A 230,686-nucleotide genomic window follows, 5' to 3' on the forward strand; every position below is an offset into this window, starting at 1 on the left:
GCGCCGCGCTGCCAGCTTCTTCCGCGACCCGCAACTTGCACAAGATGTCAGAATGTCGAAAAGTGATCGCGATAACGCGTTCTGGGCGCGCTACCGCGCCTTTGGCGATGCCGCTGAACAGGCTTGTACTGGTCGCTAAGACTTAGCAGATACAATAAGGGCAAGCGCTGTATCGGGCCTTGCCCTTACTTTATTCTCGACAGCAACGCGTCGGACCCTGACTCTATCAGGTCCAGAACGTGATCGAACGATCCGTCGAAATAGGGATCGGGTACATCGCTGTCATGTTGCCCCAGAAGTTCACGGAACAATAGCACCGGGGTCGTGCTGCCTGCGGGACGCTGTGCTTCTATAGTGCGCTTATTTGCCCTATCCATTGCAAGGATCAGATCAAACTGATCGAAATCCAGGGCGGTGAACTGGCGTGCCCGCAGATCAGAGATGTCATAACCTCTGGTTTGTGCGGCAAGTGTCGCACGCCTGTCGGGTGGGCTGTCGATATGCCAGTCACCGGTGCCCGCACTGTCGGTGACAATATCCAGACCGGCTTGCGCGGCCTTGTCACGAAACACACCATGTGCCGTGGGTGAGCGGCAGATATTCCCCAAACAAACGAAGATGACGCGCTTTGCTTGTATCATGTCACCCCTCTCACATGGAGGAACAAGGGGCCACTGTCGCGGCCCCTGTCCCTGGTGTCGTCAATCGTGCGAATGGCCGTGGCTGTGGTCGTGGCCGTGAGCGGGCTGATGATCCGGCGTGCGTTCCAGATCCACAGGAATGACAATCTCCATGTCATCCCCCTCGACAAAGCTTAGCGTGACGCTGATCTCATCGCCATGATTGAAGACCTGGTTCAGCCCCAGAAACATGAGGTGGTCGCCGCCACGTTCAAGCGCATATTCACCATGCGCAGGAATGACAAAACCTTCGGTCACCTCGACCATGCGCATAACGCCCGCGTCATCCTCGATATGCGTGTGCAACTCGACCCGTTGTGCGGCATCGGATTGCGCCGAAATCAGATGACACTCGGCATCACCATGATTGACAAAGCGCAGGAAGGCCGCGCCAGATTGTGACATCGCGGTCGATGCGCGCGCATAGGGGTCCTCGATCTGCAACCCGTCACAGGCCAATGCAGGCAGCGCGAAAGTAGCAGCGCATGCTGCTGGTAGAAGAATACGTTTCATAGCTTTTTCCTTGTCTGATTTCATATATATTTCATCTCAGACAAGTTGCGGGGGGCCGCGCGGTTCATGCCAACACCCCGCCGCCGCGCTGAACCTCAGCGGGCTGGAGAGGTCGCTTCTTTCGCTGCGGTGTTCATAAAGTCGCGCGTGAACTTCGACTTCGGCCAGAAGCGCTGCGGGCGTGACCAGGCAATCAGGGCAGGGCAATGTCTGCTCGACCGGGTTTCCGTCGGCATCCATGGTGATGCGCACCAACCCGTAGCCTGTGCAGATAACCAGTGTTTGCGCACCATGCGCCTGATTGCGCGCAGCAGCGTGCCCGACACTGGACAGCGCAATGGCCAAAGCCAATGCAAAAGCCACAAATGCGCTGATAACATTCCTCATGCTAAAGCATCTAACTGCTGGAATGCGCTTGGGAAAGGGTAAATCATGGGACAAGGCGCTTGATCGCGGCAACATGGGCCGGTTGCGCCGAGAGTGCATCGGCGCAAAGCGCCTGCGCCGTGTCCATCAGGTTTTCAGGCGCCACGATCCGGTCAACCAGCCCCCAGTCGCGCGCTTCCTCCGCCTCTACGCGGGTACCGGCCATCAGGATCATCTTTGCGCGTGCTGGCCCCATCAGGGCGGCCAGCCTGCCCGGGTCCGAGGGTTGTGGCAGAAAGCCAAGCTTCATCACCGGATAGAAAAACTTCGCGCCCGGCACGCAAAGCCGAAGATCACAGGCCAGTGCCATTCCGAATGCACCGCCAGCCAGCGTGCCGTTCAGCGCCGCGATGGTCAGGCATCGTGCCTGTGCAATCCTCGCGGACAGGTCTTCCCATAGCGGCGAAGTTGCCAGCCCCGCGCGTGCCTCTTCAAGATCTGCGCCAGCGCTGAACACGCGCCCCGCGCCGGTCAGGATGATGGCGCAGGCTTGTTGGCGGGTGGCGTCATCCACTGCGGCGCATAAATTCTGCAACATGTCTGCTGTCAGGGAATTCGCCTTGTCTGGCCGGTCCAGTGTCAGGGTCCAGATTGCGCCATCCTGCGCGACCCGGATCATGCCGACAGCCCCAGACGACGGCGAATACCTTCATCGCGCAACGATACTTCGCGCCCGATCCAGTCATCGGCATCTGGCGTGCACATCCAGAGCAGCGCCTTGGCGGGCCAGTCCGGCGGAATATGGGTTGACCAATCCAACTGGCTGACAGCATTGACGCCGCTTGCCTTTATTGTGCGCTGCATATCGGTTGCGACCGTGCCGGGCGACAGACTCATGATGCGCAAACCGCGCCCGCGTGCCTCTATGTCGGCCACGCGGGTCAGCATCCATGCGCCCGCCTTGGAACTGCAATACCCGCCCCATCCTTCCAACGGGTTATGCGCCGCCCCAGATCCGACCGTGATAATACTGCCCCCGCCTTGCGCCTGCATGACGGGCATTGCCGCGCGCAATCCGTGCAAGACACCTTTCAGGTTGATGTCGATCAGCCGCCCGAATTCGTCAGGATCGACACTGGAGAGCGGCGCGATCGGATCAATTACACCTGCATTGTTTATCAGAACATCCAGCCGCCCGAATTCTTCGCACATGCGGGTAACTGCCCGTTCGACAGCGGAATAGTCGGCCACATCGCAGGCAATCGGTATCGCCCCTGTCTGTGCGGCAAGGTCATCCAGTGCATCGGTGCTGCGCGCTGCTATCCCGACCTTTGCCCCGGCAGCGGCAAAGGCGCGCGCAGCTTCCAGCCCGATCCCGCGACTGGCGCCCGTGATCAGCGCGGACTTGCCCGCCACAGCGGTTGCATCAAAGCTCATCTGCATCTCCTGTTTCAGTAATCCCGCTCGAAAAACAGTCCCACGCCCGCGCGGCCTTCATTGTCTATGCGACCGCGCGCGGTCAGTGAAGGTGTAAGATCAATATTGATGGAAACTTCACTATCGCCCTGTGGGCTAAGCTCGACATCTGTATAGATGTTCTCAGTCAGATAGCGCCCCAACCGGACCGAGGTTTCGCCGTCTTCATCGGTGCGCACATCCAGATCATCCAGCCCGATATTGCGCCGCAAGCGTTCCATGATCCCTTCGCTGCGCCCTGATAAAGTGGCCAGAGAAGAGGCAAGCTGCGCGGCCTGAAAAAGCGACAATGTCTCGAACCCGCGCCCAAATAGCAGCAGTGAAACGACTTCTTCTTCTGGCAGGGGCGGGGTGGATTCGAACCGGATCTCGGGCGAATCTGCGCGCCCTTCCAGCACGATCTGGGCAAGCACACCATCGCGTTCGGTCGATGCGATAAGGCGGATGAAAGGCACGAAATCGCCCTGAAGGCTGGCAAAACCCTCGTTCAGGGTGAAGCGGTTGCCCAGCAGATCAAGCCTGCCCCGGATCAGGCCGAATTGCCCGATAGGTATGACATCTGCCGTTGTTCCTGTCAGGCGCAGGGTGCCGCCCAGTTCGGCATCCAACCCCCGTCCGCGCAGGAAAATCCGGCTGGGCGCATCTATTGTCAAATCAAGCGAGGCGGGGCGGCGTTCGCGCCCATGCGTTTCGCCCTGAAAGATACCCGCACGATCCCGCGTTTGGCGCGCGGCGGCACTTTCACCTACATGGCGGATATCCGGCGGGATATAGCCGCGCCCTGCAAGGCCCACACGCGGGATGCGCAATTCGGTGCGGTCAAGTTGCAGGTTGCCAGAAATCAGCGGCCCTTGGGTCAGCGCGCCTGTAATCGCGACAGTGCCCGACACATCTGTCTCGAACAGTTGCGGGTCGACCACGCGGAAATCTGCAAGTCTGGCGCGAAGGTCGCCGGTGATCGGGGCCGCAAGGTTAATATCGCCATCCAGTTCCACCCGCCCCCCATTCGCAGAGCGACCCGCAAGGGAAACCGATGTGCGCCCGCCACTGATCTGGGCTTGGGCCGCGATGTCGGTCAGGCGAATATTTTGCTGCGGAAGAACAAGGGTCAGATTACTTGCTTGCGCAGACCCGTTGAGAGAGCTTAGCGCCAGCGGGCCATTCAGCGTAACGTCAAATTCTGCCGGACCCTGAATCGAACGCGGCTCCAGCCTTGGGTTGATCAATGCGAGGTCTGTGCCCCCCCGCGCACGCAAATTGGCTTGAAATTCGGTCGATATTTCGCCCGCGATCTGCGCATTCAGTCCAGCCGGACCCGTGACACCCAGATCAAGCGCATATCCGTTGCCTGTATCGCGCGCCGTTCCTGAAAGTGCGGCGGGGCCGACGATTCCGGGAATAACCGCCGCCAGATTGTTCACCCGCGCGTCCAGTTCCAAGGCAGGGCGACCATCGGCAATGCGCCCAGCAACGGTGGCATTGATCTGCGGGCCATCCAGCGACAGCGATTCCAGAAGCACTTCATCAGGGCGTTGCACTAGGCTGGCATTCAAACGGTGCGTACCGGTCAAAAGGTTATCGGCTGCCGCCGCCCCTAACCGCAAGTTTGTCGCAGTTGCTAGTAGTCCGATGCGCCGCTCTGGCCCGTCTTCTCGCAAGCTGGCCTCTGCCACGATCCGCCCGCCAAAACCGGGTCGCACGGCCCCCAGATTGGGCACTGTGCTGCTGACCTGCAACTGCGAAGCGCCTGCCTCATAACGGCCATTCGCTTCTAATGTGACAGCACTGTTGCTAACGCGCAGATTGTCCAGATCAAAGGCCGCGCCATCGCGCCGTCCATCTACTGCCAGTCGTGTTTCACCCCGCAACAGTCGGTCCGCATCTGACTGGCCAATTGCCAGATCGCGCGCGACCGCTTCAATGGTCAGCGCCTCGCCGTCGCGCGGGCCGCGCAGCGAAAGCTGCGCATCCAGCGCACCACCGTAGGATTCGCCGAGGACGGACAGATCAGAGAAATCAATCTCGCCGCGCAATTCGATATCATCGTCCGATATCTGGCCACGCAGATCTACCCGCAGTGTTCGGGCCGTTGCTTCCAGTTGGCGTAGCAGGATTTGCCCATCTGCGCCATGAGCGTCGAGCGTGATCTGACTGCGCCCAGCAAGCAAAAGGTCAAGCTCTGGCTGATCAAGGGTCAGGTTCTGCCCTGATATTTCAGCGGCCACCAAAAAGCGGTCGCGTTCCGGGCCGAGTGTGGCGTCAACCTGCGCCTGAACCCCGCCGGAGAGGGGGCGGCCCGCCAACGTGGACAGACGCGATACATCGCGAAACTCTGCGAGTGTATTGGTGAAGATTACGCCATCATCCAGCCGTGCGCGCCCGTTCAGGGCATAGTCGCGCCCCTCTAGCTGGAAGCCGGGCAACAGCAAGGGCATGTCTTCGCGCCAGATCAATGCGAGTGAGCCCGACACCGATGGCCCCAATGCCTCGTTCAGGCCCGGATCGGTTGCAGACAGCCCCAGCGCCGAAAAGTCGATCAGCGCATCGACCACGTCAATCTCTTCGCCAAACCCGTCTGATGTGATCCGCCCCAACCCGTTGATGAACAGGCTTTCGACCTTGAAATCACCATTGTCGAACCCAAGAAGGTCCAACACCAATTCCCAGTCCTCATTTTCGGCGGCATCGAAACCCAACCGCAATTCGGCTGAATCTATGCTGGTCTGTCCACCCGGAACCGGCAGCACCACGCGCGAGCCGTCGCGGGCCAGAACATCGCCGCGCAGGTCAATCAACTGTGGCAAGCCATCGGCACCCAACTCCATGCGTCCGCGCAGGCCCAGCTTTTCGGTTCGGATGTCCAGATCATCCAGTGACAAGCTGCCATCGTCAAAGCGTCTTGCGCGTGTGCTCAGGCGGCTGTTTTCGCCGAAAAACGGGTGAAATTCTTCTTGCAGCAAGGGGCGCAGATCGCCGCCCAGATCCAGTGTGACGGCTTGCGCCACCCCGGGTTGGGCGGTTTGTAGCTGAAACTGGCCTTCGACGCGGGGCTGCCCATCGGTCGCCAGTGTAATATCTGCCGCGAAATCTTCGATCGGCCCTTCGCCTGCAATGGTCAAGGCAGCAGATGGGTGATCGGGGATGTTCAGCAATGTGACAGCCAGCCCCCCGGCGTCTTCCTCTATTGCCAGTTCAAGGCCCAGAACGCGGGTGACGTTGGAAAATGCCGCGTCCAGTCGGAACTGGCCCGCGACGTCATCAATCCGGTCGATCTGCAAGCGCGCGTCCCCTTCGCCAGCGGCCAAAGCGGCGGACCCGCTGACACTGGCACGCAATTCCTGCCCGAACAGCGCGGGGCCAAGCACGACTTCGTCAACCTGCAACTGGTCCAGCCGGACGGACAAGGGCAGTTCCGGCAGCTCAAAACTGGGAAGGCTGACCAGATCGCCGCCTTCGCTTTCTTCACCTACGGGCGGGCGTAGAATCGTGATCCGTTCCGCCGATATTTCGGCAATCTCGATCCGGCGCTGGAACAGGGCAGAGCGGTTCCATTGCAATGCGGCCCCTTCGACCAGAAGCCAGACCCCTTCGTCGTCTTCGATGCTTAACTGATCAAAGGTTGCCCGCGATGAAAGCGCGCCGCTGAAGCCGCCAATACGCACCTCGCGCCCACTTGCCGACAAACCGTCTTGCAGCAAGCGCGTCAGATAACCCACATCGCTTTCGCCGGCCCTTGGCAGCAATGTTTCAGTCACCCTGTCGCTTTGGCGTTCTTGCGCAGTGGCGACCGTGGGCAGCACGGGCAGCAGGCAGCAAAAACAGGTGAGGATATGACGAAACATCTTCATCAGAACGCTTGTCCAATGCCCAGATAAAGCTGGAAACCGCGCCCGGTATCGCCTGCAACCGGGTAGCCTACATCCAGACGCAATGGTCCGACGACCGTGTTATAACGCACCCCCAGCCCGGCCCCGGCGTGCCAGTCAGAGTCGCCGGAAAACGCCCGTTCCGACACGTAGCCCGCATCTGCGAAGGCAACCAATCCAATATTCTCTGTCGCGCGCACGCGCAGCTCTGCCGAGAGTGCGGCAAGCCCCTGACCACCTGAATCCACGCCCCCGCTGGTCACGCCAAGTGATCGGAAAGGTTGCCCGCGCACGGTCCCCCCGCCGCCCGAGTAAAACAGCAGGTCCCGCGGCGTCCGGTCGATTTCGGCGCCAACCACAGCCCCGAGCTGCGCACGCCCAGCAAGCACGACGCGATTATCCTGGCCAAGCCCCCGGTATCCGCGAAGGTCGGCATAGGCGCGCGCGCCACTATCTGTCTCGCTCAACCCAAGAAATGGCATCAATTCGCCGCGTGCATAGAACCCGCGCGTCGGCGCGCGCTCGCTGTCGCGTCTGTCCCATGTCACATCCAGCGGAAGCAACAGCAATTTGAAATCCCGACTTTGGTCAAGGCCTGGACCGAAATCTGCGCGCTCCAGCAGGACACCGATACCGCCGCCAAAGGTTAGTTCGTCACTAAAACGATGCACCAATCCGATATCTATGCGCGCGCGCTGTGCTTCGAAATCAGACTCGTTCTCTGTCTCGATCCGCGTCCCAAGGTTCAGCGTGGTGTCAGGGGTAAAGGTCGCAGGGCGCGAGAATTCGGTGACAAGTCGGTAATCCAGTTTGCCGCTGCGTGACCCGATGCCGCCGACCACACCCTCTACGCGGAACCTCTCTGCGCCACCAAACAAGTTGCGGTGCAGCCAGAAAGCGCCAAGTTTGCCGCCTGCCTCGGTATCGAATTCGACGCTGGCCCCGATCCGGCGCAATGGCGCTTCGACGACAGACGCGTTGATATCCAGCGTATCGTCTGGGTTCGCCTCATCGGCCTCTCGCAAAGCGACAGAAGCGAATGTGCCGGTACGGCGCAACCTCTCGGCCGCGCGCTGCATGTCACGCGGCGAAAACACTTCTCCGGTTGGCAGACCTGCAATAGCGACAATCCGCTCCGCGCGTGTGCGGCGCTGTCCATCGGGGCGCAACTGGCCAAATCGAAGGCGCGGGCCGGGCGCTATGCGAACGGCAACATCCAGTTCACCCGGCGGATGGCGCGCGGTGATTTGCTGGTCATCGGGCTGCGCTTTCGCGTGGCCACGGTCGCGCCATGCGTCAATCGCATCCGATGTGGCATCGCGAATAACCGTGCTGCGCGCGGGGCTGCCGCTGGTGAAGTCATCGCTTAACTCTGTGCGGCGCGCCAAGGGTGCAATCTGGGTCTGCCCAAAGACAAAAGCAGGGCCGGGGACAAGCACAAGGTCGATCCGGCGAATTGCTCCGGGGGGATTCAGGGGCGAAATATCTGCCGCTTCGCGCCCATCTATCCGCACATTTATCTGCGGCGCATAAAATCCCGCCTCATAGAACGTGCCGATCAACTGGCCGTATTCAGCGCGTGCGATGGTAAAGACTTCAAATGGATCAACGACACCTTCATCTTTGGCAGCTTGCAACAGCGATGTGCGGCGCAGCGTTTCCTCTAACGCGGTGTCGCTACCTTGAAAGGTGATTTCCAGTGTCTCGAACGCTTTGACGGGCAGACCCATTGTCAAACAAGCGGTCAGCATCACCGCGACCGCGCATGGCTGTTTGTCCAGCCAATTTCTTTTCCTGGTCACTACTGTCCGCACTGATTGTCCACGCTTCGCACACTCCGAGTTTATCCAGAATATGATGCAAGCTACAACACAAAAGGCGGAATGAAAGGCCCGAGCATATCACGATATGGCCATAATCCGCCGTCTCTTGCCTGCCTTGGGGGGCAGTGCTATGTCGCAGCGCAGAAAACATCGGCGCAAAGGATATTCGGCAGATGGCACAGGACTATATTATCAAGGACATTTCATTGGCCGAGTTCGGGCGCAAGGAAATCGCGATTGCGGAAACGGAAATGCCCGGTCTGATGGCTTTGCGCGAAGAGTATGGGGCAAACAAACCCCTGAAAGGTGCCCGGATTGTCGGGTCTTTGCACATGACAATCCAGACGGCTGTTCTGATCGAAACGCTGGTCGCGCTGGGCGCAGATGTGCGCTGGGCGTCCTGCAACATCTATTCCACGCAGGACCATGCCGCCGCCGCTATTGCTGCGGGCGGCACACCGGTTTTCGCAATCAAGGGCCAGACGCTGGAAGAGCATTGGGATTATCTGGATCGTTCTTTCCTGTTTGCAGATGGTGCAAACATGATCCTCGATGATGGCGGCGATGCCACGCTGTATGTGTTGCTGGGTGCGCGTGCCGAAGCGGGTGAAGATATCATCCCTGCGCCCCAGTCCGAAGAAGAAGCCGTGATCAAGGCGCAGATCGCAAAGCGCATGGCGCAAAGCCCCGGCTGGTTCACCAAGACGCGCGACGCGATCAAGGGCGTATCAGAAGAAACGACGACGGGCGTGCACCGCCTGTATGACCTGCATAAGAAAGGCCAACTGCCTTTCCCCGCAATCAACGTAAACGATTCTGTCACCAAGTCGAAATTCGACAACAAATATGGCTGTAAGGAATCGCTGGTCGACGGCATTCGTCGTGCGACCGACACGATGATGGCAGGCAAGGTCGCTGTCGTTTGCGGGTATGGCGATGTGGGCAAGGGGTCGGCGGCCAGCCTGCGCGGCGCTGGTGCACGCGTGAAAGTGACCGAGATCGACCCGATCTGCGCCCTGCAAGCCGCCATGGACGGGTTCGAGGTGACAACGCTGGAAGATGTGGTCGCGACCGCCGACATCTTCATCACCACCACTGGCAACAAGGATGTTATCCGCATCGAGCATATGCGCGAGATGAAGGATATGGCGATTGTCGGCAATATCGGCCATTTCGACAATGAAATTCAGGTGGCCGCGCTGAAAAACCACAAATGGACCAATATCAAGGACCAGGTGGACATGATCGAGATGCCCTCGGGCAACCGCATGATCCTGTTGTCGCAAGGTCGCCTGCTGAACCTTGGCAATGCGACCGGCCACCCCAGCTTCGTGATGTCGGCCAGCTTCACCAATCAGGTATTGGCGCAGATCGAACTTTGGACCAAGGGCGAAGAGTATCAGCCCGGCGTTTTCGTTCTGCCCAAGCATCTGGATGAAAAGGTCGCGCGCCTGCATCTGGACCGGATTGGTGTGAAGCTGACAGAGTTGAAGCCCGATCAGGCTGAATATATCGGTGTGACTGTCGAAGGGCCGTTCAAGCCAGAGCATTACCGCTACTGAAGTCACGCCGGGACGGAAATCAGGCGGGAAAGCCCATTGGCTTTCCCGCTTTTCTTATGCGCCATTTTCATGTATGCGCCGCGGTATCTGAGACGTGACGCAATGACCCCGGCGTGATGCATTAGGATTGGGGTCGGCGGCAATGGGGCCGCTATTGGAAACGGAAGGGCCAGAGGGCTGGTGCTTTCCATGAGGATACGCTGAATGTTCAATATCGTGAAAAAATCAATCCAGTGGGGCGAAGAAACGCTGACACTGGAAACGGGCAAGATTGCCCGTCAGGCTGACGGCTCGGTCATCGCCACACTGGGCGAGACATCGGTCATGGCCAACGTGACCTTTGCCAAACAGGCCAAGCCGGGGCAGGATTTCTTTCCGCTGACCGTGCATTACCAAGAAAAATACTACGCAGCCGGCAAGGTGCCCGGCGGCTTTCTGAAGCGCGAAGCGCGCCCTTCCGACAAGGAAACGCTGACATCGCGCCTGATCGACCGTCCGATCCGGCCGCTTTTTGTCGATGGCTTCAAGAATGAAGTTCTGGTCATCTGTACTGTGCTTTCTCACGATCTGGTCAATGAGCCTGATGTCGTGGCGATGATTGCCGCCTCTGCTGCGCTGACCATTTCCGGTGTGCCTTTCATGGGCCCAATCGGTGCGGCGCGTGTGGGTTTCGTAAATGGCGAATATGTCCTGAACCCCGAATGTCAGGACATGGAAAAGCTGCGCGAGAACCCCGAGCAGCGCCTTGATCTGGTTGTCGCAGGCACCAAAGACGCCGTTATGATGGTCGAATCCGAGGCTTATGAGTTGTCTGAGGCGGAAATGCTGGGCGCGGTGAAATTCGCGCATGACAGCATCCAGCCCGTAATCGACCTGATCGTTGATCTGGCCGAAGACGCTGCAAAAGAGCCGTTTGACTTCCAGCCACCCGATTATTCCGAGCTGTATGCCGCCGTCAAAGCGGCTGGCGAGACGCAGATGCGCGCCGCTTTCGCATTGCGCGACAAGCAGGAACGTGTCGCGGCAATTGGTGAAGCGCGCGAAGCGATCAAGGCAGCCTTGAGCGAAGAGCAACTGGCCGATGAAAACCTTGGCTCTGCGCTGAAGAAGCTGGAATCTTCAATCCTGCGTGGCGCTGTCGTCAATGGTGAACCGCGCGTAGACGGGCGCGACACCAAGACTGTGCGCCAGATTGTTGCCGAAACCGGCCTGTTGCCACGCACACATGGGTCTGCTCTGTTCACGCGGGGCGAGACACAGGCGCTTTGTGTCACCACGCTTGGCACCGGCGATGACGAACAGTTCATCGACGCGCTGACCGGCACCAGCAAGTCCAACTTCCTGCTGCACTATAACTTCCCCCCCTATTCGGTGGGCGAGGTTGGGCGCTTTGGCCCTCCGGGGCGTCGCGAAGTCGGGCATGGCAAGCTGGCATGGCGCGCTTTGCAGGCCGTTCTGCCCGCTGCGACTGACTTCCCCTATACGATCCGCATGGTGTCTGAGATCACGGAATCCAACGGCTCCAGCTCAATGGCGACGGTCTGTGGCTGCTCGCTCGCGATGATGGATGCAGGCGTGCCATTGAAAGCACCTGTTGCCGGTGTCGCCATGGGTCTGATTCTGGAAGATGATGGCCGCTTTGCCGTTCTGACCGATATTCTGGGCGATGAAGATCATCTTGGTGACATGGATTTCAAAGTTGCAGGGACAGAGGCGGGCATCACCAGCTTGCAGATGGACATCAAGATCGCAGGCATCACCTTCGAGATCATGGAACAGGCACTGGCACAGGCCAAGGATGCGCGGATGCACATCATGGGCGAAATGTCACAAGCGCTGACTGCGCCGCAAGGCTTCAGCCAGTACGCACCCAAGATCGAAACCATGCAAGTGCCGACCGACAAGATCCGCGAAGTCATCGGCACCGGCGGCAAGGTCATCCGCGAGATTGTCGAAGTCTCGGGCGCCAAGGTTGATATCAATGATGATGGCATCATCAAGATCGCATCTAGCGATCAGGAAGCGATCAAGAAAGCCTATGACATGATCTATTCGATCGTGGCAGAGCCGGAAGTGGGCATGATCTACACCGGAAAAGTGGTGAAACTGGTCGATTTCGGCGCGTTCGTGAACTTCTTTGGCAAGCGCGATGGTCTGGTGCATGTGTCCCAGATCGAGAACCGCCGCCTGAACCATCCGTCAGATGTGCTGAAGGAAGGTCAGGAAGTGAAGGTCAAGCTTCTGGGTTTTGATGATCGCGGCAAGGTTCGTCTGACTATGAAAATGGTCAATCAGGAAACCGGCGAAGAAATCGCACCTGAACAGGCTGAATAAGCTGTTCCAGCGTAACGCAGTAAGGCCCCGGGCATGTTCCGGGGCCTTTTTTATTACCGCATCAGTCCGTAACCAGCATATAGCCAGACCCGCGCACAGTTTGCAGGTGGCGCGGATTCTTCGGGTCGTGTTCCAGCTTGCGGCGCAGGCGGGTGATCTGCACATCTACCGCGCGTTCCTGTCCCACCATACCGCCGTGGGTCGCGCGGTCGCGGCTTAGATGATCGACCAGCGCCTCGCGGGTGATGACCTCGTCAGGGTTTTCGCAAAACAGGCGCATGATGGCGGCTTCGGTCTGGGTCAGGCGTATGGGTATGTCGTCGCGCTTCAACTCGCCCCGCTCAAGATCGTAACGCAAGGGGCCGATGACCAGCACCTGAGGCAGGATTGCGGTGGCGCTTTGCTGCGGGTTGCGGCGCAGGATGGAATTGATCCGAAGCAACAATTCGCGCGGCTCGAATGGTTTTGGCAAGTAATCATCCGCCCCTGCCTCCAGCCCGGTGATGCGGTCCTCGGCCTCGCCGCGCGCGGTCAGCAGCAGGACCGGTGACGCGGTTTGGGCATGGATGTAGCGGGTCAGGCTGAAGCCATCCTCACCCGGCATCATGACATCCAGCACGATCAGATCGAAACTAAGCCCAGCCAGCAGCCGTCTGGCATGGGCCGCGTCGCGTGCCGTGGTCACATGATACCCGTTTCGCAAAAGGTATTTCTGCAAAAGTGCACGGATGCGCGCATCGTCATCAACGATCAGCAGATGTGGCTGAGACTCGCTCGTCATGTGCGGCGGTCCCGCATATTCAGATACTGGCGACGGATTTCATCATCCATCATCGCCTCCAGCACCAGCCGGAACCCGGCAACGGCCTGCGGCCCGGCCGCGCGATAGGCCGCGCGCATGCGTTCGCGCTGTGCCTCGGACAGTGCGCGCTCCAAAGTATCGCCTTTCTCTGTCAGAAACAGGTTCCGCTCGCGCCGGTCCTTGCGGCCAACACGACTTTCGACCAGCCCGTCTTCGATTAGCGTGCGCAAGACGCGGTTCAGCGACTGTTTGGTGACCCCAAGAATATTGAGCAGGTTGTTTACGGTGGTCCCGTGTGTGCGGTTGATGAAATGCAGCGCGCGATGATGGGCGCGGCCATAGCCATGCGCATCCAGAATCCGGTCCGGGTCCGCAGTAAAGCCGCGATAGGCAAAGAACATCGCTTCGATACCCTTGCGCAACTGCTCGTCGGTCAGAAACAACAGGTTCTCGCCACCCATTGCGCTGTTGCTACCCTCGGCCATGTCAAAAAAATCCGTTTCGCCGCAAACTTCAGTCAGTTTATGTCAGCCTTGTTGACATTCCAAGAGCGAATTGATAGCGATTCTTCGATTTGACGTAACTTTATGTCCGTAGTGGACCTATTTTGCGCAATATCTGGAAAACGCCATTGAGGAGGCACTGATGGTCGGCGGATATGATGACAAGGACGGTATGATCTGGATGGACGGGCAACTGGTGCCCTGGCGCGATGCAAATGTGCATATCCTGAGCCATGCAATGCACTATGCCTCTTCCGTGTTCGAGGGCGAGCGGTGCTATAGCGGCAAGATTTTCAAAAGCCGTGAACATTCCGAACGGTTGCTGGAATCCGGCCGCTTGCTGGATATGCCCATCCCCTATTCGGTCGATCAGATCGAAGCGGCGAAGGCTGCCGTGCTTGAAGCGAATAATCTGACCGATGCCTATGTGCGCGCAGTTGCATGGCGCGGTGCGGGGCCGGATATGGGGGTCGCTGCGCGGCGCAACCCGGTGCGGCTGGCTGTGGCGGCTTGGGAATGGGGCGCATATTACGGCGATGCGAAATGGCAGGGCGCGAAGCTGGATATTGCGAAATGGCGCCGCCCCTCGCCCGAAACGATTCCGACCTCGGCCAAGGCCGCGGGCCTGTATATGATCTGCACCATGTCCAAACACGCTGCCGAAGAAAAGGGCTGCTCGGATGCGCTGTTTTACGATTATCGCGGCTATGTGGCCGAAGCGACAGGCGCGAATGTGTTTTTCGTAAAGGATGGCGAAGTCCATACGCCGATTCCCGATGCGATCCTGAACGGGATCACGCGCCAGACCGTTATCGCCATGTTGCGCGATATGGGCATTGTCGTGCATGAACGCCATATCATGCCCGAAGAACTGGCCGATTTCAGCGAATGCTGGCTGACCGGCACTGCTGCCGAGGTCACGCCGGTGGGGCAGATTGGCGAGCATCATTTTCAGGTAGGTCAGATGACGCGCAAAGTCGCCGAAAGCTATGAGGCGCTGGTGCGCAGCTAACCGAAATTCTGTATCGGGGTGGTACATCCTGCCCCGATACCCACAGCAAAGGCCGCAATGACCCCGATCCTCTGGTCCTTTCGTCGTTGTCCCTACGCGATCCGCGCCCGACTTGCGCTGGCCGCATCCGGCCAGCAGGTAGAATTGCGAGAGGTCGTTTTGCGCGACAAGCCACCAGAGTTTCTGGCGGCGTCACCCAGTGCGACTGTACCCTGCCTTGTGACCGGCGACAGTGTGATTGACGAAAGCCTTGACGTCATGCGCTGGGCGCTGGCGCAGAATGACCCGCAAGGCTGGCTGGATATGCCCGCGTCGGGCTGGGACTGGATCGCGCGCAATGACGGGCCGTTCAAGCACGCGCTGGATCGGTTCAAATACACGTCCCGCTATCCCGAAGAAGACGCGGCAACACATCTTGCGGCGGCGCGCACTTATCTTGACGAACTGGAAGAACAGATCGACGACTGGGTTTTCGAGCAGCCAACGCTTGCCGACTACGCCTTGCTGCCTTTCGTGCGCCAATTCGCCTTTATCGACAAGAGTTGGTTTGATGAACAGCCGTGGCCATCGGTCCAGAACTGGCTGGAACGCTTTCTGTCTTCGGATGAGTTTGGCGCTGTCATGAAAAAATATCCGCAGTGGACAGCGGGACAAAGGGGTTCCGTATTTCCCCCGAAGTCTTCCTAACGGGTGGTCTGCTTGGCCGGAGGGTCTGAAAGTTTCACGCTGTCTAGCGTCACACCGCGCAATTCGGCGCTATGCAACACGGCGTCATAAAGCGAACGATTGCGCGCCAACAGGCGTTTGAAGCGCGTCTCATCCAGCGAAAGCAGCGTGCAATGGCTGATCGCGCTGATCATGGCGCGGCGCGGCTCTCGGGTCAGAAGGCCGATATGGCCGAAGAATTCGCCACTGCCCAGGCGCAGTTTCTGGCCTTTGCGTTCCATCTCAACAGCACCTGACGCAATGAAATAAACGCAATGCGGCACCTCTCCCTTGCGTAGCAGTACTGTGCCGGGCTCGATATGATGGGTGCGCAGCGCCCGCGCCAACTGGCGGCGCTGATCTTCGCGCATCCCCTCAAACAAGGGAAAACTACGTAAAAAAGCGTCTTTTTGCAGCGCAAAATCCAGTGCCGGTCGGGCTTCGACCTTGGTGCGGCGGTCTGTCAGGCGATTGCGCAGGGTGGTGTACAACTCGCGGCTGATCAGGCCGTCACCAAACAGCGTCTCATATTCGCGTTCTTCCAGCCGGATTGAGGCGCGGCGAATAAAGCGCCGCTCCATTTCCTCGGCATAGCCCGGATATTGCAGACGCAACCCCTCAATGGCGTTGTCGGTCTCTTCTTCGCGGCGGCGCAACAATTCATGCAGCAACTCGGCAACGCGGCGGCCGTGAATGCGGCGGATTTTGCCGTGAATATAGCCGTGCAACTCGCCAAGAATCAGGCGTTGGTTCAACAACAGTTCAAAGCGCTCAGCGGTCATTCGTTCAAGTGGCAGCGACCAGCGCAGACGGTTGTGCAACACGACAGCCAGCCGATACCACCCGCCATAGCCCAAGGCACGGCGACCTGCGGCACGATATTCGTTTCTCCCGCCTCCGCGCGTCTGTTCGATAAGCCGGTCCACATCTGACAGCATCCGGTCCACCAGACGCGCCGAAAACAGTTGCTGGCGGAAGTTCTCGATAATCAGGTCACGCTCTCGTCCTGCCAAGGCGACCAGCCCCAGCGTGATCCGGTCGCGGTCCGGGATTGCCTCGGCCTCTTCTGCAAGTTCGACCGCGCTGTCCAGCCGTTCCGCAAAACGCTTCGCCTCTGAGCGGATCACCTCTTGCGGTAGCTTGAAATCACGTGCGGTTTCTGCAATTTCCTCGCGCACGTTTTGCAGGGCAACCGCAATGACCTGATGCGACAGCGCCTGATCCAGCCTTGGCAGCCGGTCAAGACCAAGCCGTGCAATAACCCACCGCAGGGTCGTCCCCTGCACCAGCAGGGTGAATAACGTAAAGCCTGTGGCCAGAATGCCCACCTCGCGCTTGATCGCAGGCGGGACCAGCGCATTTTCGGTCACTGCAAGGGCCAGCGCCAGCGTTACCGCCCCGCGCAATCCGCCCCACATGATGCCGACGCGATAAGCGGGTTCCACCTGTGGTGAAAGCCGCATGAATGACAGTGCGGGCAGCATGCCCCACAGCATGATCGCACGTGCGACAAAGGCCGCAAGAATGATAATGCAGATCAGGAAAAGATCACTCAGGCGCAGATCGCCCATCAGGCGGGGGATGAGCAGTGCCGCCAGGATAAAGATCAGCGCGCCCGCCCAATAGGCCAGCACTTCCCAGACTTCGCGCAGATATGTCCAACTCATAGGGGTCAGGCGCCCCGGTCCCGTCAGGTTCAGCGTCAATCCAGCAACGACCACGGCAATAACCCCGGACGTTGCCAGAAACTGTTCCGCGATGATGTAGGTCAGATAGGGCAAGGCCACACTGATTGAGACTTGCGCACGCGGAAATGTCGGAATCAGCGCCATAAGTGCGACTGTGGCGCGCGCCAGAATCAAGCCCAGCCCGATTCCGCCCAGCACCAGCCACGGAAATATCACCAGCGCATCCTGCAGGCTTGGGTCCGGCACGCCAGACATGACAAAGGTCAGAAAGAACCCGAACAAAGCAATGGCCGCCGCATCATTCAGCAGGCTTTCCCCTTCAACGATTCGGGTCAGGCGTTGCGGCGCTGCGATATTGCGGAAAATGCTGACAACCGCCGAAGGGTCTGTGGTCGATACTATCGCGCCGATCAGCAAACAGGCCGCAAAAGACAGGGTTGTGAAGGGGCTGAGCGCGTAGCCGATGACAACTGTGGCAACAATAACCGCGCCCACAGCCATGACCAGAATTGGCACCCAGTCATCCAGCATCCGCCGTGCATTGACCATCAGCGCGACCTGAAACAGCAGGGTCGGCAGCAGCACATACAAGAACACATTGGACCGGATCGGTATTTCCAGAAAGCGGCGCATCACCGGGTTGAGCGCCGATGCCACATCGCTGGACAGCACATAGAGCGCAAGCGCGCCGATTATTGCGCCAACGATCGCAAGAATCACCGTGAACGGCAAGCGCAACCGCTCGGACAGCGGTTCGGAAATACCGATAACGATGAAAAGCACGGCCAGAGCGCCGACAAGTGCAATGATGTCCATGCTTTGACTATAAGCAGGAAATCTTGTGGAGAGAATGAATTAGCCCAAGATCCGGCACATTTCTCGAACACCTGTGACAGAATGCAGCACTATTCAGCGGCAAGAGGAATTGTATCACTGCGACCAATCGCGACAAGGTCGCGCACGATCCCATCCATCACATTTTGAAAGCTATCAAAACTTGAACTTGGGCTGACTTTGCGTTCATCAAGGTAAAGGCCCCGGTCAATCTCTATCTGGATTGCATGTTGTCCGCTGGACGGCAGGCCGTGGCGTTGGGTGATGTAGGCCCCGGCAAAAGGCGAATTGCGCGCCACGCGCAGCCCTGCTGCAGTGAAGACAGCGGCAACGGCTTCGGTAATCTCGGAATGTGCCGATGCGCCGAATCTGTCGCCCAACACGATGTCGGGGCGCAAGGATGTATGCTGGCCGTTCATGCTGACCGCATCGCGGGGCATGGAATGCATGTCCAGCAGGATTGCCCGCCCATGTCTGGCGCGTTGTTCCGCCAAAATCTGGGTCAGTTTGTCGTGATATGGGTGCCAATACAGGCGCAGGCGCATCTCGGCCTCTGCCCGGGTGATCTTGCCACGGTAAATGGCCCGCCCACCCGCGACAACGCGCGGGATGACACCCAGACCGGAACTGATGCGCGGGTTCAGGCCACGCGCGGAAACCCCGGTTATCAAGGCCGGGTCAAGCTCGGAAGCGGCGCGGTTGTAATCGACATAGGCGCGTGGCACGCCGCCCAGCAAAACCGGCGCCCCCGCTGCCGGTGCTGCACGCAAGAATCGGTCGACATATGCATCCTCTGACGACCGCAGGATGATAGGGTCCAGCATTGACGCTGCCAGAAAATCCGACGGGTAACAGCGCCCGCTATGCGGCGACGCAAAAACTACCGCACTGTCGGGCATAATGGCAGGAAGGAAGTCGAAAGACTGCATGACACCGGTTTCTGTTTTTTTTGACTATAGCGCATTGCAATCAGCAATCAAAAGCCCTTGATCCTGCCTGCGACTCCTTTTATAGACCGCATCAATTGACGCGGTGTTCTCCGCGTCCCTTTTGTTTGGGGCGCAAAAAAACATCAGGTCAGGGCGCGTAGCTCAGTGGTAGAGCACTACGTTGACATCGTAGGGGTCACAAGTTCGAACCTTGTCGTGCCCACCATTCACCCCTGTCATTGACAGGAAAACCCAATTGGCGCGCGTGCGCCGCGAACAGGAGAAGGCTGATGAAGGTCAGAAATTCGCTCCGGTCGCTCAAGCAGCGTCACCGCGATTGCCAAATCGTGCGCCGCAAGGGCCGGGTCTATGTCATCAACAAGACCCAGAAGAAATTCAAGGCCCGTCAGGGCTAAGGTTTTCTGAACCGTTATTGCAAGGCCGCCCCGAGATCATTGATCCGGGGCGGTTTTCTTTTGTGATCCCGGCAAAGCGCGATTGGCAAAGGTCCTCTATCAGGCGAACCCGGATCTTAGAGTTGCCCTGTCGTGTGCATTCGCAGTGTTTTGCGGACAAACAGGGCATAGAGGTGCTGGGTGCAAAGTCGCACAGCGTCGGGCCGCGGTGCGGCGATCCTCCCCTCAATCTTTAGTGCTTTATGCTGGTCAAGTCCCTGAGCGATCAGATCGTTGCGCTTGGGGGCGGCCCTTTAAATCGCGGCGGCGCTTTGCGCCTTGATTCCGCGCCGGTCAAAGACTGCAACGCCCTCAAATCAACCGCCAGCGGGTATCGTCTAGTCACCAGCAGCGGATGCCTGATATCTTGTCACATCGCCCGTCACACCGTCCCATGCGCCCGGCACCAGTGCCAGCCCCAGCACGCGCGCAGGGTTTGTGGGTGGCGGCATGGTCACCCCATCAAGCCGGGTGAATCCGAAGCGGCTGTAATAGGGTGCATCGCCCACCAGCAGAACACGCGTCCAGCCCTGCTGCTGCGCGCGCATCAGGCTTTCGCGCATCAACCAGCCGCCCAGCCCTTCACCCTGATGTGTTGGATGGACCGCGATTGGCCCCAGCAATAACACATCTTCCCCTGCAACCTGCACCGGCCAGAATCGGATAGCGGCTGCGATTCCGTTCTGGTCGCGCAAGAGCAGGCACAAAGGTGCCACCGGATCAACATGATCGCGCAGCCGGTAAGAGGACAAAGCTTCTCGACCCGGTGCGAAACACAGGTCATACAGGGCCTCTATTTCCCACCAGTCGGCGGGTGTTTCGACAAAAAGCTGCATCTGCCGTTCCCGCCCAGATCAGTGCTGGCAGGGCCAGTAGCATGACGTTAGGGTGCGCGCAAACACATCGGAGATTTACCCATGTTCTATGAACCCCGCGAGGGCCACGGCCTGCCGCATAACCCGTTCAATGCCATTGTTACCCCGCGCCCGATTGGCTGGATTTCGACGCGTGGCGCTGATGGACAGGACAATCTGGCGCCCTATTCTTTTTTCAATGCTGTGGCCTATGTGCCCCCGCAGGTCATGTTCGCTTCGACCAGTGCGAAACCGGATCGGGACGGAACCAAGGATTCGGTCGCGAATATTCGTGAAACCGGCGTGTTCTGTGTGAATGTGGTGGAATTTGCGATGCGCGATGCAATGAATGCCACCTCTGGCCCCTGGCCGCGCGAGGTGGATGAGTTCGAACACGCAGCCCTGCCCCGCGAAGAATGCCGTGTGATCGAAGCGGCACGCGTTGCGGGCGCGCCTGCCGCGCTGGAATGCCGGATGACCCAGATCGTGCAGCTTGCGGGTGCGGCGAATTTTCTGGTGATTGGCGAAGTCGTTGGCATTCATATGCGCGACGACTGCCTGGTGAACGGTATGTTCGACATCACCCGATTCCGTCCACTGGCGCGCTGTGGCTATCGTGACTATGCAGCGGTGAACGAAGTGTTCAGCCTGTCGCGCCCCGGTGAATAGCGTTCTGCGTCTGGTAAATGCTTCGTTTGGTTCAGCAAACCTGTCGTCAGATGCGGCAATGCTCCGGTATCAAATCAGAAACAGATGGGCCTATGCCTCGGTGCTCTGTGTCAACTGGCGGACAGCGTAATCGGCCGCATCGTCGAAAGGCTTGAGCACAACGCTCGCGCCCTTGCCCAATAGATCCTCTGCATCGGCCATCTGCTGGACCGACAAGAACACCTTGCCCTTGTAGTTGGCGGATTTCAGGCCGTGCAGCAGGGCAAGCTGTGGGTCGGCCTCGGTCAAGGCGCCCCTGTCGCGTGGCACAGCGGACACGACCGCCTGAACGCCTGTAAGGTCCATATGCACCACGAATTCGGGGTCGGTCGCATCGCCGTAGCTGGCCTCTAGCCCCATGCGCCGCCAGTTTGCCAGTGCTTCGGGGTCAAAATCTATACCCAGCACGCGGTAGCCCTTTTCATGCAGCTTACTGCCGATCCGGCAACCATAGCGGCCAAGCCCAAAGATTATGAAATCCACGCTGCGCGCGTCATCCACGCTCTCGGTGTCGTCCTGTTCGCGGTGCGGCTGAGAGCGTTCGAATATGCCAAGGAACGGTTCGCAAATCTCGAAGAGTTTGTGCGACCATGTGATCATGTAGACTGACAGCGCAATCGTGACCAAGCCCACCAGAGTTACCAGCCCCATCGCCTCGCCGCCCACATGGCCAATGGTGATGCCCATCGCCATGAAGATCAGCGAGAATTCGGAAATCTGCGCCACGGTCAGGCCGGCGAGAAAGCCGGTGCGTTTGCGGTAGCCCATGTACCCCATAATCGCCAGAACGATCAGCGGGTTGCCGATCAGCACGAACAGCGACAGCACAATTGCTGGGCCGATCTGGTCGCCCAGCGTGGAAAGTTGCAGCGACGCGCCCAGATTGATGAAGAAGAATAACAGCAAGAAATCGCGCAAGGAGGCAAGCCGTGACGAGATTGCCTCGCGGTATTCGGTCGAGGCAAGCGACACACCGGCCAGCAACCCGCCCAATTCCTTTCCAAAGCCCAGCGCATCGCCCAATGCGGCAAGACTGGCGGCCCAGCCAACGGCAAAAATCACCATCAACTCTGGTGAGCGCGCGATCTGCGACAGAAGAGGGTTTGCGACATAGCGGATGAAAACAACAACCGCGCTGACCATAAGCACGCCGCCGATAAAGACCTGCGCGACATCCCACAGCCCACCTGCATCTTCGCCCATACCCACCCCGATGGCCGAGAGCGTTACCATGGCAAGAACCACGAAAATATCCTGCACGATCAGGAAACCCAGCGCGATCTTGCCATGCAACGCGCCGATTTCCTGCTTGTCGGACAGCAGCTTGACGATGATGATTGTGGATGAAAACGTCAGCGCGATCGAGATATAGAGCGATGTGACAGGATCAATTCCCAGCGCCAGACAGATAAGATAGCCGAAAAAGGCCGTGAATGTAACCTGACCCAGCCCCGTGGCCACCGCCACCTTGCCCAGATTGCGCACAAGGCTGACATCCAGCTTCAAACCGACCAGAAACAGCAGCACCGCGATCGAGATCTGACTGAGCGTTTCAATAAATTCGGTCGATGATACCAGCCCCAGCGCGTCCGGCCCTGCCAGAACGCCCACCGCAATAAACGCCACAACAAGCGGTTGTCGCAGCAGCAAGCCGATGAACCCCACACCTGCGGCCAGCAGAACCAGAAGTGCAATCTCATAAAAGACAGAGGCGAAACTGGTATCCAATGTATCCTCGTTGCAATCACGTTGGGCTTTGGCTGAACCTAGCTGGTGTCAGGTCTCTTGGCCAGTGCCTGTGCTGAGAAGTGCGAGCAAATTGGCACGCGCCAGAACGCCTTCGACCTGCGCGGCCCAGTCGCTGCCGAGCGGCAACAATCCGGCGCGATGGTCCTGCCATCGTTGCGCAAGCTCTGCAAGGGCGCGGGCATTGGCTGCGACCGCTTCAATCAGGCACCAGCGGTTCCATTCATAGGCAACGCTCCAGCCCGCCTCATCAAGGCGCGCTTCGGCCAGACGGTAGTGAAAGGTCGGTCGCCCCCCTTTCAGATGCGCCTCTGGCACAGATTCAAGTGCATCAGGTCGCAAATGCTGAAGGGCGGGCAACAGGTCCAAACCAAAATGGCGCGATGGCGCATGGGTCGCGTAGGTCTGGGCAAACTGTGCCACACTCCAACCCTCGGCCTGCGCCAGTGCATCTTTCAGCGCGGTCGGCCATGGGTCCACGAAAGGCAGAACGCGGCGGGCAGGGTCGATCGGATCGGAATGGCGCAACCAGTCTTCCAGAAAGGCATAGGCCCGCGCTACTTCGACCAGACCGGCCCCGTTAGGGGCGGGCAATTCAGGGTTAAGATGCAGCCCGAAACCATAGCCCAACCGCGCCCGCGTCCCCAGCGCCCCGGCCTTGCGCAATGCTGCCACCAGCCGGTCAACTTGGGGCAGGTCTTCTTGCGTCAAGGGCGCTGTCACGACCTCGACGGGCACCAGCCCACCCAATGCCTGCGTGGCCAGATCTTCAGCCCATTTCTTTTGCAACGAGATGTCCAGCTCTACCTTGACCTCTCCGAATTGCCCGCCTGTGACTTTCAGGTCACGGTCATCAACAGGCGCGATGGTGCCGCCCCACAGGCGTTGCACGACCTGCCCCGCCTCATCGACAGAGAGGCCCGCAAATTCAATCTCTATGCCCGTCTTGCGACGGGCGCTGGACTGGCCTGCATGATCTGGCAAAGGCAAAAAGGTATCAATTGGAATATCATCATGAATCATTGCGCTGCAGTCCCGCATCTGGTGTCAATCCATCACCGCCTCTAGACCCGCTTCACCAATCAGGCGGTAGACCCAGGCCATTGTGCCGTCTTCAAGTTCCATAAGGTCACGGCGATATCTTCTTCCGGTCCGCTCATACCGGTCAAGGCGGACCATCTCGTCCGGGGTGACGCGAAACCGCACGCCATTCAACACAAGATCAGGCGCATCACGCAAATCGCGCCGGTGGCGCTGCCAACCGCGCAGCGCGGCAGGCTCGGCAGGTGCATGACGGCCCAACACCACAAACCGCACGACCGGGTTGGTCAGTGTCGCAAAGCCAAAGACATAAGCATCTTCATCCGGCGGGGGAGGGGCGTTTGCGTCCAGTCGCGGCAGATAGACCGGCGCGCGGGTTATCATCAGCCAAGACAATAAAATCAGCACCGCAGGAAGGATGAATTTCAAGTTAAAACCAAGCATATGATTTCATATAGTGGTCAAATCACTTTCGCCATCTTTTCGTGATCGACAACCCTGAAGGGTCGCGATCCTGCGCTTTGCAGCGACGGCTGCACTGACCGGCCCCTAGCCATGATGCGGCAGTTGATACATTGGGCTACTGCTCTGCACCTGCCACAAGATACCCAACGACTGCTTCGAGGGCGTTGCGGAGGTCGATGGTTTCAGTAAGCCGTGAAGCGTCGGGCCGCGGTGCGGCGATCCACCGCATAATCTGTAGCGCTTTATGCTGGCCAAGTCCCAGCGATATCTGATCTGAGCGCTTGGGGCAGCCAAATCGCCGTGCCGAGGGGGCGGCCCGGCGATGCGCGGCGGCCTTCGGCCTTGATTCCGCGCAACTGACCGTCCGTAAAGCCCCGCATAGCTGACTGTCGACGCAAGTTTCGCCAAGTGCAGAGCACTACGGCGTGGCTTAGATGCTTGCGTCAAGTGCTGCAAGAATTGCGTCACCCATGCCGCTGGTTGAAACCGGTGTGCCGCCATCCGGCCCCATCAGGTCCGCCGTGCGCGCGCCATCGGCCAGCACCTTTTCAATCGCCGCTTCCAGGCGTGCTGCTTCCTCGCCCTGATCGAAGCTGTAACGCAGCGCCATGGCGAAGCTGAGGATACAGGCAATCGGGTTGGCCTTGCCCTGCCCCGCAATGTCGGGGGCGGAACCGTGGACGGGTTCATACAGCGCCTTGGGCCGACCATTCGCCATTGGCGCACCAAGGCTGGCAGATGGGAGCATCCCAAGCGAGCCCGTCAGCATGGCCGCCAGATCGGACAACAGGTCGCCGAACAGGTTATCGGTCACGATCACATCAAACTGCTTGGGCCAGCGGGTCAATTGCATGGCACCTGCATCGGCATACATATGGCTCAACTCGACCTCGGGGTAGTCCTTGCCCACTTCGGTAACGACTTCGCGCCACAAAATGCCCGATTCCATGACATTGGCTTTTTCCATCGAGCAAAGCTTCTTGTCGCGCCGCATTGCCAATTCAAAAGCCGACCGTGCGACGCGCGCAATCTCGGATTCCGTGTAGCGCTGCGTGTTGATGCCAACGCGTTCGTTGCCTTCTTTGAAAATCCCGCGCGGTTCCCCGAAATAGACACCCGATGTCAGTTCGCGCACGATCATGATATCCAGACCGGCCACAACGTCTTTCTTCAGCGACGAGAAATCTGCCAGTGCATCAAAGCATTGCGCCGGGCGCAGGTTGGAAAACAGGTCCATTTCCTTGCGCAGACGCAACAGCCCGCGTTCGGGTTTTACACTGAAATCCAGCACATCATATTTCGGCCCACCCACGGCCCCCAGAAGTACGGCATCTGCGGCTTGTGCCTTGGCCATTGTGTCGTCATGCAGCGGTGTTCCATGAAGATCATAGGCCGCACCGCCGACCAGATCTTCGCTTACATCAAATACAATGCCACGCTTTGCGCCGAACCAGTCAATGATCTTGCGGACCTCAGCCATCACTTCGGGGCCAATCCCGTCGCCGGGCAAAATGAGCAGGGAAGGGTTGGTCATCGGATTTCCTCTCGCTTGTTTGTCCACTGGCTAGAGCCTGATCACAGGGGCGTCAAGAGAGGGGGCGCGGGCTTTGGCCGGAATGGCAGTCTGTGATATGATCTGCTTCCAACTTTGAGAGGAGGTCACGATATGCCCAGACATCTGATCGACACCCCACGCGAAACACAGGATACACGGCTTGGCCGGTTCTTGCAGATTCTGCGCAGCAATGCGCCCCACCACAGTACGCGGAAACTGGTCACGCGTCTGCGTGCCCGCAACGACCAACGGCTTGCAGCTTATGCTCGGATCGCGCGCGGTCGGCAGGCGTAAGGCGGGGAAGCGGTAGAATAGGCTCGCGCGTTACAACCTACCGCTCCATGCCAGATTTGGTCAGCGCGTCATATCCTTGCAACTGCGCCAAAAGCCCTGCCATCTGATCCAGCGGCACCATGTTCGGCCCGTCTGAGGGCGCGCTATCGGGTGCCTCATGCGTTTCGATGAACACTCCGGCGCACCCTACCGCCAGCGCTGCACGGGCAAGGGGGGGCACAAATTCGCGTTGTCCGCCTGAACTGGTGCCCTGCCTGCCGGGTTGCTGGACAGAATGGGTGGCGTCAAAGATGACCGGATAGCCTGTTTGCGCCATGATCGGCAGCGCGCGCAGGTCGGATACCAGCGCATTATAGCCAAATGATGTGCCACGTTCGCACAGCATGATCTGCGTGTTCCCGCTGGACGCAACCTTCTCAGCCACATGTTTCATATCCCAGGGGGCGAGAAACTGCCCTTTCTTGATATTGACCACGCGCCCTGTGGCACCAGCGGCCAGTAGCAGGTCCGTCTGACGGCACAGAAAGGCGGGAATTTGCAGCACATCGCAGGTTTCGGCAACAGGCGCGCATTGCGCCGCTTCATGCACATCGGTCAGCACCGGGCAGCCGAATTCAGCCCGGATATGGCCCAGTATGTCCAGCCCCTTGCCCATACCGGGGCCGCGCTGGCCCGACAGGCTGGACCGGTTGGCCTTGTCAAAACTGGCCTTGAAGATGAACCCGATGCCAAGCTGCGCGCAGAGCTCTGACAAGGTGCCGGCGATCCGCCGCGCGTGATCGAGGGTTTCCAACTGGCACGGCCCTGAAATCAGGACGAAGGGCAGGGTATTGCCAATGCTGATCTGGCCTATCTGTATGTTCATGCGATCCCTTCACGGCGCAACACGGCCTCTATGCGGGCAACATCTTCGGGGTTGTTCAATTCCCAGAATTCATGGCCTCTTGCGTCCACCTCGACGCAGGTGATTGGCTGACCATGATACAGAAAGCGCAACTGCTCCAACCCTTCGAGGGTTTCCAGATCACAAGCCCCTGCACTGATATACCGCGCCAGCGCCTTTGGCGTGTAGGCGTAAACCCCCACATGATGAAAGGCGGGAACCTGCTCTGTTCGGGCATAGCTGCGACCAGTATAGGGCAACACTTCCTTCGAGAAATACAGCGCCTGCCCTTGCGCGGTCATCACCGCAGTCGTGCCGCCTACCCGACCGACGCGGCGGTCGTCGACAAAGCGGGCATAGGTTTCAGGGGTCAGGCGCAGCACGGGTGTCGCAACCTCTGCTCCGGCTTCGATGGCCGAAATCAATGCGGACACAAACCATGCAGGCGTCAGCAGCGCATCGCCTTGCAGGTTCACCACCACGCGCGGCACAATACCCAGCCGCGCCAGCGCATCGGCGCAACGTTCCGTGCCATTAGCACAAGCAATGTCGGTCATGACAACATTCGCGCCAAAGGCGCGCGCGGCATCTGCGATACGTTCATCATCTGTGGCAACATAAACGGCATCCACCCCACTGACCGATAGGGCCGCGCGCCAGCTGCGCTCGATCAGGGTGCGGCTGTCGCCACTGGCCCCGCGCAGCCCGACCAATGGCTTGCCCGGATACCGTGTGGAGGCGTAGCGCGCCGGAATGATGATGACAGTTTCGGGCGACATCTACAGTCCTCTTGCCTGTAATGGGCGTTGCCACCCACGCGCGCGTCTGGGGCGCGGCGCGGCAAGGAATGACTGCACCATATCCAACCCGCAAAAAATGAGGTTATCTGCGGTCAGATTGCCACGATTTCTGGTCTGTTGGGTCCACTGGAACACTACAAAACGGCCCTTTCGCGACCAGATTGACTCGGCGGCACGTTGGGCAAGGCTGTCGTGAAAGTCAATATTCAGGCAAGCATAAGTGCAAAGCAATCAGGCCAGCTTCAACCGCATCCTTGCATAGACCCACCCCATCACGGCAGGGGTAAGATACATGGGTATCTGATACAGGCCGATGAACAACAGCAGATCACTGGCCAGCGCAGGTGGCAACACCCCCAGAAACAAGGCAATATTGCGGTTTCCTGCCGCCTGGCTGATCGCGGCGGCCTGCGCATGTGGCAGCTTTTGGTATGTGCCCAACAAGCTTGCCAACTGAAGCCCGAACCCCAGCCCAAGCACGAGCAGCAAAAGCCCCCACGCCCCTATTCCGGCCAGTAGCGCAGGGCCGACGGCCCCCATCAGTGCAATCACGATCAGCGCAAGCAGCAGGGTTGTGCAGCCGTCTATTACTATCAGGCTGCGCGCATTGGCCGTAACAATCTTGCGGGCGCGCAACCACAAACCCAGCGCGCCCGCAAGCGCGATGACCGCCAGCAGGCGCAGCACAATGGAAAGCACTTCGGTGGGCGCACCAAGGCCGGGCATCAGCAAAAAGACGGGCAAAGCCGTGGCAGGCAGCAGCAGCGTTCCCATCACCAGTTGTCGCAATGCCACTGGCGCTGACGCCCCGGACATGATTGCAAGATTGGGGCTGCCGGTTATCGGGGCCGCCGCAAGGACCAGCACAAGGCCAAAGGCAAGGACCGAGTCAACCTGAAGTAAACGCAGTGCCAAAACGGCAAAGCAGGGCAGAAGAAGTTGAAGGACAAGAACCGTTAATAGCCCTGTGCGCCAGCCCGCAAGCCCCGCCCGCACACCATCTGGCCCCAGCCGCAGCACCGCTAGAAACAACAGCGTCACCACCACGGGCGCGACAAGGGCTTGCAAAATGCCAGCCAGGTCCGGCAAGGCCACGCCTGCCAGTACCCCAAGACCCAGACCCGCCAGCAAAACCAGCCGCCCGCTGCGAGCAAGCCATTCCAGCGCCCTGATGATCATGGCGCGCCCCTGTTTTCCCCGCCTGCCTTGGTCATGACAGTTTATGCGCAAAGGCCGCAGGGTTTTGCGCCAGTTGTCTCAGAATTCGACACCTTTCTGCGCCTTGATCCCCTCGCGGAACGGGTGCTTGACCAGCGTCATTTCTGTGACCAGATCTGCCAGCTCGATCAGCTCGGGCTTTGCATTCCGACCGGTCAGGACCACATGCGTCATCTCTGGCTTTTCGTCGCGCAGAAAAGCGATGACTTCGTCCAGCGGCAAGTAGTCGTAGCGCAAGGCAATGTTGATCTCATCGAGCAGGACCATACGGATGGTTGGGTCGCGGATAAGGTCTTTCGCTTGCTCCCACCCTGCGCGCGCAGCGGCGATGTCGCGGTCACGGTCCTGCGTGTCCCATGTGAAGCCTTCGCCAGAGACGACGAATCTGCATTCTTCGGGAAAATTCTTGCGCAGGAATTCACGCTCGCCGGTGACCCAGTTGCCCTTGATGAACTGAACGACCGCGCAGGGCATTTCATGCGCGATACAGCGCATGATCATCCCGAACCCGGAAGAGGACTTGCCCTTGCCCGCCCCTGTATGCACGACGATAAGACCTTTTTCACCGGTCTTGGTTTCCATCATCTTGCCGCGCGCGGCCTTGATCTTCTTCATCTTTTCACGGTGGCGGGCGGCGTCGTCGGGTTCCGTCATGAATATCTGTCCTTGTTGCAACATTTGGTGCAAGGCCCCGCGCGGGGAACATGTTTCCAGCTTGATCGGCTGCAACAGATTTCGCAAGCCTCAGATACGAAAGCAAGCACGCAACCTGATTTTGGCTGATTGCGCGCTTGTTGCTGCTTCATCCCCACATATTTTTGCATTGTATACCATTGTGCACTGTTTACCTTGGCATAGAAACTGCTTATGGTGCGCGCATATTCAAGAGGGGTTTCTCGCATGACTGACAAGACCATTCCCGATATCATCTACACCAAGGTGGATGAGGCACCTGAACTGGCCTCTGCCTCGCTTTTGCCGATCATCCAGAGCTTTGCCTCTGCTGCGGGGATAAGTGTTGGTACCCGCGATATTTCGCTGGCAGGCCGCATCATCGCGGCGTTCCCCGAGTACCTGACCGAGGACCAGCGTATCAATGATGATCTGGCCGAATTGGGCGAGTTGGTAAAAACGCCTGAGGCGAATGTCATCAAGCTGCCGAATATCTCGGCCTCCGGCCCACAGTTGCTTGCCGCGATCAAAGAGTTGCAGGCGCAGGGCTATGCGCTGCCGGATTACCCCGACGCCCCCAGCACCGACGCCGAAAAAACCGCCCGCGCGCGCTATGACGCGATCAAGGGCTCCGCAGTGAACCCGGTTCTGCGCGAAGGCAATTCCGACCGCCGTGCCGCTGGCGCGGTCAAGCGCTTCGCACAGGCCAATCCGCACCGCATGGGCAAATGGGGTGCCGACAGCAAGACCGAAGTTTCCAGCATGAGCGGCGGCGACTTCTTCTCAAACGAAACCTCTGCGACACTGAAAGCCGCCACCAAGGCAAAAATCGTGCTGCAAGGCGCGGATGGGTCGGAGACTGTTTTAAAAGACGGGCTGTCCTATCCGGCTGGTACAGTTGTTGACGCCACCTTCATGTCAGCGCGTGCGCTGTCAGAGTTTCTGGATGCGGAAATTGCGCGCACCAAGGAAAACGGCACGCTGTTTTCGCTGCATATGAAGGCCACGATGATGAAGGTCTCTGACCCGATTATCTTCGGTCATGCGGTGCGCGCCTGGCTCAAACCTGTGTTTGAGACGCATGGCGACAAGCTGGCCGCGCTTGGCGTGAACCCGAATTCCGGCCTTGGCGATCTGCTGAACCGCGTCAAGGATGACGCTGCGATCATGGCTGATATTGATGCTGTAACAGCGGCGCGCCCGCCAATGTATATGGTGAATTCCGACAAGGGGATCACCAACCTGCATGTGCCGTCCGATGTGATTATCGACGCGTCCATGCCCGCGCTGATCCGCGCGGGTGGCAAGGGCTGGGGACCGGACGGGCAGGAACATGACACGAATTGCGTCATCCCTGACAATTCCTATGCGCCGGTCTATGACGAAACGATCAAATTCTTCAAAGCCAATGGCGCGCTTGACCCGGCGACGGCTGGTACGGTGCAGAATATCGGCCTGATGGCACAGAAGGCCGAAGAATACGGCAGCCACCCGACGACCTTTGAAATGCCGCAGGCTGGCACAGTCCGCATGGTGCTGGATGACGGCACGGTATTGCATGAACACAAGGTGGAAGAAGGCGATATCTGGCGCGCGGCCTCTGCGCGCAAGGCGCCGATCGAGGATTGGGTGCAACTGGCGATTGATCGTCAGAAAGCCACTGGCTACCGCGCAATCTTCTGGCTGGATGAGAATCGCGCACATGACGCAGAGCTTATCGCCTATGTGAAACCGATCCTCGAGGCCGCAGGCGTTGCCGACAAATTCGAGATCATGGCCCCGCGCGAGGCGACCCGTGCCAGCCTGGAAACCATCACCAAGGGCGAGAATACGATTGCGATCACAGGCAATGTTCTGCGTGACTATCTGACTGATCTGTTCCCGATCCTTGAACTGGCCACCAGCGCCAAAATGCTGTCCATCGTCAAGCTGATGCAGGGCGGGGGCCTGTTCGAAACCGGCGCGGGCGGTTCAGCCCCGAAACATGTTCAGCAGTTGATGGAAGAAAACCATCTGCGCTGGGACAGCCTTGGTGAATTCTGCGCGCTGGGCGAAAGCTTCAAGTTTCTGGCCGATGCGCGTGGCAATGAAAAAGCGCGCCTACTGGGTGAAGCCGTTGAAGAGGCAACGCAAGGCATTCTGGACCATGATCGGTCCCCCGGTCGCAAGGTTGGCCAGCCTGACAACCGCCACAGCCACTACTGGTTTGCGCGTTACTGGGCCGAAGCTTTGGCCGCACAGGCCAAGGATGCAGCACTTGCAGCGCACTTTGCCCCGATTGCCAAGGCGCTGGCTGATGGCGAAGCTGCAATCACACAGGAACTGTCCGCCGGGGCTGGCGCGGCGGTTGATTTGGGGGGCTATTACCACGGAGATTCTGCAAAAACCGCAGCGGTTATGCGCCCTTCAGCCACACTGAATGCGATAATCGGCTAATTTTACTGTAATCGTGCCATATGCCCCGGTCTTCGTGACCGGGGCTTTTTTGCAGCTTACCTCATTGGCTGCGTTGCGAGTTTCAGCCGTAGGGCAAAAGAAAGAGCCGCGCAAAGCGCGGCTCCGACGGTGTCTGATTAATGCAGAGTGTCGCTTAGGACTGCGCGCTCTTCTTTGCTTCAGCAGCCTTGCGCACGGCATCAGATGCTTCGGGGCGCTGTTGCTGATAGCTTTGCTGTTGCGCAGGCTTGCTATCGGCTTCCTTGGCAGGTGCAGCAGGGGCAGCGGTCGCCGCGCGGCTGGTTTGCAGCGGATCATCCTGACGCTGGACCGAGCCTTCAAAATGCGCGCCGGATTCGATTGCGATTGTCTTGTGAATGATGTCACCCTCGACCTGCGCGGAAGAGGTCAAGCGCACTTTCAACCCACGCACGCGCCCGATGACACGGCCGTTGATCACGATGTCATCAGCCACGATCTCACCGCGAATCGTTGCGGTTTCGCCAACGGTCAGAAGATGCGCGCGAATGTCACCATCGACGATCCCTTCGATGACCACATCGCCGGTTGTCTTCAGGTTGCCTGTGATCGTCAGGTCTGACGCCATGACCGATGCGGCGGGCTTCGACTTCGTCACATGGCTGGAAGTTGTGTCTGCACTGCTTTGACGCAGGAAAGACGGCGTTGATTCGGCAGCTTTCACCGGCGCTTGTTCTGCTTCGGCTTTCGGGCCGGGTTCATTGATACGACTCTTAGAAAACATGCTGTCCAGCCCTTATGTAAGTGTGCGGGTTTACAGGCCGACCGTTCACACGCACCTCATAGTGCAGGTGCACACCGGTCGACGCACCTGTTGTGCCCATACCACCAATACGATCCCCGCGCGAGACCCTTTGTCCTGCACGAACGTCGATAGAGTTCAAATGCGCGTAATATGTCTCGATTCCGAAGTCGTGTTGAATCACGACAAGGTTGCCATAACCACGCTGACGTTCTGCCGTTTTCACCACACCATCGCCAGAGGCCAGGATCGGTGTGTTACGCGGCCCCGCCCAGTCCAGACCGTTATGCATGGTGTTGCGTCCCGTCAGCGGGTGGCGGCGCATGCCGAAGCCCGAAGTTTCGCGCACTCTGGCGGCGCTGACAGGGCGTGCAACTGGCAGGCGGTCGATCCCCTGGCGATAGGCATTTACATCTGCCATGCGGTCCAGAATCGCATTGGCGCGCGCTATGTCCTGGCTTGGCCCCAGTGTGCCAGAGGTCGAGATCGCGATCGGGCGCAAGGATGCGGTCTGCGAAGATGCCCCTTGCCGCACCAGCCTGCGAATCTGGTCAGGCGATACCCCGGCGCTGTTGAACACGCGTTCCAAAGGCGCGATCACAGATTCCAGCGCCTCTTCCAACTGGCTGAAAATCATGTGGTTGCGATCTTTCAGCAACTCGTTTTCCATGGCCAGATGGCGGGCCTGATTTTTTGCCTGCTCGGCGCTGACATTCAAATCATGTGTGGAATGTGAAACACGGTCCATTGCGACCAGCAGATAATCCAGCATCTGTTCTGTATCGCGGCTGCGGTCGGCTGCAGTGCGGGTAGACCCAGTTTCCGCTTCTAGCGTGCGGGTCACCTCTGCCAGTCTGGCGCGGGCTTCATCGCGTTCGCGCGACACTCGACCAATGGTGCTGTGAATGGCGTCGATTCCGGTTTCCAGTTCCAGCCGACGTTCTTCGGATGCGAGCAATTGCATCTGCATCTCAGAGATGCGTTCCATCGCCTCGGAAAATCTTGCCTGCGCGGCTTCTGTTTCGCGCGCGCGTGCATCGCGTTCGTTCGCAAGCTGGTTCAGGCGCTGTTCGTAATTTGCCTGCTCTCTCAACGCTTGGTCGCGCAAGGTTCCGGAGCCGATGACATCCATCAGCAGGATCGAGGTTGCGATCACGCCCCAGGCAAAGAATGCCGCTACAGATGCGACGCCGACTGCCTGAGAGACCGGGCGCAAGCGCACGAACCGGGTCGTATTGTTAGACCGCAAGAAGAGCCGTTGTTCAGGAAACTGGCGTTCCAGCCGCTGATTTACGCGAACGAGTAGTCGTTTCAATGCAATCGTCCTGTTATCCGCTGTTTCTGTCTTGGGGCAGATGAGGTTTCGGACGCGCGATGGCTTGCACACGAAAAGCCGAACACCCAATAGCCCTCAAACCTGTTACGGGGCAGGGGCCATCGGGGCAATCCGTTAATGCTAATTTCTGACGTTGTGATGCCAGCAAAAGGCAAAATCAGCAATTTCTTGCCGATAAATGGGCATGCCTTCTGATTTTTTCAGAAGTAAATGCCATTTTTCAGGCAATTGCGCAGCAATCTTTACTTTGGCTTGCGGGTTTTCGCGCTATGCTGGTTCTGTCAGCGGCCAGTAAAAATCGGGGGGCAAGCCTGCTTGTGCGCGCTTTTCCTCGTTGAATGGCGGCTTTAACGGGCTGTGGAAATACCGCCGGACAAGGTCCAGAAAAACCGGCTGCGGGTCCAGCCCTTGCCGCCCGCAAAGAAAATTGAACCACTTTGACCCATAGGCGACATGGCCGACTTCTTCGGCATAGATCACCTCAAGCGCGTCGACAGTTTTATCCTCGCGCGCTTGTTTGAATATCTGGATCATGCCGGGCGTGACATCCAGCCCGCGCGCTTCAAGTACCATAGGCACAACCGCAAGCCTGCCCAAAATGTCATGTGCGGTATCTTCTGCTGCGCGCCACATTCCAGCATGTGCGGCCATCGCGCCGTAATGGCTGTTCAACTGTTCCAGACAATCACAGATCAGGTTGAAGTGCTTTGATTCCTCGTCGGCGGCCTTGACCCAGTCATCGAAGAAGCCCACCGGCATGTCGATTTCCGGAAAGCGCGCGACCAGATCCCAATGCAGATCGACGGCGTTCAGTTCGATATGTGCAATCGCGTGTAGTATCGCTGCGCGTCCTTGGGGTGTTCCGGGGCGTCGGCGCGGAACGTCGCGCGGGTCCAGCAATTCGGGCTGCGCGGGGCGGGCGGGGCGGTCAGGCGGGGTGCAGTTGCCTATGGGTAGTTGTGCCCCGGATTTGCGCGCCGAAAACCATGTTGCGGCATGCTTGCGCGAAATGGCTGTCTTTTCGCGCCCGTCTGCTGTGCGAAGCACTTCGACGGCCATATCGCGCAGGGTTTTCGTCATAGGGCGCGCGCTGCCTCTAACACTGCGGCGGCGTGGCCAGCGGCTTTGACCTTGCGCCAGACCTGCGCAATGCGTCCCTCGCCGTCGATCAGAAAACTGGCGCGCTCGATCCCCATTGAAACCTTGCCATACATGTTCTTTTCGACCCAGACCCCATAACGCTCGCACACATCGCCTTCGGCATCCGAGGCAAGGATCACGCCAAGGTCATGCTTGGCGATAAACTTGTCATGCTTGGCGACCGTGTCCTTGGAAATACCGATAACCTTGGTTCCGGCGGCCTCGAATTCAGCGATTAGGGCGGTGAATTCCATGGCTTCGGTTGTGCAGCCCGGCGTGTCGTCGCGCGGGTAGAAATACAAAACAACTTTTGCGGGTTTGAGTGCGGAAAGTGTCACCTCGTCCCCGCCATCGCGCGGCAGGGTGAAGTCGGGTGCCATGTCGCCGGTCTGTGCCATTGTCATCTCCGTGTAACGAAATCGTTGCCTCTGTTGTAGCGAGTTGGCGGCCAAGTTAAAGGGGCGGCATAGGATTTGGCGAAAGGTGCCGTTGATGAAGCTGTCGGATTTCGATTTCGACCTGCCGGAAGACCTGATTGCGACACGCCCGGTGCGTCCGCGCCCTGCCGCGCGGCTGCTGCTGGCGCAGGGCAGCAGGATTGAGGACAGGCATGTGTCGGATCTGCCTGATATCCTGCGTGCAGGCGATCTGCTGGTCATCAACACCACCAAGGTCATTCCCGCCCGGCTGACCGGGCAGCGCCACCGCGACACTGCGCAAGGGCCGGTCAGCGCAAGGATCGAGGTCACTTTGACAGAGCCGCAGCCAGATGGAAGCTGGCGCGCATTGGCAAAACCCTTGCGTAAACTGGCGCAGGGAGAAGAGATCATATTCACCGATGCGCTGCGGGCAGAGGTGGTGGCACGTAACCCGGATGATGTGGTGCTGCGGTTTAATCTGGCAGGAGAGGCTTTCGATGCCGCGCTGGATGCCGCCGGCCAGATGCCCTTGCCGCCCTATATTGCCGGGCGTCGCGCGGCAGATGCGCAGGACCGCGAAGATTACCAGACCGTATTCGCCCGCACGCCGGGCGCTGTGGCTGCGCCCACAGCCTCGCTGCACTTTGACGCGGCGCTTATGGCGCAGTTGCGCGAAATCGGGGTGGAATTTTGCGAGGTAACGTTGCATGTCGGTGCAGGCACATTTCTGCCGGTCAAGGTTGATGATGTCCGCGACCACAAGATGCATGCCGAATGGGGGCAAGTTACCGCGCAGGCCGCAGATCAGATTATGGCGGCGCGCAAGGCTGGCGGGCGGATCATTCCGGTTGGCACCACTGCGCTGCGTCTGATCGAAACTGCCGCCACCGGCCCCGGCCAGATTGCCGCCTGGGCAGGGAAAACGGATATTTTCATCACGCCGGGATTTTCGTTTCAATTGGCCGATGCGCTGATGACAAATTTCCATCTGCCGAAATCGACGCTGATGATGCTGGTCTCTGCCTTGATGGGGCGCGATCAGATCATGGACATTTATGCGCATGCCATCGCAGAACGATACCGTTTCTTCTCTTATGGCGATGCGTCCTTGTTGATACCCTAAGCACGACGCGCAAAGGTCGCTTCCGTTATATCTTTGTTTCCCAACCCCACCTAGACTGGCGTCACGCCGCCGCCAAGACACAGGACTCGATATGTTCAAGGTTTTCACTGCATCATGGGCACTTTTGCTGGGCATGATGTTCCTGATGGTTGGCAATGGTGTGCAAGGCACATTGCTGGGGATTCGCGGCGCGATCGAGGGGTTCTCGACCCTTCAGATGTCGGTTGTCATGTCGGCTTATTTTGCGGGCTTTCTGTTCGGGTCGCGTATGGCGCCGGAAATGATTCGCAGGGTTGGGCATGTGCGGGTATTCGCCGCTCTCGGGTCGTTGATTTCGGCTGTGCTGATCCTCTATGCCGCGATTCCGGACTGGATCGTCTGGGCGCTGTTGCGCGTGCTGATCGGGTTTTGCTTTTCAGGGGTCTATGTCACGGCAGAAAGCTGGCTGAACAACACCGCCAGCAATGAAAACCGGGGCCAGGCGCTGTCGCTGTACATGATCGTGCAGATGTTGGGGATCATTGCGGCGCAGGCGCTGATCAACTTTGCTGATCCGGCAGGTTTTTTGCTGTTTGTCATTCCCTCGGTGCTTGTGTCACTCGCATTTGCGCCGATCCTGCTTTCGGTCAGTCCCGCGCCGACATTCGGCACGACCAAATCCATGTCCATCCGGGAACTTTATGGCGTCTCGCCGCTGGGTGTGGTGGGCACGTTCCTGATGGGCGGGGTTTTTGCCGCAATGTTCGGCATGACGGCTGTCTGGGGCACGGAAGCGGGGTTGAGCGTGTTGGAGATCTCGATCTTCACAGGCGCAATCTATTTCGGGGGGCTGATTTTCCAATATCCGATTGGCTGGCTGTCCGACCGGATGGACCGGCGGCGATTGTTGGTAATTGTTTCGCTGATAGGTGTTGCGGGCGGGGCGATGGCCGTGCTGTTTGATCTGAGCTTCATCTGGCTTGTGGGGGTTGCGCTGATCATCGGGGGGATTTCCAACCCCCTTTATTCCTTGTTGGTCGCCTACACCAATGACTATCTGGAAGCAGACCAGATGGCTGCGGCCTCTGGTGGGCTGTTGTTCGTGAATGGTGTGGGCGCAATCCTTGGGCCATTGACCATTGGCTGGCTGATGGGGGTCATCGGTCCCTCGGGCTTCTTCCTGTTTATCATCGTTCTGATGATGATGCTGGTGATCTATGCTGTATGGCGCATGACACAGCGTCCGTCGATACCGGTGGCGGAAAGCGGGCCATTCGCGGCCGTTTCCCCCGTCGTATCGGCCGCAACGGTGGAGGCGGTTTACACCGAAATGGCCGAGCAGCAGACAGAAAGCACCTGAAAACGTTGCATTTTGGCACGAATTTGCATGTTCAAGCAGCTGTTACGGCTAACAGCTTGTGCAAGCCGCGAATCACTGGCACGCTTGGAGTTGCGAAACAAGCTCGGGTGAAGGATATGTCTACGGTCGATGAAGTGATCTCTTTCTGGGTGGATGAGGTCGGGCCCAAGGGATGGTATTCAATGGATGAGGCGCTGGATGCGCGCATCCGTGACCGGTTCGAACCGTTGTGGCAGAAGGCGCTGGATGGGCGGCTGGAACGGTGGGCGTCATGCGCACGTGGGGCGCTTGCCTTCATCATTGTGACAGATCAGTTCCCGCGCAATATGTTCAGGGGCGATGCGCGTGCCTTTGCAACGGATGATCTGGCACGGCGTGTCGCTGCGCGGGGGTGTCACCTTGGCTATGATTGCCATACGCCAGAGCCAGAGCGCCAGTTCTTCTACCTGCCGCTGATGCATTCCGAAAGCCAGATGGACCAGGATCGCGCCGTGCGCATGTTCCTGCTGCATATGCCGGAAACAGGTGCAGAGAATTTGTTGCACGCGCGCGCACACCGCGCCGTGATCCGGAAATTCGGCCGCTTCCCCTATCGTAACGACGCTTTGGGGCGCTACACCACCGATGCAGAGCAATCGTTTCTGGACCAAGGCGGCTATGGCGCAGCTTTGCAGGAATTGCAGGCCGCCTGATCCGGGCCTTTTAGCCATGCATCCAATGCATGGCGGGCCTTCTGACTCTTCGTTGCGGGAATGCGAATAATAGTTTAACACCAAACTATATTTTGCGCGGCGCGACGGGAGGATTTCGCATGGCAGCCAGATCGTTTGATGTTGTTGTAATCGGTGCGGGGCCGGGGGGCTATGTTGCGGCCATCCGCGCCGCGCAGCTTGGAAAGTCGGTTGCGATTGTCGAACGTGAGAATCTTGGTGGCATTTGTCTGAACTGGGGATGCATCCCGACCAAGGCGCTGCTGCGCTCTGCCGAGGTCTTTCACCTGATGCACCGTGCAAAGGAATTTGGCTTAACTGCCGACAAGATCGGGTTTGATCTGGACGCTGTGGTAAAGCGCTCTCGCAAAGTGGCGGGGCAGCTTTCGGGTGGCATTGGCCATTTGATGAAGAAAAACAAGATCACAGTGGTGATGGGCAGCGCCAAGCTGACGGGCAAAGGCAAGGTTACGGTCACGACCGACAAAGGCACGGAAGACCTGACTGCGCCCAACATTATCGTGGCGACAGGCGCACGCGCGCGTGAATTGCCGGGGCTGGAAGCGGATGGAGATCTGGTCTGGACCTATCGCCACGCGCTGCAACCGGGGCGGATGCCGAAAAAACTGCTGGTCATTGGGTCGGGCGCGATCGGAATCGAATTTGCAAGCTTCTTCAACACGCTGGGCGCAGATGTGACGGTCGTTGAAGTACTGGACCGAATTTTACCTGTTGAAGATGCCGAAATCAGCGCTTTCGCCAAGAAGCAGTTTGAGAAACAGGGCATGAAGATCATGGAAAAATCCATGGTCAAGAAACTGGACCGCGCAGCCCCAAAGGTCACGGCGCATATCGAACGTGGCGGTAAAACCGAACAGCATGAATTCGACACTGTGATTTCGGCAGTCGGCATTGTTGCAAATACCGAAGGGCTGGGGCTGGAAGAGCTGGGGGCAAAGATTGACCGGTCTTTTGTCGTGACCGACCAGTATTGCCGCACCGGGGTTGAGGGTTTGTATGTAATTGGGGACGCAACCAATGGCCCTTGGCTGGCACATAAGGCAAGCCATGAGGGTGTTATGGTCGCTGAACTGATCGCAGGCGGGCATCCGCATGCAGTTGATCCGTCGAGTATTGCGGGTTGCACCTATTGTCATCCACAGGTTGCCAGTGTGGGCCTGACCGAAGCGAAAGCGAAGGATGCGGGCTATGAGGTCAAGGTGGGGCGCTTCCCTTTCATCGGCAACGGCAAGGCGATTGCGCTGGGCGAGCCGGAAGGGATGATCAAGACCATCTTTGACGCGAAAACCGGCGAGTTGCTGGGCGCGCATATGGTCGGCGCGGAAGTGACCGAGTTGATTCAGGGCTATGTGGTGGGCCGCCAGCTGGAGACAACGGAAGAAGACCTGATGAACACGGTCTTCCCACATCCGACGTTAAGCGAGATGATGCATGAATCGGTGCTCGACGCTTATGGGCGTGCGCTTCATTTCTGAGGTTTGACCAAATAGCGCGGCCTTGCGGCCGCAAGATATGTGCACGGCCCTTCCACTGCGTTGCAGGGCCGTGCCGTTGTCAGCGCACGATCGGCCCGCCTGAAATTTTCCAGTCTTGAAGCGTGCCGAGATTGTACACTTCGGAAAATCCGTTTGCGGTCATAGCACGTGCGGCACGGTCTGATCGCATACCCGAAGCGCAATACAGCGCGATGGGCATGTCTTGTGACAATTTGCGATTGAAATGCCCATTCTTCGGGTCAGTTTGCGCTGCAATCTGAGACAGCGGGATATGAAGCGCGCCTTTTGCCTTGCCGGTCTGGCGCAATTCATCTGCTTCACGCACATCAATCAGGGTCATGGTGCCATTGGCGACCCTCGCAATCGCGTCCGAAGGGTTGATGCGTTGCGTGGCGGATTTAGGTTTTAAGAAAGCAAACATTGCGAGCATCCTTGAACTGTTCCTGACAAGATATGCGTCCTTCAGACAGTGCAATCAAGATATAAATTCATATTTATGAATGTTATGGTTGTATGTTGCAGTAAAAGCTGAAAAACTGGACATGTTTTTATTTTGTTCACATATTTCGGTTGGAGACTCGGTGCATCATCACTATCTTGCAGCCTTGGACGCAAATGCGCGATCGGGGGGCCGGATGGCTGAGCAGAAATTTATCGAAGTGCGCGGAGCGCGCGAACACAATCTGAAAAATATTGATGTTGATCTGCCCCGCGACAAGCTGGTGGTGATTACAGGTTTGTCTGGATCGGGCAAATCCAGCCTGGCCTTTGATACGATTTATGCCGAAGGGCAGCGCCGCTATGTCGAATCGCTCTCGGCCTATGCACGCCAATTCCTCGACATGATGCAAAAGCCGGACATGGACCATATCTCTGGCCTGTCACCTGCAATTTCCATCGAGCAGAAGACCACCAGCAAGAACCCGCGTTCGACCGTTGGCACAGTGACCGAGATTTACGACTACATGCGCTTGCTGTTTGCCCGCGCTGGCACGCCCTACAGCCCAGCGACAGGCCAGCCGATCGAGGCGCAGCAAGTGCAGGATATGGTCGACCGGATCATGGCGTTTGACGAAGGCACGCGCGCCTACCTGTTGGCCCCCATCGTGCGCGACCGTAAAGGCGAATACCGCAAGGAATTTCTGGAACTGCGCAAGCAGGGCTTCCAGCGGGTCAAGGTTGATGGGCAATTCTATGAACTGGACGAGCCACCCACACTGGACAAGAAGTTTCGCCATGACATTGACGTGGTCGTTGACCGGATCGTTGTGCGTGAGGGGATCGAAACGCGGCTGGCCGACAGTCTGCGCACCGCGCTGGATCTGGCTGATGGGATCGCGATTCTGGAAATCGCAACCGAGGATGGCGAGCGCGTCACATTCAGTGAAAAATTCGCCTGCCCGGTCAGTGGTTTCACCATTTCAGAGATTGAACCGCGCCTGTTTTCCTTCAACGCCCCGACTGGGGCCTGCCCCGCCTGTGATGGTTTGGGGGTAGAGTTGTTCTTTGACGAACGGCTGGTCGTTCCCGACCATGCGCTGCGTCTGGCCGATGGCGCGATAGCGCCGTGGCGCAAGGGCAAGTCACCCTATTTCCTGCAAACAATCGAATCGCTGGCGAAGCATTATGAATTCGACGCGAAAGCATCGTGGAAGGACCTGCCAGCGCATGTCCGACAGGTCTTGCTCTATGGATCCAATGGCGAGGAATTGCCGTTCCGCTATGACGAAGGGGGGCGCGTCTATAATGTGACCCGCGCTTTTGAGGGTGTCATTCCGAATATGGAGCGCCGCTATCGCGAGACGGATTCGGCATGGATTCGCGAAGAGTTCGAGCGCTACCAGAACCAACGCCATTGTGGCGTTTGCGAGGGGCACCGCCTGCGGCCAGAAGCGCTGGCCGTCAAGATTGGTGGGCTGCATGTCGGTCAGGTCACTGAAATGTCGATCCGCGAGGCTCTGGCCTGGGTCGAGGGTGTGCCGGAAAGCCTGAGCAAACAGAAAAACGAAATCGCCCGCGCCATTCTGAAAGAAATCCGCGAGCGTTTGGGCTTTCTGGTGAATGTAGGCTTGGACTATCTGACCCTCGGGCGCCATGCAGGAACGCTTTCGGGCGGCGAAAGCCAGCGCATCCGGCTGGCCAGCCAGATCGGAAGCGGGCTGACGGGCGTGCTGTATGTGCTGGATGAACCGTCAATCGGCCTGCACCAGCGCGACAATGACCGCCTGCTGATCACGCTGCGCAATCTGCGCGATCAGGGCAATACGGTTATTGTGGTTGAACACGACGAGGAAGCGATCCGCTCTGCCGATTTTGTGCTGGATATCGGGCCGGGTGCGGGTGTGCATGGTGGCCAGATCGTGGCGCAGGGCACGCCAGATGAGATCATGGCAGACCCTGCCAGCTTGACCGGGCAGTATTTGAGCGGCGCGCGCGAAATTGGAGTGTCCAAAACACGCCGCAAGGGCAACGGCAAGAAGATCACTGTGGTCAAGGCCAGTGGAAACAACCTGCAGGACGTGACTGCGGAATTCCCCTTGGGCAAGTTCGTTTGCGTGACGGGCGTGTCGGGGGGCGGCAAATCCACGCTGACCATCGAGACATTGTTCAAGACCGCGTCGATGCGGCTGAACGGTGCGCGCCAGACCCCAGCGCCTTGCGAGACGATAAAGGGGCTGGAACATTTGGACAAGGTGATCGACATTGACCAGCGGCCCATCGGTCGCACGCCACGTTCCAACCCCGCGACCTACACAGGGGCGTTCGGCCCTATCCGCGACTGGTTTGCAGGGCTGCCGGAATCCAAGGCGCGCGGCTACAAGCCGGGGCGGTTTTCCTTCAACGTCAAGGGCGGGCGCTGCGAGGCCTGTCAGGGTGACGGCGTGCTGAAGATCGAGATGAACTTCCTGCCCGATGTCTATGTCACCTGCGAAACCTGCAAGGGGAAACGCTACAACCGCGAAACTTTGGAAGTGTTGTTCAAAGGCAAATCCATCGCGGACGTGTTGGATATGACCGTCGAAGAAGCGCAGACCTTTTTTCAGGCTGTCCCGTCCATCCGCGAGAAGATGGATGCGCTGATGCGGGTGGGGCTGGGCTATATCAAGGTCGGCCAGCAGGCGACAACCCTGTCCGGGGGCGAGGCGCAGCGCGTGAAACTGTCCAAGGAACTGGCGCGCAGATCAACAGGGCGCACGCTGTATATTCTGGATGAACCGACCACGGGCCTGCATTTCGAGGATGTGCGCAAACTGCTCGAAGTGCTGCACGAACTGGTGGAACAGGGCAATACAGTGGTCGTGATCGAGCATAACCTCGATGTGGTCAAAACCGCAGACTGGATCATTGATATCGGGCCAGAGGGCGGCGACGGGGGCGGCAGGATCGTGGCGACCGGCACCCCCGAGAAAGTGGCCGCGACCGAAGCAAGCCATACCGGACGCTATCTGGCCCCCTTGCTGAAGCCAAGGCGTGTTGCTGCTGAATAGTGGCGTATTTACCGCACAGGGCCGGAAAGGCCCTGTGCGGCGGTGTCTGCCTTATGCTGTCATCGCCAGAAGGGCCGCGCTCTCATGCGGGGCAAGCACTTTGCGGGCGGTGGCGAAGTTGCTTTGCCCTTTGCGTGTTGCCAGTTCCGGGAACAGGGCCAACAACTCGTCGCGCTGCACTGTGTCCAGCCCGTTCAAAGTGACATCGGCAGGCTGGAAACTCTCGCTCCATGCGCCTTCAGAATCAATGATCTGATGATTGTCGAACATGATGTGCACGTAAGTGACCGGACGCGCGTCGCGGGTAATGCCGGGCTGGCCGACCAGATCTCTGGCAGCCACCAGAACTTCGCGCTCTCCGAACAGAATTTCGGCCTGCTGGCCGCCTAGTAGCATGCGGTGGCCCGGCGACACGCGCAGATCACGCCTTGGCAGACGGTTGCCAAGCGCCCCTGCCGCGATCAGGACCGAAGTGAAATCCGGGTTCTGCTCCAGGTATTCTGCATCCAGCATTCTGGTGCCCGCCCAACGCACAGGCTGGAACCCGTCATCGCGGGTAAGGACCTCATCACCGACGCGAATATCCTCGACCAGCTTGGGGCCTGTGGCCGTGACAATAAGCGTGCCAGCGGCAAAGCATGGAACGGTGATATGCACTTTTGCCTGATCATAGCCGCCATTGCCGTCAATGACCGTATATTGAAAGGTATCCTTTCCAACAAAACCGGGATGGGGCGTGTAGGTAAAGGTGCCATCCGGGTGCATCGACACGGTACCATTGGCGGGCTGCGTATTCGTCAGGACCGACAGTTCATCTCCATCGGGGTCGCTGTCATTTAGAAGCACATTTCCCGTAAATGGTTTATTGAACCTGGTCTCGAAGATGTCCTTTACAGCCACTGGCGGTTGATTGCCCGGCTCGCAGGGTGGTTCGGGGTGTTTCGGGTCCTTCTGCTCTACAGGTTCTCCCATAACGGCCTTGATGGAGCCGTGATTCTTGCCCGAAGTGCTGGTCGATGTGGCGCGAATACCGATGAAGTCGACCTGATCCAGACGCGTCGCATCGAGTTTGACTTTCAGCACATCGCCTTCGGTCAGGAAGGTTTCCTTGTCCTTGCCGCCGCGCCCCAGACCGGGAGAGCTGAGTTTGATAGCGCTGTCCCATTGAATGCTCTGGCCCTCATAGCGTGATCCGCCACCACTCATGTTCAGCGGGCCTGGCAGGTTCACACTTTTCCCAGAGAAGTCGTCATCCGCGACATAGATGGCATTTACGTCCATCGAACCCTTGACGACTTTGACCTCGGCAAAAACTTCGCCATTCTGTTCAGAGACTGTCACGACATAAGACAGCCCACCTTCTTCGTGTGAGAAGGTTTTTGTCATCTTCGATCCCCCATCTTCCGTGTATGTGCAAACCTTGCTGGCCGGCACATGTTTTGACGGCTGTGGCGCGTGTAACCACAGGGCCGCCGTGTATGTTCCCGCGGTCTTGCGCCCGCGTATTTGCTGCTTGAAATTGGACCCGCCAAACCCCGGTGTGAGGGGTGTCGCCCAGATGATGGACAACGGTAAACCAGCCCAAAGCGTGTGATAAATCTTTAAAAATTTAATCGTGGCGAAAGTAAGGCGACCTCGCGGCGGGACGAAATATCTGCTGAAAATTATTTGAAATCAGACGCTAGGACAACTTATAGGTGTGCTGCTGGAAACCTTGGTCGCGGCGATGTTGTGGGCTGCATCACACGAAGCGAACCCGCTGCCATCGGCTGATCACACAGATCGAGGCTGCGAATTTTCGCTAGTCTTCGCCACCTGACACAAGATAGCCTATGACTGCTTGGTGGGCGTTGCAGTCTTTGACCGGCGCGGAGTCAAGGGCGTCAGCCCGCCGCGCATCGCCGGGCCGCCCGCACGGCACGGCGATTGGGCTGCCCCCAGCACAACGATCTGATCTCTCAAGGGCTTGGCCAGCATAAAGCGCAACAGATTATGCGTTAGATCGCCGTACCGCGGCCCGACGCTGCGCGACTTTGCACCCGGCTTCGCCATATCCGCAAAGTCCCGCAAAGCCGCCACAGGCAACAGCATTGTGGTGCCGGAACCTTTCATCAGGTGGCGAACACTAGCTGTTCAAGCTTGAGAACAGGCGCTTTTCCTGTGCCAATTGCACCAGCAAAGGGGCAGGGCGCCAGAAATGCGCATCCTCTTGGGCAAATGCTTCAATCTGCGCCAGAAGCTGATTGAGGCCCTGAGTATCCGCCCAATGCATTGGCCCACCGCGCCAACGCGGAAAGCCATATCCGTGCAACAATGTGACATCTACATCAAGGGGACGCGCTGCAATGCCTTCGCCAACCACATGCGCGGATTCGTTAACCATTGCAGCCATGTAACGGGCAATGATTTCATCGGAGCTGAAATTGCGCGGCGTTACGCCATATTCGCGGCGTTCTGCGGCAATGATCGCTTCGACCTCGGGGCAGGGGCGGCCCTTGGGGCTGTCTGTGTCATAGGTGTAATAACCCTGTCCTGACTTTCGGCCATGCCAGCCGCGCATATGCATCTCATCGGCCCAACGCGCCACAAATTCGCGCGGGTCGCGCGTGGCGGCTTTGCGCTGGCGGGTCATGAAGCCGATATCCAGCCCGGCCAGGTCCTGTACGGCATATGGCCCCATCGGAAAGCCGAATTCGGTCACCGCTCGGTCAACCTCATAAGGGCTGGCCCCGGCCAGAACCATGTGATCTGACACTGCGCGATAGACCTGCAAGATGCGGTTGCCGATAAATCCGTCGCAGACGCCAGCGCGAACGCTGACCTTGCCCAGTTTCTTGCCAAAGGCGAATCCAGTGGCCACGACGTCTGGTGCAGTCGCCTTTGGCACGACAATTTCCAGTAGCCGCATGATATGGGCAGGCGAAAAGAAATGAAGGCCAAGCACATCGGTGGGGCGCGTGGTCATTGCGGCGATCTGGGGAATGTCCAGATAAGACGTGTTGGTCGCCAGAATGGCCCCGGCCTTGCAGTGGCGGTCAAGCTGGGTGAAGACCTCGCGCTTGATGTCCATGTCTTCAAAAACCGCCTCGATTACCATGTCGCGGTCTGCAAGTGCCGCGTAAGATTCGGCTGTGCGGAACTGTTGCCCGAGAATGCGCGTGCGGGCCTCATCTGTCAATTTGCCCCGCTTCACGCTCTCGGCCAACATTTGCGCGACGGTCTGCTGCGCCTGCGCGGCGGATGACGCATCGCGTTCCAGTAGCGTGACATCCAGCCCGGCCAGCAAGGCGGAAACGGCAATCCCGCTTCCCATGCGCCCGCCGCCAACCACGCCAAGTAGTGAAAACGCGCGGGGGGTGACGCCATCAAGTTCGGGCAGTTGCGCGACCTTGCGTTCAGCCTGGAATGCGTGAACCAAAGCGGCGCGCTGAGGGGATTCTCTCAGGTGCAGGAACAAGGCGCGTTCGTGCTTCATCCCTTCTGCAAATGGCATGGCCGCGCCGCTCACTGCGGCATCAATCGCCGCCATCTGGGCGTTCTGCCCCCTGTATCGCGCGGCTGTGTGTGCGCGCAGTGTGTCGATCTGTTCTTTGTTGACCTGCGGCGGGGGCATATCACACAGCCTTCGTGGGCCAGCACCCATTGCCATCAACTCCCGTGCCTTTACCAGACCGGCGGTGCGCGGGTCTTGCGCCGCTGGGACCAGCTCATCAATGATTCCCATCTCCAGCGCTTGGTCGGCGGAAATATGGCGCGCCGAGATCATGATCTCCAACGCGGCCTCCAGCCCTGTCAGGCGGGGCAGGCGTTGTGTGCCACCCGCACCGGGCAGCAGGCCAAGGCTGGTTTCTGGCAGGCCGGTTTTCAGCCCCGGCAATCCGATACGGTAATGCGCCCCCAAGGCCAGTTCCAGCCCGCCGCCAAGGGCTGTGCCATGCATCACACATAGAACAGGCTTTTCCAGCGCTTCCAGCCGGGCAACCACATCGGGCAGAAAGGGCGCTGTCGCGGGCTTGCCAAATTCCTTGATATCGGCGCCGGCAACAAATGTGCGGCCTGCGCAATACAGCACGGCAATCCGCGCCGCAGTATCTGCGGCGAAGGCATCCGCGCAGTCGATCAACCCTGCGCGCACCGACTGGCCGATTGCATTGACTGGCGGGTTGTCGATGCAAATCAGAGCGATGTCGCCCTCGCGGCTGTAGCGGACAGGCTGATGTGTCATGGCGGTGTCTCCGTGCAAGGCAGGCATGTTTACCTGACATCTTGACGGGATCAGGGCAAGCCCTGCGACATGCAAGAGGATCCAACTAAAACGCCCTGCCATAGCGTTAGGTGCCATGACAGGGCGGTCTATTTAATGGTAATTGGCGGCAGAAGTCAGATCAGCCGCCAAAACCCATTCGGATCAGCTGCCCTCTTCGGCTGCGTCCTCTTCTGCGTCCACGGACCCGAACTGCCCCAGAAACGCTATGATGTCGCGCGCTGTTGCTTCGTCACGCACGCGGAACGACATCTGGCTGCGTGCGCGGCGGTCATCCAGCGTTTCGCGCAAGAAGGTCGTGGGGTCGAGGAGATAGGGAACCATGACCTCTTCATCCCAGACAACGCCGCTTTCGCCAACTTCGACCAGTGATGCGCCATAGCGGAACCCCTCAACTGTGCCGGGCTGACGGCCAAACACGCCGTAAAGGTTGGGGCCGGTGCGCATGTTTGGCCGACCTGCCAGAACTTCGCCATCTTCATTGGCCACATTGTGGCAGTTCTGGCACTGGCTTTGAAAGGCGCTTTCGCCAGCTTCTATGTCGCCAGCGAAGGCGGGTAGCGAAGCGAAAGAAAGAGCAAGGGCGCTGAGTGCCGCGCCAGTCGTAAACTTCATATCTTCTAACCTCCCGATTGTATTCAGATGCCAACATCTGACGTGGTTTTTAAACAAGTCAAGCCTGTCATCACGCAACAGCATGCGCGATGGCGCATTGCTGCCAAAGCGATGTCAGTGCGGTCACCAGATGGTCGATATCTGCGTCTGAATGCAGCGGCCCCGGTGTAATGCGCAAGCGCTCGGTCCCTTTTGGAACAGTTGGGTAGTTGATAGGCTGCACATAAATACCCCAATCCTCCATCAGGATATCTGACAACATCCGGCATTTGACCGGATCGCCAATCATGACCGGAATGATGTGGCTTTCATTGGCGATATGGGGAATGCCCTGTGCATCCAGCTTTGCGCGCAGCCGCGCAACGCGCTCGCGCTGCGCAAGGCGCTCGGTATCGGAAGATTTAAGGTGCTGGATCGAAGCTGTCGCGGCGGCTGCAACTGCGGGCGGCAACGCGGTCGTGAAAATGAAGCCCGAAGCAAAAGAGCGGATGAAGTCGCATAGCGCCGTTGACCCGGTGATATAGCCCCCAACAACACCATAGGCCTTGCCCAGCGTACCCTCAATCAGGGTGATCCGGTCTGCGAGTCCGCGCTCTTCGGAAATGCCGCCGCCGCGCGGGCCATACATGCCCACAGCATGGACTTCGTCCAGATAGGTCATGGCGCCATGCGCCTCTGCGACCTCTACAATCTCGCGCATCGGGCAGATGTCGCCATCCATCGAGTACACCGATTCAAACGCCACAATCTTTGGGCGGTCGCCCACCGCTTTCAGTTTGCGATCCAGATCGCGCCAGTCATTGTGCTTCCACAACACCTTGTCTGCGCGGGAATGCCGGATGCCTTCGATCATGCTGGCATGGTTTTTCTCATCCGACAGGATCACGGCATTCGGGATCTTGGCACCAAGGGTCGACAAGGCGGCCCAGTTCGACACATAGCCAGACGTAAACAGCAATGCGGCTTCCTTGCGGTGCAGGTCGGCCAGTTCCTCTTCCAGCAGACGGTGCAGGTGGTTATTGCCCGAAATGTTGCGCGTGCCGCCTGCACCAGTGCCACAAGCCTGCACGGCCTGAACCATGCTGTCCACGACCTTGGGATTATGTCCCATGCCCAGATAATCGTTCGAGCACCAGACAGTCACTTCCTGTACATCATCGCCATTGTATCGCTTGACCTTGGGGAAATTGCCGCATTGGCGTTCAACCTCGGCAAAAACACGGTAATTGCCTTCGGTCTTGAGTGTGTCCAGCGCAGTCTTGAAATGGGTGTCAAAATCCATGGGGATCCCCTCGGTCATGTTTTTCGTTTCTTGGGTGTGGGTGCCGGAATCATCCAGCGCCAGAGTTTGTCATCACGCACCCGCCAGACCATGAACCAGTGTTCCAAGAGTGCCAGTGCCGTCAGCATGGACAGAAGCGTGAAGCCGATGATCGCGCCCTGATCCGCCGCCTGATGTGCGCGCCAGAGCCGTTCGAGAAAGCAGCCAACAGCCAGCGCCAGCAGCGTGACCGAAAGCGGAAAGAAACCACTGACCGGCCCTTGCCGGAAATAGCTGGACAGATGGGCCAATGGCTTGGGCAAAAAATCGGTATTGATCCGTGGAACCCCCAGAAACAGGTTCAGCTTGGCCGATATCCGGGCAGCGAACAGAACCAGAAATGTCCACAAAGCAAAGGTGTTTGCGGCGCCCAGCGATGACAGGATCAGCGCCACCACCACTGCCGCAAGCATGAATTCATGCCATGCCACAGTGCGGAATGCCGACCAGAATCGCCCGACAGGGTCCAGCCCTTCCGGGCAAGGTTCGGTATTCGGACCTGTGATAACCCCGGACAGAAATGCCAGTTCGATCCAGGCCCACAGCGCCATTGCTGACAGGAACGCAAACCACACGCCCTGCGGGCTGGCATCCGCCAGCGTGGCATTGACCCCCACTGCGCCAGCGGCAAACAGCGGCAGTGACAGAATTACCGACCAGACATGCTGGTCAGGGCTGCCACGGTCCGCAGCGTGAACGCGCCACAGCAGGATGCCCGTGGCAAACCACCACAAAAACAGCGCGGCAAGTGCGGCTATCCAGGGGGTTTCGAACATTTATCCTCCGACATGGCTGAAAGGTGCCGGCCAAACCCGGCACCTTGGGGGGTCAGTAGGCAGGTTCCAGACGCACCGATACTGGCGGGGTGCTTTTCTTGACCGGGATCAGGTAGAGGCGGGCAAAGCCCAGCCCGGCCTTGGTCATCGCGGCCCATTTCGTCAGTTTGCCCGCCATGCCGCCCTTGCGCTCGCCCTGCTCCATATCGCGGAAGGCAGCCTCGATCTTCTTCAGCGTGGGCATCCATGCAGGGTGGTCGATGTCCAGTTCCATCGGAAATACCTGCTTCGCAATCTCACCCGTCTTGCGGAACACTTCCTGATCATACCAGTCGATATCGACGCCCAAGGCCTTGTGGAATTCGGGGCGTGCATGGTCGCGCACATACATGGTGGCAAACACCGCTGTCAGAAAGAACCTGATCCACAGCTTGTTGACAAAGCTCTCTGTCAGCTTCGGGTCGGTGCGCATCAGCAGGGCAAAGGCTTCGCCATGGCTGAATTCATCATTGCACCATTCCTTGAACCACTTGAAGATTGGATGAAAGCGCTTCTCCGGGTGCTGCTCCAGATGGCGGTAGATTGTGATATACCGCGCATAGCCGATCTTTTCCGACAGATAGGTGGCATAATAGATGAATTTGGGCCGAAAATAGGTGTATTTCTTCGCCTTTGTCAGAAAGCCGAGGTTCACGGCAACACCTGCTTCGCGCAGTGCATCATTGATGAAGCCTGCATGGCGCGCCTCGTCGCGGGCCATATAATTGAACAGCTCGCAAATATCCGGGTTCTTGCCGCGCCGCTTCATCTCCTTGTAAAGCACGCAGCCAGAGAACTCCGCCGTGCACGAGGACACCAGAAAGTCGATGAATTCGCGCTTCAGCTTGGGCTCCATATTGTCCCAATCGACCTTGTCCCAAGCCTCGTTCTTCTTGAAATGGCCCTTGTTGGGGTCCGACTTCATCTGTCCGATCAGCTTGTCCCATTCTTCGCGCACAGGTGTCACGTCGATGCGGTCCAACTCGTCGAAATCGGTGGTGTAGAAACGCGGGTTCAGCAGGGTCGATTCCTGCGCCATTGCATCGGTGTCGAACTTGCCTGCCATCTCGGCATGCAGCTCGTCATGGGTTGTGGCATGAACATTCATACGCTCATCTCCTCTGAGAACGAGAATTCACAGAGTTCCATGAATTCGAAATCACCTGTCAGCCGCGTCCAGAGCCGTTCCAGCATATTGGCACGGGTGATCGTGGCGATGCGATCCTCGACGATCAATTCGCCCCATGCGGCCAGTACGGGTGGGCCCTGCACCTGAACCTCATCTCCGGGGTGAATGACAGAGCCGTCATTGAACCGGACATGGGCGTGAAGAGCTTCGAAGCGATGAGAAACTTCAACAGTGCAGGGCACGTGTTCGATCTTTTTTGAGAAGAGTGACATTGGTTTTTCCCTTGGTTTTTTATGGTCGTTTTTATTTTATATTCAGCAGCCGTTCGAATGCGGCCTGGTTTTCGCTGCCGAACTGGGTCAGTTCGACGCGGTAATCGGTTAGGGGGTCAATCGCGGCCAGACGCCCGTTTTCAAATTGCACAATCTGAAGCGGCAGGTTGGGGTCTATCCCGTGGCGGCGACGCATGGTCATCAGACCATTCTGAATCACTGTTATGAAGCCGCCATGAGCCATGTCAGCCAACAGGTTGCCTTCGGCGTCCAGCACCGTCACGGCCTGTGCGTCATTTCCCACAAGGCTGATTGTCCAGCTCTGAACAACGGGCGCTTCGGCCGGGACAGCGGCTTTTTCCCGCCCAGTGAAGCTGGCATAGCTCACAAGTGCAAGCGATATTACGGCAAGCGCAAACATCGCGCGCACCAGCCCGATCGGGATCATGTCATTTGCATCTTCACGCTTGAATTTCGGGGTGAAGGGCTTTTGGGGGTTGGGGTTGGTGGTCATGGCATCCCTCACTCTGCTGCGACCAGATCGCCAGAAGTGGCGGCTGGCTTGCGTTCGATGACAGGTTGGGCGACCCGTGTTTCTGCGGCTTCCGCCAGCAGGCTGGCAACATTTGCGGCATCAGGAATGCAGCGAAGCGCAGGCTTTGTGACGCGCACATGGCCGGGGCGGCAATGTGGCCACAGGATAAGATAGGAGAATTTCGTTTCGCCCAAAGTCTCCAGCGCGATTGTTCCGGTGCCGTTCTTGCGCAGGGCAAGGTCAGCATTTGCGATCTGGCGGAAGGGCAGATTCAGCGTAACAGTAAGCGCTGCACCAATGCGCATCGCAACACGCGCCGTGGTAATGGTGTAGACGGTTGCACGGGCCTGAACAACGGCCAGCAGCATGATCACAGCTACAGCAGCGGCCCACAGAATGGCATATGGCAGGCCAAAGGCGAATGCGCCCGCCGCACCTGTGTCCAGTGCGCCGACAGAGGCACGCCAGCCCACGATCACCACGAAATAAACGTTGATCCAGTTGAGTTTATAGGCTTCGCGCGCAAGGGCCCAAGTATCAGGCCGGCCCTGCCACAAGATGCGTTCATGCTCGGGGGGGCGCTCTGGCAACCCCTTTACAGGTTCAAATGCGAAATCATCATGTGACATGGGCCGGTTCCTTTTTGTTTTTGGTCTGGTCGCGCTTAGGCAGGTTTGCCAAGCATGTCCGAAAGCAGGCGCAGCTTGCTCATTGGGGTGACGCGCTTCTCACTGCGGTACAGGTAGCCGCCCGCATAGAAACCCGACACCTTGTCTTCTTCCAGCTTGGTGAGCTGGCTGTCAGACGCGATGACCGGCGCGTCTGCGAAGGACGCAGCGTCGATCGAGTTGACATAGACCATGTTGGATTTGATCCGCACCATAGTCATGGGAACAAGACGCTTGGTGCCGTCGCTGAGCGTTGCTTCAAGATAGCGCACCATCTGTTCGGGCACATCGACCCACATATCGGTGATCTTGCCTGCTTCTTTCTGGTCGTTGCCGACGACTGGCAGGCCCCGTGGGTCCCGCCCGGCAGACACCGCAAAATCGCCAACCTTGGTCATGGGCTGTAGTTTCGGATGTCCATGTCCGTCCAGTTCCGGCTCGTCACGGCGCATGGCCCATGATGCGGGGCCAACCCCATCTTTCATCGGGTCGCCTGTCGGGGCAAACGGGAAACCGCCGCCAGTTTCGGTCGGGGCCAGTGCCAGTTCGCGCTTTTCACGCTCAAAGTCAGGTGCCTTCACCTCGCCACGACCATGCGGGAGTGTAAAGGTCTTCGGCTCTGGAACAGGCAGCAACGAATTGGCATGCGTGCCATCATCGTTTTCCAGCGGGTAACCTTCGCGCATGTTTTCACGCTGGATGTAGTAGATCAGTCCGGCAAAGAAGAGCCAGAAGAGGTAAAGCGAAATCAGGGCAAGATCAAAATTGCCGAAAAATAGCCATCCATAGGGGGTATCCATGTTTAGTCCTCCGTGGTGTCAAGTCGGGAAGTCGGCGAGGCCGATTCGTTGGTTGCGTTGTTGTGAAGTGTCTAGAATACGGGTCCGCACCAGCGGGCCCAGGATGATAAGGGTCAGGAAAAGCAGGCCAATCTCGATATGGTAGACAACCGAGTAGCCTATATCGGGGGTCATTAGGCCAGCGCCGAAATGCCCGTTATTTGCCAGTGTCTGAACGGTGTCACGAATGCCCCCGCCCAGGGCAACTGCCAGGCCAGCCGCAGTTGCCTGTGCCGCGCCCCAAGCGCCAAGCGCAAGCCCGCCGCCAACAATGCCCCGGCGTGGCATTTCCATTGCGGCTGTCAGCGTGGCAACCGCGAACAGCCCAAGCCCAAGCCCGATTCCGAATGCGCCAGCGTAAAAGACCGGCGCCGATTGAAGCGGTCCTGCAAAAATGACCGCCGAGAATGCAAAGATACCTGCAAGTATACCCCGCGCGGCCATGCGGAACTGGTCCAGCCCGTTCGACAGCCAGCGCGCCGCCAGCCAGAAACCAAGCAGCGCCCCCGCAGCCCAGACTGCCGTTAATGTTGTGGTTGCGGCAACCGACAGGCCAAGGATCTCGCCACCATAGGGTTCCAGCAAAACATCCTGCATGTTGAAGGCCAGACCGCCGACGAAAACGACCGCCAGCAACCGGCCAGCCTGACCGCCCTTGATGTAGTCATTCCAGGCATCCTTGAAGGCGGGCTTGGGGGCCTCGCGCTCTGCGCGGGTCATGGGTTTGATCTTTTCCTGTTTCCACAGGGCGATGATGTTCAGCGCAAGCGTGGCCACTGCACAGCCCTGCACCACCTGAATCAGGCGCAGATCGCTGAAATCACGCAGCAAATAGCCCACGATCAGCGCCGAAATCGCCATGCCTGCAAGGAAAGTGACATATAGCAATGCGACCACACGCGGGCGGGTCTCGTCATCGGCACGGTCTGCGGCCAGTGCAATGCCTGCGGTCTGGGTCATATGCATGCCGAAACCCGTCATCAGAAAGGCAAGCGCGGCAATCACTTCACCGGCAAAGCGCACATCATGGACAACATCGCCGGTCAAGACCAGCAGCGCAAAGGGCATGATCGCCAAGCCGCCAAACTGCCAAAGCGATCCGAACCACAAATAAGGCACCCGCTTCCAGCCAATGGCCGAGCGGTGCGTGTCGGATTTAAAGCCCAGAAGCGCGCGGAAAGGCGCAAGCAGCACTGGCAGCGCGATCATGAAGGCCACGATGCTGGCCGCCAGCGACAGTTCCACGATCATCACGCGGTTCAATGTGCCCAGCAGCAATACGGTCGCCATGCCCACGCTGACCTGAAACAGGCTGAGACGCAAAATCTGGACCAGCGGCAACCCTTCCGAGGCCGCGTCCGCGAAAGGCAACCAACTGGTGCCGATTTTCTGGAACATGGCTTTGGGAATGATCATGCCGTCACCTTCAGGCATTCAGAAATGTAAAACCCCCTCGAAACCCGGCCCACGCGCGACAGGCCCTGCACATTCAGGCTTCGGAAATCATGCGGGATCATGGTTGGAGAGCGATCCGCGCGCGGGAAAATGCGGCCTGCATGCCACATGCCCATCAACAGTGCCGTGCGCGGGGCAACGGTAAAGGTGATCTGGCCTGCACGCGCACTCAGCCCGTCAAGGGCGGCTTCCAGATCGGGTTGGGTGTAATAGATCAGGCTGTCCATCGCGATGACATGGTCAAAGCATCCCAACTCGGCCGCGAGCATATCGCCTGTCCGAAATTCCACCTGCCCGGCCAGCCCGGCAGGCAGGCGCCGCGCCGCTATCTCGACCAGTTTGGGTGAGATGTCGATCGCGGTGACAGTGGCACCCCGCGCGGCCAGTTCGGCACTGGCAGCCCCGGTGCCGCAACCGGCATCCAGAACGCGCGCGCCGTGCAGATCGGCAGGCAGCTGATCCAGCATCAATGCGCGCATCGTATCGCGCCCCTCGCGCACGGTCTGTCGAATGCGCGAAACCGGCGCATCCGAGGTCAGCCGTTCCCACACACGCGTTGCCGTGCCATCAAAATAGCTGGCAACACGGGCGCGGGTGCCCTCATAGCTGGGGGAAGGGGTCAAATCGCGCATCAATCAAACCCCAGAAACTCGAAAATCTCGCGGTCGGGCATAGAGACCGGATTGAGCGGTTCGGTCCCCCTGTAAAGCATCTCTGCCAGACGCATATACTCCTTGCGGCAGGCCAGCACTGCTTCATCTTCGTCCATTGCAAAGAGCGTCTTCTTCTTCAGGCGCGACCGACGAATGGCATCAACATCGGGCATATGGCCCATGCGCTTGAAACCCACACGGTCGCAGAAGCGATCAACCTCATCCGTGTCATGCGACCGGTTTGCGATACATCCCGCCAGCCGGACCTTGTAATTGGCCGATTTCGCCTGCACGGCGGCAATGATCCGGTTCATCGCATAGATGCTGTCGAAATCATTGGCGGTGACGATCACAGCGCGGTCGGCATGTTGCAGCGGTGCGGCAAAGCCACCGCAGACCACATCGCCTAGCACATCGAAAATCACCACATCCGTGTCATCCAGCATATGGTGTTGCTTCAGCAGCTTGACGGTCTGGCCCACGACATAGCCGCCACAGCCTGTGCCTGCAGGCGGGCCGCCTGCTTCCACACATTTCACGCCGCCCCAGCCTTCGGTCACATAATCTTCAGGGCGCAACTCCTCGGCGTGGAAATCCACCTCCTTCAGAATGTCGATCACGGTGGGCTGTAATTGGCCGGTCAGGGTGAATGTGCTGTCATGTTTCGGGTCGCAGCCGATCTGCAAAACACGCTTGCCCATCGCGGCAAAGGCCGCAGACAGGTTTGAACTGGTCGTCGATTTGCCGATCCCGCCCTTGCCATAGATCGAAAACACAGTGGCGCCCTCGATTTTCGTGGCTGGGTCCAGATGTACCTGCACCGAGCCTTCTCCATCACGACCTTTCAGGTCTGGAATCTCATCTCTTGGGCTCATGTCTTCATTCCCTTCATTTTCTTGCGAAAAATACTCCGGGGGGTGCGGGGGGCTGGCCCCCCGCCTGTCCGGGGTATCATGGCTGTTGCGGGCATGCTCATTCGGCGGCAATCCCTTCAACACGGTCTTCAATTTCGTCTGCGGCGTCCTGAAGTGCAGCCAGTGTGGCCGCATCGGGTTGCCAGTAGTTACGCTCGGACGCTTCGATCAGGCGTCCGGCCAGTCTTGCGCTGGCTTGCGGGTTCAATTCGGCCAGACGGCGGCGCATGGCCTCATCCAGGACGAAAGTCTCTGACAGGCGCTGATAGACCCAGGGTTCAACTGTGCCGGTCGTGGCCGACCAGCCCATCGTATTGGTGACCTGTGCCTCGATCTGGCGCACGCCTTCGGCCTTGTGGACCAGAAGCGCTTCATAGAATTTCGGGTTAAGCGAGCGCGAGCGCGTCTCCAGTGCGATCTGGTCGCGCAGGCTACGTACCTTGCCGCTGCCGCGCGTCTGATCACCAATATAGACAGGTGTATCTGCCCCGCCGCGCGCGCGCTTCACGGCCCGTGCGATGCCGCCCAGCGTGTCGAAATAGTGGTCAACGGTCGTCACACCCAATTCGACCGATTCAAGGTTCTGATACGCCAGATCAACGGTTTTCAGGGCCGCTTTCAGCAAGTTCGGCTGTGCGACAGGCTTGCCATTCACGCCATATGCAAAACCCTTGCGCGCCTGATAGGCATCGGCCAGTTCGTCTTCCTCGCCAAAAGCGGAGCTGTCGACCAGCTGATTGACATTTGATCCATAAGCCCCCTCGGCATTCGAGAAGACGCGCAGGGCCGCCGTCTCCAGCGACACACCAAGATCGCGTGCCGCAGCAAGTGCATGGGCGCGAATGAAATTCTGTGCCTCTGGTTCGTCCGCCAGTGCCGCTTTCAGCGCGGCCTCGGCCAGCAGGCGGGTTTGCAGTGGCAGCAGGTCGCGGAAAATACCTGACAGGGTCATCACCACATCGATACGCGGGCGGCCCAATTCGGCCAGCGGGATCAGATCTGCCCCCGACAGGCGGCCATAGGCATCAAAGCGCGGGGTTGCGCCCATCAGCGCCAGCGCCTGCGCCATCGGGCCACCATCGGATTTGATATTGTCTGACCCCCACAGCACCATCGCGACCGTGCGCGGCAGAACCGGGTGCGCGTCCAGCAGTTTTTGCGCCTGCACGGCCCCTTCGCGCAGCGCAAAGGCCGTGGGCATGCGGAACGGGTCAAAGGCGTGAATGTTGCGCCCTGTCGGCACAATCTCGGGCGAGCGGATCAGGTCGCCGCCCGGCACCGGCGCGATGTATTCGGCGCCAAGGGCGCGCAACAGGCCGCGCATTTCGTGGTCACTCTGAAGGTCGCGGTCCATCCGTGCGCGGGTCACATCATCGACATTGACCTGCGCCAGAAGATGTTTGCGCGCATCCGCATCCATAGGCTTGCCCATAATGTGCAAACCTTCGGGGATCAGCGCATCCTCAACCTCCAGCAGTTTCAGCCACAGACCGGCGGGATCGCCCGACAAATCAAGCGCTGCGGCCTGTTCTGCGATCAGGGCTTCCAGATCACTCCGATCTTCTGTCGCATGATCCAGGCTGCGCCAGCGCTGCAAACTGTCTTTCAACTCTTGCAGGCCCCGATACAGACCCGCTTGGGCGACCGGCGGGGTCAGATGCGTGATCGTGACCGCGTTCGAGCGGCGCTTGGCCAAGGATGCCTCGGACGGGTTGTTCGCGGCATACAGGTAGATATTCGGCAGATTGCCGATCAGGCGGTCGGGCCAGCAGGTGCGGCTGACACCGGCCTGCTTGCCTGGCATGAATTCCAACGCGCCATGCATGCCGAAATGCAGCACGGCATCGGCGGCAAACTCTTCACGAATCCAACGGTAGAAGGTGGTGAAGGCATGCGTAGGCGCAAAGCCTTTCTCAAACAAAAGGCGCATCGGGTCGCCTTCGTAGCCAAATGTGGGCTGCACGCCGACAAAGACATTGCCGAAATCTGCCCCCAGCACGAAGACTCCGCGCCCATCGGACTGTTCGCGCCCTGGTGCAGGGCCCCAGACATCTTCGATCTCGGACAGCCAGGGGGTGCCACTGACGATCCGGTCGGCGCTGACATGGGCCGCGACATTTGCGGGCATGCCGAAAGTCCGCGCATTGCCTTCAAGCACCATCGCACGCAATGCGTCCACGCTTTCTGGCGGGGTCAGATTATAGCCTTCGCGCGCCATGGCATGCAGGGTGTTATATAGGCTCTCGAACACCGAGAGATAGGCGGCGGTGCCGACTGCGCCCGCGTTGGGAGGGAAGCCATAAAGCACGATGGCGACCTTGCGCTGGGCCACTTCGGCACGGCGCAGACGGACCATGCGCGCGGCCTTGTCGGCCAGCGCCAGAATACGCTCGGGGCAGGGGGCCATTGCCTTGGTGTTGGCCTCGTTCATCGGCATGCAGCCGCCCGGGCAGCCCTGACAGCCCTCGACCCCGTGACGCCCGGCATAGGCCGTGGGGCAGCTTGCGCCATCGATCTCCGGCAGCGCGATCAGCATTGTCGTTTCAACCGGGCCAAGCCCGCCGCCCGAGCCTGCCCATTGACCCAGTGTCTGAAATTCCAGCGGATGGGCGACCATATAGGGCACGTTCAGGTCTGTCAGCACTTCGACTGCGGCGGGGCTGTCATTATAGGCAGGCCCGCCCACAAGGCTGAAGCCCGTCAGCGACAAGAGCGTGTCAATATTCCCGGCATGATACTTGGAAATCGCCGGTCGGCCATCCAGCCCGCCCGCAAAGGCGGGGATAACAGCAAGGCCCTGTGCCTCCATAGCGCGAATGACCGCGTCATAATGCGCGGTGTCCGAGGCAAGTATGTAAGAGCGCATCAGCAACAGGCCGATTGTGCCCTTGGCATTCTCTGGCCGGGGCAGGTCTGCCAGATCGGTGGTGATGCGGTCCGCAAGATCGGGGTGATAGAGGCCCACATCGGGGTAATCAATCGGGGCTGCGGCCTTGATCTCGCGCCATTCAGGACGTTTGGCATAGCGCGAGATGAGAAAGCGCATCATCGCTTCGATATTGTCATCCGAACCGCCAAGCCAGTATTGCATGGACAGGAACCATGCGCGCAGGTCCTGCGCCTTGCCGGGGATGAAACGCAGGATTTTGGGCAGGCGGCGCAGCAGGCTCATCTGCTTTTCGCCAGAGGCAGGCTTGGACTTGTCGCCACCCCCGCGCAATTTCTTCATGATCTTGGCAATACCGGTTGCGGGTTTCGACATGTCCAGATCACCCATTTTCGTCAGCTTGACGATCTGGGGGTCTGCGATCACGCCGACAAAGGCATCACAGCGCGCGCTGGCGGCCTGCAATTCAGGCAGGCAGGCGCTGACATGCTCCTCGATGAACAGCAGGTTGGCCACAACGATATCAGCCGCGTTGATCGCGGCCTTTGCCTCTGACAAAGCGGCGGGGTTTTCGGCCCATTCGGCGGCTGCGTGAATCGACACGTCCAACCCCGGAAAGTCCTGACGCAGACGCGGCAATACACGCTCTGCCGGTCCGGCAGCATGTGCGTCAAGCGTGACGACCACAAAACGGTAGGGAGTGGGTTGGAGTGTGCGACTATCGAGCATAATGGGCCTTGGCCTCGTAAAGCGTATCGACAGAGATTTCGTGTAGGCCCTTTTCAAGCGCGAATTTTTCGGTGTTGCGCCTTGCCTTGCCGCGCACGAAGAAGGGGATTTTCTTCAATTCGCGTTCGGCACAGCTGAGCCAGATGATGTTGTCGGGCAGCGATGGCGTGTCGGGTTGGGCAGGGGGGGCGGATGGCGGGGGCATCGAGCCCCCTTCATCCGCGGCCGCAGGCGCGGCAGGTGCACCCGGATCATTCCGGGGCGCATGGCCGCCATGATGCGAGGGGCCTGCTTCGTCATGGAATTCGAAATCGTCGCGGAACATGTGCAGAAGATGTTCTTCAAGCCCCATGACCAGTGGGTGAACCCAGGTGTCGAACAGCACATTCGCGCCCTCAAACCCCATCTGGGGGGAGTAGCGGGCGGGGAAATCCTGCACATGGACGGGTGCGGAAATGACAGCGCAGGGAATGCCCAGACGTTTGCCGATATGGCGTTCCATCTGGGTGCCAAGGATCATTTCCGGCGCGGCATCTTCAATAGCGCGTTCGACTTCGAGATAGTCATCGGTGATCAGCGCATCGAGGCCAAATTCTTTTGCCAATGCGCGCAACGGGCGGGCCTGTTCGCGGTTGTAGCACCCCATGCCACAGACCTCGAAACCCATTTCATCGCGGGCGACCTTGGCGGCGGCCATGACATGTGTGCCATCGCCAAACAGAAAGACGCGCTTGCCGGTCAGGTAGGTGCTGTCAACGCTTGCCGCCCACCATGGCTGGCGCATGCGCGCCTCGTCAACCGGCAGGGTGCTGCCGGAGAGCGTGCGCACTTCCTCGATGAAGGCGCGGGTTGCGTTGGCGCCGATGGGGATGGTTTTTGTATAAGGCTGGCCAAGCTCTTTCTCGCACCAGCGCGCGGCAGATTCGGCCGTTTCCGGATAGAGCAGCACGTTGAAATGTGCCCGGCCCATCCGCGCGATATCGGCCGGAGACGCGCCCATCGGGGCTGCGACATTGACCTCGATTCCCATCTCGGACAAGAGGCCGGTAATCTCGGCCAGATCATCGCGGTGGCGAAAGCCAAGGGCCGTGGGACCAAGGATGTTACACGTCACCCGGTCTGAGCGGGGCATCGGTTTGGCCAGTGTGCGGCATATCTGCAAGAATGCCTCATCACAGCCAAAGTTTTCCTTGCGCTGATAGCTTGGCAATTCCAGCGCGATAACAGGCACAGGCAGGTCCATTGCTTCGGCCAGACCGCCTGGGTCATCCTGAATAAGCTCTGCCGTACATGAGGCCGCGACCATCAGCGCCTGTGGCTGGAAGCGGGCATGGGCATCGCGGCAGGCCGAGGTGAACAGGCCAGACGTATCGGCCCCCAGATCACGGGCCTGAAAGGTGGTGTAGCTGACGGGGGGGCGGTGATTGCGCCGCTCTATCATGGTGAAGAGCAGATCGGCATAGGTGTCGCCTTGGGGCGCATGGAGCACAAGGTGCAGCCCGGTCATCCCTGTTGCGACACGCATGGCACCGACATGGGGCGGGCCTTCATATGTCCAGACAGCGAGTTTCATGCGTGCACCGTTGCAGTTTGAGTATTTTTGGCAAGAAAATGGACAGGGGTCATTCTGCTGCCTCCAGCCGGTTCGGGTGCTGCCGCTTCAGGGCTGCATGGCGGCGCAGGGGGCGTGCAAAAAGCGCGGCAAGATCGCCTGCCTGTTCAAAGAAATGGACAGGCGTAAAGACCAGTTCGATCGCCCATTTGGTTGCCAGTCCTTCGGCTTCCAGCGGGTTGGCAAGGCCAAGGCCGCAGACCGTCAGGTCCGGGCGCGAGGCGCGGACACGGTCGAGTTGCAGATCGACATCCTGCCCTTCGGAGAGGGTGGGGCCCTCCGCGATCAGGTCGAGTTCCGGGCCATGCAGGTCGGTATGCAGATAAGGCGTGCCGATCTCGATGGCGTCCATGCCGCATTCGCGGGTCAGGAAGCGGGCCAGCGGGATTTCAAGCTGGCTGTCGGGCATGAAGAAGATGCGTTTGCCGCGCAGAGTTGTCGCGGCGGCGGCTATTGCCTTTTCAGCGCGGACGCGCGGGGCTGCAACAACTTGATCAACCTTCTCTGGCGCGATGCCGAATTCGGCAGCAATGGCCTTGAGCCAGAGAGTGCTGCCTTCGACGCCAAAGGGGAACGGCGCGGAAATGTGGCGCGCGCCCGCACGTGTGAGGGCGGCATGGGTGTCGCCCAGGAAGGGTTGGGTAAGCGCAAAGACGGTATTCGGCCCGATTGCGGGCGTATCCTGAACGCGGCGCGATGGCAGGCAGCGCACGGGCGTCACGCCAATCTGCGCAAGAAGTGCCAGCGCCTGATCCTCAACCACATCGGGCAGAGCGCCGACGAGCAACAGCTGCTTTTCCGGGGTGCTGGGCAAGGCAGGCACCATCGAGGCCAGGCAAGCATCTTCGCCTTGTGTGAACGTCGTCTCGATCCCTGAGCCGGAGAAATTCAGCACGCGCACATTCGGCCCGTGGATCACACTCAACCGTTCGGCTGCACGTGCGAGGTCCAGCTTGATCACCTCTGACGGGCAGGAGCCGACGAGGAACAGTTGCTTGATATCAGGACGGCGGGCCAGCAGGCGGGCAACTTCGCGGTCTAGCTCTTCATTCGCGTCTGCCATGCCAGCAAGGTCTTTTTCTTCCAGAATGGCCGTGCCGAAGCGTGGTTCGGCAAAGATCATAACCCCTGCCGCAGATTGCAGCAGATGCGCGCAGGTGCGCGATCCGACCACGAGGAAGAAAGCGTCCTGCATCTTGCGGTGCAGCCAGATGATACCAGTGAGGCCGCAAAATACCTCGCGTTGGCCACGCTGCTTCAGGACGGGTGTGTCGCGGCAACCTGTGCTCATGCTGACACCTCAAGCGGTGCGGGCGTAGAAAGGCGCGCCATGCGCAGTTTCCAAATGAACTGTGCGGCATTCACGAAATAGGCGGCATAGGCCACAAGCGCGAGGATCATGAGCTGATCTGGTGTCATGAAGCCCATGAACAACCCTGCCAGGTAGAGCGTGTGCAGGGCAATCACCCCGAAGCTGACGACATCTTCCCAAAAGAACGCCGGGGCCAGAAGATACTGGCCAAAGACTTCCTTTTCCCAGATCGCGCCGGTGACCATGATGGTATAGAGTGCGAGGGTCTTGATCAGAACCGAAATGGTCGCGGCAATATAGCCCTCACCCGTCATCAGAAAGCGCAAGACCAGTGCCGCAGAAATGAGGCATATAATGAATTGCACAGGCGCCAGGATGCCTTGCACAAGCGTCCACCGTGATGCGTCGCGCTTCTTGCGCTGTTCTGGCGTGTAGAGCGCTTTTTGCAAATTCTGCGCCATATGGCCCCCCGATCGCGATTCCCAAGTGAAGCTTAGCCCCTGACATACATGAGTGTCAACTAAAACTTACACGTCGGGAATCGGCTGATGGTTGCGTGGGTTTACGTGGCTCCTAAATTCAATGTGCCGTGATTTATAATAAAATCAAGTATATACAAATCAAATGCATCTAGCGGCAAAGATGGCTGTTTGCTGGTTGTAAGTTTTATTTGACAATTCTGCGGGTTCCTGAGACGGTAATATGCGATGGCATTCCGCCGTCAAAGCTCTTTACCGCGCAGAGGGCTGGAGCTGCCGCGCATTTGAGGGGGCGGGAAATATGGTTGGTTTGGTGCATCCGGTGACATCTTCCAAGCACTCAGAGGATATGTCGGTGCGCAGGTTCGCCATGCGCGTCGTATCCGAGTTGGCGCAGGCATCCGGAACGGGGCATGCCGCGCTCAGTACAATCATCGCAAAGCTGGTTACCGATTTCGCGCGAAGTGGCGACAGCCGTGCATTGAGCACCCTTTACGCTGAAATGCGCATGCGGCGCATCTCGGCAGAAGAGGTGCTGGATGCGTATTTGCCAAACGCTCTGGGGGTGATCGGGCGAGAATGGCATAATGAAGAGATAGACATTCTGCACGCGTCGCTTGCCTGTGCCCGGCTGCAAAACCTGCTGCGTGAACTTGGGCGCGCTTGGGCGTCAGACCGTATGGGGCCGGTCGGGGATGGTCGTATCCTTCTGACACTGCCCAAAGGAGAGCAGCATACCTTTGGGGTGATGCTGGCCGCCAACCAGTTGCGACGGATCGGGGTATCGGTGAAGGTGATGTTGCTTCCTGCCGCGACCGAGTTGCGCGATGTGCTGGCGCATAACAGGTTTAATGCCGTGTTTATCTCCGTTTCAAACAAGACTTCGGTATTGCCATGTGCCGCCATGGTGCGAGAGTTGCGGACCTGGTCACACGAAGACATTCCTATCGTGATTGGGGGGGGCTTGGTTTTGCGAGAGAATAGCGATACTGATCACCGCCGAATCGCAGATACAACCGGCGCAGATATTGTCACAAGTGACATTGCCTGCGCTCTTCATTCTTGCGGCATACAGCAAACTATTGCGGCAGCAGAATAAAGCATTGCTCGCCGACAAGAATTACGCTGCCGCTGTGGCAGCAGGAGGGAAGCGAGTGACCTTGCCAGATCATGGTGGGCTGTCAGGACCAGAAGAGATTGCAAGGTTCTTCGATGATCCCTTGACCTCCTCTGTGCTTACAAGCATGGCAGATATCTGCCTTGTCCTTTCACCTGAGGGTCGTGTCCGTGCGGTGTCTTCACGGCCGGGCTCCCCGACGTCAGGTATCGTGGCGGGATGGAAAGACAAGGCGCTTTCTGAATTAATTGACTCCATGTCATCTGAAAAGTTGCATCAACGTATCGAGCAGCTTTCGAGTGATGTGGCCAGTTCTGCGTCTGCCCCCTTGCGCTGGGTGGAGTTGCAGCATGTCATCGGGCAGGGCGAAACCTTGCCTGTGCGTTATGCGCTGCATCTGATGCATGACCGGCGCCATGTGCTGATGGTCGGGCAGGATCAGCGCCCGACGATAGAAATGCAGCAAATGCTGCTGAATGCACAAATCGCGCTGGAGCGCGACCACGAGGTGCAGCGCGAAATTGATACGCGGTATCGGTTGCTGATGGACTTCACGAATGACTCCATTGTGTTGGTTTCAGTTGGGTCCGGGCTGATTGTCGATATCAATCATAACGCAGCGCTGATGCTGTCGCGCCCGCGTGGGGACCTGTTGGGCAGGTCGCTGGCCGACTTCTTTGTCGATCACACCCGTGACAGCCTTGTTTCCGCTTTGGAAAACCCGGCACAAACCGGGACGGCCGCAGTTCTGGAAGTTGAGATCAAGTCCTCGCAGCGAAGGTTGCAGATGTCGGGCAAAATGTTCCGCGCTTCTGGGGAGCAACTGGCAATCGTTCGGCTGACAGACCCCGGTGAGGGGGCAATCGCGGACGAACAATTGACATCCAACTTGCGCCAGCTGTTCAATCACGGGTCAGACGCGATTGTGTTTGCTGATCGTGATGGAAATATTCTTGCAGCAAGCGAGACATTCCTGAACCTGACAGATGTGCCGTCCGCTTCAGCGGTGCGTGGCAGGTCGCTGGCAGATTTTCTTGCGCGCGGTACGGTGGACTTGCGTGTTCTGTTGGAAAATGCGCGCCGGGCAGGGCAGTTGCGCATGTATGCAACCAGGCTCAATACCGATTTCGGCGCGCAAGTCGGGGTCGAGATATCGGCCACATGGCTGGATGACCAGTTTGACCCGGTTCTGGCGCTGGTCTTGCGCAATTCGTCCAGCGCCGGGGCGGTCAGGCCGGACACTACCGGCGCGCAGGACCAGAGTATGCAAGGCGTCATCGAACTTGTCGGCTCTTCCACACTCAAGGATATCGTGTCCGAGACGACCGACGTGATCGAGCGGATCTGTATTGAGACCGCTCTGGAGTTGACTCGCAACAACCGTGTCGCAGCCGCTGAAATGCTTGGGTTGTCGCGCCAGTCGCTTTATGTGAAGCTGCGAAAATACGATCTTGTCAGCAGGGACGAGGGATAATTCAGCTTTTCAGGCGTCGATCAAGGTGAACTTGATCTGTGTCAATTAAAGTTTCCTTCATGTGTGTAAGCCTGTGTTTACACAATGGAGGGAACCCATGCGAATCGTCTTTGTTCACCCGAATTACCATTCTGGCGGCGCCGAGATTGCCGGGAGCTGGCCGCCTGCTTGGGTGGCCTATCTGACCGGTTCGCTGCGGGCCGCTGGCTTCGATGATATCCACTTCATCGACGCTATGACCAACCATGTCGACAACGACGCTTTGCGCGCGCAGTTCGAAGAGTTGAAGCCGGATGTCGTCGGTACCACCGCGATCACCCCGTCGATCTATGTCGCGGAAGAGGTGTTGCGCATCGCCAAGGATGTCAATCCCGATGTCGTGACAGTGTTGGGCGGCATTCACGGCACTTTCATGTTCCGGCAGGTCCTTTCTGAAGCGCCGTGGATTGATACGATCGTGCGCGGCGAGGGCGAGGAGATTGTCGTCAATCTGATGAACGCCATAGCCGAGGGGCGGTGGCCCGCCGACAGGCGCAAGATTCAGGGCCTTGCCTTTATCGAAGAGGGCGAGATCGTCGCCACGCAAGCTGCCTCTACGGTCAAAAATCTTGATGGGATCAAGCCGGACTGGTCAATTCTGGAATGGGACAAATACATCTATGTGCCGCTGAACCGGCGTGTGGCCATCCCCAACATGGCGCGCGGTTGTCCCTTCACCTGTTCGTTTTGCAGCCAGTGGAAATTCTGGCGCGATTACCGGGTGCGCGACCCCAAGAAGGTGGTCGATGAAATCGAAGATCTGGTTGAAAACCATGGTGTTGGATTCTTCATTCTTGCCGATGAGGAACCCACCATCAACCGCAAGAAATTCATTGAATTCTGCGAGGAGTTGATTGCCCGCGACCTGCCGCGCCGCATTCAATGGGGGATCAATACCCGCGTGACGGATATCATGCGCGACAAGGAGTTGCTGCCCTTCTACCGCAAGGCCGGGCTTGTGCACGTCTCGCTGGGCACCGAGGCCGCGGCGCAGTTGAAGCTGGACCAGTTCAACAAGGAAACCACGGTCGCAGACAACAAGGAAGCAATCCGCCTTCTGCGCGAAGCCGATATCTTCACTGAGGCACAGTTCATTGTTGGGCTGGATAATGAGACTGCCGAGACACTGGAGGAAACCTTCCAGATGGCATGGGACTGGCAGCCCGATCTGGCAAACTGGGCCATGTATACGCCTTGGCCCTTTACGCCGTTGTTTCAGGAATTGCGTGATCAGGTCGAGGTGTTCGACTATTCCAAATACAATTTCGTAACCCCGATCATGAAGCCCAAGGACATGACGCGCGGTGGCCTGCTGGAAGGGGTGCTGAAGAACTATCGCCGCTTCTACATGCGCAAGGCGCTGTTCCATTACCCTTGGCGCGGGACAGGCTATCGACGGAAATATCTGCTGGGCTGTCTGAAGGCATTTCTTAAGGCGGGTGTGCAGCGGCAGTTCTATGACCTTGGAAAACACGGATATTTCAAGCTGGAATCCCGCGACAAGATGGATTTTGGCTTCGACATGAGCCGAACCATCGCCGATGCGCAAATGGCGGATTGGGAAGATCACGCCGACAAGAAGCGCAAAGCCGCAGAGCGGCGCGAGGCGTTGCGCGCGCAAGGCAAGGCGCGTGCAGAAGAGCGCAATGCGATCAAGGCTTGCGGCGGCGGCGGGCAGATGGAAGACGAGGCACAAGCCCCGCGTCCGTTCCGTATGCCCAATGGCGCGACGCCCGGTCTGCGCGAACCTGCGGAGTAATCAAAAGTGTCGGGCACGGCGAAAATTGGACCAAATGCGGTTCTGCAACATTTGCCCGTGCTCGACGCCGAGATTGGCGAGGCCTTGCGAAATGCACTGCTTTACCGGGCCGAGATAGAGGAGCCGCCCGCCGATGCGGGAATGTTGCCAGAGGATCAGGTCGCACGGCTGCACAATGCCGTGCGGTTGTACCTGCCAGATCGTGCCGCGCGCATACAGCGTGCGGCAGGGCTGGCGACGGGTGAGTATATTCTGGCCCATCGCATCCCCGCCCTTGCACAGCGGTTGATCCGGGCTTTGCCCGCGCCTTTGGGTGCACGCCTTCTTGCGGCAGCGATTGCAAAGCACGCTTGGACATTCGCAGGCTCTGGCAAGTTTCGTGTGGTCAGCCATGCGCCGCTGGTCTTCGAGATTGCGAAAAACCCGCTGGCGCAGATGGGCGCACACGCGCCGATCTGTCATTGGCACGCAGCGGTCTTTGAACGTCTGTTTTCGGAATTGGTCTGGCCGTCAACCCATGTCCAAGAGGTCAGTTGTAGCGCCACGGGTGCGCCGGCCTGTCGGTTCCGGATTGGCCCCGCAAAAGCGGCCCTATCCCCCGAGACTAGTGATGCAATTTTCCTGTAACGGGATCGACCTTGATTTCGACTTTGGCGCCGTCGCGGGTGAAAAGTTCCACCTCCCAATAGCCATCGTCATCCCATTCAATCTCGTCGATGAAGTGAATGTCGTAGCGATCTTCAAGCCCGGCAACAATTTCGGACAAAGGCAAAGCCTGCGCCGGGGGCGTACGTTCGGCCAAGGCCGGGCCAGCGCTAAGCGCAAGGGCTACAGGGAAAATATAACGCAGTTTCATCATGCCTCCGCTCGATCTTTGACTATAAGTAAGAATGCTACCGGTGCTTTCAATCCAAGTGCAGCCAAGCTGCGCGGAAACCCGCTGCATGTAAGGGTCAATTAACACTTGATGGAATCCTAAATGTAAGGCAAAGTTTACAGCATGAGCGATCTGAGTCTTCAAACCCGCCCCAAACCCTCTGGCCTGCCGCAGCCCCGCGCCATGCTGGAACTGATCAAGCCGATCACATGGTTTCCGCCAATGTGGGCCTATCTGTGCGGCATTATCTCGGTCGGTATCTGGCCAGAGAGTTGGGCGCTGGTGGTGCTTGGTGTGCTTCTGGCCGGGCCTATTGTCTGCGGCATGTCCCAAGCGGCGAATGACTGGTGCGACCGGCATGTGGACGCGATCAATGAACCCAACCGGCCAATCCCGTCGGGGCGCATTCCCGGGCGCTGGGGGTTGTATATTGCGCTGTTGATGTCGGCGCTGGCGCTGGCTGTCGGCTGGCAGCTTGGCCCCTGGGGCTTTGGCGCAACCATTGTCGGTGTGCTGGCAGCCTGGGCCTATTCGGCTGAGCCGGTCCGCGCCAAGCGTTCCGGCTGGTGGGGTCCGGGCCTTGTTGGTCTAAGCTACGAATCCCTGCCTTGGTTCACTGGCGCTGCCGTCATCGCAGCGGGCGCGCCGCGCTTCGAGATTGTGGCGATTGCGGTGCTTTACGGGCTTGGTGCGCATGGCATCATGACGATTAATGATTTCAAGGCCATTGAGGGCGACCGCCAGATGGGCTTGAAATCCCTTCCGGTCACGCTTGGCCCTGTGGATGCGGCGACCGTCGCAGGCACTGTGATGGTGCTGGCGCAACTGGTCGTCGTGTTCCTGCTGCTGATCTGGGGCGCACCAATTCATGCGGGCATCATTGCGCTTGGCATCGGCGTGCAGATCTGGGCGCTGGGCCGCTGGCGGCAGGATCCGGCGCGGCTGGCGCCTTGGTTCAACGGCACCGGCGTCGGGCCTTATGTTCTGGGCATGATGGTCGCGGCCTTCGCCCTTAGGGGGATTGGCGCATGACGCTGAGTTGGGTCCAGATATTCCGCCTTGGTCTGGTTCAGGCCTGCCTCGGTGCGATTGTGGTCTTGATGACTTCAACCCTCAACCGGCTGATGGTGGTGGAGCTGGCGCTTCCAGTGGTGCTGCCGGGGTTTCTGGTGGCGCTGCATTATGGTGTGCAGATCACGCGGCCCAACTGGGGGCATCTGGCCGATCAGGGGGGCAACCGTACACGCTGGATCATCGCCGGGATGGCGCTTCTGGCGCTGGGGGGGCTTGGCGCAGCCGCTGCCATTCCGCTTCTGGAAAGCCATTTCGGCCTTGGTCTTGCGCTCTCTCTTCTTGCCTATGCCGTGATCGGTCTGGGCGTGGGGGCATCTGGCACCTCGCTTCTGGCCTTGCTGGCAACCGCCACGGCAGAGCATCGCCGCCCGGCGGCTGCGACGATCACATGGCTGATGATGATTGCAGGCATTGCACTGACCGCGATTACGGCAGGCAAGTTTCTTGACCCGTATAGCCATGCGCGACTGATGGTGATTGTGGCCATCATATGCACGGGGGCTGTCGCGCTGACCATTCTGGCCGTCTGGGGCATAGAACGGCGCGTCGTCATTCGGCCTGCGCCGCCGCCGGTCCGCTTTCGTGACGGGATGCGCGATATCTGGGCAGACACGCGCGCGCGGAATTTCACCTTCTTCGTGTTCCTGTCGATGACTGCCTATTTCATGCAGGAACTGATTCTCGAACCCTATGCCGGGCTGGTGTTTAACTACACGCCGGGGCAATCCACACAAATGTCTGGCGCGCAGAATGGCGGGGTATTCCTTGGGATGGTTCTGGTCGGTGTAGCAGCGTCTGGCCTTCGACTGGGCAGTTTGCGGGCCTGGGTCGTCGCGGGCTGTATCGGATCGGCAGTGATGCTGGTTGCGATTGCGGGGGCAAGCCTGTGGGTTCTGCCGCTGGTGCCGCTGGTTGTCGCGCTTGGGTTTTTCAACGGCATGTTTGCGGTCGCGGCCATCGGCTCGATGATGCAACTGGCTGGCGAAGGGCAAGACAAGCGCGAAGGTACGCGGGTGGGCCTTTGGGGTGCCAGTCAGGCGATTGCGGCAGGGTTTGGTGGTCTGACAGGTGCCGCGCTGGTCGATCTTGCGCGCAGTCTGTTGCCGGTGGCCGATGCCTTTGGCGCGGTCTTCCTGTTTCAGGCAACGATTTTCATAGCGTCCGCGGCTCTGGCTGCGCGCATCATGTCACCGCGCCCAAGGGCGCTGATGGTTCCGGGGGAATAAGCCATGAAATATGATGTATTTGTCGTGGGTGGCGGGCCTTCGGGTGCGACAGCAGCAGATGATCTGGCGCGTGCAGGCAAACACGTTGCGTTGCTGGACCGTGCCGGGCGCATCAAGCCCTGTGGTGGGGCAATCCCCCCACGCGCGATTGCGGATTTTGACATTCCGATGTCACAGATCGTGGCGCAGATCACCACAGCGCGCATGATCTCGCCGACAGGGCGGGCAGTCGATATTCCCATCGAGAACGGATATGTCGGCATGGTGGACCGCGAGGATTTCGATGAATTCCTGCGCGTCCGTGCCGCAGAGGCCGGGGCAGACCGTCTGACCGGCACCTTCCTGCGTATCGAGCGTGACGCGGAAGGAACGCATGTCGTCTGGCGCGACAAGGCAACGGGAGAAGAGCGCCGCAGCGCCACCAAACTGGTGATTGGCGCCGATGGCGCGCGTTCAAATGTAGCACGCGCAGAGGTGCCGGGTGGCGACAAGATCCCTTATGTCATCGCCTATCACGAGATCATCAAGGCCCCGCCCGCGAATGACTTTTACGACCCTGATCGCTGCGATGTGATCTATGACGGGCGCATCAGTTCCGATTTCTACGGCTGGGTGTTTCCGCATGGCAAACATGCCAGCGTCGGCATGGGCACAGAGATTAACGGGGCCGATCTGAAGAAAGCCACGGCCGATCTGCGCGCCATGTCGGGCCTGTCGGATTGCGAAACCATCCGCCGCGAAGGTGCGCCAATTCCGCTGCGCCCGATGGATCGCTGGGACAATGGCCGTGATGTCGTGCTTGCAGGCGATGCGGCAGGTGTGGTCGCGCCCAGCTCGGGCGAGGGGATATATTACGCGATGGTGGGTGGCCGTGTGGCAGCAACTGCGGCGCAAGCGGCCTTGGCCTCGGGCAAGGCAAAGGATCTGGCGCTGGCGCGCAAACTGTTCATGCGTGAACACAAGACCGTGTTCCGGGTCTTGCGCCAGATGCAGGACGCCTATTACAAATCCGACGAACGGCGCGAGCGCTTTGTAAGCCTGTGCCATGACATCGATGTGCAGCGTCTGACCTTCGAGGCCTATATGAACAAGAAACTTGTGGCCGCGCGGCCCTTGGCGCATGTCAAGATCGGGATCAAGAACATGCTGCATCTGACCGGCCTTGTCCGTCCGAGTTACACATGACAGATCTGATTCCAGCTTGGGAAGATGGCACGCTCAAACCGCTGGATAAGCTGGATGTGCACCGGCGCGGGCTGCGGCATAAGGCGATTTCTGTCTTTGTGACCGAAGGCGACCGCGTGCTGATCCAGCGCCGCGCGTTGAGCAAGTACCATACCCCCGGCCTTTGGGCGAATACCTGCTGCACCCACCCGCATTGGGACGAATCCGATCTGGATTGCGCCAATCGCAGGCTGGAGGAAGAGCTTGGCATTACCGGCCTTGACCTGACCCATGCCACCGAGATCGAGTACCGCGCCGATGTTGGCGGTGGGTTGATCGAGCATGAACTTGTGCAGGTCTATACCGCCCGCGTCATGCCGGATCTGAGTGTGACACCAAACCCCGAAGAAGTGGCCGATATCGACTGGATCAACCTGCCCGCGCTGCGCGCGATGGTGGAGCGCCACCCCGACCGTTTCACACCGTGGCTACGGATCTATCTGGAAAAGCATGTGCGCACCATTTTTGGCAGCCATGTGGGCAGTGCAGCCGATCTTGCACTGAACCACTAAGGCCGCCGCATCTCAGGCATATTGCGGGTTGCGCTGCATGACCGAATAATTCAGCGCCCCCGCAATCGTCACCCAAAGCAGATAGGGCGCAAACAGCAGTCCCGCGATCGGGTCCAACGCCCAGAAGCTGAGCATTGTTGCTGCGACAAACACCCACATGAAACCTACGATCACCAGTGCGGCGCGCATGCGCTTCAACCCGAAAAAGACCGGCGACCATAATGTGTTGAACGCAATCTGCGCCGCCCAGAAGGCCAGCGCCTGTTGCGACCCGTCCAGCAGGGCCACGCGCATCGCAGCATAGGCCATGGCGATGTAAAGCGTGATCCAGACCAGTGGAAACACGATCCCCGGTGGCGTCCAGACGGGTTTGTTCAGGTCGCGATACCAGTTTCCCGGCTCGAACATGGACCCGGTCGCGCCGGCGGCGCCACAGGCCGCGAGGAATGTCAGAAAGAGTAACCAGTCCATTGCGTGTCCTTATTTGCCTGCCATGCCCCGCTGGCACCAGACTGTGACCTGATTGCGCGCCCATGCGGGCGCATTCCTTGACTTGTGCGCCCTATCGGGCGCGTTGGCGCTGTGCCTTCTGACCCTATCTAGCTCAGGCGCTGCGCCGTTCCAAGCCAAGTTGCCGCTCTCGTTTCGCCATGTCCTTTTCGCGCAACCGCGCCAGCGCATTTATCAGAGTATCCGAGCGGCTGAACCCTTCGCGCTCTCGCGCCGCTGTGTCGACGAGAAAGGCCACTTCAGGGCAGGGCTTTCCATAGAGCGTGGCCATTGTCGGCTTTGCAAGGGTCAGGGCCGCGCGCAGGCCGGAAGCGGCCAGCCAGCCAATTTTGCGCCCTTTGCCCGTCACGGCGCGTTGGGTGATGCTGTCGCAACCCTGCGACCGGATCACACCGCCAATGCCGCCATAGATCGTGCGCGCGGCGAAAATACCGGGCCGACAACTGAGTGGCAGCGCGGCGATACCCGGCTCGGAGCGTTGATAGAGCCGATCTGCTTCGCGCAACAGCCGTTCTGTCATGGCGCGGATTTCGGGTGATGCGGTCGGATTGCGCAAGAAAGCCGCTGGATCAAGACCCGCTTCTGCAAACCAGTCCAGCGGAAGATAGATGCGCCCCAGCTTTGCATCCTCGCCAACATCGCGGGCAATATTGGTTAGCTGCATCGCAAGGCCCAGATCGCAGGCACGCGCCAGCCGATGACGGTCGCGCACCCCCATCAGCACACACATCATGGCGCCCACCACGGCAGCGACGCGCGCGGAATAATCCAGCACCCCTGACAAGGTGTCGAACCGCCGCCCCTCGGCATCCCATGCCAGCCCTTCCAGCAGGGCATCGGGCAGGGCGCGCGGCATGTCATGGGTCTGGATCATCCGGGCGAATGCGCGGTCTATTGGTGCATCATGGGGCTTGCCTGTATAGGCACTGTCCAGCCGGTCTTGCAGATGCAAGACGGCTTCTATCGGGTTCTGCCCTTCGTCAACAGCATCATCGGCCAGACGGCAGAAGGCATACAGCACCAGCGCAGGGTCGCGGACATGCGCGGGCAGCAGTTTCGAGGCCGCATGAAATGATAGCGAGCCGGTGCGGATCGCGGCGCGGCAGGCCTCCATGTCGGCAGCGGCACTCATTCCGCGGCCATGCGCAAAGGCGTGGCAGGCGCGGCATCGGGGACAAGCTGCGCCAGAACCTCTGCTGTGCCGATCACACCGGGAACGCCAGCGCCAGGATGGGTGCCCGCCCCGGCAAGGAACAGACCCGGCACTTCTTCAGAGATGTTATGCGGGCGGAAATAGGCGCTTTGCAAGATGCGTGGCTCAATAGAGAAGCCAGCGCCAAGCGGGGATAGATAGCGGTCACGGAACGTGTCCGGCGTGAACACAAGGCTTTCGGACAGGTGCTGCGACAGGCCGGGCAACAGCCGATTTTCCAGCATCGCCAGCATTTTCTGGCGATAGGGTTCCGCCTCAACGGTCCAGTCAACGCCATTGTCATGGCCCAGATGCGGCACGGGAGAGAGAACATAGAACGTATCATCGCCGTCCGGGGCCACCGAAGGATCAGTGACCGAGGGGCGATGGACATAAAGGCTCATGTCATCTGCCAGACGGCCCTTGATGAATATATCCTGTATATGTTCCCGATAGCGTGGGCCGACGACGATCGTATGATGCCCGACATCGCGCCACATGTCCTTTGTCCCTCTGGTGCCGAAATACCAGACGAACAGCCCCATCGACCAGCGCTGGCGCTTGAGTTTCGCATCGGTCCAGCGTTTGCGGGTGCGGTTGCGCAACAGGCGGGTATAGGTATGGCCCGCATCGGCATTGGAAACGACGATATCCGCATCCAGCCGCTCGCCCCCCACCAGCCGGACGCCCGCAGCGCGGCCATGCTCGACCAGAATTTCGTCCACTTCTTCGCCCATTCGGACCATGCCGCCCTGATCGCGGATGACCTGCGCCATGGCCTTTGCAATCGCCTGCACCCCACCCATTGCGTAATGGACGCCAAAGGCTTTCTCCAAGTGGCTGACAAGGATATACATTGACGTCACGCGGAACGGGTCGCCCCCAATGAACAATGGGTGAAAGGACAATGCGAAACGCAGGCGCGGGTCGCGCACGCGACGCGCGGCGTGGGCATAGACTGACCGATCTGCGCGCAGCCATGCAAACCGGGGCAGGACCTTGATCAACTCCCACAACTCATTCATCGGGCGACGACCCAGATTTTCATAGCCGAACCAGTAGCGGTCTTCAGAGTCGTTCAGGAATTTGTGGTAGCCCTTCACGTCCGATGGAGAGAGGCGCTTGACCTCTGCTTCCATCGCGGCTTCATCCTGACGCATGGTAAAGGTTGATCCATCCTCCCAACGGATTTCATAGAACGGGTCCATCGGCTTCAGGGTCACGTCGCGGTCAAAGTCGCGCCCGCAAGCGGCCCATAGGTCGCGCAGACCTTGGGGCACGGTTACGATGGTTGGTCCCAGATCGAACCGGTGACCCCCTTGCGTGATGGACGATCCCCGCCCGCCGGGCAGATCAAGCTTGTCTATAACACAAACACTGTACCCTTTGGCCCCCAATCGCATCGCAGAGGCAAGCCCGCCAAGGCCGGCACCAATGACAATAGCGCGCTGTGGCGCCGCAGAATCAGACATGTTTTGTTCCCATCGCATGGTGTTTTCACAAACCTACACTGCACCGAAGTGTCAATCAAGATTTACATTGTTTTGCTTTACTCTGTCCAGTTCATGTGACAATCTGGGTTTACACTTCATGCTATTGGAATCGCCATGCAAACCGTCACACTTAATCTGTTTCGTTTTGATCGGGCGCTGACCCGGCTTTGGGTTCTGGGCCAGATGGGAGCGGCGCGTTTCGCGTTGCCGCATGTCAAGGGGCTGAATTTCTGGAAGCTTTGCGGCTCCGGCACGGGAGAAGGGTTTACCCCGAAGCCCAACTGGGGAACATGGGCGATCCTTGCGGGCTGGGACAGCCGTGAACAGGCCGATGCCGGATTGCAGCGCCCCCCGTTCAGCCAATGGCGGCAGCGCGCAGATGAAAGCATGACATTGTTTCTGGAACCCTATGCCGCACGCGGTAAATGGGCCGGGCGCCAGCCCTTCGTCCCCGAAGGCGGGCCGGATGGTGCCATCGCCGCAATGACCCGCGCCACCGTCAAGCCTGCGCATGCCTTGCGCTTCTGGGGGCGGGTGCCGGATATTTCGGCCAAGGTCGGAACGGACCCCAATGTGATTTTCAAGATTGGCATTGGCGAAGTGCCTCTGTTGCATCAGGTGACCTTTTCGATTTGGCCGGATGCCGACACAATGGCCGCCTTCGCGCGGCGCGGCGAACATGCCGAGGCTATTCGCGCTGTGCGTGATGAGAACTGGTTCAATGAGGAACTTTACGCCCGTTTCCGCATTACCGGGTGCGAAGGCACCTGGGAGGGCCGCGACCTTATGTCGGCCACAAACAACACACAGGAGGCTGCATGACGCCTTTCCCCTTTGCTGCCATTGTCGGGCAGGACGAGATGAAAACCGCCATGATCCTGACTGCGATCGACCCCAAGATTGGCGGGGTGCTGGTTTTTGGGGATCGGGGCACCGGCAAGTCAACGGCTGTGCGCGCGCTGGCCGCCCTGCTGCCGCCCATCGAGGCCGTAAAGGGCTGCCCGGTGAATTCTGCGCGGCTTGAGGATTGCCCGGACTGGGCGCAAGTGACCGAAACCGAAACTACCAGCCGTCCGACCCCGGTTGTCGATCTGCCTCTGGGCGTGACCGAAGACCGCGTGACAGGCGCGCTGGATATCGAACGCGCCTTGACGCGCGGTGAAAAGGCGTTTGAGGCGGGGCTTCTGGCGCGGGCCAATCGGGGCTACCTGTATATTGATGAGGTGAACCTTCTGGAAGATCACATTGTTGATCTGCTGCTGGATGTGGCGCAGTCGGGCGAGAATGTGGTGGAACGCGAAGGCATGTCGATCCGCCATGCCGCGCGGTTTGTGCTGGTCGGGTCTGGCAACCCAGAAGAGGGCGAGTTGCGCCCCCAGCTTCTGGACCGTTTCGGCCTGTCGGTAGAGGTGACCAGCCCGAAAGAGATCGACACCCGGGTTGAAGTGATCCGCCGCCGCGATGCCTATGAAAACGACTATGACAACTTCATGGCTGAATGGCAGCCACAGGATGTGGCCTTGCGCGCCCGCATCCTCGATGCGCGCGCGGCACTTGCCGGTGTGCGCAGTTCCAATGTCGCGCTGCATGATTGCGCGTCGGTATGTGTGGCGCTTGGCTCTGACGGGTTGCGCGGCGAATTGACCTTGCTGCGCACAGCGCGCGCGCTCGCGGCCTTTGAGGGGGCCGATGAGGTGACCCGCGCCCATATCCGAGAGGCTGCGCCAATGGCATTGCGCCACCGTCTGCGCCGTGACCCGCTGGACGAAGCAGGTACCGGCGCGCGCGTAGCGCGCCAACTGGCCGAGGTGCTGCCCTGACCCCCTTTGACGAGGCCAGCGGCCACCCCGGTCGCCCGATGCCCGAGGCTGACCCCTGGGAACAGGTGACGCTGGCAATCACGCTTTTGGCGATCGACCCAAAAGGCCTGCGCGGGTTGTGGCTGCGGGGTCGTGCTGGGCCTGTGCGTGACCGCGTGCTGTCCGGCCTTGGCCTGCTGGTGCCGCGCAAGCTGCATCCGTTCACCTCAGACGAGGCGCTTCTGGGTGGAATGGACCTGAGCGCGACCTTGGCCACGGGCGAATTGCATCGCCATGCGGGCCTTTTGGAACATGCCGGCTGCCTGATGCTGACCATGGCCGAACGCTGCCCGCCGGGCCTTGCCGTGCGGCTGGGACAGGCGCTTGACAGTGACCCGCGGCTTAGTCTGGTCGCGCTGGATGAAGCGGCGGAAGACGGTGAGGGCCTGCCCAACGCGCTGGCCGACCGGCTTGGCTTGTTTCTGGACCTTGACGGCTTCGCGTGGTCTGACACGGCGGACATGTCGATCAGCCCCAGCCTGATTACATCGGCTCAAGCCCGCCTGCGCCACATTGAAACGGGCACGGCGCTGGAACGGTTGACGCGGGTTGCTGCAGAACTTGCCATATCCAGCCTGCGTGCACCGCTGCTGGCGCTGGCCTGTGCGCGGGCGCATGCCGCATGGCGCGGCGGGGCAGAGATTGAAGATCAGGATTTGCAAGTCGCTGTCGCGCTGGTGATGGCGCATAAGGCGCTGGCCTTCCCCGAGGATGCACCCGATCAGGAGGACGCCCCCCCGCCAGAGCCGCCACAGGATCAGCCAGATCAAAGCCAGAACCGCGACCAGAGCGAGCTGGATATCCCCGACGAGATGCTGATTGAGGCGGCGCGCGCAGCCTTGCCGCCCGGATTGCTGGCGCAGTTGCAGGCCGCGCGCGTGGCGCGGCAGGCGGCAAGCGCCAATTCCGGCGCGGGTGCCAAACGCAAATCCATGCGCCGCGGCCGCCCGATGCCGTCACGCGCGGGCAAGCCCGGCTCGGGCGCGCGGGTGGATGTGATTGCCACATTGCGCCAGGCCGCGCCGTGGCAGAAGATGCGCCGCGCCATGATGCCGGGGCGCGCAATGGACCGGCTGTTGCTGATGCCGTCTGACATTCGCATCAAACGCTATCAGGAACAGACCGACCGTGTGCTGATTTTCGTGGTCGATGCGTCCGGCTCTGCCGCGCTGGCGCGTCTGGCCGAAGCCAAGGGCGCAGTGGAATTGATGCTGGCCGAAGCCTATTCCTCGCGCGATCATGTGGCGCTTGTCACCTTTCGCGGGAATAAGGCCGAGTTAAGCTTGCCGCCCACCCGCTCGCTGGTGCAGACCAAGCGCAGACTGGCGGGCTTGCCGGGCGGTGGGGCCACGCCGCTGACCCATGCGCTGGAGGTCGCGCTGGCCACGGCCGAACAGGCGCGCCGCCACGGCATGACGCCGACATTGGCCCTGTTGACAGATGGGCGCGGCAATATTGCGCTGGATGGCAGCGCCAACCGTGTTCAGGCTGGCGAAGATGCCAGCCGCCTTGCCAAGATTATCGCAGCCAGGGCAATTCCGGCGCTGGTCATCGACACCAGCTTGCGGCCCAAACCACAACTGGCTGAATTAAGCGCAGAAATGGGGGCAACCATGATCGCCCTTCCAAGGGCTGACGCGCGCAGCTTGTCCAGCACGCTTAGTGCTGCACTGGGGGGCTAGACATGCAGGGGATTCCTGCAGATTGGCCCTTGCGCGCACATTCCCGCGTGATCCGGTGCCGCCCACATGAATGGCATGTGCAGGTTCTTGGGCAGGGGCCGGATGTGTTGCTGTTGCACGGTGCGGGCGCTTCGGCACACAGTTTTCGACATCTGGCGCAACTGTTGCATGGGTATCGTGCCATCATACCGGACCTGCCGGGGCAGGGTTTTACCCGCGCGGGCGGCATGATGCGGCTGGGGCTGGATGCGATGGCCGACGATCTTGCAGCACTTTGCGCCGATCAGGGCTGGCGGCCCGTCGCGATTATCGGCCATTCTGCGGGTGCCGCCATCGCGCTGCGCATGGCCGAGGTTCTGCCAAACCCGCCACGCTGCATTATCGGGCTGAACGCGGCGCTTGGTCCGTTTGATGGTTTTGCAGGCTGGTTGTTTCCGAAGCTGGCCAAGGCCATGTCGGCCAGCCCATTTGTTGCCGCGATTGTCACGCGGCTTGTCTCGAACCGCAATCAGGTCGAGATGTTGTTGAAAGGCACAGGCTCCACGCTCGATGCCGAAGGCGTGACGCTATATCAGCGGCTTGTCAGCGACAAACGCCATGTCGAAGGCACCCTGGGTATGATGGCACAATGGCAGCTGGAGCCACTGATCGAACGCCTTGCGCAGATCATGGCGCCAACATTGCTGATCGCCTCTGACAAGGACCGGGCCGTTCCCGCGCGCGTCTCGCGCGATGCCGCTGCCGTTATCCCGCGTGCCGAATATGTCGAGGTCGCTGATTTCGGCCATCTGTTGCACGAAGAAGCACCCTACCGCGTCAGCGAATTGATCTTGCCCTATCTTGCCAAGAATAGCGGGGGGCTGTCGCTGGTGGGGGGACAAGTCTGATCAGAAACTCCAGTTTTTACGCCGCGGCACGCGTACAGCCAGCATCGGCTTGAGAAGGGGTTGTGCATAGCGGCGCAGGTCCAATGCCTCATGCACGCCAACACTCTCAACCCCTTCGATGCGCGTGCGCACGGCTGCGCGTGTGTAGAAAGGCGCATCCAGCATGGCCAGTTCCTGACGCGGTCGAAACCCGGTATCGGCGCGCGTTTCGCGCCGGACTGCCCAGCGACTGCGGGCAAAACGCGTCAGTGGCGGCGGGGTAATTTCTTCAACCCGTCCATCAGGGTGGAAATGCAGGGCGGTTTCCTGCGTCTGCCCATCGCGCAGTTCCGCATCGTAAAAGCAGGTCGCGCCGCCGCGATTGGGAAAGCGCCCCCATGTCCAGTAATTGAAATCATCCTCCAGCGCGGCGGTGCCGAAATTGGCGTCAAAATAGCCATGACCCTGCCAGCGATGACCGGGCGAGAGGTCAACCTCTATCCGCGCGATCGGGGCAAAGGGTTGCCAGCTATGGCTGCCATCGGGGGTCAGATTATGGGTCTGACCAAACAGCGCCTCTGGGTGCAGCGTGATCGTGCCGCGCACGCGGCTGATCAGCGGGGGGGATGAAATCTCGTTCACCTCGATCAACAGCCGGTCGCCTTCCCAGCGGATGGAAGAGGGGCCAACCTCGAACACATCCTCGCTTTGGCGCAGCGCGGATCTGCCACGGTCGGTCATGGTGAAGCGGCCCTTGGGGCCATAGGTCACCACATTGATACAACAATGATTCTGCGGGTCGCGCCGGCCGGACCAGCGATACCAGGGCGAGAAGACCGAGCCGATAAACCCGATTACCGAGACGGCGCGGCTGCCGTCGTCGCTGATTCCGTCGATATACCACCACGCATAGCCATTCGGCGCCACGTCGCGGCGGAAGTCCGGTCGCTGAGCGCCGCTTGCGCTGCATGTTTGCCCGAAAGCGCTGCCATCGGCACGCCCGCCCCCGGATGCACCCCGCCCCCCGCCAGATACAGGCCCGAAACTCGGGTCCGTGTTGTGGGCCTCAGGAAGGTCGCCCAGGTGCCGTTCGGGCTGAGGCCGTAAAGCGCGCCTTGGCTGTGCGGAAACATCTGTCCGAAATCTTGCGGCATCGTCACGCAGGACTGGTCCGGCTGTGGGCTGAGATGTAGCCCGAATTGCGCCAGCCGCGCGAAAGGATGATTCTGACATGTCGTGTCCTTGCTGTCGCATATACCCTCGGCAACTGCCGGAGCATTCAGGATGAATTGAAAGCGTTCTTGCCCCTTGGGCGATGGCCCGGCGCGGTCTTGGGCGCAGACATAGATCGTGGGCGCTTGTGGCACCTGCCCCCGCGCCAGGGGGCCGAATTCCTGTGCCGGGTCATCGGCAAAGAAAACGCTGTGATAGGCCAGCGCATCTTGTCCAAGCCCTTGCGGCTGAACCTCTGCGCCGAATGTCCAGACCCGTGCCGACAGGCTGCGTGGCTTGATCTGGCGCTGCTTGACGGCCTGTGATGGCGTTTCCAGCAAATGGGGCAGGGCGGCAGGGTCGCCGTTGAAGACAACCTGCCGAGAGTGCAGCACTGCGCCATCGGCAAGCTCCACGCCTGAAACCTGACCATTGGCCGCAAGAATCCGCGCCACGGCTGTATTCAGGCGCAATGTGCCGCCAAGCCGGGTGAATAATCTGGCAAGCGCTTGCGCAAGTTCGGCCATGCCGCCTTTCACAGCCCAGACTCCCGCCGCCTCTGCCTGCCAGATAAGCCCCAGGACAGCGGGCGCTTGCAACGGGTTTCCGCCCACATAGGTGGCATAGCGCCCGAAAAGCTGGCGCAGGCGCGGGTCGGAAAACCGCTGTTCAAGCATGTTTTGCAGGGTTTTCCCCGGTTGCAGCCAGGGCATCAGATATGGGCGTGCCAAAGCGGCGCGTGTGGCCCCCCAGATGCTGGGCGCGGCCGCGCGCATGATGGGTGCATCGAAAGCGTTAAACAGGGCGCGAGTCTCGCGCTCGAAGCGGTCAAACTCGCGACGTGCCGTCGTGCCAAAGGCCGCGCCGATCGCATCGGCATTGGCGCGGGCATCCGGGAACAGGTCAAGAACGGTGCCATCGGACCAGAAATGCCGGGCCAGTACAGGCAGTCGGGTCAGGGTCAGATGATCTTCCAGCTTCGATCCGGCTGCGTCAAACAGGTCGTCAAGCACATCGCGCAGAGTTAGCACAGTTGGTCCTGCATCGACGGGGCCAGCGGTGCTGTCCATCACCCTTATCTTGCCGCCGGGCCAGCCATGCGCCTCCAACAATGTCACATCGCGACCACCGGCGGCCAGCCTGACAGCCGCAGCAAGGCCACCAATCCCGGCGCCAATGACCAAAACAGAGTCTTTGTGGATATCCATGTCAGGAATTCTTGACTCTTTTGTCGAAAGTGTCCAGTATTATTTACACTAACATGTCTAGCAAAGATTACATACAGCAAAGCGAGGATGCGATGGACTTGAGCAAGCGGATCGACAGGGCCATGACATCTGCAATCGCGCACGCTCAGGGGCAGATTGACCCCGATTGCAATGCGCCGGGGCGGCTGGCAGCGGCGTTGAATTATGCTGTAACGCCCGGCGGTGCCCGTATCCGTCCGACCATTTGCCTGTCGGTTGCGCGCGCTTGCGGGGATGACCGGCCGGACCTGTCGGACCGCGCGGCTATCGCGCTGGAATTGATCCATTGCGCCAGCCTTGTGCATGATGACCTGCCTGCATTCGACAATGCGGATTTTCGGCGGGGCAAGCCCACGGTGCATATGGCCTATTCCGAACCTCTTGCCGTGTTGACAGGCGACAGCCTTATCATTTCGGCTTTCGATTTGTTGTCTGGCGCCCCTGACGAAGATGCTGCGCGCGCGCTGCGCCTGCTGCGCCTGCTGGCGCGGCATACCGGTATGCCATATGGCATCTGTGCCGGGCAGGGCTGGGAAAGCGAATCGAGCGTTGATCTGAGCGCCTATCACCGTTCAAAGACAGCGGCCCTGTTCGTCGCAGCCACCCAGATGGGGGCGCAGGCTGCGGGGCATGAGCCGGGGGCGTGGGAAGAATTGGGTGCGCGTATCGGCGAGGCATTTCAGGTTGCCGACGACTTGCGTGATGCACTGTATGACGAGGCTGCGCTTGGCAAGCCTGCCGGGCAGGACGCGATTCACCAGCGCCCCTCGGCGGTTGAAGAATACGGCGTGCAGGGTGCAATCAAGCGCTTGCATGACATACTGGGCGGCGCGATTGCATCCATTCCGTCATGTCCGGGCGAAGGGCAGTTGGCGCAGCTTGTGCGGCTATATGCCGAAAGAATGACCCCGGTCGCGCCTGTCCGGGTCTGAGCGCTGTGGCAGATATTCATGCGCCGGACCAACCCTTCCGGCCAGCTGGCCTGATCAATCGCATTGTTGCCTCTGCCCGGTTTCAGTCGTTCTGCGCGCGTGTTCCGGGCTTGCGCGGTATTGCGCGGCGCGAAGGGGCTGCGCTGTTCGATCTGATGCAGGGTTTTGTGCAAAGTCAGATGCTGATGGCGCTGGTCGAATTGCGGGCGTTGCAAATGCTGGCGGATGGTCCGGCAACTGCGGATACACTTGCCACGCGATGCGATGTTCCGCCTGAAAGAATGCAGGTGCTGCTTCAGGCAGGGGCGGCGATGCGCCTTCTGAAACGGCGCGGCGAGAGATTCGCGCTTGCACGCCGTGGCGCTGCATTTCTGGCTGTTCCTGGATTGCAGGATATGGTGCGCCATCATGATGTTCTGTATCGCGACCTTGCGGACCCCGTTGCTTTTATCCGTTGCGAGACGGTGCCAGAGCTGGCGGAATTCTGGCCCTATGTTTTTGGTGCCAAAGGGGCGATGGACCCTGCGCAAACTGAACGATATTCGCGGTTGATGGCGGAAAGTCAGGCCCTTGTGGCGCAAGAGGCGCTGGCCCATCTTTCCCTGAAAGGCACGCATAAGCTTATGGATGTAGGCGGGGGCACGGGCGTGTTTCTGCGCGCCGTTCGCGCGCGCTATCCACAGATTGAACTGGTGCTGTTCGATCTGCCTGATGTCGTGGCGCAAGCGGCCCTGCCTGCCGATATTGCGCGCCACGGTGGGTCCTTCCGCAGCGACCCGTTGCCGCAGGGCGCGGATACCATCAGCCTTGTGCGGGTGCTTTATGATCACTCTGATCAGACCGTTCGCGCGCTTCTGGCCAAGGTGTTTGCTGCATTGCCCCCCGGTGGCCGCGTCCTGATTATTGAGCCGATGTCAGGTGGGCTGCGCCCCAATCCGCAGACAGATGTGTATTTCTCGGTTTACACTTTGGCGATGCAGACAGGCCAAACCCGCAGCGCGGCGCGCATTTCAGCGCTGTTGTCAGAGGCTGGTTTTGAAGAAATCTCGCGTGAACATGCGGATAGACCCTATATTACCTGCGTCTTGACGGCGTCCAAGCCTAAAGGCGGTGGTTGAGCGCAGAATAAGTGTCAATAAGAGTTGACAGTATGTCGTGTATCGTTATGATTACATTATAAGCAATCGAGTCGCGGTTTCTCTATTGGATAAACCTGAACGACCGACCAGGAGGGACCCGTGCAAACTGACGCCATCATCCTTTCCGCTCCACGCCAGCTTGCCTTGGGGCAGGTGGGTCTGAAGGATGCCGGGCCAGGGGATCTGGTGGTCAGGATCGGGTATTCCGGTATTTCCACGGGCACTGAAAAGCTGTTCTGGTCAGGCGAGATGCCGCCTTTCCCGGGCATGGGCTACCCGCTTGTGCCGGGCTATGAAGCCGCTGGCGAAGTCGTTGAGGCCGGGTGTGATACCGGCTACAAGCCCGGTGATCAGGTTTTCGTGCCGGGCGCAAACTGCTTTCAACCCGGCGAGCGTGGTCCGGTTTTTGGTCTGTTTGGTGGCGCATCGCGCCATCTGGTGACCGATGCCAAGCGGGTCACGCGCATTGATCCGAGCATGGGGGCCGAAGGTGCGCTGCTGGCGCTGGCGGCAACTGCGCGGCACGCGGTGGCGGGGCCGAATGCCAGCTTTCCCGATCTGATTGTTGGACATGGGGTTCTGGGGCGGCTGATTGCACGGATCACGGTTGCAATGGGTGCGCCTGCACCCACGGTCTGGGAAGTCAACCCAAGCCGGATGGCCGGGGCCGAAGGCTATCAGGTCTGCCAGCCTGAAGATGACAGTCGCCGGGATTATACCTGCATCATGGATGCCTCGGGTGCCGAAGGTCTGCTGGACCAGTTGATCGGACGCATCGCCAAGGGCGGCGAAGTGGTTCTGGCAGGTTTTTACACCAAGCCGCTGAATTTCACCTTTGTTCCTGCCTTCATGCGCGAGGCGCGCCTGCGCATCGCTGCGGAATGGCAACCCGACGACCTGATTGCCACGCGCAATCTGATTGAGGCAGGCGCCCTGTCACTGGGGGGATTGATCACGCATCACGCCAACCCCGCACAGGCCGCAACTGCCTATGAAACTGCTTTCAGTGACCCTGATTGCTTGAAAATGATCTTGGACTGGGAGGCCCACGCATGACCCTCGACATCCCGAACCTGAAGGATTTCGACAAGCGACTGCGTGAGGAAGCGCAAGAAGAGCCTACGCTTGAAGTGCCGCAGTCCGAGCCGACAAAACACACCCAGATTATCGCGATCTACGGCAAGGGCGGTATTGGCAAAAGTTTCACACTGGCCAATCTGTCTTGCATGATGGCCGAACAAGGCAAGCGCGTGCTGCTGATCGGCTGCGATCCGAAATCGGATACAACCAGCCTGTTGTTTGCGGGCAAGGCCTGCCCCACGATCATCGAAACTTCGACCCGCAAGAAGCTGGCGGGTGAAGAAGTCGCGATTGGTGACGTCTGCTATAAGCGTAACGGCGTTTTTGCGATGGAACTTGGCGGGCCGGAAGTGGGCCGGGGCTGTGGTGGCCGCGGGATCATCCACGGCTTTGAACTTCTGGAAAAGCTTGGCTTCCACGACTGGGATTTCGACTATGTCCTGCTCGATTTCCTGGGCGATGTGGTCTGCGGCGGATTCGGCCTGCCGATTGCGCGCGACATGGCGCAGAAGGTCATTCTGGTCGGCTCCAACGATCTGCAATCGCTGTATGTGGCCAATAACGTCTGCTCGGCGGTCGAATACTTCCGCAAGATGGGCGGCAATGTCGGCGTCGCAGGGCTGGTAATCAACAAGGATGACGGCACGGGTGAAGCGCAGGCTTTTGCGGATGCAGTGCAGATCCCGGTTCTGGCAACCATTCCGGCCGATGATGATCTGCGCAAGAAATCCGCGAATTACCAGATTGTCGGCACCGAAAAAAGCCAGTGGGGCCCGCTATTCGCTGGCCTTGCCGAGGCGGTGGGTATTGCCCCCCCGGTGCGGCCAACGCCGCTGGATCAGGACGGATTGCTGGCGCTGTTCGACAGCAAGGATACCGGCGGCGATGTGGTGCTGGAACCCGCGACCGACGCCGACATGCGCGGCAAGCATGCTGTGGTCAAGACATCGCTGGAAGTGGTGTATGACGATGCCTGAAGATTTCGGATATGACAGAAAGGGGGGCCAGCCCCCCGTCGGCTCCGCCGCCTCCCCCCGGAGTATTTCGGGCAAGAAAATGGGCGCAGAGGTGAGCTATGACGCGGCGGCTGAAGTTCAGGTGGAAACCCTGAACACCCCCGACGCAGCCCCTGAGGTTCCGACACAAGCCGATGGAATGGGCTGCCACGCCCCCGCCGAGAAGATGGATGCGGCGGCACGTGCGGCAGGCAATGGCGCGATGCTGGATCAGTTCGCAAAGGATTATCCGCGCGGGCCGCATGACAAGCCGGAATCGATGTGCCCGGCCTTTGGCAGTTTGCGCGTCGGATTGCGCATGCGCAGGGTTGGAACGGTTCTGAGCGGTTCTGCCTGCTGCGTCTATGGCCTGACCTTTGTGTCGCATTTTTATGGTGCGCGCCGGTCAGTGGGCTATGTGCCGTTCAATTCGGAATCACTGGTCACGGGCAAGCTGTTCGAGGATATCCGCGAAGGCGTGCACGAGATGGCCGACCCGGAGCGCTATGACGCGATTGTCGTCACCAACCTTTGTGTGCCGACAGCAAGCGGCGTGCCGCTGCGGCTGTTGCCCAAGGAAATTAATGGTGTGCGCATCATCGGTATTGATGTGCCGGGTTTCGGTGTGCCGACCCATGCCGAGGCCAAGGACGTGCTGGCCGGTGCGATGCTGAATTATGCCCGCCAGGAGGTCATGGCCGGGCCTGTGCCCGCCCCGGTCGCAGGGCGCGACAATCGCCCGACGGTGACCTTGCTGGGCGAAATGTTCCCCGCCGATCCGATGATGATCGGGGCGATGCTGGCGCCGATGGGGCTTGCCGCTGGTCCGGTTGTTCCTTGTCGCGAGTGGCGCGAAATGTATGCCGCGCTGGATTGCGGCGCGGTTGCGGCGATCCATCCGTTCTATTCGGCAGCTGTGCGCGAATTCGAGGCAGCGGGCCGTCCGATTGTAGGCTCTGCCCCTGTGGGGGTTGATGGCACACATGACTGGCTGGCCGCGATTGGCGCGGCGTTCAATGTCGCACCATCACAGATTGCAGCGGCGCAGAATGCTTTTGTACCAGCTGTAAAAGGTGCACTTGCCAATGCGCCGATCAAGGGGCGGATCACGCTTTCGGGCTATGAAGGCTCGGAGTTGCTGGTCGCACGTCTGCTGATCGAGAGCGGCGCCGATGTTGCCTATGTTGGTACGGCCTGCGCGGCGTCGCGCTGGAATGCGGCTGACAAGGAATGGCTGGAAGCGCGCGGCGTGGCGGTGAAATTCCGCGCATCACTGAGTGATGATCTGGCCGCGGCAGACGGGCTGGACCCTGATCTGGTCATTGGCACTACACCTGTCGTGCAGCATGCCAAGCAACGCGGCACACCGTCGTTGTATTTCACCAATCTGATTTCCGCGCGTCCCCTGATGGGGCCAGCCGGGGCCGGGTCTTTGGGCGAAGTGGTTAATGCCGCCATCGCGGGCAAAGAGCGTATGGACAAGATGCGCGACTTCTTCGAGGGCGTGGGCGAAGGTGATACCGCTGGCATCTGGGAAGGCAGCCCAAATCTGCGCCCCGATTTCCGCGCGCAACACCAGAAGAAGCTCGACAAGGCTGCACGCGCCGCCAAAGCGCAGGAGATGATCTGATGCTTGTACAAGATCATGATCGCGCCGGGGGCTATTGGGGGGCAGTTTATGCTTTCTGCGCCGTCAAGGGGCTGCAAGTTGTGATTGATGGCCCTGTAGGCTGCGAGAACCTGCCGGTGACCTCCGTGCTGCATTATACCGATGCCCTGCCACCGCATGAATTGCCGATTGTGGTAACGGGTCTGGGCGAAGACGAGATGTCTTCGGGCACCGAGGAATCGATGGCCCGCGCATGGAAGGTGCTGGATCCGGCGCTTCCTGCCGTGGTTGTGACAGGTTCGATCGCGGAGATGATCGGCGGCGGTGTGACCCCGCAAGGCACCAGTATACAGCGGTTTCTGCCGCGCACGATTGATGAGGACCAGTGGCAGGCCGCTGACCGCGCGATGACCTGGATCTTCACCGAATTCGGCATGACCAAGGGGCGAATGCCACCTGAGAAGAAGCGTGAAGAGGGTTCAAAGCCACGCGTCAACATCCTTGGGCCAATGTATGGCACATTCAATATGCCGTCTGATCTGGCCGAAATCCGGCGTCTGGTTGAAGGGATCGGTGCAGAGGTCAATATGGTCATGCCGCTGGGCGCCCATCTGGCCGAAATGCGCAACCTTGTGAATGCGGACGCGAATATCGTGATGTATCGCGAGTTCGGGCGCGGGTTGGCCGAGGTGCTTGGCAAGCCCTACTTGCAGGCACCCATCGGGATGGACAGCACGACGAAATTCCTGCGTCGCCTTGGGGAAATGCTGGGGCTGGACCCTGAACCGTTCATCACCCGCGAAAAGCATTCGACGCTCAAGCCAATGTGGGATCTGTGGCGTTCGGTCACGCAGGATTTCTATGCAACGGCCAGCTTTGCCGTCGTGGCCAATGAAACCTATGCGCGTGGTCTTCGCAATTTCCTGGAAAATGATCTGGGTATGCCTTGTGCCTTTGCGGTGGCGCGCACACGTGGCCAGAAAACGGATAATGATCGCGTGCGCGCACTGATGGCCGAGAAACGGCCGCTGATCGTGTTCGGTTCGATCAATGAGAAAATGTATCTTGCTGAACTGAAGGCCGGGCATGGGCCAGCGCCAGCCTTTATTCCAGCCAGCTTTCCGGGCGCAGCCATCCGGCGGCATACCGGCACCCCGATGATGGGCTATGCAGGCGCGACCTATGTGCTGCAAGAGGTGTGCAACGGCCTGTTTGATGCGCTGTTCCACATCTTGCCGCTGGGCAGTGCGATGGATGCTGCCGAAGCGACGCCTGCAACGCTGAAACGAGACTTGCCCTGGTCCGCCGAGGCCAAGGCAGAGCTGGACCGCATCGTGGCCCAGCACCCCATTCTGACCCGAATTTCTGCTGCGCGTACGATGCGCGATGCGGTTGAGAAGGCCGCGCTCGAACGTGGAGCAGATGAAGTTGACACAGATCTGGTTGTGGCTTTGCGGCCCAACCTGACACGCGCCTGATATAAAGGAGGACGCAACATGGCTGACTATACTGTCAATGCCCCCCGCCCCCGCGCTGAACGCGCTCGGGACTGGGAATACAAGCTTTACTTCAGTGTGATTTTCATTCTCGCCCTGGCGACAGGTTTGATCACCTGGGCTTGGCGTGTGGCAACGACCGGGAAACTGCCAGCGCTTGGTCCGATTGGTCGTGCGTTGAATGATGCGAATGTCATCGCACCGATTATTTTCCGCAGCTGACACAGCTTGCGTGAAGAAAGATTCCCGTAGGCAAGGGTCTGCGGGTGCGGGGGTCCTGCTATAACAGGCATGGCTTCCAACCCGGCCGCAGGGTGTGCGGCACAGTCTTATGATCCGGAGGATACTATGGCTGAAAACACTGATCTGTCTTTCACAGGTCTTACTGACGAGCAGGCCCAGGAACTGCACTCAGTCTACATGAGCGGTCTTACGCTTTTCGTAGGCGTTGCAGTGGTGGCGCATATTGCCACCTACATCTGGCGTCCTTGGTTCTGAGGAAGGAAAAGAAATGTCAAAATTCTACAAAATCTGGCTGATTTTCGACCCGCGCCGCGTCTTCGTGGCACAGGGCGTCTTCCTCTTCTTGCTCGCAGCAATGATTCACCTGGTGGTGCTGTCGAACGGCATCAACTGGTTTGCTGCTGCAGCAGCTCGCGCAGCAGGAAGCTGAGCCAGCGCGAGGAACGGAACTGTCGCGGGCGGTGGGCGATCCGTGTATCGCCCGCGACGATCTTCAAAAGGGAATTTCCCGACGCGGCCAGCCCGAATTTGGGTGTGACCGCCTGAGAGTGGAGAGGGAAGCATGGCACTGCTCAGCTTCGAACGAAAATACCGCGTGCCAGGAGGCACGCTGGTCGGCGGGAATCTGTTCGACTTTTGGGTTGGGCCGTTTTACGTCGGCTTCTTCGGGGTCACGACGATTTTCTTCGCCGTCCTCGGAACCCTACTGATTTTCTGGGGGGCGGTGCTGCAAGGCACATGGAACCCCTGGTTGATTTCAATCAATCCCCCACCCCTGTCTTACGGGTTGGGTCCGGCACCGCTGCTTGAAGGCGGGCTTTGGCAAATCGTGACCATTTGTGCAATCGGGGCTTTTGTATCCTGGATGCTGCGCGAGGTCGAAATCTGCCGCAAGCTTGGTATGGGCTATCATGTGCCCTTTGCCTTTGGCGTGGCTATTTTTGCCTATCTTACACTGGTTGTCTTTCGTCCCATCCTGATGGGTGCATGGGGACATGCGTTCCCCTATGGCATCTGGACGCACCTCGATTGGGTGTCCAATGTGGGCTACACCTACGGCAACTTCCACTATAACCCGGCGCATATGATCGCGGTGACCTTCTTCTTCACCACGACGCTGGCGCTGGCACTGCATGGCGCGCTGGTTCTGTCAGCGGCCAACCCTGCCAAGAAGGGCGACACGATGAAAACGCCCGACCACGAGGACACGTTCTTCCGTGATCTGATCGGGTATTCCGTCGGCACTCTGGGCATTCACCGTCTGGGTCTGTTGCTTGCGCTGAATGCCGGGTTCTGGTCTGCGGTCTGTATCGTGATCTCGGGTACCATCTGGTTTGACCAGTGGGTCTTCTGGTGGGATTGGTGGCTTGATCTGCCCTGGTGGCGCGATGTCGCAGGAGGCGTCAATGGTTGAGTATCAGAATATCTTTACCCAGGTGCAGGTACGCGCCGCCCCTGAAATGGGACTGGTCGAAGGCGTAGAGCTGGGAAACCGCACCAAATCGGCTGGCTTCTCGTCCTTGCTTGGCTGGTTCGGCAACGCACAATTGGGTCCGATCTATCTGGGCACCATGGGTGTGATCAGCCTTGCTGCAGGAACCATCTGGTTCGTGATGGTGGGCATGTGGTTCTGGGATCAGGCGGGCTACAACCCGGCTGTGTTCCTGCGCGATCTGTTCTGGCTGTCGCTTGACCCACCAGCGCCTGAATATGGCCTGAGCATGCCGCCGATGCGCGAAGGGGGCTATTACCTGATAGCTTCGTTCTTCCTGCTGATTTCGGTCATGGCTTGGTGGGTGCGCACCTATCTGCGCGCCGAGGCGTTGGGTATGGGCAAACATGTGGCATGGGCCTTCGCGTCTGCCATCTGGTTGTTCCTTGTCCTGGGCCTGTTCCGTCCCATTCTGATGGGGTCGTGGTCGGAAGCGGTGCCCTATGGCATCTTCACCCACCTCGACTGGACCAACCTGTTCAGCCTGCGTTACGGAAACCTGTTCTACAATCCGTTCCACGCACTCTCGATTGCTTTCCTGTATGGTTCGGCGCTGCTGTTTGCCATGCACGGGGCGACCATTCTTGCTGTCTCTCGTTTCGGCGGGGATCGCGAGTTGGAACAGATCGTGGATCGTGGCACGGCATCTGAACGCGCTGCCTTGTTCTGGCGCTGGACGATGGGCTTCAATGCCACGATGGAAGGGATCCACCGTTGGGCGTGGTGGTTTGCGGTTCTTGTGACGCTGACTGGCGGTATCGGGATCCTGCTGACCGGTACGGTTGTCGACAACTGGGCTGTCTGGGCCGAGGAACGCGGCTTCCGTCCTACCTATGACTAAGGAGCACTGACATGGTTGAACACGACTATATCCAGGAGACACCCACCGCGCGGTTGCGCAACTGGGTTATGTCCGAGATGTTGCGCGGTGCAGGATATGCAGCCTTGTTGCTGCTTGTCATCGGGGTGAGCTACGGCATCATCTGGGGTGTTGGGCAACTTTTGCCCAGCGAGAGCAAAAACGCCCCACCGCCCATGCCTTACAGTGCGCTACATGCGCCGCTGGTTACGGCAAAAGCTTGAACGAACTGGGGCAGGCCTGCCTAGGCTGGCCTGCCCCCACCAAGGTTTGGACCACATAGCCGGTCCGAACGCGGGCTCGTGACGCCCGGTTCCCTTTCCTGTTGGCGACAGGAAACTGGTGCCGTGTGGGGCAGCCCCACGGCACCTTTTTTCAGATAATACAGAAAAAACGAAAGGGAACCCCATGACATCGACACCGCATCTGGATCGTGTTGCAGGCCCCGCCGATCTGCGCGATTTTACCGATGATGAACTGGCGATCCTTGCGCAGGAATTGCGCAACGAGACAATCGAGACGGTCAGCCGCACGGGCGGGCATCTGGGGTCTTCGTTGGGTGTGGTGGAACTGACGGTCGCTTTGCATGCCGTATTTCGGACTCCCTTTGACAAGCTGATCTGGGATGTGTCGCATCAGTGCTACCCGCACAAGATCCTGACAGGGCGCCGCCATCAGATGGGCAGTTTGCGCCAGAAAGACGGTTTGTCCGGCTTCACAAAGCGCACCGAGTCGGTTTTTGACCCTTTTGGCGCGGCGCATAGCTCGACCAGCATTTCCGCCGCCCTCGGATTCACCATCGGGCGCGATATGGGCCAGCCCACAGGCGATGCGATTGCGGTTATCGGCGATGGGTCGATCACGGCCGGCATGGCCTATGAGGCGCTGAACAATGCAGGCAGCGAGGGCCGCCGATTGTTTGTGATCCTCAATGATAACGACATGTCCATCGCCCCGCCTGTCGGGGCCATGAACGGGTACTTGAACCGGCTGAACATGCCCCACGCATCGCTAAGCGAGATTGCACAGGGCTTCATGGCGGCCTTGCCTGCTAGTTTGCGCGAACAGGCGCAACGTGCTCGGCAACTTGTGACTGGCGCCCCGCCCGATGCGACGATGTTCGAACATCTGGGCTTTACCTATATCGGCCCGATTGATGGCCATTCCATGCCGGACCTGCTGGCGACCTTGCGCATTGCCCATGCCCGCGCCGAAGGGCCTGTGCTGATTCACGTCCGCACAGTCAAAGGCAAGGGCTACGCCCCTGCAGAGGCCGCCGATTGCAAATATCACGGCGTGTCAAAATTCGACGTGGCCTCGGGCGCGCAGTCAAAGGGCAGGGCCAATGCACCCAGCTACACCTCGGTTTTTGGCAAGGCGCTGACGGATGAGGCGTCGCGCGATCCGACGGTGGTGGCCGTAACCGCCGCTATGCCGAATGGCACCGGGCTTGATATTATGGGCAAGCGTTTTCCGCGACGCGTGTTCGATGTGGGCATCGCCGAACAGCACGCGGTGACATTCGCCGCTGGCATGGCCGCAAGCGGGCTGAAGCCGTTCTGCGCGATTTATTCGACCTTCTTGCAGCGCGGCTATGACCAGATTGTGCATGATGTGGCCTTACAGAAACTCCCCGTTCGATTTGCAATTGACCGCGCGGGCCTTGTGGGCGCGGATGGTGCGACCCATGCCGGCAGTTTCGATATCGCCTTCATGGCAAACCTGCCCGACATGGTGGTGATGGCGGCTGGCGATGAGGCGGAGTTGGTGCATATGGTGGCAACTGCAACCGCCTTTGACGAAGGCCCGATTGCCTTTCGTTACCCACGCGGCGAAGGGGCGGGGGTTGACCTGCCCGTACGCGGAGAGGTTCTGGAAATAGGCCGTGGTCGCGTGCTGAAGGAAGGGACCAAGCTGGCCTTCCTGTCCTTTGGTGCACATCTGCCAGAGGTCATGCTGGCGGTCGAAGCGCTTGAGGCGCGTGGCATCAGTTGCACTGTTGCGGATGCGCGCTTTGCCAAACCCCTCGATCACGGTCTGATCACGCAGTTGGCCAGCCATCATCAGGCGCTGATCACAGTTGAACAGGGTGCCGAAGGCGGGTTCGGGGCGCAGGTCTTGCATTACATGGCCAATAACGGGCTGCTTGAACGCGGTCTTGCCGTGCGCACAATGACCTTGCCGGATCGCTTTATCGAGCAGGGCAGCCCGGCCGAGATGTATCGCGATGCGTGCCTGACCGCTGATGATATAGCGCGCAGGGCGCTTCAGGCGCTGGGTGTCGAGACGCTTGCCCGTGGACAGATCAGGGCTAATGTTATCTAGATTAGGAACTTCTGAAACTCATCTTTTGTCAACCTGAAGGAGCTTGCAGAATGCCGAATTCAGAAATCAAGAACGCACCGCCCTTGTATGGATGGACCATAGCTATCGCCGCCGGGGCTGTGGCGACTGGCGTATCATTTCTTGCTGTCGGCATAGAGGGCAACGGCTCTGTCGGGATCGGGGCTGTTATCGCGCTGGTGGTTGGGGTGATCTTCACCATCGCAGAAACGCCGCCCAGCAAAAAACCCGTTCAGCCGACCAAGCAGGTTACGGCCAAGACCGCCGCCGCCGCGCCCACCGCGCCTGCGCCTGCGGCAAGCCCTGCCGCACCTGCCGCTGCGCCAGTCGCGTCCGCGTCAACTTCTGAGGTGGACGAGCAGACAGGCGTGCAACCGCAAGCGCTGGATGCGCCTGTTGGGCAAGCTGACGATCTCAAGAAGATTACAGGTGTTGGTCCAGTGCTGGAAGGCAAGCTGAACGATCTGGGGATCTATCATTTCTGGCAGATTGCGAAATGGAATGAAGAAGAGATCGCTTGGGTTGACGGTTTCCTGAACTTCAAGGGCCGGATTCAGCGCGACGAATGGATTGCCCAGGCCAGCAAGTTGGCAGCCGACAGCCCCGCGAAGCCCCCCGCCTGAGCTATGTTGCTTGAAGATGGTGCTGGCCCCGGTTTGATCGCCGGGAACGGCCAGACGTGGCGCTGTATCTGCGACAGCGTGATGGGCGGCGTCAGCACCGCAAGCCTTGAGCGTGAGGTGCTGGACGGTGTCAGCGCCCTGTGTCTTCGTGGTGATGTCAGTCTGCAAAATAACGGTGGCTTTGTTCAGATGTCACTGGACCTTGCCCCGCCAAGGGCGGTGCTGGATGCGTCTGAATATTCGGGCCTGTCGCTACTCGTGCGCGGCAATTCCGAACGCTACAATATTCACCTTCGCAGCCATGACATGACCCGAGTGTGGCAATCTTGGCGCGCAGAGTTTCGCGCGCCCGGTGAATGGACACACCTGTATATTCCCTTTTCCAGTTTCCACCCGCACAGAACGGATTTGCCGGTCAATCCCGCCCGGCTAAGTCGGGTTGGTCTGGTTGCCATCGGACGCGAAATGCGTGCCGATCTGGCATTGGCGCGGCTGGAATTTGCCACTGCAAGTCAGGCTGCACTCGCATCTCTCAGGGGCGCGACGGAAGCGTGACCATCCGCGCGCTACACCCGCGCGCAATCAACCTGTCATCGCAGCGCCGTGGTTCCAGATCATGGGTCAGGCACAGCCTGAGTTCCTGCGCCATGCCCGCGCGACAGGTCAGCGCGACCATATCACGCCCGATCCGTGGGTTTGCCGCGCGAAATTCGGCCAGCACCCTGTCGGGGGCTATCTGCCGGGGCTGGCCCTCTGCATTCAGGCTTTGCGGAAACTCCAGCCCTTTGAACGCCGCGCGGGTTTGCACGAAATACCCATCTGCATCCCATCCAGAACAACTTCCATGCTTTGCCCACTGGTGACGCGCCAGCCCGACAGACCCCATGATATCCATCATGCCCTGAAGCGCTGCGCGCGTTGGGTAAGGGTGGTCCGTGTCGCAAAATTCGGGCCATGTGCCACCGTCATGCTGCGGCCAAAGGCCGTGCACCAGCCACCCCGCGCCAGACCCATCCTGACAGCGCGCATCGCCCCGCGCTGCCCCTTCCACAGCGCACCAGCTTGGTGTCCAACTCAGCGCGAGGACCAGATAGCCGTCTGATCCCGGCCGCTCTTCGCGCATCTCCAGCCAAATCCAGCCCAAGAAAGCCAGAATTGCCAGTGCCGCAAGCGTGATTCTACGCATTTCTTCTTTCCCTCGTGCCATTCACTCGCTATAAGGCGATCATTCCAGAAATCGTGGAAACGCAGGTCCGCCCTGCAGCCGAAGTTCCGGCGCCCGATGAAGCATGCGCATTGCCCGCGCTCGTATGACAGGAGTTGATGTCATGTCAAAACCATTGATGCCCAAGGCGACCGCTGTCTGGCTGGTCGATAACACGACGCTCAGCTTCAAGCAGATTGCAGATTTCTGCGGCCTGCATGAATTGGAAGTGCAGGGCATTGCCGATGGCGATGTCGCAGGCGGTGTAAAGGGCTTTGACCCTGTCGCCAACAACCAGCTTGACCCGATCGAGATCGAGCGCGGTGAAAAAGACCCGCGCTACGCGCTCAAGCTGAAATACAACCCTGCTGCGCAGGGCGAAGAAAAGCGCCGTGGCCCGCGCTACACACCGCTGTCCAAACGGCAGGACCGCCCCGCCTCTATCCTGTGGTTGGTCAAGTTTCACCCGGAACTGGCCGATGCGCAGATTCGTCGTCTGGTTGGCACGACCAATTCCACGATCGATGCGATCCGCGAACGCACCCATTGGAATATTGCCAATTTGCAACCTATCGACCCGGTCGCTTTGGGCCTGTGCCGCCAGTCCGAACTGGACAAGGAAGTTCAGAAAGCTGCCGCCAAGCGCGCCGCCGAAGGTGGCGTCATGAGCGACGAGGAACGCCGCAAGCTTGTCTCGACCGAGCAATCCCTTGAAGACGATGCAGAGCCGAAAATGCCTGCCGGTATTGCCGGGCTGGAGAATTTCTCGATCAGTGACATGAATGCAGAGCCAGAGAGCACCAGCACCGCCGCCGATTACAGCGATGCGGACAGTTTCTTCAATCTTCCCGACGACGATGAAGAAGATGAAGACGAAGACAACAACACCGATATGCGTAACCGCTAGGTGAGCTTGGCGTTGTGACAGGTCAGGCAAGCGGCTTTTCATGGCTGAAATTTTCGGCTAGGCCGCTGCCTGACTGTTGTGCTGGCGAATTCGGGGAAAAGACATGAAATTCACGCTGTCCTGGCTCAAGGATCATCTGGAAACCGACGCGACACTGGACCAGATCACAGACGCACTGACTGACCTTGGGCTGGAGGTCGAAGAGGTGATCGACCCCGCGCAAAGCCTTGGTGCCTTTCGGATTGCCCGCGTGATCGAGGCCGTGCAGCACCCCGATGCCGACAGGCTGCGCCTGTGCCGCGTGGAAACATGGCCCACTGGCCCCGATGGGCCGTCCGAAGAGGTGCAGGTCGTTTGCGGCTCGCCCAATGCCCGCACTGGTATGCGCGGTGTGTTTGCCCCTGTGGGCACGCATGTGCCCGGCACAGGGGTGGACCTGAAACCCGGCGTCATTCGCGGTCAGGCCAGTAACGGGATGCTGTGTTCCGAGCGTGAATTGATGCTTTCAGACGCCCATGACGGCATTATCGACCTGCCCGATGATGCCCCCCTTGGCGCGCGTTTCATTGACTATGCGGGCCTGAATGACCCGGTCATTGACATTGCCATCACCCCGAATCGCCCGGATGCGCTGGGCGTGCGCGGGATTGCGCGCGATCTTGCCGCGCGCGGCATTGGAACGTTGAAAGCGCAATCGATTGAACCGGTTGAAGGCCGTTTTGCCAGCCCTGTTTCGGTGCAGATTGCGCCTGAGTTGAAGGACAAAGGCTGCCCGCTATTTGCTGGCCGCGTCATTCGCGGGGTCAAAAACGGTCCCTCGCCGGATTGGCTGCAAAAGCGCCTGCGCGCTATTGGGCTGCGCCCGATTTCGGCCTTGGTGGACATTACCAACTTCTTCACATTCGATCAGAACCGCCCTTTGCATGTGTTCGATGCTGACAAGGTTGTAGGTGGGTTGCACATTCACCCGGCCAAGGGCGGCGAAGAGATTCTGGCGCTGGATGACAAGACTTACAGGCTTGAACCCGGTCACATGGTCATTTCAGACGAGTCCGGTATTGAAAGCATTGCCGGAATCATGGGGGGTGAGCATTCGGGCTGTACAGAGGAAACAGTCAATGTGTTCCTCGAATCGGCCTATTGGGACCCGATCACCATTGCGGCCACAGGTCGTGCGCTGAAAATCAATTCTGATGCGCGCTATCGGTTTGAACGCGGGGTTGACCCGGCCTTCACGCTGGACGGGCTAGAAATGGCGACCCGCATGGTGCTGGACCTGTGTGGTGGAGAGGCGTCCGAGGTTGTGGCAGACGGGGCTGTTCCTGACACAACGCGCAGCTATCGGTTTGACCCGACACGCGTGCATTCGCTGGTTGGCATGGACATCCCCGAGGGCGAGCAGCGCGACACGCTTGCCGCGCTGGGTTTCGCGCTGAGCGGCGATCAGGCCAGCCCGCCATCCTGGCGGCCCGATATTCTGGGCGCGGCTGATCTGATCGAAGAGATTGCGCGCGTCGCATCGCTCAGCAAGTTACAGGGAAAGCCGCTGCCGCGCCCGCAGGCCGGTGTTGCGCGCCCGATCCTGACACCGATGCAGTTGCGCGAACGCGCAGCGCGGCGTGTTCTGGCAGGGCAGGGCTATAATGAATGCGTCAGCTACAGTTTCATTGATGCCGCATCCGCAAGCGCCTTCGGCGGCGGGGCCGATGCTGTCCGGCTGGAAAATCCGATCTCGTCCGAGATGACCCATATGCGCCCTGATCTTTTGCCTGGGCTGTTACAAGCCGCAGCGCGCAATCAGGCGCGGGGCGCATCGGACCTTGCCCTGTTCGAGGTTGGCCCCGTTTTCAGTGGCGGCGAACCGGGCGAGCAGCATATCCAGGCGGCCGGTATTCTGGTCGGCGCGACCGCCCCGCGCGATCCGTTTGGCAGCCGCCGGTCCGTCGATCTGTATGACGCCAAGGCCGATGCCGAAGCGGTGCTGTCCGCTATCGGCGCCCCTGCAAAGTTCCAGATTCACCGCAAGCTGCCCAGCTGGTTCCATCCGGGGCGGGCTGGCGTTATCAGCCTTGGGCCGAAATTGCCGCTTGCTGTATTCGGAGAGTTGCATCCAAAGGTGATCAAGGCGTTTGATCTGAAGGGGCCGGTTGTCGGGTTCACCGTTTATGTCGAGAATCCGCCTTTGCCCAAGGCGCGCAAGACCACACGCCAATCGCTGAGTATCAGCACCCTGCAACCGGTAGAGCGCGACTACGCCTTTGTTCTTGATGCGCAGGTAGAGGCGTTGAATGTGGTGAATGCGGCTGCTGGTGCCGACAAGTCGCTGATTGCCGGCGTGCAGGTGTTTGACGAATTCTCCGGCCCCAAAGCCGAGGCGCAGTTTGGGCAAGGCCGCAAGTCGCTTGCAATCTCGGTCCGTTTACAGCCGGTGGAGCGCACCTTGACGGATGAGGATATCGAGAGCATCAGCCGCAAGATCATTGAGAAAGTCGAAAAAGCGACAGGCGGGACATTGCGCGGGTAACGTGCTGGACTGATCCGGGTCCTTCGCGCGCAGATGCCCGCTGGCGCGTCAGATACTGCGTTTGAAGGTCGGATTATCCGGGCTGTCTGCGTCTTTCATGCTTTGAAGTGTCTTGTAAGACGTGTTTTCGGTCGGGCGATCCGGTGCCTCGGGTTGGTCCCCTTGTGGCGTTGGTTCAGCATCTGGCAAGATGTCATCTTCAACGGGCGGATCACCTATCGTTTCACGTATATGCTCTAGCAAGGATACCTGAAACGCCGGCGATGGCCCGACAAGTCGGCTGCGCTTGTCTTCCAGAATCGCGCGTCTCAGGCGCGCCAGATCGTCGCTTTCACTTGATGCCTGCGCTTGCTGGACCGCTGAAGTGGTTATGGTACGCGCCACTTCCGCCACCGGTTTTGACGCGGTTGAGGGTGCTTGTGCCAGCGTATCGCGCGCGGGGGCGGGTGCCTGGGTCATGCCGGGCACTATCGGGGGTGTTGACATTCTTGCCTCCGGTCCTTGCAAGAAACTGAAACTGCTTTGCAAGGAAGTATCACCCATCAGGCTTAGCAACTTCCTAATGCGCCATCAGAAAATACGGAAAATTTTATCTTTCTTTCAATGAAAAGGCCCGCAGCGAACTGCGGGCCGATTCAGGCGCAAACTTGACCACCTATCGCAGGACAGAACGTCCGGCATAGACCGCCGTTTCGCCCAGCGCCTCTTCGATACGGATAAGCTGGTTGTATTTTGCAAGCCGGTCAGAGCGCGCCAATGACCCTGTTTTGATTTGCCCGCAATTCGTGGCCACGGCCAGATCCGCGATGGTGGCATCCTCCGTCTCGCCCGAACGGTGGGACATCACGCAGCTCATCCGCGCGCGGTGTGCCATGTCAACGGCTGCCAATGTTTCGGTCAATGTGCCGATCTGGTTGACCTTGACCAGCAACGAATTTCCGCAGCCCTTCTCGATGCCATCAGCCAGTCGTGTCGGGTTGGTGACAAACAGGTCATCGCCCACAAGCTGCACCTTGTCGCCCATCAGCGTGGTGAGTTTGGCCCAGCCGTCCCAATCATCTTCGGCCATGCCATCCTCGATCGAGATGATCGGGTAATCCTTGACCAGCCCCATCAGATAAGATGCATTCTCGTCGCGGGTCATGACTGCGCCTTCGCCTGTCATGTGGTACTTTCCGTCGCGGAAATACTCTGTTGCGGCGCAATCCAGCGCAAGGAAAATGTCTTCGCCCGGCTTATAGCCCGCTTTCTCGATAGATTTCAGTATGAAATCCAGGGCCTCTCGTGCGCTGGACAGGTTTGGCGCAAAACCACCCTCGTCACCGATCCCGGTGGACAGACCTGCATCCGAAAGTTCCTTTTTCAGGGTATGAAACACTTCTGCACCCATGCGCACCGCTTCGCGGATGTTGGGTGCGGCGACCGGCATGATCATGAATTCCTGAATGTCGATGGGGTTGTCGGCATGTTCGCCCCCATTGATGATATTCATCATCGGCACTGGCAAGGTGCGCGCCGAAGTGCCGCCGACATAGCGAAACAGATGTTGGCCAGTGTAATCGGCGGCCGCCTTGGCCACCGCCATCGATACACCAAGAATGGCATTCGCGCCGATCCGCCCCTTATTGGCTGTGCCGTCCAGTTCGATCATGGTGGCGTCAATTCCGACCTGTTCGGTTGCGTCAAAGCCGACCAGAGCCTCTGCCAATTCGCCATTCACGGCGGCTACCGCATCCAGAACGCCTTTGCCCATGTAGCGGGATTTGTCGCCATCGCGCCGTTCCACGGCTTCATGTGCGCCAGTTGACGCGCCAGAGGGGACGGCTGCGCGCCCCAGCGTGCCATCTTCAAGGATAACATCCACCTCGATGGTTGGGTTGCCCCGGCTGTCCAGAATCTCGCGGCCAATAATGTCGATAATCGTGCTCATGGGGTGCCCCTGCTGGCTGAAATGACGGTTGCGCTTTCTATAGCCGCAGTTGAGTACGGTTTCCAGTGTTCGCCGCCGGACGGATCAGACTGAATGATATGCCCGAGGCGTTGCGGGGGGCGATAACTGTGCCGCGCCGCGCATTTGCGTGTGAGTGAGAACCCTGCGAAGCTGATCCTTGCCGCGTATGTCCGGACCTTGTGTCGAATGCGGGACACTAGGCCACTTTCGTTTCGCGCCACAGCGTGAACATGCCTGCCGCCACAATAATGCCCGCGCCAAGCAGCGTCAGCATGTCAGGCCTTTCGCCAAAGACCAGCACCGCAACGATCAAGGCAAACAGCATGCGCGTATAGCGAAAGGGGGTTACAAATGACAACTCGCCCACGCGCATGGACGCAACCAGCGCGTAATAGGCCAGAACCCCAACCCCCAAAGCCGCAACCAGACCCGTGAATTGTAATGCGCTGGGCAGGATGGCGGGTGTATCCATCGTCACCATCAGGAAAACGCCCGCCGGAATAATCATGGCAAAGGCCCAGCTTGAGATCTGATAGCTTGAGACAGTCCGCGGAATCACGCGGGTTGCAAGGTCGCGCCCCGCCAGTCCGATAACCCCGATCACCGCAAAGAGCGACGCCGGTTCAAACCCCGCCATGCCCGGCCGGACGATCAGCATGACCCCGAAAAACCCGATGCCAATGGCAGTCCAGCGCCGCCATCCGACCTTTTCGCCCAGAAACAAGACAGCGCCAAGCGTGACCACAAGCGGGGCTGCCTGAAGGATGGCCGATGCTGTTGCCAATGAGGCCAGCACGAAGCCCAGCACGAAGCCCACTGTGCCGATCAGTTCGGCCGTGTTGCGCAATAGAAGCGCTGGTGTTAGCAAGGCCGGTGACAGCAGTTGCTGTCCTTTGCGATGGGCGATGACCCCAAATGCCAGCGCCCCGCCGATTCCCAGAAAGACCAGAATTTGACCGACGGGGAGTGTGTCGGCCAGCAGTTTTATAAACATATCCTCCAAAGCGAAACCGGCCATGGCCAGCGCCATCAGGACCGCACCGCGCAGATTGTCGGACATGGACTCTTCCTTCACAGGTTAACTAAGCGAGCGCTACTCTGAAATTCCGGCATTGGGAAGCAAAAAAAAACGTGCCCGGTCCGGGCACGTTTTGACGTCAGCTTGGTGAAGCTATCAGTCCTTCTTAGCGGCTTTCTTGACAGGTGCCCAAAGCTGCTTGTTGGTCAGATACAGCAGCGCTGCAAGAACCGACAAGAAGATCACACCTACAAAACCCGCATGCTTACGCTCGACCAGTTTTGGTTCTGCTGTCCATGTCAGGAAAGCGGCAACATCAAGTGCCATCTGTTCTTCGGTGGCTTCTGTGCCATCTTCATAGAACACCATGTCGTCGAACAGGACAGGCGCCATCGACACCCAGTCGCCATAGGCACGGTTGTAGTAGAACATGGAGCCGGCCTGAAAGTCTTCCTCGCCTGTATAGCCCAGCAGGAAAGAAGCGATATATTCCGGCCCGCCGATGCCTTTCATCAGCTGGTTGATGCCCAGACCATAGGGGCCGCTGAAGCCAGCACGCGCCTTGGTCATCAGGCTCAGGTCAGGAGCACCCTCGAATTGTGATTCGGGGAAGTGATCTGGCCCTGTTGCCGGACGCCAGTCGCGCAGTTCTTCGTCCCAGACTTCATACATGTCCGCGAAGGCACGCATCTGGTCTTCGGGCAGTTCCGGCCCGTTGCGGTCTGAAAGTGTGCGGAAGGCCACATATTCCAGACCGTGACAAGATGCGCAGACCTCGTGAAAGACTTGCAATCCGCGCTGCAACTGGTTGCGATCGTAAGTGCCGGTCAGCCCCTGAAAGGAGAAGTCGAAGTTGGTGACTTCGCCTTTCACCTTGCTAGCGTCGGCCATATCGGCTGGCAGGGCCAGCACGAGGGCAGACAGGGCGGCAACGGCAAGGTTCCTCAGTTTCATGTGTCTAATCCTTTCGGTATGCCGTTACTCTGCAGGGATGGGTTCGGCGTTTGGCCCCTTGGGGTCATTGTCCGACTTGGATTTCAGGCTTGCCTTGAAGTCTTCCTCAATGCTGGCAGGCTCTGGCAACGGTTTTTCCAGAACACCCAGCAATGGCAGGATCACAAGGAAATATGCAAACCAGTAGGTCGTGCCGATCAGAGAGATGGTTGTGTAAATCCCCTCAGCGGGCATGGCCCCGGCCCATGTCAGAACCACGAAGTTCACGATGAACAACCAGAACCACCATTTGAACATCGGACGATACCGGCCCGAGCGCACCGACGAGGTGTCAAGCCAAGGCAGCAGGGCCCAGACGAAGATCGAGGCGAACATTGCCAGAACCCCGAAGAAGGTCGCGTCAATGATCCCGAAGCTCAGCCAGTTTACCGCGATCACGACCCAGACATCCGATGTGAAGGCCCGCAGAATTGCGTAGAAGGGCAGGAAGTACCATTCCGGCACGATTTCCGGCGGCGTGACCAGCGGGTTTGCTTCGATGTAGTTATCGGTGTGGCCCAGGAAGTTTGGCATGAAGCCAACCAGCGCCCAGAAGATCGCCAGAATCACGACCAGCGCAAACAGGTCCTTGATCACAAAATAAGGCCAGAAGGGCAGAGTGTCTTTCTCGGCTTCCTCTTTCGACGTGCGGCGCACTTCAACACCTGTCGGGTTGTTGTTGCCGGTGGTGTGGAAGGCCCAGATATGCACGATGCTCAGGCCCAAGATAACGAAGGGCAGCAGATAGTGCAGCGAGAAGAAGCGGTTCAGTGCTGCATTGTCCACAGCGGGTCCGCCAAGCAACCAGGTCTGAAGCATGTCACCAATACCGGGAATGGCGCCGAACAGACCAGTAATAACTGTTGCACCCCAGAAGGACATCTGACCCCAAGGCAGCACATAGCCCATGAATGCGGTGGCCATCATCGCCAGATAGATCAGCATGCCGATGATCCATGTAATCTCGCGCGGGGCCTTGTAGCTGCCGTAATACATGCCGCGGAACATGTGCAGATAAACTGCGAAGAAGAACAGCATCGACCCGTTCTGGTGCAGATAGCGCAGCATATGCCCGCCATTCACGTTGCGCATGATATGCTCAACGCTGGCAAAGGCATGGTCAACATGCGGGGTGTAATGCATGGCCAGCACAATGCCGGTGACGATCTGCAACACAAGGCAGAACATCAGCACAATGCCCCAGATCCACATCCAGTTCAGGTTCTTGGGGGTCGGCAGCATGATCGTGTCATAGATCAGCCCGACAATAGGAAGCCGACGATGAATGTACTTTTCAGCGTTCGACTTCGGCTCGTAATGATCGTGTGGAATACCAGACATGTATCTTTACCCCCTTAGCCGAGCTGGATTGTTGTGTCGTCGACAAAAGCGGCGACCGGAATATGCATGTTCTCGGGCGCGGGGCCACGACGAATGCGGCCAGCCGTGTCGTAATGGGACCCGTGGCACGGGCAGAACCATGCATCAAAATCGCCAGCCCCATTGCCCAGCGGCACGCAGCCCAGATGGGTGCAGACGCCGGTCATGACCAGCCATTCGCCTTCATCATCCAGGGTGCGGTTTTCGTCAGATGCGTCCGTGCCCGGCTTGTTCGGGTTGCGCGATTCGCGGTCAATGCTGAGTTCCGACACATCAACGGCGCGCGCAGCTTCGATTTCTTCAGCGGTGCGACGACGGACAAAAACAGGCTTGCCCAGGAAATTGACCGTAATCTGACCGCCAGGTTCAAGCCCGCCAACATCGACAAAAATCGACGAAAGTGCCTGAACATCTGCCGAGGGGTTCATCTGGTCGATCAGTGGCCACACTGCGGCGCCTACTGTCACCACACCGGCACCGGCTGTGGCGTAATAGATGAAATCCCTACGGGTGCTGTCGTTGTCATCAGCGTGGGACACGAGCATTCTCCCTCTTCAATGGGTACGGGGCTGCAAAATACGAAATGGCCACGGGAATCCATGACCTCTCAAAGGCGGTATTTAGCGGGGAAAGCCTAGCACGTCTAGCCGCGAAAGCGGGTTAAGGTGTCGCAGGTCTGGTAATTTTGTTTAACGAATCGGCACACAAAGCCCTGTTTCGAGCAGTGTGAGCGCAAACAAGGCCTACCCTGCCGGTGGCTGCGTGGCGCGCATACTCTCGCGCGCGGCAAATCTGGCGTCCCATTGTGCAAGTGCGGGACGTGTGGCGCGCCAGTCGCGTGCCGCATGTCGCAGGTCCAGATACCCCAGCGCGCAGCCCAGCGCGATCTGGCCGATACAGAGCGGCCCTGCCAGATAGGCCATCCAGCGTGCCTCAATCACATCCAGCGCGCGGTCGATCTTGGCCCATTGGCCCTCAACAAATGGGGCAAATCTGATCTCTTCGGGCCTGAGGCGGGTCTCATAGACCATAAGAAGCGCTGCATCCAGTATGCCATCTGCGGTGGCTTCAAGCGTCAGCGTGTCCCAACGCCTTTGTCCCTCGGGGTATAGCCCGGCATTGGCGCGGGCATCCAGATACTGGCAGATGACACGGCTATCATAGAGTGCGGACCCGTCCGCACGTGCCAGTGTTGGCACCTTGCCCAGCGGATTGACCTCTATCGGCGCGCCGCCCGACTCCAGCGGTGTGCCGGACCCGATAACAAGTGCGATCTGGTCAATCAGCCCTGTCTCATGCGCCAGAACCATCACCTTGCGCACATAGGGCGAGGTGTGGCTGCAATACAGTGTCAAACCACTCATACGCGGCGCATCTTCAGCCGACCAAGGGCGGTGGCGTCTATCTCAATTCCCGGCCCGTTAACGCCGAAGCGGATCACGCGGCGGAACCGTGCGGCGCCGTTCAGTTGCTCGCGGTCGCGCGGCCGGTGGGTGGTCAAACCCTCCTCCACCTCATCTAGTATGTCTTCGGTGCGCTGGTTTATATGTCCGGGCTGCATTTGTCGCATAAGGGCATAACCGGCAAAGGCAACAGCGCCGTATTTCGCGGCTGCCACGGCAAGGGGGGCAAGGGGAAGTGCCATTCGTGTCATCCTTGGTTACATACACTTAGCCTAGCAAAACCGGCGCATTTGTCCATTCACGCTTTGCACAGATCAAGACGATCAGTCGGCCAGCGGCTGATTGGGCGCCAGCGCGGCCTGTGGATCAACGGAAATGCGTGACAAAGGCCAGACCAGTGTGATCCGTGCCCCTGTGGCTTTGTGTCCGTCGGGCAAGTCGGGCAGGCTGGCGTCGCTATTGTCAAAAACCAGCCTCGCGCCGCTGCGTTCCAGAAGGGTCTTGGCAATGAACAGGCCCAGCCCCATTCCTTCATAGGCCGCGCGGGTTCTCGGGCGGGTCGCGTCGCGCCGATGCCGGATAAACGGCTCTCCGATATTGCCAAGCACCTGCGCCGAAAACCCCTGCCCGTCATCAATTATACGCACCGCAAGGCGCTGGTCTGTCCAGTCCGCTTGTATCCAGACAGACTCCGTGGCGAAATCGACTGCGTTCTGGATAAGATTGCGCAAGCCGTGAATGATCTCTGGTCGGCGCAGGATGATTGGTTGCTCTGCCGTGCCATTGGGGCCGGGGCTGAATTGAAAATACACCTGCTTGCCCCGGTCCAGATGCGGTTCTGCGGCTTCTGTCAAAACGGCCTCAATGGGTGCGCGGCGCAGATGCGTGTCATCCTTGCCCGCGCGCCCCATAGACCTCAGAATATCGCGGCAGCGGTCTGTCTGTTCCACCAGAATGCGCGCATCTTCTGCAAGATCGGGCTGGTCGCGCAGGGCGCTGGACAGTTCCGAGCTGATTAGCTTGATCGTGGCAAGCGGGGTGCCCAATTCATGCGCGGTCGCGGCCACAACCCCGCCCAGGTCCGTCAACTTCTGTTCACGCGACAATGCCATCTGCACCGCCAGCAAGGCATCGGCCATCGAATTCGCCTCGGCAGCGACGCGATGCGCGTAAAATGCCTGAAACACGATCCCGATAACAATTGCGGCCCAGAACCCGAAGGCAAATATCGGCGGCACGGTATGCACTGTCCCATCCTGAAACCGCAGCGGTTGATAGGTCAGCGCGATCAGCGTCACCAGCGCCACGGCAATCAGCGCCAGCAGCAAGGTCGAACGTGGCTTTAACGCCATTGCAGACACAGCCACCGGGGCAAGGATCAGCAGGCTGAATGGATTGGTAATGCCGCCTGTCAGATATAACAGGCAGACAAGCTGCGCGATATCGAACAGAAAGGTCAGCATCGCTTCTGTGTCGGTAAGCCGCTTGGTCTGCGGAAACAGCAGTATCGACAGCAACACCGATAGCGCCGCCGCCCCCATGACCAGCCACACCAGAGTGGCATTGAAATGCAGCCCGAAATAGAAATGCGCCCCCAAAAGCGCCGCGCCCTGACCGGCCAGGGCCAGCACCCGCACATAGGTCATGGTTCGCAGGCGCACCCAATCGCCCCGATATTCCTGAGAAATTTCGCCGAATGTCGGGCTGGTCATGCAAGCTCCGTTAACAAGGATGCAGCAGGACGCGTTGTCACAGTTCTGCTATACGGGATTGTTAGGACGCGAGGCTTGCTGCATCAAGGGCACATCGCGCGAATAGAGGTGTTCCATGATTCGACTTTACTCGATGCTGGCCGTTGGCTTGATCGCTGCCCTACTGGGGGGGCTGGGGTATATGGTCTATACCGGCCAGAACCAGGCCGAATTCGCGCAATGTCGCGGCACGTCAATCTCAGGCGGGGCGGGGGCCATTGGCGGGCCGTTTGAACTGGTGGATCACACTGGCCGCGTGGTGACCGAGGCTGATTTCGCCGCACAGCCGACCCTGATCTATTTCGGCTATACATTCTGCCCCGATGTCTGCCCGCTGGATACGGCGCGCAACGCACAGGCCGTCGATATCCTTGCAGAAAATGGGTATGAGGTAACGCCGGTCTTCGTGTCTGTGGATCATCTGCGCGACACGCAAGAGGCGCTGGCTGAGTTTGTTCGCTTCATGCACCCTGAAATGATTGGCCTGACTGGCAGCGAGGCGCAAATCAGGGCCGCTGCACAGGCGTACCGCGTTTATTTCGCCATACAGGAAACCGATGACGACTTCTTTTTGATCGATCATTCGACATTCAGCTACTTTCTGTTGCCCGGTCATGGCTTTGTCGATGTCATTCGCCGCGACCAGACGCCAGAACAAGTGGCAGATGTGTTGGCATGTTACATCGAAAACGCCTGAGCCATCCTTCAAATTGACCTTTGTGCCAGACCGCTCTACCTAGCAGTAATGAAAGTGAGAGCGCCTATGGATATGAACACCCCCCTCGATCTCGGCCCCGACCCGTCGCTTTTGCTGGTCGATGATGATGAGGTCTTTCTCAAACGCCTCGCACGCGCATTGCAAAACCGCGGATTTTCTGTGGAAACGGCGGGAAGTGTTGTGGCTGGTAAAGCTATCGCACGCGCGCGCCCCCCTGCTTATGCGGTGATCGACCTTCGGCTGGAGGATGGGAACGGGCTGGATGTGGTCGAAACACTGCGCACCGCGCGCCAGGATGCGCGGATCGTGGTTCTGACCGGCTATGGTGCGATTGCCACGGCTGTCGCCGCTGTCAAGATCGGGGCGACTGACTATCTGTCCAAGCCCGCAGATGCCAATGAGGTCGTGCGCGCCCTGCTGCTGCAAGGTGATGATCCCCTGCCAGAGCCGCCCGAAAACCCGATGTCGGCAGATCGTGTCCGATGGGAGCATATTCAGCGCGTCTATGAACAATGTGATCGCAACGTGTCAGAAACAGCGCGCCGCCTGAGCATGCACCGCCGGACATTGCAACGCATTCTGGCGAAACGCTCGCCACGCTGAACTTTGCACGGTTGCAGGTCGCCTCGGGGGGGGGCTTGCGCCCGCATACAGCGCGCGGAATTTCTGTCTGCCGCTTGAAGCGGCGCTGCAAGGCATGTGGTTGGCGTCCGGTTCGGCCGGGTAGTTCCAAAACCGCAGGAAACGCGCTATCAATTGCCATATGACCACAGCGTCAGAACAGAGGAAACTGCATGCGCCTGTTACTTGCCCTCTCTGCTGCGTTGCTTGCTGCATGTGCGTCCCCTCAGGACAGGTGTTTGCAACAGGCCCAAGCGCCACTGGTCGAACTGGATGCCCGGATCGCCGAAAGCGAACACGCCATTGCGCGCGGCTATCGCATCATGCCCGCAACCGAGGCGCGCACCACGCTGCATATCTGCGCCTGGCCGAAAGAGCCGGTGTTGTTCTGCACGCGCCACACACCCGCAACGCGCGAAACACGGGTAGCTGTGGACACAGGCAGCGAACAGGCAAATCTGGACAGGTTGCGCGCAGAGCGCAGTGCGGTTGCTGAGGCAACAGCCCAGAGGGTCGCAAGCTGTAACGCCGTTTGACCGGCGGCTATGCGGGACATTGTGGAAATCAGTTGCGCGGAATCAAGGCCGAAGGCCGCCGCGCATCGCCGGGCCGCCCCCACGGCACGGCGATTTGGCTGCCCCAAGCGCAAAGATCTGATCTCGCTGGGACTTGGTCAGCATAAAGCGCTATAGATTGAATCTTGGAGCGCCGCACCGCGGCCCGACGCTGCGCGGCTTCGCGCTAACACCGACCGTCCGCAAACCCCTCTCCAAGCAGTCATCGGTTATCTTGTGTCAGGTCTCGAACACTAGTGCGCCGGGACAGATACCGGGTCCAGCAATGTGCGGCCGCCATCAATCGTGATGATCTGCCCGGTCATGAACGCGGCCGCGTCCGAGGCCAGAAACTGCACTGCCTCTGCCGCCTCTGTGGCGGCACCGATGCGCCCCATTGGGGTCTGGCGCAAAATCAGATCGCGGTAATTGTCATTCGAGTGCATCTGTTCCTTGAGGTTTGCACTCATGACGCTGCCCAAGGCCACACCATTGATGCGGATACGATGGCTTGCAAATGCAACTGCCATCGACCGCGTCATCTGATCGAGTGCTGCTGATGCAATCGAATAGGCCATCAGTTCGGGCTGCGTGCGCCGTGCCGCGATTGAGGACAAGTTGATAATCGACCCGATGGCGTTCTGACGCTCTTCCACCCCTTCGGCCTGCGCGATCATGCGCTTTGCGACAAGCTGGCTGAGTTTCAGGCTGGCAATCAGGTTCTGCTCCAAGGCTTCCTGTACGGTATCGCTCTGGTCGTCCAGCGGGTCCGATACGGTGCATTGGCGCGTGGCATTCACCAGAATATCAATACGATCATAGGCATCGATGGTCGCCGACAGCAGATTTGCCAGCGTCAGGCGCTCGCGCAGATCGCCAGCAAAGAATATCGCATGGTCGTCGGCACCCGACATTGTGGCAACTTCGGCCTTCAGCCGCGATTCGTCGCGGTCGGCCAGCACGACATTCGCGCCCTGATCGACGAAGTGGCGCGCAATCGCCAGCCCAACGCCATTGGCAGCGCCTGTTATGATCGCGGTCTTGCCTGCAATGGAATAGCTCATGTTGTGGTCCTTATCGCCGCGCCCGTGTCACGGCTGCGGGTTTCCTGCGCGGCCCCTGTGCCTGCCAGACACGGAAGCTGCCGGTCTCGGCCAGGATTTCATGTGTGGTAAACAGGCTTGCAAGGCTTTGCTCATAGGGCAGATGACGGTTGGCCACCAGCCACAGCTTGCCGCGGTTGCCCAGCAAGCGCGCGGCCGTGGCGATGAAGGCCAGCCCAAGTTCGGGTTGCGGCTTGCGGGCAGTGTGGAAGGGCGGGTTCATCACGACCCCATCCAACGGGCCGGAAAGGGTGAAGCTGGCGGCATCGTCCCAGTGAAACTGCGCGCGCGGGTCTTTGATATTCTCGCGCGCCAGTTCCAGTGCGGTGGCTTCTGCCTCGACCAGATGCATCACCTCGACCCCTGATCGCGCCAGACATGCAGCGGACAGATAGCCCCATCCTGCGCCCAGATCTGCCATGCGTGCAGGCAGCTTTTCGGGCAAATGCTGCGCCAGAAGGGCGGAACCGGGGTCCACCCCATCAGCAGAGAACACACCGGGCAGGGTTCGGAACTGGCCCAAGGCCGGATCCTGCACCAGATGCGGAAGGGCCTGCCAGTCACCGAAATCCGCGCCAGCAGGGGCAAACCAGAACAGTTTGCCATGCGCTTTGGAGACTGCGCCCAAGACCTCGGCCCGCGCACGGACAGCTCTGAGAACGGATTCGACACCATCGGTTTTCTGCCCGTCCACCAGAATAAATTCTGCACCCATTTCGACGGCCTGCGCAATCAGCGCCAGCCCTTCGGCCTTGGCGCGCGGCAGGCAGACCAGCGCAACAGGGGCGGTTACAGCTTTGGTCGCGACACTCCAGCCAGCCTGCGCAAGCGCGTCATGGTCCGGGCGGAACCCCTGAACCATCTTCAGGCGCGCGGCGGGCAACGGGTCAAACCGCTCGCCTGCGCGGGGGCGCAGAACACAAATCTCCCCATCAGGCAGGGACAAGCCTTCATCAAAGGCCAGCGTCAAGCGGGCCTCTCGCGGTGCGGGATCAGTCAGGATGGGGGATATAGGTGCCATGATGGCGCGCCGCGCCTTACTCTTTTTCCAGCGTGCATTGCAGCGGATGTTGGTGTCGCCGCGCAAAGTCCATGACCTGCGCAACCTTGGTTTCCGCGACCTCATAAGAGAAGACGCCCACAACCGCCACCCCTTTCTTGTGGACCGTCAGCATGATGTCAAAGGCCATCGCATGGGTCATGCCAAAAAAGCGTTCCAGCACATGGACAACGAATTCCATCGGCGTGTAGTCGTCATTCAGCAGCATGACCTTATACATAGGCGGGCGCTGCGTGCGCGTGCGCGTTTTGGTGACAACTGCGCCATCATCTTGCGGCCCGTCCGGGTCACCGTCGGTCATCTGTGGGGCGCGGATCATTTGGGTCATCGGCTCTTTCAATCGCTGGATTGCGGATGCACAACGCAATATAGCGTATCACACCGTCCTGAAAACCCCCAGTCGCAAGGCCAGGCAGATGACCCGCATCACAACTATCGGATTCGATGCCGATGACACGCTTTGGCATAACGAGCGTTTCTTTCGCATGACCCAACAGCAATTTGCCGAGTTGTTGGGCGACTACACCGACAAGGAAACGCTTATGGCGCGCTTGCTGGAGGCAGAGAAGCGCAACCTCGGGCAGTACGGTTTCGGCATAAAGGGGTTTGTTCTGTCGATGATCGAAACCGCAATCGAGGTTACACAACAGCGTGTGCCCGCCAGCGTCATTGCCCAATTGCTGGCCGCTGGGCAGGACATGTTGCGCCATCCCATTGAATTGCTGCCCCATGCACAAGACGCAATCGCCGCGCTGGCCCCGTCGCACAGGTTGGTTCTGATCACCAAGGGCGACTTGCTGGATCAGGAGCGCAAGCTGGCGCAATCGGGACTGGGCGAAATGTTCGATGCGGTCGAGATCGTCTCGAACAAGACAGCGCCGGTCTATGCCGAGATTTTCTCGCGTCACGGTGACGGCCCCGAGGCGGCCTTGATGGTGGGCAATTCCATGCGCTCAGATGTGATCCCTCCCATAATGGCGGGCGGCTGGGGGGTGCATGTGCCCCATGGACTGGAATGGGAAATCGAATGGGCGGAAACACCGGGCGATCACCCGCGTTTTCGTGCCATCGCGCATCTGGGTGAATTGAGCGATCTTGTCGGCTGGATCGACGGTAGTTGATATTGGTGGCTGATGTGGTAGGGCGCGCCAAGCTGACACACTATATTTGCCTGAGCTTCGCTCAAGAACCCATTAAAATACTTCGAAAATTCATGCTTTTCCTAAATGCGCAGTCGTGCTAGGATTTGGTTGAGCAGTAAGCCCGAAAAAAACAAACACGGGCACGGAACGAGGCAAAATATGCAGGCGCACTTCATGCGATTTCTTCGCCATGCGATGGCGGTTTCTGTATTTGTGGCCGCGATTAGTATTGCGGGTATTTCCCACGCAGCACCCTATGCCGCGATGGTTATGGACGCGCGCAACGGCGAGGTGATTTTCGCGCGCAATCATGACACCAAACTGCACCCCGCATCCCTGACCAAAATGATGACGCTTTATGTCGCCTTCGAGGCAATAAAGCATGGTGAAGTCACATTGGACAGCCAATTCACGGTCAGCAGAAATGCGACACAAACCTCCTGCGTCTGTCTGGGTTTGCGTCCTGGCCAGCAAATCTCGTTGCGCTATCTGATTCGTGCCGCGGCGCTGCGATCTGCCAATGATGCGTCGGTGGTTATCGCCGAAGGGATTTCCGGCTCCGTCGAAGCCTTTGCCGAGCGTATGACCCGCACAGCGCGCGCGATGGGCATGGCGAACACCACCTTTCGCAACCCGCATGGCCTGACGCAGACCGGCCATCTCTCGACCGCGCGCGACATGACCATTCTGGGGCGTCAGCTTTATTTTGACTACCCGCAATATTTCAATATTTTCTCGCGCCGCAGCGACTTTGCGGGTGTGGGCAATGTTCCCAATACCAACCGCCGCTTTCTGGATGCCTATTCGGGCGCAGACGGAATCAAGACTGGCTACACACGCGCCGCAGGCTTCAACCTGACCGCTTCGGCCAAGCGCGGCGGCAAACATATCATTTCGACCATGTTCGGCGGCAGCTCAGCGGCTGCGCGCAATGCCCATGTGGCAGAGCTGATGGATATCGGCTTCACCCGCGCGGCCACCCGTGTGGCAACCCGCGCGCCCGGCACACCTGCCTATCAGGGCCGCGCTGCCGTGGCTGTGGCACAAGCGCCTGCGCGCAATGGCGATGATGATCCGGGTGCCGCTGCCAAGACGATCAGGTTGCAAACCGCTGTGCGCGTCAGCCAGCGCCCTCAGCAGCGCCCGGTCAGAGCGCCGGATGATGCAATCCTGCTTGCTGTGCGTGAAAGTGTGGATGCAGCGGTAACGGATGTTACGACAATTGCCGAAGCCGAAGCGGTCGCCGCAGAGGTTGGCACCACAGAGATCGCGGTTCTTGCCCCTGATGCGCTGGGCGTTACCCCCCCGCCAAGGCCCGATCTGAGCGAGGCAGATGATCCCGCAGAAGTATCGCTTGATGCCGCAGTCGCTGCCGGATTCAGCATTGCTGCCCCCGAAGATGTTGCCGAATTGGCCAGCAATGACGGCCCCGCTTCTGAGGAAAGCACTGCCAGTGCCGACCTTGCGCCTGAAACTGCGACAGAAGAGGCCGTGCAGATGGCCGAACTGGCCGAAAACCCTACGCAAGAACGCGCCCCTGAGCCAGAGCAAGGGGCCGAGAGTGTTCAGCTTGCCGACGCGCAAGGCACGCCGGAAGATGCAATTGAATTGGTCGAAGACTCCGAGATTACATGGATCGGCGCGTCTGAATCGCTGCTGGCCGAAGCCGAGAGCGATGATGTCTTGCTTGAGGGTCTCGAAGAGCCTGTGCAATTTGCAAGCTTGGACCAGAACGCGGCCCCGCCAGCCAGTTCCGGCATTATCCTGACCAGCACCCCGCTGACTTCGGCAAAGGATGCCAGCCCGCAGGCGCTTGCTGCCGCCATTGACGCCAATCTGGACAGCACCGCCGACAACAACGCCCCCGAAGTTATAGCCCGGCTTTCCACATCAGATGGCGGGCGGCTTTGGGGTGTGTCGCTGGGGCAGTTCACGTCGCGCCATGCCGCAGAGCGCAGCCTGATCACCGTCAAGATGGCCGAAGCCGCAGCGCTGGGCAATGGCGTCAGCCGGATTCGCCAGACCAGTGGCAGGTTTGAGGCAACCGTGGCTGGCCTGACCCAGACCGAGGCAGAGCGCGCGTGTCTGCGCTTGTCAGCGCGCAGCATGGATTGCGACATTTCGCACCCGTGAACGCGCCATAGCCAGTCGCCCTGAAAACGCGGTATAGTTGGTCATGCCTGCATTATGCCGCGACTGTCTGACCTGTTTTGCTGAAGGGCGGCGCTGTCCGTCCTGCCATTCGCCGCGCATTGTGGCGGATGCGGAACTGTTTGTCCTGTCCATCGCGCATATGGATTGCGATGCTTTCTATGCCAGCGTCGAGAAGCGCGATAACCCCGATTTGCGCGACAAGCCTGTGATCGTGGGCGGGGGGCAGCGCGGTGTTGTGACCACGGCCTGCTACATCGCGCGCATTCATGGCGTGCGGTCGGCCATGCCCATGTTCAAGGCGCTGAAACTGTGCCCTGAAGCGGTCATCGTCAAGCCACGCTTTGACGCCTATACCGCCGCATCGCGAGAGATCCGCGCGATGATGGAAGACCTGACACCCGCCATTGAACCCTTGTCACTGGACGAGGCGTTTCTGGACCTGTCCGGCACTGCGCGCCTGCATGGCGCGCCCCCCGCTGTGATGCTGGCACGCCTGCTGGCGCGGATGGAAAAGGAGTTGCGCCTGTCAGGGTCTGTTGGACTGTCGCATAATAAATTTCTGGCCAAGATCGCCTCTGATCTGGACAAACCGCGCGGGTTCTCGGTGATCTCGCAAGCCGCAACCGAAGATTTCCTGCGTGGAAAACCCGTTAGCATTATCTGGGGGGTGGGGGCGGCCATGCGCGCGCAACTGGAACGGGCGGGCATTGCCACGATTGATGATCTGAAGCGATGGGACCAGCCCGATCTTGTCGCGCGCTTCGGTGCCATGGGCGCGCGGCTGTGGCATCTGGCGCGCGGGCAGGATACGCGGCGCGTGGCCCCTGATCGAGAGGTGAAATCCATCTCCAAGGAAACCACGTTCGACACGGATCTGCATGACGAAGTCGCGCTTGACGGGCATTTGTGGCGGCTGGCCGATCAAGTCTCGGTCAGGGCCAAGGCCAAGGGGCTGGCGGGGCGTGTGGTTACATTGAAGCTGAAACGCGCAGATCACCGCATCCTGACCCGCAGGCACAGCCTGCATGACCCCACAACGCTGGCGGATGTGATTTACCGGACCGCGCGCCCCCTACTGGCGCAAGCCATGAGCGCCGCGCCATTCCGGTTGATCGGTGTCGGTATTTCCGAACTCAGCACGGATCAGGGCGCGGGTTTTAGTGCCGACCTGCTGGACCCGGATGCCGCGCGCCGCGCCGAGGCCGAACGCGCAATGGACCGATTGCGCGCCCGTTTCGGCCCGGGCAGCGTGGTCAAGGGGCGTAGCCTGCGCTGAATGGATCTGCCATGAAAAAAGGCCCCGCGAATGCAGGGCCTTTCTTGTGTTTCGTGAAATGATCAGCTGTTGCTGAATTCCGGATAGGCTTCCATGCCCATCTCTGTCTTGTCCAGACCTGTGACCTGATCTTCGTCGCTGATGCGAATACCCATCACCGCTTTCAGGATCAGCCAGACAACCAGCGATGCAAAGAACATGAAGATACCGATTGCCGCCATGCCCACAAACTGCGTGACAAAGTTTGCATCGCTATTGGTCAGCGGCACAGCCATCGTGCCCCACAGACCGGCGAACAGGTGAACCGGGATCGCACCCACAACATCGTCGATCTTGAACTTGTCCAGCAGTGGAATAGTCAGCACAACGATTACACCACCGACAGCACCGATCAGCGTTGCAGCGCCCAGCGACGGGGTTAGCGGTTCTGCCGTGATCGAAACCAGACCAGCCAGCGCGCCGTTCAGCACCATGGTCAGGTCAGGCTTTTTGTACACGATGGTTGACAGGATCAGCGCAGCAACAGCACCACCCGAAGCGGCTGTGTTGGTGTTGGCGAAAATCCGGCTGACATCAGCCACATCGGAAATCGTGCCCATGGCCAGCTGCGAGCCGCCATTGAAGCCGAACCAACCCAGCCACAGAATGAACATACCCAGTGTCGCCAGCGGCAGGTTGGAACCCGGCATGACAGTGACCTTGCCGTCCTTGCCATATTTACCATAGCGCGCACCCAGCACAATCACACCAGCCAGCGCAGCCCAGCCGCCTGCGGCATGCACGATGGACGAACCTGCAAAGTCAGAGAAGCCCATCTCGTCAAGGAAGCCTTCGCCCCAGCTCCAGCTTGCCTGGATCGGGTAGATGATACCTGTCAGGATGACGACGAATATCAGGAAGGGCCACAGCTTGATACGCTCTGCCACGGCACCTGACACGATCGAGGCGACAGCCGCACAGAACATCAGCTGGAATATGAAATCCGACCCGATGGAGGCGTATTCAATGTCATCGACATCTTCAAGTGCAACGCCCACAGGTTCCAGTACGGTTGGGGAAATGCCGCCCAGCCAGCCTTCGACAACCCAGTCACCCAGCGGGTACATCAGGTTGAAGCCAACAAGGAAATAGGCGATTGCCGCCAGTGAAAACAGCGCCACGTTCTTGGTGGCCTGCATCGTCGCGTTCTTGGACCGGACAAGCCCTGTTTCCAGCATACAGAAACCGGCTGCCATGAAGAAAACCAGAAAGCCGCCAACCAGAAACAGCAGCGAATTCATGATGAATACCATTTCGGTATTCAATGCGGTTACGGCTTCCATCGCGTCCGCGACGACCTCGGCCTCCTGTGCCATCGCAAGGCTGGGCAACAAGAGCACCGTGGCCGCGAGTGGGAGTGTCTTTTTCAGTTGCATCTGCATTTGTCCTTTTTGAAAGTGTCCCGCCGAAATCTCAGAGCGCGTCATCACCGGTTTCCCCGGTGCGCACGCGTGTCGCGGCTGCAAGGTCCAGAACGAAAATCTTGCCATCTCCGATCTTGTCGGTGCGTGCTGTCTTTTGCAGCGTGTCGACGACCTGTTCGGCCATTGCATCGGACACAGCGATTTCCAGCTTGAGTTTGGGCACGAAATTCACCGCATATTCCGCACCGCGATAGATTTCGGTATGGCCGGATTGCGCGCCAAATCCCTTGATTTCGGTAACCATCATTCCGCGCACGCCGATCGAGGTCAGCGCTTCGCGTACCTCTTCAAGCTTGAACGGTTTTATTGCCGCTATGATGTATTTCACAGGTCATCCCCTTTCTTCGAGAGCGAGAGTCCATCGGACCGCACGCTGCTAATGAGGGGTCTGCATTCACCGAGTCTCAATATTTTGCCGCGCTGCAGCAGGTGCAGGGCGCGAAAATGGAAAAAAATGTGCACAAATTTCCATCAATGCCCATAAATTGGGCAAAGTGGTAATCGGTTGCTGGCTTGGGCCAGTACAACTTACCGCGATAGAGGTGGTAATTTCGCCAAGATGGTGGCAGATAGACCAAAAGCGTTTTTGAGGTTTCCTATGGGCAATTCTGGCGGAAATGGTCGCAAACTTACCGCTGACCGGCGCGAAGTGCGACCTTCCCGGACAGCGCAGGCGCGCCCGAGGAAGGCGGCCGTGCGAAAAACCGCGCCTGCAAAGCGCAAATCCGGTAATATCTTTGTCAGGTTCATCGCTGCAACTGTCGGCCTGATCTGGAAACTGATCTGGGGTGTTACATGGCGGCTTGGCGCAACGGTTGCCATGCTGCTGTTTCTTGCGTCAGCCTATTATTACATGGTCATGCCGCCCTTGGGCGATTTGCTGGATGCGCGTGCGCGCGGTTCCGTCACAATGACCGATTCCTCGGGCAATGTCTTTGCCTGGCGGGGCGAAACATTTGGCGGGATCATCACGGCCGATACAGTGTCGCCCTATCTGAAGAATGCGATCATCGCGACAGAAGACCGGCGTTTCTACAGCCATTTGGGCGTATCCCCGCGCGGGATTGCAGGGGCGATCCGGTCAAACATGCAGTCGGGGCGCAGCGCGTTTTCCGGTGCGGGCGGGTCAACCATCACGCAGCAGGTCGCGAAACTGTTGTGCCTTGGTGTCCCGTTTGACCCCGATGAATGGTCGTCCGAAGCGGCGTACGAGGCCGATTGCCGCCGTGGCACCATCTGGCGCAAGATCAAGGAATTGCCCTTTGCCTTCGCCCTGGAGGCCAGCTTTTCCAAAGACGAGATTCTGACAATCTACATGAACCGCGCCTTTCTTGGGGCGGGCGCGCGCGGGTTTGAAGCTGCGTCACAGCGCTATTTCGGGCGTTCCGCGAATGAGGTCGGCCCAGCCGAAGGCGCGATGCTGGCCGGATTGCTAGTCGCCCCTTCGACCTTTGCGCCGACGCGCAACCTTGCCCGCGCCCAAGCCCGCGCGAATGTGGTGATCGGCCTGATGCATGAACAGGGCTATCTGACCGAATACGAACTCGCAGAGGCACGTTCCTACCCTGCAACGCTTTCCAGCAGCGCCGAAGCGCAGCGCGGGATCGCTTTTGCTGATTGGCTCATGCAGTCAGGCCCCGCCTTTCTGACACGCGACACAACCGAAGATGTGATGATGCGCACCACATTTGACCCGCGCATCCAGACCGCCATTGAAGAGGCGGTGACCCATGTGTTCGACACCCGTGTGCGCGACGGGTCCGAAGCAGAGGTTGCGGTGGTCGTCATGTCCCCGGATGGGGCCGTGCGCGGCATGGTGGGGGGGCGCTCTGCCAGTGTCGGGGGCTTTAACCGGGCAACGCAGGCCATGCGCCAGACAGGGTCGGCATTCAAACCTTTCCTCTATGCCGCTGCGCTGGAAAACGGGTTCGAGCCGTTTGATATTGTCGAAGATGCGCCCTTGACCATTACCACCCCGGGTTCGGGCGCATGGTCGCCACGAAACTACGACAATGAATTCCGTGGCTTTGTCACCATGACCGAAGCCTTGGCGCGGTCCCTCAACACCCCCGCAGTCCGCATATCCGAGGCGATGGGACGCGAGCGTGTGCGCGAAGTGGCAAACCAGTTCGGCTTGCATAGTGACCTTGCCGAAGGTCCGGCACTGGCATTGGGCGCATCAGAAGCCAATCTTCTGGAAATGACCGCTGCCTATGCAGGTATTCTTAGCGGCGGCAATGTCGTGCGGCCCTATGGCATCGAACAGCTTCGCCTGCTGCAAGAATCCGCTCCCTTGTTCGAGGCCCGCGCCGGCGTGGGCGAAAGCGTCATCTCAGAGCGTTCGGCACAGGTCCTGACATGGATGATGACACAGGTGGTGACTGATGGAACCGGCGGGCGCGCGCGTCTGAATGACCGAGAGGTCGCGGGCAAGACCGGCACCACGCAAGCCTCTCGGGATGCGTGGTTCATCGGCTACACGGCCGATTATGTCGCCGGGGTCTGGATGGGGTATGACGACAACTCGCCGCTTCAGGGTGTGACCGGAGGTGGCCTGCCTGCCGAGATATGGCGCGAAGCGATGGAGCGTGTGCATAATGGCGTGCCCGCCCGTCCGCTGCCAATGATCGTGCCTGAACGCCCTGTCCTTGAGGCACCGCAAACCGCGCCTGCCCCCGATGCTCAACCGTTTTCCGGGCAAAACATCGGTAACACCCTCGAAGACACGATCAGAGGGGTGCTTGGCTCCATCTTCGGGGGAAATTGACAGCGCAGTTTAACCGCGCTTGTCACACTGCAGCGTGGGTCAACTGTTCAGCAAGGCGGCAAGACGCAGTCTGATTTCGTCAACCGTTGTGACATACCCGGTCAAGGCTGGCTCTGATGCGGGCAATGCAGAAATGATATCCGGCGCCAGAAGGTAGGGCAGGATCAAGATCACCGCGACCAATATCGGCAAAGCCAGCCCAATTCGGAAACTGCGTCTGCGCATATCTGTCGTGGCGGGCAGATCGAATTCCCCGCTCTTGCGTCGCCCCCGGCTGTTTCCGATAGGTTCCAGTGATGCGCTGATATCCTCGATATCCGGAAAGGTTGCTTGCGCGGATTTCGGGGCTTCGACTTGGGTATCCTCCGGCGCGGTCGGGGTCTTCGCCTTTGGCTCGGTCGGCCAGGGCTCCGGGCTGGCAAGCCCCAGATCCGGCTGGGACTCCAGGGTTTCAGCTTCCTTGGCGCGCTGGCGGCTTTCGAATTCCGCTTCCTCGCGCAGGATTTCAAGAACCTTTTCATCCACCTTGCGTGGCGGTGGCGGGGGTGCGAGCGTTTCGCTTGCGTCTGGCGCAGAGGGCTTCTCAGTTTCCGGCCCCGGTTCCTTCTGCGCTACTGGCTTCGGCTCTGATTCCGGTTTCGCCATCGGCTCTGAAGGTTGCTTTGCTTCAGGTTCGTTCACAGGCTGGCGCGGCGGCTCTTGCGGGCTGGCTGTTGGTGCCACTTGCGAGGATTTCTCCTGAAACCAGACATGCCCGCAAGAAGAACACTGAACCTCTCGCCCTGCATCAGGCAAGAGCGAGGCGTCAATTTCATATTGAGCGGTACATTCCGTGCAGACTATACGCATGACATTTCCTTGGTCAAAACCGCAACGCGGGGCATTGGCGAGCCATCCAGTATGATGTAGCAAGCGTGAAGGCGTTCTCCAAGTTTATTAACAGGTCAGATGATGGGAACTCGCAAAATGGTCGGTCTTTGGGGGGAGAGCGTGCCTGATAACTGGCAAATCCGCGCAACTCCGGACCGTTCATGATTGTCTTGGACAATGTATCGCATGACTACGGCGGCGGCCCGCTGTTTCGCGACGTCTCGCTGCGGCTGGAACAAGGCAGTTTCCATTTTCTGACAGGCCCTTCCGGGGCTGGCAAAAGCACCTTTCTGAAACTGTGTTATGGCGAATTGCAACCTAGCGCCGGGCAGGTCAGCGTTTTGGGCCGCGATCTGGGGCAGATGACCCGCGACCAACTGGCCGAAACGCGCCAGCGCATAGGCGTTGTGCATCAGGATTGTCAGTTTCTGGATCATCTTACCGTCGAACAGAATGTGGGCCTTCCATTAACTACAACGGGCCGCGAATTGACCGAAAGTGACCTGACAGACCTGCTGGGCTGGGTGGGACTGGGAGAGCATGCAAAAGCCCTGCCGCCAACCCTGTCAGGCGGGGAACGCCAGCGTGCGTCTCTTGCGCGCGCAGTCATCGTCGCACCCACACTGTTGCTGGCGGATGAACCTACGGGAAACCTCGACTGGGAAATGTCGCAGCGCTTGCTGATGCTGATGGTCGAATTGAACCGAATGGGTACTGCCATCGTGATCGCAACGCATGACATGAATCTGATCCGTTTTGCAAAAGCGCATGTCAATGCACGCGTGCTGCGCTTCTCGGGGCGCAAGTTGCAGATTGCAGGGGCAGAATTGTGAGTGCGCGCGCGATCTCCGATCTGGTGGTGCCGGGGTCCGGGCAAAGCAACTGGCTGATCACCCTCAGCGCGGCGGCGATGGGCTTTCTGGCCGTATTTGCGCTGGCGCTTTCGGTCACTTCAGCAAATCTGGCGCGCGGCTGGTCCGCGTCACTCGCGCAGACCGCGACCGTTCGCATATCAGCCGCCGCAGATGAGATGGAGGCGCAAACCGCCATTGTTCTGGATGTCTTGCGCACCACACCCGGCATTGCCGAGGCCCGCGTCATGGTGGCCGAAGATCAGGCCGCATTGCTGGAAGCATGGCTTGGCCCTGACCTGCCGCTGGATGCGCTGCCATTGCCCCGCCTGATAGAGCTGCGCGAGACGGAGGAGGGGCCAGACCGTCAAGGCCTGCGCTTGCGCCTGAGCGCCGAGGCGCCGGGCGCTGTTTATGACGACCACACCCGCTGGCGCAGGCCGCTGGTGCAGGCGGCGGCCCGAATGCGCGCCTTCTCGGTCTTTTCCCTGGTTTTGATCGGGGCGGTGATGTCCGCGATCATCGCGCTTGCGGCAAGTGCAAGCCTTGCGTCTAACGGGCAGGTGATCAAGGTCTTGCGTCTGGTCGGTGCCAAGGACCGCTTTATCGCGCGCGCCTTTGTGCGCCGAATTTCACGCAGGGCTGCGCTGGGCGCATCCGTGGGCACGCTGGCCGCATGTCTTGCGCTTTTAACCATGCCAGAGTTGCAGGGCACGGCCCATCTTCTGGCGGGAATCGGGTTTCAGGGCGTGGGTTGGGTGTTGCCGCTTGTCATTCCCGTTTTGACCACAGCCCTTGCCTGGGTCGCCAGCATGGCGACTGCTTTTCACGTCCTCAGAGGGGTTACCTGATGCGTCACGCTGTGCAATGGGTCCGGTCCGTTGTGTTTATCGGGCAAATGTATCTCGCCATGCTGGTGCTGGCCGTGGTGTTTCTGCCCTATGCCATACTGCGCCGCGAAGGGGCTTTGCGGGCGATGCATATTTACTGCCGCTATGTGCGCTGGTCTGCTGCCGTGATTGCGGGGTTGCGTTCGGAAATCCGTGGAGAGGTGCCGCAGGGCGCGGTTCTGATCGCGGCAAAGCACCAGTCTTTTTTCGATATCATCATGATCTTCGGCGCACTCCCACGTCCGCGTTTCATCATGAAAAAGCAACTGGTCTATGCCCCGATTCTGGGCTGGTATGCCTTGCGCGTGGGGTGCGTGCCGGTTGATCGTGGCAAGCGTGGACAGGCCATCAAGGAAATGACCGCGCGGGTCAAGGCGGGCACGGAAGAGGCAGGCCAACTGATTATCTATCCCCAAGGCACCCGCGTCGCGCCCGGCGTAAAGATGCCCTATAAGGTGGGAACTGCGGTACTATACGAAGAACTGGCACAGGATTGCGTGCCTGTCGCCACGAATGTCGGTATGTTCTGGCCCCGCCATAGCCTGTTTCGCAAACCCGGTCTTGCGGTGGTCGAATTCTTGCCACCTATTCCCGCTGGCCGGCCGCTTCGGTCCTTCCTGACGGAACTGGAGCAGCAGGTCGAAGAAACATCGGACAAGCTGGCGGATGAAGCCCGCGAACAACTGCGCCAAAGCGCAGAAATGTGATAGTGACGCCGGGGCACCGGACAGCAAAAGCGACAAGAGGGGCAAAAATGGCAACCGCGAAGATCGAAATTCTTAATGGCCCGAACCTGAACCTGCTGGGGCAGCGCCAGCCAGAAATTTATGGCCATGAGACATTGGAAGATGTCGGGAATGCCTGTGCCCGGCTTGGTCAGGAACTCGGGATGCAGGTCAGGTGCAGGCAATCCAATCATGAAGGTGTGCTGATTGACATGATCCATGATGCGCGGGGCGCAGCCCAAGGCATCATTATCAATCCGGCAGCCTTTACGCATACTTCGGTTGCCATTCTGGATGCGCTCAGCGCATTCGAGGGGCCGGTGATCGAGGTGCATATCTCCAATATCCACAAACGCGAGGCGTTTCGCCACCATTCTTATATCAGCGCCCGCGCCGATGCGCTGATTTCCGGTTGCGGCACGCAAGGGTATTTGCTGGCGCTACAGCATATGGCCCGCTTGCTGGGCTAAGGTGCGCTGCGGGCTTTGAGCGGCGCGGAATCAAGGCGCAAAGCGCCGCCGCGCATCGCCGGGCCGCCCCCACGGCACGGCGATTTGGCTGCCACCAGCGTAAAGATCTGATCTTGCGCGGATTTGGCCAGCATAAAACGCCACAGATTTAACCGAGGATCGCCGCACCGCGGCCCGACGCTGCACGGCTTTGCACCCGCCCCCCCCAACAACACGCGCAAGACAGGCAGGAAACACCTTGCTGAATGCCCGTATCTGTCCTTAAGACTATTGAAGGGGGTAAAATTCGCGCGCCTTGTTGCTATGCTTTGGCCTAAGTTCAACGGCAGCGCGAACGAGCATGTGATGCGTGAATCAATGATTACAATGAATGCAGTCACCAGAGAGAGGGGCGAGATGATACTGGTGATCGACGATCATCCCCTGTTTTGCGAAGCGCTGCAAATGACATTGTCCGATGCTCTGGGCCTGTCGCAGATCGAAACGCGGGATTCACTTGGCGCCGCGCTCGAGGCATTTCGCAGCGGGCTGGAAGTGGATGCGATTGTGCTGGACCTCAACCTGCCCGATGTCGCGGGACTTGATGGCCTGACACGCCTGCGCAACGCTGCGCCGGGGGTTCCCGTGATCGTTGTCTCCTCCATGTCGGACGACCGGATCATTACCGCAGTGCTGCATGCGGGCGCGGCGGGGTTTGTCCCAAAACACAGCCCCCGCGAAGACTTTGTTGCCGCTGTCCGTGCCGTGTCGCAAGGGGGCAGCTACCTGCCGTGTGATTACACCCCCCCTGCCAAAGACGCGGACCCCGATGCCGAGCGTGACGCCATTGACCGCCTGTCTGAACTGACACCGCAACAGGGCCGGATTCTGGCGCTGGTCTGCGAAGGTTATCTGAACAAGCAGATCGCCTATGAGTTGTCGATCAGTGAAACCACGGTCAAGGCCCATGTCACCGCGATCCTGCGCAAGCTTGGCGCACAAAGCCGCACACAGGCCGTGCGGATTGCAAATTCTGCCAGCTATGCCGAAATCCTGCGCGACAAGGCCAAGCCCTGACGCAACCAAACTCTTTGCGTGACCTGCAAATCTTGCGCTAGACTGGTTGCGTTGTCGAAGCAGACAGCACCCCGCTGATGGCCATAGGGAGGAGCGCCAGATGCTGCGGTCAGAGGCATTCATCACGCGCGCGCAATCATCCGAACCGGACACGGCGCGGGCCATTTCCGATGTGCTGGCGCAACTGTCCTGCCCCGATCTGGCGCTGATCATCCTGTTTGTGGGCGAAGGCCATGACTTGCCCACACTGGAACACGCCCTTGCCCCCCTCGACGGTGTGACCCGGATCATTGGCTGTACCACCGCCGGAGAGATAGCCTCAGGCGGTTATCTGGAAGGGCAGATCGTGGCGCTTGGGCTGCCGCGCAGCCTGTTTCGTGTGGCGACAGGCTGTCTGACCAACCTGCATCGCTTCAGCCCCGAAACCGCCCGCGATCTGGCCTTTGAATTGCGCGCAGAGGTCACATTTTCCACAGCCGATTGGGCTAATGAAGTGGCGTTTTTGCTGACTGACGGGTTGTCCATGATGGAAGATCAGCTTGTCTGGGCCTTGTCCGAGGCGCTGGGCCAAAGCCCGCTTGTGGGCGGCTCTGCCGGCGATGGGTTGCGCTTTGGCAAGACATTCGTGCTGCATGGCGCGCGGTTCATGACCGATGCCGCCGTGCTGGCGGTGCTGCGCACGCCGTGCCGGATCACGGCCTTTCGTTTCGATCATCTGGAACCCACCGACCAGCGTATGGTCGTGACCAATGCCTGCCCCGCGCAACGTCTGGTGCGCGAAATCAACGGTATGCCCGCCGGGCCGGAATATGCCCGTATTCTGGGCAAAGACCCGCAACAGCTTTCACCGTTCATCTTTGCGGCCAATCCGGTGGTCTCGAAAATCGGGGATGAACATCATGTGCTTGCCATCCAGCGGGTCGAACCAGATGGCACTTTGCGGTTTTTTTCCGCGATCGAGCCGGGCCTTGTCCTGCGCCTTGCGCAAAGCACCGATCTGGAGGCGCATCTGGAACGCGAACTTGCCCGCCTTGCCCCAAAGGGCGAACGCCCCACAATTCTGGCCTGCGACTGCATCCTGCGCCGTCTGGAGGCCGAGAATACCCAAACCCGCCACCGTATCTCGCGCGTGCTGGATGCATATGGTGTCACCGGCTTCAACACCTACGGAGAGCAGTTCAACCTAGTGCATGTGAACCAGACATTTACCGGGCTGGCATTCTATCCGCCCGATGAAGACACCGACGCGATGCAGGCATCCGCCTTCTTTCCGCGCCAGACCGGAGCGCCCGCGAATGCTTGAAACCATCCTGACAGAAGGGTTGAGCATTGAGGAAGAAAACGCCCGCTTGCGCGCGGTTGTCATCGCCTTGATGGACCGGTCCGAACGTGCGCAAAGCCCCAGCCGCCCAATGGGGCAGCTTAGCCATGTTGTCGCGCTGGAACAACAGGTCCGCACCCGCACCCGCGATCTGGCCGAAACGCTGGACCGGTTGCGCGTCGCCAATGCGCGCCTGTCACAGGCCGAACGCGACGCAATCGACGCGCGCAACCATCTGGCCGATGCGCTGGAAGCGATGGGCGAAGGCTTTGCCATGTTTGACGCCAGCGATACGCTGACCATGTGGAATTCACGCTTCTGCGCGGACCTGCCCGATGTGCGCCGCCGGATCGGGCCGGGCCTGTCCTTTCGGGATTATGTGCGCATCGTGTCCGAAAGCCCGGCGCTAAACCTGCCTGATGTGAATGCGCGCCGCCTGTGGGTGACGCAGCGCATAGACAGCCACCGTAGGCGGGACGTGAATTTCATGGTGCCGCTGGTCGAGGATCAGTGGCTTCAGGTGTCGGAACAACGCATGGCCTCTGGCGGGACCGCCGTGACCCAGACCGATGTGACCGGCATGGTGCGCAACGCGCGCGAGGAACGCGCCAAACTGCTGGATGAACAGGCCCAGATGGTGCGCGCAACGCTGGACCATATTGATCAGGGCGTCATGATCTTTGACGCCAAGGCCCGGCTTGCAGGCTGGAACCGGCGGCTGCGCGAATTGTTTTCCCCACCCGTAGATCTGCTGGCGCATGGCACCCCGTTTACTGCCTTGCTGAACAACCTGATGCGGCGCAGGCAGTTGGGGCGCGGCAATATTCGTGCAGCGCTGACTGACTGGGTGAATGGTCCCCCCTATCGCCCGCCCTTGACGCTGGAAATCGTGCAGGATGAAGGCAGCGTTCTGGAACTGTCGGCGCAGGCCATGCCCGACAGGGGCTTCGTGATGTCCTTTACCGACATGACCAAGGAACGCCGCGCCATCGCCGAGATGCACCGCCTGAACGAAACCCTGGAGGCCCGCGTGCGCGCCCGCACGGTCGAACTGGAATCCGCCCGCGACGAGGCAGAGCGCGCGAATGCCTCGAAGTCGCGCTTCGTCGCCTCGGCCAGCCATGACCTGTTGCAACCCTTGAATGCTGCAAAACTGTTTCTCGCCTCGCTCTCTGCGATGGACCAGCCCGCTGCACAGGCGCGCTTGACCGAACGGATCACCAGCGCCTTCGGGTCAGTCGAACAGATCCTTGGTGCTTTGCTGGATATCTCGAAATTCGACATCGGGGCGGCACGCGCCAAGCCAGAGGCGCTAGCGCTTGCCCCCCTGCTGGACCGCCTGCGCGAGGAATTCACCCCACTGGCACAGGCGCGGGGTTTGCAGTTGCGCGTTATGCCATCGCGCGCATTTGTCATCAGCGATCAGATCTACCTGAAGCGGATATTGCAAAACCTGCTGTCGAACGCGATCCGCTATACTGAACGGGGGCGCGTGGTGCTGGGTGTGCGGCGCCGGGGCGGCGTGCTGCGCATAGAGGTCTGGGATACTGGTCCCGGCATACCGGAAGACAGGCAGGCGGATATCTTCAAGGAATTCACCCGGCTGGACCCTGCCGGAAGTGACGGGGGCATGGGCCTTGGGCTGGCGATTGTGGAACAGGCCTGCGCGCTGCTGCAACATCCATTATCGTTGAGTTCCGCTTTGGGGCGCGGCACGATGTTCAGCGTGACTGTGCCCCAGACCAATGCGCCACACGAAAACCCGGCAACCCCGCCTGTGTCAGAACCGCGCGGCCTTTTGCATGACATGCTTGTGCTTGTCGTGGAAAATGATGCCGATGTGCGCCATGCCATGATGGGAGTGCTGGAAGACTGGGGCGCAAGCCCGATCGAGGCGACGACCCTGGCCGAGGCCGAGGCCGTGATTGCAGAACTTGGCGTGCCGCCGGATGTGATCCTTGCAGATTACCAGCTGGACGGGGGCGCGACCGGACTTGCCCTGATAGAGGCGTTGCGCGCGCGCCACGGGCCGGTTCCGGCCGTGCTGATAACGGCCAATCACAGCCCCGAACTGGTCGGGCAGGCCGAAGATGCCGGAATTTTGCTGATGACCAAGCCTCTTGGCCTGCGCCGGTTGCGCCGTCTGCTGCAACAGGTGCCTTTATATGCGCGCGATAGCGACGCGGCAGACAGCTTGCCCGCCGCAAAGGGCGACCACAGCTACTGGCTGCGGCAAACGGTGCATGATGCCTAGCGCTCGCAATTCAAGACAAGATTTATGATGACGGTTGTGGGGGATTTGCGGATGGTGGATGAACGCACCAAGCGCGGAATCAAGGCCAAAGGCCGCCGCGCATCGCCGGGCCGCCCCCACGGCACGGCGATTTGGCTGCCACCTGCGCAACGATCTGATCTTTCAGGGGCTTGGCCAGCATAAAGCGCTACAGAGTAAGCCTTGGATCGCCGCACCGCGGCCCGACACTGCGCGGCTTGGCACCCAGTACAGCTACGTCTGCAAAGTCCCGCACAACGACCATCTCCGACCAAACAGCCTGAAGCACCGGCCCCCTTGCCACTTGCCGCGCACGATCAGATTGCCTTCTGTGCGCGCCCTGCAACATAGGTCTGCACCACGGCGCGATCATCGCCCATGACCTGAAGGGTGAACAACTCATCCATCAGGTTGCGCGCGCGGTCCATGCGCAGGGCCATTGCGGGTGTGGCGCCCGCATCAAGGACTACAAAATCCGCTTCGCTGCCCGCGTCCAGCGTGCCGATACGGTCCACCAGCCCCAGCGCCACGGCATTGCCGCGCGTGATCCAGTGAAATGCGCGGTAGGGGTGCATGCGCTGGCCTTGCAATTGCAACACCTTGTAGCCCTCTGCCAATGTTTGCAGCATCGAATAACTGGTCCCGCCGCCAATATCGCTGGCAATCGCATTGCACAGGCCCGCCGCGCGCAGCTTGTTATCATTAAACAGCCCTGACCCAAGATAAAGGTTCGATGTCGGGCAAAACACGGGTTTCGCGCCTGCCTCTGCCAAAGCGCCAATCTCTCGGTCGGACAGGTGAATTGCATGGCCCAACAGGCTATTGTCGCGCAGCAGACCGTAGCGCGCATAGATATCGGTGTAATCCACCGCGTCAGGGTAAAGCTGGCACGACAGCGCGATTTCGGCGTGGTTCTCGCTCAGATGGGTCTGGATATGGCATTCAGGGTGGTTCTGCGCCAGCGCTTGCGCCGCTTCCATCTGCGCAGGGCTGGAGGTGATGGCGAAACGTGGCGTAATCGCATAGCCCAGCCGTCCCTTGCCATGCCAGCGCGCGATCAGCGCTGTGCTGTCGTCATAGCCCGATTGCGCTGTGTCACAAAGCCCGTCGGGCGCGTTGCGGTCCATCAGCACCTTGCCGGTGATCAGCCGCATATCGCGCCTATGGGCCTCAACGAACAGCGCCTCAGCCGATGTGGCGTGGACCGAGGCATAGGCCACAGCGGTGGTGGTGCCATGATCTGTCAGCCTTTCCAGAAAGGCCCGCGCCATCGTCGCGCATAATTCGGGGTCGCTATAGCGGGTCTCTTCGGGGAAAGTGTAGTCGTTCAGCCAGTCCAGCAATTCTGCCGCCCAGCTTGCGATCACCTGTGTTTGCGGGAAATGCAAATGCGTGTCGATGAAACCGGGCATGATCAGATGCGGGCGGTGGTCGATGACCTCTGCCCCTGTCCGGTCGATGCGGTCGAAATCATCAAACGCGCGGATCGCGCCGCCCTCGATCAGCAGGCCGCCATCCTCGATATAGCGAAAGCTCTCGGTGTCGTCCGGGGTCTGGGGTTCGCGCAAGAAGCTGAGCAGCCGCGCGCGGATAATTTTTCGTTCCATGAAAAAAGCTTTCAGATTTGGGCCTGCTGATGCGTATGTCTATCGGTGTCGGTCGCGGCGCGAAAGGCGGTGAAAATCTCTTGCGCTGTCATCAGGGCAATCACCTCGGGGCGCTTGTCGCCCAGACCCGCCGCGCCAATCGGGCAGACCAACCTCTCAGCGCTTATGCCGCCAGTGTCGCGTGCGAAACGTTCAAACCGCGCGCGTTTGGTGGCCGATCCAATCAGCCCTACATAGGCAGCGTCATTGCGGCGCAGGGCGGCCAGTGTCAGCAGGAAATCCAACCCGTGATCATGGGTTGTGACCACATAGGCACTGGCAGGGGGGGCGCTGGCAATCTCGGCCTCTGGCAGGGGGGTCAGGCGGGTGTCCACACCGTGGGCCACCAGCGCCAGTTCACTGGCGCGCGTATCCACAAGGATCACCTGCCACGGCAGGGTCAGCGCCACCTGCGCCAGTGCGCGGCCCACATGCCCGGCACCAAGGATCAGCAAATTCGGGCGCTGCGCCTGTTCGATCCGCGCCAGATGGGTGGCGCGCTGACTTTCGCCAAGGCGCTGAAATTCCACACTGACCCGCCCCCCACAGCATTGGCCGATTTCCGGCCCCAGCGCGATATCGAGGTTACCGCGCATTTCGTCTTGTGCAAGCATGTCGCGGGCGTGATTGAGTGCTTGCCACTCGGCTTGCCCGCCGCCGATCGTGCCTGCCAATGCTGTGGCGGTAATGAACATCTCTGCCCCTTCGTCACGCGGCGACGATCCTTGCACGCGGGTGATGCGGGCATGAATGACAGAGGCCGCGCCGGTCAGAATGTCGCGCGCATCTCTCATGCCTGTTTTAACCGTTCCACCGCCATAAGCACACGTTCCGGCGTGGCGGGGGCGTCCAGCCTTGGGCAGATGCGGTAATCAGCGACCGAGGCCACGGCCATGCCAATCGCCTCGAACACGGAAATCGGCAGCATGAAGGGCGGCTCTCCCACCGCTTTAGAGCGTTTGATCGTGGGCTTGGTGTTTTCGGACCAATCAGCCAACTGCACGTTGAAGATGCGCGGGCGGTCAGAGGCGAGGGGGATTTTATAGGTGCTGGGCGCATGTGTGCGCAAACGCCCCTTGTCATCCCATGCCAGTTCTTCGGATGTCAGCCATCCCATCCCTTGCACAAAGGCCCCTTCGACCTGCCCCAAATCCAGTGCAGGGTTCAGCGAACGGCCAACATCATGCAGCACATCGGCGCGGTCCACACGTGTCTCGCCGGTCAGTGTGTCGATGCTGACCTCGGAACAGGCCGCACCATAGGCGAAGTAATAAAACGGCTGGCCCTTGCCTTCTGCGCGGTTCCAATGGATTTCGGGGGTCTTGTAGAAACCGGCGGCTGAAAGCTGCACCCGCGCCATATAGGCGGCATGGATGAATTCGTTAAACGGGATGACCTGCGCCCCCACCGCCACGCGCCCCGGCATGAACTGAACGGCATCGGGCGCAACGGACCAGTGCCGCGCGGCAAATTCCACCAGCCGCGCCTTGATCTGTTCGCAGGCGTCCAGCGCCGCCATGCCATTGAGGTCCGAGCCAGAGCTTGCAGCCGTAGCCGAGGTGTTGGGCACTTTCTCGGTCGTGGTCTTGGTGATCTTGATGCGGTCAATATCGACCTGAAACGCATCGGCCACCACCTGCGCGACTTTGGTATAAAGCCCCTGTCCCATCTCTGTCCCGCCGTGGTTCAGGTGGATCGAGCCGTCATTATAGACATGCACCAAGGCCCCGGCCTGATTGTACCATGTCGCGGTGAAGCTGATGCCGAACTTGACCGGCGTCAGCGCGATGCCCTTGCGAATGATCCCGCCTTTGGCGTTGAATTCCAGCACCCGCGCCCGGCGCGCCTGATAGTCGCTGGAGGCTTCCAGCTCATCGACCAGCCGGGGCAGGATATTATCCTCGACGCGCTGGTGATAGGGGGTGATATCGCCCCCTTCACGGTAGAAATTCGCACGCCTTACCTCCAGCGGGTCGCGGCCAAGGGCATAGGCGATTTCTTCGATCATACGTTCCGCAGCGATCACGCCTTGCGGCCCGCCAAAGCCACGAAAGGCGGTGTTGCTGACTGTGTTGGTCTTGATCGGGCGCGAGCGCAGGCGCACATCGGGGTAGTAATAGGCATTATCGGCATGAAACAGCGCGCGGTCGGTTACCGGGCCGGACAGGTCCGCCGACCAGCCACAGCGCGCAGCGAACACCCCGTCCACGGCCAGAATGCGCCCCTGATCGTCAAAGCCGCAATCATAGTCGATACGGAAATCATGCCGTTTGCCAGTGATCATCATGTCCTGATCGCGGTCGGGGCGCAGCTTGACCGCGCGGCCCAATCTTTTGGCGGCAATCGCGGCGATGGCGCAGAACAGGTTCATCTGCGTTTCCTTGCCGCCAAAGCCGCCCCCCATCCGGCGTACATTGATCACGACGGCATTGGACGGCACGCCAAGCGCATGGGCGACCATATGCTGCGCCTCGGACGGGTGCTGGGTGGACGCGGACAGCGACACTTCGTCATCTTCGCCCGGAATGGCCAGCGCGATCTGGCCTTCAAGATACATATGGTCCTGCCCGCCGACACGCATCCGGCCCGTAATGCGGTGTGGCGCGCTTGCCAGCGCCGGGCCAGGGTCGCCGCGCAGGAGCGTCAGGGGCGCTGTTACATCGGGGTAGCCTGCGGCTTCTGCGGCGTCGATATCGGTGGCATGAGGCAGGGCTTCGGTCGTGATCTGTGCCAGCGCGCAAGCGCGGCGCGCAGCGTCGCGGGTTGTGGCCACGACCGCGAAGATAGGCTGGCCGTGATACTGGATCAGGTCATCCGTGAAGATCGGCTCGTCCATCAGCCCGGTGGGCGACACGTCATTGCGGCCCGGAATATCCTCCGCCGTCAGTACTGCAACCACACCGGGGGCGGTGCGCACGGCTGCAAGGTCAAGCGCGGTCATGCGGCCATGTGCAATATCAGCGCCACCGATATAGGCGTGCAGTGTGCCAGCAGGTTCGGTGATGTCATCGGTATATTCGGCGCGGCCTGTCACATGTTTTATGGCGGAATCATGGATCAGGCTGTCATGGGCCGCCCCACGGATACGAGGGTCGTCTTTCATAGCGCATCCTCCAGCGTGGCGGGCGTGCCTTGTGTTTCATGCCAGAAGCGCAGCAGCAGGTTTTGCGCGGCGCGCATCCGGTATTCGGCGCTGGCGCGCATATCTGTCAGGGGCGTGAAATCTTCGCGCAATGCAGTTGCCCCGGCTTGCAGGCTGTCCAGTGTAAAGGGCTGCCCGATAAGCGCCGCTTCGGCATGGGTGGCGCGTTTGGGGGTTGCGGCCATGCCGCCAAATGCAAGTCGCGCAGCGGTGATGATGCCCCCGTCAACCGTGATGCTGATGCCTGCGGCCACGGCGGAAATATCCTCATCGCGGCGTTTGGAGAGCTTATAGGCTGCATACAGGCCGCCCGGTGCGGGTTTGGGCAGGATTATGGTTTCGACAAATTCGCCGGGCGCACGGTCCTGCTTGCCATAATCGAGAAAGAAATCTTCCAGCGCGATATCGCGGCGCGTCTGACCGTGGCGCAGCACCAGCCGCGCGCCAAGCGCGATAAAGGGTGGGGCCACATCCCCGATGGGCGAGCCATTGGCGATATTGCCGCCCAGCGTGCCCATTGCACGCACTTGCCAGCCTGCAATACGGTCCCAGTAGCGGGCCATATGGGGGAATTGGGCCAGCAGGGGCACGCGTGCACCTTCATAGCTGACCATTGCGCCGAAATGCAGGGCTGTGTCTGTTTCGGTGATACCGCGCAACGCGTCCAGATGGCTGATGAAGACCGCCACAGGTAGATCACGCAGGAATTTTGTGACCCACAGGCCCACATCGGTTGCGCCAGCCACGATGCGCGCATCGGGGTGTTCTGTCAGAACTGCGGCCAGATCATCGACCGAGGCAGGCAGGATCGCGCGGCTGCTGTCCTTGCCCAGATCGACCCGTGTGCCGTCCTGCCAGTCGCGCAACTGCGTTGCAACGCGGTCACGCTCTGCCATCAGCGGGTCTGTGGTGCCGTGATCGCCCATTGTCAGAGCTGCGCGAATGATGGGGGCATAGCCTGTGCAGCGGCACAGATTGCCTTGCAGCGCGCGTTCGACCTGTGCCTCGGACGGGTGGGGCGTTTCCATCCAGAGCGCGTAAAGCGCCATGACAATGCCGGGTGTGCAAAACCCGCATTGCGACCCATGATGATCGACCATCGCGCGCTGAACGGGGTGCAGCCCGCCATCGGTGCCGCGCAGGTGTTCGACTGTGACCACATGACAGCCATCAACTGTGGCCAGCGGGCGGATGCAGGCATTCACCGGCTCATAGATCAGCCCTTCAGGGCCGGGCCGCCCGACCAGCACTGTGCAGGCCCCGCAATCCCCTTCGGCGCAGCCTTCCTTGGTGCCGCGCAAGCGTTGATCCAACCGCAGATGATCCAGCAGCATATCAGTTGCCGCGACCGAAGTGAGCGTGAGCGCGCGGTCATTGAGCATGAATCGAATTGTGTGGCGCAGCGCCATTCAGACCGTCCTTTTTTTCATATTATCCTAACATAAGAATTCCCGCTGGAATGTCACTTTCAACGAAAGCGATAAAACGGTTAGACTGTTTCAACGCGGCGTTGGGAATTATGCCGAATTACTGTGCATTCTCAGGGTGGGGAGGGGTCATGTCGTATCTGGAGTCCTTGCGCGTTTTTATCCGCGTCAGCGAGCTGGGCTCGATCACGGCAGGGGGGCGTGATTTGCGGCTGACACCGGCGGTGGCCAGCAAGCGGATAAAGGAGTTGGAGGCGCGTCTGGGCGTGCGCCTGTTCAACCGCACCACACGCAAACTGACCCAAACCGAGATTGGCCGCGATTTCTATGACCATGCGCGCCGCGTGGTGACAGCGCTGGAAGATGCCGAGGCGGCGGTTTCGGGGTTGTCGGGCCATGTGCGCGGCACGATACGGGTGACTGCCCCGCTGGGCATAGGGCGCAGGCTGGTTGCGCCGCTGGCCTATCAGTTCGGGCAGGATTACCCCGATATTCGTATCAATCTGCGTCTGTCTGACAAGCGGGTGGATATTCTGGAAGATCAGATTGATATGGCCTTCGTGCTGGGTGATTTGCCGGAATCCAGTCTGAAGCAACGCAAGATCATGGATGCGCCAAGGGTGATTGCCGCCAGCCCCGACTATCTGGCGCGGCGCGGTGTTCCAGCGCGGCCAGAGGATTTGAAGCTGCATGAGTGCCTGCTGCTGCGCTACCCCCGCTCGCCGGAGTATTTCTGGACTGTGCAAACCACGGAAGGCCCGCTGCGGCTGGATCTGGCGGGGCGGCTGGATTGTGATGATGCCAATGTCCTGATCGACTGGGCTGTGGCGGGTGCAGGGCTTGTCAACCGGCCGGCTTTCGAGCTGTCGGCGCATCTTCAGTCGGGGGCGCTGGTTGCAGTTTTGCCAGAAACGCCGCCGCTTCCGGCGGTATTTGCCTGCCTATATCCGCACAGGCGCCATCAGGACCCGAAGATCAGGCTTTTCGCTGATCACATGGTGAAGGCCTGCAAGGCGGCTTTTGCCAAGGCAGATATGACAATGCCCGCGCAGGTTTCGGGCGTGCGCAGATCATAACCACACCCGCGCCACGCCTTTGCACGATCAGGCAATCCCGTATTGGCGATGCGCATCTGCGCAAGAGATCAGTTTGCCCTGAACCTCGTCCCAAAGATGCAGCTTCACTGTCGAGAGGCTTTCGACAATGGTCAGGCGCTGGGCCTCGGCCAGTTCAGGGAAATCGCGGATCACTTCGGGCAGGCGGTAGAAAGGAATGCGGGAATAAAGGTGATGCACATGGTGAATGCCGATATTGCCCGACAGCCAGCGCAGCGGTTGAGGCAGCACATAGTGCGAACTGCCTTCAAGTGCTGCATCGTGCAACTGCCACTCTTCACCCTTGGACCAATGCGTTTGTTCGAACTGGTGCTGCACATAGAACAACCAGACGCCAATCGTGGCGGCAATCACAGACGTTGGCAGAAACACCAGTAGCACCGGCAGCAACCCGCCAAACCAGATGATCAGTGCCAGCGCGATGCCGATCATGGCATTGGTGCCCATAGCCGATGTCCAGTAACGCCAGCCCGCATTCATCAGCCCGACCGGCAGGCGGTTTTGCAGGATGAACAGATAGCTTGGCCCCAGCACGAACAGCACCAAGGGGTGACGATAAAGCCTGTACATGAACCGTCCGAAAGGGGAGCGCGCGCGATATTCCTCGACCGTGAGGGTGGTGACATCGCCAATACCGCGATGGTCCAGATCGCCGTGATGGGCGTGGTGAATCGCATGTGTGCGCCGCCACACGGCATAGGGTGTCAGGGTCAGCACCCCCAGCGCGCGCCCGACCCAGTCCTGTGCTGTGCGGTTCTTGAGGAATGACCCATGCCCGCAGTCATGCTGGATGATGAATATCCGAACCAGAAACGCACCATTCATGACCGCCAGCACAAGTGCCAGCCACGGGCTGATGGACAGGGCCATCCAGGCGAGCGCCCAAAGTGCAAAGAAAGGCACAAGGGTTGCGGCCAGTTCAAAAACGCTGCGAAAGGTGGTCGGGTCACGATAGCGCGCAAGAGTAGAAAGCCAGCTGCGCGCGGTGCGGGGGGGAAGTACTTCGTTGTTCATCAGAGCCTGTCGGTCGAGGCCGGAGTCATCCGGCGGGATAGCTGAGCGTTGTCAAGAAGCGCTAAGCTATCGACCCATTCCAGCCCCCATCGGATATTCGCTATCGAGAGGTACTTCAACAATTTTGATCGCGACTTTGGATTTCGTTTTAACAAATTTGATTGATTTCAATCTGAAGGGGAAATCAGCCGCGCAAACTCTGTTTTTCGGTGCCTGAATGCAACGCTGCGAAAGTGCCATCACCGGCACTTTCGCATGATCTGCCCTGTTATAGCTTGGTACTGGTCACGCAGGACCGCGCGGTTACAGGTAACGGTTCACAAGGTTTTCAAGCCGCTCTTGTCTGCCAGAGCGCGGGTTTGGGTTGATATTCTGACTCAGAACATCCCCGGCGATACGATCCAGATCGCTGTGCAGCATCGCTTGCGCCTCTGGCTTGTCCCAGCCAGCGTAGCGCGCCGCGCGCGCGGCTTCCAGCTTGCCATCTTCCAGCATGGCGGCGGCCGCTTTCAGCCCACGTGCGCACACATCCATCGCGCCCGCATGGGCAAGGATCAGGTCTTGGGGGTCCAGCGACTGGCGGCGCAGTTTTGCATCGAAATTCGTGCCGCCAGTGGTAAAGCCCCCCGCGCGCAGGATTTCGTAATAGGCCATCGCAACCTCTGGCGTGTTATTCGGGAACTGGTCTGTATCCCAGCCTGACTGATAGTCATTCCGGTTCATGTCGATAGAGCCGAAAATGCCAAGGCTGGCCGCAAGTGCGATTTCATGCTCGAAGCTATGGCCCGCCAGAATGGCGTGACCCTGTTCGATATTCAGCTTCACTTCCTTTTCCAGCCCGAAGCGTTGCAGAAAGCCAAACACGGTTGCCACGTCATAATCATACTGGTGTTTGGTGGGTTCCTGTGGCTTTGGTTCGATCAGGATCGCGCCCTTGAAGCCGATCTTGTGCTTGTAATCCACCACCATCGACAGGAAGCGACCCATATGGTCCAACTCCTTGCTCAGGTCGGTATTGAGCAAGGTTTCATAGCCTTCGCGCCCACCCCAGAGCACGTAGTTTTCGCCATTCAGGCGCTGCGTGGCATCCATGCAGGTTTTGACCGTTGCTGCCGAGAAAGCGAAAATATCGGGGTCGGGGTTGGTGGCCGCCCCCGCCATATAGCGGCGATGGCTGAACAGATTGGCCGTGCCCCACAACAGTTTCGGCCCGCCCGCTTCCATCTTGGCGGCGAAATAATCTGTCATCTCTTCCAGATTGCGAGTGTTTTCCGCGAAATTGGCACCCTCCGGGCGCATGTCGGCGTCATGAAAGCAGAAATAGGGGGCGTTCAGAATGCGGAACATGTCAAACGCGACATCGGCCTTGCGTTTGGCATGTTCCATCGTGTCGCCAAACCAGGGGCGCTGGAATGTCTGGCCGCCGAAGGGGTCATTGCCGGGCCATGCGAAATTGTGCCAGTAGCACACGGCAAAGCGCAGATGATCTTCCATCCGGCGGCCGAGCACTACCTCGTCAGGGTTGTAGTGCCGAAAGGCGAAATCGCTGTCACTGTCAGCGCCCTGATAGCTCAGTTGCGGGATGTCTGCGAAAAAATTGGTCATGTCAGATCCTTGATGGCAGTTTGTGCCGCGCTGTAGCGGGTGTAAGTGTCTGCGAATGCAGCAGTCAGGGCGGGATCGGGCGCAACCTCGCGCGCGATGGGGGGCAGCGGCATTGCATCTGCACCCGCCCCGGTGGCGGCCATCAGGCCAAGCCGTGCGGCCCCAAGGGCGGCGCCATGATCGCCAGCTTGCGGCACGAGGATCGGCAGATCCAGCGCTGTCGCCAGCGCCGCAAGCCAGTAGTCCGACCGCGCGCCCCCGCCAGCGGCAATCAGCGTGTCCAGCTTTGTTCCGGTGGCCGCAAGGGCCTGCTGGCAGTCTTTCAGCGCAAAGACGACGCCTTCCATCACAGCGCGGGTTGCGGCGGCGCGGTCGGTTGCATGGTCCAGCCCGATGAATGCACCGCGGATTGCAGCATCGTTTAACGGGGTGCGTTCCCCGCCCAGATAGGGCAGGAACAGGGTGCGGCCGGGGGCTTTCAGCGCGCCCAGACTGGCGGTCAGATCGGCAGCACTGACCCCCGCTATGCCGGAAAACCAGTTCAGTGCGTCAGTCGCCGCAAGAATGACGCCCATCTGATGCCATTGCCCCGGCAGGGCATGGCAAAAGCTGTGCACAGCGGTTTCCGGTGCAGGCGCATAGCTGTCGGTGGCGGCAAACAACACGCCAGAGGTGCCAAGGCTGACAAAACCCTGCCCCCCGCGCGCAATGCCCAACCCGATCGCCGTCGCGGCATTGTCGCCTGCGCCACCTGCGACCGGAATGTCGGCGCGCAATCCGAATTCAGCCGCAAGTGCTGCGCGCAGACCACCCGAAACCGCTGACCCTTCCACAAGGTCAGGCATTTGCGCGCGGGTCATGCCAGTGGCGGCGAGCAGATCATCAGACCAGTCGCGCGCGCCGACATCCAGCCAGCTTGTACCCGCCGCGTCTGACATTTCGGCCACATGCGCGCCCGTCAGCCACAGGCGCAGATAGTCCTTTGGCAGCAACACCTTGGCGGCATGTGCGAATAACTCTGGCTCTTCTTCGGCCATCCAGACGAGTTTCGGCGCAGTGAAGCCGGGAAAGACGATATTGCCGCTGATCGCGCGAAAGCGCGGGTCTGCGTCCAGCCGCGCGGCCTGTGCATGGGCGCGGGTGTCGTTCCACAGGATGCAGGGGCGCAAGACCTGATCGGCCGCATCGAGCACTGTTGCCCCATGCATCTGCCCCGAAAGCCCGATGCCCGTGATTGCGGCCATGTCGATTTTGCCTGCAAGATCGCGCAAAACCGCACTTGCAGCGCTTGTCCAGTCTGCCGGGTCCTGTTCCGACCAACCGGGATGCGGGCGAGAGACTGAAAGCGGCGCGTCTGATTGCGCCACGACGCCGCCAGCCGCATCAAGCACCAGCCCTTTCAGGCCAGAGGTGCCCAGATCAAGCCCAAGAAACATCAAGCCGCCTTCTCTGCTTTCTTACCCATGATGATCATGGACAGAATGTCATCCTCGGTCACATCCTCGACGCGTTCGGTGCCGATAAGCTGGCCGTTTTTCATGACGCTGACACGGTCACATAGCGACATCATTTCGCGCGTGTCGTGGCTGATCAGGAAAATGCCAAGCCCCTGGGCCTTCAACTCCATGATCAGGTCAGCGACCATCTTGGTTTCATGCACGCCCAAGGCGGCAGTCGGTTCGTCCATGATCAGGATGCGCGCATTGAAATAGACTGCGCGCGCAATCGCCACGGATTGGCGTTGCCCGCCAGACAGCGCGCTGACAGGTTCGGCCACCTTTTTGAAATTGGGGTTCAGCCGCGCCATGATCTTGCGCGTTTCCGATTCCATGCGGCTGTCATCCAGAAACCCGAACATGGTGCGCAATTCGCGGCCCAGAAACAGGTTTGCGGGCGCTGGCAGGTTATCGGCCAGCGCAAGGGTCTGGTGGATCGTCTCGATATTATGCGCGCGGGCATCGCGGGGGCTGTTGATGATGGCCTTTTTGCCGTCAATCAGAATCTCGCCACTGTCGGCGCGATAAGCCCCTGAGAGGATCTTGATCAGGGTGGATTTGCCAGCGCCGTTATGGCCCAGAAGCCCCACCACCTCGCCCGGATACAGGTCGATGGACACATCATCCACAGCCTGTACACCACCAAAGGCGATCGAGATATTTCGCATTTCCACAAGTGGTTGCATGGTCTATCCTTTCCCGGTGCGGCGGCGGTAGATGATGTCGATCAGCACGGCCAGAACCAGCACGCTGCCCACGACGATATTCTGCAAGGGCGCATCGACACCGACCATTGCCATGCCAGATTGCAGCGACTGCATGATCAGCGCGCCAAGAATGGCCCCGTAAATCGTGCCGATCCCGCCCGCCAGCGCCGTGCCACCGATGACTGCAGCCGCGATGACGCGCAATTCGTCCAGCGTGCCGATATCGTTGGAATGGTTGGTCAGGCGGGCAGAGGCGACGACCGCTGAAATGGCACATAGCGCGCCCATGATCGCAAACACCTTGACCGTCAGCAGCCGCGTGTTGATGCCCGACAACTCAGCCGCCTGCGGGTTGCCGCCAGTCGCAAAGATATAGCGCCCCAGCCGCGTCTTGCGGGCTACAACTGTCATGACAACGGCCACGACAATCAGCAAAAGCACCGAAATCGGCAGGCCATAAGCGGCGGTGTACCCTTCGGGCATGACCTCGCCACGGGCCTCGAACTGGCGGCTCAGGCGGGCGGCTGGAATCTGGTAGGAATTCAGGATCGCGATAAAGCCCAGAATGGCACCGGCAATGATCGCGCCAAGCGTGATTTCGGCCCAGATGGGTTTGACGGGGAAGTCATGGCGAATCTTATCGCGGCGTTTTGCCCACAGTGCGCCCATCGCGGCCAGCGTGGCAATGATCCCGATCACCCATGACCAGAATTCGCCCAAGGTGCCGTTTATGCCGCCGAACATCTGAAAGGTCGGGTCCAGCGGGCCGATGGTTTGCCCGTTGGTCAGATACCATGCCGCGTTGCGCCAGACCAGCAGCCCGCCAAGCGTGACGATAAAGGCCGGTATAAGCAGATACCCAGTAAGATAGCCCTGAAACGCTCCGATCAGCGCGCCGGTTACAAGCCCCGCGCCAATGGCCAGCCACGGGATGAGCGGATGCCCAAGCGGCAGGCCCAGCAGTTGCGGCAACCATGCGGTTTGCATCATGGCCATGACGGCGGAACATGTGGCCAGCAGCGCGCCCACCGACAGGTCGATATGACGGGTTACGATGACAAACACCATACCGGTGGCCATGATCGCCACGCTGACAGTCTGGATTGTCAGGTTGAAAATATTGCGCGGGGTCAGAAACCGCCCATCGGTCAGGACGTTGAAAACAACGGTCACCAGAATAAAGGCGCCGATCATGCCCAGAAGGCGCGTGTCCAGTTCCAGCGTATCGGTCAGTTTTGCGCGCGGCGCAGGCTTGGCCTTGGCGGTGCTGGTTGTTGTATCTTGGGTGCTCATATGTGCCGTCCTGTCAGGGAACGTGGCGCGATGCGCGGGAATGCCACGCAACTGCGCATGAGGGGCGGCGTGATGCCGCCCCTTCGGGAAGGGTGGATTTCAGATCAGTCGCAAGGCGCAGGACCGCCGCTGACACCCTGACACAGCGCTTCCTGGCTGATCCAGCCTGCGTCTACCACAAGGCTGAGGTTGTCGCGTGTGATCGGCACGGGCTCTAGGAACATGGATACCATTTCCGTGCCCGCCGGAGAGGTCCACATCTCGGCCCCTTCGACATCCGCCATCGCGGTGCCACCTGCCAGTTGCACTGCGATTTCGGCGGCATTGCGGCCCAGATCACGCGCATCTTTCCAGACCGAAACAGTCTGCGTGCCAAGCGCGATGCGGTTCAACGCGGCATGGTCGCCATCCTGACCCGAAACTGGAATGCCGTCCATGCCCTGCGCTGTCAGCGCGGCCACTGCGCCGCCTGCGGTCCCGTCATTCGACGCGACAACCGCATCAACCATGTTGTCCTGTGCTGTCAGGATCTGTTCCATGTTGCGCTGAGCATTGGCGGGCAGCCATGCATCGGTATAGGCTTCGCCGACAATGGTGATGTCGCCTGCGTCAATTGCTGCTTGCAACACTTCCTGCTGGCCACCGCGCAGGAAATCTGCGTTCGGGTCCGTGGGTGAGCCCTTGATCATCACGTAATTGCCACTTGGGGCCTGTTCCAGCACAGCACGCGCCTGCATGCGCCCGACTTCGACATTGTCGAATGTCAGGTAGAAGGCGCGATCATCCTCGATCAGGCGGTCATAAGCGATGACGGGAATCCCTTCATCAGCGGCAGCCTGAACGGCGGGGCCAATGGCAGCGGCATCCTGCGCCAGAACGATCAGCGCATCGACGCCCTGTGCGATCAGGCTTTCAATATCAGAAAGCTGCTTGGATGAAGATGACTGCGCGTCCGCTGACACATATGCCGCGCCTGCTTCATCAAGTGCGGCGCGAATGGCCGCCTCATCTGTTTGCCAGCGTTCTTCCTGAAAATTTGACCAGCTGACGCCGATGGTCAGCGAATCTGCCCATGCGGCAGAGCTGAAGCCGATGGTTGCGGCCACGGCCGCTGTAAGAAGCTTGTTCATGTGTTCCTCCCTGAACGAAATCAGGCCGGATAGGTTTTCGGCCAGACCCTGAGAGCATGACATATAATTTTCGGCTGTCAAATTAATTTTATAGGTTTCAAGCAGGGATTGCGCCGAAATTTAACTTATTTAGCATTTTTCCTTGCGTGATGTTCGATATTCTGGCTTATTTTGTTCAGTTGGCGAATTTAACTTTGGCGGAGGAGGCCGGGCTATGATTGCGTCAGATCTGGGTGGGATAGACACGGGAAATGATGGCGCGCTGGCGGGCTGTGGCCCGTTGCTGAGCAATGTGGCCCCTGTCGCGCGGCCCTTGCGCCATGTCCTGTTTGACCATGTTCGCGCACAAGGCGGCACCACCCGCGCCGAAATGGGGCGGGCGCTGGGTGTCAGCGCGGCTTCGGTCAGCGCGGTGACAAGTGATCTGATTGCCGATGGTTTCCTGCGTGAAAGCCCGGTAGCGGCGGTGCCAGATGTCGAGAATCCGCGAATCGGGCGCGGGCGGCCCCCGGTTGAATTGCAGGTTGCAGCAGAGGCATACCATGTGATCGGCATGAAACTGGGTGATCTGCGCCATACCGCGGTGCTGAGTGATTTTGCAGGGCGGCGTATTGCCGAGGCCAGTATGCCGACACGCCCAAACCGCAAAAGTGCCGCGATTCTGATTGCCGAGGCGCGCGCGCTGATGGACAAGTTGCTTGCTGAATGCGGCAAGAACCGACGTGACATAAGCTGTGTCGGGGTCGGTATGGCTGGCATGGTCGATTTTGCGACCGGAAGTGTTGCATGGTCGCCCATGCTGGACGCGCCATCCACTGCGCTGCGCGGGCAGTTTGAAACGGCGCTTGGCGTGCCGACATGGCTGGACAATGACGCCAACCTGCTGACGCTGGCCGAATTATGGTTCGGCGGCGGGCGCAGCAAGTCCGATTTCGCGGTGGTCACGATTGAACATGGCGTTGGCATGGGGTTGGTGCTGTTCAACCAGCTTTATCGTGGTGCGCGCGGTGTTGGCATGGAATTGGGCCATACCAAGGTGCAACTGGACGGTGCGCTGTGCCGCTGTGGCAAGCGCGGCTGTCTGGAAGCCTATGTTGCCGATTATGCCCTTGCGCGCGAAGCGGCGACTGCGCTGGATCAGCATGAAAGCCTGTCTGAAAGCCCGCTTGCGCTGCTTGAATCCCTGTTTGTCGAGGCGCGGGGCGGCAATGAGGCCGCGCTGTCGATCTTTCGCCGGGCAGGCCGCTATCTGGCCTTGGGCCTGTCGAATGTGGCGCAGATGTTCGACCCCGAGGTTATCATCCTGTCCGGGGGGCGGATGCAGTATGACTACCTTTATGCGCGCGAGGTTCTAAGCGAAATGCAGTCCATGACCCTGACTGGCGCCCGCCCGCCCGCGCGGGTCGAGATACATTCCTGGGGTGATCTGGTCTGGGCACAGGGCGCGGTTGCGCTGGCGCTGGGGGCGCTGACAGAACAGTTGCTGGGGCATTCGGCCACGCGGGGCAGCGCGGCATGAAGGCTGCATCTTTGCCGCTATGTCTGGCGGCCCTGCCCTGCCTTGCCGATATGCCCACCTTCGAGGATGTCAGCCACAAGATTCCGCAACACCATTACGCTGGCGGGTGGGAGTATTTCGTGGGCGGCGGTGTGGCTGCGTTCGATTGCAGTGACAATGGCCTGCCGGACCTGTTTCTGGCAGGGGGCGCGGGGCCATCGCTGCTGCTGCGCAACAAGGGTGAGATGGAGTTCAGCCCGGAAGACGTGCCATTAACGGGGGTCACCGGGGCCTATCCGCTGGATATTGATGGCGACGGGGTGCTGGACCTGTTCGTGCTGCGGGTGGGGCCGAACATCGTGCTGCGCGGCCTTGGGGATTGCGCGTTCGAGGATGCAACCGAAGCGCTGGGCATTGAGGCGGGGCAGGGCTGGTCAACAGCGTTCAGCGCATGGTGGGATCAGGGCGCGGATCGCCCGACCTTATTCGTGGGCAATTACGTCGATCGTGACGACCCGGAAGGGCCGTTTTTCGCCTGTGATGACAACCAGTTGATGCGCCCTGCGGCACAAGGCTACCTGTCCGCGCCCATGACACCCGGTTTCTGCCCGCTTTCGGCGCTTGCAGCGCGCGATGCGCGGGGGCGTATGACCCTGCGCCTGTCCAATGACCGGCATTATTACGTGCGTGGCGGATATGAGCAGATGTGGGACATTGCCGATGCGCGCTATCTTGGGCCAGAGGATGGCTGGCAGGAACAGATGCTTTGGGGGATGGGCATTGCCAGCCGCGACATTACCGGCAACGGGCTGGCGGATGTCTACCTGACCTCTATGGCCGATCAGTTGCTGCAACTTGCGCAGGGTGATGGCACCTATCGCACGGCCCCGTTCGAGATGGGGCACACGGCACATCGGCCCTTTACAGGCGATGACGGCCGCCCCTCGACCGGGTGGCATGCGCAATGGGGCGATATGACAAATAATGGGCGGGCCGATCTGTTTGTGGCCAAGGGCAATGTCGATCAGATGCCGGATCTGGCCATGTATGACCCAAACAACCTGTTGCTGCAAGGTGCAGATGGGCGGTTCACGGAAGCTGCGCATCATGCAGGGGTGGCTGACCCCGCGCGCTCTCGCGGGGCGGCGCTGGTGGATCTGACCGGGGACGGGCGGCTGGATCTTGTGGTCGTGAACCGCCGCGCGCCTGCGCGCCTGTACCGCAATGTGACCAAAGATACGGGCAACTGGTTGGCGGTGGATCTGCGCATGGAGGGGGGCAACCGTTTTGCCATTGGCGCGCGCGTCACGGTCGAGACTGAACAGGGTGGCCAGTGGCAGGAAATTTCGGTGGGCGGTGGCCATGCAGGCGGGCAGGCGGGGCCGCTGCATTTCGGGCTGGGGCAGGCGGGGGACGCCGTGATTGTGGTGGACTGGCCCGATGGGCGCCAAAGCCGCCGCGAGATCGACCGCATGAACCAGCGGGTTTTGCTGACGCCAGACGGCTAGTGTTTGTGAGTGTTCAAACGCTTTCGGTTCAAGTTTTCTTGTATGTTGAAGTTTTGGTGGGCGGCGGTGCTTTGCGCCTTGATCTCGCACCGGTCACACTCTGCAAAGCCCTCGCAACCCGTCATCTGGTGCCTTGTGTCAGGTTGCAGGCACTGGTTTTGGCACCAACCCGTGACTGGCAAAAATGGCAAAGGCTTAGGGGCGTGGCACCTCCAGCCCGCTTGGCACCGCATCGGGCACGCCCAACCGCCCTGCCAAGGCTTGCGGGTCCGACAGTGTTTCCAGAAACGCCACCAGATCAGCGATATCGGCGTCACTCAGGGGGATGGGCGGGGTGCTGACGGCCTGTGCAATCGCGGCCCGCTCAGTCGGGTCATCCATGATCTGCCAATCTTCGACATCCAGCGCAGGCAGCACAACCTGCGTGCGGTCATAATGTGCCAGTGCTGCGACCGGGTCGGCATGGTCACGAATGAACCCCGCCAGCGTGGTATGTGATCCGGCATGACCATAAGGGGCGGTATGGGCGATATTGCGCAAAGAGGGCGTACGAAAGGCAAAGGCGTCTTCTGCGCGCCCGGTGACGCGCATACGCCCGGTATCGCGCCTGTGCGATTCAAAGCGCGCGGCCTTGCCCGGCCCCAGCTGCGGCACCCCGCGCGCATGAAAGCCGTGATCGGTCTGGAACGGGCCGGAATGGCAACTGGCGCATGTGGCCGTGCCATAGAACAGGTCCAGCCCGCGCTGTGCGGCATCTGGCAAAGCCCCGTCGCCGCGCAGATAGGCGTCAAACGGGCTGGTGTCAGAACGGAACTCGACCGCGACAAAGGCCGCGATGGCGTTAGAGATATGTGGAAAGGTGATGTGCGCGGCAGTGTTGATGTCATCCTTCACCGCGATGAAGCGGTCGACATATTCAGGAATGTCGCGGATGCGCGCGGCGATCAGATCCCAGGCGCCGCCCTCGCCTGTCAGCCGCCCCTGCCGCACGGCTTGCGCAATCTCATTGTCATTGTAATGACCTGCCATTTCATCGGGGCTAAGAACCGGGAACATGTTTTGTGCGGATAGAAGCGAGGCAAAGCCCGTGATCATATCCTCTTCCAGCGGGGTGCGCAGGCCGGAAGGGCGCGCAACATCAACTTCGATACGGCCATCGTGGAACATGCGGGTGAATTCTGCGGCACCAAGGTTCCACAGCGCGGGTGAGTTGCGGGGCATGCGCTGTTCGGGCGGGCTGTCCGGATGGGCCGTGCGCGCCGGACCAAGGCCGCGCGCCCCGGCCCCCAGCCCCAGCGACAGCCCGTCAGAGCTGCCGAACTCTGGGTGATGGCAGGTTGCGCAGGCCACATCGCGGTTGCCTGACAGGATCGGATCATAGAACAGATGCCAGCCCAGTTGGACCAACTCGGCCGAATGTGTGGCATAGGCCATGTCTGCGACCGGGTCAGGCAGGGCGGGGCCAGCATTGAGCGGGCCATATGCGATCAGCGCCAACACAAGACTTGCCCGAAATACACTATGTCGCCACATATCGCCCCCTCCCTTCCTCCGATCTTGTTTGTACACGAGAGTGCCGCCCAAAAGTGTTTAGCACAAGCCCCCTTGCCGGGGGCGGCAGTGAGGGGGCGCTGCCCCCTCTTGGCCTGCGGCCAATTCACCCCCGGAGTATTTGGCGCAAGAAAATGAGGGGCATGTCGCGCGCGATATCGACGCTGTCAGGCGCTGATCGCGCGTTCGATCCAGTAGCGCGCATCTGGCAGGGCCTGCTCGATCTGAGGAAGGTCGTTGACGCAAAGGAATTTGGCATCGGGGGACAAGGACCGGCGCAGATAGGCTTGGACAGCCTCTAGCGGGAATTCGGTGGTCGCGCTGCTGCGCAGGTGCAGGTAATCCGCCTTTGCAGGGGTAAGGTGGTTGCCGTTGCGGATGCAGAAATGATTGTGCAGCGCCATCGGCTGGAATTGCGACAGATCGCGGAATGGGTGGGCGATATTGGCCGTGAATTCGGGGCCGAAACGCTTGAAGAGTTGTTCCATGAAAACGCGATTCATCGGGTGGACGACATGTGCGCTGGTCCAGAGATGATCGGGCGCGAACCCGGCGAGGCGGGCGGCATTGATCTGTGTGTAGTGGTTGAAGAATGCTGGGTCGCGCATCTTTTCCGGGTTGGCGTCAAGATGGCTGTAATCAGCCCATTTCCCACGCAGAACAGGCACGGCGTCTTTGAACACGTCATCTGCGCTGAGCGGCGCGGTCAGAAAGACGTCATCATTGAAATAGACAAACCTTTCGGCAAGACCGGGGATTCGCCAGAGCATGGTTTCGATGGACAGGGAATTGAACGTTGGCAGGTATTGGGTAAAGCCCCGGAATATCACGCGGTGGTCAACAATGCTGACCCTGTCGGCCAGCGCTGCGGGGATTGTTGCGGGATCGGGGGACTGGTCATCGGTCACGATCCAGATATGCCGCAGCCAGGGCGCATGATTGGCGAGCGATTGCAGGCAATAACGTAGCTCATCACTACTGCCCCAGCGATGCGGGTTGATCCCGTTTGGATGGAGCGCTTGCGCCGCTTTCCCAAGGGCTTTCGCGCGCTTGGCCGCATGTTTGGCATCGCCCCCGTCGACCCATGTTATGACGGCGTCGATAGGGTCACTGGTGCAGGCGGGGATGGCAATGTCCAAGGGGCGTTCCATTCTTTTTGCAGGTACCGAACCTGTAAAGGTAATAGCGGCGTTTGGGGGCATGAGTGAGGTCCCGGGACTACATCGTGAAAGCCGGAGCCGAGCCGCTGATATACCGATTGCTGTTGTCAGAATCGCGCCAGCCTTGGCGGATTCGGCGATGATCCTGTCGCAGATGCTGCAATGCAGCAAAAGTTTTGGGCGCAGAGGCGAAGTCTTGATTAAATTCTATGCATTCCAAAAAGGCGCCCCGTTTCTTCGTGTTTAATAGTGCGGTGGGATTTGCGCCAATGAACACAACTGTCAATAACTGCTGTGCGATTATGTCGTCGAATGCATGTCCGACAGCCCGATCCTGGCAGATTCCAACTGCCGGACATGCGCAACATATGACTGCTGCTCTGGGAGAGATGGGGTGCGCTTTCTTGCTTTCAAGTCAACCTTTCCAGACGCATGCAGCCGTTTTACAGGAGCATGCATTCCATGATGAAAAAATCCTTACTGACAACTGCTGCCGCGACAGCGCTGCTTGCCGCCGCGCCCGCATTCGCGAATTGCCCGATTCAGGTCGGTGTGCTGCACTCGCTTTCCGGCAGCATGGCCATATCTGAAACCACGCTGCGCGATGTGATGCTGATGCTGGTAGAGCAGCAAAACGCCAAGGGCGGCGTGCTGGGCTGCGAATTGGAAGCAGTGGTCGTTGACCCTGCCTCTGACTGGCCGCTGTTTGCGGAACTGACCCGCCAGCTTCTGACTGTGAACGAAGTTGACGTGATCTTTGGGGCCTGGACCTCGGTCAGCCGCAAGGCGCTGTTGCCGGTTCTGGAAGAGCTGAACGGTCTGTTCTTCTACCCGGTGCAGTATGAAGGGCAAGAAAGCTCTCGCAATGTGTTCTACACCGGTGCTGCGCCCAACCAGCAGGCCATTCCGGCGGTCGATTACTTCCTTGAGGAACTGGGCGTCGAGAGTTTCGCATTGCTGGGCACCGATTATGTCTACCCACGCACAACGAATGCGATCCTTGAATCCTATCTGCTGTCCAAGGGGATCGCGGCGGAAGATATTTTTGTGAATTACACGCCTTTCGGTCATGCTGACTGGTCCACGATCGTGTCAGATGTGATCGGTCTGGGTGCGGGCGGCAAGCAGGTCGGCGTCATCTCGACCATCAATGGTGACGCGAATATCGGCTTCTACACCGAACTGGCCGCGCAGGGCGTCAGTGCGGATGATATTCCGGTTGTGGCCTTTTCGGTCGGTGAGGAAGAGCTTTCGGGTCTTGATACTTCGCGCCTTGTTGGCCATCTGGCCGCGTGGAACTACTTCATGTCCGCCGATACCCCCGAGAATGAGGAATTCATCGCGGCATGGCACGAATTCATCGGCGATACCAACCGCGTGACCAACGACCCGATGGAGGCGCATTATATCGGCTTCAACATGTGGGTGAATGCGGTCGAAGCCGCAGGCACCACCGATGTGGATGCCGTGCGTGAGGCCATGTGGGGGCAGGAGTTCCCGAACCTGACAGGTGGCACCGCGGTGATGAATGTGAACCACCACCTGTCCAAGCCCGTGCTGATTGGTGAAATCCGCGCGGATGGGCAATTTGACATCATCAGCCAGACCGAAGAAGTGCCGGGCGAAGCCTGGTCGCCCTTCCTTGAAGACAGCGCAACGCTGGTCAGCGACTGGCAAGAGCTGGAATGCGGCATGTTCGACACAGCGACGGAAACCTGTGTCCAGCTGACATCCAACTACTGAACCACATCGGGGGTGCGGGGTTTTCCCCTCGCGCCCCTGTCCAGATTTAAGTGAAAGACATCCGCCCATGTTGCGCTTGATGCCCCGCATTGCGATGCTGTTCGCGTGCCTTGTCGCGCTGATCCTTGTTTTCCCGCTGCGTGCATCTGCCCAGATGGAAACACCGCTTCAGGATGCGTTGCAGACCGTTCAGCCGCTTGTGGCCAGCCCGTCGCGGGCAACGGTGCCAGATATGCTTGCGGCCCTGATCGCGGCAGATGCCCCCGGCACAGTGGCGTTCTTGCGCGCATGGTCTGACCGCGAGGTCTATGAGCGCCCCGAGGACGGGTTGTTCTTTTTCGCGCGCGAGGGGGCGGACCGCGCCCTTGTGCTGATTGACATTGATACGGGCGAAGAGGTCGGCACGGCAAGTTCACGCGATATGAACCAGATCCGCCCGAATGCCGGTGTGCGGCGCGAAGTGAGTGCCGCGCTTGTGCAGTTTGAATTGCTGAACCCCGACCCCGCGCGGCGGATTGCTGCGCTGGAAAGCATCGCGCGCAGCCCCGATGCCGAGCAGGTCGAGGCGCTGCAAATCGCGCTGGAGGCAGAAGAGGACAGTGGCATAGCCCTGCGGATGCAGCGTCTGCTTGACCTGCTGAATGCGCGTTTTGCGACAGACACAGCGACGCGGGTGGATGCAATAGAAGGGCTGCGCGGCGATATCAGCACAGAGGCGCGGCGCGCCCTGAACCAGATTTTACAGACCCGGTCAGAGTTTGGCGAAACCATAGCCGAGGGGGCCAATGTCGCGCGTATTCGCGTTCCGGGCGAAGATATGACCTTGATTTCGGCTTATACGGTGCTTTCAGATGCCGGGCTGGCGCCCGAGCGCCCCGGTCGCAATGCGATCCGCGATGTTTTGCGCGCAAATGTCGTCGATGGCACTGTCGGCGGCATCCCCGTGCACCAGCTTGACACGGATGAGGCCCGGCGCGCGGCCTATCGCGCACTGGAAGAGGCTGGCACTGTGGCCCCGCTGGTCACACAAGCTGATATGGAAGCGGCTGTGGCGCAATATGTATTCTATGACGCCTATCTGGAAGCGGACCGTGCTGTAACCGACGCCGCGCGCGATGCGCTGGACAGTACGCGCACGCGCATTTCTGTCTGGCAATTCGTAGGTATCTCGATTGATGCGCTGTCGCTGGCTTCGATCTTCTTTCTGGCCGCAATCGGGCTGGCGATCACTTTCGGGGTGATGCGCGTGATCAACATGGCGCATGGTGAATTCATCATGATGGGTGCCTATACCGGCTATGTGGTGCAGACTGTCATCCCCAATTACACCACCTCGCTGGTGATTGCGCTGCCCCTCGCCTTTGCTGTGACATTTGCCGCCGGGGTCTTGATGGAGCGGCTGGTCATCCGGCACCTGTACACACGTCCGTTGGAAACGCTGCTGGCAACTTTCGGGATTTCGATTGCCTTGCAGCAACTGGCAAAAAACATCTTCGGCACGCAGGCCCGACCGCTGACCGCCCCTGACTGGTTGGCGGGTGCCATTCAGGTCAATGATATTGTGTCTGTGGCGTCGATCCGTGTGGCGATCTTTGTCATGGCGATCGGCTTCTTGCTGATGCTACTTTACATTCTCAACCGCACGCGGCTGGGGCTGGAAGTGCGCGCCGTGACGCAAAACCCCGGCATGGCGGCCAGTATGGGAATTAATCCTGACCGGATAAATATGCTGACTTTCGGGTTGGGGTCGGGAATTGCCGGTGTTGCCGGTGTGGCCATCGGGCTGGTGGCACAGGTCACATCCGAGATGGGCGCGAATTACATCGTCCAAAGCTTCATGACTGTTGTGGTCGGTGGTGTCGGCTCGGTCTTTGGCACGTTGGCCGGGGCCACGCTGATCGGGTTCCTGCAAAAGGGCATCGAGTGGTTCAACCCCGCCAACACCCTTGCTGCGCAGACCTTTATGGTGCTGTTCATCATTCTGTTCATCCAGTTCCGCCCCAAGGGTATCGTCGCCCTGAAGGGCCGCGCTGCCGGAGATTGACGCCATGATGTTCAATATTCGGACCACAACCCCCCATGTGCCAGAGGTGGCCGCAGTCATCCGCGCCCATAACGCGTTTTGCGCAGCGACTAGCCCTGCGGAATCCTGTCACAAGCTGACAGCATCGCAACTCGACGTGCCCGCAATAACGCTATGGTGCGCTTGGCGCGCGGAAGAAGTTCTGGGTATTGGCGCGCTCAAACTGCTGGACGACGGCGCTGGCGAGGTGAAGTCCATGCACACTGTCGCTGCCGCGCGCGGCACAGGGGTGGGGCGCGCCATAGTCGAGACGATTGTTAACGCAGCAAGAGCAAAACACCTGACCCGCCTATGGCTGGAAACCGGCACCGCGCCGCAGTTTGCCGCGGCCCGCGCATTGTATGCGCGGTTGGGCTTTGCCAACTGCCCGCCCTTCGGGGATTACAAGTTCGATCCGCACAGCGCCTTTTATACGCTGGCGCTGACAGGAGATTGAGCCAATGGCAAAGACAACACTTGCCCCGCATCGGGCCATTCTGATCTCAAATCCGTCCGTGCTGTGGTTCATGGGGCTGCTTGGTCTGTTCACCATCGGTGTCACGGTCCTGTCAGAGGGGTTCGGGATCGGCGTGATTTCCACCAATCTGGTCAAGATCCTTGGCATGACGCTGTGCCTGTGCCTGATCGCCATCGCGATGGATGTGGTCTGGGGCTATTGCGGTATCCTGAGCCTTGGGCATTTCGCCTTCTTCGGGCTTGGCGGCTATGCCATCGGCATGTGGCTGATGTATGCGCGCACCGAAATCAACATTCGCGACAGTCTGGGTCGTGGCACCATCCCGCCCACAGAGCTGGAGGTCTCCGAGGCCGTCGCAGCGCAGATTTTCGGCGTCGTAGGCTCCAGCGACTTGCCGTTGATCTGGAACTTCGCGGGTTCGCTGCCTTTTCAGCTTGCGATGGTCGTGCTGGTGCCGGGGCTTCTGGCGCTGATCTTTGGCTGGCTGGCCTTTCGCAGCCGCGTGACGGGCGTCTACCTCTCGATCCTGACGCAGGCGATGACGCTCGCGCTCTCGCTCTACCTGTTCCAGAATGACACGGGTCTGCGCGGCAATAACGGGCTGTCGGGGCTGCAGAACATCCCCGGCTTCCTGCATGTGCCGCAATCGGTGATTTCGATGTGGTTTTTCTGGGCGTCTGCTTTTGCGCTGGGCGCGGGCTATCTGCTGTTTGCCTGGGTCGTGTCGGGCAAGTTCGGCTCTGTCATCCGTGCCATCCGCGACAATGAAGCGCGCGTGCGGTTCCTTGGCTATAATGTCGAGGGCTACAAGCTGTTTGTTTTCACCATCACAGCGGTCATTTCCGGCATCGCGGGCGCGCTTTACTACCCGCAGGCGGGCATCATCAACCCGGCGGAGATTGCGCCCATTGCTTCGATCTATCTGGCAGTCTGGGTGGCGATTGGCGGGCGCGGGCGGCTTTATGGCGCGGTGATCGGCGCGGCTTTCGTGTCGCTTCTGTCAAGCTGGCTGACAGGCGGCGGCGCGCCGAATATCGATCTGGGCTTCTACCGCATCGTCTGGACCGACTGGTGGCTGGTGCTGCTGGGTCTGGGCTTTGTCGCGGTGACGCTGTTCTTCCCCAAGGGGATTGGCGGGTTGTTCGACTATCTGGTCAGGAAAAAACCATGAGCACGCTTCTCGAAGTCTCTGGGGTCTCGGTCACATTCGACGGGTTCCGCGCCATCAACAACCTGTCGATTGCCATTGGCGAGCCTGAATTGCGCGCCGTGATCGGCCCTAATGGCGCGGGCAAGACCACCTTCATGGACATTGTCACCGGCAAGACGAAGCCGGATGAGGGCCGCGTGATCTGGGGTGAGCGGTCGGTCAATCTGCTGAAATACTCTGAAAGCCAGATCGCCAAGATGGGCATTGGCCGCAAGTTCCAGAAACCGACTGTCTTTGAGGATCAGAGCGTGCGCGACAATCTCGCCATGGCGCTGGCCAACAAGCGCGGCCCATTCTCGGTGCTGGTCTGGCGCGCGAGCGACCGCGACCGCGCGCGCATCGAGGAACTGGCCGAAGAAGTGGGCCTGTCGGCGCGGCTGGACGATAGCGCGGGCATCCTGAGCCACGGGCAAAAGCAATGGCTGGAAATCGGCATGTTGCTGGCACAAGATCCGCGCCTTTTGCTGGTCGATGAACCGGCGGCGGGGATGACCCCATCGGAGCGCGAGCATACGACAGACCTGCTCAAGCGCGCGGCCAAGACCCGCGCGGTCATGGTGATCGAACATGATATGGAATTCATCCGCCGCCTCGATTGCCGGGTGACCTGCCTGCATGAAGGTGCTGTGCTGGCCGAAGGTTCGCTGGATCATGTGACCAAGAACCAGCAGGTCATTGATGTTTATCTGGGACGCTGAGCGATGTTGAAAGTTGACGATCTGACCTTGCATTACAGCGCCTCGCAAATCCTATGGGGTGTGTCACTGGAGGCGCGTTTGGGCGCGGTCACAGCCGTTATGGGCACGAATGGCGTGGGCAAGACATCGCTTTTGCGCGCGATTGCGGGCCGCCACCCCTATTCAGGTGGCACGATCACGCTGGATGGGCAGGCGCTCGATCACCCCACAGCGGCACAGGCAGCAAAGGCGGGCATTGCCTATGTGCCGCAGGGGCGCGAAGTGTTCCCGCTGCTGACGGTGACGGAAAACCTGCAAACGGGTTTTGCCTGTCTGCCGCGCAGTGAGCACAAGATCCCGCCCCGTATCTATGAGCTGTTCCCGGTGCTGGAGCAGATGAAGAACCGGCGCGGCGGCGATTTGTCGGGCGGGCAGCAGCAGCAGCTTGCCATCGCGCGTGCCCTGATCGCGCAGCCCAAGGTGCTGTTGCTGGATGAGCCGACCGAGGGCATCCAGCCCAATATCATCAAGCAGATCGGCAAGGTGATTGAGCTACTGCGCGAGGAAGGCAAAATCGCCATCGTGCTGGTCGAGCAGTATTTTGATTTTGCCTATGGGCTGGCGGATGAATTCTGTGTGCTGAATCGGGGCGAGGTTGTGTTGTCCAAGCCTTCCAATGCTGTGACCAAGCAGGAAATACTGGAACGCGTGTCGATCTGAGGGGCTTGGGTGACGGTATGATTTGCACCAAGCGCGGAACAATGGCCGAAGGCCGCCGCGACTCAAAGGGCCGCCCACGGGCACGGCGATTTGGCTGCCACCAGCGTACAGAACTGATCTTTCGAAGATTTGGCCAGCATAAAGCGCAATAAAGCTGATCGAAGATCGCCGCACTGCGGCCCGACGCTGCGCGGCTTCTTGCCCGGTGCCGCTATGTCTGCATGATACCGCAAAGCTGTCCACCGCGACACAGCCATAATTGTTGTGGCTATGTTGAAGGGGAGGTTGGGCAGTGCCCGAACAGATAAGATGTGTATGCAGTAAGGTGCCAGCCCCTTACGCGCGCGGGTCCGCGATCACGTCCTGACGCTGCTGGCCAAGCCCGTCTATTCCCAACTCGACCACATCCCCGGGGGAAAGGTAGCGCGGTGGTTTCATCCCAAGCCCGACACCCGGCGGTGTGCCGGTCATGATGATGTCACCGGGATGCAGGGTAAAGAACTGGCTGAGATAGCTGACCAGAAACCCCGCGCCATAGACCATTGTGGCGGTGCTTCCATCTTGCATCTTGTCGCCGTTGACATTCAGCCACAGCCGCAGGTTCTGCGGGTCCGGCACCTCGTCGCGGGTGACAAGCCATGGCCCGACCGGCCCGAAATGGTCCGAGCTTTTGCCCTTGGTCCATTGCCCCGACCGATGCGCTTGCCAGTCGCGTTCGCTGACATCATTCCCGATTGTATAGCCGGCGATATGGGAAAACGCGTCGGCCTGCTGGACATAGCGCGCCTGTGTGCCGATGATGATGGCAAGCTCAACTTCCCAATCGGTTTTTCTGGACCCGGCGGGAATGATGATCGGGTCATTCGGCCCGCATAGCGCCGAGGTTGCCTTCATGAAGGTGATCGGTTCTGGCGGGACTTCGGCGCCGGTTTCGGCAGCATGGTCGGAATAATTCAACCCGATGCAGATGACCTTGCCAGTGCCGCCGACACAAGGGCCAAGCCGTGCATCCTCGGGCACTTTCGGCAGTGTTTCGGGGTCGAGTGCGCGCAGCATGGCAAGTCCTGCATCTGACAGCACCGGCCCTGCAATATCCGGCACCAGCCCCGACAGATCACGCGCCGTGCCCGAAGCATCCAGAATGCCGGGCCTTTCCTGCCCCGCTGGTCCCCATCGCAGCAGTTTCATGGCTCTCTCCCCCTCGGTCATTCCTGCCGCATATGCATAGCCGCGCCAGAGCAGGGCTGCAATGCGCAGCCCTGTTTTCCGGTGGATCAGCGCCCGCGGATGCGTGGGTCCAATGCGTCGCGCAGCCCATCGCCAATGTAATTGACGCTAAGCACTGTGAGAGAGATCAGCAGACCGGGCCAGACAACCCGCGCGGGGTACTGCTCGATCCAGTCGCGCCCTTCATACAGGATGCGCCCCCATGTCGGGAAATCCGGGGGAAAGCCAAGCCCGAGAAAGCTGAGCGCGGATTCCGTGATGATGGCGCTGGCAATGCCCAATGTGGCCGAAACCATGATCGGCGACAGCACATTGGGCAAGACATGGCGGGTATTGATGCGCAGTGAAGGTGTGCCGATAGAGCGCGCGGCCAGCACATATTCGCGTTCTTTCAGCGCCAGCACATCGCCACGCACAATGCGCGCGGTCTGCATCCAGCTTGTGATCGCAATGGCAAAGCAGATCAGAAAGAACACACCGATGGATTCGCCAAAGGTCCGCGCAAGTGTGTCACGAAACAGCGCCACAAGGATCAGCAGCAAGGGCAGCAGGGGCAGGGCCAGAAACAGGTCGGTCAGGCGCATCAGCGGGCTGTCGAGCAGTTTGAAATACCCCGCCAGCACACCGATCAGCGTGCCAATTACCAGCCCAAGGAACATTGCGACCAGCCCGACCGCAACCGAGATGCGTCCCCCATACATCAGCCGCGCCAGCAGATCGCGGCCCAACTGGTCGGTGCCCAGCGGATAGTCCCAGCTTGGGCCCTGATTGCGCATCCGTATGTTTAACTGGCCCGGATCAACCTGCCAGATCATGGGGCCGACCAGCACAAACAGAATGATGGAGACAAACACCGCAAGCCCGGCCAGCGCGCCGCGATGGGTCTTGAACTGGTCCCAGACATCCCACCACTGGTTGCGGGGCGGGCGAAAGGCTTCGTCGGGGTTCAGCGGTTTGGCGGCGTCAGTCATAGCGGATCCTCGGGTCAAGGATGCCATAGAGGACATCGGCAATCAGGTTGAACAGCACGATCAGGATGGCGAAAATAAAGGTGATGGTCTGCACCATGGGCCAGTCGCTGACATAGATCGCGCGGATGAGTGCATCGCCCAGACCATTCACGCGGAAAATCTGTTCGGTGATGATTGCCCCGGTAAAGACGGTGGGAATGCCAATGGCGATGACGGTCACAACCGGGATCATGGAGTTGCGCAGCACATGAACCAGCACCACGGTTTTTTCACCCAGCCCCTTGGCGCGGGCGGTGCGCACATAGTCCTGATTAAGGTTATCGAGCATCGAGGCACGCATGAAGCGGCTGATCTGGCTGGCGTTGAACAGGGCCAGCACCGCGACGGGCATGGCAATCTGTTTGGCCTGAAAGACAAAACTGTTCCAGTCGCGCACGACATGGGTGGTGTCATACATGGACGGGAACCAGCCCAGCCAGACCGAGAAGATCAGGATGAAAACCACACCGGTAAAGAAGGTGGGGACAGAAAAGCCGATCATGGACACGAATGTCCCGGCCTGATCGAACCAGCTATACTGGCGATAGGCAGAAATAACGCCGATGGGCAGTGCGATCAGGATGCCGAACAGATAGCCCAGCCCCACGACCCATAGCGTCTGCGGCACGCGCTGCACCAGAATATCGCCAACAGGTGACCGGGTCTGCCAAGACAGGATGCGCGGCCCTTCAGGGGCAATGTCCCAGCCGGTCAGACCTGCCAGAATATGCAGCGGTTCTACAAAGCACATCATGTAGAGCCATTTGAAATAGCGCACCATGACCGGGTCGCCCAGCCCCAGTGACTGGCGGATCTGTTCGCGCACTTCCAGCGGGATGGTCAGCGGCAGGCTGCCGGTCGGGTCGCCCGGTGCCATATCCAGCATCAGGAACACGATCAGGCTGATCACCAGCACTGTCGGGATGGCAAAGGCCAGTCGGCGCAGCGTGTAGGAAAGCATATACTCTGCCTCGGTCAGTCATGACGACCTGCCCCGCACAGGGCGGAACAGGTCAGGTATCAGTGACGGATCATTCCTCGATCCGGTACCATTCGGCCTGATTCCAATGCTCGGAATCCCAGACATTCATGACAATGCCGCCAACCGTGGTCGAGGCTGCCGAGACGCGGCCGCGTGCGACCAGTGGCAGATGCGCATAATCCTGCACGAACATGTCATTCAGCGCGATGACCAGTTCCTGACGGCGATCCGGGTCCGCCTCGCGGTTCAGTTCGGCCCAGAGTGCGTCATATTCCTCGTTGCAGTAGCGGTTGATATTCTGACCCTGCCACTGGGTTGAAGGCTGTGGTTCGCGGCCACAACGGCGCTGTTCCAGATGCGGTGTCGGATCGGTCCCTTCAAAGAGCGAGGCATACATCTGCACATCCGCGAAGAACTTCAGATAGGTGTCATCGCTGCCGGGGTCAGAGCCGAAGAAAACGCCCGCATCAATGTTGCGCAGCCGCGTATCCACCCCGATTTCACGCCAATCGGCCTGAATGAGCGCCTGAAAGTCCTGACGCACAGCGTTGGTGGATGTCTGGAACAGCAATTCCAGACGCTGCCCGTCTTTCACGCGGATGCCATCCGCGCCGCGTTCCCAGCCGGCTTCGTCCAGCAATTCATTGGCGCGGTCAATGTCCTGCACAAGGCAGTTGTCATTGTTCGGTGACGCCATTGCGGGCGGCGCGACGATGAAGTTACAGGTTGCCATGCCCATTGGGCCAAAGCCGATTTCAGTCAGCAATTCGCGGTCAATCGCGCGGCTGAGTGCCTCGCGCACGCGGATATCCGACAGGATCGGGTGCGGATGCGCGCGGGTGCCACGTTCATCGGGCGGCAGATCGGGGGATGGATCGGTGAAGTTCAGCTCGATCCGTTCCATCAGCGGGCCGAAATCAACCAGCAATTCGCCGCGTCCGCCCGCTTCCATCTGCTCGATCACTTCGGGGGCAAGTTGCAGGTTCCAAGCATAGTCCATCTCGCCTGTCTGGAACACGGCGCGCGCAGCACCCGTGGCATCCCCGCCACCGGCCCAGGTGATCGTTTCGAAATAGGGCTGGGTTGGCACGCGGTAGTTTTCATTGGCCACAAATTCGATCACGTCATTGGGGCGGAAGTTCGACACCACATATGGGCCGGTCCCGATGGGCGCAAAATTCGCATCCGTGCATTCGGGTGCGCGTGCGCCAAGGCAGTCCTGAAACTGCGCCTGCTGGATAATGACCGACCCTGCACCCACGAAAGGCAGATAGGGGTTTGGCGTGACATCTTCGAAATGCACTGTGATCGTCAGATCATCCACAGCCTCGACCCGCTCGATCCCGGCAAAGCGGTCGCGGTAGGAACAGCCACCTTCTGGATGGGTGCAATATTCATAGCTGAATACAACATCGGCCGAGGTGACGGGCGTGCCATCGGACCACAACAAACCTTCGGTCAGGGTCCATGTGATGGATTTCAGATCCTCTGACACGCCGCCGTTTTCCAGCGTCGGGATTTCGTCAACCAGCCAGGGTGAAAGCTCTCCAAGGTTGTCAAAGCGCGCGAGTGGTTCAAGCACCACAGAGGCCGCGTTCATTTCCTTGGTGCCGCCCGACAGATAGGGGTTCATCGTGGACACGGCTTGCCAGTAGATGATGTTCAGGTTGCCGGATGAGCCGCGCTCGCGTTCGGCCAGCGCCATGGCCGGGGCCATCGCAAGTGCGGCGGCGGTGCCCAAAAGGGCTACTCTGGTTTTCATGCGTCTTCTCCTTGTTGGTTGCACTCGTACCTCGGGGCGCCGGTTTCTCCGGCGTCGTTATACAGATGGCAGGCCGTAAAATGGCCGGGGGCCAATTCGCGGTATTCGGGGTCGATCTGGCGACAGATATCCATGACCTTTGGGCAGCGCGTGCTGAAATTGCAGCCCTTTGGCGGGTTCGATGGCGACGGCACATCGCCCTTCAGGATGATCCGTTGCACACGCGCCTCGACCTTTGGGTCGGGGTCGGGCACCGCTGACAGCAGCGCTTCGGTATAGGGGTGGCGCGGGGTGGCATAAAGCGCGTCGCGCGGGGCGAGTTCGACAATCTTGCCCAGATACATGACCGCTACACGGTCTGCGATATGGCGCACCATCGACAGGTCATGGCTGATGAACATATAGGTCAGGCCCAGACTGTCCTGCAAATCTTCCAGCAGGTTGACGACTTGCGCCTGAATAGACACATCCAATGCGGCAATCGGTTCGTCACAGATGATGAATTTGGGGTTCAGCGCCAGCGCCCTTGCAATACCGATGCGTTGACGTTGCCCGCCGGAAAACGCGTGCGGGTAGCGGTTGGCAAAGCTGCGGTTCAGCCCGACCGCATCCATCAATTCATAAATGCGTTCCAGCTTCTTGGCTTTTGACCAGTCGGTGTGTTCGTCCAGTGGCTCGCCGATGATTGCGGCCACGGTCATGCGCGGGTTCAGGCAGGCTTGGGGGTCCTGAAACACCATCTGCATGGTCGGACGCATCTTGCGCAGCGCGCTCTGGCCTTTTGCGCCGATCTCGACCCCGTCAATCTTGATCGTCCCGGCGGTGATATCGTAAAGCCGCAAAACCGCGCGCCCGCATGTGGACTTGCCACACCCGGACTCGCCTACAATGCCCAGCGTCTCGCCCTCATAAATGTCGAAACTTACGCCATCGACAGCTTTTACATCGCCCGTGTGGCGGCGCAGAATGCCGGTATTGATGGGGAAATACATCTTGAGGTCGCGCACCTCGACCAGTTTGCGCTGTTCAGCCATTACGCGCCTCCCCTGTCTGATGGTCCCAGAAGCAGGCGCTGTCATGGCCCTCGGCGACTGTATATCGGGGCGGGTTCTCACGAGAGCATCGGCCAAATGCATGCGCGCAGCGCGCACGGAAAGGGCAGGCCGTTGGGTGCTGTGACAGCATGGGGGGCTGCCCTTCAATCACGTTCAGCTTGGGCGCGCGTTCGCCGCGCACGGAGGGAACAGTGGTCATGAGGGCGCGTGTGTAGGGATGGGCGGGATTGGCAAACACCTCTCTCACGGGGCCGTATTCCGCAACTTGTCCGCCATACATGACCATCACCCGGTCGGCGATACCAGCAATCACGCCCAGATCATGTGTGATCCAGATAATTGCCATGCCCAGTTTCTGGCGCAGGTCCTTGACCAGTTCCAGTATCTGGGCCTGGATCGTCACATCCAGCGCGGTGGTGGGTTCATCCGCGATCAGAACCTTGGGGTCGCAAGCCAGTGCGATGGCGATCATCACGCGTTGGCGCATACCGCCTGAAAACTGATGCGGGAAATCGCCCAATCTGCGCGCTGCATCTGGTATGCCAACCAGTTCCAGCAACTCGACCGCGCGCTGTCGGGCGCGCGCCTTGTCCATGCCCATATGCTTGCGCAGCGGTTCCATGATCTGAAAGCCGACGGTAAATACGGGGTTGAGCGAGGTCATCGGGTCCTGAAACACAAAGCCGATATCGCGCCCGCGCAATTCCTGAAGTTTGCGCTGCGACATTTTCAGCAGATCATTGCCCCCGAACTGCACCGACCCTGCGCGCACTTCAGCCGGCGGCGAGGGTAGAAGGCCGATCAACGACATCATCGTGACGGATTTCCCGGACCCGGATTCACCCACCACCCCCAGCAACTCGCCGGGCCGCAAGTCGAAGCTGACCGAATTCACTGCATGAATATCGCCCGCGCGTGTTGCAAATACAGTTTTGAGGTTCTGCACTTGCAGAACTGACGAGCCGGTTTCCGGCATGAACTCTCCCTGAGTTTATTTTTTGCTGCGGTTAACCCGCTTTGGGCAACTGTTGGCGATTTTCACTATAGCGGCAAGAAAAAATTTTAGCGTTACCATGTTCTGTCACGCGGTTGCCTTTTGCGAGCAAGGGTTTGTTATTGAGCATGTTTGCAAGAATTGCCTTTGAATTATGCGTGTTTTGCCGACTATTGAGTCGAAATTATTGAAAAGATTTCTGTAGTTCTATCAGCAAGAATTTGCTGTGTCGTGCTAAAATTACGGGCAGAAATTTGGCCTGCATAAGCTTAAGGCTTGATTTGATGTATTCTTGATAATAAAATAATATTCCTGTAGCGCATATTAAGGGAGCGCGAACCATGCTTGATGATCCCTATCCAAAGGTCCGCCCCGGCCCGCCACGTGCAAGTTCGATAACATCGCCGCGCGTCTTTTCGCTGCCACCGGGGACAGAGCGGTATGTGGTCGCAGGCGCGGGCGCAGTACTGGTCCCGGTCTGGGCTGGTGACACATTGCGGGTCCGAAATGATGAAGGCGGGCAGGTGTGCGAAATTCTGGCCGCTGACAATAAGGGCCGGGTCGATGCTGACATTATCGGCGCGACAGCAAATGCACAGGCTTTGGGGTTGCAAGCGCTTCTGGACAGCGCGGACAGTTCCTTGCGCGGGTTGCGCATGGGCATTGAGTCGCGGAACATAAATCTTGCTGCGGCCCCGGTTCTGCGCCTGTTTGAAGACACAACCCCGGCGGGCACGGAAGAGGAGTTCCGCATCTCGCGCGATGGTGTGGCGATCATTGCGGCCCCCGGTGGCGCTATGGATTTCGAGCGTCAGGACACCGCCACCCCGCTGACAGTCATCATCACACGCGCTACCCTCAAGCCGCATGTGCGGTTCGAGTTGCCCGACCCGCTGGCCAACCCGCTGGCAGAGGTCAGGGTGCATTCGGCCACGGCAGAGGCCTATTTCGTCAAGGCGGGTGACTATATCCAGATTCTGGATGTGGATGGCCGCCAATGCACCGATTTTCAGTGTTTTTCCGCGCGCAAGCTGGACAAGGGCCTTCAGCACCCGCTGGATGTGACCACCACACGCACCCTGATGGGCCATGCCTATCCCATGCCGGGGCTGCACGCGAAATATTATGACCACGACATGGAGCCGCTGGTCGAGGTGGTGCAGGACACCTGTGGGCGCCATGATGCCTTTGCGATGGCCTGTGCTGCGAAATATTATGATGATATCGGCTATCCGGGTCATGTGAATTGCACTGACAATTTCAACGCGGCGCTTGCCCCCTTTGGTGCCGACCCGCGACCGGGCTGGATGGCGATCAATTTCTTCTTCAATACCGGGCTGGATGAGCATGGCGTGCTTTACACGGACGAGCCGTGGTCGCGCCCCGGCGACTATGTGCTGCTGCGCGCGCTAACCGATCTGGTTTGCGTCAGTTCCGCCTGCCCCGATGACACCACACCCGCGAATGGCTGGAACCCGACCGATATTCACATCCGCACCTATAGCGGCAAGGAAACCTTCACGCGGGCCATTGCCATGCGCGCCACGCCTGATTCGGAGCCAAAGATGACCAAGGAAACCGGCTTCCATGCCAGCTTTGCCAAGCATACCGGCAATTTTATCGAGTATAACGGATACTGGCTGGCGAATTCCTTTGCCGGGACCGGCGCGGTAGAGGAATACTGGGCTTGCCGCCAGAAGTCGGTCATCATGGATCTGTCGCCCTTGCGCAAGTTCGAGATTACGGGGCCGGATGCGGAAGCGCTGTGTCAGTATATCTTTACCCGTGATGTGCGCAAAATGTCCGAAGGTGGCGTTGTTTATACCGCCATGTGTTACCCGCATGGCGGGATGATCGACGACGGCACGCTGTTCCGGCTGGGCCGTGACAATTTCCGCTGGATCGGCGGCAATGATTATGGCGGCGAATGGATTCGTGAGCAGGCCGAAAAGCTGGGGCTGAAAGTGCTGGTGCGGTCTTCGACCGACCAGTTGCACAATGTCGCGGTACAAGGGCCGGAAAGCCGCGATCTGTTGCGCAAGATCGTCTGGACCGCACCGCATCGCCCGACATTCGACCAGTTGGGCTGGTTCCGGTTCACGCCAGCGCGTCTGCACAGCCATGACGGTGTTCCGATCGTTGTGTCGCGCACCGGGTATACGGGCGAATTGGGCTATGAGGTGATGTGCCACCCCAAGGATTGTGCGGCGGTGTTCGACGCGATCTGGGACGCAGGGCAGGACCACGGCCTGAAACCCTTTGGGCTGGAAGCGCTGGATATGGTGCGGATCGAGGCCGGGCTGATCTTTGCCGGGTATGATTTCTCGGACCAGACCGACCCGTTCGAGGCAGGCATTGGCTTTACCGTGCCGCTGAAATCGAAAACCGATGATTTCATCGGGCGCGATGCGCTGATCCGGCGCAAGGAAAACCCGATGCACAAGCTGGTGGGGCTGGATATCGACAGCAATGTCGATGTCGGGCATGGCGACCCCGTCCATATTGGCCGCGCACAGGTGGGCGAGGTGACATCTTCCATGCGCTCGCCGCTACTGGGCAAGAATATCGCGCTGGCGCGGCTGGACGTGGCCCATGCAGATCTGGACACCGAGGTTGAGATTGGCAAGCTGGATGGTCATCAGAAACGCTTGCCCGCGCGTATCGTGCCTTTTGCCCATTACGACCCGAAGAAAGAGCGCCCGCGCTCTTAGAACAGCAGGCGCGCGCATGTCACAGGCACCTTTGATCGAACATATCGGTGGCGAAAACGCAGTGCGCGCCCTTGTCGAAACCTTTTATGACCTGATGGAAAGCCTGCCCGAAGGCGCGCATCTGCGCCTGTTGCATGAACGCGGGCAGGGGATGAACAATGCCCGATCCGAGCAATTCGCCTTCATGTGCGGGTTTCTGGGCGGGCGGCGCTACTATGCTGAACGTCATGGGCATATGAATTTGCGCGAAATTCACGCCCATGTGCCGGTCAGGCACGAAGATGCTGAAAACTGGCTGATATGCATGGACCGCGCGCTGTCAGATTGCGGCCATTCCGGGCCAGAGGTGGATCGCCTGCGCGGAGCGCTGCGCCGCGCAGCGTTGCGGCTGGTCAATGATCTGGGAGAATGGGGTGTGCGCCCCGAAAGCGCTCCAGTCTGATTGACGCATCTCTAGCGCGTCACTTGTGCATGTTAGTGTTTGCCACCTGACACAAGATACCCGATGAGTGCTTTGGGGGCGTTGCGGACATTCAGTTGCGCGGAATCGAGGCCGAAGGCCGCCGCGCATCGCCGGGCCGCCCCCTCGGCACGGCGATTGGGCTGCCACCAGCGCATAGATTTAAACTTTCGCGGATTTGGCCAGTATAAAGCGCTACAGATTATGCGTTAGATCGCCGCACCGCGGCCCGGCGCTGCGCGACTTTGCACCCGGCGTCGCTACGTCCGCAAACTCCGCATAGCCGCCCCACGCGACAGCATCACATGTGGCGCGGGAACCATTCGTCAGATGGCGAACATTAGCTAGTCGCGGTTACGATTCGGGCAAGGCTGATCACTCGCAAAGCCTGAGGGGCAAAAGCGCGGTGCGTTCAGACCAATTTCAGCCCAGTTTAAGTTGCTGAAGTGATGAAAACTACGCCAAAACTTGCCTAGCAGTAAAATATTTTTCTTTAAGTATTGATTTTGGGGGGCTGTTTCGGTCAACCTGTTGCAAAGGTGGCGCTGACGCCTGACCAATAGAAACCAAAACAGACCAAAACGAACCAAACAGGGAGAGGGGATATGACAACATCTTGGCGATTTTCCGCGCTGGCAGACCGGCACCGGGCGATGGGCTCGGCGCTGGAGGACTGGTCCGGCATGGGCACAGCTTGGAGCTATGACAAGGATCAGGAAGAAGAATATCTGGCCATCCGCACCAAGGCGGGGTTCATGGATGTGTCGGGCCTGAAGAAGGTGCATGTTGTCGGCCCGCACGCCTTTCACGTCATCGACCGCGCGACAACGCGTAATGCGGACAAGATCAAGCCGGGGCGCAGTTCCTATGCGACCATGCTCAATGATGAAGGCAAGTTCGTTGATGATTGCGTGATCTATCGCACTGGCCCCAACAGCTATATGGTGGTGCATGGCGCTGGGCAGGGCCATGAGCAACTGACCATGGCCGCGATGGGGCGCGATGTGGACATCCGCTTTGACGACAACTTGCACGACATCTCGCTGCAGGGGCCGATGGCCGTGGATTTTCTGGAAGCGCAAGGCGTGCCGGGCATCCGTGATCTTGCCTATTTCTCGCATACTCAGACAATGCTCTGGGACAAGCCGGTGATGATTTCGCGCACTGGCTACACGGGTGAACGCGGGTATGAGATTTTCTGCCGCGCGCAGGATGCGCTGGAAATCTGGGATTCGCTGGTCGAGAAAGGCGCGCCAATGGGCATTATCCCCACGCGCTTTACCACGCTAGACCTGTTGCGCGCCGAAAGCTATCTGCTCTTCTTTCCCTATGACAATTCCGAACAATATCCTTTCGAGAATGAAAAAGGCGGCGATACGCTGTGGGAACTGGGCCTTGATTTCACGGTATCCAAGGGCAAGATCGGCTTTCGCGGTGCGGAAGAGCATTACCGCCTGAAGGGCAAGGAGCGCTTCAAGATTTACGGCGTGAAGCTGGAGGGCACGACGCCCGCCGAAGAAGGTGCTGCGCTGATGAAAGACGGCAAGCAGGTCGGCGTCGTCACAGTGGGCATGTATTCCTCGCTCAACAAGCACAATGTTGGCATTGCCCGGATGCCGGTGGATTGCGCTGTCGATGGCACTGCGATGGTCGTCAAAAACTCTGATGCCGAAATCCCATGCGTTGCGCATTCGATGCCGTTCTATGACCCGGACAAGAAGCGCCGCACGGCAAAAGGCTAAGTCCCATCCGGGCGCGGCACCCATGCGGGGCCGCGCCCTTTTCACAACCAGACCGTAAAGGAGTGCTGCCCGGATGAGCAGGTTTACCTTTCCCCCGTCCATACCCAGTCGGCCTGTTTATGGCACACTTGCCCCGCGCGAAGCCGCGCAACATCTGATGGTGGCCGATGCCGAGGGCGCAGAAGCGCTGTTGGATCTGGCCGCAGCCGCGCCTGAGATCATGGCGAAAGCGCATGTGATCTATATTCCGCGCAATGCAGGCGAAGCGTTGGTCGAAAAGCTGCGCGCGACGGGGCCGGACATCCTGCATGTCAGCCCCAGCTACCTTGCCAGTGTGCCAAGGTTGCGCCGGGTTCTGTCCGATACCGTGATGGGGGCTCAGGTCTATCTGGCGGGCACCGAAGGGTTGATCGGGCAGGCGATGAATGAGGCGTTGCAGGCAGGTATCCCGCTGGCGGCCATTCAGACCGAGCATCGCGGATCAGTGGCGCGGCGGGTGCAATGCGTGCATTGCAAGGGCATTACCGAGGATGTGATGACCGATCCGTTTGTATGCAGTCATTGCGGGCTGAACCTGTTTGTGCGCGATCATTATTCGCGCAGGCTGGCGGCGTTTCAGGGGGTCTGCATCGACGCCGAAGACCCAGGCGAGGTTCCGGAACCGGTGGAGTTGTACAAATGAGCGCAGGCACACAGAAAATTCCCGTTATCGTCACAGCCAAGGTGCCATTGAACGAATTGGTCACCCGGTTCGAGTTTCAGCATGCCGAGGGCGGCAGCTTGCCGCCGTTTTCGGGTGGGGCGCATACGGTGGTTGAAATGCAGGACGGGGACAAGACGCGCCTGAACCCCTATTCGCTGATGTCCGACCCGATGGACCCCAGCCATTACGCGATCTCAGTGCGGCGCGACGATCAGGGGCGCGGCGGGTCCGTCTTCATGCATGACAAGGTGCAGGTGGGCGACCGGATGGTGATCAGCTACCCGGTAAACCTGTTTCCACTGGACCTGACCGCAAAAAAACACCTGATGTTCGCGGGCGGGATCGGCATTACGCCGTTTCTGTCGCAAATCCGGCAGCTTGAACGGATCGCGGGACGGTTTGAGCTGCATTATTCGGTGCGCAGCGCGGCGCTGGCCAGCTATGCAGAAGAGCTGACCACGCGCCACCGCGCCCATGTGCATGTGTATCATGACGATCAGGATGAGCGTATAGCGCTGGCCGATCTTTTGCGCGGCCAACCCCCCGGCACGCATGTCTATATCTGCGGCCCGCGCGGCATGATCGATTGGGTGCGAGAGACAGCGGCTGATCTGGGCTGGCCTGATGCAGCGGTGCATTATGAGGAATTCCTTGCCCCTCAATCCGGCAAGCCCTTTGATGTGCAACTGGCCGCATCCGGCAAGACGGTCACCGTTGGCGAACATGAAAGCCTGCTGGAAGCGATCGAGCGCGCGGGTGTGGATGCGCCCTATATGTGCCGTGGCGGGGCTTGCGGGCAATGTGAAACCCGCGTGATCCGCCATGATGGTACGCTTTTGCACAATGATCACTGGCTGGAAGATGACGAACACGCCAGTGGAGAGAAAATCATGCCCTGTGTCAGCCGTTTTGAAGGCAAGACACTGGTGCTGGACCGATAACAGGGGGCTGCCATGACCATCCAGTTCAATGACGAGACATTCCGCGACGATTACACCTTCCGCAACTCGGATTGGGCGATCAAACGCTTTCCCTTTCCGTTCCATGAGGACAGCTACATGTATTCGGTCAATATGGAACAGCATCGCGGCGGGCCAGAAGGGTCGGTTTTCGAGAAGCGCTTTGATGTGGATGAACATTACATCTCGGAAATGCGCGACCGGGCGATCGTGCTGGCGGAAGACCCCCTGCGCTGCCAGTCGTTGCCGCATATGACCTTGGCAGGCTGGGACTTGCTGGAACTGATCATGGTCAGCAAATCCGAAGACTATCCCGACCTGTTCGAATTGCACCGCAATGGCGATAAATGGCGCTGGATCAACAAGCCCTTAGGCATTGATGATACATTCACCTTCATGGATGATGCCAGCCTGCCCTATGGCCCAATGGAATATATCACCCGGCAGGCGCAGGGTGATTTTGCAGTGCTGGACCAGCGCGAAAACAACCTTTGGATGGATGCGGGCATGGTCACCACACAGGCCGACTGGTCGCTGGATTTCGATATTGGGATGAACTTCTTTGAATGGCACGCGCCGGTGCCGCGCGCGCATGAAATGGGGGTGTTCAAACGCGCGTTGAAATTCTTGCTGAATATTCAGCAAGGCAGCCCCGCGCGGCGGCTGAACTGGACCATGACGGTCAACCCGCTGCTGGACACAAGCCCCGAGAATTACCACAAATGGGGCGTGCAAAAGACCAGTTTGATGCCAGAGAATATCGGGCGCAAACAACATCTGCGCGTGGAATTGCAGACCTTCTACCGCCTGCCAAGGTCCAACGCGCTGGTCTTCCCCATCCGCTGCTACCTGATCGCGCTGGACGATCTTGTGACTGTGCCGAAATGGGGCCGCCGGTTGCACCGCGTTATTCGCGACCTGCCGGAAGATTTGGCCACTTACAAAGGTTTCATTCGCAACCGGCCCATGATCCTTGATTACCTGTCGCAATATGACGACGGCAAGCCCACCTCACCCGGTATCTGGCCCGATCTGGAAACCGAACCACCACTTGAAAAATAGGTCAGCCGTTTTGCGGATAGGCGATGATCGACAGATAGCGCGCGGGCAGCCGCTCCAGCCCTTCGGGGCCGTGGGGGGCGTCGGCGTCGAAAAACAGCGTGTCGCCGGGGCACAGATGGTAAAGATTGTCACTGTGGCGATAAAGAAGCTCGCCCTCCAGCATATAGATCGTCTCGATCCCGCCATGCTGAAAGGTCGGGAAAATATCGGATTCGGTGCTCAGCGTGATCAGGTAGGGTTCGACCATGACCCCGCTGGCATTGGCCCCGATATGGCCCAGCAGGTTATACTGGTGGCCTGCCCGCGTCCCCGCGCGCTCTATCTCGACCCCTTCACCGGCCTTGGTATGGACCGCCTCACGATGTTCTTCAAAGCCGCGAAAAAAGGATGTCAGCGGCACGCTAAGCGCATGGGCCAGCGTTTGCAGCGTGGTCAGGGAAGGCGATGTGTTGCCATTCTCGATCTTGGACAGCATCCCGATGGACAGGCCCGTGAGCGCGGCGAGCTCCGCGACCGTCATGCCTTTTTGCCGACGAAACGCGCGCACTTCGCGCCCGATCGCAACTTCCAGCACCTTTTCCCGTTCATCGCGAATGCGATGTGGGTCTTGCATCAAAGGGGTTTTGCTGTCTTTGCTGTCGATCGGTTTTGTGGCCTCGGGCATGTTTACTCCAGAAAAATGACGACCGAATACATCGCAAATGCGCGCGACTGGTCAGGGATACAAGTTTGATGTTTCATGAGAGCAGCCTTCGAAGCAACCGAAATGATGATATTCATCTGGGTTTCCTGATCTTTCCGGGCTTTCCGATGGCCTGCCTGACCTCGATGATAGAACCATTGCGCGCGGCGAATGAAATCGCAGGCCAATCCGCCTTTCGCTGGACGCTGATCTCCGAGGCTGGCAGCGCCGTTGAAAGCAGCGCAATGGTGGCCTTTCACCCCTCGGCTGATCTGCACGCTGCGCAGGATGTCGATTATCTGATCGTGCTAAGCCCGCCTGATGCGCGGTTTGACAACCCGCGCGCCGGAAATGGTGCCCTGCGAGCGTTGGAGCGCCATGGCGCGGTTCTGGGTGGGGTAAGTGGCGGAGTGTTCGTGCTGGCGCGGGCCGGGCTGATGGAAGGGCATGTCACCTCGGTGCATTGGTGTTATGCAACCGCCTTTGCCGATGAATTCCCCGATTGCGCCACAACGGATGAGGTCATCATGCCCGACCGGCGGCGGGTGACAATATCGGGGGCTGCGGCCGGTTTTGATTTTTCGCTGATGCTGATCGAGCAGCAGCTTGGGCCAGAGGTCATGACCGAAGTTGCGTGCTGGTTTCAGCACCCGCTGGTGCGGGGCGAGGGCGTGCGCCAGAAAATACCGGCGATGCGCGTTGCCTCCACATCGGATATGTTCCCTGACCCGGTGGCAGGCGCAATGCGCCTGATGTCCGAAAATCTGGAGGACCCGATTGGCATTGCGGATATCTGCGAACAGATCGAAATCTCTCCTCGGCATCTGGAGCGGTTGTTCAAGAAACTGACCGGCAAGACGCCGCTGTCCTATTATCACAGCCTGCGCATGACATCTGCGCGGCAACTGGTGATGTATTCCAACCGCTCAATGCGCGAGATCGCGCAGGCGGTGGGGTATACAACCACAAGTCCGTTCCGACAGCGCTACGCTGAGGTTTTCGGGCTGTCACCCGATGAGGACAGGCGCAAGATCAACATGTTTCGGGCGCGTGCGAACAGCCCTTTGCCAAGTGCGCCGCCGCTTGGTGCACCTTTGCCCTAATTCCCGGCGGCTGCGCCTGTGGCAGGGCGCGGGATTGAGTATTTGAAGCAAGAAAATGTTTCTGGCTGGAGTCCGCGACGTTGACGCGAAGCTGTGAGCGGGGCGGGCCGCCCGCAAATGATTCGTCTTAAAGACATGTTTTCTGCCCTAGTGCGGAATTCAGGCCGATTTCCTGATCTGGTCTGGTCCGATTTTTACCAAAATGGCGCAATTTTTGCATTTTAAAGAAAAATATATTCTTTAAATGCAAATTTTGTTTTGGAGAATGCGAATTCTGGGTCAGAATTTGGGTGTTCCCATCGCTGAGCAGAGTGGTCGGGAACCAAACAGGACCAGTTCCGGTAGATCGGTTTTCTGCTGGTGCGGGCGATAGGGCGCAAAGCCCGGAATTCTGAACCCAACGGGACAGGGAGAACCTCATGTCACTTAACCTTGCAGCGGTTCATGCTGATCAGGTCAGTCTGAACTCACTCGTACAAAACCTCGTCTATGCTTCGGGCACAGTGGGCGCGATAATGGTCGTTGTCGGTCTGCTGATGATTGACGCAGGAACCACACGGCACAAAAACCTTCTGACCTCGACCGTCGAGAAGCTGATGGGCTTCTTCATTGGCTTTGCTGTCTATTTCCTGATCGGCTTTTCGCTATGGGCCGCGCAATACTACATTATCGAAGATGCGACGCTGGGCGATTCCATCGCGGATTGGTGGATGGGCGGCGGAATGGTGAATGCGCGCGCGCATGAAGTCTCGCCAGACATTTTTCCGGGGCTGAACAATTTCCAGATCTTCGTGTTCTTTCTGGCCTGCTTTGCCGGGATCATCAATGTGCTGTTGCATTTTGCAGTGGCCGAACGGATGAAGGCTGCGGCCTATTTTATCCTGTGTATTGCGGCAACGCTGGTGTCCTCGGCGCTAAGCTGGGCAACATGGGGGTCGGTGGGGCCCTTGACCAACCCTGGGTTCCACGACTTTTTCGGGGTTGGTTTTGTGTACCTGTTCCCGGCTGGCATGGCGCTGGTCTTGGTGCCGCGACTGGGTGCGCGCCCGGGCATGTTTGCCCCCCATCCCAAGGTGCCAAGCTATAACGCGCCAAGCATCGGGCTGGCGGCGACAGGGCTGATGACGATTTTCGCTGGCCTGCCGATGGTCATTCTGTCCTGTCTGTTCTTTTTCGACCCGGAGGCGCTGGCGGTCAGTGTAACCATGGCCAATACAAGTGTGGGCATCGCGTTTAACAATTACGGGTTGTCATGGGCTGGCGGCGCGCTTTCGGGCCTGTTGATTGCCTACAAGACCCGCAATTATGCCTATACGTTGCTGGGCCCGCTTGCAGGCTATGTTGCAGGGGCGTCGGGTTTTGATGTCTATCTGCCGTGGCAGATGTTCCTTGTTTCACTCGGTGCGCCATTCGTTGCATGGGCGGTGTATGAGTTCACCCTCAAGCGTGGAATTGACGAGCATAAGCTGTTCCCGCTGTTTCTGGGGGCGGGGTCATATGGTCTAGTCATGCTGGGGGTCTTCAAGGCTGGCACACCGCGCGGTGGGTATCTGGGCATAGAAGAGGGCGCTTATGCCTTTCAGCATGGCCAGATCGGTATCGTGATGCAGGTTGCGGGCACGCTGGCCTGTATTGGTGCAGGCGCTGTGACGGCGTTGGTCGTGGGGCTGATTCTGGAAAAGACGATTGGTTTGCGCATCAGTGAAGAGGCGCAGGCCGATGGGTTGGACAAGCTGGCCTGGGATGTGGAGCATGATGGCGACTCCATCGTGCTGACGCCGGGCGAGTAACCGCGCTGATTGTGCTGCCCCGGGCTTTTCTTCCCGGGGCAGCGCGTCTTGCAATCGTGGTGGCTGGCAATCTGCTGTCCTTCGTCCTATGTCGTGATCGATCAAATTCGTGGCGCATTGTCTGAAGCTTGTGCATCTGGTGCGGCGCGGGATATGATGGGGCAGACGAAAGGTTGCAGGGCGCATGACCATCAGGTTGAAGGCAGACGAGATTTCAGGCCATTCCGTTGGCGGAACGGTGCAGGTTGTCATTGACACTCTTTTTTCCAAGATCAAGTCTGAAGAATATCCCCTCGACACGCGCCTGCCAAGCGAGCGTTCGCTTGCCGCAGACCTTGGTGTGTCGCGAAATACCGTGCGCGAGGCGTTGGATGTGCTGGAAAGCCACAAGGCGATCCGGCGCAGGCCCGGCAGCGGCAGTTTCGTGATCTGGCAAGCCAAGCCAGAAGCGCGCTCTGAGCCTGATAGCGTGGCAGAACGCACCAGCCCGCTCGACCATCTGGTTGTCCGCAGCATTCTGGAGCCGGAGATGGTGCGCCTTGCCACCATCAACATGAGTCCGCGTGATCTGGATGAGCTGGATGAAATCGTTTCCGAGATTGAGCAGGTGCGGACGGATGTAAATGAATTCGTCACCTGCGAAGAAGCGTTTTATCGCAAGATTGCGCAGGGTACGCGCAACCCTTTGCTGGAATCCTGTTACGAGTTGACGATTGCTGTGTGCCGCCAGAGCTTTCGCACAGCCCTGATGCGTCGGCATCTGACGCCTGACCGGATTGAGGGGTATCAGAAACGCTATAACACGTTGTTCAATGCGATTTCGTCGCGCGATGTGGAAGCGGCGGTTGAGTTCATCAAGCTGCATCTGATCGAGGAGCAGAAACTGCTGCTGCACGAAACTGAATAGTGTTCCGCATCTGACACGAGGGGCTGTCATGAGCCTCTATAGCTGGCTTTGCGGGAGTTTTAAGACATAGCGAGGCCGGGTGCAAAGCCGCGTAGCGTCGGGCCGCGGTGCGGCGATCCGCGGTTGAATATGTGGCACTTTATGCTGGCCAAATTCGTGCAAGATCAGATCATTGCGCTGGTGGCAGCCCAATCGCCGTGCCGGGGGGGCGGCCCGGCGATGCGCGGCGGCCTTCGGCCTTGATTCCGCGCCGGTCTAAGACTGCAGCGCCCCTTAAACCCGTCACAAGGTATCTTTTGTCAGGTGCTGAACAACTAGGTGCACATTCCGGTAGTTCTGGGAAGAGCGGGGCGACCCAAGCTGCGAAACATGGTCACGAAATATGCGGTTTCACGCAGGTTTTACCGCCAGTCGGACTTGCCGAAAATTGCCTCGGCTTCGGCTGTGCCTTTGGGGCGCAGGGTCAGCAGACCCGCGCGCCGCTCTATCAGGTCGCGATCATGCGCGCGCAGGATGGCAGCGCGTGCGCGCGGCGCGGGCCATCGCAAATGCTCGACCAGGGCACGCTGGGTGTTCTCTTCGGCCATTTGCGGGGTGTCCTGATGCGTGAACAGATGCGCCACAAGCGCGCGGCAATCATGATCCAGCCGTTTGCTGCGCCAACTGAATGCCTGTGCGATCAGGCCGCGCTCGGGGGCGAACAGCAACGCCAGGGCAAACCAGACGCCGGTCATGCTGGCCATCATGCCCGCAATGGACACGTTCCACCAGATGGCCAGCAGATAGCCAGCCACGCAGGCCGCCACAGACACCCCCACAGCAAGCACCACCATCAGCCATAATCGCCGGGTCAGCAGATAGGCCGTCGCAGGCGGAACGATGACAAAGGCGATAAACAGGATCGCGCCCACCGCATCGAATGCGGCCACTGCGGTCACGCTGGTCAGGGTCAGCACCGCGTAATGCAGCACCCCCGGAAGAAACCCGAGCGCTGCGGCAAGTCCCGGATCGAACGTGGTCAGTTTCAGTTCCTTCCAGAACACAAGCACAAAGGCCAGATTGACCACCAGCACCGCGCCCAGTGTGACGACGGCGACAGGCACATTCACGCCCCCGATCACAAGGGTATTCAGCCAGACAAAACCGATCTCGCCCAGAAGGACGGTTTGCACATCTATATGCACATCGCGTGCATGGATCGAGATCAGCAGCACACCTGCGGCAAACAGCGCCGGGAAAACCAGGCCGATGGCAGCATCCATCTTGACCAGCCGCGACCGCGCCAGAAGTTCTGACAGCACGACGGTCAGCACCCCGGTCAGTGCTGCGCCCAACACCTGAACCGGCCCAGACATATGCCCGGTCATCAACCAGACCACGATAATACCGAACACGATAGAGTGGCTGATGGCATCGGTCAGCATTGCATTGCCGCGCAGCACCAGAAATGACCCAAGCAAAGCGCCAGACAGGCCGACAAGAATACCTGTCAACACGATCATGGCAGGAATGGAGCCGAAGAAAGAGGCGATCATTGCGTGCCCTCGTCAGACTTCGGACTGTGTTTGCCAGACAGGGCGGCGGCCTCGATATGGCCTGCGGCGGTTAGTTCCCAATGCGGTGTGGTTTCCGGTGGATGGGTGACAGGCTGGATCAGCCCGCGCTGTTCCAGCGCCGCAATCGTGGCAGAGGGCGCGCGTGTGCCAAGGGCCGCTTCCAGCATTCCCTGTTCGGCCGGGTAGTTTGCGTCACTATGCGCAGCGGCAAGACCTTGCAATGTGGTCAGGACACGACCATCGCTGATGCGCGCGCGGGCGCGCCGTTTCGCCAGCGCCTGCCAGATCAACCCGCGCTGCGGTGCGAAAAGAAGTGAGACGATCACGATGCCGGTTGCGATCAGCACCACCACCGGCCCTGTCGCAAGACCGCGCGAGGCGGCGCTGATCAGCGCGCCTGCCGCGCCAGAGGCCGCGCCGATTACTGCCGACAGCACCACCATTGGCCCCAATGTCCGTGTCCACTGCCGCGCGGCCGCCGCTGGCGCGATCAGCAATGCGACCATCAGCACCACGCCCACCAATTGCAGCCCGACCACAATGGCCAGCGCGACCATCACTGTCAGCACGGCTTCCAGTCCTGTCACCGGAAACCCTTGTGCGCGGGCGAAATCGGCATCGAAGCTGACAAGCTTGAATTCTTTCCACAATGCCAGCACCAGTGCCAGTGCAGTCAGCCCGATCCCGCCCATGATCCAAAGATCGCTGCGCAGGATCGCCGCTGCCTGACCGAACAGGAAGCTGGCAAGCCCCGCGCTTGCAGCGCCCCCCTGACCCTGCACCCAGCTAAGCAGCACAACACCTACCGCAAAGAATACGCTTAATACGATCCCCAGCGCGGCATCGGTTTTCAGTGTTGTGCGCCGGACGATCAGCATCATCACCAAGGCGGCCAATGCACCTGTCACAAAGGCCCCCATCAGGATACTGCCCAGATCGCGTGTGCCTGCAATGATGAAGCCAAGGCAGATACCGGGCAGTGCTGCATGTGACAACGCATCGCCCAGCAGGCTTTGGCGGCGTAACACGGCGAATGCGCCCAGCATCCCGCTGATGGCCCCCAGTATCGCCGCGCCCATCAGCACCGTGCGGACAATCCCGCTGGAGAGAAGGTCAGCCAGCGCGCTCACATGTTGCGCCCTTCGGCAGGTGTGGCGATCATGGCAAGCTGGCGGCCATAGGCGGCGCGCAGATTTTCGGGTGTGTAGACTTCAGACATCGGCCCTTGGGCGATGATGCGCACATTCATCATGACCAGCCAGTCAAAATAGCTTTGCACGGTTGTCAGGTCATGATGCACGACGATGATCGTGCGCCCTTCGTCGCGCAGACGTTGTAAAAGCGCGATGATCACGGCCTCTGTCGCGGCATCCACACCTGCCATTGGTTCGTCCAGAATCAGGATCGGGGCATCCTGCACAAGGGCGCGCGCAATAAAGACGCGCTGTTGCTGGCCGCCGGAAAGCTGGCTGATCTGGCGGTCCGCGTAATCCTGCATGCCAAGTTCGGCCAAAGCGGCCAATGCCTTTTTGCGTGCATGCGCGCCGGGCCGGCGCATCCATCCAAGCTGATGGTACAGCCCCATTTCGACCACATCGCGCACCGTTGTCGGGAAATCCCAATCGACGCTGTGGCGTTGCGGGACATAGCCGATCTTGCCGCGCATCTGTGCCACGGGGCGGCCCAGAAAGCGCACATGCCCGGCCACAGGTCGCACCAACCCTAATGCGGTCTTTATCAAGGTGGATTTGCCCGCGCCATTTGGGCCGACAATGGCGCACATCACCCCGGGCGGGATATTCAGGTCAATGTCCCATAGCGCGGGTGTCGCGCCATAGCTGACGGTGATATCCTCTATATGCAGCGCCTGATCCGGTTCGTGCAGGGTGGTGTCATGCATTGTCATGCCCTTGGCTGCGGCACGCGCAAGGCGTCCCGATGGCGAATGAGCCTGTCTTTACAGCATTCAGTCTGCAATGTCCCATTCCTGCGCCCAGTCCTGCAACGCCTCTGGCCAGTCGGGCACAGTGCCACCAAGGGCATGGGTCACGGTTACGGTATTGGCGCGGATCATGCCGATATATGTGCCCGCTGCCGTGCCATCGTCGCCCAGAGCATCCGAGAACAACTCGCCGCCGATTTCCACATCATGCCCCTGCGCCTGCACCTCGGCTACAAGGGCTTCGATGGTGCGCGGGTTGATTGTGGTTTCGACAAATACGGCAGGAACCGCGCGCTCTATGACAAAGGCCGCAACATCGCGGATATCGCCTATGCTGGCCTCGGACGCTGTGGAAATCCCTTCAATCGCCTCAGAGGCTTCGATCCCATAGGCGTCGGCAAAATAGTAGAATGCGTCATGGGCGGTGACCAGCAGGCGCTGGCCTTCGGGGATAGAGGCGATGGCCGCGCCAACCCAGTCGTGAAGCGCGTCGAGTTGGGTTGTATAGCGCGTGACATTGGCGGCCATATCATCTGCGCAATCTGGGCGAAGTGCTGCGATTTCATCGGCAATGACGGGCGCGATGCGCGCCCAGCGGCTGACATCCATCCACAGATGGGGGTCCATCGTGCCCGGCGCATCCGGGTCTTCAAGCAGGTTTTCCGGGCCGAATGTGGCCCCGGCCAGCCCAAGAGTGGGCGTGCGGTTGCGGAAGTTATCCAGAATATCGGCAAGGCGTTCTTCAAGGCTGCGATCGACATAAAAAATCAAGTCTGCCTGCGCCAGTGCATCCACATCACGCGGTGTTGCCGAAAAATAATGCGGGTCGGTGCCGGGGCCGATCAGGGTCGTCACCTCGGCGCAGGTGCCTGCAACATTCTGCACGACATCGCCCACCATTCCGACCGTTGCCAGAACATTCAGTGGCGTGTCCTGAGCCTGCGCGGGCAAAGCGATCGCGGAAAGGGTCGCGATTAGGGCGGCCTTGGTGTGAAGCGGTGGCACAACTTCCTCCAGTAAATGGGTGTACATTCTTTACCTAGTTATATGCTAATGAAAATCGTTTGCAACAAGGAATTCCGAAATGCCAGATATTTGTTATAAGGTATCAAGTCCAGCGTTGGTGCGTCCGCAATCCCAGACAGTAAACAGCCGCGCATCTGGCAAGACGCGCGGCTGGGTTCGCAATGGAAATTCTGTTGACGAGGTGCGCTGGCTTATTCTGCCGCGTGCTGAAGTGCGCGTACGCCGATTTCACCCTCTTCCCGTGCCTTGATCGCCATGACAGCGGCATGGCTGCCTGCTGCTGTCGTGTAATAGGGGATCTTGTCATAGAGCGCGACCGCGCGAATTTCACGACTGTCTTCGATGGCTTGCGCGCCTTCGGTGGTGTTCAGAACCATCACGATCTCTCCGCTTTTCAGCAGATCAACAATGTTGGGCCGGCCCTCATAGACCTTGTTGACCACCTCGCAGGTGACATCTTGCGCGCGCAGCCATTCGGCTGTGCCGTTTGTGGCAACAATCTCGAACCCAAGAGCGGTCAGCGTCTGCGCGGCTTCCAGCATCAGCGCGCCCTTGTCATAATCCTTGATCGACAGGAACACCCGGCCGCCTTCTGGCAGGGTGACCCCCGCGCCAAGCTGCGCCTTGTAGAACGCGCGCGAGAAGTTGCGCGCCCAGCCCATCACCTCGCCGGTCGAGCGCATTTCCGGGCCCAGAAGCGTATCAACACCGGGGAACCTTGCAAATGGCAGCACCGCTTCCTTGACCGAGAACCACGGCGTCTGCGGATCGGCCAGTGTCATCGGGTCGCCCATCGGCATCGGCTCAGAGGGCGCGACATTGGCGGTGATCGGCGCGCGCAGCGGGAAGTTCGACAGTTTCTCACCGGCCATCAGCCGCGCCGCGATGGAGGCAATGGCGCTATCTGTCGCCTTGGCGACAAACGGCACTGTGCGCGACGCGCGCGGGTTCACTTCCAGCACATAGATTTCGCCGTCCTTGATGGCGAATTGCACATTCATCAGCCCAACCACATTCAGCCCGCGCGCCATGGCTTCGGTCTGCACGCGCAATTCGGCAATAATCTCGGGGCTAAGCGAATAGGGCGGCAGCGAACAGGCACTGTCACCCGAATGAACGCCCGCTTCCTCGATATGCTGCATGATGCCCGCGACATGGACATTTTCGCCATCACACAGCGCATCCACGTCCACCTCGACCGCGCCGATAAGGTAGCTGTCCAGAAGCACCGGATTCTTGCCAGAAACCACCACCGCTTCGCGGATATAGCGTTCCAGATGCGCATCATCGCGCACGATTTCCATCGCGCGCCCGCCCAGCACATAGGACGGACGGATCACCAGCGGATAGCCGACTTTTGCTGCAATCTCGAACGCCTGGTCGCGCGAAGAGGCAATTCCGTTGATCGGCTGGCGCAGCCCCAGATCATTCAGCAGCGCCTGAAAGCGTTCGCGGTCCTCTGCCAGATCAATCGCATCCGGGCTGGTGCCAAGGATCGGGATGCCTTCGTCCTGCAAGGCATTGGCCAGCTTCAGCGGCGTCTGCCCACCAAATTGCACGATCACACCGTGAAGCGTGCCGTTCTCTTGTTCGACGCGCAGAATCTCCAGCACATGTTCCAGCGTCAGCGGCTCAAAATACAAGCGGTCAGATGTGTCATAATCGGTCGAAACCGTCTCGGGGTTGCAGTTGATCATGATCGTCTCGTAGCCGACATCGGTCAGTGCGAAACAGGCATGGCAGCAGCAATAGTCAAATTCGATTCCTTGCCCGATCCGGTTCGGGCCACCGCCCAGAATAACGACTTTCTTGCGCTCAGACGGGCGCGCTTCGCATTCGACCTCGCCCATGACGGGCGATTCGTAGGTTGAATACATATATGGGGTCTGCGCTTCGAATTCGGCGGCACAAGTGTCGATCCGCTTGAACACAGCATTCACGCCCAGATTGCGGCGTGCGCGGCGGACCTGACCTTCGTCGCGCCCGGTCAATGCCGCAAGCCGTGCATCGGTGAAGCCCAGCATCTTGAGTGTGCGAATTCCATCGCTTGTGACGGGCAGCCCGTCGCGTTTGATCTCTGCCTCGGCATCCATGATTTCGCGGATACGGTCCAGAAACCAAGGGTCAAACGCCGTGGCGGCCTGAATCTCGTCATTGGACAACCCCTCGCGCATGGCCTGCGCGATCAGGCGCAAGCGGTCGGGGGTCTGTGCGGAAATGGCCTTGATGATCGCGGCGCGGTCGGGTGCACCGGGAATTGCAATCTCGTCAAAACCCGAAAGGCCAGTTTCCATGCTGGCCAGCGCCTTTTGCATCGATTCGTGGAAAGTCCGGCCAATCGCCATAGCTTCGCCGACAGACTTCATGGCGGTTGTCAGTTCTGCTTTCGATCCGGGGAATTTTTCGAATGCGAAACGCGGGATTTTTGTGACGACATAATCAATCGTCGGCTCGAACGAGGCGGGTGTTACCTTGGTAATGTCATTGTCCAATTCGTCCAGTGTGTAGCCGATGGCCAGCTTAGCCGCGATTTTTGCAATCGGAAAACCTGTCGCCTTGGATGCCAGCGCGGATGAACGCGATACGCGGGGGTTCATCTCAATCACCACCATGCGCCCGTCTGCCGGGTTGATCGCCCATTGCACATTCGATCCGCCGGTTTCCACACCAATCTCGCGCAGCACGGCGATAGAGCCGTTGCGCATGATCTGATATTCCTTGTCCGTCAGGGTCAGGGCAGGGGCCACAGTGATGGAATCGCCCGTATGCACGCCCATCGGGTCCACATTCTCGATGGCGCAGACGATAATCGCATTATCGGCGCGGTCGCGCACGACCTCCATCTCGAATTCTTTCCAGCCCAGAAGCGATTCATCTATCAAAATCTGCGCAACCGGCGATGCGTCGAGGCCAGAGCGGCAAATGCGTTCATAATCGTCGCGGTTATAGGCCACGCCACCGCCTGTACCGCCAAGGGTAAAGGCGGGGCGGATGATCGCGGGCAGGCCGACATATTCGATGGCCTCCATCGCGGCGGCAACACCCGCATTGATGTCATACTTGCCGCTGTCCAGTTTGGGCGCTGCGATGATCGTGGCCTTGGGGTTTTCCAGCCCGATCCGGTCCATCGCTTCGCGGAACAGTTTGCGGTCCTCGGCCATTTCGATGGCCTGACGGTTTGCGCCGATCAACTCGACCCCGAATTTATCCAGCACGCCCATATCGGCCAGGGCCAGCGATGTGTTCAGGCCGGTTTGCCCGCCCATTGTCGGCAGCAGCGCGTCGGGGCGTTCCTTTTCGATGATCTTGGCAACAATCTCTGGTGTGATCGGCTCGATATAGGTTGCATCGGCAAGGCCGGGGTCCGTCATGATCGTGGCCGGGTTTGAATTGACGAGAATCACCCGATACCCTTCTTCGCGCAGCGCTTTACACGCCTGCGCCCCCGAATAGTCGAATTCGCAGGCTTGCCCGATCACAATCGGCCCTGCGCCAATGATCATGATGGATTGGATGTCGGTTCTTTTTGGCATGACGGACCCCTGACTGACCTGCGCGCGCGACCGCCCCACTGCCGCAAGGGCCGGGGCGCAAATTGTGCGCGTTATAATCAAGGGCTGTCCCGGCGCAAGGGTTGATGCAGGAAGTTTTGCACAGATATCGCAGCGACTGCCGCAACGAGGGTTGGGGAAACAGTGTTCAGCGCCTTACACTAGAGATGTAGTGGCGGTTTTAAGGGCTGTGCTGGCGGTGGATGGTTTTGGTAAGCCGCGCAGCGTCGGGCCGCGGTGCGGCGAGCCTTCCTTGAATCTGAAGCGCTTTATGCTGGCCAAACCCTTGCAAGATCTGATCTGAGCGCTTGGGACAGCCAAATCGCCGTGCCGTGGGGGCGGCCCGGCGATGCGCGGCGGGCTGATGCCCTTGATTCCGCGCAGAAAGTGTTTGAACGGTAGAATAGTCCCGTAGCACAGACTTTTGCCTCTTATGGTTGCACCTTGTGTCAGGCGCGAAGCGACTAGCCCCGGCTGTCGATGCTGCGTGTGGCAAGTGGCAAGGTCGCCGTCTTGCGGGCAAAGCGCTGGGACCAAAGCTGACCAAGTGCCTCCATTTCTTTATACAGCAGGTTCTCATGCGCAGAAAGCCATTGGGGAATCGATTCGAAGCTGACAATGCGTGCTTTGCCCTTTTGAATGGTCACAACGGGCCAGTCCCCGACCAGCGCATTGTCGATCCCGAACAGGCTTTCTCCCCACCATTGCGCCGGGCCGAACGCATGGCTGACCCGGCCCATCTGTTTCATGGCGGCCATGACCGATGGCGTGCCAAGCGCGCCGACCTTTTCAACCGCGGCGTGCCAGATGTCGAGGATGGCAGCATATTCCCAGCTTACCGCGCTCCAACTGTCGGGAAAGCGGCGTGTGTATTCGTGGAAAAACAGGCTGGGTTGGTTAAAGAAGAACGCCTTTTCTGCCAGTGCCGGATCGTCGAAATCGGGAAACTGGAAAACCGCGCCTTCCATGAAGCTGGGCGATGTGCGCGCCACAAGCCGGTCATACTGGTCCATTGTGCAAGATAGAATCTGACCGTTAAAGCCCTGAGCATAGGCATATTCGGTCATGGCGTGCACCATCGGGGTATAGCTGGTGCACCAGCACAGAATATCCGCGCCAGCATCCAGCATCGGCTGTACGATCGTGGCAATATCGGTGCTGTCGGGGGTATACTGGATTTCCTTGCAAACCTGCATACCAGCAGCGGCAAAGGCTGCGCGATAGGTCGCAAGGGATGGCAGGCCAAGCGCGTCGGTCTGGCTGCAAAGCGCAACCTTTCGTAGCTCCGGGCGGGTCTTGGCCAGCCATGAGACGCCGGTGACATTATAGACCGGATGCACCTCTGACGGGGCGATCAGATAGCGGCTGTCGGGGGACAGGTCGCTTGTCAGCAGGGTGGCTGTCAGCACCTTGTTGCTGTTCAGAAAGCTGCGCAGCGGGGTAAAGCTGTCGCCCCCCAGCATCATCAGCAGGGAAACCTTGTCAGACAAGACCAGTTTGCGCGCGCCCTCCAGCGCCTGTTCGGCGTCATAGCCGCAATCCTCGGCAATGATCCGCACCGGATAACGGCGGCCCTGAATAAGCGCCCCGCCTGCGGCATTCAGCCAGTCTTCCCACAATCGGCAGCCATTCAGGCCCGGTTGCCCCCAGGACATGGCTGGCCCTGACAAAGGCACCAACATGCCGATCCTGATTTCCTGCGCCATGCCAACCCGGTAGGACGGCAACTGGCTGCGCATGGCGATCTGATGTGCAAAACTTGAACCGATCATACCCCGATTTAGCACAGGAATTAGAACAGGCTATGCAGGAAATGCGCGTGGCGTGTGAAATTAATATTCCTATAGTGAAAACCAGTTGACAGATTGGTTCTATCTGGCGCAGGTTTGGTACAGCCAAAATGTATAATTGGTCCCCCGCCTTCCAGCACGGAGTTGAACATGACAGGTAAACGAATAGCGATCATCGGGGCAGGCCCGTCAGGTTTGGCGCAGTTGCGCGCCTTTCAGTCTGCTGCCGCGAAGGGTGAAGAGATTCCCGAAATCGTCTGCTTCGAGAAGCAGGACAATTGGGGCGGTCTTTGGAATTACACATGGCGCACCGGACTGGATGAGAATGGTGAACCGGTCCATTGCTCGATGTATCGTTACCTGTGGTCGAATGGCCCAAAAGAAGGGTTGGAATTCGCGGATTATTCCTTTGAGGAACATTTCGGCAAGCAGATTGCCTCTTACCCGCCGCGCGCAGTCCTGTTCGACTACATCGAGGGGCGCGTGAAAAAGGCCGGGGTGCGCGACTGGGTGCGGTTCAACACCGCTGTGCGCTGGGTCGAGTTTGACGAGGACAGCGGACTGTTCACCGTTACGGTGCATGACCATGCCAAGGATCATGTCTATTCGGAAACCTTTGACCATGTGATCGTTGCTTCTGGCCATTTCTCGGTGCCGAATGTGCCGCATTATCCGGGCTTCGAATCCTTTAACGGGCGGCTGCTGCATGCCCATGATTTCCGCGATGCGCGCGAATTCTCGGGCAAGGATATTCTGGTCATGGGCTCATCCTATTCCGCAGAGGATATCGGGTCACAGTGCTGGAAATATGGCGCGAAATCGATCACATCTTGCTACCGTTCGGCGCCTATGGGGTTCCACTGGCCAGACAATTGGGAAGAGAAGCCCGCGCTGGAACGGGTTGAAGGCAATACCGCCTATTTCATCGACGGGACCTCGAAACATGTCGATGCGATTATTCTGTGCACGGGCTACAAGCATTTCTTCAACTTCCTGCCCGACGATCTGCGCCTGAAAACTGCTAATCGGCTGGCCACGGCGGACCTGTATAAAGGGGTTGTCTGGGTGCATAACCCCAAGCTGTTTTATCTGGGAATGCAGGACCAGTGGTTCACCTTCAACATGTTCGACGCGCAAGCCTGGTGGGTGCGCGACGCGATCATGGGCAAGATCGAAATTCCGGCAGATAAGGAAACACTGCTGGAAGATGTGCGCGAACGCGAAACCCGCGAAGAAGCGGACCCGGATACAAAATACGCGATCACCTATCAGGGCGATTACATCAAGGAACTGGTGGCGGAAACCGATTACCCATCGTTCGACATTGATGGCGCATCCGAAGCGTTCTTTGAGTGGAAGAAGCACAAGGCCAAGGACATCATGGCGTTCCGGGACAATTGCTATCGCTCGGTGATCACAGGCAGCATGGCGCCGGTGCATCACACGCCATGGAAGGACGCGCTTGACGACAGTATGGAAAGCTATTTGCAGAACTGACGCAAAGAACGGCAGCGTCGAGCCAAGCATCTTGGCGCTGTCAGCGTCTTTGTCGCTGGGCTAAGACATGCCCTCTCAGGCGGAGTGCTGCGTTTCATCTGCTATGGTGTGCACGCTGTCAATCGCCACCAAAAGCGCGGCCAACCCGCGCTCTAACGCGGCGCGGTCTGTTTCGGGCATGGCTTGCAGAATGCCGCTTGCCTGCGTTTCGACCTGTGGCAAGATTTCTGCAAACAGCGCCTTACCCTGTTCGGTGCAGCTATATAACCGCAGGCGGCGATCACTCGCCGCGATTGCGCGCGAAATCAGCCCTTTCTCTTCCAGCCTTTGGGCCGCGCGGCTGACCTGCACCTTGTCAAGCGTGGTGCGTTGCCCCAATTCGAGCGAGGACATCGCATCCACCCCGGCCAGCAGAAACAACAACCGCCACTCTTCCCGGCTAAGGCCATATCGGCGGCCATAGACTTTCATCAGGGAACGAGAGAATGCCTCAGCGGCGATGGCCAGCCGATAGGGGAAAAACCCGTCTAACTGCACGATATCCTTCATGGCAAAGCCCCTTGCTGCGTCACATGCCATTCCCGTCGCGCGTTGGCATTTCACTTGGCCACCATATCCAGAATCATTGCATTTGCAACAAAATCGGGCCGCTCAAGTAGTGGATTGAGCCTGCCTGTTGAGCGGCTGACGCGCAAAATGTTATGGCGTCAATGCCGCCGCATCCCCAATGGCAGCAAAGTGTATTGTTGCGTCCTGCAATAATGTCGTACAAGCTGCGCTGCCAAAAGCTGCCAAGACAGGACCGCATATGCATTCTTATGAGTATCTCGCCCTTCCCGCACCGCTTCGGGGTCAGAAGATCAAGGGGCTGAAAACCCCGGCCGAACGTTACGCGCATGAGTTGACGACACTTCTGAATGACCTGTCGTCCGAGGGGTGGGAATATTGTCGTAGTGAGTGCCTGCCAAGCGAAGAGCGCAAGGGGCTAACCGGCAAGACCGTCGTGCAAAACCACCTGCTGATCTTTCGCAGGCCCAAGCCTGAACAACTGGCAGAACATGTGACGAGCGCTGACACATCCCGGACTGTGGCAGAGCCGCGCCAGGATGCGATCGAACCGCCCGCTATAGAAAGCCCAAGCGCGGACAGGCCCATCCATGACAGCCGCAGAGAGCCGATGTTCGCCTCAACCCGAAGGGAAGAGTGACGCCGCGCCCTTGCCGGGGTCAGGCGTCAATATCCAGCGCCAGGGCATGGATGCGCCCCACCAGATCAGCGCCAAGTGCCGCGTGAACCGCGCGGTGGCGTTGCAGGCGTGACATGGTTGCAAAGCGTGGCGCGCGGATCTTGACGTTGAAATGCGTTTCGCCCCCCTCGCGCCAGCCGCCATGTCCGCGATGGCTTTCGCTGTCATCCTCAACACTCAGGTGTTCAGGGGCAAATGCATCATTTAGTCGCGCCTCGATTTCTTCACAAAGTCGCATCACAGTCGTCTTCCCTCTTCAATCATCCGGCAAATATATCTAGACTGCTGCCTCCGGATCGGAAAGGGGCAGGCGCCCGTTTTCGTCCGGCGCTCGAATTCACTGGCCGTACAGGATAACGCATGGACCGCAAACCACTTTTCGATTTTGACATCCGCGCCTCTACCGACAAGAAGAAACGCTCGCGCGGGCGCCGTGGCATGTCTGGCGCATGGGAAACGTCTGTGCGGCAATGTGAACATCCGGGCTGCACGGAAGATGGCAAATACCGCTGCCCGAAATCGCCTGATCTGCTGACGGAATATATCTGGTTCTGCAAGGATCATGCCCGCGAGTACAACCTGAAGTGGAACTATTTCGAGGGGCAGACCGAGGCCGAGATGATGGACGAGATGGAGCGCGACAGGGTTTGGGGCCGGTCCACCAAGCCATTGGGGCGCGATGATGAACGTCTGGCATGGCAGCGTCTGGGTATTGAAGACCCGCATCAGGTGCTGGGCGACAAGGCCACGCAAAACCCCGGCAGAGAATCGCGGATGGGGGGCACGCGCAAATTGCCGGCGACAGAACGCAAGGCGCTGGAAATCCTCGATGCACGTGACAGCTGGTCGCGCACAGAGATTCGCAAACAGTACAAAAGTCTGGTCAAGGACCTGCACCCGGACAGGAACGCAGGCGCGCGCACTGATGAAGACCGGCTACAGGAAGTTGTCTGGGCCTGGGACCAGATCAAGGATAGCCGAAACTTCCGCGATTAAGGCGCAGCTTGCCCAGACACTGGGCAAGACGTTGCGGCATGTCATGAAGCAGTGGCTTTGCGCTGCCGCTATCTTGCGCATCAACTGTGCCTTCGAGTTCACGCAGCACGCGCAAATCTTCAAGGCGCCGGATCTCGACGCCGTTTGGACGCGCGATGTGTGCATGTGGTGATGTGTCTGACATGGCAACCCCCTGCAATGACGTCGACTCAGTGTTACCCACCTATGTTAAAACAGTATGACACAAGCGTTCTGAAGTGCTGCATGGAAAAAATCTGTAAATGTGAAGTTTTCCCTCTTGCGGCGCGAAGGGATAGTTTGTACATCGCGCTCACCCAAAGGATGCGGGCGTAGCTCAGGGGTAGAGCATAACCTTGCCAAGGTTAGGGTCGTGAGTTCGAATCTCATCGCCCGCTCCAATCAAAAAGACCGTTGCCTTCCGGCAACGGTCTTTTTGCTTTTAACGCTCTCTGTGATGCGGTGAAAAATTAACTTTTGAGTCTTTTTGCGCACTTACATGGCACAGCTTAACGTCAAGCTAATTTTCCTCGCGCCGATCACAAAAATGCGTTGACGACCCCCCATTCAATACGCCAGATTGTGGCAGTACTCAGGGCACCCACTAAATCTGGTACGCGGTAGCGAGTAACTTAGCGCAATTGCAGGTAAACCAGAGGGAATCGGGGCAGGAATTAGGGAAAACCTACACGGGTTGCCAGTCGTCTGACTGGTAAGGGAAGCATCTGTGCTATCCCCCTATGTCTGTCCATGTCTTGAAACGCTTGTGTCCGGGCTTGCCCGGAATATCCAACTGAACAAAAGGGGCATCTGGCAGATGATTATCGAGCGGCATTTCACCAAGAGCGGACAAGACGCATATGCGTCGCTGGACTTCACCACCACGGTTTCGGAAATCCGCAACCCTGACGGGACGGTTGTTTTCCGCAATGATGCTGTGGAAGTGCCGCAAAGCTGGTCGCAAGTCGCGTCAGATGTCATCGCGCAGAAGTATTTCCGCAAGGCGGGCGTCCCTGCGCGCCTGAAGCGAGTCGCGGAAGAGGGCGTGCCGGAATTCCTGTGGCGCTCGGTCGCGGATGAGGCCGCGTTGAAAAAGCTGCCGGAAGAAGAGCGCTATGTCGGCGAATCATCGGCCAAGCAGGTATTTGACCGGCTTGCTGGTGCATGGTGCTACTGGGGCTGGAAGGGCGGCTATTTTGCGACAGAAGCAGATGCGCAAGCCTATTTCGACGAAATGCGCTTCATGCTGGCCGCGCAAATGGCGGCCCCCAACAGCCCGCAGTGGTTCAATACCGGTCTGCATTGGGCTTATGGCATTGACGGGCCAAGCCAGGGCCATTTCTATGTGGACCCCTTCACCCATAAGCTGGTGAAATCGAAGTCAAGCTATGAACACCCTCAGCCGCATGCCTGTTTCATCCAGTCTGTCAGCGATGATTTGGTTAATGACGGCGGTATCATGGATCTTTGGGTGCGCGAGGCGCGCCTGTTCAAATATGGTTCCGGCACCGGAACCAACTTCAGCTCGCTGCGTGGGGAAGGCGAGAAACTGTCGGGCGGCGGTAAATCCTCTGGGTTGATGGGTTTCCTTAAAATCGGTGATCGCGCTGCTGGCGCGATCAAGTCGGGCGGGACCACGCGCCGCGCGGCAAAGATGGTTATCTGCGATATGGACCATCCTGATATTGAGGAATTCATCAACTGGAAGGTGATCGAAGAACAAAAGGTCGCCTCTCTTGTTGCCGGTTCCAAATTGCACGAAGCACGTCTGAATGAAATTTTCGGCGCAATTCGTGCATGGGACGGCAGCACAGAGGATGCCGTTGACCCGACAAAGAACCCCGCGCTGAAGGCGGCCATCAAATCTGCCAAGAAATCCATGATTCCCGAAACCTATGTCGGGCGCGTTCTGCAATATGCCCGTCAGGGGTATGACAGCATCGAATTCCCGACCTATGACACCGATTGGGACTCCGAGGCGTATATCACTGTCTCTGGCCAGAATTCGAACAATTCGGTGCGGGTGACCGACGCCTTCCTGAAGGCCGTCAAGGATGATGCCGATTGGGAATTGCTGCGCCGCACAGATGGCAAGCCCGCCAAGACCATCAAGGCCCGCGATTTGTGGGATCAGGTCGGCCATGCGGCATGGGCCTGTGCCGATCCGGGCATCCAGTTCCACGACACAGTCAACGCATGGCACACCTGCCCTGCCGATGGGGCGATCCGTGGGTCGAACCCCTGCAGCGAATACATGTTCCTGGATGACACGGCTTGTAACCTTGCGTCCATGAACCTGCTGAAATTCTATGACAGCAAGTCGTTCAACGCCGAAGGATACATGCACGCGACCCGCCTATGGACAATTACGCTGGAAATCAGCGTGATGATGGCACAATTCCCGTCCAAGGAAATCGCGCAGCGGTCCTATGAATTCCGCACGCTGGGGCTGGGTTATGCCAATATCGGCGGTCTGCTGATGAATATGGGTTATGGCTACGACTCGGCGGAAGGGCGCGCGCTATGTGGTGCGCTGACCGCGCTGATGACAGGCGTCAGCTACGCAACCTCGGCCGAAATGGCCAGCGAATTGGGCGCCTTCCCCGGCTACAAGAAGAACGCCGACCATATGCTGCGCGTGATCCGCAATCACCGCCGCGCTGCCTATGCCGATGACAGCTATGAGGGGGTGAATATCGCGCCGCTTGCACTGGATGGTAAGAATTGCCCTGATGCGCGGCTGGTCGAAATGGCCCGCGCAGCATGGGACGAAGCCCTCAGCCTGGGCGAGCAGCATGGCTACCGCAACGCGCAGGCAACCGTGATCGCGCCAACGGGCACAATCGGCCTGGTGATGGATTGCGACACAACCGGGATCGAGCCTGATTTCGCGCTGGTCAAGTTCAAGAAACTGGCCGGTGGCGGGTATTTCAAGATCATCAACCAGTCGGTCCCGGCCGCCCTACGCAAACTGGGCTATCGCGAGTCGGAGATTGGCGAGATCATTGCCTATGCGGTTGGTCATGGCAGCCTTGGTCAGGCACCCGGCATCAACCATACCAGCCTGCTGGGCCACGGGTTTGGCGAGGCCGAGATCCAGAAGATCGAAGCGGCGCTGCCTTCAGCCTTCGACATCCGCTTTGTCTTCAACCAGTGGACATTGGGCGAGGCATTCTGCCGCGAAACGCTGGGCATTCCGGTGGCAGAGCTGAACAACCCCGGTTTCGACCTGTTGCGCCATCTGGGCTTCACCAAGGCACAGATCGATGCGGCCAATGACCATGTCTGCGGAACCATGACGCTGGAAGGTGCGCCGCATCTGAAGCCAGAGCATTACAGCGTGTTCGATTGCGCCAATCCCTGCGGCAAGAAGGGCACGCGCTATCTCTCGGTCAACAGCCACATCTACATGATGGCCGCGGCGCAAAGCTTCATCTCTGGCGCGATCTCCAAGACGATCAATATGCCCAACTCTGCCTCGATCGAGGAAACGCTGGCAGCCTATGAGTTGTCATGGTCGCTGGGGATCAAGGCCAACGCGCTCTATCGTGACGGCTCCAAGCTCAGCCAGCCGCTGGCTGCGGCCCTGATCGAAGATGACGAAGAGGCCGAAGAAATCCTCGAATCCGGCAGCCAGCAGGAAAAGGCGCAGGTTCTGGCCGAAAAGATCGTCGAGAAGATCATCGTCAAGGAAGTGGTGCGCCGCCACCGCGAAAAACTGCCAGAGCGCCGCAAGGGCTACACACAAAAAGCCATTGTCGGCGGCCACAAGGTCTATCTGCGCACGGGCGAATACCAAGATGGCAAACTGGGCGAGATTTTCATCGACATGCACAAGGAAGGTGCCGGCTTCCGCGCGATGATGAACAACTTCGCCATCGCCGTATCGGTTGGCCTGCAATATGGCGTGCCGCTGGAAGAATTCGTGGATGCCTTCACCTTCACCCGCTTTGAACCGGCAGGCATGGTGCAGGGTAATGACAGCATCAAGAACGCCACGTCGATTCTTGACTATATCTTCCGCGAACTGGCTGTCAGCTATCTGGACCGCACCGATCTGGCACATGTCAAACCGTCTGGCACGGCCTTTGACGACCTGGGTGCAGGCGAAAGTGAAGGGCTGAGCAATGTATCAGAGCCATCTGATGCAGCCGCGTCCCGCTCGCTGGAAGTGCTGCGTCAGATCAGTTCGACCGGCTATCTGCGCAAGCGGCTGCCGCATGAGCTGACAGTGCTTCAGGGCGGGCAGGCAACAACTGCTTACGCAACTGACGGCGCGACCGCAGTGGCGCTGGAAACCAGCCAGTCCGAAACCCTGACCGTCGCCACAATGGACCCCCGCGCCAAGGCCCGCATGCAGGGCTATGAAGGCGACCCTTGCGGCGAATGCGGCAACTACACGCTGGTGCGCAATGGAACCTGCATGAAATGCAACACTTGCGGCGGCACGAGCGGGTGTAGTTGAGGACGCGCCATGAGAGTGTCCCTGGTGTCAGATTTCAAAATTTTGTACGAAATTTCGAAATTGCGGCGAAAAATAATCCGGGCCGAAATCCCGTTTTATGAAATGATATCAACAGCTTGAGTTGATATCTGCCGCTCAAGGGGCCTGACACACAACGAAAGACCTTGGGCGGGCGGAGGAAACTCCGCCCGCTTTCACGTGTAAGGGGCCCGGCGCTGCTCGGAAAGGTTGGGCTCACCCTGATGATGCTGTAGGGTCATCTTCAACGCCAACAGCACCGACCATTTCCCACGTGAAACTTGATTTCCATCCGGATGAACTTTTCATCAGCTTTGTCAGCCGCTTTGCCCGCTCACAGGGGTTGGCCGGTGTCGCGGACTTGCTCCGTGACGTAGGGGTTCCGATCGGAGGGTTTCACAAGGGCAACCGGGCCCCGATCGCCAAGGTTGCGGGTGTGTTGAACGTTGATCCTGAGGCGGCGCTCGCCCGGAGCTTTCGACGGGTTGATGCCCAGAGGTCTGAATTGATGGAGTTGAGCCTCGGGGAGCGGTGGCTCATCCGAGGGCAATATCGGGTCTGTCCGGCCTGCCTGCGCGCGGATATCGGTCCGGATCTGTCTGAGAGAGCGGCCTTGAACGCCTATGCCCGGATGGCCTGGTCCTTCGCGACCGTCCGGGTTTGCCCCGAACACCGGATGTCCTTGATCCCGCCGCCCGAAGCAGGCGTTGCTCATGAATTCAATCAGAGCTGGGAACCCTGGCTATCCGAGATCATCGATTCTGAGCTCGATCAACCCGTCGCGGGGATGGGGTTATTTGAGAGCTTCGTTTCCCGCCGCCTCGAAGCCAATGCGCAAATCCCGGGCTGGACGGGGCGTTTCCCGCCGGATGCGCTCGGGATGTTGTCCGAGTTCCTCGGCACCGCAAAGCTCTACGGGCCCGGCCTGCGTCCTTCAGACTGTGACCCGAGTGACCTGTCCCTCGCAGCCGACGCAGGTTTCGCGGTCCTCTCGGACGGCCCGGAAGCTGTTGAAGCGCTGCTTCTCGACCTGAGAACCCGACCGGGGCCACCGCAGCAGCGCCCTCAGGGGCGGTACGGACCCATATATGACTGGTTGAAACGGAGCGCCGGAGCGGCTTCCGAGTTTGACCCGATAAGAGCGCTATTGCGTCGACATATCCTTGACACCTGGCCCTTTGGCCCCGGGCGCGATATTCTTGGCGATCCCCTCACAGAACGACGGTTTCATTCCATCCTGACCGCATCCGCCGAGTATGATCTGCGGCCCGCTCACGTGGCGAATATGTTGCGCGACGCGAAACTCGAGGGTGCGCTGGACATGCCTGAGTTCGAGAGGATCTATCCGGCCGAAGAAGTGAATGACATTCTTGACAGCGTATCAGGCTCGCTCAGCATCCGACACGCCGAGACCCAACTGGGAATGACCCGGACGCAGCTGGAAACCCTGCTGAAAGCGGGGTTTTTGCGATGCAGTCTGGGGGGTAAGGACGCCCGCCCCAGATTTTCCCAGAAGGACATTTCAACCTTCAATGACCGAAATCGCGCGTTCCCGCCGGCCGGATTGCAAGGTGTACCGCGATCATACCTGACCATCGCCGAAGCATCACGCCGTTCTGGAAAGAGCGTTGTCCAGATATACCGGATGATCGTCGAGGGGACGCTGAAAGGGGTGTTTCGGGCGTCCGATTCGCTTCTGTTCTCTGAAATTGTGATCGACGCTCAGGAACTGGCCGCCCTGATGACCGCGGACAGCCATGATGACTTCTTGCCGATGTATGCGTGTGTAAAGCAACTGGCCCTCGGGACGGCGTTCATCCGTGAATTGAGCGCCAAGGGGTATCTGGAAGTTCTCGATGTTCCGGACAAACGAACTCACCGCCCGAAGGCCACCATCCGGACCCGACAGATAGACGACTTCTTGGCCAGATTTGTATCCCGACGGCGGCTGTCACACATGAATCGTATCCAGGTCAGGGAGGTTCAGAAAAGAGTGGAACAGGCGGGACTGGTTCCGATCGAGGTGTCTGCGGACGGAAAAGAGTTCCTATTCCACGTGGGTGAGGTCCTGCCGATCCCGGGTCTGAACCGTGGGCTGGAGAACCGTGTACGCTCTCCGGGGTGAGTAAAGGGGGCTCAAATGTTTCTCCAGATGCGATGTCTCGGGCTTGTCCCTTGGTTCCCGGGATGGTCGTTGCCCCGGGGATGATCCGTATGTCATGTTCTTCCGGAGAGTCAGGGCGCGTGTGACAGCTTTGCGGGACTTTGCGGTCGTTCGAGCCAAATTGAAAGAAGCCCATTTCGCTGCTTGATGATGGGTGACGAAGCCACAACAGGGTAGCAAATTATTCTCGATACATTATTGTTCGAGCAAAACAATTTCGTAAGGAGTTTTCGATGAGCGATTTGCCAGAAATATTGAAGCAAGGAGAGCGGGCGCGCTTGTTTCCCGTATTGGCCGATACAAGTCGTGAGGGCAGGATCGCATCGATTTTCCTCGCCTTATTGCCGACGATCCCGTCGCTGGCGGAAGTGGTCCTTGGAACTGTTGGGCTGCGCATCGGCAAACGCACTCAAATCGAAACCTACACTGAAATAGTGCTTAACGATACGTCTGAGATCAAGAACAGGCCGGATGGACTCATTGTCGTGCGCAACGGGAAATCGACATGGTCGGCATTAGTTGAAGCGAAAATCGGCAAGGCAGATTTAGACGTCGATCAAGTCACGCGATACATTGAAGCAGCAAAGTCGAACAAAATTGATGCTGTAATCACGATCTCGAACCAATTTGTAGCGCGGGCAGATGTCTCACCGCTGACGCTTCCAAAGACGACCCTCAAGAAGGCCGGTTTGTTTCATTGGTCTTGGACGTGGCTCCAAACGCAATGCGATATCCTTTCCCATCAGAAACGGGTTGACGACCAAGAACAGGAATTCCTGCTGCGAGAATTTCAGAGGTTGCTAGGCTCAGGACCCATTGATTTCAGCCTTGCGGCGTGATTCACGCTCCGCAAGGAGACCTGATCAATTAGCAATCTTTTCTGGCTGACTGAGTGAAGCGGATCAGAAAACAGTCCGGGGGACTGTTTTCCCGCTGAACCAGATGGAGCGTCTGAAGCCCTTCTTTCCCAAGAGCCATGGCAAGCCTCGCGTTGATGACCGGCGCGTTCTCAGCGGCATAATCTTCATTAATCGCAACGGGTTGCGGTGGTGTGATGCGCCCAAGGAATACGGCCCACACAAGACTTTATACAACCGCTGGAAGCGGTGGAGCGATATGGGTGTGTTCGCCCGGATCATGGCGGGTCTGGCGGCAGAGGGGACCGAGACCAAGACGATCATGATCGACGCGACATATCTGAAGGCACATCGCACGGCTTCGAGCCTGCGGGTAAAAAAGGGGGGCGTGGTCGCCTGATCGGACGAACCAAGGGCGGAATGAACACAAAGCTCCATGCTGTCACAGATGCGATCGGACGCCCTGTCAGCTTCTTCATGTCGGCGGGTCAGGACAGCGACTACACAGGCGCTGCTGCCCTTCTCAGGCATCTGCCAACAGCCGACTGGCTGATCGCTGACCGCGGCTATGATGCCGATTGGATCAGAGATGCGTTGAAAGACAAGGGGATAACGCCCTGTATTCCCGGCCGCAAGGCGCGCAAGGCGACCGTGAAATACGACAAACGACGCTATAAGCGGCGCAACCGGATCGAGATCATGTTCGGGCGACTGAAGGATTGGCGCAGGATCGCCACACGTTACGACAGATGCCCGAAGGTGTTCTTCTCCGCCATCGCGCTCGCAGCAACCGTCCTCTTCTGGCTTTGAAAATCAATGAGATGCTGTAACGGGTCTCGCGTTGCGCATCACGATCACCGGTTGCCAGATCATGGCCGCGCTGCCGCTATGCCCGCATCGAACCTTACTGGAGGCATAGGGATGAGACTATTTATCGGATTGGATGTGTCATTGGCGAAGACAGCGATCTGCGTTGTCAGCGAGCATGGAAAGATCGTTCGGGAGGCTGAGGTCACCAGCGAACCAGAGCCGTTGCTTGAGTGGCTGCAGACGTTGGACGGCGATATAGCCGCCTTGGGCCTTGAGGCTGGCCCTCTGTCGCAGTGGTTGCATCGTGGACTGGCGGATGCCGGGCTGGATACTGTTCTGATGGAAACGCGGCAGGTGAAGGGTGCCTTGAAGGCCATGCCGATCAAGACTGATCGCAGGGATGCTGAAGGGATAGCGCGGCTGCTCCACCTTGGTTGGTTCCGCCCTGTCCACTGCAAGTCGGTCTCGGCGCAGGAGGTTCGTGTCATTCTGAGTGCCCGCAAGGCAATCCAGCAGAATATGCTCGCGCTGGAGATGTCACTTCGCGGGCTATTGCGGAACTTTGGTTTGAAGGTCGGTGCGATCTCTCGTGGAAAGTTCGAGCACCGCATTCGAGAGCTTGCTGAGGGTAATGCAATGCTGGAGACAGCAACAGCTCCCATGTTGCGTGCCAGGGCGTCATTGCGCCGGGAACTTGCAGGCCTCGAAAGACTGGTCCGGCAGATGGCACAGGACGACCCGGTCTGCGGGCGACTGATGACAATGCCGGGGGTTGGTGCTGTTGTCGCCCTGACATATCGATCCGCCGTCGACGACCCTACGCGCTTTACCTCTTCGAAGAATGTTGGACCTTGGGTCGGCCTGACCCCGTCGCGCAATCAATCGGGCGAACGTGATGTCTCTGGCGGCATAACCAAGGCAGGTGACGTGAATCTGAGGCGTGCCTTGTGCCAAGCTGCAACCGTCATGATGAGCCGGGGCCGCGCGACATGGCTGCGAACCCGGGGGGCTCAGGTTGCAAAACGCCGAGGTCGGAAAAGGGCCATGGTCGCGTTGGCACGCCGGATCTCAGTTATCCTGCATCGAATGTGGGTCGACGGAACGACATTCCAGATGGAGGCCGCACCAAGGACCTGATCGACCGCTCGCTGACTGCCTGATTGCAGGCAAAGAGGTCCCGAAGGGACGTGGTTCCGATGATGTCGTGCTCTAGACCGTCGCTGACTGGTAACAGTAAAGCACGCTTATGAGATTGGCACATTGGAATTGCACCGAACCAGCATCATGTCGGCAGCCAGTGCGCTGACCACGGACCGAAGCATGTGCCCGGAAGACCTCACAAAAAAGGCTGCGCGCAAGATCAGGTACTGCCGAAAAAAAATGCCACTCTCCTGCTTCGGCGGGATCTCTCTTTTTGTGCGAAATGGCTTGACCCGGGCAGACCCGTTACCGAAGTCTGGAGCCTAATGCAAGCACGATCGGCAAGACGGGTAGCACGCAAGGGTTGATCAGAGTCAGGAGCCCTGCAAGATATCCGAAAAGATAGTCCATGCTGTCCTTAAGATGCCAAGCGTCTGTGCAATATTCGACCTCTTTACGTTCCATGCGTTGTGATCGTTACACGCAATGATCATTACTGCTAAAATTGAAAGGTGAATTCAGCATTGCTGCGCTGCGAAGCGGGCCGGCCCCGCCAGTAGGGCAGCCCGATCAAGGCAGCTTTTTCGATAGGGATGACCGTTCAGTTTTACCCTGCTGCGCGATGCCACGATGTCCGCTACTGGCACCTATGCCTTGTAAATCGGGCGTCCGCATTGGGCCGGGCTCGTCGATCCTGAGGTCGCTCTCACAAGAGGCGGGGATGTATGTGCCGACTGCTGATCGCAAGACATTTTGGCGCGGTTGCAGGTATCGCTGATATGTCTGATTGACATCGCGATGGCTATTTAAGACACTGCCACCATGGGGATTGCGAGCTCCCCACGAGGCGCCAGCCGAAGATCGCGTTCCTGTTCAACCCCGGCGACGGAGGAACGCACATGCCTGCGCCCAATTCCATTTCATGTGACAAGATCATCCGCATAATCGGAACCCCTCGCGCACCGCGCTTGCTCGACGTGCGGTCCGAGGAAGATTTCGCCGCGGACCCACGGTTGCTTCCTGGTGCGACTAGAGTCGACGACCAGTCGCTGACCACACTGGCTCGCCAACTGGACGGCCAGCCGTCAATCGCCGTCTGTCAGGCCGGCCATCGGCGCAGCCAGGGAACCGCCGCCTGGCTGCGCGCCGAAGGCTGCCCGTCGGAATATCTCGGGGGCGGGTTCGAAGCCTGGCGCTCGGCCGGTCTGCCGCTAATCGATCCCGAAAAACTGCCAGCCCGCGACGCGCAAGGCCGCACCATCTGGGTCACGCGCTCGCGCCCCAAAATCGACCGCATCGCGTGCCCCTGGCTGATCCGGCGGTTTCTGGACCCCCGCGCAATCATCTTGTTCGTTGCGCCCGCCGAGGTGGTGGGCGTCGCCGAACGCTATAACGCCGCACCCTTCGACATCGAGAATGTGTTCTGGAGTCATCGGGGCGAGCTTTGCACCTTTGACGTCCTGCTGGCCGAATTCGGCCTGAACATTCCCGCGCTCGACCGCCTGGCCGCCATCGTGCGTGGCGCCGATACGGCCCGGCTCGATCTCGCGCCCGAAGCTGCGGGGCTGCTGGCTGCATCGCTCGGTCTGTCGCGCATGTTCTCGGACGATCTGGAGCAGCTGGACGCCGGGATGCTGCTCTATGACGCCTTCTACCGATGGGCACGGGACGCCACCGACGAGACCCACGACTGGCCCACCAACAAGCCAAAGGCAGACTGATGCAGGACCATGCTTATCCCACATTGACCGAGGCCACGAGAATCTGGGCCCGCATCGGCCTCCTGAGCTTCGGCGGCCCTGCCGGACAAATCGCACTTATGCACCGCATACTTGTCGAGGAACAGCGTTGGCTGGGCGAGAAGCGGTTCCTGCACGCGCTGAACTACTGCATGCTGCTCCCGGGGCCGGAGGCCATGCAGCTTGCCGTTTATATCGGCTGGTTGATGCACCGCACGCTGGGCGGCATCATCGCGGGCGTCCTCTTCGTGCTGCCCGGCGTCATCGCCATCATGGCGCTGAGTTGGATCTACGCGCTCTACGGCAATGTCGGGCCTGTCGAGGCGCTGTTCTTCGGGCTCAAGGCCGCTGTGCTGGCCATCGTGGTGCAGGCGGTCATCCGCATAGGCTCACGCGCGCTGAAGAACGGCGCGATGATAGCCATCGCCGCCGCATCGTTCGTGGCGATCTTCGGTTTCGCCATTCCGTTTCCGCTCATCATCCTCGTTGCGGGACTGATCGGGTTTTTCGGCGCGCGCGCGGGCCTGCCCGCGTTCCACGGGGGCGGCGGACACGGCAAGGTGGGCAAGGTCCATGTCGATGACGCCGATACGCTGCTTGGCGAGGAGTCGCCCGAGCATACCGAGGTCAGTCGGAGCTACGCTTTCCGTATCTCGGCAGTGTTCCTCATCCTCTGGCTAGCACCGGTCGCGCTGCTGTTCGCGGCGCTTGGCCCTGCCAATGTCTTTGCCCAGATCGCAGGTTTTTTCAGCATCATGGCGGTCGTGACCTTCGGCGGTGCCTATGCGGTGCTGGCCTATGTCGCTCAGGAGGCGGTGCAGAATTTCGGCTGGCTGGCGCCGGGAGAGATGCTCGACGGGCTGGGCATGGCGGAAACCACGCCCGGACCGCTGATCATGGTCACCCAGTTCGTGGGCTTCATGGGCGCATTCCGCGAGACAACAGGCCTGTCGCCACTCGCGGCTGGCACGCTTGGCGGGCTGCTGACCACGTGGGTAACATTTACGCCCTGCTTCCTGTGGATCTTCCTTGGTGCCCCCTTCATCGAGCGCCTGCGAGACAATGTGATACTAACGGCCGCGCTGACCGCCATCACCGCAGCCGTGGTCGGCGTCATCCTGAACCTCGCTGTCTGGTTTGGGCTTCATGTGGTTTTCGATGAAGTGAGGACGATCGTCGCCTTCGGCCTCAACCTCGATATGCCCGCCTGGTCGTCGATCAATCCGGCCGCCGCGGGGCTGGTTCTTGCCGCGATTGTGGCAGTATTCCGGTTCAAGCTTGGTCCGGTGGTGGTGCTGACTGGCTGTGCGCTGGCAGGCGTAGCGCTCGCTGCGTTCGGCTGGACGTGATGCCGTCGGGATGCTGGATACGGGCGCCCGATTCCAGTAGGGGTGCAAAGCAGTTTGCGCTACCGCTAGAGGCCAAGATCGCCCCTCGGGCCCGAGGGGGAGGCCCCGTTCCTCAGAACGGGATCTCGTCGTCGCGACAGGCGAGCTCGGGGTTTTCACTCTCGGCCGGTTTCGGGCGGCTGAGGAAGTCGACCTTCTCGGCGATGATCTCGCAGCCATAGCGGTCATTGCCTGCAGCATCGGTCCATTTCGTGTAGTGGATGCGGCAATGGACGAGGACCTTCATGCCCTTTTCGCAATGCTCCGCGACTGTCTTGCCCAGACCGCCCCAGCAGGTGATGCGGTGCCATTCCGTGTCCATGACCCATTAGCCGTTCTCGTCGCGCAGAACGCGACCTCCCGAGAGGCGGGGGCGGGAGGTGGCGAGGCTGAAATTCGTGATCTTCGTGCCGCCTCGGTCGTGCGGGCTTCGGGTTTCTGGCCAATGTTGCCTGCGAGGATGACGATGTTTTGCATGTCTAGCTTCCTTCTGTGTCCTGTCTTCGGGACCGTCCCGAAGGCAAGCCCGAGAAAAGCCCGTCGGGTGACGCGGGCACGGTGGACAGCATGGACACCGGCCCCCCCCAGAGGACCGGGGTGGCGCGTGAGAGCCCGAACGGGATTAGGGGATTGTCAGTCGAAGGGATGGGCGAGATGCCAGAGCGTCACCGGGAAGCCCATGCCAGACCCTGTCACCTTGCCAACATGGCCTGTTAGGACCCAAGCCCGGCACGACCATGGCGGCAGAGACAACAGATCACAGATTTCCGCCATCCCTGCCCTCGCCTGCAAGAAGTTGCGGGGCCATGCCGATACAGGCGACCTTGCAGGATCATTCAGGACACGGAAAGCACCGCATGGCTGATTTCGATCTCGAGGCGCTGTAGCTCAGCGATCCTGCGAAGATTGCATGAACGACATTGGTGGGGTGTCTGCGCTCCGTGCAGGACGGGTCGATCCGGTTGCTGGGCCATGAGTTGCACGGCACAAGCGCGGAAACCCTGACGCGGCTGCGCCAGCGACTGGGGTTCATCTTTCAGGCCCATAACCTGCATGAGAGCCTGACAGCGCAGCAAAAACGTCATCATGGGCATCGAGGTCAAAGGCGGGGTGTCAGGGGAGGTGGCGCACCAGGCCGCAGAGCATGCACTTGGCCTTTTGGGGCTGGGTGACCGGGTCGACTATCTGCCTGCAAGTCTGTCAGGTGGGCAAAAGCAGCGCGTCGCAATCGCGCGGGCGCTTGTAGGCAGCCCGTCACTGATCCTTGCAGATGAGCCGACAGCCGCGCTGGACAAGGATGGTGCCGCCGATGTAGTCGATCTGCTCAAACGCATGGGCGCCGCTCAAGGGACCACCACCCTTCTGGTCACGCATGACAACCGCATCCTGGACCGGGCCGACCGCATCCTGACGCTCGAGCATGGGCGTGTCATCGCGTCGTCCTGAATGAAAGACGAAGTTGGTGATACGGGTCGGGTGTGCAGCAGGGATGGTCAAACAGCGGCCTGTGCGATCACTACCAGAATGATGTAGCGACCGGCCTTGGCCATTGTCACGACCAGCAGGAACCGCCAGAGTGGTTCGCGCATGATCCCGGCAGCCAAGGTCAGCGGATCACCGATCACCGGCACCCAAGAGGCCCAAAGGCTCATCCAGCCCCAGCGGGCATACCACGCTTGCGATTTGGCGATTTGCTCTGCCGTGAACGGAAACCGCTTATGGTCGGAATAGCGCATCATGAAGCGCCCCATCGCCCAGTTGACCAGCGATCCCAGCACGTTCCCGACACTGGCCACGCTCACAAGCAACCAGACCGGATGCAATTGAGTCAGCACCATGGCCAGAAGCACGACTTCGGATTGCCCGGGCAACAAAGTGGCCGCGACAAAGGCCGCGAGAAACAAACCACTTAGTGCAATCATCTTCAGGCAATCCTTTTCAGCTCGGACGGTCGGCGCCGGCGTGTGACCTCTGGAAGCGCGGACCCCGGAGGATTGCGCTATCTCACCCCACCGGCTCCGTCCAGACGCATATGCGCTCTGTCGCAGCATTGCTGCAACCTGATGCGCTATTCCGGAACTTTTGTCATTCGCGTGACTTCACTCATCGCAGTTATTTGAGCGGCTGAAGGAGTTAGAGGGCTCGGATAACCGTGCTTCACAGGTTACTGAGGAAAAATGGGTTATTCGATGGAGACCGTCATGACATGGCAGAGCGCAACTGGCGCAGGACTGGCAGCAATCTTCGGCGGGATGGCGTTCATGTCGGCCGGAGCAGCCTATTCGGATGAGTTGGATTTGGGCAGCGCGCTCTATGATCAGTTTTGTGCCGCCTGTCACGGTGCTGATCTGGAAGGCGCCCCTGAGTGGCAACGTTCCGGACCCGATGGCCGGTTTCCTGCGCCCCCGCATGACGAGACAGGACATACCTGGCATCATGGCGACCGGATGCTGTTCGAGTATACCAAACACGGCGGGCAGGCGTATCTTGATAATCTGGGGGTGGCTTTCGACTCGGGCATGCCAGCCTTTGGTGATGTGTTGAGCGATGAGGAGATCAAGGCGATCCTCGCGTTCATCCGCTCCACCTGGCCCGCGCGTATACAGGAAATTCAGGCGGAGCGCACAGCGGCAGAGAACGCCGAGTAGCCCCGCGTTGCGATCGCGAGAGGTGGATATGGCAAACGTGTGGCGCAGCAACCTCTTTGCATGTCTCGACCGTCATTTTTCTGTGCATCTGCCATTCACCCGTTTTGCCCGCAATATGGCTCTGCTCAGCCTCGCTGGTCTTATGCCCGTGCTGGCACTCTATATCGCGCTTGTGCCGGGACCGGGGGGGCATCTCGGGGGGTCGGGCACTGCGCTGGGGCGGTTTGTGCGGCAGATCGTCACCAACGGCCTGCCGGTGGTGTTTGTCGTCAACGCGCTGGGGCTGATCCTGTTCGCGAAATTGCGCGCTCGGCGCATTGCGCCCCTGCATGCGCTGGCGCTCGACATTCCCGCCCGGATCGGGGCCTTTGTCGGGTTGCATCTGGCGATCTATCCGGCCTCGGCCATGCTGTTCGGCTCTTTTGGCGGCGACCCGGTGCAGGCATTACGCGTCACTGGCCCGACACTGGCGCAGTCGGCAGGCTTTGGGAATCTGTCAGGCGTCTATCTCTACGCAACGCTGATCAGCGCGCTGCCCTTGCATATGGCGCTGGTCGGGCAGGTCTTGGGGCAGCAACATCGCACGGTGACAGCACACGCCCTGATCGCCGCCGCGTTGCTGATATTCGCGGCGCAGGCATTATTCCTCACCGTCCTGGCCGCGCTGCTGTAACCTGCAAGACCCGGCCTCAGGACCCGATACCGACGCCCATCGGTTTGAACAGCATCCACAACGCCATGCCGATCATCATCAGGTTCTCGGTCAGCGACACAAACCCCAGCGGCACATTGCTGTCGCCGCCGACACAGGCGCATTTCAATTCGCGCTTGTCGATATAGACCGCCTTGAACACAGATACGGCCCCGATTGTGCCGATGAACAGTGCCACCGGAACCGAGACCCACATCAGCGCGCCCGCGACCATCAAGATACCCGCCAGCCCCTCGCCGAACGGATAGATATAGCCGTAGCGCACCCAGCGCTGCGCCAACAGGTCATAGTTCAGGAACATGGTCGAGAAGCTCTCGATATCCTTGAGCTTCTGCAGCGCCAGCAGGCACATGCTGATCGCGATGAACCATTCAGCAGCGGCAATCGTCATGAGGGCGCCGTAACTGGCCCAACTGAACGCCAGCGCCATCGCCGCAGCCATGGCAAAAAGCGCGATCACCGGGGCATAGGTGGTCGCGTCTTCGTCAGGCACGGATTTGCCCAGATGGCGCCGCGTGTCCTCGTAGCCGCCGATGCGCTTATCGCCGATGAACACTTGCGGGGTTGTCTCGACCCCATGATCGGCCTTGAAGGCGTCAGTTTCCTCGCGCGAGCGCAAGGGGTGATCCTCGATCTCAAAACCTTCGCGTTGCAGAAGGTCGAGTGTCTTCAGCCCGGACGGGCAAAGGTGGTCAGGGGTCGCCATACGGTAGAGGCGTGCTTGCTTTCTCGGTTCATCGAGCATGCTGTCCTCCGTGCTTACACCACCGAGATAAACGCGGGGGTGGCGGGACGGGTTCCCGTCCCGCTGCGGTCACTCAGTCGTGGCCACGCTCAGAAAGCCACGCGCGCATCATTGCGATCTCGGCCTCCTGCGCCTCGATCACCTCTTCGGCCAGGGCGCGGATTTCCGGGTCGGACCCGTACTCCAGCACCACGCGTGCCATGTCGATCGCGCCCTGATGGTGGGGGATCATGCCGCGCACAAAATCAACATCTGCGTCGCCGGTGAACTCGATACTCATGTCGCGATGCATCACGTCATTCACGGCCATATAGGCAGCAATCACCGGATCATCGCTGGTGCCACCATGACCGGCATGCGCGCCATGGTCCATCTGGCCGTGGTCCATCTGGGCCTGCGCGTAAGTGAGCCCGCCCACAGTCAGGGCTGTGCCGACCAGGAATGCTGCGGAAAGTTTGGTGAATTTCATAACTGTCTCCTTACTGGATTTTGGCATCGAAACCGGCAGCGGCCAGCGCGGGCAGAAACTCCGCGCCCGGCTTGATGGACTGCACGGTCAGCTTGCGGGCGCGCGGGTCGGCCTCGACCGCTGCGCCCGGGTCCACGCTGTGGATCGCGCGGGTGACACCGCGCACACAGCCGCCGCAGGTCATGTTCTCGATATGGAATTGCACCAGAGCCTCCTTGGTTTTATCTGATGCCACAACAAATGGGGCTTCCCATGGTGGGAAGGTCAAGGGTGCTTCTGGAGTTTTTGATCTGATCCCGTTTTTGTGACCAGGGCGCTTGACCTTCCCACCATGGGAACCCTTATCTGTGTCCAAAACCGCCCGAGAAATGTGAGTCGCCCCTATGAACGCCCCCGCCAAACCCCTTGCCGCCCGCTCCCTGCCCATCGAAGGGATGACTTGTGCCTCCTGCGTGGGCCGCGTGGAACGCGCCCTGCGCGCCGTGCCGGGCGTGGACGGGGCTGATGTGAACCTTGCAACCGAACGCGCAGAAATTCGTTTTGCTGGACCGATTGACCCAGAGGCCCTGCGCGAAGCTGTGCAGAATGCCGGGTTTGATGTAGGCGCGAGCACGGTTGAGCTGGAAATTGACGGGATGACCTGCGCCTCTTGTATCGGGCGTGTCGAACGCGCGCTGCAGGCCGTGCCGGGTGTGGCCAAGGCGCACGTCAACCTTGCGACCGAGCGGGCCACGATCACAGGCACAGCCGATAGCGACGCGCTGATCGCCGCAATTGACCGCGCGGGTTATGACGCACGCACCCGCCGCGCTGTTGCCGAAGACAACACTTTAGCAGGACGCCGCGAAGCCGAGGCAACAGAGTTGCGCCGCGATCTTATCATTGCAGCGGCGCTGACCCTGCCTGTATTCGCCCTCGAAATGGGCTCGCACATGATCCCGCCAGTGCATCACCTTATCATGTCCACGATCGGGATGCAGACAAGCTGGCTGATCCAGTTCGCGCTGACCACACTTGTCATGGCCTTTCCGGGCATCCGCTTCTACGCGCTTGGCTTTCCCGCGCTCGCACGTGGCGCGCCGGATATGAACAGCCTTGTCGCGGTTGGGACGATGGCGGCGTTTCTCTATTCGCTGGTGGCCACTTTCGCACCCGCGCTGCTGCCTGCGGGCACGGTGAATGTCTATTATGAACCTGCCGCCGTGATCGTGACCCTGATCCTGCTGGGCCGCTGGCTGGAGGCGCGCGCCAAGGGCCGCACTTCGCAGGCGATCCAGCGCTTGATCGGGTTGCAGGCCAAAACCGCGCGGGTGCGCCGCGACGGGGGCAGCGTGGATATTCCGGTGGCCGAGGTCGCGCCCGATGATGTGATCGAGCTGCGCCCCGGTGAGCGTGTGCCAGTGGATGGCGAAGTGATCGAGGGCGAGAGCTATGTCGACGAGTCGATGATCACGGGCGAGCCGGTGCCGGTCGAGAAGCGCGAGGGCGCGACAATCGTAGGCGGCACGGTCAACCAGACTGGCGCGCTGGCCTTGCGCGCGACCGCTGTCGGCGGGGATACGATGCTGGCGCAGATCATCCGCATGGTGGAATCGGCCCAAGGCGCGAAGCTGCCCATTCAAGCACTGGTGGACCGCGTGACCATGTGGTTCGTGCCTGCGGTGATCGCGGTCGCGGTGCTGACTTTCATCATCTGGTTCAGCTTTGGCCCTGCGCCTGCGCTGACCTTCGGGCTGGTGAACGCGGTCGCCGTGCTGATCATCGCCTGCCCCTGCGCCATGGGGCTGGCCACGCCCACCTCGATCATGGTGGGCACGGGGCGCGGAGCCGAGACTGGCGTGCTGTTTCGCAAGGGCGAGGCTTTGCAGCTTCTGAAAGAGGCGCGCGTCGTGGCGTTTGACAAGACTGGCACGCTGACCGAAGGCGCGCCGAAGCTGACCGATCTGGAACTGGCCGGTGGATTTGAGCGCGAGACTGTGCTGGCGCAGGTTGCGGCGGTCGAGGCAAAATCTGAACACCCAATCGCGCGTGCAATCGTGGAGGCCGCAGAGGGGCTGACGCTGCCCGAAGTGACCAGCTTCGAGAGCATCACCGGCTTTGGCGTCACCGCACAGGCCGGGGGGGCGCGCGTCGAGATCGGGGCAGACCGCTACATGGCGCGCCTTGGCCTTGACGTCGGTATCTTTGCCAAGACGGCAGCAAAACTGGGCGATGAGGGCAAGACGCCGCTTTATGCCGCCATTGACGGGAAACTCGCGGCGATCATCGCCGTGGCCGACCCGATCAAGCCGGAAACGCCGGATGCCATCCGCACGCTGCACAACCTCGGGCTCAAGGTCGCCATGGTCACTGGTGACAACCGCCGCACGGCAGAAGCCATCGCGCGCCAGCTTGGCATTGACCATGTGGTCGCCGAGGTCCTGCCCGAAGGCAAGCTTGACGCCGTGCGCGACCTGAAAGCAACCCATGGGCGGCTGGCTTTCGTGGGCGATGGCATCAATGACGCGCCCGCACTGGCCGAGGCGGATGTAGGGATCGCCATCGGCACAGGCACAGATGTCGCCATTGAGGCGGCGGATGTGGTGCTGATGTCAGGCTCGCTGCGCGGCGTGCCGAACGCGATTGCGCTCTCGAAAGCGACCATTCGCAATATCCGGCAGAACCTTTTCTGGGCATTTGCCTATAACACTGCGTTGATTCCGGTTGCGGCCGGGGTGCTTTGGCCCGCCTTCGGCATCCTGCTGTCACCAATCTTCGCGGCGGGTGCGATGGCGCTGTCCTCGGTCTTCGTGCTGGGCAATGCGCTGCGCCTGCGCAACTGGTCCGCCCCAATGCAGGAGGGCAAGCCATGAATATCGGCGAAGCGGCCAAGGCCTCGGGCGTCTCGGCCAAGATGATCCGCTATTATGAGGAAACCGGCCTGATCCCGCCTGTTGCGCGAACTAACGCAGGCTATCGCATATACTCCGATCAGGACGTGCATATGCTGCGCTTCATCCGCCGCGCGCGAGATTTGGGGTTCAGCGTCGAGGGTATTCGCGAACTTCTTGGCCTCTGGCGCGACCACGACCGCCAGAGCGCGGATGTCAAACGCCTTGCGCTGGCCCATGTTGCCGATCTGCGCCTGAAAATCCGCGAGTTGGAGGATATGGCCACAACGCTGGAAACCCTCGCCGCCTGTTGCCACGGCAATGACCGCCCTGATTGCCCGATCCTGTCCGAACTGGAAGCGCCAACAGCACTGCCCACGAAAAAAGGCACTGTCCGCAAGCTGAGCGGGTTCTGACATAGGACACAACAAAGCGATGAGCGAAAGCACCGCATGCAGATACCGGCGGCCCCCATGAGGCAAGGGTCATCGCGAGACTGTGGCCTTTCCGGATGTGATACCGCCCACAGGGTTCGGCGATGCTTTATTTTTAGTCATCGCACGTGCCGTCTCTGAGATAGTTTTGACTATCGCCCAATGCGTGGAGGTTTTTCGCGTTGCGTATTTGTGTCCGCATCCAGATGAATCGCCTTGCGCATTCGCGCATGGATATAGCCGAGCGTCACGCTGAAGGTGGCCAGCATGGGAAACATCAACAGCGCGGGCCACAGCCCGTAGCCAAGCCGTAAGCCGAAAACTCCGTGGCCGACCAGCAGGAAGAAGCCCGTGATCATGGCACCCCACGCCAGCAGCGCAAAGCTCAGGCCTTTGACCCAGAAGCTCTGACCCGGCAGATGGTCGTGCAGCCTTGCATAAATAAAGCCCCAGACCATCGCCCCGGTCAGGTAGGGCAGGACGCCGCCTATCTGGCCGCCCGCCCATACGCCAAGCAGGCGCTGGAAATCCTCATAGGGTTGGAAGCGGGGCAGGATGCCAAGCGCATCCTTTCCTAGCATCAACGCGCTGTGGACGATCAGCCCGGCAATTCCGGCGACCAGCGCGGTGGCCAGCGACCGCAGCAAGCGCGGTAGCCATTGCGCAGGGATGCCCCTCATGCCCCCGCTGCCCGTATCGCGCGGGCGCCCAGAAGATGACGACGGGTCAGCCAGACCACGACCGGCGGAATGATCAGCCATTGCAGGATCGGGGTCAGACCCGTGCCGAAGGGCGGCACCAGCGGCATCAACTCCGAATAGCCCCAGCGCAGGCTGACATTGGTGTAGTAATACTCGAAGCCGATGGTCAACAGAATGCCCACGGCGAGGAAGAGCCCGAGCGGCAGCTTTCTGGGCCCGAGCACCCAGTCGCGGCTGCGCGCTGCAAGGCTGGCCACCCAGAAGGCCGTCAAAGCGAAACCCACATCGCCGATGGTGGCCGACAGGCATAGCTTGATCGCCTCCCAGTGCTCCATATCGGACATGCCGGCAAATGCCGGCACCTCACATAGGCCTGCCGGGCGTTCTGCGCTGCTCGCCTGGTTGCGGGTTTCTCTCATGGGTCCTCTCGCTCACTTCATCAGGTATTTGATCAGCGCGGCGATCGTGAGGAGCAGGATCGCGAGGATCAGTCCCATCCAGAACCAGTGCAGGGCCATTGCCCAGCCGCTCATCATTTCCCAATCACGCATCATGGTCGTCTCCTTTTCAGGGTTGGGGCTGCCGGAACCGCCGGTCCCGACAGCCAGTCAGGGGCCGTTTCAGTCGATCTGACGGAAGAGGCCCGGGAAGCGGTTGAAGGCGAGGCGCTGAACGAGCGAGCCATCCACCGTTACGATCTCGGCGATGATGCTGCCGTCGTCACCCTCGGTGATCTCGCCCAACTCGAGGCGCGGATTGCCATGACGCTCCAGCAGATGCGACAGGAAGGTCTCGACCCGGGCCGGGGTCATCTCGCTGGGCGCCCCATGCGCCATCCCGTAGAGCACATGTGGGCCAAGACCGTGGCCATGCCCCTGCGGGCCGCTCCGCATCATCGGGCCCATGGGCATGCCGTCCATGCCCATCATGCTGGATCGCGGCATGCCGCCGCCCATCATGCCGTCGCGCATCATCCCGCGACCCATCACGCCAGGCGCCGTCTCGCCATCATCCATCATGCCCTGGCCCATCATCCCGTCACCGCGCATGCCGCCCATCATTCCGTACATGCCGCCATCGGCCATCATGCGCATCATCATCTGCATCATTTCGGGCGTCATCATACCTTCCATGGCCTCCATGCCCGGCATCATCGGCATGTCGGTCTCGGGCGCGGTCGCCTCGACCTCCGGGTGGTGCGCGGCATGGTCGTCCTCGGGCGTTTCCGCGATGGCGGTCATGCTCATTGCGATGAGCGCGGCTCCGGCAACAAGGCCGGTCAGTCTGGATCTGGTTTTCATGGTATCTCTCCGTTCTTCGGGGTTGGTCGTGAAGGTCGCGCGCGCCGTCTGGCGCGCGCGGCGGTGTCAATCGATGCCCATCTGGCGCCAGTTGCGCCCGCCATCCTCGGAGGCGAGCACCTCGCCGTGCTGGGTGGCGGTGAAAATGCGCTCGGGCGTCTGCGGGTCGGCGGCGAAATAGAGCAGGAAACGGTCCTCGAAGCCGGGATGGAGGCGCTCCCATTCGCTCTCACCTTCAGCCCGGCGGACCAGGCCCTCATCGAAGATGAAGGCATGCAGGATGCCGTCCTGCGTGACCTCGACCAGCGTCACCGGCGCCTGTGCAGGGTGCGCGCGCTGCCACCCCTCGGCGTCGGCGGCACTGACGAAGAGTCCGGTCTCGGTGGCCGCATAGAGCCTCTCTGGATCATCCGCCGAGGCGGCGATGTCGATCAGCCCTACGGGCGCATCCGCCACCATCTCCCATGTCGCGCCACCGTCGCGGCTGCGCTGAAGCCCGCCATAATCGCCCCAGACCACGTTCGGGTCGGCCTTGCTGATATCCATCTGGTGAAAATCGACCGGCCCGTTCACCCCGTCCGAAAGCTTCTCCCAACGCACGCCCCCGTCCGAGCTGGCAATGACGCCCAGGTTGCCGCCGCGCGCCGGATGGCCGCTGGCGAGGAAACCGGCGGGCTCCACAGGGTGGGCAACGAAACCCATCAGATCATCGCTGTGGTCGGAGATCTGCACAGTCAGCCCGCTCTCAATGTCGAGCGCATGCAATCCGTGATGCGTGGCGATCATCAGCCGGTTCGGGTCCTGACGATCGACCGCAAGCCCGTGGATATGCGTGCGTGCAAGCAAGTCGGCAAGCGGCGTCTCGGCGCTGGCCGATATGCCTGCACCGAAGGCGAGCGCCCCGCCAAGGCCAAGCACAGCTATGCCAGAGGCGATCAGGATCCTGCGTCGGTTGATCTTCATGTTCATGTCCTTTCTGGTGTTCTTCGTGTTGGGTCCGCGCGGGGACGCTGTCGCCATCCAGCGCGTCGATTTCGTCACTTGTGGCCTCCCCCATGTCCGCGATGCATGAAGAGATGCATCCCAAGGCAAATCGCGAGCGGCAGCAGAAGCGGCAGGCTGGCGAATAGATGCACGCGATGCTCGAAGGCGAGCCCCAGACCGACACCTGCGATTACGACCACGAGCGCCATGCCGAGGGGTGAGCGCAGCAGGCCCGCGATACCGCGACCTCTGGGCTGCGTTTTCTCCGAATGGTCTGTCATTTCCTGACCTCCAGTTTCGCGCGTTTCAGAAGCAGTGAATTGCCGATCACCGAGAGCGAGCTTGCCGTCATGGCGATCACGCCCACCATCGGGTGCAGCAGTCCCACTGCCGCAACCGGGATGGCGGCGAGGTTGTAGGCCCAGGCCCAGAACAGGTTCTCGACGATCTTGCGGAAGGTGGCTTTCGACAGTTGGATCGCCTCGACCACGCGGGTCAGCTCACCGGTGACCAGCGTCACGTCCGCGGCCTCGATCGCTACATCGGCACCTGCGCCGATGGCAATGCCGACATTGGCCTGTTTCAGCGCAGGGGCGTCGTTGATCCCGTCGCCGACCATGGCGACATGCTGGCCGTGCTTGTCCTGCAGCGCGCGGATGGCATCGACCTTGCCCTCGGGCAAGACGCCCGCCATCACCTCGTCGAGCCCGACCTGACGGGCGACGTGGCGGGCCGTGCGTTCATTGTCGCCGGTGACCATGACGACATGGATGCCAAGATCGTGCATTGTCGCAATAGCGGCTTTCGAGTCCTCCTTTATGGTGTCGGCCACGGCCACCAGCCCGGCGGCACGCTCGCCGACGGCCACCAGCATCGCCGTCTTGCCCTCGGTCTCCAGCGCGGTCAGGCGTTCTTCCAGATCGCCGAGGCTGATCCCGGCCTCATCCAGCAGCCGCCGACTGCCCACGCGCACGGTCTCGCCGTCCAACTCGCCCTGCACGCCGCGCGCGGTGAGCGACTTGAACTTCGTGACCTCGGGCACCTCCAGCCCCCGCTCGCGCGCGCTGGTCACGATGGCCTGCGCCAGCGGATGCTCGGACCCGGCCTCGACCGCCGCTGCCGCGCGCAGCACCGCCTCCTCATCGAAGCCTTCCAGCGCCACCGCATCGGTCAGCGCGGGCTTGCCGCGGGTGATGGTGCCCGTCTTGTCCAACACCACGACCTTGATGTCCTTCAAGGTCTGGATCGCCTCGCCCGAGCGGATCAGCACACCGCGTTCGGCGCCCAGCCCCGAGCCCACCATCAGCGCAGTGGGCGTGGCCAGCCCCAAGGCGCAGGGGCAGGCGATGACCAGCACCGCAATCATGGCGAGGGTCGCGCCCATCAGCGGCGAGATATCCGGGTTGACCCAGGGCAGGAAACCGGCGCCCCAATGCAGGATCGGCTGGAAGATATCGGCGAAGGCCAGCCAGGTGACAAAGGTGCCAAGCGCGATCACCAGAACGGCGGGCACGAAATACCCTGTCAGCCGGTCGGCAAATTCCTGGATCGGCACCTTGGACCCCTGCGCCTCCTCTACCAGCTTGATCACCTGGCTGAGGAAGGTGTCGGCGCCGACGCGGGTGGCGCGGATTTTCAGCAGGCCCTCCTTGTTGATCGTGGCCCCGATCACCGCATCGCCCGGACCCTTTTCGACCGGCACAGATTCACCGGTCGCGATGGATTCGTCCAGATGGCTGTTGCCATCCACGATGTCGCCATCGGTAGGCACCTTGGCACCAGGGCGCACCAGCATGATGTCGCCGGGCTGCAACTCGGCTACCGGCACCTCGACCTCATCGCCTTCGCGCAGCACGGTGGCGGTCTTGGCGCCCATGGTGATCAGCCGCTTGATGGCCTGACTGGCCCGACCCTTGGCGCGCGCTTCCAGATAGCGGCCAATCAGGTGAAAGGTCATGATCGTGGCGGCCATCTCGATGAAGGAGGTCATCTGATAGATGAAACCCAGCAGCCCGATCAGATAGGGCGGCAAGCTGCCCATTGAGATCAGCACGTCCATGTTCGCCGTGCGGTTGGTCAGCGACCGCCAGGCCGAAACATGCGTGGCCCAGCCGCCGAACAGGAACACCACCGGGAAGGCGAGCACCGCGACTATGGCCAAGTATCCGGGGATCGGCTGCCAGAACATGTGCGGGCCCATCAGCACCATGATCAGCGTGGCGGGAATGGCCGCTATCCACAGCCGCTTCCATGCGCGGGCGAGATAGCGGTCTTCTGACGCGGCATCGCTTGTGTGACCCGTGGTTTGGTATTCTTCAGAAGCGTCGACCTCATAGCCTGCACGCTCGACCGCTGCGCGGATGGACTGCGCATCGGTTTGGCCTGCATCGAATGTCACTTGAACCCGGTGATTGCTGATATTGGTGTCGAGCTTCTCAATCCCCGGCACGCGGCGGATTGACATTGATATAATCCCAGCACAATGATCGCTGCCCATGCCGGGAACCGTCAGCCTGACATTGCGTGAAGTTTTTGCGCCCGCGCCATCCTCAACTTCATATCCCCCGCGCTCAATCGCGGCCTTCAGATCAGCTGCACTGAGTTTACCTTCATCATAAGTCACTCGGGCGCGATGCGATGCGATGTTGGTCTGAATGTCGCTCACCCCATCGAGGCGGTACAGCGAGGTCCGTACAAGTCCGGCGCAGTGATCGCTGCCCATGCCGGGAATCGTGAAACTGGTTGTCTGTGATCTGTCATGCGCTCTCGACGCCATGATCTGTCCTCCGAATAGGGTGCGACCGGGGCTGCTGTGACAGCAGCACTGAACACCAAAGCCACAACGGCTTGGTCGAGACGGGTCAGGACAGGATTGGAGGCTGTATCAGCGGCGGGGCTGAGAGGCCGTGACGCAAATCGCTATTTGGCGCGCGGATCGCGCGATTTTGCGGAACGAAAACCGCAAGGACCGTTAATTCAGTACTGGATACGGCGGGACAGCAGGCGGATGCGGTACAAGTGGTCATCGCCACCTCGCCTGTATCGCCGTGGCAACAGACATCGTGCGGTATCAGCGAGACTGCCGTTTCAGCGGCAAATATGCCAGTATGTTGCGAATGAGCGTCTGCACTCGTTCCGCCACCAACGGCAAACGCAAGTATCAGCAGGCACGCGCGGATCACCAATGTGACCGCGCCTATGGCTTGCCTTGCTCTCTCGCGTGGCACTTTCACGTGCTGCCTTTCTTTCGGTACAGATTTTATTTCAGGGGCACTTGCTTCAAGCCGCAATGACATGGATCAAAGGGGCAGAAATCGGGTGGAACCATTTTGTGTTTTACAGATAGGTCTTCCAGTAGATGGAAGGTCAAGCCCCCGCCGCGTGATTGTCCGGATATGGCCTAAGCCAGCTTGAAGACGGCGCAATATCCGGACGACCCATCGCATTTGGCATGGCGGGAGCATGTTTGGAATCTTGTCAGGCGTTGCCGGTCATCGAACGCGCTCCACGTCATCGAAGGCTTTGACGGCGCGGCGCAGGGCTAGGCCCAACCCCAAAAACAGCACCGCCCCGAAGCCCCAGACCCAAGCATAACCGATCATCCCGCTCCATGGCGCGAGGGCATAGGCCAGTGCCAGTACGGCCCAGACCGCGGCGACAATAAAGACAAGTGTGACGTCAAATCTCATATCCGTTCCCTTTCGGTTAATGTGCGTGACCCGCGCCGACTGCCTCGACTGGCAGGGCGCGCATCATTTCAAAACCCAGAGTGGTGGCGCCATACATTCCGATCACGATGACCAGCACAGCAAGCGGGCCGACGAATGCAGCCGCACTGGCCTGCGGCGCGCGCATACCGTCCCAACGTGTTGATGCGATGCTGGCCCGTCCGCCGATCAGCGCTCCGGCGACAGACAGGGCAAAGCCCACCAGCGCCAGCGCCATGACTAGCCCCCCCGCAGCAACCCAGCCCATCAACGCGGCCCAGAGTGTCGGAGCCGCGTCATCATAGCCCGCGTCAATTACCCGTCGTGGCACGCCAATGTAGCCCGCCGCTACACCTGCCCCGCCAAAGGCCAGAAGCCCCAGCGTCGCAAGATGAGGTGTGAAGCGCGCAAGGTTTGGCAGAACCAGCCCGCGACCCGTCACCGCCGGAAGGATGATGGCCAGTGCCGCAAGAAAGCTGAGAGAGACTGTCCCCAAAGTGAAGAAGTGGAAATATCCTGGCACAAAGAACGTGTCCGACAATAGTGGCGCAAGTTCTGCCTGAATTAGAACAAAGGCCAGCACGATGCCAAAAGCCATATTGACGACAGCAAACCCCGCTGCCGCCATTGCAGGCTCGCGCCAAGGCAGCATGCGTATCCAGCCAAACAACCCGCGCCCGCCACGGGCACGCGCATGCACTTCAAGCGATACCACGATGATCAGGAAGGCTGTGAGCGTCGGCACACTGACAAGCAGCGAAAGCAGCGACCCAGCAATGCGGACAGCGCCCGGTAGGTCCGGCTCAAGAAACATGTGATAGAGCGATGTCGGCGGCACGAACACAAGGTAGGCGGCAAAGACCAGCTTCGAGAAGCGCGCCCCGAAAATGGATTTCACGCCCACGACGTCATGCATCACCACATACCAGACGATAACCGTGGCCATCAGCGGCAGGTAATGCATGTTGTGAAACACGATGTGCCAGTTTGTGCCGTGGTTTGTGGGCATCACGCCCAGCCCCAGTGCCCATAGGAAACCGGGCAGGAACACATAGATCATCGCGAACCCGCTGACCATCAGAAACCCCGCCCATGTGAACAGCGCAAAGCCCACTGCCGAGAGCGCGCCTGTGCGCCGCACGGCCGCCAGCAGTGTGGCTACTCCCGCCGCAGGAAGCGCGATCAAGCCGAGGCCCAGCAGAATGTAGCCCGCGTTGAATACCGCCAGCAGTTCCGGTTCGTGCGCGGCCAGTTGCGGATTGCCGTCGTAAAGTAGCGGGGTCCCACCAGATGCAGCCCATAGCGACAGCACCATGCCGGATAGGACAAGCACGAAGCCGCCCCATGCAAGCGTGCGTGCGGACAGTGCATGCCCGCCCTCGCCTGCGGACAGCGCCAACAGGATTGCCCCTTGCACAACAAACAGCCAGTAGAAGAAAATCCCGACCCCGTGCAGGGTCAGCAGGCGGTAGCCCGCCTCTGGCAGCAGGTCGATCCAACCCGCGCGTGCCAAGGCCACGCCAAGGCCCCCGGCGATCCCACCCAGAAGTACAAGCAACGATATGCCAGACATCGCCTGCAAAAGCAGACGGTCACCTGTTGAAAGTGCGGATAGACGGCTTTTAAGGGTGTTGCTCATGCTGCACCCCCTTCCGTTACGCTGAGTTGCGCCTGCATGGTGTCATGCGCCGCGCCGCAATAGACAGTGCAATAGATCAGGTAGTCGCCAGCCTCGCTGAAGCGCATCTCGGTATCAACCAGTTGCCCTGGCCGCAAGCGGATCATCCGCCCGCCGCGCCCGAACTGGACCGAAGCCCCATGCGCCACATCTGTGGCCATCATGCGAAAGCGGTAAGGCTGGTGCGTCTCAAGTCGCAAATGCCATGGCGCGAAGAAGAACTGACCAGCTTGCAACCATACGTCAACTTGCGCAGCACTTTCAGCATGTGGGGTCGTTGCGGAATGATTGCCATGCGTTGTTGCCCCATGATCGCCATGGTCACCATGCTCTAGCAGCGCGTGTCCGTCATGTGCTTTATCGCTTCGTGTCTCACGCGCAATATCAGCCAGACGGGGGCGCACGCTGCCATCGGTTTCACCAAAGCGCTGGATGAAGTCCTGCACGCGCGCCTCAAACGCTTCGGGGGTCATTGTGTCTATCTGCGGGGCCGCATGAGCGGCGTGGTCCGCGATATCGGTCATATCATCGGCATGCGTGGCACCGAATAGCGCAAGCGGCCCGGGGGCTGCACCGTAGCCGACCCAAAGGCCGTAAAGTGCTGTGCCACCCATACCGGCGGTCGCTATAAAGCCACGCCGTGTGGTCAAATGAGGTTTGTGTGTCATCGAATGGTTCCTTCAGTCTCGAAGGTTCCGGCACATCGGTTCGACGCATGTTTCACATGCGGGGTGTTTGTGCAGAGTACCGGAACAGTTCTGGCAAGTGCTGCCTCGCGCAATCGAACTGGACTTGGTGGTCCATCTTGCGCGGCAACAAGCAGGAGCATACGTGCATCAGGTGGGACAGCTGGACATGCCGTCTTTCCTGTCGCGCGCTACAGGTCGGCGCAGAAAACCATTCTGCGCCGACTTGTCAGACCTGAAGCAGTATTTTCGGGGGGTGTTTGGCGGGCATTGAATTGCGCCCCGTTGGTAGGGCCGCTGGCATGGTGCCGACAAATCCCTTGGAAAAAGGGCGACACAAGACGGCGTCGGCGTTCGCAACTGCGCAAACAACACAAGCGCCAACTACAGCGCAATGTTTAGCGGCGTGATCCTGTTCATGGCCCGCGCAGCACTCCGCATTCGCCCCCATGGCGAGATGCGCAAGCTTCATGATATGTGTCGCTTCCCCGATAGAATGAGAAAGCGTATGAGCTTTTGAAGCCGAGACACTGACGAAGAGCAGAGCGAATATGAGCACAGGCAGAACAAGCCAGCGCATCGCGGACCATGTGGCACGCGGCAAGGCTGAATTTGTGTGTTCTTCGCTGCGTCGCATACCGCACCCTGGTTCCAGATGCCGAAGCTCTAGCAGCGCACCAGCGCATATGAATTGATATAAATCAATTTGTAACGTTTGGATGAGAAAATCAGGGGATCCTATTGGGCGAGAGGCGCCTCGCGGCGTCTTGCACGGGCGGCACTATCAAACATCTCCTGGCGACGGTCGATTAGCGCAATGGGCCGGGCACGATGATCCCGCAGTCGCCTTCGCAGGGAGCGGAAAGCAACTTGACAGTAGCTCAGCAGGGCAATTGCGGTATCAGCCCACAGCGGTCACTCACTCTAACTGAGACCATGCAGAGATTTCGCGCATTTGAGATCTTGACTGAAGCCTGCGGCGCTGTGGCGCCGCAGGTGCCTCAGTGCGCGGCAAGGACCTCGCTTTCGGCGAAGTAGAGATGGAGTTGATAGAGTGGTTCCTGGAAAGGGCCAGCGCCGTCAGGCTTGAACTCCATGTCGATTTGGGTGATCGGCGGGGTCTGCATCCCGGGGGTGATTCCGGTCCAGTCGGTGGCGGCAGCGAACTCACTGGCCAGGAACATGTATTCTACGCAGACGACCCGTCCGTCAATCACGCAGTAAATCGGTCCCAGCGGCAGATTCGCCGGTTCGGCCCAATGCGCGCCCATCTGCGGCACATGCGGGCTGATCGCAACCGCCGCCGGCGCGATGTCGGAAAGCAAGGGCAAATGCGAAAGCCCATCCGCGGCTGCTGTCGTGGCAAGGGGCAGGCAGGCGACGACAAGGGCAACACTTTTCAGTTTCATTGGTCTTTCCTCCTCTGGGCTGGTTAAAAGGGTCTGCATTTGTGTCATTGCGCCTCGGGCCCCGCACTTGCCGCCAGGAGTCCCGCCAACCGGTCGGCCAGCAACTCGGGTGCATGGCGTAGCGGATCGCCGATCGCCTCGGTAAGCGCGACCATCATCACATGCCCCAGCGCCGCCATGTGCAGGGCGACTGCCGTTTCCCGCGCTGTTGGCCCGTCACCAAGTGCGGCGGCGATGGCGGCATACATCTCGCTGGTCACTGGATGCACCTGTGTCACCAATTCGGCGGCAGTGCGCTTAGCGCTGGCGGTCGCCCCGATCTGCGGCGAGAGATACATCAAACGGAACCGCGCCAAGTCCGCGAGGTGAAAGTTGATTACCGCGCGCACCACGGCGCGCACGGCCTGAGAAGGGCCGGAGGCTCCAACTGCGGCGTTGATGGCCACCTGCGCCTCACCGCGCAGGCCAGGCAGCGCCAGTTCGCTCAACAGCGCCACCTTTGACGGAAACCAGTAGATCACGGCTTGCTTCGTGACCCCAAGCCGTGCTGCGACAGCATCGAAGGTTACTGCCTCCAGCCCGCCGACAGCCATCAGGGCCGCGGCGACTTCGAGGATCCGGTTTCGAGTGTCGCTGGGTCTGGTGTCGGGCATGGTAAACCTATTGCTCACTTACCAAAGGTAAGTTATACTATTTTTCATCGGGAAGCAAGTTGGTATGAGGCCTGACATGGAACCGCTCCGCGTCTATACTTTCGCGCCAGCATGGGGCCTGCCTACCTCCGGTCCTTTCGCGCTGAAACTTCTGGCCTGGCTCGATCATCACAGCATTCCATATCAACAGAAGATCGAGAATCGCCCGGATCGCGGCCCGCTGGGCAAGAGTCCATGGATCGAGCAGGGCACTCTGCGCATGGGCGACAGTGATGCGATCATGCGCCATCTGGCGGCGCAGCGGGGCCTGCCTGACCCGTCCAGATGCGACACCTCCGCGCAGGCCGCCAATCTCGGTCTGCGCATCGCCTTCGAGGAGCGCTTTCACCAGATTGTGGAATGGGAGCTTTTCGTAAACCCCGAGGGTCGGCGCGAGATGCGCGCAATAATCCGCACCCTGACGCCCCCGCTGATCGGCCCGATTGTCTTCGCCCAGATGGCCCGCCACTTCGGCCGCCAGCTGCGGGCCCGTGGCATCGGTCGGCTGGCGCCCGCGCAGATCACCGACGAAGGATGTCGCCTGCTCGATGCATTGATGTTGCGTCTCGAAGCCGGCGGTGGTTGGCTCGATGAAGGCGGTCCGGGCCTGACGGATTTTGCGGTGTGGGGCCAGGTGGCACCGATGCTGTGCTGGCCAATGCGTACACCTGTAGCCGACCACGCTAAGTCATTACCGATCCTTCGCGCTTTTCACGACAAGATCAATTCCCTGCGTGAGGTCCAGCCATCAGCCATAGCTGCTGCGGGATGACCTTTCGCTCGACGCATTCAAGCCCATGCACATCCTGCCGGTTCGGTGTAGTTGTGCATCTGCATGCCACTGAGTTGACTGGCTGCTTTGGGCCTAGGCTGTGTGGAAACTCCTGCGCCACGAGGTTCCTGCGGCATGGAGTGTTCACGTAGCTGGTTCAGGCGCGATCTGGTTCTGGGAACCTGCCACGGGCGCAGAAATCGCGCCGATGAGGGCCGCTTGAGCGGATTTGGGGGCGGTTTTCACCTTGTCAGGCGGGGATGGCCGACATCAGCCGCTTGATCCCGACCAGGGTGACCATGCGTTTGATATTATAGGCCAGCACGTTCAACGCCATTTCGGTGCGCACATTTTTCATGCGGCGCATCAGGAAATGGGTGCTGCCCATCCAAGCCTTGATCGTCTCGAACGGATGCTCGACCGTGCTGCGGCGCAGGGTCATCGGATCATCGGCGCTGCGCAGGCGGTCGCGCATCTCATCCACCAGATGCTCGTATTCCCACCGGGTGACCCGGCGCTCCGTGCCCGTGGTGCAGCGTGATTTCACGGGGCAGCTCCCGCATTCACTGGTCCAGTAACGCTTGACCAGAAGCCCGTCTTCCTCGCGCGTGTAGCGGTAGGTCAGCGCGTCGCCTGTCGGGCAGATATAGACGTCGCGTTCGGGGTCATATTTGAAGTCCGCCTTCACATACATGCCCTTCTTGCGATTTCCGGAGGTCTCGGGGCGCGGCATGGTCACTGTGATGCCAGCCTTGTCGCAGGCGACAATCTCGACGCCGCTGTAATAGCCCTTGTCGGCCAGGGCATGCAGATCTTCGCGCCCGAGCGCCTCCTTGGCCGCAAGCGCCATCGGGCTGAGCTGGTCACGGTCGAAGCCCTTGTTGGTGACGTCATGCGTGACGATGATATGGGTCTCGGTATCCACGGCGCATTGCGCATTGTAACCCACAAGCCCGCTGTTGCGCGCGCTGGTGGCCATGGCGCGAGCATCGGGATCGGTCAGGGAAATCTGGCCATCCGGTGCATCGGCCAGCGCCTCGTCCATCGCCTAGAGCTTCGCGATTTCCTGCTTGAGCCGCCCATATCGCTGCGCCAGATGCGCGACCTTCTCGGCCCGCGCTTCGCCTGTTTCCTGCCGGTCGATGCGCACCATCTCGGTGATGTAGCGGTCGACATCAGCCTCCAGATGCGCAAGACGGCTGGCGATCTTGCCCTTGGTGAAGTTCTTGTCGCGGTTATTGACGGCCTTGAACTTGCTCCCGTCGATGGCCACGCAGTCACCCTTCAACGCACCGATCCGACGGCACAGCTCCACGAACTGCGCGCAGGTCTTGCGGATGGCCCCACCGTTATCCCGCCGGAAATCCGCGATCGTCTTATGGTCCGGCACCAACCGCCCGAGCAGCCACATCACCTCAACATTGCGCCCCGCCTCGCGCTCCAGCCTGCGGCTGGACGGGATCCGGTTCAGATAACCATAGATGAACAGCTTCAGAAGAATGGCCGGATGGTATCCCGGTCGCCCCGTCCGCGCATGCGCCGAGCGCGTGAATCCAAGGCTTACCAGATCAAGCTGATCAACAAACAGATCCACCACCCGGACCAAGTGATCCTCGTCGATCCAGTCCTCAAGGCGATCCGGAAACAGCGCCACCTGGTCCCGATCAACCCCTTCAATAAAACCTGACATAAATGCACTCCCGTATCACAGGAAGCATACCACATCTGGGTGTTTTCACACAGCCTCGGCCGGGTGTGTCGACTGTCGCCTTGGGCAGGTGAAGGGAGCCATGATTCTCTCCATGGCGGGGGGGCGCAACACCCCCGCCCGCTCGCAGGTCAGGCGACCGAACCGAATTCCATGCTCACCGGTTCGATCAAGGCAAGGAATGCATCACAGTCCGAATTGCCGCTCCAGCTTGCGCAGATGGACTGCGCAGTTGTCTCGGTTTCGGCGAAGGCAATATCTATCCAAGACCCGTCCGGTAAGCGCAGTAGTCGCTGGCCGCGCCAGCCAGGTTGCCGCGACAGATGGTTTTCAATCATTTGCGCATGGGCGGCCCTGAGCGCCTCTTCGGTCACACCTTGACGAAGACGAAATCGGCCCAACTCCACTCCATCGCCCGCTTGCATCATGGGTAAACCCCCGGTCGGAAGCGTGAAATGCCTCATGGCTCCAAACTCGGCAATAGTCGCCCGAAACGGCTCGAACGCGCCGGCGGTACCAACCACTTTCGCGGCTTCTTCAGCAGCTTCCCGGCTGGTCCAAGCCACCACGTCAGCACGTTCTTTGTGATCCTGACCATCGCTAAGCGGAAGCCAGCCTGCGAAACCCGGCAGCTCCAGCGCTCGTTTCGCGGCAACCTCGCGTTGATGATCAGCTTCGCGCGTCGAGTTGACCTTGTAGGTGACGATTTCGAGGCAGGGTTGTGGCATCACAGAAGCTCCTTTTCAATTGCCTTCGGTTCCGGTCATATGCGTCATCCCTGACAGAACATGTCAGGGGCGTGCTATACAGAGCTTCACCATGAAATCGCTTCGTTTGTTCTCCCTTCTGGACCATCTTCGCGCGGCACGACGGCCCGTTTCGGCCTCGACATTGGCGCAACGGTTGGGGGTCTCCACGCGCACGATCTATCGCGACATTGCCAGTCTGCAAGGCATTGGCGCACCAATTCGGGGCGAATCCGGCCTCGGTTATCAACTTGAAAAAGGCTATTTCCTGCCGCCGCTTCAATTTGATGTCGACGAAATGGAGGCAATCATGCTCGGCCTGCGTCTGCTCACGGCGCGGCGTGGTGGCGGGTTCCACGATGCAGTCGAACGGGTCACTGGCAAGGTCGCAGCAGCGTTGGGAGCCGAGGGTGGCGAGAGGTTTCAAGGCCTGACCCTTCTGGCCGTATCGCGGCAGCGTGAAGCGGACCATCTTGCCGAACCTTGGGGCGGGATTGTGCGTGTTGCGATCCGCGAGCGGACGATCATGAAGCTCACCTATCGCAGCCTGGACGGGCGCGAAAGCCAGCGGCACGTTCATCCTCTGGGATTAACGCTATTCGATGATGTCTGGCTTTTGACGGCCTGGTGCGAGAGCGTAAATGACTTCCGTAATTTCCGACTGGACCGCATAACATCCATCGAGAACACCGGTAAGAAGTTTCATCCCCGGCAGGGCCAGCTATTCAAGGATTACCTCGCAACGCTGTAAGGGCTGGAACGACCGCAATGACCGAATCGGCGACACTCGACAGCACAAAATGCTGCGCAATGCACGAGTGGCCGGTTTGATGAAGCTGAAATGCAGCATGCTACCGAAGACGAATGGCAGCTTCGGGCCGGTCACGCCGATCCTGTCGTCACCTTCGCATCGGGCGGGGAGCCAACGGTGTACTTGCAGCATGTAAATGCGACGATTGAGAGACATGGCCACTCGCGAAGCGCGTCCGAGGTCTTGCGAAGCGCGGGGGGCAAAAGCTGCTTCAAGCTGCGAAGCGACTCATCCGCGAATGATTGACGATCTTTCCAGACTGCGCCCTGAGAGGGTACTCAGTCGTCACACCCATTGTGCCTGCGCCACATTGCAGGGTCATGTCCCTCAGGAACCGCGTCGCACGGACTGCCAGCACCATAGCCGCGCAATTCATTGTAACGTGCAATCTGCCCTTCTGTCAGAAGCGGCGGGGTTTCCAGATGACGCACCAGATGGATGAAGCGCAACTCGGCGCGTGCAGCGGCAGACGCGTCGATCAGGGCGCGCAAGTCTTCTGATCCCAGATCACCGGCACGAAACGCAGCTTCGATTGCGGCCTCGGCCTCGATGAACCGGTCTCCCGCTGCCTGCGCTTCGCGCTGCATCGCGTCGAATATCGCCTCGATTGCCGCAACCTGTTCGCTGTTCAATCCGATCTGGTCTTTCAATTCCAGCAGATGTGCAGGGCCGGGCACACCGTTCAATTCAGCGGACAAGGCCAGTCCCCAACCCGCACCGCGGCGCAGGTCGTCAAGATCCGTGTCCGACAGCGTTTTGATCTCGCGGCTCTCAAGTCCGGCATAGGCGGAATGCGCCGCATGATCCTGTGCGGACAGGGCGACTGGCCAGAGCAGCGCTGTCATCAAGATGATCCGTTTCATCTGTGGAATCCTTTGGTCTGGGTCTTTCTGCCCGTATTGCATGCGACAGGCAGCATTCATATGATAGCGATCATGTCAGCCTTGCTTGAAACCCTTTTTTCGGATGCCCGAATTCTGACACTGGAGAGAGGTCAGGCCCTGTTTCATGCGGGTGAGGCCGTGCGCGACATGTATCTTGTGCGCGCGGGGCAGGTGCAGCTTTTGCGCCATACAACGCGCGGGATATGCCTTGTGCTGCAAAACGCCACGGCCGGCATGGTTCTGGCCGAAGCGTCTGCCTATTCCAACGCCTATCATTGTGATGCCGTCGCAACGCAGCCAAGCGCTGTTTCTGCTATGCCGAGGCAGGCATTTCGTGCGGCACTTGAGCGTGACGCGGCGCTTGCGCAGCTTTGGGCCACGCACCTGGCCCAGAGCGTTCAGGCCGCACGGTTTCGGGCTGAAATTCGCACATTGCCCAAAGTTGCCGACCGGTTGGACGCCTGGCTGGCCGAAGGCAACAGCCTGCCCGAGAGAGGCCGGTGGCAGGATGTCGCCGCTGAACTTGGTGTGTCACGCGAAGCGCTTTATCGTGAACTGTCCCGCCGCCGCAGCGCGTAATGCTATGGGCCGGATAGAGGGGCATCGTTCTTGCTGAAGCCCCCCCTCTGTGGGGCGGGTCGGCCGTCGGTGTTGTGTCAGCCGCACCCGTTATGCAGCTTCCACATCTCTTCATGCCCGATAGCGACAGCAAAAGCCGGCGGCGTGCAGTCGCGCTCGCCAGAAGCGAGATCAACACTTCCCGGCATGCGCGGCGCGGGCAAGTCGGCCAGTTGCGGAACGGCAAGCGCGATGATCAACCCCACGGCGGCGACTGCGCCAAGCTGGGTCATGCCGATCTGCTGGATGGGTTCGCGGCTGCGGATCTCGCAGACACCACCGGGGCAATGCTGCGCCTGACCCGGCCATATGGCGTTATAGATCTTGCAGCCCACGCAAATGCCGAAGGCCGTTTCAAAAAACAGCAGGATGACACAGGTCAGACAACCCAGTATGGCGACCGGCCCAGCCTGATTCAGGCCAATCACCCAGATCGACATGATCATCGCGATCCCCAGCCCCAGCGCCCATGCGAAGCGCTTTTGCGGCGCACCCGTATATTCGGGCACCTGCCCGCGCACCATGAACCGGCCCAGCACAAGGCTGGGCGCATAACGCGGACTGATCAGAACCCGCAGCGCGAAATCCAGCCCGAAGGCGAGGATCGCAATGCGTGTCAATGTGAAATCGCCCGTCAGAAATGTGGTCATGAAGGCAATCAGGCCGAAGAACAGCAAGATCCCCGCACCGGCGCGGGCCTCGCGTTCGTTCAATACCTTTACAGAATAGTCGGGGTGGGTTTCGCCAAATCCAAGCAGGGTCATATGCATATTGTCCAATGAGGAAGGGTTCAGATATTCAAACGTCCGAATATCACCTTTCCGTCGCGGTGGGCAGAGTATTTATGCGGGGTTCAGGCGCGGATGGGTTTCTTCGCCCCAAAAGAACAGCAGCGCGCCAGAGGCGAACATGGATAGCGCAACGAACCAGAAAGACGCATCCAGCACGCCGGTCAGATAGGCTGCCAGCCCAAGGCCAAGCGCGCCAATGCCATAGCCAAGATCGCGCCAGAAACGGTAGATCCCGATGGCAGAGCCGCGCCATGCAGGTGGTGTGATATCAGCCACACTCGCGCCAAGATTGGGATAGAGCAGCGCCATCCCGAACCCTGCAACCCCTGCCGCAAGCGACCACCACAGCGCCCCGTCCCCCAGCGGGATCAGCGCCACGCCTGCGCCGCAAATCCACATGCCCAGCACATTCGGCCAGAATCGGCCCACATGATCGGACAAGCGCCCTGTGAACAGTTGCGATCCGGCCCAGACAAAGCCGTATATCCCCACAATCCAGCCCATTTCCGTCAGGCTCGCCCCTTGTGCCAGCAGGAAGACCGGTAGGATGACCCAGACCAGCGCATCAACGAATTTCTCGACCAGCCCCGCCTGTGACAGCGCTGCCAACCGCTTGTCGCGCCAGGACATCAGGACGAAAACCTGGCGCGTGCTGGGATGCTCGACCACATTCTGCGGATAGCGCGGCAGGAATTTCGGGGCGTTCAGCTTGTGGGCGGCGGTTTCGGCCTGCGCCCAGGGTAGCGTGTCCTCGACCCAGACCACCGTCAGCACCAAGGCCGTGACGACCACCACCAGCCCGAACACCAAAAGCCCCAGCCGCGCGCCCAAAGCTTCCGCCGCGTAGGCCGTGATCACCCCAGCGAGTGCCACCCCCACATAACCCGAAAACTCATTCAGCCCCATTGTCAGCCCGCGCTGATCCGCGCGCGTGATGTCCAGCTTCGCGGTTTGCGTCATCGACCAGCACAGCCCTTGATTGATGCCCAGAAGCACCGTGGCCGCGACAATCCAGCCCCAGTTGGGCGCGGCCCAGATCATCACCGGAATGGGCAGCGCGATGATCCAGCCCATAAGCAACACCTGCTTGCGCCCAATCCGTTCCGACAAGCGCCCGGCGACGAAGTTCATCACCGCCTTGACCACGCCAAAGGCCACCACGAAGGCACTCAGCAGCAGGAACGATCCTTGCGCCACACCGAATTCGCTTTCGGCCAATGCTGGGATCACGGTGCGCGTCATGCCAATGGCAAAGCCCACCAGCAGCACCTGGATCAGCTGGTGCGAGAATTGGGTGAGGTTCTCGCGGATACCCAAGACAAGCGCGGTCATTCCGTATCTTTCTTGCTGTCCAACGCGCCGCCGCTAGCTGGGCCGCGCAGGGGCTGGATCAGCATCCGGTCCAGCCACAGATCGCGCGGTGTACGGAACTGCTCGATCCCGATGGTCATGCCATCATGCCCTGCTTTGGGTTGCGCACGATACGTGCCCAGCAACCTGTCCCACCATGGCAGGTTGAAGCCGAAATTGCTGTTTGTCTCGACCGGCACGACCGAATGATGCACGCGGTGCATATCAGGGGTCACAATGATCCAA

At 59.7% G+C, this 230,686-nt stretch carries 205 protein-coding genes, 2 tRNA genes and 4 pseudogenes (2 of these 211 running past the window's edge); 95 read left to right on the plus strand and 116 right to left on the minus strand.

Annotated elements, in window-relative coordinates; genetic code table 11:
- Positions 1 to 139: the 3' portion of a hypothetical protein gene (locus EV660_RS09040; protein ID WP_071481908.1), read on the plus strand. The gene continues 179 nt to the left of window position 1, outside the view; only the last 139 of its 318 coding nucleotides appear in the window; its start codon lies off the left edge, out of view; its stop codon occupies positions 137 to 139.
- Between the two features lie 46 nt (positions 140 to 185).
- On the opposite strand, the gene EV660_RS09045 is transcribed toward EV660_RS09040, so the two are convergent.
- The 7 genes from EV660_RS09045 to EV660_RS09075 are packed head-to-tail and all read right to left on the minus strand — an operon-like array spanning position 186 to position 8,652.
- Positions 186 to 641 (minus strand): low molecular weight protein-tyrosine-phosphatase, encoded by a 456-nt coding sequence (locus EV660_RS09045; protein ID WP_071479807.1) that lies wholly within the window; start codon positions 639 to 641, stop codon positions 186 to 188.
- Positions 642 to 701: 60 nt separating this feature from the next.
- A complete protein-coding gene (locus EV660_RS09050; RefSeq protein WP_071481907.1) occupies positions 702 to 1,193 on the minus strand; it encodes a copper chaperone PCu(A)C in 492 nt (163 codons plus the stop codon).
- Positions 1,194 to 1,229: 36 nt separating this feature from the next.
- Positions 1,230 to 1,580, minus strand: coding sequence for a hypothetical protein (locus EV660_RS09055; protein WP_071479806.1), 351 nt, complete (start codon positions 1,578 to 1,580; stop codon positions 1,230 to 1,232).
- Positions 1,581 to 1,623: 43 nt separating this feature from the next.
- Complete coding sequence (locus EV660_RS09060; protein ID WP_071479805.1) at positions 1,624 to 2,238, minus strand: enoyl-CoA hydratase/isomerase family protein; 615 nt, start codon at positions 2,236 to 2,238, stop codon at positions 1,624 to 1,626.
- Positions 2,235 to 2,996, minus strand: coding sequence for an SDR family oxidoreductase (locus EV660_RS09065; RefSeq protein WP_071481906.1), 762 nt, complete (start codon positions 2,994 to 2,996; stop codon positions 2,235 to 2,237). The genes EV660_RS09060 and EV660_RS09065 overlap by 4 nt, the downstream gene beginning before the upstream one ends.
- 14 nt (positions 2,997 to 3,010) lie before the next feature.
- Complete coding sequence (locus EV660_RS09070) at positions 3,011 to 6,883, minus strand: translocation/assembly module TamB domain-containing protein (protein WP_071479804.1); 3,873 nt, start codon at positions 6,881 to 6,883, stop codon at positions 3,011 to 3,013.
- Entirely contained in the window at positions 6,883 to 8,652 is a 1,770-nt protein-coding gene (locus tag EV660_RS09075; protein ID WP_071479803.1) for an autotransporter assembly complex protein TamA, read from the minus strand. The genes EV660_RS09070 and EV660_RS09075 overlap by 1 nt, the downstream gene beginning before the upstream one ends.
- Positions 8,653 to 8,897: 245 nt before the next feature.
- Between EV660_RS09075 and ahcY the strand changes: the two genes are divergently transcribed.
- Positions 8,898 to 10,286, plus strand: coding sequence for an adenosylhomocysteinase (gene ahcY, locus EV660_RS09080; RefSeq protein ID WP_071481905.1), 1,389 nt, complete (start codon positions 8,898 to 8,900; stop codon positions 10,284 to 10,286).
- Between the two features lie 204 nt (positions 10,287 to 10,490).
- Positions 10,491 to 12,620 (plus strand): polyribonucleotide nucleotidyltransferase, encoded by a 2,130-nt coding sequence (gene pnp, locus EV660_RS09085; RefSeq protein ID WP_071479801.1) that lies wholly within the window; start codon positions 10,491 to 10,493, stop codon positions 12,618 to 12,620.
- Between the two features lie 61 nt (positions 12,621 to 12,681).
- Here the strand turns inward: pnp and EV660_RS09090 are convergent, their stop codons facing one another.
- Both EV660_RS09090 and EV660_RS09095 read right to left on the minus strand, forming a co-directional pair.
- Complete coding sequence (locus tag EV660_RS09090; protein WP_071479800.1) at positions 12,682 to 13,401, minus strand: response regulator; 720 nt, start codon at positions 13,399 to 13,401, stop codon at positions 12,682 to 12,684.
- Positions 13,398 to 13,907: a MarR family winged helix-turn-helix transcriptional regulator gene (locus EV660_RS09095; RefSeq protein ID WP_071479799.1), complete on the minus strand. Its 510-nt coding sequence runs from the start codon at positions 13,905 to 13,907 to the stop codon at positions 13,398 to 13,400. The genes EV660_RS09090 and EV660_RS09095 overlap by 4 nt, the downstream gene beginning before the upstream one ends.
- A 160-nt stretch (positions 13,908 to 14,067) precedes the next feature.
- Between EV660_RS09095 and EV660_RS09100 the strand changes: the two genes are divergently transcribed.
- Both EV660_RS09100 and EV660_RS09105 read left to right on the plus strand, forming a co-directional pair.
- On the plus strand, positions 14,068 to 14,937 hold the full coding sequence (locus EV660_RS09100) for a branched-chain amino acid aminotransferase (protein ID WP_071479798.1): 870 nt from the start codon (positions 14,068 to 14,070) through the stop codon (positions 14,935 to 14,937).
- A 57-nt stretch (positions 14,938 to 14,994) separates the two neighbouring features.
- Complete coding sequence (locus EV660_RS09105; RefSeq protein ID WP_071479797.1) at positions 14,995 to 15,624, plus strand: glutathione S-transferase; 630 nt, start codon at positions 14,995 to 14,997, stop codon at positions 15,622 to 15,624.
- On the opposite strand, the gene EV660_RS09110 is transcribed toward EV660_RS09105, so the two are convergent.
- Entirely contained in the window at positions 15,621 to 18,146 is a 2,526-nt protein-coding gene (locus EV660_RS09110) for a cation:proton antiporter (RefSeq protein WP_071479796.1), read from the minus strand. The genes EV660_RS09105 and EV660_RS09110 overlap by 4 nt on opposite strands.
- Before the next feature lie 89 nt (positions 18,147 to 18,235).
- Positions 18,236 to 19,093, minus strand: a complete 858-nt coding sequence (locus EV660_RS09115) for an N-formylglutamate amidohydrolase (protein ID WP_071479795.1) — start codon at positions 19,091 to 19,093, stop codon at positions 18,236 to 18,238.
- Between the two features lie 151 nt (positions 19,094 to 19,244).
- On the opposite strand from EV660_RS09115, the gene EV660_RS09120 reads away from it, so the two are divergent.
- Positions 19,245 to 19,319 (plus strand) — tRNA-Val (locus EV660_RS09120).
- Between the two features lie 64 nt (positions 19,320 to 19,383).
- Positions 19,384 to 19,509, plus strand: a complete 126-nt coding sequence (gene ykgO / locus EV660_RS09125) for a type B 50S ribosomal protein L36 (protein WP_071479794.1) — start codon at positions 19,384 to 19,386, stop codon at positions 19,507 to 19,509.
- A 377-nt stretch (positions 19,510 to 19,886) separates the two neighbouring features.
- Here the strand turns inward: ykgO and EV660_RS09130 are convergent, their stop codons facing one another.
- Positions 19,887 to 20,384, minus strand: coding sequence for a GNAT family N-acetyltransferase (locus EV660_RS09130; RefSeq protein ID WP_071479793.1), 498 nt, complete (start codon positions 20,382 to 20,384; stop codon positions 19,887 to 19,889).
- A gap of 81 nt (positions 20,385 to 20,465) precedes the next feature.
- On the opposite strand from EV660_RS09130, the gene EV660_RS09135 reads away from it, so the two are divergent.
- Positions 20,466 to 21,071, plus strand: coding sequence for a flavin reductase family protein (locus tag EV660_RS09135; protein ID WP_071479792.1), 606 nt, complete (start codon positions 20,466 to 20,468; stop codon positions 21,069 to 21,071).
- Between the two features lie 90 nt (positions 21,072 to 21,161).
- Here EV660_RS09135 and EV660_RS09140 read toward each other — a convergent pair whose 3' ends face one another.
- From EV660_RS09140 to leuB, 4 genes are all read right to left on the minus strand, one after another.
- On the minus strand, positions 21,162 to 22,838 hold the full coding sequence (locus tag EV660_RS09140) for a cation:proton antiporter (RefSeq protein WP_071479791.1): 1,677 nt from the start codon (positions 22,836 to 22,838) through the stop codon (positions 21,162 to 21,164).
- A gap of 48 nt (positions 22,839 to 22,886) precedes the next feature.
- Positions 22,887 to 23,879, minus strand: a complete 993-nt coding sequence (locus tag EV660_RS09145) for an amidoligase family protein (protein ID WP_071479790.1) — start codon at positions 23,877 to 23,879, stop codon at positions 22,887 to 22,889.
- A 24-nt stretch (positions 23,880 to 23,903) separates the two neighbouring features.
- Positions 23,904 to 24,341 (minus strand): gamma-glutamylcyclotransferase family protein, encoded by a 438-nt coding sequence (locus EV660_RS09150; protein WP_071479789.1) that lies wholly within the window; start codon positions 24,339 to 24,341, stop codon positions 23,904 to 23,906.
- 451 nt (positions 24,342 to 24,792) lie between these two features.
- A complete protein-coding gene (gene leuB, locus EV660_RS09155) occupies positions 24,793 to 25,896 on the minus strand; it encodes a 3-isopropylmalate dehydrogenase (RefSeq protein ID WP_071479788.1) in 1,104 nt (367 codons plus the stop codon).
- 132 nt (positions 25,897 to 26,028) lie between these two features.
- On the opposite strand from leuB, the gene EV660_RS09160 reads away from it, so the two are divergent.
- On the plus strand, positions 26,029 to 26,211 hold the full coding sequence (locus tag EV660_RS09160; protein WP_071479787.1) for a hypothetical protein: 183 nt from the start codon (positions 26,029 to 26,031) through the stop codon (positions 26,209 to 26,211).
- Positions 26,212 to 26,248: 37 nt separating this feature from the next.
- Here EV660_RS09160 and kdsA read toward each other — a convergent pair whose 3' ends face one another.
- From kdsA to cobO, 4 genes are all read right to left on the minus strand, one after another.
- Positions 26,249 to 27,076 carry a 3-deoxy-8-phosphooctulonate synthase gene (gene kdsA, locus EV660_RS09165; protein ID WP_071479786.1) on the minus strand — a complete coding sequence of 276 codons (828 nt, stop codon included), beginning with the start codon at positions 27,074 to 27,076 and terminating at the stop codon, positions 26,249 to 26,251.
- A complete protein-coding gene (locus tag EV660_RS09170) occupies positions 27,073 to 27,873 on the minus strand; it encodes a 3-deoxy-manno-octulosonate cytidylyltransferase (protein WP_071479785.1) in 801 nt (266 codons plus the stop codon). The genes kdsA and EV660_RS09170 overlap by 4 nt, the downstream gene beginning before the upstream one ends.
- 252 nt (positions 27,874 to 28,125) lie before the next feature.
- A complete protein-coding gene (locus tag EV660_RS09175) occupies positions 28,126 to 29,073 on the minus strand; it encodes a hypothetical protein (protein ID WP_071479784.1) in 948 nt (315 codons plus the stop codon).
- Between the two features lie 78 nt (positions 29,074 to 29,151).
- Positions 29,152 to 29,766, minus strand: coding sequence for a cob(I)yrinic acid a,c-diamide adenosyltransferase (gene cobO / locus EV660_RS09180; protein WP_071481904.1), 615 nt, complete (start codon positions 29,764 to 29,766; stop codon positions 29,152 to 29,154).
- Between the two features lie 246 nt (positions 29,767 to 30,012).
- Here cobO and EV660_RS09185 point away from each other — a divergent pair, with 246 nt between their 5' ends.
- Positions 30,013 to 32,220 carry an NADP-dependent isocitrate dehydrogenase gene (locus EV660_RS09185; RefSeq protein WP_071479783.1) on the plus strand — a complete coding sequence of 736 codons (2,208 nt, stop codon included), beginning with the start codon at positions 30,013 to 30,015 and terminating at the stop codon, positions 32,218 to 32,220.
- 154 nt (positions 32,221 to 32,374) lie between these two features.
- Here the strand turns inward: EV660_RS09185 and EV660_RS09190 are convergent, their stop codons facing one another.
- The 4 genes from EV660_RS09190 to bcp form a co-directional block, all read right to left on the minus strand.
- Entirely contained in the window at positions 32,375 to 32,983 is a 609-nt protein-coding gene (locus EV660_RS09190) for a bactofilin family protein (RefSeq protein ID WP_084634702.1), read from the minus strand.
- Positions 32,973 to 34,316 (minus strand): DUF5930 domain-containing protein, encoded by a 1,344-nt coding sequence (locus EV660_RS09195; RefSeq protein ID WP_071479782.1) that lies wholly within the window; start codon positions 34,314 to 34,316, stop codon positions 32,973 to 32,975. The genes EV660_RS09190 and EV660_RS09195 overlap by 11 nt, the downstream gene beginning before the upstream one ends.
- A 288-nt stretch (positions 34,317 to 34,604) precedes the next feature.
- On the minus strand, positions 34,605 to 35,417 hold the full coding sequence (locus tag EV660_RS09200) for a ferritin-like domain-containing protein (protein WP_071479781.1): 813 nt from the start codon (positions 35,415 to 35,417) through the stop codon (positions 34,605 to 34,607).
- The gene (gene bcp / locus EV660_RS09205; protein ID WP_071481903.1) at positions 35,414 to 35,875 is read right to left on the minus strand and encodes a thioredoxin-dependent thiol peroxidase; all 462 of its coding nucleotides are present in this window, start codon (positions 35,873 to 35,875) and stop codon (positions 35,414 to 35,416) included. Before bcp ends, EV660_RS09200 begins: the two co-directional genes overlap by 4 nt.
- A 94-nt stretch (positions 35,876 to 35,969) precedes the next feature.
- Here bcp and queA point away from each other — a divergent pair, with 94 nt between their 5' ends.
- The 4 genes from queA (at position 35,970) to lpdA (ending at position 40,564) form a co-directional block, all read left to right on the plus strand.
- Complete coding sequence (gene queA, locus EV660_RS09210) at positions 35,970 to 37,019, plus strand: tRNA preQ1(34) S-adenosylmethionine ribosyltransferase-isomerase QueA (RefSeq protein ID WP_071479780.1); 1,050 nt, start codon at positions 35,970 to 35,972, stop codon at positions 37,017 to 37,019.
- Between the two features lie 91 nt (positions 37,020 to 37,110).
- A complete protein-coding gene (locus tag EV660_RS09215; protein WP_071479779.1) occupies positions 37,111 to 38,358 on the plus strand; it encodes an MFS transporter in 1,248 nt (415 codons plus the stop codon).
- Between the two features lie 116 nt (positions 38,359 to 38,474).
- Complete coding sequence (locus tag EV660_RS09220) at positions 38,475 to 39,050, plus strand: DUF924 family protein (protein ID WP_071479778.1); 576 nt, start codon at positions 38,475 to 38,477, stop codon at positions 39,048 to 39,050.
- A gap of 119 nt (positions 39,051 to 39,169) precedes the next feature.
- Entirely contained in the window at positions 39,170 to 40,564 is a 1,395-nt protein-coding gene (gene lpdA / locus EV660_RS09225) for a dihydrolipoyl dehydrogenase (RefSeq protein ID WP_071479777.1), read from the plus strand.
- 79 nt (positions 40,565 to 40,643) lie between these two features.
- Here the strand turns inward: lpdA and EV660_RS09230 are convergent, their stop codons facing one another.
- Positions 40,644 to 41,006 carry a rhodanese-like domain-containing protein gene (locus EV660_RS09230; protein WP_071479776.1) on the minus strand — a complete coding sequence of 121 codons (363 nt, stop codon included), beginning with the start codon at positions 41,004 to 41,006 and terminating at the stop codon, positions 40,644 to 40,646.
- A gap of 214 nt (positions 41,007 to 41,220) precedes the next feature.
- Here EV660_RS09230 and uvrA point away from each other — a divergent pair, with 214 nt between their 5' ends.
- Complete coding sequence (gene uvrA, locus EV660_RS09235; RefSeq protein ID WP_071481902.1) at positions 41,221 to 44,073, plus strand: excinuclease ABC subunit UvrA; 2,853 nt, start codon at positions 41,221 to 41,223, stop codon at positions 44,071 to 44,073.
- A gap of 51 nt (positions 44,074 to 44,124) precedes the next feature.
- Here the strand turns inward: uvrA and EV660_RS09240 are convergent, their stop codons facing one another.
- The 17 genes from EV660_RS09240 to bchF all read right to left on the minus strand — a co-directional run bounded on the left by EV660_RS09240 (position 44,125) and on the right by bchF (position 64,554).
- Positions 44,125 to 45,459: a Hint domain-containing protein gene (locus EV660_RS09240; RefSeq protein ID WP_100319073.1), complete on the minus strand. Its 1,335-nt coding sequence runs from the start codon at positions 45,457 to 45,459 to the stop codon at positions 44,125 to 44,127.
- Positions 45,460 to 46,198: 739 nt separating this feature from the next.
- Entirely contained in the window at positions 46,199 to 48,298 is a 2,100-nt protein-coding gene (locus EV660_RS09245) for a 3-hydroxyacyl-CoA dehydrogenase NAD-binding domain-containing protein (RefSeq protein WP_071481901.1), read from the minus strand.
- Positions 48,299 to 48,481: 183 nt separating this feature from the next.
- A complete protein-coding gene (locus EV660_RS09250; RefSeq protein ID WP_071479773.1) occupies positions 48,482 to 48,952 on the minus strand; it encodes a hypothetical protein in 471 nt (156 codons plus the stop codon).
- A 70-nt stretch (positions 48,953 to 49,022) separates the two neighbouring features.
- Complete coding sequence (gene hemA, locus EV660_RS09255) at positions 49,023 to 50,234, minus strand: 5-aminolevulinate synthase (protein ID WP_071481900.1); 1,212 nt, start codon at positions 50,232 to 50,234, stop codon at positions 49,023 to 49,025.
- Positions 50,235 to 50,248: 14 nt separating this feature from the next.
- Positions 50,249 to 51,049: a putative photosynthetic complex assembly protein PuhE gene (puhE, locus tag EV660_RS09260; RefSeq protein ID WP_071479772.1), complete on the minus strand. Its 801-nt coding sequence runs from the start codon at positions 51,047 to 51,049 to the stop codon at positions 50,249 to 50,251.
- Between the two features lie 52 nt (positions 51,050 to 51,101).
- Positions 51,102 to 52,196 (minus strand): magnesium-protoporphyrin IX monomethyl ester (oxidative) cyclase, encoded by a 1,095-nt coding sequence (gene acsF, locus EV660_RS09265; protein WP_071479771.1) that lies wholly within the window; start codon positions 52,194 to 52,196, stop codon positions 51,102 to 51,104.
- Positions 52,193 to 52,489, minus strand: coding sequence for a hypothetical protein (locus EV660_RS09270; RefSeq protein ID WP_071479770.1), 297 nt, complete (start codon positions 52,487 to 52,489; stop codon positions 52,193 to 52,195). Before EV660_RS09270 ends, acsF begins: the two co-directional genes overlap by 4 nt.
- Positions 52,490 to 52,520: 31 nt before the next feature.
- Positions 52,521 to 53,003, minus strand: a complete 483-nt coding sequence (gene puhC, locus EV660_RS09275) for a photosynthetic complex assembly protein PuhC (protein WP_071479769.1) — start codon at positions 53,001 to 53,003, stop codon at positions 52,521 to 52,523.
- An 8-nt stretch (positions 53,004 to 53,011) separates the two neighbouring features.
- A complete protein-coding gene (gene puhB, locus EV660_RS09280) occupies positions 53,012 to 53,653 on the minus strand; it encodes a photosynthetic complex putative assembly protein PuhB (protein WP_071479768.1) in 642 nt (213 codons plus the stop codon).
- Positions 53,654 to 53,688: 35 nt separating this feature from the next.
- A complete protein-coding gene (puhA, locus tag EV660_RS09285; RefSeq protein WP_071479767.1) occupies positions 53,689 to 54,492 on the minus strand; it encodes a photosynthetic reaction center subunit H in 804 nt (267 codons plus the stop codon).
- 18 nt (positions 54,493 to 54,510) lie between these two features.
- A complete protein-coding gene (locus EV660_RS09290; protein WP_071481899.1) occupies positions 54,511 to 55,947 on the minus strand; it encodes a PucC family protein in 1,437 nt (478 codons plus the stop codon).
- Complete coding sequence (gene bchM, locus EV660_RS09295) at positions 55,944 to 56,618, minus strand: magnesium protoporphyrin IX methyltransferase (RefSeq protein WP_071479766.1); 675 nt, start codon at positions 56,616 to 56,618, stop codon at positions 55,944 to 55,946. Before bchM ends, EV660_RS09290 begins: the two co-directional genes overlap by 4 nt.
- Positions 56,618 to 57,514: a ferredoxin:protochlorophyllide reductase (ATP-dependent) iron-sulfur ATP-binding protein gene (gene bchL / locus EV660_RS09300; protein WP_071481898.1), complete on the minus strand. Its 897-nt coding sequence runs from the start codon at positions 57,512 to 57,514 to the stop codon at positions 56,618 to 56,620. Before bchL ends, bchM begins: the two co-directional genes overlap by 1 nt.
- 97 nt (positions 57,515 to 57,611) lie before the next feature.
- Complete coding sequence (locus EV660_RS09305) at positions 57,612 to 61,169, minus strand: magnesium chelatase subunit H (RefSeq protein ID WP_071479765.1); 3,558 nt, start codon at positions 61,167 to 61,169, stop codon at positions 57,612 to 57,614.
- Positions 61,159 to 62,742, minus strand: a complete 1,584-nt coding sequence (gene bchB / locus EV660_RS09310) for a ferredoxin:protochlorophyllide reductase (ATP-dependent) subunit B (RefSeq protein ID WP_071479764.1) — start codon at positions 62,740 to 62,742, stop codon at positions 61,159 to 61,161. The genes EV660_RS09305 and bchB overlap by 11 nt, the downstream gene beginning before the upstream one ends.
- Before the next feature lie 49 nt (positions 62,743 to 62,791).
- Positions 62,792 to 64,072, minus strand: coding sequence for a ferredoxin:protochlorophyllide reductase (ATP-dependent) subunit N (locus EV660_RS09315; protein ID WP_071479763.1), 1,281 nt, complete (start codon positions 64,070 to 64,072; stop codon positions 62,792 to 62,794).
- A complete protein-coding gene (bchF, locus tag EV660_RS09320; RefSeq protein ID WP_071479762.1) occupies positions 64,069 to 64,554 on the minus strand; it encodes a 2-vinyl bacteriochlorophyllide hydratase in 486 nt (161 codons plus the stop codon). Before bchF ends, EV660_RS09315 begins: the two co-directional genes overlap by 4 nt.
- Positions 64,555 to 64,873: 319 nt before the next feature.
- Between bchF and EV660_RS09325 the strand changes: the two genes are divergently transcribed.
- The 4 genes from EV660_RS09325 (at position 64,874) to bchJ (ending at position 69,588) form a co-directional block, all read left to right on the plus strand.
- Positions 64,874 to 65,671 (plus strand): cobalamin B12-binding domain-containing protein, encoded by a 798-nt coding sequence (locus EV660_RS09325; protein ID WP_100319074.1) that lies wholly within the window; start codon positions 64,874 to 64,876, stop codon positions 65,669 to 65,671.
- Positions 65,672 to 65,792: 121 nt separating this feature from the next.
- Positions 65,793 to 67,163 (plus strand): transcriptional regulator PpsR, encoded by a 1,371-nt coding sequence (gene ppsR, locus EV660_RS09330; RefSeq protein ID WP_260162285.1) that lies wholly within the window; start codon positions 65,793 to 65,795, stop codon positions 67,161 to 67,163.
- 97 nt (positions 67,164 to 67,260) lie between these two features.
- Entirely contained in the window at positions 67,261 to 68,961 is a 1,701-nt protein-coding gene (bchE, locus tag EV660_RS09335; protein WP_071479760.1) for a magnesium-protoporphyrin IX monomethyl ester anaerobic oxidative cyclase, read from the plus strand.
- Between the two features lie 6 nt (positions 68,962 to 68,967).
- A complete protein-coding gene (bchJ, locus tag EV660_RS09340) occupies positions 68,968 to 69,588 on the plus strand; it encodes a bacteriochlorophyll 4-vinyl reductase (protein ID WP_071479759.1) in 621 nt (206 codons plus the stop codon).
- On the opposite strand, the gene EV660_RS09345 is transcribed toward bchJ, so the two are convergent.
- Complete coding sequence (locus EV660_RS09345; RefSeq protein WP_071481896.1) at positions 69,566 to 69,817, minus strand: PepSY domain-containing protein; 252 nt, start codon at positions 69,815 to 69,817, stop codon at positions 69,566 to 69,568. The two genes, bchJ and EV660_RS09345, sit on opposite strands and share 23 nt — an antisense overlap.
- Before the next feature lie 144 nt (positions 69,818 to 69,961).
- On the opposite strand from EV660_RS09345, the gene chlG reads away from it, so the two are divergent.
- Genes chlG through idi form a run of 4 tightly spaced genes read left to right on the plus strand, consistent with a single transcriptional unit; the run spans position 69,962 to position 73,874 of the window.
- Positions 69,962 to 70,870 carry a chlorophyll synthase ChlG gene (chlG, locus tag EV660_RS09350; protein WP_071479758.1) on the plus strand — a complete coding sequence of 303 codons (909 nt, stop codon included), beginning with the start codon at positions 69,962 to 69,964 and terminating at the stop codon, positions 70,868 to 70,870.
- A complete protein-coding gene (locus EV660_RS09355) occupies positions 70,867 to 72,138 on the plus strand; it encodes a BCD family MFS transporter (RefSeq protein WP_071479757.1) in 1,272 nt (423 codons plus the stop codon). The genes chlG and EV660_RS09355 overlap by 4 nt, the downstream gene beginning before the upstream one ends.
- Before the next feature lie 3 nt (positions 72,139 to 72,141).
- Positions 72,142 to 73,323: a geranylgeranyl diphosphate reductase gene (locus EV660_RS09360; RefSeq protein WP_071479756.1), complete on the plus strand. Its 1,182-nt coding sequence runs from the start codon at positions 72,142 to 72,144 to the stop codon at positions 73,321 to 73,323.
- Positions 73,320 to 73,874 (plus strand): isopentenyl-diphosphate Delta-isomerase, encoded by a 555-nt coding sequence (idi, locus tag EV660_RS09365; protein WP_071479755.1) that lies wholly within the window; start codon positions 73,320 to 73,322, stop codon positions 73,872 to 73,874. The genes EV660_RS09360 and idi overlap by 4 nt, the downstream gene beginning before the upstream one ends.
- A 12-nt stretch (positions 73,875 to 73,886) precedes the next feature.
- Here the strand turns inward: idi and tspO are convergent, their stop codons facing one another.
- The 3 genes from tspO to EV660_RS09380 form a co-directional block, all read right to left on the minus strand.
- The gene (tspO, locus tag EV660_RS09370) at positions 73,887 to 74,345 is read right to left on the minus strand and encodes a tryptophan-rich sensory protein TspO (RefSeq protein WP_071479754.1); all 459 of its coding nucleotides are present in this window, start codon (positions 74,343 to 74,345) and stop codon (positions 73,887 to 73,889) included.
- A 133-nt stretch (positions 74,346 to 74,478) separates the two neighbouring features.
- On the minus strand, positions 74,479 to 75,516 hold the full coding sequence (crtB, locus tag EV660_RS09375; protein ID WP_071479753.1) for a 15-cis-phytoene synthase: 1,038 nt from the start codon (positions 75,514 to 75,516) through the stop codon (positions 74,479 to 74,481).
- A complete protein-coding gene (locus tag EV660_RS09380) occupies positions 75,513 to 77,048 on the minus strand; it encodes a phytoene desaturase (protein WP_084634700.1) in 1,536 nt (511 codons plus the stop codon). The genes crtB and EV660_RS09380 overlap by 4 nt, the downstream gene beginning before the upstream one ends.
- 135 nt (positions 77,049 to 77,183) lie before the next feature.
- Between EV660_RS09380 and crtA the strand changes: the two genes are divergently transcribed.
- Genes crtA through bchO form a run of 4 tightly spaced genes read left to right on the plus strand, consistent with a single transcriptional unit; the run spans position 77,184 to position 81,497 of the window.
- Positions 77,184 to 77,891, plus strand: a complete 708-nt coding sequence (crtA, locus tag EV660_RS09385) for a spheroidene monooxygenase (protein WP_071479751.1) — start codon at positions 77,184 to 77,186, stop codon at positions 77,889 to 77,891.
- On the plus strand, positions 77,888 to 78,889 hold the full coding sequence (bchI, locus tag EV660_RS09390; RefSeq protein WP_071479750.1) for a magnesium chelatase ATPase subunit I: 1,002 nt from the start codon (positions 77,888 to 77,890) through the stop codon (positions 78,887 to 78,889). Before crtA ends, bchI begins: the two co-directional genes overlap by 4 nt.
- Before the next feature lie 38 nt (positions 78,890 to 78,927).
- Entirely contained in the window at positions 78,928 to 80,610 is a 1,683-nt protein-coding gene (locus tag EV660_RS09395) for a magnesium chelatase subunit D (protein WP_071479749.1), read from the plus strand.
- A gap of 2 nt (positions 80,611 to 80,612) precedes the next feature.
- Entirely contained in the window at positions 80,613 to 81,497 is an 885-nt protein-coding gene (gene bchO, locus EV660_RS09400; RefSeq protein WP_071479748.1) for an alpha/beta fold hydrolase BchO, read from the plus strand.
- Here the strand turns inward: bchO and crtC are convergent, their stop codons facing one another.
- Together crtC and crtD are read right to left on the minus strand one after the other, a co-directional pair.
- Positions 81,498 to 82,364, minus strand: a complete 867-nt coding sequence (gene crtC / locus EV660_RS09405) for a carotenoid 1,2-hydratase (RefSeq protein ID WP_071481895.1) — start codon at positions 82,362 to 82,364, stop codon at positions 81,498 to 81,500. It abuts the gene before it with no gap.
- On the minus strand, positions 82,331 to 83,896 hold the full coding sequence (crtD, locus tag EV660_RS09410) for a 1-hydroxycarotenoid 3,4-desaturase CrtD (RefSeq protein WP_071479747.1): 1,566 nt from the start codon (positions 83,894 to 83,896) through the stop codon (positions 82,331 to 82,333). Before crtD ends, crtC begins: the two co-directional genes overlap by 34 nt.
- Before the next feature lie 92 nt (positions 83,897 to 83,988).
- On the opposite strand from crtD, the gene EV660_RS09415 reads away from it, so the two are divergent.
- The 15 genes from EV660_RS09415 to EV660_RS09485 all read left to right on the plus strand — a co-directional run bounded on the left by EV660_RS09415 (position 83,989) and on the right by EV660_RS09485 (position 97,301).
- A complete protein-coding gene (locus EV660_RS09415; protein ID WP_071481893.1) occupies positions 83,989 to 84,867 on the plus strand; it encodes a polyprenyl synthetase family protein in 879 nt (292 codons plus the stop codon).
- A 5-nt stretch (positions 84,868 to 84,872) separates the two neighbouring features.
- Positions 84,873 to 85,985: a methyltransferase gene (locus EV660_RS09420; protein ID WP_375781725.1), complete on the plus strand. Its 1,113-nt coding sequence runs from the start codon at positions 84,873 to 84,875 to the stop codon at positions 85,983 to 85,985.
- A gap of 120 nt (positions 85,986 to 86,105) precedes the next feature.
- On the plus strand, positions 86,106 to 87,062 hold the full coding sequence (bchC, locus tag EV660_RS09425) for a chlorophyll synthesis pathway protein BchC (protein ID WP_071479746.1): 957 nt from the start codon (positions 86,106 to 86,108) through the stop codon (positions 87,060 to 87,062).
- The gene (locus EV660_RS09430; RefSeq protein WP_071479745.1) at positions 87,059 to 88,063 is read left to right on the plus strand and encodes a chlorophyllide a reductase iron protein subunit X; all 1,005 of its coding nucleotides are present in this window, start codon (positions 87,059 to 87,061) and stop codon (positions 88,061 to 88,063) included. Before bchC ends, EV660_RS09430 begins: the two co-directional genes overlap by 4 nt.
- 79 nt (positions 88,064 to 88,142) lie before the next feature.
- Positions 88,143 to 89,711 carry a chlorophyllide a reductase subunit Y gene (gene bchY / locus EV660_RS09435; protein WP_071481892.1) on the plus strand — a complete coding sequence of 523 codons (1,569 nt, stop codon included), beginning with the start codon at positions 88,143 to 88,145 and terminating at the stop codon, positions 89,709 to 89,711.
- Positions 89,711 to 91,168: a chlorophyllide a reductase subunit Z gene (gene bchZ / locus EV660_RS09440; protein WP_071479744.1), complete on the plus strand. Its 1,458-nt coding sequence runs from the start codon at positions 89,711 to 89,713 to the stop codon at positions 91,166 to 91,168. Before bchY ends, bchZ begins: the two co-directional genes overlap by 1 nt.
- Positions 91,169 to 91,186: 18 nt before the next feature.
- Positions 91,187 to 91,408, plus strand: a complete 222-nt coding sequence (gene pufQ / locus EV660_RS09445; RefSeq protein WP_071479743.1) for a cytochrome PufQ — start codon at positions 91,187 to 91,189, stop codon at positions 91,406 to 91,408.
- Between the two features lie 126 nt (positions 91,409 to 91,534).
- Entirely contained in the window at positions 91,535 to 91,684 is a 150-nt protein-coding gene (gene pufB, locus EV660_RS09450; RefSeq protein ID WP_071481891.1) for a light-harvesting antenna LH1, beta subunit, read from the plus strand.
- A 13-nt stretch (positions 91,685 to 91,697) separates the two neighbouring features.
- Entirely contained in the window at positions 91,698 to 91,859 is a 162-nt protein-coding gene (pufA, locus tag EV660_RS09455) for a light-harvesting antenna LH1, alpha subunit (protein WP_071469793.1), read from the plus strand.
- 132 nt (positions 91,860 to 91,991) lie between these two features.
- Positions 91,992 to 92,843: a photosynthetic reaction center subunit L gene (pufL, locus tag EV660_RS09460; protein WP_071479742.1), complete on the plus strand. Its 852-nt coding sequence runs from the start codon at positions 91,992 to 91,994 to the stop codon at positions 92,841 to 92,843.
- A complete protein-coding gene (gene pufM, locus EV660_RS09465; protein WP_071479741.1) occupies positions 92,836 to 93,762 on the plus strand; it encodes a photosynthetic reaction center subunit M in 927 nt (308 codons plus the stop codon). Before pufL ends, pufM begins: the two co-directional genes overlap by 8 nt.
- 11 nt (positions 93,763 to 93,773) lie before the next feature.
- Positions 93,774 to 94,004 (plus strand): RC-LH1 core complex protein PufX, encoded by a 231-nt coding sequence (pufX, locus tag EV660_RS09470; protein WP_071479740.1) that lies wholly within the window; start codon positions 93,774 to 93,776, stop codon positions 94,002 to 94,004.
- 184 nt (positions 94,005 to 94,188) lie between these two features.
- Entirely contained in the window at positions 94,189 to 96,105 is a 1,917-nt protein-coding gene (gene dxs / locus EV660_RS09475) for a 1-deoxy-D-xylulose-5-phosphate synthase (protein ID WP_071479739.1), read from the plus strand.
- Between the two features lie 50 nt (positions 96,106 to 96,155).
- A complete protein-coding gene (locus tag EV660_RS09480) occupies positions 96,156 to 96,746 on the plus strand; it encodes a hypothetical protein (RefSeq protein WP_084634697.1) in 591 nt (196 codons plus the stop codon).
- Between the two features lie 3 nt (positions 96,747 to 96,749).
- On the plus strand, positions 96,750 to 97,301 hold the full coding sequence (locus EV660_RS09485; protein WP_071479738.1) for a CIA30 family protein: 552 nt from the start codon (positions 96,750 to 96,752) through the stop codon (positions 97,299 to 97,301).
- On the opposite strand, the gene EV660_RS09490 is transcribed toward EV660_RS09485, so the two are convergent.
- A complete protein-coding gene (locus EV660_RS09490) occupies positions 97,279 to 97,932 on the minus strand; it encodes a ribonuclease T2 family protein (protein WP_071481889.1) in 654 nt (217 codons plus the stop codon). The genes EV660_RS09485 and EV660_RS09490 overlap by 23 nt on opposite strands.
- Positions 97,933 to 98,074: 142 nt before the next feature.
- Between EV660_RS09490 and EV660_RS09495 the strand changes: the two genes are divergently transcribed.
- Together EV660_RS09495 and pheT are read left to right on the plus strand one after the other, a co-directional pair.
- Positions 98,075 to 98,857 carry a DUF1013 domain-containing protein gene (locus EV660_RS09495; RefSeq protein WP_071481888.1) on the plus strand — a complete coding sequence of 261 codons (783 nt, stop codon included), beginning with the start codon at positions 98,075 to 98,077 and terminating at the stop codon, positions 98,855 to 98,857.
- A gap of 103 nt (positions 98,858 to 98,960) precedes the next feature.
- The gene (gene pheT, locus EV660_RS09500; protein WP_071479737.1) at positions 98,961 to 101,381 is read left to right on the plus strand and encodes a phenylalanine--tRNA ligase subunit beta; all 2,421 of its coding nucleotides are present in this window, start codon (positions 98,961 to 98,963) and stop codon (positions 101,379 to 101,381) included.
- A 48-nt stretch (positions 101,382 to 101,429) separates the two neighbouring features.
- Here pheT and EV660_RS09505 read toward each other — a convergent pair whose 3' ends face one another.
- The 9 genes from EV660_RS09505 to regB all read right to left on the minus strand — a co-directional run bounded on the left by EV660_RS09505 (position 101,430) and on the right by regB (position 109,838).
- On the minus strand, positions 101,430 to 101,867 hold the full coding sequence (locus EV660_RS09505; protein ID WP_134013989.1) for a hypothetical protein: 438 nt from the start codon (positions 101,865 to 101,867) through the stop codon (positions 101,430 to 101,432).
- Positions 101,868 to 102,036: 169 nt separating this feature from the next.
- On the minus strand, positions 102,037 to 103,311 hold the full coding sequence (eno, locus tag EV660_RS09510) for a phosphopyruvate hydratase (RefSeq protein WP_071479735.1): 1,275 nt from the start codon (positions 103,309 to 103,311) through the stop codon (positions 102,037 to 102,039).
- Between the two features lie 217 nt (positions 103,312 to 103,528).
- Positions 103,529 to 104,392, minus strand: a complete 864-nt coding sequence (locus EV660_RS09515; RefSeq protein WP_071481887.1) for a DMT family transporter — start codon at positions 104,390 to 104,392, stop codon at positions 103,529 to 103,531.
- Between the two features lie 114 nt (positions 104,393 to 104,506).
- Positions 104,507 to 105,304: a cytochrome c1 gene (locus EV660_RS09520; protein WP_071479734.1), complete on the minus strand. Its 798-nt coding sequence runs from the start codon at positions 105,302 to 105,304 to the stop codon at positions 104,507 to 104,509.
- Between the two features lie 24 nt (positions 105,305 to 105,328).
- Positions 105,329 to 106,684: a cytochrome b gene (locus EV660_RS09525; RefSeq protein WP_071479733.1), complete on the minus strand. Its 1,356-nt coding sequence runs from the start codon at positions 106,682 to 106,684 to the stop codon at positions 105,329 to 105,331.
- A 14-nt stretch (positions 106,685 to 106,698) separates the two neighbouring features.
- Positions 106,699 to 107,262 (minus strand): ubiquinol-cytochrome c reductase iron-sulfur subunit, encoded by a 564-nt coding sequence (gene petA, locus EV660_RS09530; RefSeq protein WP_071481886.1) that lies wholly within the window; start codon positions 107,260 to 107,262, stop codon positions 106,699 to 106,701.
- A gap of 204 nt (positions 107,263 to 107,466) precedes the next feature.
- Positions 107,467 to 108,078: a glutathione S-transferase gene (locus EV660_RS09535; protein ID WP_100319233.1), complete on the minus strand. Its 612-nt coding sequence runs from the start codon at positions 108,076 to 108,078 to the stop codon at positions 107,467 to 107,469.
- Between the two features lie 5 nt (positions 108,079 to 108,083).
- Positions 108,084 to 108,368, minus strand: a complete 285-nt coding sequence (locus EV660_RS09540) for a hypothetical protein (protein WP_071479731.1) — start codon at positions 108,366 to 108,368, stop codon at positions 108,084 to 108,086.
- An 81-nt stretch (positions 108,369 to 108,449) separates the two neighbouring features.
- A complete protein-coding gene (gene regB / locus EV660_RS09545) occupies positions 108,450 to 109,838 on the minus strand; it encodes a sensor histidine kinase RegB (RefSeq protein WP_071479730.1) in 1,389 nt (462 codons plus the stop codon).
- Positions 109,839 to 109,953: 115 nt separating this feature from the next.
- Between regB and EV660_RS09550 the strand changes: the two genes are divergently transcribed.
- The 3 genes from EV660_RS09550 to EV660_RS09560 all read left to right on the plus strand — a co-directional run bounded on the left by EV660_RS09550 (position 109,954) and on the right by EV660_RS09560 (position 111,752).
- On the plus strand, positions 109,954 to 110,574 hold the full coding sequence (locus EV660_RS09550) for an SCO family protein (protein WP_071479729.1): 621 nt from the start codon (positions 109,954 to 109,956) through the stop codon (positions 110,572 to 110,574).
- A gap of 48 nt (positions 110,575 to 110,622) precedes the next feature.
- Positions 110,623 to 111,198 (plus strand): ActR/PrrA/RegA family redox response regulator transcription factor, encoded by a 576-nt coding sequence (locus EV660_RS09555; RefSeq protein WP_375781726.1) that lies wholly within the window; start codon positions 110,623 to 110,625, stop codon positions 111,196 to 111,198.
- A 191-nt stretch (positions 111,199 to 111,389) separates the two neighbouring features.
- A complete protein-coding gene (locus EV660_RS09560) occupies positions 111,390 to 111,752 on the plus strand; it encodes a hypothetical protein (protein WP_134013987.1) in 363 nt (120 codons plus the stop codon).
- A 272-nt stretch (positions 111,753 to 112,024) separates the two neighbouring features.
- Here EV660_RS09560 and EV660_RS09565 read toward each other — a convergent pair whose 3' ends face one another.
- From EV660_RS09565 to clpS, 3 genes are read right to left on the minus strand one after another with little or no spacing between them, the layout of a single operon-like run.
- Positions 112,025 to 112,834, minus strand: a complete 810-nt coding sequence (locus EV660_RS09565; RefSeq protein WP_071479726.1) for an SDR family NAD(P)-dependent oxidoreductase — start codon at positions 112,832 to 112,834, stop codon at positions 112,025 to 112,027.
- Positions 112,835 to 112,844: 10 nt separating this feature from the next.
- The gene (locus EV660_RS09570; protein WP_071479725.1) at positions 112,845 to 113,894 is read right to left on the minus strand and encodes a class I SAM-dependent methyltransferase; all 1,050 of its coding nucleotides are present in this window, start codon (positions 113,892 to 113,894) and stop codon (positions 112,845 to 112,847) included.
- 16 nt (positions 113,895 to 113,910) lie between these two features.
- On the minus strand, positions 113,911 to 114,252 hold the full coding sequence (clpS, locus tag EV660_RS09575) for an ATP-dependent Clp protease adapter ClpS (protein ID WP_100319234.1): 342 nt from the start codon (positions 114,250 to 114,252) through the stop codon (positions 113,911 to 113,913).
- Between the two features lie 97 nt (positions 114,253 to 114,349).
- Between clpS and EV660_RS09580 the strand changes: the two genes are divergently transcribed.
- The 3 genes from EV660_RS09580 to EV660_RS09590 all read left to right on the plus strand — a co-directional run bounded on the left by EV660_RS09580 (position 114,350) and on the right by EV660_RS09590 (position 118,505).
- The gene (locus EV660_RS09580) at positions 114,350 to 115,054 is read left to right on the plus strand and encodes an HAD family hydrolase (RefSeq protein WP_071479724.1); all 705 of its coding nucleotides are present in this window, start codon (positions 114,350 to 114,352) and stop codon (positions 115,052 to 115,054) included.
- Positions 115,055 to 115,249: 195 nt separating this feature from the next.
- Complete coding sequence (locus EV660_RS09585; RefSeq protein ID WP_071479723.1) at positions 115,250 to 117,208, plus strand: D-alanyl-D-alanine carboxypeptidase family protein; 1,959 nt, start codon at positions 115,250 to 115,252, stop codon at positions 117,206 to 117,208.
- 43 nt (positions 117,209 to 117,251) lie between these two features.
- Positions 117,252 to 118,505, plus strand: coding sequence for a DNA polymerase IV (locus EV660_RS09590; RefSeq protein ID WP_071479722.1), 1,254 nt, complete (start codon positions 117,252 to 117,254; stop codon positions 118,503 to 118,505).
- A 62-nt stretch (positions 118,506 to 118,567) separates the two neighbouring features.
- On the opposite strand, the gene EV660_RS09595 is transcribed toward EV660_RS09590, so the two are convergent.
- Together EV660_RS09595 and EV660_RS09600 are read right to left on the minus strand one after the other, a co-directional pair.
- Positions 118,568 to 119,920 carry an ammonium transporter gene (locus EV660_RS09595; RefSeq protein ID WP_071481884.1) on the minus strand — a complete coding sequence of 451 codons (1,353 nt, stop codon included), beginning with the start codon at positions 119,918 to 119,920 and terminating at the stop codon, positions 118,568 to 118,570.
- 37 nt (positions 119,921 to 119,957) lie between these two features.
- Positions 119,958 to 120,296, minus strand: a complete 339-nt coding sequence (locus EV660_RS09600) for a P-II family nitrogen regulator (RefSeq protein ID WP_071479721.1) — start codon at positions 120,294 to 120,296, stop codon at positions 119,958 to 119,960.
- Between the two features lie 270 nt (positions 120,297 to 120,566).
- Between EV660_RS09600 and EV660_RS09605 the strand changes: the two genes are divergently transcribed.
- Positions 120,567 to 122,735, plus strand: coding sequence for a transglycosylase domain-containing protein (locus EV660_RS09605; protein ID WP_071479720.1), 2,169 nt, complete (start codon positions 120,567 to 120,569; stop codon positions 122,733 to 122,735).
- Positions 122,736 to 122,774: 39 nt separating this feature from the next.
- Here EV660_RS09605 and EV660_RS09610 read toward each other — a convergent pair whose 3' ends face one another.
- A complete protein-coding gene (locus EV660_RS09610) occupies positions 122,775 to 123,584 on the minus strand; it encodes a zinc-ribbon domain-containing protein (protein WP_084634690.1) in 810 nt (269 codons plus the stop codon).
- A 182-nt stretch (positions 123,585 to 123,766) separates the two neighbouring features.
- Here EV660_RS09610 and EV660_RS09615 point away from each other — a divergent pair, with 182 nt between their 5' ends.
- The 7 genes from EV660_RS09615 (at position 123,767) to EV660_RS09645 (ending at position 131,172) form a co-directional block, all read left to right on the plus strand.
- Positions 123,767 to 124,438 carry a cell division ATP-binding protein FtsE gene (locus EV660_RS09615; RefSeq protein WP_071479718.1) on the plus strand — a complete coding sequence of 224 codons (672 nt, stop codon included), beginning with the start codon at positions 123,767 to 123,769 and terminating at the stop codon, positions 124,436 to 124,438.
- The gene (locus tag EV660_RS09620; RefSeq protein WP_232727361.1) at positions 124,435 to 125,307 is read left to right on the plus strand and encodes a cell division protein FtsX; all 873 of its coding nucleotides are present in this window, start codon (positions 124,435 to 124,437) and stop codon (positions 125,305 to 125,307) included. Before EV660_RS09615 ends, EV660_RS09620 begins: the two co-directional genes overlap by 4 nt.
- Positions 125,307 to 126,053, plus strand: a complete 747-nt coding sequence (locus EV660_RS09625; RefSeq protein WP_071479716.1) for a lysophospholipid acyltransferase family protein — start codon at positions 125,307 to 125,309, stop codon at positions 126,051 to 126,053. The genes EV660_RS09620 and EV660_RS09625 overlap by 1 nt, the downstream gene beginning before the upstream one ends.
- 47 nt (positions 126,054 to 126,100) lie before the next feature.
- A complete protein-coding gene (gene aroQ, locus EV660_RS09630; protein WP_071481883.1) occupies positions 126,101 to 126,541 on the plus strand; it encodes a type II 3-dehydroquinate dehydratase in 441 nt (146 codons plus the stop codon).
- A gap of 345 nt (positions 126,542 to 126,886) precedes the next feature.
- On the plus strand, positions 126,887 to 127,597 hold the full coding sequence (locus EV660_RS09635; RefSeq protein WP_232727362.1) for a response regulator transcription factor: 711 nt from the start codon (positions 126,887 to 126,889) through the stop codon (positions 127,595 to 127,597).
- A 100-nt stretch (positions 127,598 to 127,697) separates the two neighbouring features.
- Positions 127,698 to 128,900, plus strand: a complete 1,203-nt coding sequence (locus EV660_RS09640) for an FIST N-terminal domain-containing protein (RefSeq protein WP_071479715.1) — start codon at positions 127,698 to 127,700, stop codon at positions 128,898 to 128,900.
- Entirely contained in the window at positions 128,893 to 131,172 is a 2,280-nt protein-coding gene (locus EV660_RS09645) for a hybrid sensor histidine kinase/response regulator (protein ID WP_071479714.1), read from the plus strand. The genes EV660_RS09640 and EV660_RS09645 overlap by 8 nt, the downstream gene beginning before the upstream one ends.
- 335 nt (positions 131,173 to 131,507) lie before the next feature.
- Here the strand turns inward: EV660_RS09645 and guaD are convergent, their stop codons facing one another.
- Genes guaD through xdhA form a run of 4 tightly spaced genes read right to left on the minus strand, consistent with a single transcriptional unit; the run spans position 131,508 to position 137,387 of the window.
- Positions 131,508 to 132,797: a guanine deaminase gene (guaD, locus tag EV660_RS09650; protein WP_071479713.1), complete on the minus strand. Its 1,290-nt coding sequence runs from the start codon at positions 132,795 to 132,797 to the stop codon at positions 131,508 to 131,510.
- An 11-nt stretch (positions 132,798 to 132,808) separates the two neighbouring features.
- Positions 132,809 to 133,630, minus strand: a complete 822-nt coding sequence (xdhC, locus tag EV660_RS09655; protein WP_071479712.1) for a xanthine dehydrogenase accessory protein XdhC — start codon at positions 133,628 to 133,630, stop codon at positions 132,809 to 132,811.
- A complete protein-coding gene (xdhB, locus tag EV660_RS09660) occupies positions 133,627 to 135,939 on the minus strand; it encodes a xanthine dehydrogenase molybdopterin binding subunit (RefSeq protein ID WP_071479711.1) in 2,313 nt (770 codons plus the stop codon). The genes xdhC and xdhB overlap by 4 nt, the downstream gene beginning before the upstream one ends.
- The gene (xdhA, locus tag EV660_RS09665; protein WP_071479710.1) at positions 135,936 to 137,387 is read right to left on the minus strand and encodes a xanthine dehydrogenase small subunit; all 1,452 of its coding nucleotides are present in this window, start codon (positions 137,385 to 137,387) and stop codon (positions 135,936 to 135,938) included. Before xdhA ends, xdhB begins: the two co-directional genes overlap by 4 nt.
- Before the next feature lie 149 nt (positions 137,388 to 137,536).
- Between xdhA and EV660_RS09670 the strand changes: the two genes are divergently transcribed.
- Positions 137,537 to 138,481 (plus strand): LysR family transcriptional regulator, encoded by a 945-nt coding sequence (locus EV660_RS09670; RefSeq protein ID WP_071479709.1) that lies wholly within the window; start codon positions 137,537 to 137,539, stop codon positions 138,479 to 138,481.
- Positions 138,482 to 138,508: 27 nt separating this feature from the next.
- Here the strand turns inward: EV660_RS09670 and EV660_RS09675 are convergent, their stop codons facing one another.
- The 6 genes from EV660_RS09675 to xylF all read right to left on the minus strand — a co-directional run bounded on the left by EV660_RS09675 (position 138,509) and on the right by xylF (position 145,765).
- Positions 138,509 to 139,534, minus strand: coding sequence for a fatty acid desaturase (locus tag EV660_RS09675; protein WP_071479708.1), 1,026 nt, complete (start codon positions 139,532 to 139,534; stop codon positions 138,509 to 138,511).
- 303 nt (positions 139,535 to 139,837) lie between these two features.
- The gene (gene xylA, locus EV660_RS09680; protein ID WP_071479707.1) at positions 139,838 to 141,139 is read right to left on the minus strand and encodes a xylose isomerase; all 1,302 of its coding nucleotides are present in this window, start codon (positions 141,137 to 141,139) and stop codon (positions 139,838 to 139,840) included.
- Positions 141,136 to 142,575 carry a xylulokinase gene (gene xylB / locus EV660_RS09685; protein WP_071479706.1) on the minus strand — a complete coding sequence of 480 codons (1,440 nt, stop codon included), beginning with the start codon at positions 142,573 to 142,575 and terminating at the stop codon, positions 141,136 to 141,138. The genes xylA and xylB overlap by 4 nt, the downstream gene beginning before the upstream one ends.
- Positions 142,575 to 143,321: an ATP-binding cassette domain-containing protein gene (locus EV660_RS09690; RefSeq protein WP_071479705.1), complete on the minus strand. Its 747-nt coding sequence runs from the start codon at positions 143,319 to 143,321 to the stop codon at positions 142,575 to 142,577. Before EV660_RS09690 ends, xylB begins: the two co-directional genes overlap by 1 nt.
- 3 nt (positions 143,322 to 143,324) lie before the next feature.
- Positions 143,325 to 144,635, minus strand: coding sequence for a sugar ABC transporter permease (locus EV660_RS09695; RefSeq protein WP_071479704.1), 1,311 nt, complete (start codon positions 144,633 to 144,635; stop codon positions 143,325 to 143,327).
- A gap of 104 nt (positions 144,636 to 144,739) precedes the next feature.
- Positions 144,740 to 145,765, minus strand: a complete 1,026-nt coding sequence (gene xylF, locus EV660_RS09700; RefSeq protein WP_071481881.1) for a D-xylose ABC transporter substrate-binding protein — start codon at positions 145,763 to 145,765, stop codon at positions 144,740 to 144,742.
- A 214-nt stretch (positions 145,766 to 145,979) separates the two neighbouring features.
- On the opposite strand from xylF, the gene EV660_RS09705 reads away from it, so the two are divergent.
- Together EV660_RS09705 and EV660_RS09710 are read left to right on the plus strand one after the other, a co-directional pair.
- Positions 145,980 to 147,284, plus strand: a complete 1,305-nt coding sequence (locus EV660_RS09705) for an ROK family protein (protein WP_071479703.1) — start codon at positions 145,980 to 145,982, stop codon at positions 147,282 to 147,284.
- Entirely contained in the window at positions 147,281 to 148,771 is a 1,491-nt protein-coding gene (locus EV660_RS09710; protein WP_071479702.1) for a CRTAC1 family protein, read from the plus strand. The genes EV660_RS09705 and EV660_RS09710 overlap by 4 nt, the downstream gene beginning before the upstream one ends.
- 195 nt (positions 148,772 to 148,966) lie before the next feature.
- Here the strand turns inward: EV660_RS09710 and EV660_RS09715 are convergent, their stop codons facing one another.
- Together EV660_RS09715 and EV660_RS09720 are read right to left on the minus strand one after the other, a co-directional pair.
- Positions 148,967 to 150,304 (minus strand): cytochrome-c peroxidase, encoded by a 1,338-nt coding sequence (locus EV660_RS09715; RefSeq protein ID WP_071479701.1) that lies wholly within the window; start codon positions 150,302 to 150,304, stop codon positions 148,967 to 148,969.
- 185 nt (positions 150,305 to 150,489) lie between these two features.
- A complete protein-coding gene (locus tag EV660_RS09720; protein ID WP_071479700.1) occupies positions 150,490 to 151,473 on the minus strand; it encodes a Stealth CR1 domain-containing protein in 984 nt (327 codons plus the stop codon).
- Between the two features lie 471 nt (positions 151,474 to 151,944).
- Between EV660_RS09720 and urtA the strand changes: the two genes are divergently transcribed.
- From urtA to urtE, 6 genes are all read left to right on the plus strand, one after another.
- Positions 151,945 to 153,225 (plus strand): urea ABC transporter substrate-binding protein, encoded by a 1,281-nt coding sequence (urtA, locus tag EV660_RS09725; protein WP_071481880.1) that lies wholly within the window; start codon positions 151,945 to 151,947, stop codon positions 153,223 to 153,225.
- Positions 153,226 to 153,304: 79 nt separating this feature from the next.
- Positions 153,305 to 155,269, plus strand: a complete 1,965-nt coding sequence (gene urtB / locus EV660_RS09730; protein ID WP_071481879.1) for an urea ABC transporter permease subunit UrtB — start codon at positions 153,305 to 153,307, stop codon at positions 155,267 to 155,269.
- A gap of 4 nt (positions 155,270 to 155,273) precedes the next feature.
- Entirely contained in the window at positions 155,274 to 155,744 is a 471-nt protein-coding gene (locus tag EV660_RS09735) for a GNAT family N-acetyltransferase (protein ID WP_071479699.1), read from the plus strand.
- 4 nt (positions 155,745 to 155,748) lie between these two features.
- Positions 155,749 to 156,936, plus strand: a complete 1,188-nt coding sequence (gene urtC, locus EV660_RS09740; protein WP_071479698.1) for an urea ABC transporter permease subunit UrtC — start codon at positions 155,749 to 155,751, stop codon at positions 156,934 to 156,936.
- Positions 156,933 to 157,673: an urea ABC transporter ATP-binding protein UrtD gene (urtD, locus tag EV660_RS09745; protein WP_071479697.1), complete on the plus strand. Its 741-nt coding sequence runs from the start codon at positions 156,933 to 156,935 to the stop codon at positions 157,671 to 157,673. The genes urtC and urtD overlap by 4 nt, the downstream gene beginning before the upstream one ends.
- Positions 157,674 to 157,676: 3 nt before the next feature.
- Positions 157,677 to 158,372, plus strand: a complete 696-nt coding sequence (urtE, locus tag EV660_RS09750) for an urea ABC transporter ATP-binding subunit UrtE (protein ID WP_071479696.1) — start codon at positions 157,677 to 157,679, stop codon at positions 158,370 to 158,372.
- Positions 158,373 to 158,708: 336 nt separating this feature from the next.
- Here the strand turns inward: urtE and EV660_RS09755 are convergent, their stop codons facing one another.
- The 6 genes from EV660_RS09755 to EV660_RS09780 form a co-directional block, all read right to left on the minus strand.
- Positions 158,709 to 159,560 (minus strand): fumarylacetoacetate hydrolase family protein, encoded by an 852-nt coding sequence (locus tag EV660_RS09755; protein WP_071479695.1) that lies wholly within the window; start codon positions 159,558 to 159,560, stop codon positions 158,709 to 158,711.
- 86 nt (positions 159,561 to 159,646) lie between these two features.
- Positions 159,647 to 160,570: an ABC transporter permease gene (locus tag EV660_RS09760; RefSeq protein WP_071479694.1), complete on the minus strand. Its 924-nt coding sequence runs from the start codon at positions 160,568 to 160,570 to the stop codon at positions 159,647 to 159,649.
- Positions 160,563 to 161,570, minus strand: a complete 1,008-nt coding sequence (locus tag EV660_RS09765) for an ABC transporter permease (protein ID WP_071479693.1) — start codon at positions 161,568 to 161,570, stop codon at positions 160,563 to 160,565. The genes EV660_RS09760 and EV660_RS09765 overlap by 8 nt, the downstream gene beginning before the upstream one ends.
- Positions 161,571 to 161,640: 70 nt before the next feature.
- Complete coding sequence (locus tag EV660_RS09770; RefSeq protein WP_071479692.1) at positions 161,641 to 163,353, minus strand: peptide ABC transporter substrate-binding protein; 1,713 nt, start codon at positions 163,351 to 163,353, stop codon at positions 161,641 to 161,643.
- Entirely contained in the window at positions 163,350 to 164,387 is a 1,038-nt protein-coding gene (locus tag EV660_RS09775) for an ABC transporter ATP-binding protein (protein ID WP_071479691.1), read from the minus strand. Before EV660_RS09775 ends, EV660_RS09770 begins: the two co-directional genes overlap by 4 nt.
- Complete coding sequence (locus tag EV660_RS09780) at positions 164,380 to 165,384, minus strand: ABC transporter ATP-binding protein (protein ID WP_071479690.1); 1,005 nt, start codon at positions 165,382 to 165,384, stop codon at positions 164,380 to 164,382. The genes EV660_RS09775 and EV660_RS09780 overlap by 8 nt, the downstream gene beginning before the upstream one ends.
- Before the next feature lie 359 nt (positions 165,385 to 165,743).
- On the opposite strand from EV660_RS09780, the gene EV660_RS09785 reads away from it, so the two are divergent.
- The 6 genes from EV660_RS09785 (at position 165,744) to EV660_RS09810 (ending at position 173,039) form a co-directional block, all read left to right on the plus strand.
- A complete protein-coding gene (locus EV660_RS09785; protein ID WP_071479689.1) occupies positions 165,744 to 168,113 on the plus strand; it encodes a trimethylamine N-oxide demethylase in 2,370 nt (789 codons plus the stop codon).
- Between the two features lie 16 nt (positions 168,114 to 168,129).
- Positions 168,130 to 168,555: a group II truncated hemoglobin gene (locus EV660_RS09790; RefSeq protein WP_071479688.1), complete on the plus strand. Its 426-nt coding sequence runs from the start codon at positions 168,130 to 168,132 to the stop codon at positions 168,553 to 168,555.
- A 623-nt stretch (positions 168,556 to 169,178) separates the two neighbouring features.
- Positions 169,179 to 170,315, plus strand: coding sequence for an aminomethyl transferase family protein (locus tag EV660_RS09795; protein ID WP_071479687.1), 1,137 nt, complete (start codon positions 169,179 to 169,181; stop codon positions 170,313 to 170,315).
- Between the two features lie 73 nt (positions 170,316 to 170,388).
- The gene (locus tag EV660_RS09800) at positions 170,389 to 170,997 is read left to right on the plus strand and encodes a dimethylamine monooxygenase subunit DmmA family protein (protein ID WP_071479686.1); all 609 of its coding nucleotides are present in this window, start codon (positions 170,389 to 170,391) and stop codon (positions 170,995 to 170,997) included.
- Positions 170,994 to 171,959, plus strand: coding sequence for a PDR/VanB family oxidoreductase (locus tag EV660_RS09805; protein ID WP_071479685.1), 966 nt, complete (start codon positions 170,994 to 170,996; stop codon positions 171,957 to 171,959). Before EV660_RS09800 ends, EV660_RS09805 begins: the two co-directional genes overlap by 4 nt.
- Positions 171,960 to 171,971: 12 nt before the next feature.
- Positions 171,972 to 173,039 (plus strand): heme-dependent oxidative N-demethylase family protein, encoded by a 1,068-nt coding sequence (locus EV660_RS09810; RefSeq protein WP_071479684.1) that lies wholly within the window; start codon positions 171,972 to 171,974, stop codon positions 173,037 to 173,039.
- A 1-nt stretch (position 173,040) separates the two neighbouring features.
- On the opposite strand, the gene EV660_RS09815 is transcribed toward EV660_RS09810, so the two are convergent.
- Positions 173,041 to 173,703, minus strand: coding sequence for a helix-turn-helix domain-containing protein (locus tag EV660_RS09815; protein ID WP_071479683.1), 663 nt, complete (start codon positions 173,701 to 173,703; stop codon positions 173,041 to 173,043).
- A gap of 68 nt (positions 173,704 to 173,771) precedes the next feature.
- On the opposite strand from EV660_RS09815, the gene EV660_RS09820 reads away from it, so the two are divergent.
- The 3 genes from EV660_RS09820 to EV660_RS09830 all read left to right on the plus strand — a co-directional run bounded on the left by EV660_RS09820 (position 173,772) and on the right by EV660_RS09830 (position 177,521).
- Positions 173,772 to 174,824, plus strand: a complete 1,053-nt coding sequence (locus EV660_RS09820; protein ID WP_071479682.1) for a GlxA family transcriptional regulator — start codon at positions 173,772 to 173,774, stop codon at positions 174,822 to 174,824.
- 419 nt (positions 174,825 to 175,243) lie between these two features.
- Positions 175,244 to 176,614, plus strand: coding sequence for an ammonium transporter (locus EV660_RS09825; protein ID WP_071479681.1), 1,371 nt, complete (start codon positions 175,244 to 175,246; stop codon positions 176,612 to 176,614).
- Positions 176,615 to 176,798: 184 nt separating this feature from the next.
- Positions 176,799 to 177,521, plus strand: a complete 723-nt coding sequence (locus tag EV660_RS09830) for a FadR/GntR family transcriptional regulator (RefSeq protein WP_071479680.1) — start codon at positions 176,799 to 176,801, stop codon at positions 177,519 to 177,521.
- Between the two features lie 401 nt (positions 177,522 to 177,922).
- Here EV660_RS09830 and EV660_RS09835 read toward each other — a convergent pair whose 3' ends face one another.
- From EV660_RS09835 to EV660_RS09860, 6 genes are all read right to left on the minus strand, one after another.
- Complete coding sequence (locus EV660_RS09835) at positions 177,923 to 179,056, minus strand: metal ABC transporter permease (RefSeq protein WP_071479679.1); 1,134 nt, start codon at positions 179,054 to 179,056, stop codon at positions 177,923 to 177,925.
- Entirely contained in the window at positions 179,053 to 180,207 is a 1,155-nt protein-coding gene (locus EV660_RS09840) for a metal ABC transporter permease (protein ID WP_071479678.1), read from the minus strand. Before EV660_RS09840 ends, EV660_RS09835 begins: the two co-directional genes overlap by 4 nt.
- Positions 180,204 to 180,983: a metal ABC transporter ATP-binding protein gene (locus EV660_RS09845; protein ID WP_071479677.1), complete on the minus strand. Its 780-nt coding sequence runs from the start codon at positions 180,981 to 180,983 to the stop codon at positions 180,204 to 180,206. Before EV660_RS09845 ends, EV660_RS09840 begins: the two co-directional genes overlap by 4 nt.
- Positions 180,984 to 181,043: 60 nt before the next feature.
- A complete protein-coding gene (locus EV660_RS09850; RefSeq protein ID WP_071479676.1) occupies positions 181,044 to 182,051 on the minus strand; it encodes a metal ABC transporter solute-binding protein, Zn/Mn family in 1,008 nt (335 codons plus the stop codon).
- 185 nt (positions 182,052 to 182,236) lie between these two features.
- Positions 182,237 to 185,578, minus strand: a complete 3,342-nt coding sequence (gene carB, locus EV660_RS09855; RefSeq protein ID WP_071481878.1) for a carbamoyl-phosphate synthase large subunit — start codon at positions 185,576 to 185,578, stop codon at positions 182,237 to 182,239.
- Positions 185,579 to 186,060: 482 nt separating this feature from the next.
- Positions 186,061 to 187,368, minus strand: a complete 1,308-nt coding sequence (locus EV660_RS09860; RefSeq protein ID WP_071479675.1) for an ABC transporter substrate-binding protein — start codon at positions 187,366 to 187,368, stop codon at positions 186,061 to 186,063.
- A gap of 168 nt (positions 187,369 to 187,536) precedes the next feature.
- On the opposite strand from EV660_RS09860, the gene EV660_RS09865 reads away from it, so the two are divergent.
- Positions 187,537 to 188,883 (plus strand): NAD(P)-binding domain-containing protein, encoded by a 1,347-nt coding sequence (locus EV660_RS09865; RefSeq protein WP_071479674.1) that lies wholly within the window; start codon positions 187,537 to 187,539, stop codon positions 188,881 to 188,883.
- Positions 188,884 to 188,958: 75 nt separating this feature from the next.
- Here EV660_RS09865 and EV660_RS09870 read toward each other — a convergent pair whose 3' ends face one another.
- Entirely contained in the window at positions 188,959 to 189,432 is a 474-nt protein-coding gene (locus EV660_RS09870) for a MarR family winged helix-turn-helix transcriptional regulator (RefSeq protein WP_221232278.1), read from the minus strand.
- A 259-nt stretch (positions 189,433 to 189,691) separates the two neighbouring features.
- On the opposite strand from EV660_RS09870, the gene EV660_RS09875 reads away from it, so the two are divergent.
- Positions 189,692 to 190,090, plus strand: coding sequence for a DUF4177 domain-containing protein (locus EV660_RS09875; RefSeq protein ID WP_134013985.1), 399 nt, complete (start codon positions 189,692 to 189,694; stop codon positions 190,088 to 190,090).
- A gap of 19 nt (positions 190,091 to 190,109) precedes the next feature.
- Here EV660_RS09875 and EV660_RS09880 read toward each other — a convergent pair whose 3' ends face one another.
- Positions 190,110 to 190,367 carry a BolA family protein gene (locus EV660_RS09880; RefSeq protein ID WP_071479672.1) on the minus strand — a complete coding sequence of 86 codons (258 nt, stop codon included), beginning with the start codon at positions 190,365 to 190,367 and terminating at the stop codon, positions 190,110 to 190,112.
- A 122-nt stretch (positions 190,368 to 190,489) separates the two neighbouring features.
- Between EV660_RS09880 and EV660_RS09885 the strand changes: the two genes are divergently transcribed.
- Entirely contained in the window at positions 190,490 to 191,125 is a 636-nt protein-coding gene (locus tag EV660_RS09885; RefSeq protein ID WP_071479671.1) for a J domain-containing protein, read from the plus strand.
- Here EV660_RS09885 and EV660_RS09890 read toward each other — a convergent pair.
- On the minus strand, positions 191,097 to 191,309 hold the full coding sequence (locus EV660_RS09890) for a hypothetical protein (RefSeq protein ID WP_071479670.1): 213 nt from the start codon (positions 191,307 to 191,309) through the stop codon (positions 191,097 to 191,099). The genes EV660_RS09885 and EV660_RS09890 overlap by 29 nt on opposite strands.
- Positions 191,310 to 191,469: 160 nt before the next feature.
- Here EV660_RS09890 and EV660_RS09895 point away from each other — a divergent pair.
- The 6 genes and pseudogenes from EV660_RS09895 to EV660_RS09920 all read left to right on the plus strand — a co-directional run bounded on the left by EV660_RS09895 (position 191,470) and on the right by EV660_RS09920 (position 200,594).
- Positions 191,470 to 191,544 (plus strand) — tRNA-Gly (locus EV660_RS09895).
- A 416-nt stretch (positions 191,545 to 191,960) separates the two neighbouring features.
- Positions 191,961 to 195,608 carry a vitamin B12-dependent ribonucleotide reductase gene (locus tag EV660_RS09900; protein WP_071481876.1) on the plus strand — a complete coding sequence of 1,216 codons (3,648 nt, stop codon included), beginning with the start codon at positions 191,961 to 191,963 and terminating at the stop codon, positions 195,606 to 195,608.
- Between the two features lie 292 nt (positions 195,609 to 195,900).
- On the plus strand, positions 195,901 to 197,751 hold the full coding sequence (locus EV660_RS09905) for a TniQ family protein (RefSeq protein ID WP_157798896.1): 1,851 nt from the start codon (positions 195,901 to 195,903) through the stop codon (positions 197,749 to 197,751).
- A 272-nt stretch (positions 197,752 to 198,023) separates the two neighbouring features.
- Positions 198,024 to 198,629, plus strand: coding sequence for a hypothetical protein (locus tag EV660_RS09910; RefSeq protein ID WP_071479667.1), 606 nt, complete (start codon positions 198,024 to 198,026; stop codon positions 198,627 to 198,629).
- A 45-nt stretch (positions 198,630 to 198,674) separates the two neighbouring features.
- A pseudogene (locus EV660_RS09915) lies at positions 198,675 to 199,457 on the plus strand (IS5 family transposase).
- A gap of 111 nt (positions 199,458 to 199,568) precedes the next feature.
- A complete protein-coding gene (locus tag EV660_RS09920; RefSeq protein WP_071481875.1) occupies positions 199,569 to 200,594 on the plus strand; it encodes an IS110 family RNA-guided transposase in 1,026 nt (341 codons plus the stop codon).
- Positions 200,595 to 200,924: 330 nt separating this feature from the next.
- Here the strand turns inward: EV660_RS09920 and EV660_RS19050 are convergent.
- Positions 200,925 to 201,008: pseudogene (locus tag EV660_RS19050) on the minus strand (cytochrome c biogenesis CcdA family protein); the annotation flags it as partial.
- Between the two features lie 488 nt (positions 201,009 to 201,496).
- Here EV660_RS19050 and EV660_RS09930 point away from each other — a divergent pair.
- Together EV660_RS09930 and chrA are read left to right on the plus strand one after the other, a co-directional pair.
- On the plus strand, positions 201,497 to 202,318 hold the full coding sequence (locus tag EV660_RS09930) for a chromate resistance protein ChrB domain-containing protein (RefSeq protein WP_071479664.1): 822 nt from the start codon (positions 201,497 to 201,499) through the stop codon (positions 202,316 to 202,318).
- Complete coding sequence (gene chrA / locus EV660_RS09935) at positions 202,318 to 203,685, plus strand: chromate efflux transporter (RefSeq protein ID WP_100319079.1); 1,368 nt, start codon at positions 202,318 to 202,320, stop codon at positions 203,683 to 203,685. Before EV660_RS09930 ends, chrA begins: the two co-directional genes overlap by 1 nt.
- Before the next feature lie 112 nt (positions 203,686 to 203,797).
- On the opposite strand, the pseudogene EV660_RS09940 reads toward chrA, so the two are convergent.
- A pseudogene (locus EV660_RS09940) lies at positions 203,798 to 204,201 on the minus strand (single-stranded DNA-binding protein).
- Between the two features lie 609 nt (positions 204,202 to 204,810).
- On the opposite strand from EV660_RS09940, the gene EV660_RS09945 reads away from it, so the two are divergent.
- A complete protein-coding gene (locus EV660_RS09945; RefSeq protein WP_134013981.1) occupies positions 204,811 to 205,170 on the plus strand; it encodes an ATP-binding cassette domain-containing protein in 360 nt (119 codons plus the stop codon).
- Positions 205,171 to 205,217: 47 nt separating this feature from the next.
- Here EV660_RS09945 and EV660_RS09950 read toward each other — a convergent pair whose 3' ends face one another.
- Complete coding sequence (locus EV660_RS09950) at positions 205,218 to 205,646, minus strand: YqaA family protein (RefSeq protein WP_071479663.1); 429 nt, start codon at positions 205,644 to 205,646, stop codon at positions 205,218 to 205,220.
- Positions 205,647 to 205,976: 330 nt separating this feature from the next.
- Between EV660_RS09950 and EV660_RS09955 the strand changes: the two genes are divergently transcribed.
- Positions 205,977 to 206,372, plus strand: coding sequence for a c-type cytochrome (locus EV660_RS09955; RefSeq protein ID WP_071481874.1), 396 nt, complete (start codon positions 205,977 to 205,979; stop codon positions 206,370 to 206,372).
- Positions 206,373 to 206,487: 115 nt separating this feature from the next.
- A complete protein-coding gene (locus EV660_RS09960; RefSeq protein WP_084635059.1) occupies positions 206,488 to 207,045 on the plus strand; it encodes a hypothetical protein in 558 nt (185 codons plus the stop codon).
- A gap of 16 nt (positions 207,046 to 207,061) precedes the next feature.
- Here EV660_RS09960 and EV660_RS09965 read toward each other — a convergent pair whose 3' ends face one another.
- The 3 genes from EV660_RS09965 to EV660_RS09975 all read right to left on the minus strand — a co-directional run bounded on the left by EV660_RS09965 (position 207,062) and on the right by EV660_RS09975 (position 208,503).
- A complete protein-coding gene (locus EV660_RS09965; protein WP_071479661.1) occupies positions 207,062 to 207,829 on the minus strand; it encodes a MauE/DoxX family redox-associated membrane protein in 768 nt (255 codons plus the stop codon).
- A 73-nt stretch (positions 207,830 to 207,902) separates the two neighbouring features.
- The gene (copM, locus tag EV660_RS09970; RefSeq protein ID WP_425466541.1) at positions 207,903 to 208,217 is read right to left on the minus strand and encodes a CopM family metallochaperone; all 315 of its coding nucleotides are present in this window, start codon (positions 208,215 to 208,217) and stop codon (positions 207,903 to 207,905) included.
- Positions 208,218 to 208,308: 91 nt separating this feature from the next.
- The gene (locus EV660_RS09975; protein ID WP_198510654.1) at positions 208,309 to 208,503 is read right to left on the minus strand and encodes a heavy-metal-associated domain-containing protein; all 195 of its coding nucleotides are present in this window, start codon (positions 208,501 to 208,503) and stop codon (positions 208,309 to 208,311) included.
- Positions 208,504 to 208,681: 178 nt separating this feature from the next.
- Here EV660_RS09975 and EV660_RS09980 point away from each other — a divergent pair, with 178 nt between their 5' ends.
- Both EV660_RS09980 and cueR read left to right on the plus strand, forming a co-directional pair.
- Positions 208,682 to 211,150, plus strand: a complete 2,469-nt coding sequence (locus EV660_RS09980; RefSeq protein ID WP_071479659.1) for a heavy metal translocating P-type ATPase — start codon at positions 208,682 to 208,684, stop codon at positions 211,148 to 211,150.
- Positions 211,147 to 211,584: a Cu(I)-responsive transcriptional regulator gene (gene cueR, locus EV660_RS09985; RefSeq protein WP_071479658.1), complete on the plus strand. Its 438-nt coding sequence runs from the start codon at positions 211,147 to 211,149 to the stop codon at positions 211,582 to 211,584. Before EV660_RS09980 ends, cueR begins: the two co-directional genes overlap by 4 nt.
- 170 nt (positions 211,585 to 211,754) lie before the next feature.
- On the opposite strand, the gene EV660_RS09990 is transcribed toward cueR, so the two are convergent.
- The 12 genes from EV660_RS09990 to EV660_RS10040 form a co-directional block, all read right to left on the minus strand.
- On the minus strand, positions 211,755 to 212,282 hold the full coding sequence (locus tag EV660_RS09990; protein ID WP_071479657.1) for a DUF6789 family protein: 528 nt from the start codon (positions 212,280 to 212,282) through the stop codon (positions 211,755 to 211,757).
- Positions 212,279 to 212,647: a hypothetical protein gene (locus EV660_RS09995; RefSeq protein ID WP_198510655.1), complete on the minus strand. Its 369-nt coding sequence runs from the start codon at positions 212,645 to 212,647 to the stop codon at positions 212,279 to 212,281. Before EV660_RS09995 ends, EV660_RS09990 begins: the two co-directional genes overlap by 4 nt.
- 87 nt (positions 212,648 to 212,734) lie before the next feature.
- Entirely contained in the window at positions 212,735 to 212,857 is a 123-nt protein-coding gene (locus EV660_RS19020; protein WP_260162262.1) for a hypothetical protein, read from the minus strand.
- A gap of 66 nt (positions 212,858 to 212,923) precedes the next feature.
- Positions 212,924 to 213,604, minus strand: coding sequence for a hypothetical protein (locus EV660_RS10000; RefSeq protein ID WP_071479656.1), 681 nt, complete (start codon positions 213,602 to 213,604; stop codon positions 212,924 to 212,926).
- A gap of 66 nt (positions 213,605 to 213,670) precedes the next feature.
- Entirely contained in the window at positions 213,671 to 214,567 is an 897-nt protein-coding gene (locus EV660_RS10005) for a WD40/YVTN/BNR-like repeat-containing protein (protein ID WP_100319081.1), read from the minus strand.
- Between the two features lie 74 nt (positions 214,568 to 214,641).
- The gene (locus EV660_RS10010) at positions 214,642 to 214,869 is read right to left on the minus strand and encodes a DUF2933 domain-containing protein (RefSeq protein ID WP_071479654.1); all 228 of its coding nucleotides are present in this window, start codon (positions 214,867 to 214,869) and stop codon (positions 214,642 to 214,644) included.
- On the minus strand, positions 214,866 to 217,364 hold the full coding sequence (locus EV660_RS10015) for a heavy metal translocating P-type ATPase (protein WP_071479653.1): 2,499 nt from the start codon (positions 217,362 to 217,364) through the stop codon (positions 214,866 to 214,868). Before EV660_RS10015 ends, EV660_RS10010 begins: the two co-directional genes overlap by 4 nt.
- Positions 217,365 to 218,079: 715 nt before the next feature.
- Positions 218,080 to 218,277: a hypothetical protein gene (locus EV660_RS10020; RefSeq protein ID WP_071479652.1), complete on the minus strand. Its 198-nt coding sequence runs from the start codon at positions 218,275 to 218,277 to the stop codon at positions 218,080 to 218,082.
- A gap of 16 nt (positions 218,278 to 218,293) precedes the next feature.
- Positions 218,294 to 219,934: a cbb3-type cytochrome c oxidase subunit I gene (locus EV660_RS10025; RefSeq protein ID WP_071479651.1), complete on the minus strand. Its 1,641-nt coding sequence runs from the start codon at positions 219,932 to 219,934 to the stop codon at positions 218,294 to 218,296.
- The gene (locus EV660_RS10030; protein ID WP_100319082.1) at positions 219,931 to 220,641 is read right to left on the minus strand and encodes a cupredoxin domain-containing protein; all 711 of its coding nucleotides are present in this window, start codon (positions 220,639 to 220,641) and stop codon (positions 219,931 to 219,933) included. Before EV660_RS10030 ends, EV660_RS10025 begins: the two co-directional genes overlap by 4 nt.
- 1,019 nt (positions 220,642 to 221,660) lie before the next feature.
- Positions 221,661 to 222,068: a hypothetical protein gene (locus tag EV660_RS10035; RefSeq protein WP_071479648.1), complete on the minus strand. Its 408-nt coding sequence runs from the start codon at positions 222,066 to 222,068 to the stop codon at positions 221,661 to 221,663.
- 44 nt (positions 222,069 to 222,112) lie between these two features.
- A complete protein-coding gene (locus EV660_RS10040; protein WP_071479647.1) occupies positions 222,113 to 222,721 on the minus strand; it encodes a TetR/AcrR family transcriptional regulator in 609 nt (202 codons plus the stop codon).
- Positions 222,722 to 222,797: 76 nt separating this feature from the next.
- Here EV660_RS10040 and EV660_RS10045 point away from each other — a divergent pair, with 76 nt between their 5' ends.
- The gene (locus tag EV660_RS10045; RefSeq protein ID WP_071479646.1) at positions 222,798 to 223,532 is read left to right on the plus strand and encodes a glutathione S-transferase family protein; all 735 of its coding nucleotides are present in this window, start codon (positions 222,798 to 222,800) and stop codon (positions 223,530 to 223,532) included.
- A gap of 250 nt (positions 223,533 to 223,782) precedes the next feature.
- On the opposite strand, the pseudogene EV660_RS10050 reads toward EV660_RS10045, so the two are convergent.
- Together EV660_RS10050 and EV660_RS10055 are read right to left on the minus strand one after the other, a co-directional pair.
- Positions 223,783 to 225,222: pseudogene (locus EV660_RS10050) on the minus strand (IS1182 family transposase).
- 149 nt (positions 225,223 to 225,371) lie between these two features.
- The gene (locus EV660_RS10055; RefSeq protein WP_071479645.1) at positions 225,372 to 225,968 is read right to left on the minus strand and encodes a hypothetical protein; all 597 of its coding nucleotides are present in this window, start codon (positions 225,966 to 225,968) and stop codon (positions 225,372 to 225,374) included.
- A 91-nt stretch (positions 225,969 to 226,059) separates the two neighbouring features.
- On the opposite strand from EV660_RS10055, the gene EV660_RS10060 reads away from it, so the two are divergent.
- On the plus strand, positions 226,060 to 226,737 hold the full coding sequence (locus tag EV660_RS10060; protein WP_071479644.1) for a helix-turn-helix transcriptional regulator: 678 nt from the start codon (positions 226,060 to 226,062) through the stop codon (positions 226,735 to 226,737).
- A gap of 338 nt (positions 226,738 to 227,075) precedes the next feature.
- Here EV660_RS10060 and EV660_RS10065 read toward each other — a convergent pair whose 3' ends face one another.
- Positions 227,076 to 227,660, minus strand: coding sequence for a Spy/CpxP family protein refolding chaperone (locus tag EV660_RS10065; protein ID WP_071481872.1), 585 nt, complete (start codon positions 227,658 to 227,660; stop codon positions 227,076 to 227,078).
- A 72-nt stretch (positions 227,661 to 227,732) separates the two neighbouring features.
- Here EV660_RS10065 and EV660_RS10070 point away from each other — a divergent pair, with 72 nt between their 5' ends.
- On the plus strand, positions 227,733 to 228,260 hold the full coding sequence (locus EV660_RS10070; RefSeq protein WP_157798897.1) for a Crp/Fnr family transcriptional regulator: 528 nt from the start codon (positions 227,733 to 227,735) through the stop codon (positions 228,258 to 228,260).
- 77 nt (positions 228,261 to 228,337) lie between these two features.
- On the opposite strand, the gene EV660_RS10075 is transcribed toward EV660_RS10070, so the two are convergent.
- From EV660_RS10075 to EV660_RS10085, 3 genes are all read right to left on the minus strand, one after another.
- Complete coding sequence (locus EV660_RS10075; protein ID WP_157798898.1) at positions 228,338 to 229,063, minus strand: DUF4395 domain-containing protein; 726 nt, start codon at positions 229,061 to 229,063, stop codon at positions 228,338 to 228,340.
- Positions 229,064 to 229,141: 78 nt separating this feature from the next.
- On the minus strand, positions 229,142 to 230,422 hold the full coding sequence (locus EV660_RS10080; RefSeq protein ID WP_071479641.1) for an MFS transporter: 1,281 nt from the start codon (positions 230,420 to 230,422) through the stop codon (positions 229,142 to 229,144).
- A protein-coding gene (locus EV660_RS10085) for a sterol desaturase family protein (RefSeq protein WP_071479640.1) crosses the window boundary here: on the minus strand, positions 230,419 to 230,686 show its 3' end. 575 nt of this gene lie beyond the right edge of the window; the window shows 268 of its 843 coding nt (coding positions 576–843); the start codon falls outside the window, past its right edge; the stop codon is at positions 230,419 to 230,421. Before EV660_RS10085 ends, EV660_RS10080 begins: the two co-directional genes overlap by 4 nt.

The sequence above is a fragment of the Roseinatronobacter bogoriensis DSM 18756 genome (genome assembly GCF_004366635.1).
GTDB classification, from domain to species: domain Bacteria; phylum Pseudomonadota; class Alphaproteobacteria; order Rhodobacterales; family Rhodobacteraceae; genus Roseinatronobacter; species Roseinatronobacter bogoriensis.

Bases quoted from the DNA above. Each gene is read 5' to 3' on its own strand.
- crtD (WP_071479747.1), bottom strand. From the start codon at position 83,896: ATGGATATCCACAAAGACTCTGTTTTGGTCATTGGCGCCGGGATTGGT.
- EV660_RS09920 (WP_071481875.1), top strand. From the start codon at position 199,569: ATGAGACTATTTATCGGATTGGATGTGTCATTGGCGAAGACAGCGATC.
- EV660_RS09175 (WP_071479784.1), bottom strand. From the start codon at position 29,073: ATGATCATCAGGGCGCTGGAATGGCTTGCTCGCAGCGGGCGGCTGGTT.
- EV660_RS09845 (WP_071479677.1), bottom strand. From the start codon at position 180,983: ATGACAATGCATGACACCACCCTGCACGAACCGGATCAGGCGCTGCAT.
- EV660_RS09185 (WP_071479783.1), top strand. From the start codon at position 30,013: ATGACTGACAAGACCATTCCCGATATCATCTACACCAAGGTGGATGAG.
- EV660_RS09550 (WP_071479729.1), top strand. From the start codon at position 109,954: ATGATTCGACTTTACTCGATGCTGGCCGTTGGCTTGATCGCTGCCCTA.
- xylB (WP_071479706.1), bottom strand. From the start codon at position 142,575: ATGTTTCTTGGGCTTGATCTGGGCACCTCTGGCCTGAAAGGGCTGGTG.
- xdhB (WP_071479711.1), bottom strand. From the start codon at position 135,939: ATGAAAGACGACCCTCGTATCCGTGGGGCGGCCCATGACAGCCTGATC.
- EV660_RS09980 (WP_071479659.1), top strand. From the start codon at position 208,682: ATGAACGCCCCCGCCAAACCCCTTGCCGCCCGCTCCCTGCCCATCGAA.
- urtC (WP_071479698.1), top strand. From the start codon at position 155,749: ATGGCAAAGACAACACTTGCCCCGCATCGGGCCATTCTGATCTCAAAT.
- xdhA (WP_071479710.1), bottom strand. From the start codon at position 137,387: ATGGCGCTGCGCCACACAATTCGATTCATGCTCAATGACCGCGCGCTC.
- queA (WP_071479780.1), top strand. From the start codon at position 35,970: ATGAAGCTGTCGGATTTCGATTTCGACCTGCCGGAAGACCTGATTGCG.
- EV660_RS10015 (WP_071479653.1), bottom strand. From the start codon at position 217,364: ATGGCGTCGAGAGCGCATGACAGATCACAGACAACCAGTTTCACGATT.
- EV660_RS09380 (WP_084634700.1), bottom strand. From the start codon at position 77,048: ATGTCTGATTCTGCGGCGCCACAGCGCGCTATTGTCATTGGTGCCGGC.
- ahcY (WP_071481905.1), top strand. From the start codon at position 8,898: ATGGCACAGGACTATATTATCAAGGACATTTCATTGGCCGAGTTCGGG.
- ykgO (WP_071479794.1), top strand. From the start codon at position 19,384: ATGAAGGTCAGAAATTCGCTCCGGTCGCTCAAGCAGCGTCACCGCGAT.
- bchZ (WP_071479744.1), top strand. From the start codon at position 89,711: ATGCTTGTACAAGATCATGATCGCGCCGGGGGCTATTGGGGGGCAGTT.
- crtA (WP_071479751.1), top strand. From the start codon at position 77,184: ATGCAAACCGTCACACTTAATCTGTTTCGTTTTGATCGGGCGCTGACC.
- EV660_RS10060 (WP_071479644.1), top strand. From the start codon at position 226,060: ATGAAATCGCTTCGTTTGTTCTCCCTTCTGGACCATCTTCGCGCGGCA.
- EV660_RS09760 (WP_071479694.1), bottom strand. From the start codon at position 160,570: ATGACTGACGCCGCCAAACCGCTGAACCCCGACGAAGCCTTTCGCCCG.
- lpdA (WP_071479777.1), top strand. From the start codon at position 39,170: ATGGCAGCCAGATCGTTTGATGTTGTTGTAATCGGTGCGGGGCCGGGG.
- puhA (WP_071479767.1), bottom strand. From the start codon at position 54,492: ATGGATACCCCCTATGGATGGCTATTTTTCGGCAATTTTGATCTTGCC.
- EV660_RS10075 (WP_157798898.1), bottom strand. From the start codon at position 229,063: ATGACCCTGCTTGGATTTGGCGAAACCCACCCCGACTATTCTGTAAAG.
- EV660_RS10030 (WP_100319082.1), bottom strand. From the start codon at position 220,641: ATGACACACAAACCTCATTTGACCACACGGCGTGGCTTTATAGCGACC.
- EV660_RS10055 (WP_071479645.1), bottom strand. From the start codon at position 225,968: ATGCCACAACCCTGCCTCGAAATCGTCACCTACAAGGTCAACTCGACG.
- EV660_RS10045 (WP_071479646.1), top strand. From the start codon at position 222,798: ATGGAACCGCTCCGCGTCTATACTTTCGCGCCAGCATGGGGCCTGCCT.
- EV660_RS10080 (WP_071479641.1), bottom strand. From the start codon at position 230,422: ATGACCGCGCTTGTCTTGGGTATCCGCGAGAACCTCACCCAATTCTCG.
- eno (WP_071479735.1), bottom strand. From the start codon at position 103,311: ATGAGCACGATTATCGACATTATTGGCCGCGAGATTCTGGACAGCCGG.
- EV660_RS09735 (WP_071479699.1), top strand. From the start codon at position 155,274: ATGATGTTCAATATTCGGACCACAACCCCCCATGTGCCAGAGGTGGCC.
- xdhC (WP_071479712.1), bottom strand. From the start codon at position 133,630: ATGAGAGATGCGCGCGACATTCTGACCGGCGCGGCCTCTGTCATTCAT.
- EV660_RS09230 (WP_071479776.1), bottom strand. From the start codon at position 41,006: ATGTTTGCTTTCTTAAAACCTAAATCCGCCACGCAACGCATCAACCCT.
- EV660_RS09050 (WP_071481907.1), bottom strand. From the start codon at position 1,193: ATGAAACGTATTCTTCTACCAGCAGCATGCGCTGCTACTTTCGCGCTG.
- EV660_RS09520 (WP_071479734.1), bottom strand. From the start codon at position 105,304: ATGAAACTGAGGAACCTTGCCGTTGCCGCCCTGTCTGCCCTCGTGCTG.
- EV660_RS09215 (WP_071479779.1), top strand. From the start codon at position 37,111: ATGTTCAAGGTTTTCACTGCATCATGGGCACTTTTGCTGGGCATGATG.
- EV660_RS09960 (WP_084635059.1), top strand. From the start codon at position 206,488: ATGGCTCTGCTCAGCCTCGCTGGTCTTATGCCCGTGCTGGCACTCTAT.
- EV660_RS09995 (WP_198510655.1), bottom strand. From the start codon at position 212,647: ATGTCCGATATGGAGCACTGGGAGGCGATCAAGCTATGCCTGTCGGCC.
- EV660_RS09830 (WP_071479680.1), top strand. From the start codon at position 176,799: ATGACCATCAGGTTGAAGGCAGACGAGATTTCAGGCCATTCCGTTGGC.
- EV660_RS09645 (WP_071479714.1), top strand. From the start codon at position 128,893: ATGCTTGAAACCATCCTGACAGAAGGGTTGAGCATTGAGGAAGAAAAC.
- clpS (WP_100319234.1), bottom strand. From the start codon at position 114,252: ATGATCCGCGCCCCACAGATGACCGACGGTGACCCGGACGGGCCGCAA.
- EV660_RS09795 (WP_071479687.1), top strand. From the start codon at position 169,179: ATGACAACATCTTGGCGATTTTCCGCGCTGGCAGACCGGCACCGGGCG.
- bchO (WP_071479748.1), top strand. From the start codon at position 80,613: ATGCAGGGGATTCCTGCAGATTGGCCCTTGCGCGCACATTCCCGCGTG.
- EV660_RS09785 (WP_071479689.1), top strand. From the start codon at position 165,744: ATGCTTGATGATCCCTATCCAAAGGTCCGCCCCGGCCCGCCACGTGCA.
- EV660_RS09415 (WP_071481893.1), top strand. From the start codon at position 83,989: ATGGACTTGAGCAAGCGGATCGACAGGGCCATGACATCTGCAATCGCG.
- xylA (WP_071479707.1), bottom strand. From the start codon at position 141,139: ATGACCAATTTTTTCGCAGACATCCCGCAACTGAGCTATCAGGGCGCT.
- urtA (WP_071481880.1), top strand. From the start codon at position 151,945: ATGATGAAAAAATCCTTACTGACAACTGCTGCCGCGACAGCGCTGCTT.
- EV660_RS09610 (WP_084634690.1), bottom strand. From the start codon at position 123,584: ATGCGTATAGTCTGCACGGAATGTACCGCTCAATATGAAATTGACGCC.
- EV660_RS09495 (WP_071481888.1), top strand. From the start codon at position 98,075: ATGTCAAAACCATTGATGCCCAAGGCGACCGCTGTCTGGCTGGTCGAT.
- EV660_RS09930 (WP_071479664.1), top strand. From the start codon at position 201,497: ATGCCTGCGCCCAATTCCATTTCATGTGACAAGATCATCCGCATAATC.
- pnp (WP_071479801.1), top strand. From the start codon at position 10,491: ATGTTCAATATCGTGAAAAAATCAATCCAGTGGGGCGAAGAAACGCTG.
- EV660_RS09910 (WP_071479667.1), top strand. From the start codon at position 198,024: ATGAGCGATTTGCCAGAAATATTGAAGCAAGGAGAGCGGGCGCGCTTG.
- EV660_RS09775 (WP_071479691.1), bottom strand. From the start codon at position 164,387: ATGGCTGAACAGCGCAAACTGGTCGAGGTGCGCGACCTCAAGATGTAT.
- puhE (WP_071479772.1), bottom strand. From the start codon at position 51,049: ATGTTCGAAACCCCCTGGATAGCCGCACTTGCCGCGCTGTTTTTGTGG.
- EV660_RS09950 (WP_071479663.1), bottom strand. From the start codon at position 205,646: ATGATTGCACTAAGTGGTTTGTTTCTCGCGGCCTTTGTCGCGGCCACT.
- EV660_RS09945 (WP_134013981.1), top strand. From the start codon at position 204,811: ATGGGCATCGAGGTCAAAGGCGGGGTGTCAGGGGAGGTGGCGCACCAG.
- bchY (WP_071481892.1), top strand. From the start codon at position 88,143: ATGGGCGCAGAGGTGAGCTATGACGCGGCGGCTGAAGTTCAGGTGGAA.
- EV660_RS09315 (WP_071479763.1), bottom strand. From the start codon at position 64,072: ATGAGCACAGGTTGCCGCGACACACCCGTCCTGAAGCAGCGTGGCCAA.
- EV660_RS09515 (WP_071481887.1), bottom strand. From the start codon at position 104,392: ATGTCCGACAATCTGCGCGGTGCGGTCCTGATGGCGCTGGCCATGGCC.
- EV660_RS09100 (WP_071479798.1), top strand. From the start codon at position 14,068: ATGGTCGGCGGATATGATGACAAGGACGGTATGATCTGGATGGACGGG.
- bchL (WP_071481898.1), bottom strand. From the start codon at position 57,514: ATGAGCCCAAGAGATGAGATTCCAGACCTGAAAGGTCGTGATGGAGAA.
- EV660_RS09150 (WP_071479789.1), bottom strand. From the start codon at position 24,341: ATGCTTGGTTTTAACTTGAAATTCATCCTTCCTGCGGTGCTGATTTTA.
- pufQ (WP_071479743.1), top strand. From the start codon at position 91,187: ATGGCTGACTATACTGTCAATGCCCCCCGCCCCCGCGCTGAACGCGCT.
- EV660_RS09060 (WP_071479805.1), bottom strand. From the start codon at position 2,238: ATGATCCGGGTCGCGCAGGATGGCGCAATCTGGACCCTGACACTGGAC.
- EV660_RS09110 (WP_071479796.1), bottom strand. From the start codon at position 18,146: ATGGACATCATTGCACTTGTCGGCGCTCTGGCCGTGCTTTTCATCGTT.
- EV660_RS09355 (WP_071479757.1), top strand. From the start codon at position 70,867: ATGACGCTGAGTTGGGTCCAGATATTCCGCCTTGGTCTGGTTCAGGCC.
- bchB (WP_071479764.1), bottom strand. From the start codon at position 62,742: ATGAAACTCGCTGTCTGGACATATGAAGGCCCGCCCCATGTCGGTGCC.
- EV660_RS09865 (WP_071479674.1), top strand. From the start codon at position 187,537: ATGACAGGTAAACGAATAGCGATCATCGGGGCAGGCCCGTCAGGTTTG.
- EV660_RS09240 (WP_100319073.1), bottom strand. From the start codon at position 45,459: ATGACAAAAACCTTCTCACACGAAGAAGGTGGGCTGTCTTATGTCGTG.
- EV660_RS09800 (WP_071479686.1), top strand. From the start codon at position 170,389: ATGAGCAGGTTTACCTTTCCCCCGTCCATACCCAGTCGGCCTGTTTAT.
- EV660_RS09885 (WP_071479671.1), top strand. From the start codon at position 190,490: ATGGACCGCAAACCACTTTTCGATTTTGACATCCGCGCCTCTACCGAC.
- EV660_RS09395 (WP_071479749.1), top strand. From the start codon at position 78,928: ATGCCCGAGGCTGACCCCTGGGAACAGGTGACGCTGGCAATCACGCTT.
- EV660_RS09055 (WP_071479806.1), bottom strand. From the start codon at position 1,580: ATGAGGAATGTTATCAGCGCATTTGTGGCTTTTGCATTGGCTTTGGCC.
- EV660_RS09875 (WP_134013985.1), top strand. From the start codon at position 189,692: ATGCATTCTTATGAGTATCTCGCCCTTCCCGCACCGCTTCGGGGTCAG.
- EV660_RS09615 (WP_071479718.1), top strand. From the start codon at position 123,767: ATGATTGTCTTGGACAATGTATCGCATGACTACGGCGGCGGCCCGCTG.
- EV660_RS09290 (WP_071481899.1), bottom strand. From the start codon at position 55,947: ATGATCATTCCCAAAGCCATGTTCCAGAAAATCGGCACCAGTTGGTTG.
- EV660_RS09590 (WP_071479722.1), top strand. From the start codon at position 117,252: ATGCCTGCATTATGCCGCGACTGTCTGACCTGTTTTGCTGAAGGGCGG.
- EV660_RS09105 (WP_071479797.1), top strand. From the start codon at position 14,995: ATGACCCCGATCCTCTGGTCCTTTCGTCGTTGTCCCTACGCGATCCGC.
- EV660_RS09245 (WP_071481901.1), bottom strand. From the start codon at position 48,298: ATGACACATCAGCCTGTCCGCTACAGCCGCGAGGGCGACATCGCTCTG.
- EV660_RS09170 (WP_071479785.1), bottom strand. From the start codon at position 27,873: ATGTCGCCCGAAACTGTCATCATCATTCCGGCGCGCTACGCCTCCACA.
- EV660_RS10020 (WP_071479652.1), bottom strand. From the start codon at position 218,277: ATGAGATTTGACGTCACACTTGTCTTTATTGTCGCCGCGGTCTGGGCC.
- EV660_RS09485 (WP_071479738.1), top strand. From the start codon at position 96,750: ATGTTGCTTGAAGATGGTGCTGGCCCCGGTTTGATCGCCGGGAACGGC.
- EV660_RS09695 (WP_071479704.1), bottom strand. From the start codon at position 144,635: ATGAGCACCCAAGATACAACAACCAGCACCGCCAAGGCCAAGCCTGCG.
- kdsA (WP_071479786.1), bottom strand. From the start codon at position 27,076: ATGAACATACAGATAGGCCAGATCAGCATTGGCAATACCCTGCCCTTC.
- EV660_RS09780 (WP_071479690.1), bottom strand. From the start codon at position 165,384: ATGCCGGAAACCGGCTCGTCAGTTCTGCAAGTGCAGAACCTCAAAACT.
- cueR (WP_071479658.1), top strand. From the start codon at position 211,147: ATGAATATCGGCGAAGCGGCCAAGGCCTCGGGCGTCTCGGCCAAGATG.
- EV660_RS09690 (WP_071479705.1), bottom strand. From the start codon at position 143,321: ATGCAACCACTTGTGGAAATGCGAAATATCTCGATCGCCTTTGGTGGT.
- EV660_RS09090 (WP_071479800.1), bottom strand. From the start codon at position 13,401: ATGACGAGCGAGTCTCAGCCACATCTGCTGATCGTTGATGACGATGCG.
- EV660_RS09480 (WP_084634697.1), top strand. From the start codon at position 96,156: ATGCCGAATTCAGAAATCAAGAACGCACCGCCCTTGTATGGATGGACC.
- EV660_RS10040 (WP_071479647.1), bottom strand. From the start codon at position 222,721: ATGCCCGACACCAGACCCAGCGACACTCGAAACCGGATCCTCGAAGTC.
- EV660_RS09805 (WP_071479685.1), top strand. From the start codon at position 170,994: ATGAGCGCAGGCACACAGAAAATTCCCGTTATCGTCACAGCCAAGGTG.
- EV660_RS09605 (WP_071479720.1), top strand. From the start codon at position 120,567: ATGGGCAATTCTGGCGGAAATGGTCGCAAACTTACCGCTGACCGGCGC.
- cobO (WP_071481904.1), bottom strand. From the start codon at position 29,766: ATGACGGAACCCGACGACGCCGCCCGCCACCGTGAAAAGATGAAGAAG.
- EV660_RS09635 (WP_232727362.1), top strand. From the start codon at position 126,887: ATGCGTGAATCAATGATTACAATGAATGCAGTCACCAGAGAGAGGGGC.
- EV660_RS09130 (WP_071479793.1), bottom strand. From the start codon at position 20,384: ATGCAGCTTTTTGTCGAAACACCCGCCGACTGGTGGGAAATAGAGGCC.
- bchE (WP_071479760.1), top strand. From the start codon at position 67,261: ATGCGAATCGTCTTTGTTCACCCGAATTACCATTCTGGCGGCGCCGAG.
- EV660_RS09200 (WP_071479781.1), bottom strand. From the start codon at position 35,417: ATGACGAAAACCCTGCGCGATATGGCCGTCGAAGTGCTTCGCACAGCA.
- EV660_RS09525 (WP_071479733.1), bottom strand. From the start codon at position 106,684: ATGTCTGGTATTCCACACGATCATTACGAGCCGAAGTCGAACGCTGAA.
- EV660_RS09345 (WP_071481896.1), bottom strand. From the start codon at position 69,817: ATGAAACTGCGTTATATTTTCCCTGTAGCCCTTGCGCTTAGCGCTGGC.
- EV660_RS09625 (WP_071479716.1), top strand. From the start codon at position 125,307: ATGCGTCACGCTGTGCAATGGGTCCGGTCCGTTGTGTTTATCGGGCAA.
- EV660_RS09570 (WP_071479725.1), bottom strand. From the start codon at position 113,894: ATGGCACCTATATCCCCCATCCTGACTGATCCCGCACCGCGAGAGGCC.
- pufX (WP_071479740.1), top strand. From the start codon at position 93,774: ATGGTTGAACACGACTATATCCAGGAGACACCCACCGCGCGGTTGCGC.
- EV660_RS09585 (WP_071479723.1), top strand. From the start codon at position 115,250: ATGCGATTTCTTCGCCATGCGATGGCGGTTTCTGTATTTGTGGCCGCG.
- hemA (WP_071481900.1), bottom strand. From the start codon at position 50,234: ATGGATTTTGACACCCATTTCAAGACTGCGCTGGACACACTCAAGACC.
- EV660_RS09820 (WP_071479682.1), top strand. From the start codon at position 173,772: ATGTTTCATGAGAGCAGCCTTCGAAGCAACCGAAATGATGATATTCAT.
- guaD (WP_071479713.1), bottom strand. From the start codon at position 132,797: ATGGAACGAAAAATTATCCGCGCGCGGCTGCTCAGCTTCTTGCGCGAA.
- EV660_RS09145 (WP_071479790.1), bottom strand. From the start codon at position 23,879: ATGATTCATGATGATATTCCAATTGATACCTTTTTGCCTTTGCCAGAT.
- uvrA (WP_071481902.1), top strand. From the start codon at position 41,221: ATGGCTGAGCAGAAATTTATCGAAGTGCGCGGAGCGCGCGAACACAAT.
- EV660_RS09045 (WP_071479807.1), bottom strand. From the start codon at position 641: ATGATACAAGCAAAGCGCGTCATCTTCGTTTGTTTGGGGAATATCTGC.
- pheT (WP_071479737.1), top strand. From the start codon at position 98,961: ATGAAATTCACGCTGTCCTGGCTCAAGGATCATCTGGAAACCGACGCG.
- crtB (WP_071479753.1), bottom strand. From the start codon at position 75,516: ATGAGTGCCGCTGCCGACATGGAGGCCTGCCGCGCCGCGATCCGCACC.
- EV660_RS09270 (WP_071479770.1), bottom strand. From the start codon at position 52,489: ATGTCACTCTTCTCAAAAAAGATCGAACACGTGCCCTGCACTGTTGAA.
- EV660_RS09555 (WP_375781726.1), top strand. From the start codon at position 110,623: ATGAAAGTGAGAGCGCCTATGGATATGAACACCCCCCTCGATCTCGGC.
- puhB (WP_071479768.1), bottom strand. From the start codon at position 53,653: ATGTCACATGATGATTTCGCATTTGAACCTGTAAAGGGGTTGCCAGAG.
- EV660_RS09305 (WP_071479765.1), bottom strand. From the start codon at position 61,169: ATGCTCGATAGTCGCACACTCCAACCCACTCCCTACCGTTTTGTGGTC.
- EV660_RS09360 (WP_071479756.1), top strand. From the start codon at position 72,142: ATGAAATATGATGTATTTGTCGTGGGTGGCGGGCCTTCGGGTGCGACA.
- EV660_RS09505 (WP_134013989.1), bottom strand. From the start codon at position 101,867: ATGTCAACACCCCCGATAGTGCCCGGCATGACCCAGGCACCCGCCCCC.
- tspO (WP_071479754.1), bottom strand. From the start codon at position 74,345: ATGGACTGGTTACTCTTTCTGACATTCCTCGCGGCCTGTGGCGCCGCC.
- EV660_RS09860 (WP_071479675.1), bottom strand. From the start codon at position 187,368: ATGATCGGTTCAAGTTTTGCACATCAGATCGCCATGCGCAGCCAGTTG.
- EV660_RS10035 (WP_071479648.1), bottom strand. From the start codon at position 222,068: ATGAAACTGAAAAGTGTTGCCCTTGTCGTCGCCTGCCTGCCCCTTGCC.
- EV660_RS09990 (WP_071479657.1), bottom strand. From the start codon at position 212,282: ATGAGGGGCATCCCTGCGCAATGGCTACCGCGCTTGCTGCGGTCGCTG.
- EV660_RS09115 (WP_071479795.1), bottom strand. From the start codon at position 19,093: ATGCAGTCTTTCGACTTCCTTCCTGCCATTATGCCCGACAGTGCGGTA.
- EV660_RS09640 (WP_071479715.1), top strand. From the start codon at position 127,698: ATGCTGCGGTCAGAGGCATTCATCACGCGCGCGCAATCATCCGAACCG.
- EV660_RS10010 (WP_071479654.1), bottom strand. From the start codon at position 214,869: ATGACAGACCATTCGGAGAAAACGCAGCCCAGAGGTCGCGGTATCGCG.
- EV660_RS09670 (WP_071479709.1), top strand. From the start codon at position 137,537: ATGTCGTATCTGGAGTCCTTGCGCGTTTTTATCCGCGTCAGCGAGCTG.
- leuB (WP_071479788.1), bottom strand. From the start codon at position 25,896: ATGACCAACCCTTCCCTGCTCATTTTGCCCGGCGACGGGATTGGCCCC.
- bchI (WP_071479750.1), top strand. From the start codon at position 77,888: ATGACGCCTTTCCCCTTTGCTGCCATTGTCGGGCAGGACGAGATGAAA.
- bchF (WP_071479762.1), bottom strand. From the start codon at position 64,554: ATGGCGCAGAATTTGCAAAAAGCGCTCTACACGCCAGAACAGCGCAAG.
- EV660_RS09900 (WP_071481876.1), top strand. From the start codon at position 191,961: ATGATTATCGAGCGGCATTTCACCAAGAGCGGACAAGACGCATATGCG.
- EV660_RS09765 (WP_071479693.1), bottom strand. From the start codon at position 161,570: ATGCTTTCCTACACGCTGCGCCGACTGGCCTTTGCCATCCCGACAGTG.
- EV660_RS10070 (WP_157798897.1), top strand. From the start codon at position 227,733: ATGTCAGCCTTGCTTGAAACCCTTTTTTCGGATGCCCGAATTCTGACA.
- EV660_RS09560 (WP_134013987.1), top strand. From the start codon at position 111,390: ATGCGCCTGTTACTTGCCCTCTCTGCTGCGTTGCTTGCTGCATGTGCG.
- EV660_RS09710 (WP_071479702.1), top strand. From the start codon at position 147,281: ATGAAGGCTGCATCTTTGCCGCTATGTCTGGCGGCCCTGCCCTGCCTT.
- EV660_RS09135 (WP_071479792.1), top strand. From the start codon at position 20,466: ATGTTCTATGAACCCCGCGAGGGCCACGGCCTGCCGCATAACCCGTTC.
- EV660_RS09790 (WP_071479688.1), top strand. From the start codon at position 168,130: ATGTCACAGGCACCTTTGATCGAACATATCGGTGGCGAAAACGCAGTG.
- bchM (WP_071479766.1), bottom strand. From the start codon at position 56,618: ATGCGCGATTTGACCCCTTCCCCCAGCTATGAGGGCACCCGCGCCCGT.
- EV660_RS09490 (WP_071481889.1), bottom strand. From the start codon at position 97,932: ATGCGTAGAATCACGCTTGCGGCACTGGCAATTCTGGCTTTCTTGGGC.
- EV660_RS10000 (WP_071479656.1), bottom strand. From the start codon at position 213,604: ATGAAAACCAGATCCAGACTGACCGGCCTTGTTGCCGGAGCCGCGCTC.
- EV660_RS09870 (WP_221232278.1), bottom strand. From the start codon at position 189,432: ATGAAGGATATCGTGCAGTTAGACGGGTTTTTCCCCTATCGGCTGGCC.
- EV660_RS09720 (WP_071479700.1), bottom strand. From the start codon at position 151,473: ATGGAACGCCCCTTGGACATTGCCATCCCCGCCTGCACCAGTGACCCT.
- aroQ (WP_071481883.1), top strand. From the start codon at position 126,101: ATGGCAACCGCGAAGATCGAAATTCTTAATGGCCCGAACCTGAACCTG.
- chrA (WP_100319079.1), top strand. From the start codon at position 202,318: ATGCAGGACCATGCTTATCCCACATTGACCGAGGCCACGAGAATCTGG.
- EV660_RS10065 (WP_071481872.1), bottom strand. From the start codon at position 227,660: ATGAAACGGATCATCTTGATGACAGCGCTGCTCTGGCCAGTCGCCCTG.
- pufM (WP_071479741.1), top strand. From the start codon at position 92,836: ATGGTTGAGTATCAGAATATCTTTACCCAGGTGCAGGTACGCGCCGCC.
- EV660_RS09220 (WP_071479778.1), top strand. From the start codon at position 38,475: ATGTCTACGGTCGATGAAGTGATCTCTTTCTGGGTGGATGAGGTCGGG.
- EV660_RS09715 (WP_071479701.1), bottom strand. From the start codon at position 150,304: ATGTGGCGACATAGTGTATTTCGGGCAAGTCTTGTGTTGGCGCTGATC.
- EV660_RS09325 (WP_100319074.1), top strand. From the start codon at position 64,874: ATGGTTGGTTTGGTGCATCCGGTGACATCTTCCAAGCACTCAGAGGAT.
- EV660_RS09540 (WP_071479731.1), bottom strand. From the start codon at position 108,368: ATGGCACTTCCCCTTGCCCCCCTTGCCGTGGCAGCCGCGAAATACGGC.
- EV660_RS09095 (WP_071479799.1), bottom strand. From the start codon at position 13,907: ATGGCCGAGGGTAGCAACAGCGCAATGGGTGGCGAGAACCTGTTGTTT.
- puhC (WP_071479769.1), bottom strand. From the start codon at position 53,003: ATGACCACCAACCCCAACCCCCAAAAGCCCTTCACCCCGAAATTCAAG.
- xylF (WP_071481881.1), bottom strand. From the start codon at position 145,765: ATGAACAAGCTTCTTACAGCGGCCGTGGCCGCAACCATCGGCTTCAGC.
- EV660_RS09835 (WP_071479679.1), bottom strand. From the start codon at position 179,056: ATGATCGCCTCTTTCTTCGGCTCCATTCCTGCCATGATCGTGTTGACA.
- EV660_RS09430 (WP_071479745.1), top strand. From the start codon at position 87,059: ATGACCCTCGACATCCCGAACCTGAAGGATTTCGACAAGCGACTGCGT.
- pufA (WP_071469793.1), top strand. From the start codon at position 91,698: ATGTCAAAATTCTACAAAATCTGGCTGATTTTCGACCCGCGCCGCGTC.
- urtD (WP_071479697.1), top strand. From the start codon at position 156,933: ATGAGCACGCTTCTCGAAGTCTCTGGGGTCTCGGTCACATTCGACGGG.
- EV660_RS09810 (WP_071479684.1), top strand. From the start codon at position 171,972: ATGACCATCCAGTTCAATGACGAGACATTCCGCGACGATTACACCTTC.
- EV660_RS09955 (WP_071481874.1), top strand. From the start codon at position 205,977: ATGGCGTTCATGTCGGCCGGAGCAGCCTATTCGGATGAGTTGGATTTG.
- EV660_RS10005 (WP_100319081.1), bottom strand. From the start codon at position 214,567: ATGAAGATCAACCGACGCAGGATCCTGATCGCCTCTGGCATAGCTGTG.
- regB (WP_071479730.1), bottom strand. From the start codon at position 109,838: ATGACCAGCCCGACATTCGGCGAAATTTCTCAGGAATATCGGGGCGAT.
- EV660_RS09880 (WP_071479672.1), bottom strand. From the start codon at position 190,367: ATGCGACTTTGTGAAGAAATCGAGGCGCGACTAAATGATGCATTTGCC.
- carB (WP_071481878.1), bottom strand. From the start codon at position 185,578: ATGCCAAAAAGAACCGACATCCAATCCATCATGATCATTGGCGCAGGG.
- pufB (WP_071481891.1), top strand. From the start codon at position 91,535: ATGGCTGAAAACACTGATCTGTCTTTCACAGGTCTTACTGACGAGCAG.
- EV660_RS09850 (WP_071479676.1), bottom strand. From the start codon at position 182,051: ATGTACACCCATTTACTGGAGGAAGTTGTGCCACCGCTTCACACCAAG.
- chlG (WP_071479758.1), top strand. From the start codon at position 69,962: ATGAGCGATCTGAGTCTTCAAACCCGCCCCAAACCCTCTGGCCTGCCG.
- pufL (WP_071479742.1), top strand. From the start codon at position 91,992: ATGGCACTGCTCAGCTTCGAACGAAAATACCGCGTGCCAGGAGGCACG.
- EV660_RS09070 (WP_071479804.1), bottom strand. From the start codon at position 6,883: ATGAAGATGTTTCGTCATATCCTCACCTGTTTTTGCTGCCTGCTGCCC.
- copM (WP_425466541.1), bottom strand. From the start codon at position 208,217: ATGGACCACGGCCAGATGGACCATGGCGCGCATGCCGGTCATGGTGGC.
- EV660_RS09190 (WP_084634702.1), bottom strand. From the start codon at position 32,983: ATGTTTTCTAAGAGTCGTATCAATGAACCCGGCCCGAAAGCCGAAGCA.
- EV660_RS09770 (WP_071479692.1), bottom strand. From the start codon at position 163,353: ATGAAAACCAGAGTAGCCCTTTTGGGCACCGCCGCCGCACTTGCGATG.
- EV660_RS09705 (WP_071479703.1), top strand. From the start codon at position 145,980: ATGATTGCGTCAGATCTGGGTGGGATAGACACGGGAAATGATGGCGCG.
- EV660_RS09965 (WP_071479661.1), bottom strand. From the start codon at position 207,829: ATGCTCGATGAACCGAGAAAGCAAGCACGCCTCTACCGTATGGCGACC.
- EV660_RS10025 (WP_071479651.1), bottom strand. From the start codon at position 219,934: ATGAGCAACACCCTTAAAAGCCGTCTATCCGCACTTTCAACAGGTGAC.
- idi (WP_071479755.1), top strand. From the start codon at position 73,320: ATGACAGATCTGATTCCAGCTTGGGAAGATGGCACGCTCAAACCGCTG.
- EV660_RS09815 (WP_071479683.1), bottom strand. From the start codon at position 173,703: ATGCCCGAGGCCACAAAACCGATCGACAGCAAAGACAGCAAAACCCCT.
- EV660_RS09160 (WP_071479787.1), top strand. From the start codon at position 26,029: ATGCCCAGACATCTGATCGACACCCCACGCGAAACACAGGATACACGG.
- EV660_RS09755 (WP_071479695.1), bottom strand. From the start codon at position 159,560: ATGAAACTGCTGCGATGGGGACCAGCGGGGCAGGAAAGGCCCGGCATT.
- EV660_RS09580 (WP_071479724.1), top strand. From the start codon at position 114,350: ATGACCCGCATCACAACTATCGGATTCGATGCCGATGACACGCTTTGG.
- EV660_RS09250 (WP_071479773.1), bottom strand. From the start codon at position 48,952: ATGAAGTTTACGACTGGCGCGGCACTCAGCGCCCTTGCTCTTTCTTTC.
- acsF (WP_071479771.1), bottom strand. From the start codon at position 52,196: ATGAATGTTCATGCCACAACCCATGACGAGCTGCATGCCGAGATGGCA.
- urtB (WP_071481879.1), top strand. From the start codon at position 153,305: ATGCCCCGCATTGCGATGCTGTTCGCGTGCCTTGTCGCGCTGATCCTT.
- EV660_RS09595 (WP_071481884.1), bottom strand. From the start codon at position 119,920: ATGCAACTGAAAAAGACACTCCCACTCGCGGCCACGGTGCTCTTGTTG.
- EV660_RS09065 (WP_071481906.1), bottom strand. From the start codon at position 2,996: ATGAGCTTTGATGCAACCGCTGTGGCGGGCAAGTCCGCGCTGATCACG.
- EV660_RS09675 (WP_071479708.1), bottom strand. From the start codon at position 139,534: ATGAACAACGAAGTACTTCCCCCCCGCACCGCGCGCAGCTGGCTTTCT.
- bcp (WP_071481903.1), bottom strand. From the start codon at position 35,875: ATGGCACAGACCGGCGACATGGCACCCGACTTCACCCTGCCGCGCGAT.
- EV660_RS09075 (WP_071479803.1), bottom strand. From the start codon at position 8,652: ATGCTGACCGCTTGTTTGACAATGGGTCTGCCCGTCAAAGCGTTCGAG.
- dxs (WP_071479739.1), top strand. From the start codon at position 94,189: ATGACATCGACACCGCATCTGGATCGTGTTGCAGGCCCCGCCGATCTG.
- urtE (WP_071479696.1), top strand. From the start codon at position 157,677: ATGTTGAAAGTTGACGATCTGACCTTGCATTACAGCGCCTCGCAAATC.
- EV660_RS09825 (WP_071479681.1), top strand. From the start codon at position 175,244: ATGTCACTTAACCTTGCAGCGGTTCATGCTGATCAGGTCAGTCTGAAC.
- EV660_RS19020 (WP_260162262.1), bottom strand. From the start codon at position 212,857: ATGATGCGTGATTGGGAAATGATGAGCGGCTGGGCAATGGCCCTGCAC.
- EV660_RS09565 (WP_071479726.1), bottom strand. From the start codon at position 112,834: ATGAGCTATTCCATTGCAGGCAAGACCGCGATCATAACAGGCGCTGCC.
- EV660_RS09890 (WP_071479670.1), bottom strand. From the start codon at position 191,309: ATGTCAGACACATCACCACATGCACACATCGCGCGTCCAAACGGCGTC.